This window comes from Bremerella volcania, from assembly GCF_007748115.1.
Taxonomy (GTDB): domain Bacteria; phylum Planctomycetota; class Planctomycetia; order Pirellulales; family Pirellulaceae; genus Bremerella; species Bremerella volcania.
In genome coordinates this window covers 3112343-3343028 of record NZ_CP036289.1, presented here as the reverse complement: position 1 = coordinate 3343028, position 230686 = coordinate 3112343, and the positions used below count along the sequence as shown (strand labels likewise).

The 230686-nt window shown below is 54.7% G+C and carries 144 protein-coding genes, 7 tRNA genes and 1 riboswitch (2 of these 152 cut by a window edge); of the genes, 83 read left to right on the top strand and 68 right to left on the bottom strand.

Going from position 1 to position 230686, the window contains the following annotated elements; genetic code table 11:
- The 7 genes from Pan97_RS13505 to Pan97_RS13475 form a co-directional block, all read left to right on the top strand.
- Positions 1-557, top strand: partial view of an oligosaccharide flippase family protein gene (locus Pan97_RS13505; protein WP_144973348.1) — the 3' end only. The gene continues 997 nt to the left of window position 1, outside the view; 557 of the gene's 1554 nt are visible here — the last part of the coding sequence; its start codon lies beyond the left edge, outside the window; its stop codon occupies positions 555-557.
- A gap of 12 nt (positions 558-569) precedes the next feature.
- Positions 570-1865, top strand: coding sequence for a glycosyltransferase family 4 protein (locus Pan97_RS13500; protein WP_144973346.1), 1296 nt, complete (start codon positions 570-572; stop codon positions 1863-1865).
- 121 nt (positions 1866-1986) lie between these two features.
- A complete protein-coding gene (locus tag Pan97_RS13495) occupies positions 1987-3573 on the top strand; it encodes a glycoside hydrolase family protein (RefSeq protein WP_144973344.1) in 1587 nt (528 codons plus the stop codon).
- A 169-nt stretch (positions 3574-3742) separates the two neighbouring features.
- Positions 3743-5209 carry an efflux transporter outer membrane subunit gene (locus tag Pan97_RS13490; RefSeq protein ID WP_196782093.1) on the top strand — a complete coding sequence of 489 codons (1467 nt, stop codon included), beginning with the start codon at positions 3743-3745 and terminating at the stop codon, positions 5207-5209.
- A complete protein-coding gene (locus Pan97_RS13485) occupies positions 5202-6431 on the top strand; it encodes an efflux RND transporter periplasmic adaptor subunit (protein ID WP_144973340.1) in 1230 nt (409 codons plus the stop codon). Before Pan97_RS13490 ends, Pan97_RS13485 begins: the two co-directional genes overlap by 8 nt.
- Positions 6432-6478: 47 nt before the next feature.
- Positions 6479-9544 carry an efflux RND transporter permease subunit gene (locus tag Pan97_RS13480; protein ID WP_144978396.1) on the top strand — a complete coding sequence of 1022 codons (3066 nt, stop codon included), beginning with the start codon at positions 6479-6481 and terminating at the stop codon, positions 9542-9544.
- 51 nt (positions 9545-9595) lie between these two features.
- Complete coding sequence (locus Pan97_RS13475) at positions 9596-10039, top strand: GNAT family N-acetyltransferase (RefSeq protein WP_144973338.1); 444 nt, start codon at positions 9596-9598, stop codon at positions 10037-10039.
- A gap of 30 nt (positions 10040-10069) precedes the next feature.
- Here Pan97_RS13475 and Pan97_RS13470 read toward each other — a convergent pair whose 3' ends face one another.
- On the bottom strand, positions 10070-11113 hold the full coding sequence (locus tag Pan97_RS13470; protein WP_144973336.1) for a LacI family DNA-binding transcriptional regulator: 1044 nt from the start codon (positions 11111-11113) through the stop codon (positions 10070-10072).
- Positions 11114-11912: 799 nt separating this feature from the next.
- Here Pan97_RS13470 and Pan97_RS13465 point away from each other — a divergent pair.
- A complete protein-coding gene (locus Pan97_RS13465) occupies positions 11913-14789 on the top strand; it encodes a 2-oxoglutarate dehydrogenase E1 component (protein WP_144973334.1) in 2877 nt (958 codons plus the stop codon).
- A gap of 18 nt (positions 14790-14807) precedes the next feature.
- Entirely contained in the window at positions 14808-16028 is a 1221-nt protein-coding gene (gene odhB / locus Pan97_RS13460) for a 2-oxoglutarate dehydrogenase complex dihydrolipoyllysine-residue succinyltransferase (RefSeq protein WP_144973332.1), read from the top strand.
- A gap of 71 nt (positions 16029-16099) precedes the next feature.
- On the opposite strand, the gene Pan97_RS13455 is transcribed toward odhB, so the two are convergent.
- The gene (locus Pan97_RS13455) at positions 16100-16612 is read right to left on the bottom strand and encodes a general stress protein (RefSeq protein WP_144973330.1); all 513 of its coding nucleotides are present in this window, start codon (positions 16610-16612) and stop codon (positions 16100-16102) included.
- A 196-nt stretch (positions 16613-16808) separates the two neighbouring features.
- Here Pan97_RS13455 and Pan97_RS13450 point away from each other — a divergent pair, with 196 nt between their 5' ends.
- The gene (locus Pan97_RS13450; protein ID WP_144973328.1) at positions 16809-17018 is read left to right on the top strand and encodes a hypothetical protein; all 210 of its coding nucleotides are present in this window, start codon (positions 16809-16811) and stop codon (positions 17016-17018) included.
- Positions 17019-17113: 95 nt separating this feature from the next.
- On the opposite strand, the gene Pan97_RS13445 is transcribed toward Pan97_RS13450, so the two are convergent.
- Genes Pan97_RS13445 through Pan97_RS13435 form a run of 3 tightly spaced genes read right to left on the bottom strand, consistent with a single transcriptional unit; the run spans position 17114 to position 19237 of the window.
- Positions 17114-17482, bottom strand: a complete 369-nt coding sequence (locus tag Pan97_RS13445) for an SPW repeat domain-containing protein (RefSeq protein ID WP_144973326.1) — start codon at positions 17480-17482, stop codon at positions 17114-17116.
- Between the two features lie 2 nt (positions 17483-17484).
- Positions 17485-18141, bottom strand: a complete 657-nt coding sequence (locus Pan97_RS13440) for a vitamin K epoxide reductase family protein (protein ID WP_144973324.1) — start codon at positions 18139-18141, stop codon at positions 17485-17487.
- Between the two features lie 4 nt (positions 18142-18145).
- Complete coding sequence (locus Pan97_RS13435; protein ID WP_144973322.1) at positions 18146-19237, bottom strand: NAD-dependent epimerase/dehydratase family protein; 1092 nt, start codon at positions 19235-19237, stop codon at positions 18146-18148.
- 504 nt (positions 19238-19741) lie between these two features.
- Here Pan97_RS13435 and pstS point away from each other — a divergent pair.
- From pstS to pstB, 4 genes are all read left to right on the top strand, one after another.
- On the top strand, positions 19742-20821 hold the full coding sequence (pstS, locus tag Pan97_RS13430) for a phosphate ABC transporter substrate-binding protein PstS (RefSeq protein WP_165698740.1): 1080 nt from the start codon (positions 19742-19744) through the stop codon (positions 20819-20821).
- A gap of 70 nt (positions 20822-20891) precedes the next feature.
- On the top strand, positions 20892-21923 hold the full coding sequence (pstC, locus tag Pan97_RS13425) for a phosphate ABC transporter permease subunit PstC (protein ID WP_144973320.1): 1032 nt from the start codon (positions 20892-20894) through the stop codon (positions 21921-21923).
- Positions 21923-22849, top strand: a complete 927-nt coding sequence (gene pstA / locus Pan97_RS13420) for a phosphate ABC transporter permease PstA (RefSeq protein ID WP_144973318.1) — start codon at positions 21923-21925, stop codon at positions 22847-22849. Before pstC ends, pstA begins: the two co-directional genes overlap by 1 nt.
- Before the next feature lie 26 nt (positions 22850-22875).
- Positions 22876-23670, top strand: a complete 795-nt coding sequence (pstB, locus tag Pan97_RS13415) for a phosphate ABC transporter ATP-binding protein PstB (protein WP_144973317.1) — start codon at positions 22876-22878, stop codon at positions 23668-23670.
- Between the two features lie 46 nt (positions 23671-23716).
- On the opposite strand, the gene Pan97_RS13410 is transcribed toward pstB, so the two are convergent.
- The 9 genes from Pan97_RS13410 to Pan97_RS13385 form a co-directional block, all read right to left on the bottom strand.
- Positions 23717-24856, bottom strand: coding sequence for a pyruvate kinase (locus tag Pan97_RS13410; RefSeq protein ID WP_144973316.1), 1140 nt, complete (start codon positions 24854-24856; stop codon positions 23717-23719).
- A 153-nt stretch (positions 24857-25009) separates the two neighbouring features.
- On the bottom strand, positions 25010-26503 hold the full coding sequence (locus Pan97_RS13405; protein WP_144973314.1) for a sulfatase family protein: 1494 nt from the start codon (positions 26501-26503) through the stop codon (positions 25010-25012).
- 610 nt (positions 26504-27113) lie between these two features.
- Positions 27114-27473: a hypothetical protein gene (locus Pan97_RS13400; RefSeq protein WP_144973312.1), complete on the bottom strand. Its 360-nt coding sequence runs from the start codon at positions 27471-27473 to the stop codon at positions 27114-27116.
- A 313-nt stretch (positions 27474-27786) separates the two neighbouring features.
- Positions 27787-27873, bottom strand: a tRNA-Ser gene (locus Pan97_RS26280).
- 20 nt (positions 27874-27893) lie between these two features.
- Positions 27894-27969, bottom strand: a tRNA-Leu gene (locus tag Pan97_RS26275).
- A 105-nt stretch (positions 27970-28074) separates the two neighbouring features.
- Positions 28075-28148, bottom strand: a tRNA-Leu gene (locus tag Pan97_RS13390).
- Between the two features lie 11 nt (positions 28149-28159).
- Positions 28160-28243: transfer RNA gene (locus tag Pan97_RS26270), tRNA-Ser, on the bottom strand.
- 7 nt (positions 28244-28250) lie between these two features.
- Positions 28251-28323: transfer RNA gene (locus Pan97_RS26265), tRNA-Glu, on the bottom strand.
- 42 nt (positions 28324-28365) lie between these two features.
- Positions 28366-28437, bottom strand: a tRNA-Phe gene (locus Pan97_RS13385).
- A 526-nt stretch (positions 28438-28963) separates the two neighbouring features.
- On the opposite strand from Pan97_RS13385, the gene Pan97_RS13380 reads away from it, so the two are divergent.
- Positions 28964-31264 (top strand): glycoside hydrolase family 2 protein, encoded by a 2301-nt coding sequence (locus tag Pan97_RS13380; protein ID WP_196782092.1) that lies wholly within the window; start codon positions 28964-28966, stop codon positions 31262-31264.
- A gap of 64 nt (positions 31265-31328) precedes the next feature.
- Here the strand turns inward: Pan97_RS13380 and modB are convergent, their stop codons facing one another.
- From modB to Pan97_RS13355, 5 genes are all read right to left on the bottom strand, one after another.
- Complete coding sequence (gene modB / locus Pan97_RS13375) at positions 31329-32024, bottom strand: molybdate ABC transporter permease subunit (RefSeq protein ID WP_144973310.1); 696 nt, start codon at positions 32022-32024, stop codon at positions 31329-31331.
- 2 nt (positions 32025-32026) lie between these two features.
- Positions 32027-32833: a molybdate ABC transporter substrate-binding protein gene (modA, locus tag Pan97_RS13370; RefSeq protein WP_144973308.1), complete on the bottom strand. Its 807-nt coding sequence runs from the start codon at positions 32831-32833 to the stop codon at positions 32027-32029.
- Positions 32834-32901: 68 nt separating this feature from the next.
- Positions 32902-35709, bottom strand: coding sequence for a c-type cytochrome domain-containing protein (locus Pan97_RS13365; RefSeq protein ID WP_144973306.1), 2808 nt, complete (start codon positions 35707-35709; stop codon positions 32902-32904).
- Positions 35710-35715: 6 nt separating this feature from the next.
- Entirely contained in the window at positions 35716-38235 is a 2520-nt protein-coding gene (locus tag Pan97_RS13360) for a DUF1549 domain-containing protein (protein WP_196782091.1), read from the bottom strand.
- 24 nt (positions 38236-38259) lie between these two features.
- Positions 38260-39636: a DUF1501 domain-containing protein gene (locus tag Pan97_RS13355; RefSeq protein ID WP_144973304.1), complete on the bottom strand. Its 1377-nt coding sequence runs from the start codon at positions 39634-39636 to the stop codon at positions 38260-38262.
- Between the two features lie 200 nt (positions 39637-39836).
- Here Pan97_RS13355 and Pan97_RS13350 point away from each other — a divergent pair, with 200 nt between their 5' ends.
- From Pan97_RS13350 to Pan97_RS13330, 5 genes are all read left to right on the top strand, one after another.
- On the top strand, positions 39837-40604 hold the full coding sequence (locus Pan97_RS13350; RefSeq protein ID WP_165698739.1) for an AraC family transcriptional regulator: 768 nt from the start codon (positions 39837-39839) through the stop codon (positions 40602-40604).
- Between the two features lie 19 nt (positions 40605-40623).
- Positions 40624-41925 carry an APC family permease gene (locus Pan97_RS13345; RefSeq protein ID WP_144973300.1) on the top strand — a complete coding sequence of 434 codons (1302 nt, stop codon included), beginning with the start codon at positions 40624-40626 and terminating at the stop codon, positions 41923-41925.
- 217 nt (positions 41926-42142) lie between these two features.
- On the top strand, positions 42143-43687 hold the full coding sequence (locus Pan97_RS13340) for a sulfatase family protein (protein ID WP_174819546.1): 1545 nt from the start codon (positions 42143-42145) through the stop codon (positions 43685-43687).
- 47 nt (positions 43688-43734) lie between these two features.
- Positions 43735-45045 carry a sulfatase family protein gene (locus Pan97_RS13335; RefSeq protein ID WP_144973296.1) on the top strand — a complete coding sequence of 437 codons (1311 nt, stop codon included), beginning with the start codon at positions 43735-43737 and terminating at the stop codon, positions 45043-45045.
- Positions 45046-45302: 257 nt separating this feature from the next.
- Positions 45303-45995 carry an ankyrin repeat domain-containing protein gene (locus tag Pan97_RS13330; protein WP_144973294.1) on the top strand — a complete coding sequence of 231 codons (693 nt, stop codon included), beginning with the start codon at positions 45303-45305 and terminating at the stop codon, positions 45993-45995.
- Positions 45996-46019: 24 nt separating this feature from the next.
- On the opposite strand, the gene Pan97_RS13325 is transcribed toward Pan97_RS13330, so the two are convergent.
- Genes Pan97_RS13325 through Pan97_RS13310 form a run of 4 tightly spaced genes read right to left on the bottom strand, consistent with a single transcriptional unit; the run spans position 46020 to position 49780 of the window.
- On the bottom strand, positions 46020-47558 hold the full coding sequence (locus tag Pan97_RS13325; RefSeq protein ID WP_144973292.1) for a metal ABC transporter permease: 1539 nt from the start codon (positions 47556-47558) through the stop codon (positions 46020-46022).
- Complete coding sequence (locus Pan97_RS13320) at positions 47558-48358, bottom strand: metal ABC transporter ATP-binding protein (protein WP_144973290.1); 801 nt, start codon at positions 48356-48358, stop codon at positions 47558-47560. Before Pan97_RS13320 ends, Pan97_RS13325 begins: the two co-directional genes overlap by 1 nt.
- Positions 48355-48861 carry a hypothetical protein gene (locus Pan97_RS13315; RefSeq protein ID WP_144973288.1) on the bottom strand — a complete coding sequence of 169 codons (507 nt, stop codon included), beginning with the start codon at positions 48859-48861 and terminating at the stop codon, positions 48355-48357. Before Pan97_RS13315 ends, Pan97_RS13320 begins: the two co-directional genes overlap by 4 nt.
- A gap of 19 nt (positions 48862-48880) precedes the next feature.
- Positions 48881-49780, bottom strand: coding sequence for a metal ABC transporter solute-binding protein, Zn/Mn family (locus Pan97_RS13310; RefSeq protein ID WP_144973286.1), 900 nt, complete (start codon positions 49778-49780; stop codon positions 48881-48883).
- A 206-nt stretch (positions 49781-49986) separates the two neighbouring features.
- Between Pan97_RS13310 and Pan97_RS13305 the strand changes: the two genes are divergently transcribed.
- The 4 genes from Pan97_RS13305 (at position 49987) to Pan97_RS13290 (ending at position 54923) form a co-directional block, all read left to right on the top strand.
- Entirely contained in the window at positions 49987-51453 is a 1467-nt protein-coding gene (locus tag Pan97_RS13305) for an outer membrane protein assembly factor BamB family protein (protein ID WP_196782090.1), read from the top strand.
- 187 nt (positions 51454-51640) lie between these two features.
- Positions 51641-52339 (top strand): glycosyltransferase family 2 protein, encoded by a 699-nt coding sequence (locus tag Pan97_RS13300; protein WP_144973284.1) that lies wholly within the window; start codon positions 51641-51643, stop codon positions 52337-52339.
- On the top strand, positions 52336-52695 hold the full coding sequence (locus Pan97_RS13295) for a DUF2304 domain-containing protein (protein WP_144973282.1): 360 nt from the start codon (positions 52336-52338) through the stop codon (positions 52693-52695). Before Pan97_RS13300 ends, Pan97_RS13295 begins: the two co-directional genes overlap by 4 nt.
- An 8-nt stretch (positions 52696-52703) precedes the next feature.
- Complete coding sequence (locus Pan97_RS13290) at positions 52704-54923, top strand: tetratricopeptide repeat protein (protein ID WP_144973280.1); 2220 nt, start codon at positions 52704-52706, stop codon at positions 54921-54923.
- On the opposite strand, the gene Pan97_RS13285 is transcribed toward Pan97_RS13290, so the two are convergent.
- Entirely contained in the window at positions 54920-55999 is a 1080-nt protein-coding gene (locus Pan97_RS13285) for an NHL repeat-containing protein (RefSeq protein WP_144973278.1), read from the bottom strand. The genes Pan97_RS13290 and Pan97_RS13285 overlap by 4 nt on opposite strands.
- A gap of 216 nt (positions 56000-56215) precedes the next feature.
- Here Pan97_RS13285 and Pan97_RS13280 point away from each other — a divergent pair, with 216 nt between their 5' ends.
- From Pan97_RS13280 to Pan97_RS13270, 3 genes are all read left to right on the top strand, one after another.
- Positions 56216-56407: a hypothetical protein gene (locus Pan97_RS13280; RefSeq protein ID WP_105358412.1), complete on the top strand. Its 192-nt coding sequence runs from the start codon at positions 56216-56218 to the stop codon at positions 56405-56407.
- A gap of 138 nt (positions 56408-56545) precedes the next feature.
- Positions 56546-59572, top strand: a complete 3027-nt coding sequence (locus tag Pan97_RS13275) for a DUF1553 domain-containing protein (RefSeq protein WP_144973276.1) — start codon at positions 56546-56548, stop codon at positions 59570-59572.
- 18 nt (positions 59573-59590) lie between these two features.
- Complete coding sequence (locus Pan97_RS13270; protein ID WP_144973274.1) at positions 59591-60985, top strand: DUF1501 domain-containing protein; 1395 nt, start codon at positions 59591-59593, stop codon at positions 60983-60985.
- A 219-nt stretch (positions 60986-61204) separates the two neighbouring features.
- Here the strand turns inward: Pan97_RS13270 and ndk are convergent, their stop codons facing one another.
- The 6 genes from ndk to Pan97_RS13240 form a co-directional block, all read right to left on the bottom strand.
- Positions 61205-61663 carry a nucleoside-diphosphate kinase gene (ndk, locus tag Pan97_RS13265; RefSeq protein WP_144973272.1) on the bottom strand — a complete coding sequence of 153 codons (459 nt, stop codon included), beginning with the start codon at positions 61661-61663 and terminating at the stop codon, positions 61205-61207.
- A 91-nt stretch (positions 61664-61754) separates the two neighbouring features.
- On the bottom strand, positions 61755-62069 hold the full coding sequence (locus tag Pan97_RS13260; protein WP_144973270.1) for a hypothetical protein: 315 nt from the start codon (positions 62067-62069) through the stop codon (positions 61755-61757).
- A gap of 309 nt (positions 62070-62378) precedes the next feature.
- Complete coding sequence (locus tag Pan97_RS13255) at positions 62379-63614, bottom strand: M16 family metallopeptidase (protein ID WP_144973268.1); 1236 nt, start codon at positions 63612-63614, stop codon at positions 62379-62381.
- Complete coding sequence (locus Pan97_RS13250; RefSeq protein ID WP_196782089.1) at positions 63589-64845, bottom strand: M16 family metallopeptidase; 1257 nt, start codon at positions 64843-64845, stop codon at positions 63589-63591. Before Pan97_RS13250 ends, Pan97_RS13255 begins: the two co-directional genes overlap by 26 nt.
- A gap of 111 nt (positions 64846-64956) precedes the next feature.
- Complete coding sequence (locus tag Pan97_RS13245) at positions 64957-65532, bottom strand: GNAT family N-acetyltransferase (protein ID WP_144973266.1); 576 nt, start codon at positions 65530-65532, stop codon at positions 64957-64959.
- Between the two features lie 100 nt (positions 65533-65632).
- Positions 65633-66109, bottom strand: a complete 477-nt coding sequence (locus tag Pan97_RS13240; protein WP_144973264.1) for a 6-pyruvoyl trahydropterin synthase family protein — start codon at positions 66107-66109, stop codon at positions 65633-65635.
- Between the two features lie 197 nt (positions 66110-66306).
- Here Pan97_RS13240 and Pan97_RS13235 point away from each other — a divergent pair.
- The 7 genes from Pan97_RS13235 to Pan97_RS13205 all read left to right on the top strand — a co-directional run bounded on the left by Pan97_RS13235 (position 66307) and on the right by Pan97_RS13205 (position 89707).
- Positions 66307-66380: transfer RNA gene (locus tag Pan97_RS13235), tRNA-Arg, on the top strand.
- A 557-nt stretch (positions 66381-66937) separates the two neighbouring features.
- Positions 66938-68140, top strand: coding sequence for a glycosyltransferase (locus tag Pan97_RS13230; RefSeq protein ID WP_144973262.1), 1203 nt, complete (start codon positions 66938-66940; stop codon positions 68138-68140).
- 388 nt (positions 68141-68528) lie between these two features.
- Positions 68529-85838, top strand: a complete 17310-nt coding sequence (locus Pan97_RS13225; RefSeq protein ID WP_165698738.1) for a choice-of-anchor D domain-containing protein — start codon at positions 68529-68531, stop codon at positions 85836-85838.
- Positions 85835-86992, top strand: a complete 1158-nt coding sequence (locus Pan97_RS13220) for a suppressor of fused domain protein (RefSeq protein ID WP_144973258.1) — start codon at positions 85835-85837, stop codon at positions 86990-86992. Before Pan97_RS13225 ends, Pan97_RS13220 begins: the two co-directional genes overlap by 4 nt.
- Before the next feature lie 576 nt (positions 86993-87568).
- Entirely contained in the window at positions 87569-88090 is a 522-nt protein-coding gene (locus tag Pan97_RS13215) for a hypothetical protein (protein ID WP_144973257.1), read from the top strand.
- Positions 88091-88267: 177 nt separating this feature from the next.
- Entirely contained in the window at positions 88268-88930 is a 663-nt protein-coding gene (locus tag Pan97_RS13210) for a hypothetical protein (RefSeq protein WP_144973255.1), read from the top strand.
- A 15-nt stretch (positions 88931-88945) separates the two neighbouring features.
- Positions 88946-89707, top strand: a complete 762-nt coding sequence (locus Pan97_RS13205; RefSeq protein WP_144973253.1) for a polysaccharide pyruvyl transferase family protein — start codon at positions 88946-88948, stop codon at positions 89705-89707.
- Positions 89708-89751: 44 nt separating this feature from the next.
- Here the strand turns inward: Pan97_RS13205 and Pan97_RS13200 are convergent, their stop codons facing one another.
- Both Pan97_RS13200 and Pan97_RS13195 read right to left on the bottom strand, forming a co-directional pair.
- Positions 89752-92868, bottom strand: coding sequence for an efflux RND transporter permease subunit (locus Pan97_RS13200; RefSeq protein ID WP_144973251.1), 3117 nt, complete (start codon positions 92866-92868; stop codon positions 89752-89754).
- 53 nt (positions 92869-92921) lie between these two features.
- Positions 92922-94412: an efflux RND transporter periplasmic adaptor subunit gene (locus Pan97_RS13195; RefSeq protein ID WP_144973249.1), complete on the bottom strand. Its 1491-nt coding sequence runs from the start codon at positions 94410-94412 to the stop codon at positions 92922-92924.
- A 262-nt stretch (positions 94413-94674) separates the two neighbouring features.
- On the opposite strand from Pan97_RS13195, the gene Pan97_RS13190 reads away from it, so the two are divergent.
- The 12 genes from Pan97_RS13190 (at position 94675) to Pan97_RS13135 (ending at position 110209) form a co-directional block, all read left to right on the top strand.
- Positions 94675-95598, top strand: coding sequence for a sensor histidine kinase (locus tag Pan97_RS13190; protein ID WP_144973247.1), 924 nt, complete (start codon positions 94675-94677; stop codon positions 95596-95598).
- On the top strand, positions 95595-96275 hold the full coding sequence (locus tag Pan97_RS13185) for a response regulator (RefSeq protein ID WP_196782390.1): 681 nt from the start codon (positions 95595-95597) through the stop codon (positions 96273-96275). Before Pan97_RS13190 ends, Pan97_RS13185 begins: the two co-directional genes overlap by 4 nt.
- A gap of 270 nt (positions 96276-96545) precedes the next feature.
- Positions 96546-98966, top strand: a complete 2421-nt coding sequence (locus Pan97_RS13180) for a DUF1592 domain-containing protein (RefSeq protein ID WP_144973245.1) — start codon at positions 96546-96548, stop codon at positions 98964-98966.
- 136 nt (positions 98967-99102) lie between these two features.
- Positions 99103-100365 carry a DUF1552 domain-containing protein gene (locus tag Pan97_RS13175; RefSeq protein ID WP_241676396.1) on the top strand — a complete coding sequence of 421 codons (1263 nt, stop codon included), beginning with the start codon at positions 99103-99105 and terminating at the stop codon, positions 100363-100365.
- An 83-nt stretch (positions 100366-100448) separates the two neighbouring features.
- Entirely contained in the window at positions 100449-101609 is a 1161-nt protein-coding gene (locus tag Pan97_RS13170) for a hypothetical protein (protein ID WP_206668931.1), read from the top strand.
- A 183-nt stretch (positions 101610-101792) separates the two neighbouring features.
- On the top strand, positions 101793-102830 hold the full coding sequence (locus Pan97_RS13165; protein ID WP_144973241.1) for a LacI family DNA-binding transcriptional regulator: 1038 nt from the start codon (positions 101793-101795) through the stop codon (positions 102828-102830).
- A complete protein-coding gene (locus tag Pan97_RS13160) occupies positions 102827-103900 on the top strand; it encodes a nucleoside hydrolase (protein WP_144973239.1) in 1074 nt (357 codons plus the stop codon). Before Pan97_RS13165 ends, Pan97_RS13160 begins: the two co-directional genes overlap by 4 nt.
- Before the next feature lie 4 nt (positions 103901-103904).
- Positions 103905-104843 carry a ribokinase gene (rbsK, locus tag Pan97_RS13155; RefSeq protein ID WP_144973237.1) on the top strand — a complete coding sequence of 313 codons (939 nt, stop codon included), beginning with the start codon at positions 103905-103907 and terminating at the stop codon, positions 104841-104843.
- A complete protein-coding gene (locus Pan97_RS13150; protein WP_144973235.1) occupies positions 104840-105808 on the top strand; it encodes a sugar ABC transporter substrate-binding protein in 969 nt (322 codons plus the stop codon). The genes rbsK and Pan97_RS13150 overlap by 4 nt, the downstream gene beginning before the upstream one ends.
- Positions 105805-107358, top strand: a complete 1554-nt coding sequence (locus tag Pan97_RS13145; protein ID WP_144973233.1) for a sugar ABC transporter ATP-binding protein — start codon at positions 105805-105807, stop codon at positions 107356-107358. The genes Pan97_RS13150 and Pan97_RS13145 overlap by 4 nt, the downstream gene beginning before the upstream one ends.
- Positions 107355-108305 carry an ABC transporter permease gene (locus Pan97_RS13140; RefSeq protein WP_144973231.1) on the top strand — a complete coding sequence of 317 codons (951 nt, stop codon included), beginning with the start codon at positions 107355-107357 and terminating at the stop codon, positions 108303-108305. Before Pan97_RS13145 ends, Pan97_RS13140 begins: the two co-directional genes overlap by 4 nt.
- 65 nt (positions 108306-108370) lie before the next feature.
- On the top strand, positions 108371-110209 hold the full coding sequence (locus Pan97_RS13135) for an arylsulfatase (RefSeq protein ID WP_144973229.1): 1839 nt from the start codon (positions 108371-108373) through the stop codon (positions 110207-110209).
- Between the two features lie 23 nt (positions 110210-110232).
- Here Pan97_RS13135 and Pan97_RS13130 read toward each other — a convergent pair whose 3' ends face one another.
- The 3 genes from Pan97_RS13130 to Pan97_RS13120 all read right to left on the bottom strand — a co-directional run bounded on the left by Pan97_RS13130 (position 110233) and on the right by Pan97_RS13120 (position 122172).
- Positions 110233-113088: an Ig-like domain-containing protein gene (locus Pan97_RS13130; RefSeq protein ID WP_144973227.1), complete on the bottom strand. Its 2856-nt coding sequence runs from the start codon at positions 113086-113088 to the stop codon at positions 110233-110235.
- Positions 113089-113393: 305 nt separating this feature from the next.
- On the bottom strand, positions 113394-118997 hold the full coding sequence (locus tag Pan97_RS13125; RefSeq protein WP_144973225.1) for a S8 family serine peptidase: 5604 nt from the start codon (positions 118995-118997) through the stop codon (positions 113394-113396).
- A gap of 121 nt (positions 118998-119118) precedes the next feature.
- Positions 119119-122172 (bottom strand): Calx-beta domain-containing protein, encoded by a 3054-nt coding sequence (locus Pan97_RS13120; protein WP_144973223.1) that lies wholly within the window; start codon positions 122170-122172, stop codon positions 119119-119121.
- 529 nt (positions 122173-122701) lie between these two features.
- Between Pan97_RS13120 and Pan97_RS13115 the strand changes: the two genes are divergently transcribed.
- A complete protein-coding gene (locus tag Pan97_RS13115) occupies positions 122702-126397 on the top strand; it encodes a Calx-beta domain-containing protein (protein WP_165698737.1) in 3696 nt (1231 codons plus the stop codon).
- 119 nt (positions 126398-126516) lie between these two features.
- Positions 126517-127326 (top strand): DUF1338 domain-containing protein, encoded by an 810-nt coding sequence (locus tag Pan97_RS13110; protein WP_144973219.1) that lies wholly within the window; start codon positions 126517-126519, stop codon positions 127324-127326.
- Between the two features lie 9 nt (positions 127327-127335).
- Here the strand turns inward: Pan97_RS13110 and Pan97_RS13105 are convergent, their stop codons facing one another.
- The gene (locus Pan97_RS13105; RefSeq protein WP_144973217.1) at positions 127336-128979 is read right to left on the bottom strand and encodes a Glu/Leu/Phe/Val dehydrogenase dimerization domain-containing protein; all 1644 of its coding nucleotides are present in this window, start codon (positions 128977-128979) and stop codon (positions 127336-127338) included.
- Positions 128980-129108: 129 nt separating this feature from the next.
- Between Pan97_RS13105 and Pan97_RS13100 the strand changes: the two genes are divergently transcribed.
- The 5 genes from Pan97_RS13100 (at position 129109) to astB (ending at position 135594) form a co-directional block, all read left to right on the top strand.
- Complete coding sequence (locus tag Pan97_RS13100) at positions 129109-130314, top strand: hydrolase (RefSeq protein ID WP_165698736.1); 1206 nt, start codon at positions 129109-129111, stop codon at positions 130312-130314.
- Between the two features lie 68 nt (positions 130315-130382).
- The gene (locus Pan97_RS13095) at positions 130383-131780 is read left to right on the top strand and encodes an aminotransferase class III-fold pyridoxal phosphate-dependent enzyme (RefSeq protein WP_144973213.1); all 1398 of its coding nucleotides are present in this window, start codon (positions 130383-130385) and stop codon (positions 131778-131780) included.
- Between the two features lie 29 nt (positions 131781-131809).
- Positions 131810-132835 carry an arginine N-succinyltransferase gene (locus Pan97_RS13090; RefSeq protein ID WP_144973211.1) on the top strand — a complete coding sequence of 342 codons (1026 nt, stop codon included), beginning with the start codon at positions 131810-131812 and terminating at the stop codon, positions 132833-132835.
- Between the two features lie 27 nt (positions 132836-132862).
- Entirely contained in the window at positions 132863-134293 is a 1431-nt protein-coding gene (gene astD, locus Pan97_RS13085) for a succinylglutamate-semialdehyde dehydrogenase (protein ID WP_144973209.1), read from the top strand.
- Entirely contained in the window at positions 134290-135594 is a 1305-nt protein-coding gene (gene astB / locus Pan97_RS13080; protein WP_144973207.1) for an N-succinylarginine dihydrolase, read from the top strand. The genes astD and astB overlap by 4 nt, the downstream gene beginning before the upstream one ends.
- Here the strand turns inward: astB and Pan97_RS13075 are convergent.
- Together Pan97_RS13075 and Pan97_RS13070 are read right to left on the bottom strand one after the other, a co-directional pair.
- Positions 135591-137003, bottom strand: coding sequence for an amidase (locus Pan97_RS13075; protein WP_144973205.1), 1413 nt, complete (start codon positions 137001-137003; stop codon positions 135591-135593). The two genes, astB and Pan97_RS13075, sit on opposite strands and share 4 nt — an antisense overlap.
- 53 nt (positions 137004-137056) lie before the next feature.
- On the bottom strand, positions 137057-138001 hold the full coding sequence (locus Pan97_RS13070; RefSeq protein WP_144973203.1) for a hypothetical protein: 945 nt from the start codon (positions 137999-138001) through the stop codon (positions 137057-137059).
- A 270-nt stretch (positions 138002-138271) separates the two neighbouring features.
- On the opposite strand from Pan97_RS13070, the gene Pan97_RS13065 reads away from it, so the two are divergent.
- Complete coding sequence (locus Pan97_RS13065; protein ID WP_144973201.1) at positions 138272-139492, top strand: pyridoxal phosphate-dependent aminotransferase; 1221 nt, start codon at positions 138272-138274, stop codon at positions 139490-139492.
- Between the two features lies 1 nt (position 139493).
- Here the strand turns inward: Pan97_RS13065 and Pan97_RS13060 are convergent, their stop codons facing one another.
- From Pan97_RS13060 to Pan97_RS13040, 5 genes are all read right to left on the bottom strand, one after another.
- On the bottom strand, positions 139494-140027 hold the full coding sequence (locus Pan97_RS13060; RefSeq protein ID WP_144973199.1) for an RNA 2'-phosphotransferase: 534 nt from the start codon (positions 140025-140027) through the stop codon (positions 139494-139496).
- Positions 140028-140039: 12 nt separating this feature from the next.
- The gene (locus Pan97_RS13055; protein WP_165698735.1) at positions 140040-140849 is read right to left on the bottom strand and encodes a TIGR02452 family protein; all 810 of its coding nucleotides are present in this window, start codon (positions 140847-140849) and stop codon (positions 140040-140042) included.
- Positions 140850-141009: 160 nt separating this feature from the next.
- Positions 141010-141606, bottom strand: coding sequence for a bifunctional nicotinamidase/pyrazinamidase (pncA, locus tag Pan97_RS13050; RefSeq protein ID WP_144973195.1), 597 nt, complete (start codon positions 141604-141606; stop codon positions 141010-141012).
- 9 nt (positions 141607-141615) lie between these two features.
- The gene (locus Pan97_RS13045; RefSeq protein ID WP_144973193.1) at positions 141616-142323 is read right to left on the bottom strand and encodes an NUDIX hydrolase; all 708 of its coding nucleotides are present in this window, start codon (positions 142321-142323) and stop codon (positions 141616-141618) included.
- 11 nt (positions 142324-142334) lie between these two features.
- Positions 142335-143807, bottom strand: a complete 1473-nt coding sequence (locus tag Pan97_RS13040) for a nicotinate phosphoribosyltransferase (RefSeq protein WP_144973191.1) — start codon at positions 143805-143807, stop codon at positions 142335-142337.
- 220 nt (positions 143808-144027) lie between these two features.
- Between Pan97_RS13040 and Pan97_RS13035 the strand changes: the two genes are divergently transcribed.
- From Pan97_RS13035 to Pan97_RS13025, 3 genes are all read left to right on the top strand, one after another.
- The gene (locus Pan97_RS13035; protein WP_144973189.1) at positions 144028-147006 is read left to right on the top strand and encodes an FAD-binding and (Fe-S)-binding domain-containing protein; all 2979 of its coding nucleotides are present in this window, start codon (positions 144028-144030) and stop codon (positions 147004-147006) included.
- Between the two features lie 293 nt (positions 147007-147299).
- The gene (locus Pan97_RS13030; protein WP_144973187.1) at positions 147300-148703 is read left to right on the top strand and encodes an SUMF1/EgtB/PvdO family nonheme iron enzyme; all 1404 of its coding nucleotides are present in this window, start codon (positions 147300-147302) and stop codon (positions 148701-148703) included.
- A gap of 51 nt (positions 148704-148754) precedes the next feature.
- Positions 148755-150137, top strand: a complete 1383-nt coding sequence (locus Pan97_RS13025; protein WP_144973185.1) for a Gfo/Idh/MocA family protein — start codon at positions 148755-148757, stop codon at positions 150135-150137.
- A 130-nt stretch (positions 150138-150267) separates the two neighbouring features.
- On the opposite strand, the gene Pan97_RS13020 is transcribed toward Pan97_RS13025, so the two are convergent.
- A complete protein-coding gene (locus Pan97_RS13020; RefSeq protein ID WP_449240267.1) occupies positions 150268-153795 on the bottom strand; it encodes a DUF7133 domain-containing protein in 3528 nt (1175 codons plus the stop codon).
- 197 nt (positions 153796-153992) lie between these two features.
- A riboswitch (cobalamin riboswitch) is annotated at positions 153993-154186 on the top strand.
- A 208-nt stretch (positions 154187-154394) separates the two neighbouring features.
- Here Pan97_RS13020 and Pan97_RS13015 point away from each other — a divergent pair.
- Positions 154395-156278 (top strand): TonB-dependent receptor plug domain-containing protein, encoded by a 1884-nt coding sequence (locus tag Pan97_RS13015; RefSeq protein ID WP_165698733.1) that lies wholly within the window; start codon positions 154395-154397, stop codon positions 156276-156278.
- Positions 156279-156341: 63 nt separating this feature from the next.
- Here Pan97_RS13015 and Pan97_RS13010 read toward each other — a convergent pair whose 3' ends face one another.
- The 6 genes from Pan97_RS13010 to Pan97_RS12985 all read right to left on the bottom strand — a co-directional run bounded on the left by Pan97_RS13010 (position 156342) and on the right by Pan97_RS12985 (position 161965).
- On the bottom strand, positions 156342-156668 hold the full coding sequence (locus Pan97_RS13010; RefSeq protein WP_144973179.1) for a hypothetical protein: 327 nt from the start codon (positions 156666-156668) through the stop codon (positions 156342-156344).
- Between the two features lie 19 nt (positions 156669-156687).
- Positions 156688-157419: a metallophosphoesterase gene (locus tag Pan97_RS13005; RefSeq protein WP_165698732.1), complete on the bottom strand. Its 732-nt coding sequence runs from the start codon at positions 157417-157419 to the stop codon at positions 156688-156690.
- 95 nt (positions 157420-157514) lie between these two features.
- A complete protein-coding gene (locus tag Pan97_RS13000) occupies positions 157515-158456 on the bottom strand; it encodes an MJ0042-type zinc finger domain-containing protein (RefSeq protein ID WP_165698731.1) in 942 nt (313 codons plus the stop codon).
- A gap of 71 nt (positions 158457-158527) precedes the next feature.
- Positions 158528-160252 (bottom strand): MJ0042-type zinc finger domain-containing protein, encoded by a 1725-nt coding sequence (locus tag Pan97_RS12995; RefSeq protein WP_144973174.1) that lies wholly within the window; start codon positions 160250-160252, stop codon positions 158528-158530.
- Positions 160253-160377: 125 nt separating this feature from the next.
- Positions 160378-160956: a hypothetical protein gene (locus tag Pan97_RS12990; RefSeq protein WP_144973172.1), complete on the bottom strand. Its 579-nt coding sequence runs from the start codon at positions 160954-160956 to the stop codon at positions 160378-160380.
- A gap of 172 nt (positions 160957-161128) precedes the next feature.
- Positions 161129-161965 carry a ParA family protein gene (locus Pan97_RS12985; RefSeq protein ID WP_144973170.1) on the bottom strand — a complete coding sequence of 279 codons (837 nt, stop codon included), beginning with the start codon at positions 161963-161965 and terminating at the stop codon, positions 161129-161131.
- Between the two features lie 235 nt (positions 161966-162200).
- Between Pan97_RS12985 and nagB the strand changes: the two genes are divergently transcribed.
- Both nagB and Pan97_RS12975 read left to right on the top strand, forming a co-directional pair.
- On the top strand, positions 162201-162992 hold the full coding sequence (gene nagB, locus Pan97_RS12980; protein ID WP_144973168.1) for a glucosamine-6-phosphate deaminase: 792 nt from the start codon (positions 162201-162203) through the stop codon (positions 162990-162992).
- 12 nt (positions 162993-163004) lie between these two features.
- Positions 163005-164009: a rhomboid family intramembrane serine protease gene (locus Pan97_RS12975; protein WP_144973166.1), complete on the top strand. Its 1005-nt coding sequence runs from the start codon at positions 163005-163007 to the stop codon at positions 164007-164009.
- Between the two features lie 13 nt (positions 164010-164022).
- On the opposite strand, the gene Pan97_RS12970 is transcribed toward Pan97_RS12975, so the two are convergent.
- Positions 164023-164523 (bottom strand): hypothetical protein, encoded by a 501-nt coding sequence (locus Pan97_RS12970; protein ID WP_144973164.1) that lies wholly within the window; start codon positions 164521-164523, stop codon positions 164023-164025.
- 70 nt (positions 164524-164593) lie between these two features.
- Here Pan97_RS12970 and Pan97_RS12965 point away from each other — a divergent pair, with 70 nt between their 5' ends.
- The 3 genes from Pan97_RS12965 to dprA all read left to right on the top strand — a co-directional run bounded on the left by Pan97_RS12965 (position 164594) and on the right by dprA (position 167231).
- Positions 164594-164869 carry a hypothetical protein gene (locus Pan97_RS12965; protein ID WP_144973162.1) on the top strand — a complete coding sequence of 92 codons (276 nt, stop codon included), beginning with the start codon at positions 164594-164596 and terminating at the stop codon, positions 164867-164869.
- A 29-nt stretch (positions 164870-164898) separates the two neighbouring features.
- Entirely contained in the window at positions 164899-166020 is a 1122-nt protein-coding gene (gene aroB, locus Pan97_RS12960) for a 3-dehydroquinate synthase (protein WP_144973160.1), read from the top strand.
- A gap of 80 nt (positions 166021-166100) precedes the next feature.
- On the top strand, positions 166101-167231 hold the full coding sequence (gene dprA / locus Pan97_RS12955; RefSeq protein WP_144973158.1) for a DNA-processing protein DprA: 1131 nt from the start codon (positions 166101-166103) through the stop codon (positions 167229-167231).
- 10 nt (positions 167232-167241) lie between these two features.
- On the opposite strand, the gene Pan97_RS12950 is transcribed toward dprA, so the two are convergent.
- Together Pan97_RS12950 and Pan97_RS12945 are read right to left on the bottom strand one after the other, a co-directional pair.
- On the bottom strand, positions 167242-168468 hold the full coding sequence (locus tag Pan97_RS12950) for a DUF1501 domain-containing protein (RefSeq protein ID WP_241676394.1): 1227 nt from the start codon (positions 168466-168468) through the stop codon (positions 167242-167244).
- Between the two features lie 122 nt (positions 168469-168590).
- The gene (locus Pan97_RS12945) at positions 168591-172304 is read right to left on the bottom strand and encodes a DUF1553 domain-containing protein (RefSeq protein ID WP_144973154.1); all 3714 of its coding nucleotides are present in this window, start codon (positions 172302-172304) and stop codon (positions 168591-168593) included.
- A 239-nt stretch (positions 172305-172543) separates the two neighbouring features.
- Between Pan97_RS12945 and Pan97_RS12940 the strand changes: the two genes are divergently transcribed.
- The 6 genes from Pan97_RS12940 to Pan97_RS12915 all read left to right on the top strand — a co-directional run bounded on the left by Pan97_RS12940 (position 172544) and on the right by Pan97_RS12915 (position 179677).
- A complete protein-coding gene (locus Pan97_RS12940) occupies positions 172544-174001 on the top strand; it encodes a sulfatase-like hydrolase/transferase (RefSeq protein ID WP_144973152.1) in 1458 nt (485 codons plus the stop codon).
- A gap of 82 nt (positions 174002-174083) precedes the next feature.
- On the top strand, positions 174084-174647 hold the full coding sequence (locus Pan97_RS12935) for a helix-turn-helix domain-containing protein (protein WP_144973150.1): 564 nt from the start codon (positions 174084-174086) through the stop codon (positions 174645-174647).
- Between the two features lie 259 nt (positions 174648-174906).
- Positions 174907-176205, top strand: a complete 1299-nt coding sequence (locus tag Pan97_RS12930; protein ID WP_165698730.1) for an alkaline phosphatase D family protein — start codon at positions 174907-174909, stop codon at positions 176203-176205.
- Between the two features lie 85 nt (positions 176206-176290).
- Positions 176291-177469 carry a phosphonoacetaldehyde reductase gene (locus Pan97_RS12925; RefSeq protein WP_206668929.1) on the top strand — a complete coding sequence of 393 codons (1179 nt, stop codon included), beginning with the start codon at positions 176291-176293 and terminating at the stop codon, positions 177467-177469.
- 36 nt (positions 177470-177505) lie between these two features.
- Positions 177506-178321 carry a phosphonoacetaldehyde hydrolase gene (gene phnX / locus Pan97_RS12920; protein ID WP_144973144.1) on the top strand — a complete coding sequence of 272 codons (816 nt, stop codon included), beginning with the start codon at positions 177506-177508 and terminating at the stop codon, positions 178319-178321.
- A gap of 150 nt (positions 178322-178471) precedes the next feature.
- Complete coding sequence (locus tag Pan97_RS12915) at positions 178472-179677, top strand: DUF5690 family protein (protein ID WP_196782388.1); 1206 nt, start codon at positions 178472-178474, stop codon at positions 179675-179677.
- Positions 179678-179749: 72 nt separating this feature from the next.
- Here Pan97_RS12915 and Pan97_RS12910 read toward each other — a convergent pair whose 3' ends face one another.
- Complete coding sequence (locus tag Pan97_RS12910) at positions 179750-182677, bottom strand: DUF2339 domain-containing protein (protein ID WP_144973140.1); 2928 nt, start codon at positions 182675-182677, stop codon at positions 179750-179752.
- Positions 182678-182840: 163 nt separating this feature from the next.
- Positions 182841-184028, bottom strand: a complete 1188-nt coding sequence (locus tag Pan97_RS12905) for an AraC family transcriptional regulator (protein WP_144973137.1) — start codon at positions 184026-184028, stop codon at positions 182841-182843.
- A 224-nt stretch (positions 184029-184252) separates the two neighbouring features.
- On the opposite strand from Pan97_RS12905, the gene Pan97_RS12900 reads away from it, so the two are divergent.
- Positions 184253-185338, top strand: a complete 1086-nt coding sequence (locus Pan97_RS12900; protein ID WP_144973135.1) for an anhydro-N-acetylmuramic acid kinase — start codon at positions 184253-184255, stop codon at positions 185336-185338.
- Positions 185339-185341: 3 nt separating this feature from the next.
- Here Pan97_RS12900 and Pan97_RS12895 read toward each other — a convergent pair whose 3' ends face one another.
- Entirely contained in the window at positions 185342-186346 is a 1005-nt protein-coding gene (locus Pan97_RS12895) for a BadF/BadG/BcrA/BcrD ATPase family protein (RefSeq protein WP_144973133.1), read from the bottom strand.
- The gene (murQ, locus tag Pan97_RS12890) at positions 186340-187257 is read right to left on the bottom strand and encodes an N-acetylmuramic acid 6-phosphate etherase (RefSeq protein WP_144973131.1); all 918 of its coding nucleotides are present in this window, start codon (positions 187255-187257) and stop codon (positions 186340-186342) included. The genes Pan97_RS12895 and murQ overlap by 7 nt, the downstream gene beginning before the upstream one ends.
- A gap of 230 nt (positions 187258-187487) precedes the next feature.
- Between murQ and Pan97_RS12885 the strand changes: the two genes are divergently transcribed.
- The 4 genes from Pan97_RS12885 to Pan97_RS12870 all read left to right on the top strand — a co-directional run bounded on the left by Pan97_RS12885 (position 187488) and on the right by Pan97_RS12870 (position 196188).
- A complete protein-coding gene (locus tag Pan97_RS12885) occupies positions 187488-188990 on the top strand; it encodes a sodium:solute symporter family transporter (protein ID WP_144973129.1) in 1503 nt (500 codons plus the stop codon).
- Complete coding sequence (locus Pan97_RS26845; RefSeq protein WP_144973127.1) at positions 188990-191290, top strand: exo-beta-N-acetylmuramidase NamZ domain-containing protein; 2301 nt, start codon at positions 188990-188992, stop codon at positions 191288-191290. Before Pan97_RS12885 ends, Pan97_RS26845 begins: the two co-directional genes overlap by 1 nt.
- A 776-nt stretch (positions 191291-192066) precedes the next feature.
- The gene (locus Pan97_RS12875; RefSeq protein WP_165698729.1) at positions 192067-194577 is read left to right on the top strand and encodes a secretin N-terminal domain-containing protein; all 2511 of its coding nucleotides are present in this window, start codon (positions 192067-192069) and stop codon (positions 194575-194577) included.
- Positions 194578-196188: a proprotein convertase P-domain-containing protein gene (locus tag Pan97_RS12870; RefSeq protein WP_144973123.1), complete on the top strand. Its 1611-nt coding sequence runs from the start codon at positions 194578-194580 to the stop codon at positions 196186-196188.
- 17 nt (positions 196189-196205) lie between these two features.
- Here the strand turns inward: Pan97_RS12870 and Pan97_RS12865 are convergent, their stop codons facing one another.
- Positions 196206-197195 (bottom strand): sialate O-acetylesterase, encoded by a 990-nt coding sequence (locus Pan97_RS12865; protein WP_241676393.1) that lies wholly within the window; start codon positions 197193-197195, stop codon positions 196206-196208.
- Here Pan97_RS12865 and Pan97_RS12860 point away from each other — a divergent pair.
- On the top strand, positions 197194-198114 hold the full coding sequence (locus Pan97_RS12860) for a PLP-dependent cysteine synthase family protein (RefSeq protein WP_144973122.1): 921 nt from the start codon (positions 197194-197196) through the stop codon (positions 198112-198114). The genes Pan97_RS12865 and Pan97_RS12860 overlap by 2 nt on opposite strands.
- 31 nt (positions 198115-198145) lie before the next feature.
- On the opposite strand, the gene Pan97_RS26840 is transcribed toward Pan97_RS12860, so the two are convergent.
- The 3 genes from Pan97_RS26840 to Pan97_RS12840 all read right to left on the bottom strand — a co-directional run bounded on the left by Pan97_RS26840 (position 198146) and on the right by Pan97_RS12840 (position 203417).
- Positions 198146-201727: a sulfatase-like hydrolase/transferase gene (locus Pan97_RS26840; protein WP_196782387.1), complete on the bottom strand. Its 3582-nt coding sequence runs from the start codon at positions 201725-201727 to the stop codon at positions 198146-198148.
- Between the two features lie 218 nt (positions 201728-201945).
- A complete protein-coding gene (locus Pan97_RS12845; protein ID WP_144973120.1) occupies positions 201946-202299 on the bottom strand; it encodes a hypothetical protein in 354 nt (117 codons plus the stop codon).
- 176 nt (positions 202300-202475) lie between these two features.
- Complete coding sequence (locus Pan97_RS12840) at positions 202476-203417, bottom strand: DUF1559 domain-containing protein (RefSeq protein ID WP_144973118.1); 942 nt, start codon at positions 203415-203417, stop codon at positions 202476-202478.
- Between the two features lie 338 nt (positions 203418-203755).
- On the opposite strand from Pan97_RS12840, the gene Pan97_RS12835 reads away from it, so the two are divergent.
- The gene (locus tag Pan97_RS12835) at positions 203756-205195 is read left to right on the top strand and encodes a sulfatase (protein ID WP_144973116.1); all 1440 of its coding nucleotides are present in this window, start codon (positions 203756-203758) and stop codon (positions 205193-205195) included.
- Here the strand turns inward: Pan97_RS12835 and Pan97_RS12830 are convergent.
- The gene (locus tag Pan97_RS12830) at positions 205192-205962 is read right to left on the bottom strand and encodes a GntR family transcriptional regulator (protein WP_144973114.1); all 771 of its coding nucleotides are present in this window, start codon (positions 205960-205962) and stop codon (positions 205192-205194) included. The two genes, Pan97_RS12835 and Pan97_RS12830, sit on opposite strands and share 4 nt — an antisense overlap.
- A 352-nt stretch (positions 205963-206314) precedes the next feature.
- On the opposite strand from Pan97_RS12830, the gene Pan97_RS12825 reads away from it, so the two are divergent.
- From Pan97_RS12825 to Pan97_RS12805, 5 genes are all read left to right on the top strand, one after another.
- On the top strand, positions 206315-207862 hold the full coding sequence (locus Pan97_RS12825; RefSeq protein ID WP_241676392.1) for a sodium:solute symporter: 1548 nt from the start codon (positions 206315-206317) through the stop codon (positions 207860-207862).
- A 54-nt stretch (positions 207863-207916) separates the two neighbouring features.
- On the top strand, positions 207917-208840 hold the full coding sequence (locus Pan97_RS12820) for a dihydrodipicolinate synthase family protein (protein WP_144973112.1): 924 nt from the start codon (positions 207917-207919) through the stop codon (positions 208838-208840).
- A 4-nt stretch (positions 208841-208844) separates the two neighbouring features.
- On the top strand, positions 208845-210479 hold the full coding sequence (locus Pan97_RS12815) for an L-fucose/L-arabinose isomerase family protein (RefSeq protein ID WP_144973110.1): 1635 nt from the start codon (positions 208845-208847) through the stop codon (positions 210477-210479).
- A 4-nt stretch (positions 210480-210483) separates the two neighbouring features.
- A complete protein-coding gene (locus Pan97_RS12810; protein ID WP_144973108.1) occupies positions 210484-212151 on the top strand; it encodes an FGGY-family carbohydrate kinase in 1668 nt (555 codons plus the stop codon).
- Positions 212152-212387: 236 nt separating this feature from the next.
- Positions 212388-214784, top strand: a complete 2397-nt coding sequence (locus Pan97_RS12805) for an FAD-dependent oxidoreductase (RefSeq protein ID WP_196782386.1) — start codon at positions 212388-212390, stop codon at positions 214782-214784.
- Between the two features lie 37 nt (positions 214785-214821).
- On the opposite strand, the gene Pan97_RS12800 is transcribed toward Pan97_RS12805, so the two are convergent.
- The 6 genes from Pan97_RS12800 to Pan97_RS12775 form a co-directional block, all read right to left on the bottom strand.
- The gene (locus Pan97_RS12800; protein WP_241676391.1) at positions 214822-216336 is read right to left on the bottom strand and encodes a DUF1501 domain-containing protein; all 1515 of its coding nucleotides are present in this window, start codon (positions 216334-216336) and stop codon (positions 214822-214824) included.
- An 18-nt stretch (positions 216337-216354) separates the two neighbouring features.
- On the bottom strand, positions 216355-219693 hold the full coding sequence (locus Pan97_RS12795; protein WP_144973103.1) for a DUF1553 domain-containing protein: 3339 nt from the start codon (positions 219691-219693) through the stop codon (positions 216355-216357).
- A gap of 27 nt (positions 219694-219720) precedes the next feature.
- Positions 219721-221190 carry a DUF1501 domain-containing protein gene (locus Pan97_RS12790; protein WP_144973101.1) on the bottom strand — a complete coding sequence of 490 codons (1470 nt, stop codon included), beginning with the start codon at positions 221188-221190 and terminating at the stop codon, positions 219721-219723.
- Complete coding sequence (locus Pan97_RS12785; RefSeq protein ID WP_165698728.1) at positions 221187-224273, bottom strand: PSD1 and planctomycete cytochrome C domain-containing protein; 3087 nt, start codon at positions 224271-224273, stop codon at positions 221187-221189. Before Pan97_RS12785 ends, Pan97_RS12790 begins: the two co-directional genes overlap by 4 nt.
- Positions 224274-224454: 181 nt before the next feature.
- The gene (locus Pan97_RS12780; RefSeq protein ID WP_144973097.1) at positions 224455-225315 is read right to left on the bottom strand and encodes a hypothetical protein; all 861 of its coding nucleotides are present in this window, start codon (positions 225313-225315) and stop codon (positions 224455-224457) included.
- A 9-nt stretch (positions 225316-225324) separates the two neighbouring features.
- Complete coding sequence (locus Pan97_RS12775) at positions 225325-226722, bottom strand: glutamate decarboxylase (RefSeq protein ID WP_144973095.1); 1398 nt, start codon at positions 226720-226722, stop codon at positions 225325-225327.
- A 431-nt stretch (positions 226723-227153) separates the two neighbouring features.
- On the opposite strand from Pan97_RS12775, the gene Pan97_RS12770 reads away from it, so the two are divergent.
- Together Pan97_RS12770 and Pan97_RS12765 are read left to right on the top strand one after the other, a co-directional pair.
- Positions 227154-230009 carry a PVC-type heme-binding CxxCH protein gene (locus tag Pan97_RS12770; RefSeq protein WP_165698727.1) on the top strand — a complete coding sequence of 952 codons (2856 nt, stop codon included), beginning with the start codon at positions 227154-227156 and terminating at the stop codon, positions 230007-230009.
- 62 nt (positions 230010-230071) lie between these two features.
- Positions 230072-230686 carry the 5' portion of a hypothetical protein gene (locus Pan97_RS12765; RefSeq protein ID WP_196782385.1) on the top strand. 771 nt of this gene lie beyond the right edge of the window, so only the first 615 of its 1386 coding nucleotides appear in the window; its start codon is at positions 230072-230074; the stop codon falls past the right edge of the window.

Sequence of the window (230686 nt, the reverse complement as noted above, 5' to 3'; positions counted from 1 at the left end):
CATGCTTCCTGATGCCGGAGCAACTTTGCGTGCTGCTGTTTGGCGAGCAGTATGCCGACTCCGCATCGACGTTGGCGATCCTTTCGTTGGGGTTCTTCATCAATACGATCGTCGGAATGAACTTACGACTCATCCGTGTGGTTAGTGGACTGCGAACACTGATCCTGGTCGACGTCATTAGCCTGGCCGGAGCAGTCGGTACGAACCTGCTTCTGGTTCCATCCTGGGGAGCCATCGGCGGTGCGTGGGCCATTCTGATCGGTTTCGTCGTGCAAGGGATTGTCTGCATGGTGGCAGTTACCATGACCGTGGAGGTGAACCCGATGGCTTGGCGATTGATCCGAGCCTACTCGCTGGCCGCGATTCTGACCGGAGGCCTGTGGGTCGCAGCGAGCGGTGCGCTGGTGAATCCACTTTGGATACCGGTGCTGCTTGGGGCGGCATCAGTCCTGTTTGCCTGGTTGTGTCGCGATGACCTGGAAGTGGCGAACGTTTTCCCCGAGGTTGCCCGAGTTCCCTATTTGGGACGTCTGCTAAGCACAGAACAAACTGGTTGAAAGAACTTTCGTATGGCGATTGCAGCAGAAGCCGAACAGACCGAAAACGAACGCGAAGACACCGTCGTCACGCATGCGCCGGTAGCCTACATCATGTCACGCTTTCCGAAGCTGACAGAAACGTTCGTGCTGTACGAAATTTTAGCCGCTCAGCGCGCGGGGGTTCCGGTCGAGGTCTATCCTCTTCGCCGCGAAAAGTGCAAGACGATGCACAAAGAGGCCGAGCCGATCGTCGCCAAAGCCCACTTTACTCCCTGGTTGTCGCTGGCCATCATCTTTGTCAACCTGTACTACCTACTGACGAAGCCAATCACCTATCTGGGCACCGGGCTAACGCTGGTCCGGGCCAACCTGGGAAGCACTCGATACCTGGCTGGGGCCATTCTTTATTTCCCCAAATCGGTGTGGATGGCCAAGGATATGACGCGTCGCGGCGTCACGCATATCCACGCGCACTTTTGTAGTCACCCGGCTGCCACGGCCTATGTCATTCACCAGCTAACAGGGATTCCGTATAGCTTCACGGCCCATGGGACCGATCTTCATTGCGATCGCCATATGCTTCTGGAAAAGGTCATGGATGCCTCGTCCGTGATCGGCATCTCGGACTACAACCGGAATCTGATCCTGGAGGAATGCGGTCAGCAGTTCGCCTCGAAGGTGCACGTCATTCATTGCGGCGTCGATACGGCCAAGTTTACTCCGCGAACTTCACCAACCAGCTTCGATGAGGGACGCGGCCCGATGATTCTGCTTTGCATCGGGACGCTCCACGAAGTGAAAGGGCAGACCTACCTGATCCAGGCCTGCGCGAGACTACGAGAGACGTCGTTTGATGTTCAGTGCCACTTCATTGGCGACGGCGCTGATAGAGAAATATTGCAGACGCAGTGCGAACAGCTGGGAATCAAGGAGCACGTCGTGTTCTGGGGGCCGAGAACGCGCGACCAGATCGTCGAACACCTGGCTACCGCCGATGCACTGGTCACGCCGAGCGTTCTCACCAAGAGCGGACAGCGCGAAGGGATTCCAGTGGTGCTTATGGAGGGGATGGCCAGTGGGGTGCCGTGCATTGGCAGCAATCTGTCAGGAATTCCGGAGCTTCTCGGCGGCGAATGCGGCCTTCTCCCCAATCCGAGAGACGTCGACTCGATCGTCGAGAACATCAAGACGCTCTATCACGATCCTCAACTCCGACGACGACTCGCCGAAAACGGTCGAACTCGCGTCGAACAAGAGTTCGACCTCGTCACCAACGCCGAGAAGCTAATCGGTGAGTTTCAATTGAATTCGCTCGCCGCGTCTTAGGCATCAACCCGCGTTTTGCTCTCGCAGCAGGCTGCCGTATCCCTTAAGCTGCGAAGGAAGCTGGCCCTTTGATATGCTCGGCCAGGCTTGATGACACGGTTCTTCGAACGAGATCGGCACCATGTATACGGAAACCCAAGGCAGTCGAAAGGCGATCGGCGACGTCGATATCGTCTATTACGATGGACTCTATCACCTGTTTCACCTGGTACTGCCGAATCACGACTTCATCGCGCACGCGGTCAGCACCAACGGCATCGACTGGCGGCGCGTGAATAATGCCCTGTTCATTGGCGATCCCGGCTCCTGGGATGATCTCATGCTGTGGACGATGGCCGTCTCGCCGGATCCACACCAGCCAGGGCGGTGGCGCATGTTCTACACCGGTCTCTCGCGGCGCGAACAAGGCAACATTCAACGCATCGGGATGGCGGTCAGTGACGATCTCTTCCATTGGCACAAACGGCCGGTTAATTGGAGGGATGAGCGGGGCCCCAACGATCCTCCCAAAGTCATGCAGGCCCGCGAAATTGCGCGGCAGCAGTCCACCAGCTGTCGTCATGCGATGGTCGATCCTGAGAGCCATCTTCCACTGGAAGCATCTCCGGAATTCTACGAGTCACGTCTCGACGAGGGACGCTGCTGGGTGAGCTTTCGCGATCCATATTACTTTCACGAAGGGGATCGTGGCTGGTTGATCATGGCGGCCCGCATGAAAGAGGGGCCAATCGTCCGCCGGGGCTGTGTGGGCGTGATGGAGGAGATTGCTCCCGAGAAATTCGAGGCCAGACCGTCGCTTCATCATCCTGGCCTGTACGATGATATCGAGGTCCCCAACCTGCTGAAGCTTGACGACGAGTACTACTTGATCGGCAGCATTCGTGAAGACGCGAAGATTCGGTATTGGCATACCGACAAGATCGGCAACCCGTGGCGCAGTTACTACGACAACGTCCTGCTCGCCCAGGGAAACTACGCCGGTCGTATTTGCCGCGATGACAAGGGATGGCTGCTGTGGAACTTCTTCTCGCTCGGGGGTGCCGATCGAACGGCTCGCAATATAATGCCTCCTCCGAAACGGCTACAACTCACTGAGAATGGCATGTTGCGCACGACCACCTTCGAAGGGCTCGACAAGTTCATCGGAGAACGAGTCGACACGCGCTGCATCCACCAACTACAGCAAGGGATCGGTCGGCAATTCTGCTCGATCGACGGCAACAACCTGGACCTGGGATGTGAGGCGGGATTCCAGGCCTACGTTTTCGATGGTTCGATCGAGTCAGCGAAGTTCACGGCCAAGATTGACCTGTATGGCCTTGGAAAGTGTGGGGTCATTTTCCGAGTCGATCCCGAGACGCAAGATGGATACTACCTATCGTTGGATTTGCTCAAAGGGATGGCTCAACTGAGGGCCTGGCACACCGGTGCTCCAGGCAGCGGCGAGCATATGATGCAGTTCCAGGCACTGCAAAGTGGTAACTGGCGAAGCGAAACCCCTGGTGAGGCGGAGATTTGCTTGATCGCGTTTGGTCATTACATCGAGTTTTCGGTGAATGGTCGAATCATCCTAACTCTTGCGGACTCCACGTTTTCCGCTGGACTGTTCGGGGTCTATCTGGAATCTGCCAGGATGCGGCTCAACGATGTCGACCTGCGAATCATGCACAGCCCCGAACAGACTGCCAATCATTTGGTAACCGGTTAACCAACGAAGCCCCCGCTTTGAGGGGCCGAAAGGCGATCTGTTGGGCCTGATGTAGCCGCAGACGATCTTCTGCTAGCCCGCACGTAAGTCTCAATTTGATCTTGCCTTGGATCAAATTGGCAGGCTAATATCTCGGCCGATGAATTCCCACCTTTCCACAGGCTGGTTCTTGACGTGGTTGCTGCTTTTGGTGCTGCAGCTTTCTGGGTCCGGCTGCGCGGGGAAAGAATCGGCCGTCAAGTTGCCGACCCAGTCGCCTCCCCCCTTTTCGGAAAGCGGCCAAGCCCCGCTGCGAGATTTCTGGTGGACCACCTTCGACGACCAGGAACTCGATCAACAGGTCGATATCGCCCTGCGAGGCAATTTTGACTTGGAAGGCGCACTTCAACGGATCCTTCAGGCTCAAGCCATTGCCCGCCGGGAAGCTTCCGATCTGCTTCCCGACGTCGACGGGGTGGCCTTGGCTGAAAGCACCGTGCGAACCGACTCGCCGAACTCGGCTCGGTGGGTGCTCGGGCTGGATGCTTCCTACCAGGTCGATCTATGGGGAGAAATCGGTTCGCGGGTCGATGCCCAGTGGCTGCGTGCTTCGGCAACCGAAGCCGACTTCAACGTGGTTGCATTGACGCTATCCGCCGACGTCGCACGAACGTGGTTCGCTTTGATTGAAGCGAATGCTCAAATCGAACTGCTCGACGAACAGATTCAGACAAATTTGACGGGACTGAAGTTGCAAGAGGCACGGTTCGGTCTCGGGCAGATTCGTAGCGCCGACGTCTTGCGGCAACGCCAATTGGTCGAGTCGACGCGCGAGCAGCGTGTAGTGGTCCTGTCACGGATTGAAGTGTTGGAGCATCTCCTAGCCGTGCTGCAGGGCCAACCGCCGCAAGAGGCGAGCTATTCGCCGGGGGCTCAATTGCCTCAGCTGCCACCATTGCCGGAAACCGGATTACCTGCTGAGCTTTTGAATCGCCGTCCTGACATTCGCCGCGACTTTCTCGCGCTGTGGGCGGCCGATCGTGATTTGGCTTCGGCCGTCAGTGCCCAGTATCCGCGATTGAATCTAGCCGCATCGTTCACTACCGTTGCCGAAAGCCCCGAGAACCTCTTTCGTGAATGGGTGTTTTCGGTGGCAGGGCAATTGATCGCCCCACTGATCGACGGCGGTCAGCGTCGTGCCGAAGTCGATCGTAACGTCGCCACCGTACGGCTCCGATTCACAGAGTTTTCCCAGACGGTGCTGATTGCCTATCAGGAAGTCGAAAACGCGCTGGTCCGCGAGCAGTATCAGCTGCAGCGGATCGAGAAGCTGGAGACTCAGGCCAAACTGGCGCACCAGGCTTCGATCCAACTTCGCGAACAGTACTTGATCGGCGAGACGGAGTACCTCGACGTTTTGAGTTCCATCCAACAGGAACAAAGCTTGCAGCGAAACGTTTTGTCCGCAAGACTAGAATTGATACTTAACCGCATTGCACTCTACCTGGCCCTGGCTGGTGATTTTGACCCTCGACAAGCCTATCCTCTGGCAAACATTCCCTTGGAATACGTAGACGGCGTTCCCATCGAAATCATTGAAGGCGCTCCGCCGGTAATCGTGGAGCAGTTGCCCGAGGAGAACGATATCGATGAATGATGCCTCGCCGCAGGCAACCTCGACCATCGTGAAAGTCCTGCAATTCCTGGGCACGGCCATGGTGTGTCTGACGATCCTCGGCGTCTCGGTGGCTGCGATCATCGTGATCAACCAAACCGAACCGAAAGCGCAGCAGATTGAAGCGACGCGCAAGTCGGCCGCCATCGTCGAAACGGTGTCGGTCGAGAAGGGAACGTATTCGCCGACGATCGTCGTTCTGGGAACCGTTCAGGCCGCCCAAGAGATCACGCTCAGTCCTCGCGTCAATGGCCAGGTAATCTCCTTGTCTCCGAAGTTCGTCCCTGGGGGCATGGTCAAAAAGGATGACTTTCTCCTGCAGATTGATCCTGCCGATTTCGAGAACACCATCTCCGTTCGAGAGAGCGAACTACAGCAGGCCGCGGCTTCGCTCGAGATCGAGCGAGGGCGACAATCATTGGCCAAGAAGGAGCTGGCTCTGTTGGAGGGGACCATCGACGAGGCGAATCGAGCCCTCGTCTTGCGAGAGCCGCAGGTCGAATCGATTCAAGCCGAGGTCAATGCGGCCAAAGCAGCGATCGAGCGTGCCCGGCTCGACCTGAAACGCACAAGCATTACCGCTCCTTTCGACGCGCAAATCCTCGACCGCCGGGTCAATGTCGGCTCCCAGGTTGGCCCAGGAGACAATCTGGCTCGGCTCGTGGGAGTCGATGAATACTGGATCATGGCTTCGGTACCGGTCCGCAGCCTGAAATGGATACAATTTCCCGAACAAGACGGTCGAAGCTCGCTGGTCACGCTTCGCGATCCCGACACGTGGCCCAATGGAGTCGAACGCTATGCTTCGGTCTCGCGAATGATTGGCAGCCTGGATCAGCAAACGCGGCTCGCACGCGTGTTGATTGTGGTTGCGGACCCACTGGCTATGAAGTCGGATGTTCCTCCGCTGATTCTCGACACGTTGATCGAAACGCACATCGAGGGACGCCCGATCGAGAACGTCGTGCGTCTTAATCGTGAGTATGTTCATAACCGAGATACCGTCTGGGTGATGAAGAATGGCAAGCTGGAGATCCGCGAAACATCGGTCGTCTTTCGTGACGCCACCTACGCCTACATCGACGAAGGCCTCGACTCGGGCGACGAGGTCGTGATTACCACGCTCGCCACCGTAGCGGCGGGCATCGGTTTGAAAAAGGTGGATGCGTCGACGACGCCTCTTGATGAGGAGTCCACCGATTGAGCGAACCTGAAGTCAAAGCAGCCCCGCAAGACGGGGCCATCGGTTGGATGGCCCGTAATTCGATCGCCGCGAATTTGCTGATGATCATTCTGTTGGTCGGTGGCGTCTGGACGGCGATGGTGATGCAGAAGGAGGTATTTCCTCAGTTTCAACTCGATGTCGTGGAGGTCTATGTCGGCTACCCCGGGGCGGCACCGGAGGAAGTCGAGCAGGGCATCTTGCGCCCCATCGAAGAGGCCGTACGTGGCGTAGAAGGGATTCAAGAGATCACCAGCCAGGCACGGGAAGGCCGCGGCGAAGTGTTGATTGAATTGGTCGCCGGCGAGAACCGGATGAAAGCCTTTCAGGATATCGATCAGGCCGTCAGCCGGATTCGTACGTTCCCGGATCAAATCGACCAGCCTGAGGTGCGGCTTCAATCGCGACAACGGGAAGTAATGCAAGTCGGGCTCTATGGCCCAGTCGACATATGGACGCTGCGAAAACTGGCCGAACAGCTCCGCGACCAGTTGCAGTCCCATCCGGATATTACCCAGGTCGAACTTCGACGGGTTCCCGAATACGTCACGCATGTCGAGATCCCTCGCGAGCGGCTGCGTGAATACGGGCTGACGCTGTCGGATGTGGCCGACACGATTCGTGTGTCCAGTTCCGACGTCGCGGCAGGGTCCGTCGCTACCAGCGCGGGTGAAATCCTGCTGCGCGTGAAAGCCCGAAAACAATGGGCGGAAGAATTCGCCAAGATCGAGATCGTCTCCAATCGCGGTGGCTCGATTGTTCGTCTGGAAGAGATTGCCACCATCCGCGATGGATTTGACGAAGTCGGCTTTCATTCGCAGTTCAGTCAAACGCCTTCGGTGGAAATCGACATCTTCCGCGTCGGATCGCAATCTCCCATCGACATCGCCAATGCAGTCCAAGAGTCGATGAAAGAGTTTGAAAGCGTGATGCCACCAGGCGTGAAGTGGCGGATCGATCGAAATAACGCCGAGGAATTCCGGCGACGACTTTACCTGGTCATGGAAAATGCCGTCATTGCCGTGGTGATCGTGCTGGTGATTCTTGCGCTCTTCCTGGAAGTTCGCCTGGCGTTCTGGGTGATGATGGGCATGGTGGTATCCTTCATCGGGGGAATCTTGTTCCTTCCGGCGGCGGACGTCAGCATCAACATGATCTCGTTGTTCGGTTTCCTGGTGGTGCTGGGCATCGTGGTGGACGATGCTGTCGTGGTCGGCGAAAACGTCTATGAAAAGCGACAGGAAGAAAGCGACTATTTAACCGCCGCAATCGAAGGTACCCGCGAAGTGTCGGGGCCGGTGATCTTCAGCATTCTGACCAACATCGTGGCGTTCGTTCCGCTGATGTTCATCCCAGGCGAAACCGGCAAGTTCTGGGGACCGTTGCCGGTGGTGGTGATCATCGTGCTTTCCCTTTCGCTGTTGGAATCGCTGTTCATTTTGCCTGCCCACTTGGCACACGCTCGTGCGGCTGGTCAAAAGAAAGGAGGTCTGGGGGCCTGGCTCCATGGCTGCCAACAGGCTTTCCTCCGCGGGTTCCAGCGATTCGTCGAGATGATTTACGGTCCGATTCTTACCATGTGTCTTCGTTACCGCTACGTTACGGCCACGGCGGCTTTGGGGCTCTTTCTGGTGATTGGCGGTTACGCGACCAGTGCTCATATGGGCATGATCCTCATGCCAGAGGTTTCGGCTGATGAGATCGAGGCCGGCATTCGAATGCCGGTCGGTACCACGCAAGATCAGGCCGCCGAGATCGCGGAAATCGTCACCGCGGCCAGTACGCGGATGTTCGAGGAGCACAACCTGCATGAGGTTGCCGAAGGGATCAAAACCAACGTGCGGGGACAGAACTTCATCGACGTCGAAATCGTCATGAAACCGCCGGACGAGCGTGACATGACCGCGAACGAAGTAATCGAACTGTGGCGCGATGCCATCGGCGACTTGCCTGGCGTGTCGCAAGTAACCTTCGAAGCGGAAAGCGGCCCCGGCGGTTACCGCCAGGACGTGAGCGTCGATCTGAGTCACAGCGACGTCGAAGTCCTAGGCAAAGCAGCCGAGGCATTCGTCGAGCGAGCGAAGAAGTTCGCCAATACGCGTGACGTCAGCGACAACTACAACAAAGGCAAATCGCAGTTCGACTTCAAGCTTCGTCCCGAGGGGCGTGCGTTGGGGCTTACCGATGAAGAACTCGGCGATCAATTGCGAGGTGCCTTCTATGGCTCGTTAGCGCTGCGACTGTTGCGGGGGACGAACGAGATCGAAGTTCGCGTGAAACTTCCCGAACATCAGCGTGAGGACGTTCATCACCTGGAAGATCTGGTCATTCGGACTCCCAGCGGCACGGAAGTCCCACTGCTGGATGTGGCCGACGTCGAGCGAAACCAGGCGTTCTCGTCGATCAATCGCCGTGATGGCCGGCGAGCAATCAATGTATCGATGGATGTCGAGCCGAAGCGGGCCATTACCCAGGTCATCACGGCGCTGAAGAACGAGGAACTTCCGAAACTGCGGGAAGACTATCCCGGCATTACCTGGACGTTTGAGGGAAGCGACGCGGAAATGCGACGGGCGACGGCCTCGCTGTGGGGATCGTTTTGCCTCGCGCTGGGGGTGATTTACGCCCTGCTGGCGATCGCCTTTCGCGGGTATGTGCAGCCCCTGATCGTGTTGGTGGCCATTCCCTTCGGGATCGTGGGAGCGATCATCGGGCACATCATTCTGGGTTACGACATCTCGCTGGTAAGTCTGATGGGGGTCATTGCTTTGTCAGGCGTGGTGATTAACGACTCGCTGATCATGATCGACTACGCAAATCGCTACCGGGGGGAAAGTTCTGCGTTCGATGCCATCAGCCAGGCTGGCCTCCGACGATTTCGCCCCATCATGCTCACGACGGCCACCACCTTCGGCGGCCTTGTTCCGCTGATTTTCGAGACTTCCCTGCAAGCGCAGTACATCATCCCCATGGCCATCTCGCTCGGTTTCGGGATCCTTTTCGCCACGGGCATCATCCTGGTATTGGTGCCATGTCTGTACATGATCCTGGACGACATCACCAATTGCTTCCAGACTAAGAAGGCGACGTCTTAATCTGGGCCTGATAACCGTGAACCTCGTTCCGCTGGACGCTCTCTGGAAGGTATGGTCACGATCCGCGCAGCTCAACCCTCTGATTCGACCGAACTTCAGGCACTGTTTGAGCGTTTCATCCGCAGTGCTGACTGGCTTCCTGAAGGTTCGGTGCCGGAAGCGGACTTCGCCAAGACGACCGAGGGGGAACGCGTCTACGTGGCGGTCTTGGAAGACGGTCAACTAATCGGGGCAGTGACCGTCTGGGAGCCCGAGTCGTTTATCCACTGTCTGTTTGTCGATCACCAGTACCAAGGTCAGGGAATTGGGACCAAGTTGATGGAATCACTTACCCAGTGGTTGCCATTTCCCTGGAAATTGAAGTGCCTGGCAACCAACCGGCGAGCGCTCGACTTCTATCGCCGTCAAGGATGGAAAAAGCTGGAGACGGGGCTTGGCGACCAAGGTACGTACTTTCTTCTCGGTCGAGAGGCGGACAGTGCGGGGACGACATGACCAAGTGTCCAACGATTTGGCAACTTGGCGTCAGGAAGTGTGTCGAATTCTGAGCTTGGTCGGAATGAGAATTTCCGATTGCGTCTCCTCTTCTTCCGACTGGATGAGACTCACGGCGGCCTTGAGCAAGGCCGGTAGATCGTGAGCGACCGTCGTCAGCGGCGGATCAAGCAGCGACGAGAATTGCAGGTCGTGCCATCCGATAACCGCGACTTTGTCGGGGATGGCCATGTTGAGTCGACGCAAGGATCGACACACGGCGACCGCGTTGAAATCGGTATCGCACAGAATGGCATCGGCACCTACCCCTTCGACCAAATGGCGACAGATTTCATCGAATCGCGGATAAGTCGTCGGATCGTTGACCAGCCAACCTTTGGTATCAACGACAATCTGGTCTTCGGAAAGCTCCCTGCCGTGCTCGGCCAGGGCCTCTCGGTAGGCGACGATTCGATCGAGAATCGAAAGCGATTCCCGCTGCTCGGTCAGAAGCGCCACCTTCTTTCGGCCGGTCGAAACCAGGTGGTCGATGGTTTCCTTGGCACCCGTGCGAACGTCGCTAACCACCCGGCAAGTCCCATCAATGCCGAGGTTCTCCAGAACGGTTAAGACATTTCGCCGAGACTCAAAGAGTTTGCCAACCTCTTCCCATTGCTCTTCATTCTCGTGGGCGAGATACATGACGCCATCCACCCATCCGGCATCGAGGTCTTGAACAACCCGTTTCAGCCCATCCAGGTCAGGGTACGATCCGACCGAGAGAAGACGAAGTCCATGCTCTTCGGCCTCGCGTTGCAGTTCGGCCGTGACCTTTTGCGTCAGGAAGTTCCGCGTTTCACGCACAACCAAGGCGACGACGTTGCTCTTCTTGCCGGCGAGTTGTTGAGCGGCGATGTTGGGGCGATAGCCGAGATCAGCCGCCGCTTTACGAATCGTCTCCGCGGTTTCTTCCGAAACGCGAATTCGTCCGTTGCCGGTACCCATCAGTACCGCCGATGCGGCCATGCGAGAAACGCCAGCCACTTCGGCAACATCTTTCATTCGAACGGCCGTTCGCCCAGTCTTCTTTGCCATCGTCTTTACGCTTGTTATATTACTTCAAATGGGTGGAATGCCCGTGGCAGCGACTATCCCGCGATATGCTCTACTTTTTATCTCATTTCCATGCTCTCAGCAAGGAAAAAATACAAAACTGAGAACTTATCGCTTTCCGTACGCCGGGACTAGAGGTTACCTCATGTTTGAACGTGCCGGTATGTGGACTGATTTTAGCGGATATGGCCCAACAATCGGTAGCGTTATCCAACGTTGACTCTCGATCGAACCTGTTAGAATTGCGATACAGTTTACAACGTTACCCCGAGTCGAGTGACACAGGACAGCGAGTTTCCAGCCATATTGTGGAACAGCTTTCTAGCAGTCGACACCGGGCGCACAGAAATTAATCACGCCAGATTTCATTTTGAGCAAAATTGATCCAACCGGCAGAATTGAAATAGACGATTAGGTTGGCACGTTGTACGCTAATGCGTTTTTATTGCGGCAGAAATCCTAATAGATGGGATTTCGCTTTCTCGAATACTTATTAGGTCCCACCTTTCATCACAAAGCGGTTTAGGCTCCCCGGCCAAGGATGCGGGGTACCCCAAGATGAACCCCTCCATGGCAACTTCTGGCAGGACCTCTCAGCTCCCTCCGAGTGAGCTTTTGCGTGTCCCGAATCCGGCAGGAACAGGCATGGTTCGATATCAATATTTCCTTGGTTCGGAAGAAATTGGAAATCTTGGCATTGTCAGGTCAAGCAGCCCGTAGGCTACCTATGCTCCATGGAAGAATCGCGTAAAACTAGAAGTTCAAGAGGCATCGCGAAACAATGATCTCAGAAAGTTCCCCCAGGCAGGCCAATACGGCGTCGGCCGACGAAGTCGACCTGGCATGCTACAACGCCAGCTATGTCGAGCAGCTACTGCTGAAGTATCTCGACGACCCCAATGGTGTCCCTGAGAACTGGCGCGACTTCTTCGACCAGCAAGCCGCCGAGAACGGGATTTCTGCCACCGAGTTAGGATCGCGCGCCCCTTCCTTCCAGCCACGCAGCATTTTCCGTGAGTCTGGCGGAGATTTCACCGCACCGGTCAGTGGCGTCCGCGGCAACGTCAAGCTTCAAAAGGTGCAGTACGGTGCCGACCAGTTGGTCAACGGCTATCGTTCGCGCGGACACTACAACGCCCAACTCGATCCACTTCGGCTGAACAAGCAAGTTCGCACGCCGCTGTCGCTGGAATCGTTCGGCCTGACGAAGTCCGATCTTGAAGAGCGGGTTTACTACACCTGCGGCGAACAGATCGAGCAGATTCCCCTGCGAGAACTCGTCCAGCGGCTGGAGGGTCTCTACTGCAAACACATCGGGTATCAGTTCACCCACATCGACGAACTGAGCGTTCAGCAGTGGTTGATCGATCGCATCGAACGTCAGTCGCACATCAAAGAACTACCCAACGCCGTTCAGAAGCAAATCCTACAACGTCTGACCGAAGCGACAGTTTTCGAGGAATTCGTTCGCAAAAAGTACGTTGGAGCCAAGACGTTCTCGCTGTTCGGCTCGGAAATGCTCATTCCGATGCTGGACCTGCTGGTCGATCGAGCGGCGTCCAACAACGTTCGAGAAGTGGTGCTGGGGATGCCTCACCGCGGTCGTCTGAACGTGCTCACGAACATCATCGGCCAGGCTCCCCGTGAGCTGTTCGCCCAGTTCAACGACGTCGACTTCCACCAGTTCATCGGTGGTGGCGACGTGAAGTACCACTTGGGTAATAGCGTCGACAAGGTGACCACTTCCGGTAACGAAGTCCACTTGTCCCTTTCGTTCAATCCGAGCCATCTCGAGTTCATCAACACGGTCGTGCTCGGGCGTCTGCGTGCGAAGCAAGACCGTACCGGCGACGTTAATCGCCGCAAGGGTATGGCCGTCCTGATCCATGGTGACGCGGCTTTCATTGGCGAAGGCATCGTTCAGGAAACGCTCAACCTGAGCCAGTTGGAAGGCTACAAGGTTGGCGGAACGGTTCATGTCATCGTCAACAATCAGATCGGCTTCACGACCTCGGTCGATCAATCGCGCAGCACGCGGTACTGCACCGACATCGCCCGCATGCTGCAGATTCCGATCTTCCACGTCAGCGGCGACGACCCCGAAGCCGTGGCCGACGTCGTTTCGATGGCGATGGACTTCCGCGAGAAGTTCCAGCGTGACGTGATCATCGACCTGGTTTGCTACCGCCGCTTGGGGCACAACGAAGCGGACGAACCCAGCTTCACGCAGCCCATGATGTACAAAGCGATCGACAAGCAGACGCCGATTCGCGACAGCTACTTGGAGCGGCTGATTGAGCAGAAACGGATTTCGACCGAAGAAGCCAACAAGATGTCGGACGACTACCAGGAGTTCCTCAAGGGTGAATACGATATCGCCCAGGAAATGAAGGAACGTTCTCTGCGTCGTCCCGAAGGCGTTTGGGAAGAATTCGACGGCGGTCTGGAGCCAACAGCCGAGGACCCGGAACACGATCCGGCCGATGAGTGCCCCGAGACGCGAATTCCGGTCGATCGCTCGGCCGAGATTCTGCGAATGTTGGCTTCCGTGCCGGAGGACTTCCACCGCAACCGCAAGCTAAGCCGTATTGCCGATCAGCGGAAAGAGATGGCCAACGGCGAACGTCTGTTGGACTGGTCCTCGGCCGAAGCGTTAGCGTTTGCCACCCTTTCGATGGAAGGGCACCGCATTCGGCTTTCCGGTCAGGACTGCCAACGTGGTACGTTCAACCAGCGGCATTCGGTCCTGCACGACATCAACGACGGCCACGAGCACAGCATTTTCTCGAATCTGTCTCCGAAGCAGGCACCGGTCGAGATTGTCAACAGCCCGCTCAGCGAAGCAGGCGTGCTTGGCTTCGACTACGGCTATAGCCTGGACTATCCTAATGCCCTGGTGGCCTGGGAAGCCCAGTTCGGCGACTTCAGCAACGCGGCTCAGGTGATCATCGACCAGTTCATGGCCAGTGCCGAAGACAAGTGGCGCCGCCTAAGTGGTCTGGTGCTGCTGCTGCCGCACGGCTACGAAGGGCAGGGTCCCGAGCACTCGAGTGCTCGTCTCGAACGCTTCCTGTGGCTGGCCGCGGAAGACAACATTCAAGTCGCCATTCCAACGACTCCAGCACAGTACTTTCACGTGCTTCGTCGTCAGATGAAGCGTTCGTGGAAGAAACCGTTAATTTTGTTTACCCCCAAGAGTCTCTTGCGGCATCCGTCGGCCGTTTCTTCGCTCGAAGAATTGGCCAGCAACAAGTTCGAGCGGATCATCAAAGACAACCGCGACAACCCGGAAAAGACCTCGCGGGTAATCATGTGCAGCGGCAAGGTTTACTACGACCTGGCTCACTATCGCGAAGAACATCAGCGTCACGATGTAGCGATTATTCGCGTTGAGCAGCCTTACCCGCTGAAGAATCACACCGTTCAGGCTGTCCTCGACCAATATGAAGACGGCGTCCCCTTGTATTGGGTCCAGGAAGAACCCGACAATATGGGCGTGTGGCCTTACTGGAAATTACGATACGGGCATCGTATGTTCGAGCGATTCCCACTCTCCGTAATCGCCCGGGAGACATCTTCCAGCCCGGCAACCGGATCCAAAGCGGCTCATGAATTCGAGCAGCAACAACTTCTCGAACGAGCCTTCAACGAGACCTAGAAAGGACAGCTGCGGAAGATGACCATCGAATTGAAAGTGCCTGAATCGGGCGAGTCGATTCAGGAAGTGCAGATCCTCAAGTGGCTGAAAAGCGAAGGGGAAAGCGTCCAGGAAGACGAGGACGTGGTCGAGTTGGAAACCGATAAGGCTTCCATGGACCTCGCTGCCCCGGCCAATTGCACGCTGCAGAAAATTCTGAAGCAAGAAGGCGAGATCGTTTCGGTCGGCGAAGTGATCGCGCTGTTCGAAGAAGGTGCCGGCAAGCCAGCGGCGAAGTCGGACAAGAAATCGAAGAAGGCCGATCAGCCGAAAGCTGAGCCAGCCGCGGCCACCAAGAGCGACGGTAATGCCAAGTCCGCTTCGAGCAATGAAGACACCCAAGCGACTCCCTCCGGTCGCCGAGAACTGCTAAAGCACGGTCTATCCGCTTCTGACGTCGCGCCAGCCGGCAAGACGGTCCGCCGTGAGGACGTCGAGAAGTACGTTCAGTCGATCTCCAGCCGGCCGAGTGCGGACTCGGGCAATCGCAATGAAAAGGAGATGGAAGAGGTCATTCCGATGAGCCTCATTCGTCGCCGCATTGCCTCGAAGCTGGTCGAAGCCCAACAGAAGGCGGCCCTGCTCACGACGTTCAACCAGGTCGACATGTCGTACGTCATGGACCTGCGAAAGCGTCACGGCGAGTCGTTCCAGAAACGTTACGGCGTCAAACTGGGCTTCATGTCGTTCTTCACCAAGGCCCTGATCGACGCCCTGAAAGCCCACCCGGAACTGAATGCCGAAATTCGCGACGAGACGAACATCGCTTATCGAAATTATTTCCATATCGGTATCGCGGTTGGCTCGGGCAAAGGGCTGGTGGTTCCGGTGCTCAAGTTCGCCGAACGCATGAGCTTCGCCGAGATCGAACAGGCAATCCAAGAGTTCGCTGGTCGTGCCAAAAGCAACCAACTGAAGCCGGAAGAACTATCTGGCGGTACTTTCACCATCAGCAATGGCGGTGTGTACGGCTCGATGCTCTCGACGCCGATCGTCAATCCACCGCAAAGCGGCGTGCTGGGGATGCATGCGATCGAAGAACGCCCGGTGGCTGTGAACGGCCAGGTCGTGATTCGCCCGATGATGTACCTCGCGTTGACCTACGATCACCGAATCGTCGATGGCCGCGAAGCGGTGACCTTCCTGAAACGCATCAAGGAAGCGATCGAAGAACCATCTCGGATGCTGATCGAAGCCTAATCCCGCGAATATGAACCAACCAAAAGAGCTGGCCAAGTGTGCGCCGGCTCTTTTTTTTGTGCGCTGTGCTTTTACGGCTCGATGCTGTCGGCACTTTCCCTTACATGCATCGAGACGCAGCGCGCGTTGGTTTGATCGAGAACTTGTTTTGCGTAGTCGACCTCAAATGGATCGCCATTGGCAACGACGAGAAACGCTCCCTGGCGGACTTCATCCTCATATTCGGCGACATGATCTTCATGCACTCCCCAGCCGATCATCGAGCCGAGGATGCCGCCGACAATCGCTCCCGTAATTCCGGTAGTTATCGGCCCGGCGATCAGCATCAGCCCGAAGCCAGGAATCGTTAGCAGGGGAGCGGCCATGAAAAAGCCCAGAAGCCCCCCGACGCCAGCACCGAAAGCGGCGTCCTTCTCGGACTCATCCCCATATTGGAGGATGTTGGTCGACTGAAGATCTTGATGAACGCTGTTTGCCACCAACGAGACTTGATCGGAAGGAAATTTACTTTCATCGAGCTGCTGAACAGCCTTTTGGGCTGCTGAAAACTCGTCATATATCGCAACGGCACAATGTCTGGACATGATTGACCCCTCCAGCTGAATTCTAGGCGGATGACTCGCGAGAATCACGCATTTTCTTGGTTTTTAGATCTCCGCAAAGCCCATGCCTGACTCCAGGTTTACGAGAGGACTTCCGTGAGATCAGCGATCATTTGGTACGGCAATTGCATAAAGCCAGGGCAACAACAACGCTTTCCTCAAAATGGAGTTTCGACATATGAGCACGCTAGTTTGCCTTGAATCGCCTTCGACCGAAGAACAACACGTCACGAAACGTTCCCTTGCCGAGGCCTGTCGCGAAGTACGCCGATCGTGGAGCACCCAAGAGCGGACACGTCGCAAGCAGGTTGCTGAAATGAAGCAAATCGGCCTGTTGCTCAATACGATCGACATGACCACATTTCTACAAGCTGTCGCCGCGAGCTAGCAGCAGGCAAGTTACTACACGCTAAGCCATCCTTCCCGCGATGGCTTTCTTCTTGCGCGACCAACTGCCAGAGCGATTGGCAACCGATCTTTCAGCTATGTCTTTTGCGACGCTTGGCTTGGCATCTCTTTCTGCCACGCAGATGGTGTGGAAAAGGCCTTGTTGGGAATCATCGCAAACATCAAGAGCAACAGGCCTATCACCATAAAGTTTTGACCGGCAGGCGAGATTTCAGGTGAAAGAGCAAAACGTGGTACAAGAATCATCAATAACGAAACGAAAAGTGTCGCCAGATGGGAATATCGCGCTGGTCTCCAAAATGCCAATGCGGAGAAGCTGATCACCAGACTTCCAAGTCCGAAGTCGACGTAGGAATCAATGCCTGAGTGATTCTCTTCTCGAAAGATAAACGGGCTGCACAGTAACCAGCAGCCAAGCATGAATTCAACGACTCGAGGCCACATTTCTATTCTTCTTTCCTGGCATCGCAAGAACCAATCATTTCTTCAATGACGTGTCCGCTGACTTCCGTGGGATAACCACAAATTGCCGTCCAAAGCGTGTTGACTCGGCGACTGCGTAGCCACACCTTCCATAGGAAAAGTAGCGATGAATAGACCTCGTCGTACGCCAGGTAGATCAACGCTAGGGAAACCGTTGCAGTGATCAAGCACAGAAAACACCATTGTCCGAGAACGAAAGTTTGCACCATGACGAGAATCACACTCACGATTCCAAGAGGTATGACGTCAATGCCGAACAAAATGACGATCCACGGGCGTTCGTACCAGCGCCGCGTCGAACCGGCTAAGCCGAAGATAGCATCTCCCAGGTAAGCAATCGCCCCCAGCGCCGCATCGGGAACGCCTACCCAGCGATCCATCTTTTTGGCTATCTCCGAGCCGATCACGTTGGCACTTTGCTCACCAAATATGGGATCCCATACATAGTTGATTAAACCCCACTGGAACGCGGCCAAGTGTGCGGCGATGATCGTGGCCGCAAATGCGAGCACACAGACGGGCACTCGCTGCGACCAGGCGGAAGGATTGTAGGACCAAGGACGAACCGGATCGTGTTCGTCAAGCTTTTCCAGGGCTGAATGGGGTAGAGACGAACTCATGAACTCACCCCCGTTGTTCACTTGGTTCTCGTGAGCCCAAACCGTTGATCTCGTAGAACTGGGCAGGGTTTTCCTTGAGTTTGCTTAACATCTCCGGCAACGTGCCCCGAAGTGAGTGGTTAGGCGTCCATCCCAGGACGTGTCGGGCTTCCGTCGCGTCGATCGGATAATTCTGATCCGCCAGGTCAACCATCCACGGCTTAATGAAGGGTTCGTCCTCCTCACGACATGCCATCTGCTGCTTAACCCAGGCACCGGCTTTCGCGGCCGCCGCGGGAATTCGAATGGTGGGCCATTCCTTCCCATGCAAGTGCTGGCCGATTGCGTCTTGCAATTGTCCATAACTCATGACGTCTTCTTCGCCAACGAGAAGTGTCTTAAAGCTGGGAAGTTGATTCCGTCGATCCACCGCCGCCAGAATGCACCGCGTGAGGTCTTCCAAGTGGACAAAAGATTGGCCACAGTTCGCGTCACCAGGGAAAAAATAACTCTCCATCTGCTTTTCGTAGATGCGTTGAATCTGGTTCGAGATCGGCAACGAATGACATGCTTCGTCGTAGACGCCAGCGATTCTAAGGATGAGTACCGGGATATCTCCGTGCTGCTCGCGCAGCAACTGTTCGGTAGCCAACTTGGACTGCGGATAAGCCCACTCGGCATTGGTGGGGGATTGCTCCGTCAGGCGGTTTCCCACGTCGACGGAATTCATCACGAGCAAACTGCTCGTGAATAACAGCTGCTCGACCTGCATGCTCCGCAATTGATCGACAAGTCGCCGAGTACCTTGAACCGTTAGCTCGTCGTAGAGTGGGCTTTCGTTTCCACTAAAGTCGTAGTAGGCCGCCAAGTGAATTACGCTGGCCAAATCGCTTCCATGGTTTGTTTGAAGTTCTGAAAACGCCTCTGCGACGCTCTCATCATCGGTTAAATCGACCTGAATCCAGTGATCGACGTCGGCCTCCTCTTGCTCAGGGGGATGCAGGTCCATTCCGACGACGGTGTAAGACTTCCGTAATTCGGGAACGATGCGTGATCCGATAAGACCCCCACTTCCCGTCACAAGTACGATTGGCCGCTGAATCTGTGGCGTATTCATGGATGAACCTCCTTTTCTTTTTTCTGAGTGCGTTTTTGGATAGGAGGTGCAAGTTCGATGCCAGCCGCGATTGGTAGATTTTGCTCGGAAGGTGGCCAGGACTTACTGACGGCAAGAGACGAGGCGTGTGAAAAATTGATAAATATGGTGAACGACAGCGCTTAGATCGATGCCAAAATTCGCACTACTTAGAAAGAATTCAATCGTCGCTATCACAAAGTAGGGGGAAATGTTAAGGCGGATGTTAAGATTCTGCGTGCATCTCTTAGAGCGGGTTGTGATGCTCGATTGCACCCCTTAGATTTTGTGTCTGAAGGGCGAATTTGGGGCTGGAATGCGTTTCTCTTGGTAGGCATTGCGAAGCTCAAAAGAGTAATCGTCCTTGTTGATGTTGAGTTAACAGTTGACCCCACAAACGGGGGTGCGATGAAAGGGCTCAACAAACCTCCTATCACGATCTCGAATAACATCCTGGGTAATCCTTTTGTGGGGAAACGACCAAGCATGCAAATCACTCCATCAAACTTGGGCTCGTATGTCGCTCTGGCTGCCATGATGGTCGCCACCGTCGGCTGCACCGGTGGAAACAAGCCATCCGCGAACGGCGGAAGCGGTGGCGGTCAGAGTTCCGGTGAACTCATTAAGCTGCAAGGCGCCGGGGCCAGCTTCCCCGCTCTCTTGTACGGAGCATGGTTCAAGACCTACTCCAACGAACACGACAACGTTCAAATCGATTACCAATCGGTCGGTAGCGGTTCCGGCGTGAGCGCCGTGATCGACGGTACGGTCGATTTCGGTGCCAGCGATGCCGCGATGACCGATGAAGAGATGGCCAAGGTCGAGCGCGGCGTCCAGCTGCTTCCGATGACCGCCGGTGCCATCGTGATTGCCTACAATCTTGAAGGCGTCGAAGAATTGAAGCTTTCCCGCGATGCCTACGCTGGGATCTTCCTGAAGGAAATCACGAAGTGGAACGATCCTAAGATTGCTGCCACCAACGAAGGCGTGGAACTTCCCGACGAAGACATCAACGTCATCGTTCGCTCGGACTCCAGCGGCACGACCTACAACTTCACCCAGCACCTGGCCGCGATCAGCGAAAAGTTCAACAGCGAAGTTGGCGTCAACAAGGCTCCGAACTGGCCCGTTGGTACCAAGAGCAAGGGGAACGAAGGGGTGACCACTTCGCTGAAGCAGACCCCAGGTTCGATTGGCTACGTCGAATTTGGTTACGCCGAAAAGACGGGTCTGTCGATGGCTTCGCTGGAAAACAAAGCTGGCAAGTACATCAAGCCTTCGATTGACTCGGCTCAAGCCGCTCTGGCCTCGGTGGAATTCCCGCCATCGTTGATCGCATTCGTGCCGGATCCAGAAGGCGAAGACTCGTGGCCAATCGTCACGTACACGTGGATCATCGCTTACAAGACGTACGACGATTCCAAGAAGATGGAAGCGTTCAAGGAGATGATCAAGTACTGTCTGACCACGGGACAGGAATCGAGTGAGGAACTCGGATACATTCCTTTGCCGGAAGCAGTTACCAGCAAGGTTACGGCCGCGTTGGATAACATTTCCGCGAAGTAAGCCAACTTCTTCCAGGCTTGGTGAGATACTCACCAAGCCTGGTTTTCTACAACAACATGTTGCGGCATCCATGGATCATCCAACAAGGTCGCCGATTTCTCGACCTCCGACGTCCGTCGAGCGGGGAATAGATCGAGTTTTTCGATTTACCTGCTCGGCGTTTGCCTGGCTGACGATCATCGTCATGGCCTACATCGTCGTCGAGATTACCTGGAAGGCAAGTCCAGCCATTCAGGAGTATGGGGCTGGTTTTCTGTCGGGTCGGACGTGGGACCCGAATACATCGGAGTATGGCATCCTCCCTGAAATCTGGGGGACGCTCTACAGCTCGCTTCTAGCTTTATTTATTGGGTCGTTCTTCGGAATTGCCGTCGCCGTGTTTCTCAGCGAAGGCTACCTTGGCAACTTCGTCTTTCAGATCCTGAAGCTATTTGGCATTCAGTTTCACCGTTTCTGGGGCCAGCTGCCCAGTTGGTCGGAAAGTACCCTCAAGAATCTGGTCGAACTGCTCGCTGCGATTCCCAGTGTGGTTTACGGTTTGTGGGGAATCTTCGTGGTGATGCCCCTGCTGCGTGAACCCTGCAACTGGCTGCACGACAACATGGGGTGGTTCCCCCTTTTTGGTACCCGCTACCAAGGCCCCGGCATGCTTACCGCCTCGTTCGTCTTGGCGATTATGATTCTTCCTACCATCTCCGCGATTAGTCGTGACGCGCTCGTGGCGGTTCCACCGAAGCTGCGCGAGGCCTCTTACGGCTTGGGCGCGACGCGTTGGGAGACAATATTATCGGTGGTCCTGCCCACCGCTTCCGGTGGCATCTTTGGTGGTATCGTTCTGGCTTTCGGACGAGCCTTGGGCGAAACGATGGCCCTGGCCATGCTTGTCGGGAATATGAATACGATCGACGTCTCCATCTTTTCTCCAGCCAACACGTTGGCTGCCTTACTCGCCAATAACTTCTCCGAAGCGGGTAGCGACGAGATGAAAGTGGGCGTCCTGATGTACGCAGGCGTGGTCCTGATGGGCATCACCCTGGTCGTAAACATCATTGGCTCACTGATCTTGCAACGGGCAACCAAAGGCCTGAAAGGAATGCGTTAATGGCATCTCCTGAGAAAGAGCCGTTGTCGTTCAACGAAATCGACCTTCGACGGTTAGAACGCTCGCTCCGTAAACCACGTACCTTGCTGAGTGGGTTTCTCAGCCTGGTAACGACGCTGCTTACGTTCACCGCGCTAGTGCCACTCTTTTCCGTCGTCTTTATGCTCTTCTATCGAGGAGCATCAAAGCTAACGCTATCCAACTTCTATCAATTGCCTCCGACGGCTTTTGAGGATGGGGGTGGATTTGGAAACGCCCTGGTCGGGACCCTCATCATGGTCGCCATCGCGGCGCTGATTAGCGTACCGTTTGGGATCATGGCGTCGATTTTTCTGGCCGAACTTGGAACTGGCAGCAAAACGGCCAGTATCGTCCGCTTTTGCGCCAAGGTTCTCAGTGGATTTCCATCGATCTTGGCTGGCGTCTTCGCCTACGGGGCGGTAGTTCTCGTTACCGGTGGATTCTCGGCCTATGCAGGGGGGGTAGCGTTGTCCATTTTGATGCTTCCCGTGGTAATGCTTACCGCCGAGGAAGCCATTCGGATGGTTCCGTCCAAGATGAAAGAAGCTTCTATCGGGATGGGCGCGACGCAAACCGAGACATTGTGGTATGTCACATTGCCAACTGCATTGCCGGGGATCATCACGGGGGTTATGCTGGCGGTTGCTCGAGCGGCGGGTGAGACTGCACCTCTACTGTTTACCGCCCTGTTCAGCAATTATTGGTCCATGTCTACCTGGTCCCCCACGTCCTTAGAACTGAATCAACCGACCGCGTCGATGGCGGTACTCATTTACAACTTTTCTTCGTCGTTTGTGGACAATCAACGCGAAATGGCCTGGTCCGCATCATTAGTTTTAGTACTGGTGGTGCTGGTAACGAACTTGATTGGCAAGAGCCTGTCATCGAGCGGACCGCAACGATAAACTGCCGAAATAGGATCGGTAATCCAATGGTTGACAATCAGCCTGCCAACAACACGGTCATAGACTGCGACGTGAAGGAACTGTACTACGGTAACTTCAAAGCAGTCCGCGATACCCGTATCCCGATCAAGCAAGGACAGATCACCGCCTTCATCGGTCCCTCCGGCTGCGGCAAGAGCACCGTGCTGCGTTGCTTGAATCGCATGAACGACCTGATCCGTGGTTTCCGCTTCGAAGGGCACGTTCATTTCCGCGGCCAAGACATCTACGGCCAGACGATTGATCCGGTCGCCGTTCGCCGCCACATCGGAATGGTGTTTCAGCAACCCAATCCGTTTGCGATGAGCATCTACAAGAACATTACCTACGGTCTTCGCATCAACGGCTATCGCGGCAATTACGACGAAGTCGTCGAGCGAGCACTCCGTGGTGCGGCATTGTGGGACGAAGTGAAGGACAAGCTCAAGCAAAGCGGTTTGTCCCTCTCTGGCGGTCAGCAGCAGCGTTTGTGTATCGCCCGGGCGATTGCCGTGGAACCGGAAGTCCTGCTGATGGACGAACCTTGTTCAGCACTCGACCCGATTGCAACCCGCAAGATCGAAGAGTTGATGAAAGAGCTTAAGCAGAAGTACACGATTGCCATTGTGACGCACAATATGCAGCAAGCTCAGCGTGTCGCCGATCAAACCGCGTTTCTGTACGTCGACACTACCGAAGGTGGCCGCACTGGCTACCTTGTCGAACAAGAAGAAACGAAGCAACTCTTTGAAGATCCCCAGCAGGAATACACGCGGCAATATATCCGCGGTGAATTCAGCTAGTCGGTTGCGACTCTGTCGCAGGGGATCAAGAGAGCATGCGGCCAGTCTACGTGATCGTTTCGATCACGAACGCGTTTGCGTTGTCGGTCGAACGGAGTGGCAACTCCGAGACGACAATCATCCGATCCCCAGGCACTACCAGTCCCAGCGTCTTGGCGATCGAGGTCGTGGTCGTGAGCATCTCCGCCGTGGTGCTTGGTGCTTTCATCTGTCGGGAAACAACGCCGTGGTAGACTCCCATCTGACGCACCGTTGTCGCCAGGTCGGAAAGCCCTAAGACGGGGCAATCGATCCAATTCTTCGCAATCAGCCGGGCCGTCATGCTCGAATGAGAATAGACGCCGACCGCGGCAATTTCCTGCATTTTCAGGATGTGCCGGATCGAGTAGGCCAGGGCGGCCGTATTCGGTGGCTGACCAAACCCGACCTTGATCGGACGATCGGTAATCTCCATCAGGCTCTCGGTCGCGATGACCGTCTTCGAGACCACTTCGACCGCTTGAGTCGGAAAACTTCCCACGGCGGTCTCGGCCCCCAACAGAATAGCGTCGGCGTGGTCGAACACAACGTTCGCGATATCGAAGACTTCCCCATTGCTGGGCTCTTTCGATTGCAGCATATTGCTCAGAATGCCGCGCCCTACAAGACATGGTTTGGCCCCAATCTGACATTGCCGGGCAACCATTTTCTGCATCACCGGGATTGACCACGTTTCCAGTTCCGAAAGACCGGTCCCGGTAACGACGACCCCGTCCGCCGCTTGAATGATGCTGTCGATGTCTCGGTAGTTCGACGCATGGTCCAGGCGGGCCATGACGGCGGCCGCGCTGCCAGCCTCGGCAAGCACCTTGCGGACCTCGGAAACGGTATGAGATCCCTGGGAGACAGAGATCAAAACGTAATCGATCTCGTGATCTGCAATCCAGTTGACCAGGTTCGGGGTAATACTCACCTCGCCGCCAGCCGATCCTTCGGCGGATGGAACGTCTACCAACAGCGTAATGGGCTGCTGGGCTATTCCTTCGACTTCGCGAACCGCCTCGTGCCGCTCCTGCCAAACTGACCCATCGTCCTGAGACAAGTCCAGAAGAAACGCATCAGCGCCGGCACGAACAAGCTGCATCAGTTCGCCTGGACGCGATGCGCTGGGACCGAGCGTTGCCGCGACCTTCGTACGCTTGAGCATGGCGGACGTCGTTGGTTGAAGAAGAGGATTTGGCTCAACCAAAGTCTTAGTACCTTCCTTGTCGGTTTAACAATTTGCCACCAGTGGCAATGGCTTCGACAAAAGGCACGAAACCCCGTTGCCTCGCGCCGTCAAAGCGTGTCCCGATTCAGCTTAGCGAATCTTCTCGTCCGGTAGTTCCGAACCGATGCCTTGGTCGATGGGCATCTTATCGGTAGCCGCAGTTAGCCCAACCGATTCCATCTGCTCCGTCAATTCCTGGCGAAGCTGCTTGACCAGCTTGGCATGTTCCGGCTTTTCGGCAAGGTTCGTCCCTTCCTCCGGATCCGCTTTCAGGTCATACAGTTCCGCCATATGACGATCGGGCGAGCCGTCTCCATGTGGGTAGCGAATGAACTTCCAGCGGTCGGTACGCAGTGCCCGCACGTTGGGCGTATACGGAAACTGCTTTTCGTAATTGTAGTAGTATAGCCAAGACTTCCGCCAATCGTCGTCGCCTCCGGCGGCTAACTTTGCCCACGACTGACCGTGGATGTCTTCGATTGGCTTCGCTCCGGCCAGTTCGATGAGGGTAGGAGCCATATCAACGGTCAGAACCTGCTGATCGAGTGCTTTCCCCTGACCAAGCTTCGGATAACGAACGATCAGCGGAACGCGAATGCTCATTTCGTGGGCCGTCCGCTTATCGACCATGCCGTGCTCACCCTCAAGCAGACCGTTGTCCCCCATGAAGACGATGACCGTGTTATCCAGTTGGCCCGATTTATCCAGCCAGTCGTAGAGACGCCCCATACTGTCGTCGATGCTCAGGACGGTACCCCAGTAGGCATGCACCATGTTCTCGAACGCCTTGACCCCTTCCGGGCTGTCATCGGGAAAGTCCTTCCGCCAGTCGAACAGGGGACCGTAGATGCCGTGCCAGGTGTAGAGTCGTTTCTTCATCCACTTCGGATTGTCGTCGAGGTCGAACGCCGTGGCAGGGTACTTCACTTCAACGTCGTCAAACGCATGCTCATACTTCGGCTCTGGGAAGTAGAAGCTATGGGGCGCTTTCTGGCCGATCATCAGGCACCAGGGCTTATCAGCGTGGTCCTTTTCCAGCCAGTCAATCGCCATGTCGGTAACGACATGCGTGTAGTAGCCCTCGATGACTTTTTCGCCTTGGCCGTTGATGTTGAAAGCCGTGTCGAAGTACTTGCCCTGGCCTTTGTGCGTGACGAACCAATCAAAACCGGGGCGAGGCTGATCGTTATCTTCACCCATGTGATATTTGCCGATGTAGGCCGTTTCGTACCCGGCATCCTGCAGACGCTTGGGGAACGTGGCCATCTCGGTCGGGAATTCAGTGAAGTTGTCGGTCACCCCGTGGGCGTGGGCGTAAAGGCCGGTCAGAATCGAAGCGCGGCTTGGCGAGCACAGCGATGTCGTGCAGAAGGAATTGTTGAAAACAATTCCTTCCTTGGCGATTTGGTCGATTCGGGGGGTCTTCACGTGCTCGCTGCCCAAGCAGCCAACGGCGTCCGGACGAAGATCGTCGCACAAAACGAACAGGATATTCGGCTTCTTCGCTTGATCCGCCGCCGTAGCGATAGAAAGCGGAGCGATCAGTAGACACGTAAATAGGAAAAAGAAACGCGCGAAGTTCATCAGGAAGATCCTCGAAACTGGGGCAAAGCAGGGGGTAGCCGTCTAATAAACGGCCAGAGGTTCACTCCCTAATTTGCGTCAATGGCGACTAACTTTCCAGTCGGGGAGGGGAAATCGAGAAGAATCCAAGGCAAAAAAAGCGAAAGAGGCATCACGCACGCGGTTCAAGCGAAGGAGATCAAAATCGTGTTCCGAACGTCAGGAGGGCTCGATTGAGTGGACACAGATTGACCACATATATCACATATATGAAGTCACACGAGAAGTATTGTTCGGAAGAACTTTGGATCGTTATGGCTTTTCTATCATCCAATCAATACAATCCGATGACTCATGAAGAGCCGTGTCTAAAAAACGGGCTGGCCACAGAAATGTGGCCAGCCCTAGCCCGTCCCGAGGCGATCGAGGGACAGCAACGAACGACCTCGAGTGGGCATAACGCGCGGTTAGTTTCTAATTGCCCCATATTAATGAGGTTCTTAGAATCGGTCGTTGCTTAACTAGACGCGGATTTTCGAGTCGCTTCACCGCGGTGTTATTCCGCGGTGGAGCATTCTTGAGAACGCGAGTACTTGAAAGAATCCGAGTTCACAGCCACTAGATAACACGGTTACCTTGCGGCAAACCAATTCAGTTCATCCTTTTCCATAAGGGATTGCTGCACGAGAGTACTCCCAAGGTAGTTGAGCGCACTAGCAGCTGCCAGCACTTCGTTACCTACTAATTCACGTTGTAACGAGAGCAGAGATTCTAGTTTGGCCAAGACAAGCTCAGCGAAATCGGCATCAAACTGATTCGGTGACACAGCCGATTCTTCCCCACCATTAGTCCATTTCTTATCGGTATGAATCGCTTGGCGAATCCCCCTCAAAGAATTGTGTGGAGACACTGTGTCTGCCTCTGGGAATTTGCAGACTCCCAGTGCATGAGATACAGACTTAAACGATAACAAGATCGAAGTTTGACTCATTAAACATCACGACTTCCTCTGTCCCTAGAACTCGCGAAATATTTCCCAACGGCGTTATAAACGAGAATCGGTCAAACTTGGATTCGGGTCAAATGCAAAACGTCAAAAAGGCTTCGCAAAACCGCAAATCCCCCCATCTTGGCCTCCTGCTGTGAGGCAAGAGCGGTTAAATCATAGCTTCCCCATGTAAAATTTGCAGCTGTGATTTGGTATCTTCCGTCTAGACAGATTCTGCTCCGCCTAACCGTTGACTTGGCGACAGCAATGAGGCAACAGACCTCCCGAGAAATCGTAATTGCGAATCCGATTGAAGCGGAAGGCATGGGATTCGAACCCACATGACCATAGCGGTCGCACGGTTTAGCAAACCGGCCCGACGAGCCGTATTCGGCTACCTTCCTCGTTGAATGTTGTTTTGAGTGATCAAGGTGGGAGTCGAACCCACAAATTCACCACGTTCTCACCGTGGCCGCTTTTCCAATTTGCGTACCTGATCATTGACACGCGCTGGCGTGCAGTGGCCCAGGCGGGATTCGAACCCGCAACGTCCCCGAATTTTAAGTTCGAGCGGTCAACCAATTGCCACAGGGCCGTTCAGCAGTGGCTCGAGTGGGATTCGAACCCACAGCATCCCTCGTTCTGAGCGAAGGTGGTCTGCCAGTTGCCTACCGAGCCATCCATCAAGGCGGAAGCCGTGGGACTCGAACCCACAAACGGACATGCCGTCAGCTGTTTTCAAGACAGTTTCCTCATCCAGCCGGATGACTTCCGAAATAGCAGCCCGTGTGGGAGTCGAACCCTACCTGCCCGGCGTGAAAGACCGGTGACCTCACCCGAAGTCGAACGGGCCGAAATGTTGGCGGCGCGATGCTGTCAGGGCATCGCGCAGAAGCGGACTGGGAGGCGCTCGAATCCTCGTATGCGGTTCTTCAAACCGCCGCTATACCGTCTCAGCTACCAGTCCAGATGCTTTGTTTGCGTCACAAAAAAAGCCCGAAGTCGCGTTGACTCCGGGCCGAAGGTCATTTCGATCTTCAGACGTGTAGTCAACGCAAACTCGATTCTCGCGATAGGGATAGAAATCGCGATTCGCGGCGCAGAGGTTCCCCCAATGAACCCAAAAACAGACTTAAATTGCGACGCGACATGAGAATCAATTCCTTCCTTTGTCGTTGGAGCATTTCCAACAGGTCAGTCGTATGTTCAAAGGTTAAGACGAACGTGCCGCGAATAGGTTCGCATCCTGCCAAAAAAAAGCCTCTATATGCAATGATAAAACCGCAATTGAATTGCACGCCACGGCCAGTTGGTTGTTAAGGAGGGCAATGACTTCGCGAGGAATCCCGATTTGCCAATCTGGCGATGGCTTGTAACGAAACTCAAAAACGAAACGTGGCAACTCATTAGTTTCGCACTCCCATTGTGACAAAATAGACAGTCCTGCCACATCACGCTCTTCGCCCCCTGTCCTGATAACGGAGACACGAAAAATGAATCTTCCCAATGTGCTTCAATTGAGAAGACTGAGTTGGCTGTTTGCTTTGGTGCTTATCATTTCGCCACTTGCGGCCATGGGTGCCGAGGAAGATCCCCACAGCATTGACGGCCCTTGGAAGTACACCTTGGTTCCACCAAACGATGGCTGGAAACAAGCCGACTACGACGACGATAAGTGGCAGGAAGGTTACGGAGGTTTCGGAACGCGCGGCACGCCCAATGCCCGCGTCGGAACCGTTTGGGATACCGATCACATCTGGCTGCGCCGTACCTACAATTTGGAGAACTTGCCCAAGAAGCCAGCTCTCTTGATTCACCATGACGAAGATACCGAGGTCTTCATCAACGGCGTCCAGGTAGGCAAGTTCACACGGTGGTCGACCGACTACAGCGTCTATCCGCTGACCGACGAGGGGCGGCGTGCGTTGAAGATCGGCCAGAACCAGCTCGCAGCCCATACGAGACAAGATACTGGCGGACAGTACATCGACATCCATTTGATCGACGAAGACCACGTCCCAAAGTTGCCACCGGCGCGACTTCCTGAACATCCTTACCAGTCCGATCTGATCACCCAGTGGGGCGCCGAGGTTACCGCCGAGAATGCCTGGCAAGAGTATCCCCGTCCACAAATGACGCGTGACCGTTGGAAAAACTTGAATGGTCGCTGGAACTACGCGATCACTTCCGAGAACCAGGACAGCATCCCTGATACATGGGCCGGGCAGATCCTGGTTCCCTATGCCATCGAATCGAAGCTCTCCGGCGTTCAGCGGAATCTCCGTCCTACCGAAGCCCTCTGGTATCAGCGCAGCGTCGAGCTGGAGCCAAAAAAAGATGAAGTCACGCTGCTGAATTTTGAAGCGGTCGATTACGCGTGTCGCGTCTTCGTCAACGGCGCCGAAGTGGGCAGTCATGTGGGCGGCAACACGCCATTCAGCATCGACGTGACCAAGGCCGCGAAGAGGGGGGTGAACGATATTGTGGTCCGTGTCGAAGACAAGACAGGCGGACCCCAGCTACGAGGCAAACAAACGCTACACCCGGAAGGGATCTGGTACACGCAGGTCTCGGGCATCTGGCAGACCGTGTGGGTCGAACAGGTTCCCCACACGTACATTTCGGACGTGAAGATCCTGACCGACCCCGAAACAGGTCGCATCCAAATCACTCCCATCCTTGGAGGCAATAGTGATGCTAAGGTCTCCTTCAAAGCCACTGTCTACGACAACGGTACCGCAGTCGCGGACGTCACGGCGGCTAAAGAAGACCTCGCTGTTGAGATTGCCGATGCCAAGTTGTGGTCGCCGAGCAGCCCGCATCTCTACGAGATCAGCCTGGCCGTGCTCGATGAGAATGGCGCAGCGATCGACACGGTGGGTACGTACGCAGGCATTCGTTCGGTGGGAACAGTCCGCAACGAAGATGGCGACCTCCGGTTCACGTTGAACGGCAAGCCGATCTTCCATTGGGGGCCGCTCGATCAAGGGTGGTGGCCCGATGGGCTCCTGACGCCTCCCTCGGACGAAGCGATGTTGTTCGACGTCGAGTATCTCCAGGCCGCCGGATTCAACATGATCCGCAAGCACATCAAGGTCGAACCGCGCCGGTACTACTATCACTGCGATCGACTCGGCATGCTGGTATGGCAAGACCAGGTCAGCGGCGGTAAGAGCCCACCATGGACTCGTATGCGACCTGACCCCATCGACGCGAATTGGACCGACGAAGACCACGCCCAATACCTGCGTGAATTCGACGAAATGGTTGGCACGCTGGAAAATCATCCGAGCATCGTCGTCTGGGTGCCGTTCAACGAAGCCTGGGGGCAGCATCGAACCGTCTCGACCGGCGAGTGGATCATGCAGCGCGATCCGACCCGCCTGATCAACATTGCCAGCGGCGGTAACTACTGGGAAGTAGGGCATGTCGCCGATCAGCACAGCTATCCCCATCCTTCATTTCCGTTCCAGCAAGAGCGTCTTAACAAGATGGTCAAAGTGGTCGGCGAATTCGGCGGGCACGGGTGGCCGGTTGAAGGGCACCTCTGGAAGAAGACCCAGGCCAACTGGGGTTACGGTGGATTGCCCCGTTCGGCCAAAGAGTACCAGGCCCGCTACCAGGAATCGATCGGCAAGCTTCTTGAGTTGAAGTCCCAGGGTATTGCCGGTGGCGTTTATACCCAAACGACCGACGTCGAAAGCGAGATCAACGGTTTGATGACCTACGACCGCAAGGTGATCAAGATCCCAGCCGCGGACCTCAAAGCGATTCACGCGCCGCTAACCAAGTAGCGTGAATCAGGCAAAAAGGAACTCTCAACTCCGGTATCGCGTTTGGCGATACCGGAGTTTTTTGTTACCCGTCCGATTCTTGATTCGGAACTGCGCGCGACTTGCGTTCGAGTCGCTCGCTGACCCACAGCGCCGCAGCCGCAATCAAGATCGACACGACGATCACTCCCGTTGCGTTCTGGACGCCGCCTGGGGTTTCCATCTGATCGTACACGTACAGCGGTACGGTTTGCGTCTTGCCGGGGATGTTGCCGGAAATCATGATCGTGGCCCCGAATTCGCCGAAACCGCGGGCAAATGCGAGAATGCACCCAGCAATAATCCCCGAACGGGCCAGCGGAACGGTCACTGTCCAGAACGCGTCCCAGCGTGTTGCTCCCAGCGTTTCGGCAGCCATCTCGAGCGTTGGATCGACCGAAGAAATCCCCAGGCGAATCGAACGCACCATCAAGGGGAACGCGACGACTGCCGCAGCTACGGCGGCTCCTTTCCAGTCGAAGATGATCGAGATGCCTAGCCAATCCTGAAGCACCGCGCCCAGGACGCCGTTTCGTCCGAAGGCGACCAGCAGCAGATAGCCGGTGATCACCGGCGGTAGGACGAGCGGCAAGTTGATGGCTGTTTCCAGCAAGGTCTTGCCCCAGAACGACTTGCGGGCCAACAACCATCCGCAGGCCAAGCCAGGCGGCAGCCCCAATAGAACGCCGATCAACGACACGCGAAGACTCAGCAGCACGGCAGCAATTTGGTCGGAGTCCACCGCTACTCCTTTTCCGGGTCGAAGGCCAAGGCCTGAAAGCCGTAGCGCTGGGCAATCTCTTGCGCTTCGCTCCCCTGGAAGAACTGGTAGATCTGTTCCGATGCGTCCGAGCCCGAACGCATTCGTACCAAGGGATAGACGATAGGCGAGTGCGAAGCGGGAGCGAACCGGGCAATCACGCGAACGGAATCGGTCAGGCGAGCATCAGTCGCATAGACGATCGCCGCATCGACTTCGCCGCGCTCGGCATATGCCAGGGTACTGCGGACATCGTGCCCGCGAATGATCTTACCGGAGTCGCTCAGCGGTTGCCAAAGCTGGTAATAGGTAAGTGCCTGCTTGGAGTAAATGCCAGCCGGTACGTTCTCGCCAGCGATCGCGACGCGTTTGACTTGATCCGAAGTAAGATCCTCAAGACGGTCAATCTGCAACGGGGAATCCGCCGGGACGATCACCACAATCGAATTGGCCAGCCAATGGATTGACTCACTCGCCAAGTCGGCGTCCACAATCGCTTGCGCCCACCTGCGATTGGCCGAAACGTAGATATCCGCCGGGGCACCTGAAAGGATCTGCTGAGCCAGCGCGTGCGAAGGGCCGGTGCTGATCTCGATTTTGGTCGGCGAATCGAGCGTCTTTTGAGCCGCGGCAGCGATCTCTTCCAGCAGATCCTTGGTGCTCGCCGCTCCGAGAATCACCACCGTAGGTGCTTCCGAGCGGCTTTTGGACAAACAGCCAGGCAACAGGGCGGCAAGGGTCAGCACCCAAATCGACCAGTGTAAGACGTGCTTAGACTCGAAGACGATCATGTTCGGACTCTTAGGAAAGGAATCCGAACATTGTAGGCAGATCGATACGGGTCCTTAAAGGCGCCCGGTCAATTCGGTCGCACGTGCAGCAAAACCGGCTGCGTGGCGTGCCCTCCGTCCGAGCCGGTTTGCAGGTGAAACAGCCGCGACGTAGGCTGGGCGACTTCATCCGCGGTGATGAAGAACTCGCGTTCGTCATGACCCGACATGATCATCAGCCCGTTCAGACCCAGGTTGGCCACGTTTACCGCGAAGGGGAGATTCCGGCCAGAGCCCTCCTTGCCGAAGCTGATGTTCCCGTTGTCCCCTTGCCTGTCGGCGACTACTTTCAGCATGATCGTCTCGCCCGCTTGAACTTCGAATTCCAGCAGCCCGTCTTCGCCTTTCTTGATCGGAGCGGCTCCCTTCTCGGCAGGTTCGATCCGCACGGCCAACTTCGTTTTGTCGCGAATTTCGATCTTCTTGAAGCCAGCCACGTCGTGTGTGACTTCCTTGTCGTCGATCTTAGCGGACGCAACGATCTTGATCCGCTTTAGCTGCTCTTCATCCAGCGTCTTGGCCGACTCGCCCGCATAGAGTACACCCATCGCTTCGATTTGTCCCTCTTCGATGGTGATCGGCGAGGTGATCGTGAACCCCTCAGGCAGGCCTTCGACGCGCACGTCGATTGGTCCGTCGAAGTTGTCCATTCGCGCGCAGCGAAAGCGAACTTCGCGATAGCTCTTGGCGCCGATGGCGATATCGCGGAAGGCGTTATCCACTCGGAAGTCTGCCTGGCGCGCCCGGGCTGAGAGTTCGTACGTGAATTTATCCCCTTCAAAGCCGCGAACGTCACGCACCTTCACCAGGTAGTCGCCATCAGCAGGCGCCGTGAAGAAGAGCCGCGAGTCGTCCCCCATCGTACGGCGAGACTCGTCGTCGTTCTCGTAGTAAAGCGTGAACACCGGCAGGCCGTTGGGAACGATGTTCTGGCCAACCGGGACGGGCTCAACCACGTAGCAAGGTTCACCCAACGCGTGAGCCAGCGGCGTAGTGTCGAAAAAGCCCCACCGTTTCCCTTCACCTGGGTAGACCTTGAAACCACTGTCGGGGCCGCGAGGGTGAAGCCATAACCGGACGACCTCTCCGCTGGAATAGAGGTACTGATTGAGCTTCATCTCTTCCCAGTTGAAGATGCGGAAGTCGTCCGAGGTGGAATCATCCTTGCCGCGGAAGGTGAAATACGAATCGCGAACAGCCTGAAGCTTGATACGTTCAACGGGCGTTCCATCGGCATGGTAGACTGAGATGTGCGAATCAAGCGGACTCTTCGAGCGGGCCGCGTTGGTTTCCAAAACCCACGTCTGACCGGCCAGGGCCGAGAAGCGATAGAAGTCGACGTCGGGGCCTTCCGCCTCGTTGTGAATCGTTCCTTTAATCTTCGCCGGAAAAGCGACCTTCTGGGCCGTGTCCGGCGTGTCGTTTCCTTCCGCTTCCGGAATCGCAGCCATGTCCGTCGCGGGAATCGGCTTCGGCTCAATCGATGCGACCCGTTGCATCTGCTGTGAGTTCAATTCCTCATCGGTCCAGGTAATCCGCTGAACCTCCCCATTCATCTGCCCCAGAAAGAGGGACTTGGAAGGGGCGGCGTAGGCGGCCGTCATGGCGACCTCGGGACGATCACTCCACAGCTTCAACTCCGAGTAGTTCGTCGTGTCCCACAGCTTCACGGCCAGATCGTTGCCGATGGTAAACAGCTTGCGGCCGTCATCCGCGAACGCCAGCCGCTGGACGGGGCCTTCGTGGGCGAAACGAGCCTGAATCATCGGATTGATTTTCGGACCGTTCTGGGAAACGAACTTCCAGACGCGCAAGTTGTTATCGGCACCGCCAGCGACAATCGTCTTGCCGTCAGGCGAGAACGCACAGCAGTAAACTTCCTTCAGCGGCTGCGGCAACGTATCCAGCCGCATGGCATCACTAACCCGCCACACCTTGCAAGTATCATCGGCACTGCCGGACACCAGGAACTTGCTGTTGGGGCTGAAGCCGACATCGTAGACGGCCCCGTTGTGCCCGGTCAGTTCGTGCAGTTGTTTGCCACTTTCGATGTCCCACAGGACGATCTTGCGATCGTAGCCGCAGGTCGCGATCGTTTTTCCGTCCGGGGAAATCTCGGCATCGAAAAGGATGTCGCCGTGCCCTTTGAAGTTCTGAACTTCCTTACCGGTATCGGTGGTGAAGATCGCCGCGTAGCCAGCCAAGCCCGTGAGGCCGGACGCGACCGCGATTTGTTTGCCGTCGCGAGCAAAATGCAACGAGGTCACCTTGCCGGGAAGCCCTGCGATTTCCAAGGCGGGCTTACCTTGGTCGTAAGCACCTCCGTTATCGAGCTGAAAGAATTGAACCTGGCCGTAGCGTCCGATCGCGATCTGCTTGCCATCCGGCGAGACGGCAAGTGCGGACACGGGGCGAACCGCGGCGCTCGACGGAATCGGATCGACTGGCAGCTTCCAGGGCGAGCTTTCCGGCGAATCACCATGAGGGGCTCCGGCCTTGATCCACTGGACGATGCGATTGATTTCGTCTTTGCTTGGCTGCGGCTCGTCTTCCGGCGGCATCTTCGGCTCCACCGAACCGAGCATGACAGCGACCAACTGGCTGGCGCTCGGATCGCCCGGTTTCAGCAGCGGGCCTTCCGACGACTCTCCCTGTAAGGACTTGAACGATTGTAGCGAGAGGTCCGCTTCCGGCTCGGCATCGTTGTGGCAGCCTACGCAATACTTGCGCAGCAAGGGCTCGACATCCTTCTGGTAGTTCGGCGCTTCCGCGGCAGCGAGTTGCCAACCGCAGGAAAGGAGCACCAGGAAAGCAGAAAGTAGGCTTGTATATTTCATGGCGAATTAATGATTGAAGAGGAACTCGCGGGTACTCAGTAAGCCCCAGAACAGGTCTTCGATTGTGGCGCGTTCCTCGGCCGAATTCACTGGCGGTAGGAACTGGACCAACTCGCGGCGTTTGTCCGGCGTGGGGTAACGCGAGAAGCAGGTCAGGTAGATCTCGTCCACCAAAGCTTCATCCGAAAGGCCGTTGCGACGAAGCTGAAGCAGCTTCTCGACGCGACCCTGTGGGGACTGCAGCTTATTGTTGATCGTGTTGCCGTTGGAAATGTGCAGCACCTGAACCATGGTAGGCTCAGAAGATCGCTCGCATTCGCAGACGATATTCCGCGGGTTTCGGCCAAACGTGCTGAGAAAGTAGTTCTCGACGGCCGAGTCGTAAAGCTGAATCGCCTTGGTTCCTTCCGGATAGAAGTCTGTCTTCTGCTTGTCATTCCCGGGGAAGGCCACCGTATCGAACTTCGACGGCACCCCGGTGACTTGAACCACGGCGTCGTGCAACACCTCTGCCATGATGCGACGCGGGTAATAGCGGCTGTAGAAGCGAGATTCTGCTTCGTTGCCTGCGATGGGCTTGCTTGAGCGCTGGTAGGCGTTGGACTGCAGAATCGTTCGCATGAGCGACTTCAGGTCGAATTCATTGTCGACGACATGCTGCGTGGCCGCGTCGAACAGCGCGCCGTTACTGGGCGGATTCGAGATCCGCAGATCGTCGACTTCTTCGACCAGGCCTACCCCGTAGAAGTTAGCCCACACGCGATTAGTGATCGCCCTGGCGAAGTAAGGATTGTTTGGGGAAGTGAGCCACTGGGCGAACTTGATCCGGCGGTCTTCCGGGCTATCGAAGGCCATTGGCTCGCCATCCAACGGCGTCGGCGGCTGCGGCTTTCCAGTTCGCGGCTGCACCAGTTCGCCCGAGGTAGCCACGTACAAAGTCCGCGACCCATCGCCGTTGCGACCTTCGCCCCCCCAGCCTTTGGCCTTCACACGCGAGAAAATATTGGCCATCGCGTAGTACTGGTCGTTGGTCCATTTTTCCAGTGGATGGTTATGGCACTTGGCACAACCGATCGACAGACTCATGAAGGCCTGGGAGGCGTTCTCGGTCATCTCTTCCGGCGTTTGATTCAAAGCGAAAAAGTTCGTCGCGCCGTTCTCGGTACTTTCACCGGTCGAGGTGATGATCTCGCGCACCATATGATCCCACGGGGTATTCTTCTCGACGTGGCCATGGATCCACTGGTAATACGTCTTCAGGGCCGTCGGGCGCAGCAAGGTCCCGTTGAGCATCAGAATGTCGGACCATTTGTAAGACCAATAATCGACGAACTCGGGGCTCTCCAGCAGCTTCTCGATGAGCTTGTCCCGCTTGTCTTCGCTGGTATCGGCCAGGTAATTGCGGGTTTCTTCCAAGGTTGGAATGCGTCCGACCGTATCGACATACGCGCGGCGGAGGAACTCGGCATCGGTGCAGTCAGGAGAAGCGACCAGGTTCAGCCGCTTTAGCTGCGCGTCGATATGTTCGTCGATGAAATTACGAGGCTTGCGGTCGTCGGCACCGGCAATGGCGGACTTGTCAGCATCCAAAGCGTAAGGAACGGTAGTCCGGGCGATGGCTAGCTTACTGTCGTACCACGCGACGATGGCCCCTTCGCCAGGCCCCATGATAGTGGCCAGCCCCTCGTCGTTGACCTGCGAGACGGTGTCGTTGGTGCTCGACCAGCGAACCCACCGCGTCACGTCGCGCGAGGTACCATCGCTGTAGTGTGCACGAACCGAGAACTGCTGCGTCGCGCCAATTTCCTGCAGCGACGCTTCCGGAAAGACTTCCAGTCGCTCGGTCACCGCGTCCCCTGACTCAGGCGGAACGGCCCCGTGAGCAATCCAATCGGCCAGAACCTGAAAGTCTTCGCTATCACGCGGAAGCTTCAAGCCACCTTTATGCGGAACGGCGGTCGATGGTTTGTTCAGCAGCAGGCTGTACTCAGGAGCGGCGAACTCGATACGGCGGCCTTTGTCCTGCTTCACGATGTTGAAGTAGTCCGACTCGGGGTCGTAACCGTTGAGCGAAAGACGAAAGCCCCCTTTGCCAGCCAGGGCTCCGTGACACCCGCCTGCGTTGCAGTTTCGTTTCGACAGAATGGGAAGCACATCGCCGCGGAAGCTGTACGGCGTCGACTTCTCTTGACCCGATACCACCACTTCCACAGCCGCGTGCTGGTCGCCCACTTTCGCGGTGATCGTGGCCGTACCGTTGCCGACTGGTTTCACGATGCCATCTTCGATCGTCGCTACGGCCGAGTCATTCGACTCGAGCGTAAGTGACTCGGTTACCTGGCCCAAGTGCTGTTGGCTTGATTGCCGCTGGACTATGATCAATTGCCGGTCGCTGGGGGAACGCAATTCGATCTTTTGGGGAAGGATCGCCAACGACGAATCTTCCGCCAGCGCTGGCGAATTCAACCCAGCCAGCGAGGCAGTAAGAGCTACCGCCGCTTGGAAAAAAGAAAGCCGCATATTCATGGAGTGCTCAGGCAAGAAAATGAATTAGAACAGTTCGTGAATCGGAGCATGTCCCGAATCGACGATGGGGAAGGGGCGTCCGCCAGGGCCCGGCAGCGCTTTGTGTATATCGAAACCGAGACTATGAAAAATAGTCGCCGCGACGTCCGCTGGCTGGACGGGCCGATCGGCAGGCACCGCACCAATCGGATCGCTGGCGCCGACGATGCGTCCTCCTTGAACACCCCCCCCGGCAAAGCCGCAGGTAAAGCATTGCGGCCAGTGATCGCGGCCACCGGCTGGATTGACCCGCGGGGTCCGACCGAACTCGGCCAAATTGCAGACGAGGGTCGAATCGAGCAGCCCCCGTTGATCCAGGTCTTCGACCAATGCCGAGTACCCTTGATCGTACAGCGGGGCGACGATGTTCTTCATCCCTTCGATCGACGTGAACGGTTTCGAGCCGTGAATGTCCCACGTGATCTCGTCGAAGACGGTCAGAAACGTATTGATGGTCACGAAGCGAACCCCGTTCTCAATCAACCGCCGCGAGAGCAGGCAGCATTGGCCGAAGCGGTTCATGCCGTAACGCTCGCGAACCTTCTGCGGCTCTTTGGTCAGGTCGAAAGCTTCTCGTGCCTTGGGGCTGGTCATCAAGCGAAATGCGGACTCGAAGTTGCTTCCCAACAGGTCCGCGCTTTCGCTGGCCTCGAACGTGGCCGCGGCCTGATCGACCAGATCGCGAATTCGGCGCCGGCGTTCCAACCGAGTCGAATCGATCTCGATCGGCGGTAACAAGTCGGGAACCTTGAAATTCTCTTTCGATGGATCGGCATTGAGCGAGAACGGATCGTGCGCTTTGCCCAGGAACCCACCGGCCTGACCATTGGGCATGTTCCCGCCTCCGCGTCCCATGAGCTGCGGCAGCACGGCAAACGCAGGCAGGTCGGTCTTGCGGCCGCGCTCGAAGCTGACCACCGAACCGATATGCGGCGTGTTGACCCCACCGGAGAAGAGTCGCCCGGTCTGCATCATTTGCCAGCCAGCATCATGCACGGCAGCGCCGGTGTGATGTACCGAGCGGACGAGCGAAAACTTGTCGGCGATCTTCGCGTGCTGCGGCAGGATCTCTGAGATCTGAAGATCAGGATTCGTCGTGGCGATCGGCTTAAATGGCCCACGCACCTCGGCTGGGGCGTCTGGCTTCATATCCCACAAATCGAGCTGACTGGGAGCACCCAGATTGAAAATCATGATGCAATTACGATCGTCTTGATCGGGCCTCATGGCCCCTTGGGACTTGGCCGCCGTTAGGTGAGGAAGGCTCAGCCCGAGTGCCCCGAGCGTTCCCACTTGCAGGAAGTCGCGTCGCGTTTGTCCGTTGCAGGTGACCGATTTGCCACGCCCTTGAAAGGTGAACATAGCGTTCTCTTGAATAGGTTCAGCCAGGAGGAAAAGTTTGGCTTGGTTGTAGGAGTGCAGGGGAAGGAAGTCCGTACCGATTACCGCCCGATACGAACCAGCTAAATCTAATCTATCTCGCCCGATACGTAAAATACTAGGGATTTTTCCGCAATGTGTGGTATTATCTGCGCATGGACAGAAAAGTCGGAGTGAATAATATGAACGCGCGTTTCGGTGCTGAACTCGCCCTTGCCGGGCTGTTTGACTATCTTCCGGACGTTTATCTTTACGTTAAGGACCGAGAAAGCCGGTTCATCGCCGCGAACCAGTCGCTGTGGAAAATGCGTGGCTACGAATCGGAGTCCGAGATGCTCGGCAAAACCGATCTCGACCTTCATCCGCGTTACCTGGCCGAGCGGTACATGGCCGAAGACCGCCAGGTGATGGAGTCAGGCACGCCGTTACCCAATCAAATCTGGCTCGTTCCGAGCCAACCAGGGGAACTGAAGTGGTTTATTTCCAGCAAGATGCCGCTGAAATCAGCAACCGGCGAAATTATCGGGATTGCCGGGGTGATGCGCGATCTGGAGAAAGCCAAGTCTGCGGCCACTTCGTTCGATGCGTTTGAAAAAGTGGTGAACTTCGTGCTGCGAAACTACGAACAGCCGCTGCGTGTGAACGACCTGGCGGCGATGGTCCATCTGTCGGTCAGCCAGTTCGATCGTCGCTTCAAAGCCCTGTATCACATGACGCCCCAGCAGTACATTTTGCGCGTACGACTTCACGCAGCCTGCCACGAGATCTTGGCCTCTGGAGGGACAGTCGCCCAAATTGCAACCCGCTGTGGGTTCTACGATCAGAGCTACTTCTCCAAGCAATTTCGCAAGCACCTGGGCATCTCGCCGACCGACTATCGGTTAAGGTATCAAGATTCGCCGGGGCAGCTTTCCGATTCGTTGGGGCTGGCCCCGCTGCTTCCTTCCTGAAATACCCCCTTGCCACACGATGAATCAGCCTCAGGGTGAACTGAAACGCGAGCTAGGAATCCCCGGTGCCGTGATCACGGGACTCGGATCGATCCTGGGAACCGGCGTCTTCGTCAGCATCGGTATCGCGGCAGGCGTTGCTGGCGAGTCGGTTGCCCTGGCGATTGTCGCGGCGGCGCTGGTCGCGATCTGCAACGGCTTGAGCAGCGCTCAACTGGCCGCCAACCATCCGGTCAGTGGGGGGACGTACGAGTATGGCTATCGCTGGCTGAACCCCACGCTCGGATTCACCGCGGGCTGGATGTTCCTGTGGGCGAAGTCAGCCTCGGCGGCGACGGCGGCGCTTGGATTTGCGGGCTACTTGCTGCCGTTGTCAGGCCGTGACGTTCGCTTCCTCATCGTACCGGTGGCCTTGCTGGGGCTGGTCGTACTGACCGTCGTCGTCCTGTGGGGAATCCGCCGAACGGCTCAGGTCAATGCGCTGATCGTGGGGACCACTGTCCTGGTTCTGGTGGCTTTCATCGTCATGGGAAACGTTTCCCCTTCTATTAGACCGATCGCTCTGAGTAACCTTTGGCCTGCGGGCGACGGTTACGCGTCGTTCGCCCAGGCCATCGGTTTGATGTTCGTGGCCTACACCGGTTACGGACGCATCGCCACGCTGGGTGAAGAAGTCAAATCGCCGCGGCGGACCATCCCGATTGCGGTCATCGTGACGCTGGCCGTTTCGATGCTGCTTTACTTCCTGGTCGCCGTGACGGCGCTGCGAAACGTCGATGCCGAGACGTTTGCGCAGTATGCCAATCAGGACGCGGCTCCGCTTGAGATGGTCGCCCAAGGGTTTGAAGTACCTGGCGCGGCCGCGCTGATGACGCTCGGCGCGGTGACCGCCATGCTGGGCGTGCTGTTGAACCTGCTGCTAGGGCTGTCGCGCGTTCTGCTGGCCATGGGCCGTCGCGGAGATATGCCGCACGGGCTGGCCCTCGTTTCCCAATCGAGCGGTGTCCCCTGGACGGCGACGATTGCCATCGCCGTTTTGATCGGAGCGATTATCTGCGTCGGGAGCGTGAAGCTTGCCTGGTCGTTCAGTGCGTTTACCGTTTTGATCTACTACGCGATCACCAACGCGTGTGCGCTGCGGCTGAAAGCGGAGGAACGACTCTATCCGCGGATCATCCCGGTATTGGGCCTGGTCTCTTGCCTGACGCTGTCGTTCTGGGTCGATCGCCAGGTGTGGCTGTTCGGAGTTGGTCTGCTGGTGATGGGAATTGTCTGGCATCTGGTTGCCCGTCGGTTGACCAGGGGCGCGTCGACAACGTGAAGAAAATCTTCCAAGCGCACTATCTCACTGAAGCGCTTCACGCCTAAATTGCTCGTATAGGACCTCGGAGCGAGTTCGCTCCAAGGCATCCGGGTACCGGAGACATGTACGCAGACAACACGTGGGCAAAGTTGACCTGCGCTGTCGGGCGTACGATACTAGAACAACCCTCTCATCTTCCTACCCAACCATGAATTCCTCGGAGAGCCCCAAGATCATGCCCTCGTTGAGCTTACACCGCACACTGGCGGCCTTGCTGCTTACCCTTTCAACGGCCATTCTCTTTCTTTCGTTTGAAAATAAGGCCATGTCGGCTGAGCCTGGTCAGCGTCCGAACGTTGTCTTCATTCTGATCGACGACATGCGTTTTGACGCGATGGGCTTCATGGGGCATCCTTTTTTAAAGACACCCCAGATCGACGCCATGGCCGCCAATGGCGCGAACTTCACCCAGGCGTTCGTCACCACGTCGCTCTGCTCCCCTAGCCGCGCTTCGATCCTCACCGGGCAGTACATGCACAACCATGGTGTCGTCGACAACAATGACACCGACATGTCGGACACAATTTTCTTCCCGCAGTATCTGCAGCAGGCCGGATACCAGACCGGCTTCTTCGGCAAATGGCACATGGGGGGAGGAACCGACGCACCTCGACCCGGTTTCGATCAATGGGTCAGCTTCCGAGGCCAAGGGCATTACAACCCGCCAGGACCCAAGTGGACCCTGAACGTCAACGGCAAGTCGGTCCCGCAAAAGGGGTATATCACCGACGAACTGACCGACTACGCGATCGATTGGTTGGATTCACTTGATCGTGACAAGCCATTCTTTCTGTATTTGTCGCACAAAGCGGTGCATGCTCGCTTCGAACCGGCTGAACGTCACAAGGACCTTTACTCCGACGTCGAGATCGAAGCCCCAGCCTCTCAGGCCAACACCGACGAAAACTACGCTGGCAAGCCGATGTGGGTGAAGAACCAACGCAACAGCTGGCACGGCGTCGACTTCCCATACCATTCGTCGCTAAACATCAAAGAGTACTATCGCGACTATTGCCGCTGCATGAATGCGGTCGACGACAGCGTGGGACGCGTTCGCGACTATTTGAAGCAGCAAAAGCTGAACGACAACACGGTCGTCATGCTTATGGGAGACAACGGTTTTCTGTTTGGCGAGCACGGCTTGATCGACAAGCGGAATGCGTACGAAGAATCGATGCGGGTTCCCCTGGTGGTCGAAGCCCCCGGGATTCTGGCACCTGGCTCGACGGTCGACGCCGTCGTCGCAAACATCGATATCGGTCCGACGATTCTCGAACTGGCGGGGATTGAAACGCCTGAGCAGATGGACGGGATGAGCTTTCTGCGGATCGCCTCGGGCAAGATGGACACGAAAGATTGGCGGAAACACTTGTTGTATGAATACAACTGGGAATGGAACTTCCCGCAAACGCCCACCATGTTCGCGCTACGTGGCGAACGTTACAAGTTCATTCAGTACCACGGTATCTGGGATACTGACGAGCTGTACGATCTGGAGAACGACCCTCACGAGATGAAGAACTTGATCCACGAGTCGGGCCTGCAAAGCACGGTGCGTGACATGCGAAACGCGTTGAACCAGGAACTCAAGCAGCGCGGGGCCATGCAGGTTCCCTTCGGAGCCAAACGAGGACCCGGGGCCAATCTGCGACTTGAGTCGGGCTCGAAAGCTGCCCCGTTCCCAGACACGGTTCTGCGCGAAAAGGACGGCAAACAGTAACTCATCTTCCTTCCGATTATCAACCTTCCAACTTTGGGATACTTTTCATGCGTTTAGTGATTACTGCTTTGTTTGCGATGACGATGGTCATTGGCCTCGGCGTTCCAGTGGCGAGCGCCGCCGATCAGCCGAACGTCGTCATTCTGCTTTCCGACGACCAGCGTTGGGATGACTACTCGTTCCTCGGCCACGAGACGATCCAAACGCCGAACATCGATCGGCTCGCCAGCCAGTCGCTGGTGTACGAGCGCGGCTACGTTCCTTCTTCGCTCTGCCGTCCATCGCTGGCCAGCTTGTTCACGGGGCTTTATCCCCATCAGAACGGCATCACCGGCAATGATCCGCGAGAGAACAAGCGGACCAAAGAGGGGCGTGCCGTCTTGGTCGATCGATTTGAAGAGAACCCGCGTCTGGCCGATATCCTTGGCAAGCAAGGGTACATCAGCTTTCAGTCGGGCAAGTGGTGGGAAGGCAACTTTACCAGTGGTGGTTTCACCGAAGGGATGACCCATGGGGACGTGACCAAAGGAGGACGCCACGGAGACGTGGGGCTGATGATCGGGCGCAAGACGATGCAACCGGTGATCGACTTCATCGACAAAGCAGTTGCCGAAGATAAGCCGTTCTTCTTGTGGTACGCCCCGATGATGCCTCACCTGCCGCACGATCCGCCAAAGCGCTTGCTCGACAAATACACCCAGGAAGGCCGCCCGGTCGAGATCGCCAAGTACTTCGCCATGTGCGATTGGTGGGACGAAACGTGCGGTCAGGTCCTCGACCACCTCGACAAAAAGAAGATCGCCGAGAACACGGTCGTGATCTACTTGTGCGACAACGGTTGGATTCAGCAGGCCGACAAAGGGGGTGGTGCGGTCGGCGGCCCGCGTGGCAAGCGTTCCGTCTACGACGGCGGCACACGAACTCCAATCATGATCCGCTATCCCGGGCACGTGAAAGCCCAACGCAACAAGACTGATTTGGCCAGCAGCATCGACGTGGTGCCGACTATTCTGGATGCCGTCGGTGTGAAAACCGACGTCGACTTCCCTGGGATCAGCCTTTTGGATCAGGCCAAAGCGGGCCAGCGCGAGGCGATCTTCGGCGAGATCTATTCGCATGATATCCCCGACTTCCGCAAGCCTGAATTGGGGCTTTATTATCGCTGGATCATTGATGGCGATTACAAGTTGATCGTCCCCACTGGCATGGAAGAAGGGGAATACGGCCCCCAGCAAGTGGCACTATACAACGTCGTGAAGGACCCGGAAGAAGAGAACAACGTGATCGCCGATCATCCGGACGTCGCTGCCAAGCTGCGCAAAAAACTGGATGCCTGGTGGAATCCAACGGTGAAGTAATCAGCCAACTTGGATGCGCAACGATGCCGTCTCTAGCCACTGCATCTTGCGCATTCTTTCTCGTTGCGAGCCGAGAGTGAAGCCCGCGTAAAATTCTGAAGGAGTTTTCGCAATCCGCCCCAGCGACGATTTCGTTTTGGCATCGCATTGGCAATCATTAATCGCAGCAAGGCAAGACTTAGGCGGTATTGATACGGGCAGCTAATCAAGAGATATTTTCGCGCTTCTATGCTTAGATCCTGCGGGATCCGAATGACATGCAATATCGCTGCCCTCTGTGTCAGACCAATGGGGTCGTTCCCGATAAAGCACGCGGTCATGAGGTGTTATGTCTGAAGTGCCGTGAGCACTTCTTCATCCCCGACCAGTCACTAGAAGAACGCGTCAAGCTGGGCATCTTCGTCGCTGCCCGCAGAAACGATGGCGAAGTGATCATCGCTCTGGCGGAAAGTGGTGCCAATCTGGATGTTCAGGAAGAAGAATCCGGGCACACCCCGCTGCACATCGCATCGTTCTATGGAAAGCTTTACGCCGGCCGCGAATTGATACAGCAAGGTGCGTCACTCGAGATTCGCGCATCGAAGACGGTACAAACGCCTCTGTTTTACGCAGCTCGCGAGAACAACCCGAAGATTGTGCGGTGGCTGCTCGAGCGAGGTGCCGAGCCGAACTGCCAAGATCCCGACGGCACGACGCCGCTTCACTGGGCCGCTCGGAAAGGATTCCTCGAAGTCGCCAAGGTGCTTGTCGCTGGGGGTGCCGATTATCGCGTCGAAAACCACATCGGACTAAGGCCACTTCAATTTGCCGTTTCATATCACCAGCCGGAACTGCGAGACTTTTTGATTTCAGTCGAACGAGCGACGAAGTTCTTCCAGAATCAACGCACGAAGACGAACTCCAAGACCGGTACCCTCAATAAGTTCCTGTTTGGATTCGGAGAAAAGTAAGCTGCGAGGGGGAACTCGATTCCATCAGTTCTGCGACTGAGACGTATCCAAAAGACGCACGGTGATTGAGTCGGCCTGGTGGTGATCGAGGTAGAGTTGCCGTTGGCCGTCATTTACCTGGAACGTCCAGGTCTGTTCGTTGTCGGTTCGCGGACCAGTCGTCAGTTGGTCGCCAATTGCCAGGTCGAAGCTACCTTCCGGCGCGACCTGCGTGACTTCCGCCACGTGACCTTCGCGAAGCAAACTCGCTGGCACCTCCTTGCCGGGTACCAGGTGCAGGAAGTCTTCGGGAATTTCCTGACCATGCGGATCGGTGATCGGGTGTCCCAGTCGATCGTCCAGGTAATCGACGGCGGCCTCGTCGTTCACATGCTCCAGCAGATGAGCGCGATCGTGGATTTCCTCCTCTGGCATGCCCAATCGCGCCAGGTAGGCTTCCCAGATACGATGGGCGCGCATCAAGCGTCGAGCTTCCAGTTCGCCTGCCTCGGTCAGCTGATAGGCATCGTTTTCCTTCGGTGCGATCAGCCCGCGGGTAACCAGTCCGTCTAACGTTCGCCGTAGGCTTTGCCCGTCGGTGGGTACGTTGGCGATGATCGTCGAGAGGGTCGTGGAGAGACCTTCGCTACGCCGCATGCAGCCGAGAATGTCTTCGGCCAACGTCTGCGGGATCGCCGCTCGCTTGCGAATCCAGGTCGAAAGCAACCCGAATCGTGGCGAGAAGACCAACACCACCATGAACTGAAACGTGCTGAACAGAACGATCGGTGGACTCGTCGCGACGTTCAACCATACCGACAGATAGACGCCGCAAAGAACGCTCGAAATGCCGAACAGTGCCGAGAGGGCCATCATGTGACTCAGTCGATTGGTCAACAGATAGGCCGTGGCTGCCGGGGTAATCAAGAGCCCCACCACGAGGATCACGCCCACGATCTGGACCGCACTGACAACCACCAGCGAGGTGCATGTCGTCATAAGCATATGAATCAACAGCACCGGCAGGCCGATCGAAGCGGCCATGATCGGGTCGAACGAAGTGAGCAGAAGTTGGCGATACCAAAGTATGGTGACCAGCAAAACAATCGCCGTGACGCCGGCCATCATCCACAATCGCTCGGCATCGACCGCCAGGACGTCCCCCATCACGAAATGAAAGAGGTCCAAATGAATGTAATTTGAAAACATGCTCGCCAGCGCGCCGCCGAGAGCGAAGATGCCGGTGTACATGATGCCGATCGCCGTATCCTCTTTGATTCGCGACACCCGCGAGACAAAGCTCACCATGACGACCGTCGTGAAGCCGGCGATCAGGGCTCCGAGAATCATCCCGGCGAAATGGGCCTCGAGACCGTATACGACCTTCATCAGAAGGTAACCGCCAGTCACGCCTGCCAGCATCGAGTGCGAGATGGCATCGCCCAGGAAGGCCATCCGCCGCAAGATGATCAAGCAGCCCACCACACCGGCGGAAATGGCCACCAGGCACCCAGCCACCACCGCGCGAAGCAAGTAACTGTTGCCGTGAAACGGCTCGATGAACAGGGTGTAGAAAGCGTCCATTATTTCGCTTTCTCCTCGATGACGCGTCGTAAGTGCTCGAACGCACGTACGTTTCCGTCATACACCTCGCTCAGTAGTTCCGGCTGCAGGATCTGCAACGGCGTGCCGAAGGCAAACAGACGTTGCTTCAACAGGATCAACGCGTCGAAGAACTCAGCCGCCGTGGCCAGGTCGTGATGCACGACGACCAGCGTTCGCCCCGACTTCTTCGCGTTTTCCAGCACGCTCAAAATAGCTCGTTCGGTTGCCGCGTCGACGCCTGCGAAAGGCTCGTCCAGCAAGACGACCTGGGCACCTTGAGCGAGTGCGCGAGCCATAAAGACGCGCTGTTGCTGACCGCCCGAGAGGGCTCCGATCTGGCGTTTACGAAGATCGGCCATGCGAACGATCGAGAGGGCCTCTTCGACGATTTCCCAATCGGCCTTCGAGGGGCCCCATTGCCACCAGGGGATGTTGCCGTAGCGACCCATCATAGCGACCTCTTCCACGGTCACCGGGAAGTCCCAATCGACGCTGCCGCGCTGAGGAACGTAGGCGACCAACTTGCGAGTCCGTTCGACCGGCGTGCCAAAGATGCGTACGTTGCCCACATCGGGACGCAGGAAGCCGAGGATCGCCTTGATCAAGGTCGACTTGCCAGAGCCGTTGGGGCCGATGATGCCCACGAGCTGCCCTTGCGGTATCGCAAAGGAGACGTCCAGCAGTGCCGGAACGGCTCCGTAGCTGACCGTGAGATGCTCGACTTCGATCGCCGGTACGCTTTTGTCGATCGGTTGATTGGACGGTTCAGCCGTGATCATTCATCCTCCTGGTGTGAGGAAGCAAGCCCTTCGACTTGAAACGGAACGCGGCCGACCAGCTTGGTCTCGGTCCCTTCCGCCCAGATGGTACGCGTCTGCAATGGTTGCAGGCCGCTTCCCGTGTACAGTTCGACATGAATCGCCTTGGGAGTAATATCGGAAGAGCTCGCCGGAGTCATCTCGATGAGGAATTCGTTCGTCCCTTCGCGAAGCTCAAGGTCCAAACTGGTATCAACGGCCTGACCAGCAGGAATCGGCTCGTCAATCGCCAGCACGCTTTCCCCCAGTAGAGACACATTGAGCGAAGAGGCCTTCGAAACGTCTTCGGCAAATGGATCAATACCGGCGTCGAAGGTCGCCAAGATTCGCAGGCGATAGCTGCTGCGAACTTCGCTGGCCTGACTTGAATTCACAGGCAGCTGATTCTCGGCGAGTGTCTGTTGATAGAGCCAAGTCAGGCCCAAGACAATAGCAGCACTCAGGATGGCAACGACAATGCGCATAGGGTGGAGTCTTGCTGTGCTACTTCAACGACTGAACGATCGTGAGGACGTTCTCACGCATCATTCCGATGTAGGTTTCGCCGGCGGTGTCGGGGGCTCCCATCGAATCGGAATAAAGTTCCCCGCCGATCTTCGCTCCGGCTTCGCGGGCAATCTCTCGAACCATTGTAGGATTCACGGACGTTTCGACAAAAATGGCTTTCACCTGGTGCTCGCGAATCGAGTCGATCGTTTCCTGACGCCGCTGGGGGGTGATCCCGGCACCGACTTCCTTTCCGGTCGACCAACCGACCGGCGTGGCTGACTTCATACCGTAGGCCTGGCAAAAATAGTTGAACGCATCGTGGCTGGTTACCAGCACCCGCTGATCAACCGGAATGTTGTTGATCTCGCGTACGATCCAACTGTGAAGGGTCCGCAGCTGGTCCAAATAGAGCGCCGACCGGCTGCGGTACTCGTCGGCATGTTCCGGGTCGAGCTGGATGACGGCGTCGCGGATATTGCGGACATAGATGGCCGCATTGGTGCACGAGAACCACGCGTGCGGATCGTGCATCGCCTCGCTAACGCCAGGGACTTCCAGCGGTCGGCATCCCTTCACGCAGGTAACAATTGGGCGCCCGGTCTGAGTGGCAAGCTTCTGCATCCAGTCGTTGCCTTCCAGGTGCCATCCATTTTCCAAACACAAATCGGCGGTCGAAACGAGTTGGGCGTCGCCAGGCTTTTTTTCGTAGAGATGAGGGTCCTGACCGGCTGCCAGGATGCATTTGACCTCCATCCGATCTCCCACTACCTGCCGAGCGAAGTCGGCGACCTGGGTGGTCGAACAAACGATTACGGGGCGATTCTCCTCTGCAAACATCGCCACCGGAAGTAGTAGCGCAAGCAACAGAGCCGTAGCAATTCGAGAAACGATCATAATTTGTGCAGCCAAAGCAGTGTTTTTGATTACTCAAAATATCATAGGTCGAGCCGAAAGGAAAAACAAGGGCAGATCAGTTCGCCGTAGCCTATTCAGAAACTTGACATTTGATGGGGAAGTGTCGAAACTTCGCCCAGCTCGGACGGTTTCATTGGTTAACCGGCCATTCTCGTCGCTAACGAACCCCCAGGAAGAGATCTGTCATGAAATCTTCATTCTTCGCACCGATGTTGTTCGCCTTTGTCCTTGTAGTTGCGGTTGGAAATGTGGGCGCGGCTGCGGAAGCTTCCGACGGAGATTGGGCCAACTGGCGAGGCCCCAGCTACAACGGGACGTCGCCCAGTGCGAAGCCGCCGGTGAAATGGAGTGAAGAAGAGAACATTCGCTGGAAGGTCCCCATTTCCGGCAAAGGAAGCTCCTCGCCGATTATCTGGGGGGACAAGCTCTTCGTGCTCACCGCCGTGCCAGTGCCAACGGAAGATGCGAAGGACGATGAGAAAGACGCAGATGCCCCAGAAACGGAATCCCCACGTCCGCGAGAAGAATCGGCCGATCGCCCCCGACGCGGTCCTGGTGGTTTTCCAGGTGGTCCAGGTGGATTCCCAGGCCGTGGCGGTCCACGTGGTCGGGGTGGATTCGGCCGGGGTGAAGCTCCGACAACGCCGATGGATTTCACGGTCGTCTGCCTGGATAAGACGACGGGCGAGAAGATCTGGTCGGCCGTCGCGATTCAAGCCACGCCCCATGAATCAGGCCACAACACCAACACGTTTGCTTCTTCGTCAGCCGTGACCAATGGCGAGATCCTGGTGGCCTTCTTCGGCTCGCGGGGCATCTACTGCTTTACGATGGACGGGAAGCTGATTTGGAAACGCGACCTGGGCAAACAGCAGACGCGCAACGCGTTCGGCGAAGGAAGCACTCCGGCGTTGTACCAAAACACGATCATCATTCCGTGGGACCACGAGGGAGATTCCTTCGTGTTGGCCCTCAATGCCACGACCGGAGAAGACCTGTGGAAAGTCGACCGAGACGAAGCGACCAGTTGGGCGACGCCAGTGGTTGCCGAGCACAACGGCGCGGCTCAGGTGATCCTGAATGGATCGACCCGCGTTCGCAGCTACGACGTCGCTTCCGGCAAGCTCATCTGGGAATGCGGTGGTCAGGCCACCAATCCAATCGCGACCCCGATCACCTATGAAGGGAAGGCGATCTGCATGACTGGCTACCGAGGTTACGCCGTCTACGCGATCAGCCTGGATGCCAAGGGAGATGTGACCAATAACGAGAACTTTATTGCCTGGAGCCGTTCGGACGTCGGTCCGTATATCGCCTCGGCTACCCTTTTGAACGGTCGTCTGTACGTGACGAAGTCGCGCGATGGCGTCCTGTACTGTCTCGATGCCAGCAACGGCGAGACGCTTTACGGACCGGAACGCCTGCCAGAGGCCTCGACGCTATACTCCTCGCTGGTCGCTGCAGACGGCAAGGTTTACGTTTCGGACCGCGATGGCACCACGGTCGTCCTGGAGGATGGCCCTGAGCTTAAAGTCTTGGCAGTTAATCAGTTAGCAGAAGGAATCGACGCTTCGATCGCGTTGAGTGGCAATCAGCTATTCCTGCGTGGCGAGGGGCATCTATACTGCATTCAGCAGGCCGAACCGAAGTAATTGGCAGCTCGCCCTGCTAACAAATGCGAAAAGCGTATTCACGAAGTCTTCACACTGCCTTCATCGCTCAGCGACGACATCGAGTGAGAATATGCTGAATTGCTCCCACCATCTGGGCTGATCCAAGCAGATAAGTCCCAGACGTTGAGAGCGTAAGTATTTTTCACGATTCGAAAGACTTGCTGATATGCCGGAAGAGGCAACCTCAAGCCCCAACATCTGGATTGTCGTCCCTGCCTATAACGAGGCAGCCCGCATTGGACGAACGGTTCAGGGTTTGGTCCATCATTTTCCCAATGTCGTAGTCGTCGACGATGGCTCGAGAGATGCCACGTACGACACTCTGAAGGATCTGCCGGTCTGGGCGCTGCGTCATCCGATCAACCTGGGTCAAGGGGCGGCGCTGCAAACGGGGATCGACTTTGCCGTGCGACGCGGGGCGGATGTGGTCGTTACGTTTGACGCCGACGGCCAGCACGACGTCCACGATATTCAGCGTCTGGTAGAACCGATTCTCTCGCAGCGAGCGGAAGTCGCGCTCGGTTCGCGATTCCTCGGCAACCAGGCCGTGAACATGCCGACCAGTCGGTGGTTCATCCTCAAACTGGGTGTGCTGTTCACGCGAGTCTGTTCCCGCATCAACGTGACCGACACCCACAACGGATTGCGGGCTCTGTCTCGCGCAGCCGCCACGAAACTACGGATCCGCCAGAACCGAATGGCCCACGCTTCCGAGATCTTGGATCAGATTCAGTATCTCGGTTTGAAGTTTGAAGAAGTGCCGGTCACGGTTCATTACAGTGATGCTGTCCTGGAAAAAGGCCAGCAAAACTCAGCCGCCGTGAAAGTGGCTGCTCAATTCCTGCTCGGAAGGATGGTGCGATGAACTTATTTCAATGGGTCGCCATAATCTTCATCGGCTGCTCGCTTCTGGTGGAAGTCGTTCGCGCGATTGGCCACAAGCGTCTGAGCTGGGCGAAATCGTTTCGCATTACCATTTGGCTCGTCGCCGCGATCAGTATTCTGAACCCAACCATCGTCACCCGTGTCGCGCAAACCATTGGCATCGGCCGTGGGGCGGATATCCTCATCTACGTCGTGACGTTGACCTTCATTGCCACCACGTTTTACTTCTATTCGCGGTACACGCGGCTGCAGCGTCAGATCACCGACCTGGCCCGTTACCTGGCCATCCATGAAGCAAAGCATCCCGAGACCTCATTGGCCGACAGTGACCACTGAGAATTGAAGTGTCCCAACGGTCCAAAGAATCCCCCAAGCAAACCCGCGATCCTGCGCCGACGGAAACCTGGGCCAGCCAACTCGCCGAGCAAACGAAGTGGTTGCGAGTCGTCTTGGTTGTTGCGGTCGTTGCGGCGTATCTAACGTCACTCGGCGGGACGTTCGTATTCGACGACTTTCCGCGGATCGTCGAGCGGGAAAACCTCGACAACCTGGCGAGCGCATTGCGGGGGATGGCGCGTCTTCGTTCCCGATCGACAACCCATTTCTCCTTCGCGATCAATGCCGCCTTGTTCGGAAAGTCGGCGTTCTACTTCCACCTGGTGAACTTGTTGATCCATGTCGTCAGCGTGCTCACGCTATTCGAACTCGTCCGGGGATCGATTGCCTGGTGGAACCGGAATCATCCACCCCACTTAAACGCCAACCTGACCGGCTTCGTTGCGGCACTGCTTTGGGGAGTCCATCCGCTGGGGACGATGGCCGTCACTTATATCGTGCAGCGGCACGAGTCGTTGATGGCGATGTTCTACTTGCTGACGCTCTACTGCCTGCTCCGCGGACGGTTGGCTCAAACGGCTTGGCCGTGGTACATCGGCAGCATCCTATGCTGCTGGCTGGGCATGGGGGCGAAAGAGATCATGGTGACTGCTCCGCTGGTGGCCTTGGTGTATGATCGCTGTTTCCTGTCGACCTCGTGGCGAGAACTTCTGGCCAAGCGGGTGTGGGTGTTCGCGATGTTCCTGGTCCCTGCGACGATCTTGTTCATCAAGAACCTTTCCATCTTCAAAGCCGGCACCAGCGCAAACAGCTATGTGCTGGGCGCCCACGAAACGGCTTCGGCCTGGCTCTACTTGTGGACGCAGGCCGGCGTGATCGTGCATTATCTGTATCTGTCATTCTGGCCCGTTCAACTGACCTTCGACTACGACTGGCCGGTGGCGAACCAGGAAAGGGAGTATCTTTTGCCAGCGATCTTCGTGCTGGGCCTGCTCGTCCTTTCGTTTTGGCTCTTGTACAAACGGCCTGCGATCGGCTTTGTGGCGATTGCGTTCTTCTTCATTCTGGCGCCAACGTCCAGTATCGTGCCCATCATCGACGTCGCCTTCGAGCATCGCATGTATTTGCCGCTGGCGTGCCTTTGTGTGCTTGCCGCTATGGGACTGAATGCGGCCGTTGAAAAGTGGCGAGCGAATCAATCGGACGAATCCAAGTATCAAACGATTCTTCTGGTCGGTTTGACGCTTGCCGTCTTGCTGGGTATCCGCACTGCCTACCGAAACCTCGACTATCATTCGCAGATCGCTTTATGGACAACGACGGTCGAAGCCCGGCCGATGAACCTGCGAGCCAATCATAACCTGGCCCAGGAACTGCGACAGGCCGATCGGCTTCCCGAGGCGGAACAGACGTTGCTGCGGTCGATCGCGTACTGCGAGCAGCACGGTTATGAGTCGTTTCCGCTGCATGGCGACCTGGCGGAACTGCACGTTAATGCCGGGCAATTCGACCAAGCGTACGAGCGTTTTCAAGTTGCCCTGAATGCCGCAAGTTCGCCGCCTGAGAATATCAGCGAGTATCACACGCTGCTTCGCAACCGCAAGCTGGCCGAAACGCGGACCAGCTACGGGGCACTGCTGGACCTGATGCAGCGCCCGGCAGAGGCCGCGCGGCAGTTCGATCTGGCGATTGAACTTCGCCCCGACGTTGCCCAGTCGTACGTCATGGCAGGGCACGCCTATCGCAAGTCTGGAAATCTGGAAATGGCCTTGGCCCGCTGGAAGAAGGCCGTGGAGCTTGAACCGGGTAGCAGCGACGTTGCCCGAGATTACACAATGTTGCTGGTCGACGCCGGCCACTACCGCGAAGCGGCCGAGCGACTTCAGCAGTACGTTCAGCAGAACCCCGACGATCTGCCCATGCAGTTCCAACTCGCCCGCATTCAGGCCGCGGCTCCCGATGACCAGGTCCGCAATCCAGAGGTCGCGCTGAAGCGTTGCGACCGGCTGCTCAAGGCCTTCCCACAACATGCGCCTGAAATTCAGCAGGTCGAAGCGATGGCCAGGGGCAACGCAGGCCAGACCGACCAGGCAGTTGCCCTGTTGGAAACGCTTCGACAGAAGACGCCTGACACCGAGGCCGAGGTTCGCCGGAACCTCGACATGATGTCGGCCCGCTTCCGGCAAAAGCAGCTAGTCTTGCTCGCGGACAAAAACGTGAAACGTTAACTTAAACGCTTGAGCTTCGACACGCGTCCGGTCGAGACCCATTCGGCGACGAAGATGTCGCCACCTGGCCCGAAGCAGGCATCGTGAGGATGCACGAACTTGCCTTCGGTCCAGTTCATAGGCTGCGTTCGCAGTCCCTTGGTCGAGGTGACGCGTTTTACGTCATCCCCGAGTTGTGCGAGGACTTTGTAGTCTTTGTCGACAATCGAGAGCCGCGCGTGCAGTTCCGGCACGATCATCCAATCGTTCCACGTATCCAAATTGGCAGGCAGGCCAAAGCCGCTGACCGTGCTCAAGTAGTTTTGATCTTTGTCGAACACTTGCAGCGTATGATGAGCCCGATCGCACACGACGGTCTTCGGATTGGCGGCGTCACGGCGATCGATCCAGATCCCGTGCGGCGTGGCGAACTTTCCTTCTCCCTTGCCGGGGCCTCCGAACTTCCCTTGCCAGTTGCCATCCTTGTCGTATTGATGCACGTAGAAAGAACCGTACCCGTCGGCCAGGTAAAAGCCGCCATCATCCAGGAAGGCGAAGTTGGTCGGCATGAAGCGATCGCGGCCCCAAATCTTTTGCGGATCGGTCGCTTCCCCTTCGGCATAGACGCCAGCTTCCATGGGGGCATGCTTCTGCCAAACGGTTTCGCCCTGTTTGGTCAACTTGGCGAACGATTTGACCTGCTGGTAGGCACAGACGTAGAGGAACTCCTGGCCACCTTCCTGACGAACTTCGATCCCATGGCCACCCCCTTGGAACTGCTCTCCGAAGGCTCGGACGAACTTTCCCTCTTTGTCGAACACGAAGATCGACGGGTGATCCTTCAGGGCGGGATTGCCTTCATGGATCACGTACAGGTTCTCTTCGCTATCGACGGCCACATTGTGGGTGGTTTGCCAGTGGTACTTATCGGGCAGCGATGGCCAATCGTGCGTAATTTCAAACTGGAATCCCTCCGGCCCGATGACCATCCGCGAGCCGGATTTGTCGCTCGCATGGACGGCAGGGGAGGGGAATAGACCCGTAGCAGCCAAAGTGAGGGCTGAACCGGCCAAAATTGCTTTGCGGCGTGTAGGCATGGGGTAAACTTGAAAAGATGGAGCAGAGAACCGTTCGGCTGGTGAAGCCATGACGCGGCCCAGATAGGGCGGGAAGTGACGATAATGCTTGTTCTACGCCCAATTTGCACCTATGGCAAACACTTTCTTGCGGCTTGGTGGGCTGCGAGTGATTGAAACCTACTAGCTTCCCAATTATCCTAAACTCCTTAATCGGGACTTCAGGAAACCCTCGTCATGCAAGATTTGCTCCTACTTCTACTATCAATGGTCGCCTTTGCAGGCGGATTTCCAGGGGCTTGGTGGGTCGCTGACAAGCAGCGTCCTGATAATGCAATTGGCATATTCTTCGGTACCCTGGGCATGCTGATCGTCGGCGGAGCCGGCCTGTTTGGTGTCGTGATTCTTGCCGCAAAGCAGTTCCAATAAAGCGCGGGGGCGGGTTCTTCGCCCGATCTGAGAGCTCAATCAGCTTGAACTAGCGAAGTGCAAGTGGTAGGATTCATATTCCTGCCCGAATTGCCAATTCCCTTTTGGCATGTTCCTCTCAGCTCAGCAGCATCGGTTATGACCTGCGTCACTTTGCCCCAGCGGTTGCTCCTTGCCCTTCTTTTCGTCGGCTTCTGCGCTTCGATAGCGGCTGCCGCGGACGAGAAAATCGACTTTGCGACCCAGATTCGCCCGATCTTGTCGGACCGTTGTTTCCATTGCCATGGTCCTGACGCAACCAGCCGGGAAGCCGATTTGCGCCTGGACCAGCAGGACTCTGCCCACGACTACGCCATCGTACCCGGGGACGCAGAAAGCAGTGAGGTCTATCTGCGGCTGATTGATCACGACCCCGAAGTACGCATGCCTCCGCCGGAATCGAATCGTACGGTCTCGAAGGAAGAGATCGAGCTGATCCGCCAATGGATCAAACAAGGAGCCGAGTACGAGCAGCACTGGGCGTTCCAGCGCATTGAAAAGCCGCCTGTGCCAGAGCTGGCCGACGATGATTGGTCGCGAAACGAGATCGATAAGTTCGTCCTGGCGAAGCTACGCGAAGAAGGCGTTACGCCCAATAACGAAGCCGAACCGTGGCGACTCTTGCGGCGCGTATCGTTCGACCTGAATGGCCTGCCGCCATCGCTGGAAGAACTCGACGCTTACCAGGCCGAGCCTACCGAAGCCAACTACCAGGCCCACGTCGAAAAGCTGCTCGCCTCGCATCACTACGGAGAGCGTCTCGCAGCGGAGTGGCTCGACGCGGCGCGGTACAGCGATACGTACGGCTACCAGGTCGATCGCGATCGATACGTATGGCCGTGGCGCGATTGGGTCATTCGGTCGTTAAATGCCAACATGCCGTACGACGAGTTCGTCACGCAGCAAATTGCGGGCGACCTTTTGCCGGATGCGACCAAGGAGACGATCCTGGCAACCACGTTCTGTCGGCTTCATCCACAGAAAGTCGAGGGGGGAAGTATTCCGGAAGAGTTTCGCGTGGAATACGTGGCCGACCGCTCGCAGACGGTGGCGACGGCGTTCCTCGGTTTGACTATGGAGTGCTGCCGATGTCACGATCACAAGTACGATCCGCTCAGCCAACGCGAGTATTACCAGATGTTCGCCTTCTTCAACAGTATTGATGAAGCAGGCCTGTACTCGTTCTTTACCCCATCGGTCCCCACACCGACGCTGCTGCTGACCGACGACGCCCAGGCCACCAGGCTGAAAGCCCTTGACCAGAAGGTAACCGACCTGGAAGCGGCGCTCGCCAAGCTTGAAATGCCCCCAGTCGGCGACCAGGAGGTGACGGTCACGCTGAACGAGCCCATCGAGAAGGTCGACTTCGAGGATGCCAAAGTCGGAGGTAACAAGTCGGTTGAAGGACTGCATGGGAAAGCGGTTCAGCTGACCGGTGACGATGCGATCAACTTGAAGCAAGGCAACTTCCAGCGACACCAGCCATTCTCGGTAGCGCTGTGGATGCATACGCCAGACGTGAAAGACCGAGCGGTGATCTTCCACCGATCGCGGGCCTGGACTGACGCGGCCAGCCGCGGTTACGAGTTGCTGCTGGAAGACGGCAAGCTGAAGTGGTCGCTGATTCACTTCTGGCCAGGCAACGCCATTAGCATCAAGGCCACAGAAGAGTTCCCCGTCGGTACTTGGAAGCAAGTGGTCGTGACCTACGATGGTTCGAGCCGAGCGGATGGGCTGAAGATCTATGTCGACGGCGAGCTGGTCGAAACGGAGGTAATCCGCGATAAACTGACCAAGCAGATCACCGGTGGCGGGAACGATCACATCACCATCGGCGAGCGATTTCGTGATCGTGGCTTTACCGACGGGCAGGTCGACCAGTTCGCCGTGTACGATCACAAGCTGACGGCAGCCGAAGTGGGCTCGCTAAGTGGCATGACGCCTACTGCTGAGCAATTGGCCGAGTACCAGTTAGAACGTCGTCACGATTCGTGGACGGAAACTGCCGCGAAGTTTGCCCAGGCACGAAAAGAGCGTAACGCGGCTTACGACAAGACCAGCGAAATCATGGTCATGCAAGAGCTGGAGTCGCCTCGTCCTACTTATCTGCTCGCTCGTGGCAATTACGACGCTCCCACCGATCTGGTCGAACCGAAGACGCCGGAGGTGCTGCCGCCGTTTGAGGAGGACTGGTCGCATGACCGGTTGGGGCTGGCCAAATGGATCGTCGACCGCGATAACCCACTGACGGCCCGCGTTGCCGTGAATCGCTATTGGCAACTGCTGATGGGGGAAGGATTGGTTCGCACGCCGGAAGACTTCGGCAACCAGGCCAGTCCGCCAACCCATCCAAAGCTACTCGATTGGCTTGCGGCTGACTTCATGGAGCACGGCTGGGACGTTAAACGACTGCTGGGACAGATCGTGACTTCTTCAACCTATCGGCAGTCGTCCGAGGCCTCGGCCGAGTTGATTCGCCGCGACCCCGAGAACAAGCTACTCGCACGCAGTGGCAAGTTTCGCCTGTCGGCGGAAATGGTTCGTGACAACGCTCTGATCACCAGCGGACTGCTGGTCGACGAAGTGGGTGGACCGCCCGCCAAGCCGTACGAGGTCTCCAGCTCGTTCAAGCCAGTGAAGCACGATAGCGGCAAGGGGCTTTATCGCCGTTCGCTTTATACGTTCTGGCAGCGAACCAGTCCTGCCCCCGCGATGATGACCTTCGACGCATCGAAGCGCGACGTGTGCCAATTGAAGCGGGAACGAACCTCGTCACCGCTACAGGCGTTGGTGCTGCTGAACGGTCCTCAGTATGTCGAAGCGGCCAAGATGCTGGCCGTTCGTGTGCTGAAAGACGAGAAGCATGCTACGAGCGATGAAGACAAGGTGCAAACGGTGTTTCGCCTGCTAACCAGTCGCCAGGCGAACCCTCAGGAATTGGAACTGCTCGCCAAATTGTTCGCTCAGCAGAAGTCACACTTCCAAGAGCAAACCAAGGCCGCCCAGAAGCTGCTGGCCGCTGGCGAGGCCAAGGTTCCCGGCGATCTCGATCCAGCGGAAGTGGCGGCCCTGACCGTCGTGGCCAATACGGTAATGAATTTCGACGGCAGTGTCACGCGTCGGTAACACGGAGCTAGGAAACCCATGATCACACGACGACAAGTCCTTCAGTCTTCCGCTTGGGGTTTTGGTGGTTTGGCGCTGGGGCAGCTGATGGCTTCCCCGTCGGCGGCATCCGACGGCGTGCTTACCAAGCTGCACCACACACCCAAAGCGAAGCGGGTCATCTTCCTGTTCCAAGCAGGCGGTCCATCTCAGCTCGATCTGTTCGACTACAAGCCGCTGCTAAACGAGAAGCACGGCGAGCAGCTGCCTGCTTCGGTGCGAGGCGAACAGCGTCTCACCGGGATGAGCGGCAACCAGTCGAGCATTCCACTGGTCGGCTCTCCGTTCAAGTTCGAGCAGCATGGGCAAAGCGGCACGTGGATGAGCGAACTGCTGCCGCACACGGCGAAGATGGTCGACGACATCAGCGTCATTCGCTCGGCCCATACCGAAGCCATCAATCACGGACCAGGTGTGACCTATTTTCAAACCGGCTCGCAGATCCCCGGGCGTCCGTGTATCGGGTCTTGGATGAGTTACGGGCTGGGAAGCGAGAACGAGAATCTGCCGGGGTTCGTCGTGCTGGTGACGAAAGAGAAGGGGGGCCAGCCACTGGCTGCGCGGCTGTGGGGCAATGGTTTTCTGCCGTCGCATCATCAAGGCGTGCAGTTTCGCAGCGGCGGCGATCCGGTTCTCTATTTGAACAGCCCCGAAGGAATCGACCGAACGAGCCGCGAAAATGCCTTGGCGAGCCTCGACCAGTTGCACCGGATGCAGTCCGCCGACGCGTTGATCGATACACGCATTCGACAGTACGAGTTAGCGTTCCGGATGCAGTCGTCGATTCCCGAGGTCACCAACATCGGCGCCGAGCCGGACCACATTCTCGATATGTACGGGCCGGATGCGCGCAACCCAGGCACCTTCGCCGCGAATTGCCTGTTGGCCCGCCGGCTGGCTGAGCAAAACGTGCGTTTCATTCAGCTCTACCACCAAGGCTGGGACCATCACGGCGGCTTGCCAGGCGGCATCAAAAAGCAGTGTCAGGAGACTGATCAACCCACTGCGGCATTGCTGCAGGATCTAAAGCAGCGCGGCATGCTCGATGATACGCTGGTGATCTGGGGCGGCGAATTCGGCCGTACCGATTATTGCCAGGGGAAGCTCGGCCCGAACAACTTCGGCCGCGATCACCATGGTCGGTGCTTCACCGTCTGGATGGCTGGCGGCGGAATCAAGGGGGGCGTCACCCTGGGCGAAACCGACGAGTACGGTTTCAACATCGTCGATCAGCCGATTCATATCCACGACTTGCAAGCAACGATCCTGCACGTCATGGGGATCGATCACGAGCGGCTAACATTCCGCCATCAAGGCCGGGCATTTCGTCTGACCGATGTTCATGGTCACGTGGTGAAGCCGATTTTGGCTTAAGAAGGTTTTGCGACGGAGAGCACCGAGGGAAGAAGGGAAAGAGTAACCACGGATTACACCGATAGACACGGATGAGAAAGAAATAAGATAGGGTGCCGGAAGTGGCACCCTATTCTTATTCGTGGTCACAAGTTCACTTCTCAGTGAACTCTGTGTGCTCTATGGCTAACACTCTCCTCGGCTTTCTAAGAGAGTGCCCTTGGCGAACGAGGCAACCGATCACTCGTCGTCGGCCCGCATCCATGGGGTTAGGACGGGCGTGTGTTCGAGGATTTCTTCGGGCTTGAAGTAGAGATCGATTTCACGCTTCGAGGCTTCTTCGCCGTCCGAGGCATGAACCAGGTTCATTTGGCGGCTGCTGCTGAAGTCGCCACGGATGGTGCCGGGGCTGGCCTTCAAACCACTAGTGGCACCCAGCATGTCGCGAACGACCTGAATCGCTTCTAGACCTTCCAGCACTATGGCAACCACGGGGGCAGCCGTGATGAACGATTCGAGGCCTGGGTAGAACGGCTTGCTGACATGCTCGGCGTAGTGCTGCTTGGCCAGATCGGGGGTGATCCGGATCAACTTCATCGCAATGATGTTCAGCCCTTTGTCTTCGAATCGGTTAATGACGCGGCCAATCAGGCGGCGTTCGACACAGTCAGGCTTCAGAAGAACGAGCGTACGTTGCATTGCATTAAACTCCGGTATCACTAGTGAGAAGGCGGATTCTAGCGAATTCGCCGATTTTGCTCAACCAGGAGACAGAGCCACAAACGCGAACTTAATTCGATTTTGGGAGGATAATAACCGGCGAACTGGCGCTGACAGTCGCCACGTTCTGCTTGGCTGGCGTGGGGACTTGCTCTTCCATAGCCGGCATGGGGGTTTCGTATGCCGGGTAGTAGGGTTGGTACGAAGACAACTCACGGGCATGCTTGGTCGGCCGGTTCCAGGGGTCTCCCTTGGAGTGATACCCGTCGCTCCAGAACTCGCCGCAGTATCGCAGCCATGCATTCCAGCCTGCTTCGACCGGCATCGGAGCCGCGACCAAACCTAGAAGCAATAATGCCGCCGTCAGGTAAAATTTCTTTGTCACGTCACTGGCTCCCATGCGATAACTGCCGACTTCTTAGCACTGCATTTCCGGTTCCCTCTCCCTTCCCAAGGGAGAGGGCTAGGGTGAGGGTTGAGAAGCGGGTACCTGGTTTGCCCCTCACCCTAACCCTCTCCCCAAAGGGGCGAGGGGACAAGATGATGAGCATGCCTACGAAGATTTAGGCATGGCACCCGTTCACACAACTAGGGTGCAGCACCACGATTGGTTATCGAAACACTGCTGGCAATGCCAGCAGTGTTTTTGAGGCATCCGGCAGAAAGACCGTTCACGTGGTAACGGCTGATCTTGCTACGGAAGATGTAACGTCGTCAGCGGACCAACCGCGGTGGTCGACGTCTTGCGTAGGTCGTAGGTCTCTAAAAGTCGACCGATATCATCCAGGCTGACCTTTTGATATGCCTCGACGGTTTCCTTCACCGTGCGTAGCTTCTTACGCTGCGTCCAGCCCGAGCCTACCGAAAACAGGCGACTCGAAGGGCGTTCGCTTCGCAACACCACGTGCGAGCAGACTTTATTCTTGGCCAGGTCCAGCTCGCGCTGCGTGACCCCGTCGGTCATCAGCTTTTCCACTTCGTGCGTGACCACTTCCAACACGCGCTGGGCATCTTGCGGAGCGCAACAGACGTAATTCATCATCACGCCGCAGCCTTGGAATTCGTACGATTCCATCGCCGCGAACTCCGCAATCCCTGGGTCGACCAACTCCCAGAAGAAACGGCTGCCGACATCGTCTCCCATGATCGTTGCCAAAAGTCGCGCCGCGTAGCGGGCTTCATCCTCCGAGCCAGGCGATTCGGCCAGTTGAATGACGTACTGCTGAATCGAGGTCTCTTTGGTGATCAGTTGAAAGTTCGACTCGCCGACGGGGCGCGCCGTATTGCGCGAGACGTTATGCTTCTGCCAGCTTCCGCAGAGCTCGTTGGCTTGATCGACCAGCTTGTCGAAGTCGACATTGCCGGTGGCGACCAGCGTCATGTTGGTCGGGCTATAGCGCTCTTCAAAGTAAGCCATCATCTGTTGTTGGCTCAAATCGCCGACTGACTGCTGCGTGCCGAGCACGCTGTTACCCAGCGGATGCTTACCGAACCAAGCCGCCATGCTCTTTTCGTGACCGCCGTAGGGTGGCTGGTCGTCGTATTTCATGATCTCTTCGAGGATCACCTTCTTCTCGGTGTCGAAATCCTCTTGCCGCAGCGTGGGACGCATGATGTCGGCCAGCAGGTCGACGATCTGCGTTTGCAGTTCCGGAAGCACCACCGCGTAATAGACGGTCTGTTCCTCGCTGGTAAAAGCATTCGACTGCGCGCCGAGTTCGTCAAGTTCGCGATTGACGTCTTCCGCCGTACGGCGCGCGGTTCCCTTGAAGACCATGTGCTCCAGAAAGTGACTTACGCCGGCGACTTCCGACGATTCGTCACGAGAGCCGGTCTTGACGAAAAATGCCGTGGCAAGCGAATAAGCATTCGGGTTCACTTCGGCAACGATATCCAAGCCGTTATCAAGCGTCGCCTGACGAAATTTCACTCGGAACCTCCAATCTCTTAGCACCGATGGTTGTCACCCGATAGTTTTTGGGCGGATTCTTTTCCAGGTAGGCGTTGATCGTATCGACACTGATTCCATCCAGTATCGTTTCCAACTCTTCCATCGTCCGGATCCGACCGAGATGATACCAGTCGGCCGCCAGCGCAGAAGCCCGAGACGAACTCGATTCTTGCTGCATGATGATGCCGCTTTTGAAGCGCGCTTTGAGCCTAGTCAGTTCGTCCTGGCGAACCCCTTTAGGTAATTCGTTGAACTCTTCGATCATCACATCGAGGGTCTCTTGGGCCCGTTCTGTGCTTGTCCCGGCATACGACAAGACGGCTCCCTGCGTCTTGAGCGAGTTGCACGAAGCATACACGGTGTAGCACAGTCCCCGCTTCTCGCGGACCTCGCTAAATAACCGCGAACTCATGCCGTCACTCATGATGCCGATCGCGGCCCGAGCCTGGTAGAAATCCGGATTGGAGATCGGCACGCTGGCGAAACCAAGCCCCACGTGCGTCTGGCTCGAATCAAACGGGATATGAACATACTCTGGCAGCGTTGAACCGAGATAACTCTTCTTCCCGGGGCGCGATTTCCAATTGCCGAACAGCTTTTGAATCGTTTCCTTGAGTCGCCCCCAGTCGAAATTACCAGCGACCGCGATGATCGCTTCGTTGGGACGCACCCACGTGTCGAAATACGCTCTGGCGACTTCCTCGGTCAACGATTCGACGCTGGCCAGTGTGCCGGTCGGGTGCCAGCCCCAGGGATCGGGGTACATCTGCCGCCGCAGGCTGAGCATCGCTTGCTGATGCAGGTCGTCTTCCAGGGCACGAAGTTCCTGAAAGCAAACCTGCTTGGCATCCTCGAATTCATCCGGCAGAAAATGAGGCCGCTGCACCAGATCGGCATAGATACCAAGCGTTGCTTCGAGGTTCTCGGCCAACAGAGCCCCACCGAAGGAAAGGTGGCTCGAAGATACGCCTCCGCCGCGGGCAACTCCCAGATTATCGAGCGCTTCGACGTACTGTCGGCTATCGAGATCGCCGCAGCCGCGCTGAACCCAATCGCAGAGCAAGTTAGCGACACCGCGGTTGGATTCCTCTTCGCGCTGCACACCGGCCGGGATGACAATCGAGAACGCTGCTGATTGCAGCCAAGGCATCGACTCGGCCAGAAGGGTCAATCCGTTGTTGAAACTCTCGGAGTAGTAAGTGGAACGCACGTTTTTGCCGTCGCTTCCCGCTGTCGCAAATAAGTCCGAAGATAAATGGGATGGTCTAGTCCCTGATTTAAACGGCCAAGAGATACGCCGACAAGGCCCGGTCCCAGGGTTCTACGCATGCGTGCTGGTCTGAACGGCCCCCATTTCGACCGCTTTGTAGACCGTCGAGGCGATGCGAAAACCGAGTCGCTCGTAGAGCCGAATGGCGCCGATGTTCTGCGAGGTGACCTCCAGCGAGGCCCGAGTCATGTCATGCTCGCGAAAGCCATTCAGGGCACGCAGCAAAAGGATGGCTCCGATTCCGAGCCCCCGAAAGCCAGGCACCACGCCCAGGTTTTGAATCGACCCGTTCCCTTCACGGTCACGGACGCCTTGCACGGTGGCAATGGGTCGCCAGTCGCCTAACTCGGGGTCTTCATGCTCGATCAGCCACGTCGCGGCAGGCAGAAAACCGTCTCGCATCGAGATCTCACGCATCAGGCGAAAACAGCCCTCCGAATCCCCCAAACAAGGGAAGACGTTGGCGTCGACCTCGAACCGAAAACTTTGATACTTCACCTCGGCATGCCGCTTAAGAATCTCGGCCGTCCAAGGCTGAAAGCGGAACCCTGGCGAAAGGGGGGGCTCTTCAGGCAGATCTGCTAGCGAGATCTCCATCCGGAATCGTTTGAAGTAGGTAAGCGCCACCGGTTCTCTTTCCACGAGTGTGCACGCGCAGGGGTTGTTGTAATCACTAACTATCGTATCCCTTAGCGTACAAAAAAGCGACGAACGTTTCCGAAAAAGGCTATTGGGCCGAATCGATCGCGTGGGCGGCGGAAAATACCTGGGCTTCGTTGTCGCGGGCCCAATCTTCGCGATCGTAGCTGATCACGGAAGTATCGGTCTCTTGAACTTCCAACAGGCTTAGATCGAACCCCATTCGGGTGATTTCGGTAAAGAGTTTATAGGCCAGGTTCTCGACCGACGTTGGGCCCTGAAACTCGCAGAGCTTGAAGTCCTCGCCATGGGTCGCCATGTGACTTTTGAGCGTCGTGTAAAGAGGATCGTTCACGTTGATCAGCATACCGTGATCGTACTTTTCCTTGAGAAAAGGCCCTATCTTGTCATCGAAATCGGAGAACAACGTCGAATACGACCCGGTCCGCTGCACCTCGAAATGGCAAACGATGCCGTACCGGTGCCCGTGCAGATTCCGACACTTATCCTGCAACTCTTCATTTCGATGTGCGGCGTAAAACTTGTATTCCTTGCGGATAATCATCGCGAACTCCACCAGCAACCTGAGTATTTCCTACGGACGATTGTTTCGCTTTTCGAGCCCCAGGACAAGCAACCGTAGCACGAAAGAACCAACTTCGCCCTCTGACCGTACCTGTTGCCAGTTTTTAACTTCCGCACTGCGGAACGTTGACAACTAAAGAATCAAGCTTCTATTATGACAGGAAAGCCAAACTGCTTGTCCCCGTAGCTCAACTGGATAGAGTGTCGGCCTCCGAAGCCGAAGGTTGCAGGTTCGAACCCCGCCGGGGATACTTTTTCTAACGCCTTTTATGACAGGGCTTTAAGGCGATCTTCTTGAAATCGCGGTTCTCGTTAGTACCCGACTTTTTCCTAAATTCACCCCAAAAGGGTACGGAACCTGCCTCAAAGCTTCTCGGCATTTCCTAAAAATGGTGCCGCCTCTCCGGCCTAGAACTCCACGCGTTCGGATTCTGAAAGCTTTTCTAGTACGGAATACTATGCAAGAGTGCTTAACGGTATCGGGAAGTATTTCGCATAAACAGTTAAGCTAGTTATCCGTAAATAGACATCGCAATCTGGCAAATCGTATCTCGCAAGTATTTCAGCTAGTGACTTGAACCTCTACCCGAATTATTCCACGCGAACGCTTCTGCCTTCACCAGTTAAACGAAAGCGAGAGCCTAACCTCTTCTTCGGATCATCCGGCGATGACGTCGCAGGTGCGTTCGCGCCATTTAAACTCGCTCCTAGACTCGTTAACCTGTTAGCCTGCGTGAGCATTCGCCAGCGCGTTTTGCCTCTTTGAAAACCATTCACGCGGTCAGCGATCCATCGAAAGCATGCGGCTATGTCACGAATTGTCTTTGCCTGGGAACTGGGAGGCGGTTACGGCCACTTGGGACCATTTCGCCCTATCACTGAGCGGTTGGTTAGCGCTGGACACCAGGTGACGATCATTGCCAAGGACATTGCCCGGGCTGCCGTGGCCTTCCGCGGACTTGACGTCACTCTTTTTCCGTCCCCGGTCAAATTGTCGAAAGCTGTTCCTTACGATCCAGCGCCGTCTACCTTCGGCCACCTGCTGCAAAACATGGGCTATCGCGATCCACTGGAGCTAAACGCGATGATCCACGTTTGGCGTAACCTCTTCCAAGTGACAAGGCCAGATTGCCTGGTCTTGGACCATTGCCCGACTGGCCTTCTGGCTGCGAGAGGGATCGACGTCCCACAATTCACGTTCGGAACCGGATTCTTTTGTCCCGTCGATGAATTTCCGCTCCGCGAGATGGCTCCCTGGCGACCGATGGATAAAGAAGAACGTATTCGTTCTGAGTCCCAATTGATTGATCGCATCAACACAATTTTGGAGTCGAATGGCCAACCCACGATCGCGCGCATTGGGGAAATCTATTCGTCCGTTACCGCCAATCTACTGACGACCTTCCGTGAATTGGACCACTATCCCTACCGTCAGCAAGGCGAATATCTGGGAGCCTGGTCCGCCACAAACAGTGCGAATAACAGATTGTTACCAGAGACTCCTTGGCCGGAAGGAGATGGCCCGAAGGTCTACGCCTATCTCAAGCCCCACAAGTCGTTGCGCGAACTATTAATGTGGCTGAGTGGGCAAGGTCTGCCTACGTTGGTCGTGGGAGACGGTCTTGATGGTGCTGGCTTGTCAAAGTCACTTCGTTCCAATGTGAAGCTCGTGTCCCACCACCTGAATCTACGATCGGTTGGAGAAACATGTGATTTGGCAATCATGAATGGCAATCATGGTACGTGCTGCGAGTTCCTCTTGGCAGGGCGTTCCATGCTGCATATTCCGCTAACCTTTGAACAGGCGATTTTTAGTCGTCGAACGGTCGAACTCGGCGTAGCTCTGGATGCCTCGCCGGATCAGCCTCGCCAGATCATCCAGCAGCTTTCTGCATTAATTAACTCAGGAACACATCGCCAGGCAGCACAAGATTTTGCCTCGCGCCATGCTTCCTTCCGTGCGGAAAACGGGATCGATCGCTGCAGTCAGAGGATTTCTCAGGCACTCTAATCCACGGAATTAGATGGGAAGGCGAGAGTTTTCTGCTGACTCCTTAGGAGATTTAACCGCCATTGTCACTAGTATAGCGGTACTTCTGGCGCTCTGTTAGGCATTGATTGTCCAAGGGTTAAGTTTCTTACTTTTCTAAAAAAATACTTGACCGCTGCTAATTGTGCTGATTTAATCGGCGGCTCATCAATCGGGGGGGGCGATAGCACTTTTCCAGGTGTCCCTCTCGATAGGGATACTCGGTATTGACTTATCTGTTTTTCTTACCGCATCAGGATGATCGATCATGTCAGCGCGACGCTCTGTCAGGTCCACCGCAAAAAGTACCCAACGCAAGAAGTTACAGCGGCAAAAACGGAGGAAGACTCGACAGAGTTCGATCGAGACCTTGGAAGTACGTAAGCTGCTCACCGCGGACTTACTCTCCCAGGAGAACAACGACACGATCAGCTCCGCTCAGGTGGCCAGCGTTATTTCGAGCACCGAGTTCGTCATCGAGGGGCAAATCGGCAACGGCGTCTATGGCACGGCCGACGTCGACATGTTCCAGGTCACGTTGTCCGCTGGCGAGACCCTTTCGGCCGACATCGACAGCTACGTGCTGGACGATGGCACGTACTCGAGCTACGGCGGCTATTCGCATCTGCGTCTGTTCGATAGTTACGGCGGCGAGGTAGCCGACTCGTACTATTACGAGACCAACGATCCTGACTCCGGCTATGGTGGTGACCCGGTACTGGAGTACACCTCGGCCTACGGAGGCACTTACTATCTCGGCGTCTCTTCGGATGGCAACGACGCGTACGATTCGGACTACGGCGGTTCCGGCTATGGTGGATCGTCCTTCGACTATCAGCTGGAACTCAATATTGGCGATGGCTATGGTGGGGCGCCCGAAGTCGACGTTTACAACGATCAGTATGGCGGCAGCAGCATCCTGGATGACTACGGCAGCTATGCCTTTGGAACGACCGACCTGGGCTCGGATCTAACTCGCACCTTCCGCGTCACCAACAGCGGAACCGACACGCTGACCTTCGGCAAGATCAGTACCACCTCTTCGTTCAGTGTTGATTCCTCTTTCAGCTCTACTTCGCTGGCACCCGGTGCATACACCACCTTCACGATCCGCTTCGATGCCGACAGCGTGGGAACGTTCAACGGCACGATCAGCTTCAGCACCAACGACAGCGACGAGAACCCGTTCAACTTCGACCTGAGCGGTACCGTTACCTCGTCTGATATCGACGACACCCGCGGCACGGCCCAGCTGGTCAGCGTCACCCCAGGTACGCAAACGCAGATCGACTCGACGATCGGCGATGGAGCCTATGGTACGGCCGACGTCGATATGTTCCAGATCACGTTGGCACCAGGCGAGACTCTTTCGGCCGATATCGACAGCTACGTGTTAGACGATGGAAGCTACTGGAGCTACGGCGGCTACTCGCATCTGCGTCTGTTCGACAGCTACGGCGGTGAGGTAGCCGATTCGTACTACTACGAGACCAACGATCCCGACTCCGGCTACGGGGGTGACCCGGTGCTGGAATTTACCTCGGAGTACGGCGGTACCTACTACCTGGGCGTCTCGTCCGACGGGAATGACGCGTACGATTCGGACTACGGGGGATCGGGGTATGGTGGTTCTTCGTTCGACTACCAGTTGGAACTCAACATCGACGATGGATACGGTGGGGCGCCGGAGATCACTGTCTATGACGATAGCTATGGCGGATCGTCGATTCTGGATGACTATGGCAGCTACGCGTTCGGCACGGTAGACCAATATTCGCCTCTAACGCACACCTTCCAGGTGACCAATGATGGTACCGACACGCTCAACCTAGGTTCGATCAGCGTCCCCAGTGGATTCAGTGTTTACTCATCGTTCGGCGATTCGTCGCTGGAGCCTGGTCAGAGCACGACCTTCACCATTCAACTAGATGCCGATTACGGTGGCAGCTACTCGGGCCAACTTAGCTTCAGCACCAACGACAGCGATGAGAACCCGTTCAACTTCAACCTTTCGGGAATGGTCGATGAGTATGGTGGAACCCCTGAGATCACGGTCTATGACGACAGCTACGGCGGTTCTTCGCTCCTGGACGACTATGGCAGCTATTCCTTCGGCACGACCGACCAGTATTCGCCGGTCATGCACACGTTCCAGGTCACGAACGACGGATCAGGCACGCTCAACTTAGGTTCGATCAGCGTTCCTAGTGGATTCAGTGTTTACTCATCGTTCGGGGATTCATCGCTGGAGCCGGGGCAAAGCACGACGTTCACTATTCAACTAGATGCCGATTACGGTGGCAGCTACTCGGGCCAGCTCAGCTTCATCACCAACGACAGCGATGAGAACCCGTTCAACTTCAACTTGTCGGGAATGGTCGATGAGTATGGTGGCTACGGCGGCAATCCTGAAATCACCCTCTACGATGACGCCTACGGTGGTTCTTCGATCCTGGATGACTATGGCAGTTATGCCTTTGGAACGACCAGTGTTGGTAGTCCCATCACGCATACCTTCCAGGTGACCAACGATGGTGATGCGACGCTTACGCTGGGTAGCATCACTCTTCCCATCGGTTTTAGCGTGTACTCAGGCTTCGGCACGACGTCTCTGTCGCCAGGGCAAAGCACCACCTTCCAACTTCGGCTGGTGGCAGCCAACTCAGGCAATTACGGTGGAACGATCAGCTTTGCGACCAACGACAGTGACGAAAATCCGTTCGATTTCGCCGTCTCCGGCGTTGTCGATGAATATGGTGGTGAACCGGAGATTACCGTTTACGACGACGAGTATGGTGGTAGCTCGATTCTCGATGACTACGGCAGTTATGCCTTTGGTACGACCGATCAATATTCTCCTTTGGTTCATACGTTCCAAGTCACAAACGACGGAACGGACACTCTGAACCTAGGTAACATTTATGTCCCAGGTGGCTTCAGCGTTTATTCGACGTTTGGTGATTCGACCCTCGATTCTGGCCAAAGCACGACCTTCACGATTCAACTGAACGCGGACTACAGTGGCACGTTCTCGGGCAACGTCAGTTTCAGCTCGAACGACAGCGATGAGAGCCCGTTCAACTTCAACATTTCCGGCACGGTTGATGATTACGGTGGGGCAGGGGGCTCCCCGGAAATCATTGTCTTCGACGATGAATACGGTGGCTCGGTCGTGCTGGATGACTATGGTAGCTATGCTTTTGGAACAACGGTGCCAGGTTCGCCAAGGACGCATACTTTCCAGGTCACCAACAGCGGCAACGCCTTGCTGGAACTCGGCGCGATCATGGTTCCTTCAGGTTTCAGCGTCGACTCATCCTTTGGCGACGCGACGCTCGATCCAGGACAAAGTACTACCTTCTCGATTCGGCTCGACGCGGACTACGGCGGAAGCTATTCCGGTCAAGTCAGCTTTCCCACGAACGATGATGACGAAAGTCCGTTTAATTTCAATCTAACAGGGACCGTCGACGAGTATGGTGGAGCACCAGAAATTACCGTCTATGACGACGAGTATGGCGGAGTTTCGATAGCGGACGGATATGGCAATTACGCCTTTGGTACGTCCAACCCCTCCTCACCTTTGATGCATACCTTCCAGGTAACCAATGATGGTACGAGTGTCCTCAATCTGGGATCGATCACGGTACCTAATGGCTTTAGTGTCTATTCGTCGTTTGGGGACACGACCCTGGATCCAGGGCAGAGCACGAGTTTCACGATTCAGTTTAACGCCGACTACGGCGGAACTTATTCCGGGCAACTTAGCTTCAGTACGAATGACAGCGACGAGAACCCCTTCAACTTCCAGATTTCGGGCACCATGGACGAATATGGAGGTCTGCCCGAGATCTATCTGCAGGAAACGGAATACGGTGGCTACTATCTCGGCAGCGAGGTTGCCGATGACTACGGCAGCTTTAACTTTGGCAACGTCGGTCAAGGTTCCCCTCAAACTCAGGAGTTCCTGGTCACCAACACGGGCAGCGGTACGCTGACCCTTGGCACGATCAACCTCCCCAGCGGTTTTAGTCTCGTTCAATCTTTTGGGGATATCAGCCTTAGCTCTGGTGAGAGCACCTATTTCACGGTCCGATTCAATGCGGATTATGGCGGAAGCTATTCCGGCGAACTCAGCTTCAACACCAACGACGCCGACGAGAACCCATACAACTTCACTCTTAGTGGAAATGTCGTCGAAGACGTTGAAGTGGGCGTCTATGAAGTGGATTACGGCGGATACAACGCCTACTCGGGGACGGAAGTCCTGGACGATTACGGCAGCTTTGCTTTTGATCCCGTGGGTGTTGGCCAGCCTGCTTCCCAGCAGTTTCGCGTGACGAATGAGGGGGTCGGTATTCTTAGCTTGGGCACACTCTCCGTTCCCGATGGCTTTGTCGTTCTCGAATCGTTTGATGATACGACGCTCTCTTCCGGGCAGAGTACGTATTTCACGGTGCAACTCACGGCCACTACCGCGGGAACCTACACTGGTGAAATCAGTTTCAGTACCAATGACTCCGACGAGAACCCATATAACTTCGCGATCTCCGGAGTGGTGGAAGAGGGCTACGGAGGTTCGTCAGAAATTCCTGACATTGACGTCTATCAATCTTCTTACGGCGGAGGCAGCATCGACGACGGCTCGGGAAGCTATGACTTCGGAACGATCAGTCTCAATTCGCCTCAATCGGTAACTTTCCAGGTGGCCAACGCCGGAGATGGAGTCTTAGAGCTTGGCACCATCAATGTGCCGGCAGGGTTCTCTGTTACTTCGAATTTCGGCGATACAACGCTCGATCCAGGGCAGAGCACGTCGTTTACCATTCAGCTCAACGCCGACTATGGCGGCACCTACTCTGGGGAAGTCAGCTTCGAGACGAACGATCCGGATGAAGATCCGTTTAACTTCAGCATTTCAGGAACCGTCGACGAATATGGCGGCTATGGTGGCGGTCCCATACTGCCGGAAGTTTCGATTGCTTCGGTAACTTCAGGTCGTGAAGGGCTCAGTGACGGTTTAATCCGCCTGAGACGCACCGGCGATCTTCAAGCCCCACTCACGGCTCAGTTCTTCCTGGCGTACGACACCAGCGCGACGTACAGTTCCGACTACACACTTGTGGCGACCAGTTTCAGTGACACTACTCGACTTGGAACGGTATTATTTGCGGCAGGCGAGCAATACGCGGAGATCACGATTTCCGTGCAAGACGATGCCATTTACGAGGGATACGAATACCTGCAAGTCCGCGTGATGGACGATGGGTCCGGCGAGTATTCCCCGGTCGGTGGTCTTCACTTAGTCGGAATTCGTGACAACGAAGATCCTCCATCCGCACCTGCATTGACCGGAGTCGCTCTTGAAAACGACACCGGTTCTTCAAGTACCGACAAAGTCACAACCGATCACACGATCGTTGCTTCCTTTGACAAGACATGGACGACGGGTTACGTCCTGGTCGAATTCGATCATGATGGCGACTATTCACCCGAAAGCACCTTGAACTACGCGACACCGAGCGGAGTCGTATACGAACCCACGTCAGGTGATCCCGCCCTGGCAGACTTCGAAGGTCTCGTTTCCATACGGTACCGAACGCGGCAATTCGATGACAATGATGTCGAGATAATTGCTTCACCCTGGCGTACATTCGTCTACACGGCCGAAGCGGATGCAGCTACGGGACCAATGCGGATCGAATCCTTCGAGCTGCTACGAGACACCGCCAATCCAACGGACAAATACACCGCGAATCCGATCATGACCGGCCGAGTTGTGGGTGATTTTGGCCAAGCAACCGCGCGCATCGAATTCGACCACGACAACGATGGGATTACCGACGGCTTTGTTGATATTGCCACAAGCGGCGAGATATTCGAATACGATCCGCGGATGACCGATCCTTCGCTGGAAGATTACGTCGGAAGCCTTTCCTTCAAATACCGTCTGACACAAATTGAAAACGGTACGGAAACCCATGAAGACTGGCAAAGTTTCAGCTTCCAATTGACCACGCCACCAACATCGAGCTATTCGATCAGTGACATGGACCATGACGTCGGGCGGGGAGAATCTCTGGATAGTGACGATTTCCAAGGCTACAACCACTATGGACTCGTCGTCACAGGGAAAGTCAATACAGGTAATGAATACGGCTCTTATGGCGGCGAGGGCTATTATTACGACGAATACTACTATGATGACTACTACTCCGGTGGCGGATACGGGGAGGCTTCGAACGAGCCCGGCAGTGGAGGTGGCCTGGAATCGACGGGAAATCTCGTCTCCACCTACATCGGCGATCCATCCAATAACAGCGATACTCCGCCGCTACCATCGGGGGCGCGCGTGCAAATTGATATCGACGAAGATGGTATCGCCGATGACGAAGTCAGCACGGACGAACAACAACAGTTTGAGTATCGTCCCACCGGCCTAACCACGGGATGGCACTCCATACGTGCTCGGGCCTTGGAGTGGAGCACCGAGTACGGAATGTATCTGTACGGTCCTTGGACGACGTATTGGTTTGAGTACGAAGCCGCACCGTCACCTGCCGTTACCACGCTTGAACTTCGAGAAGATACCGGTTACTCCGATTCCGATCGCGTCACGGCAGATCCAACGCTTACCGGACAAATTGCCGATCAGATCCAGCAAGGTCAAGACGTTACGCTGGAAATCGATTGGAACTACGACGATACCCCCGACGACGAATTTGGCGTAGGTTCGGATGGCTTCTTCGAATACACGCCCACCTCGTTGCAATCAGGTTATCGTCACCTTCGCGTCCGATCGAAGACGGTCGATAGCGTTGTTGGCGATACGTCGTACAGCAGTTGGCGTTCTCTGTACTTTACCTATACGCCACCTTCGCCCATCGAAACGACGATGTCGCTGCTGGTGGATGATGGGGCGTCGGACAGCGATTTGATCAGTTCCTTGACTACGGTGACCGGATCAATTTCAGCGAACGACGGTAGCTCACTTTCCGACCGAGATGTCGTCGTTCAATTCGATCTCGATCAGGATGGAGAAGTTGACGCGATTTCCCAGCCGCAGTCGGATAGCCAGTTCCTTTTTGATTCCTCTGACATGTCGCCAGGCAGCATCACGATATCAGCCAGGGCGATGTGGTATGATCCCTATCTAGACCAGGATGTGAGTGGTCCGTGGGAAACGTTCACCTTTACCTATGAGTTGGCGACAGCTACTCCACCAACGCTCAGCAACTTGGGACTTGCCGTCGATACAGGTCTCGATGATGCCGACAATATTACTTCCAATCCCACGCTTATCGCGTCCGTCGAGGTAACAGGCGATGTTGTCGCAGACTTCGTCGAACTCGATTTCGACGGAGATGGGACCAGCGATGCCACCAGTTTGTTGGATAGCAACGGCAATCTGACCTACACACCTGTCGATCTTGCCTACGGACAACATACCGTCGCGGCGCGTGTTATCGGCTACCAGTACGCCCAAAGCACGACGATCACCGGCCCTTGGAGTGAATTCACGTTCACCTATCAAGAGTCGACCGCTTCAACGGCGATCGTCGAGTCCCTCGCTCTGTTAAGTGACTCCGGTACCGAAGGGGATGGACTCACCGAAAATGGTACGATCATCGGGAATATTGCCGATGACGCCAGTGTTGCGAACGTCACCGTCCAGGTAGACACCAATAGCGATGGCGTCGCCGATGCGACGATCTTCACGAATGCCGATGGAATCTTCCTCTATACTCCTTCCTCACTCGATTCTGGAACTCAAACATTTGCATTCCGTGCGGTGGAATATGATAGCCAGTCAGGTGATCACCTGGTGGGTGCCTGGGAATCCATAACGTTCACGGCGGAAGATCAAACTGACGCCGCACCGGCTCTCTTTGATATTGAATTTGATGCCGGAGAAGAGACGAGCGTTCCTACGTTGTCTGGTCGTATCACCTACCAACATTCGGTCGACGGCCGCCAGATTGAAATCGATACCGATGGCGATGGCACGGCCGACTACTTTACGACGACCGATGAATTTGGTCGCTTTGAAGTCGCGTTGCCGAACCTTCCCGACGGCACGACTTCGCTGGCGGTTCGATCGAGAGCGATTTCCCCATCGAGCAGTACGGTGCTTAACGGAAGTTGGCAAAGTGTTACCGTCAACTATACCGAAGTCACTTACGTCGCAGCCGGGCTGTCGAATATTGGGCTGATCAACGACGACGGCTACTCCTCGACCGACAAGGTAACCAAGGACGCGCGTATCCAAGGTGAAGTGAGTCGCGATGCTTATCAGGGCAACATGACGATCGAAATCGACGTTGACGGGGATGGCGTCGTCGATGGCACCACTTTGGTCAAAGCTGACAGAACATGGAGCTATAGCCCGACAATTGAGACCACGGGCAACGTCACCTTATCGATTCGAACGAAAGACTATTCTCCGACAGGCCAACTGCTTCGCAGCGATTGGGAAGACTTCAATTTCACGCTGGAACAGGCCACCAGCGGCACCTCCAGTGCTCTACGAGTCGTGGATTTCCGGCTTTCCTATGACAGTGGCGCCTCAAATAGCGACCTGAGTACGAACTCTGCCTGGGTAGAAGGTAACGTCGAAGGCTACGATGGAGGGTCAGGGTATGGAGGACTTCTGCTAGAGTTTGATCATGACGGTGATGGCTCGATCGATGGATCCGTTACGTCCTACTACGGAAGTTTTTCGTATTATCCATCGGGTCTGGATTACGGGTGGATTGAACTGCGCGTCAGGGCGGTGGAATTGGATAACGATGACAATCGCCTATCTACCAGTACCTGGGAAACGCTAGGCTTCGTCTACGACAGCAATCCTGATAGCACGGAAGCGCAAGCATTGGCAACGGCCTACGCATCGTTTCTGGGAAGCACATCCAGCGGAGCCAATACGCGAGACAATGATCTTGCCGATGCCTCCGATGCTCTGAAGGCTGCCAAGGGTTCCGCGGACGAAGATTTCGACGACGCAGTCGACGAAGCAGCCGAAGACAGGGATACCGAAATCAAGGATGCGGACGAGCAGTATGAACAAGATGTTGCCGATGCCATGGACGCCTATCTCGTGGCGATAGCGGCAGCTGGGGCATCGTATCAAACAGCCCTGTCGAATTTCTCGGGTGACACAACCAGTTTTGATTTCGACCCGATGCAATGGCCGACCGAACCAGGTCGAGATTCACTGGTCTTGCCTGCTGATGGGAATCAGCCTGCTCCTCCGGCTTCGGTGCCGACCTATTCTGGTCCGACATACAACTTAAATGCGGATCCGACTTACCGAACACAAAGTGCCGCCGCAAATAACAATCTGAATTACGCCGTCTACGGAGCCCAGGCTACCCGCATAGCTCAGGATAGAACGGTCAGCCAGACGTATCAGGACGCGGTGAAGACGATCACCGACGACTACAACGAAGCTCTCAAGGATGCGTGGGAGGCTTATCGTGACGCCATCTATGCTGATCCATCGAATGCCTATGACGATTTGTCGTCCGCTCGCCAAGCCTACTACGACCAGCGACAGTCGGCGTATGACACCTATTACGAGTCACGAAATACTTCCTATGAAACGCTACAGAACTCGATTGAACCTGCAAGACAGACGCTGAATGACGCGGTCGACGCGGCTCATCAGAACTATCGTGATGCAATCAACGATGCCAACGAGGCATTCAATGACGCCGTGGAAGACTCGACCGACTGCGACGTCTGGTACAACGCTCGCGTAGAAAGAATCCAGGCAGAATTCGACGCCCGCACGACCCTCGAAAAGGATGTCTCCGCGGCGCGAAATGCGTACGACGAAGCCGTCGCTCCGTCGGTGCGACAATACAACACGGAAGTCGCCGATGCCTATCGTGACTACTCGCAAGCGGTAAGTGATTCGGCGTTTGCTTTTGACGAAGCCGTCGCTGACTACTACGAGGCCGAACGCAGCAAAAAGATCAATGCCACGGTAGCGTTGGAAGATGCGAGAGCGGAGGCCCTCAAAGAGCGAGATCTTGCCCTGGCCGACGCGGCAAAGACACGTGACGAAGGCTACGCCACCAATGCCTTCACCGAGGCAAGTACCATCGAGACCGCCCGAGCGAACTCATGGGTGGCCGAAGCACAAGCAAAAAGAAATGCTCTCGCGGCTTGGAGCAGTGCCACCGGAACGCCCTGGTCGGCATATCAAGCCGCTTTGGCAAATATCAATGTTACCTACTACCAGAATCTTGCAGGGGCCCATTTGAATCGTGAAGGTGCGATCGCGACGGCCAATCAGAATCAGGCAAACGCCATCGCCCAAGCGACCCACACCCATAGCCAAGCCCTGACGCAGTTGAAGTTCGAAGCAACGAGCGAACGAGTCGACGCCAAGGAAGTGTACTGGGACGAAAGCTCGCTCAAAATGCGTGATCAGGCTGTGGAAACTGCCGAGACGCGTAAGTCGCTCCGTGACGACATGGCTACGGCCAGAAACGACCGCGCACACAGCAGTGCTGAGGCCGGCGAAGCCTACTCGCTCGCAATCACGGACGCCTACCACACTCGTACGAATGATTTGGTGGATGCTCGCGTCCTGGAAATTCGTGAAAGCTCCTGCTCTACCAGCAATTCGTATTACTACTACTACGGCTACGCGAACTATGAAATCTACGTACCACCAGCGGATGGAGCTGGCATCAATCACGACTTCAACGTCTCAATGAATAATGCGTCGTACGATCTCCAGGAAGCTAACATCAACGCCAATCAGGCCTGGACAGATACCACCCGAGACCTCTGGAGCGACTATCGTGAAACTCTTTCTCAGGATCAAAATGATCAGGCGGTAGAAATTGCGGGTGATCTCAAAGTCTATCACGAAACCACGGCGTTGATCGATCGCGACTTCGCGATCGACACAACCGAACTCGAAGGGGATTTTGACCGCACCCTTGCCGCCATCAACACCGCATACACGGATGCCGTGGCGATGGCCGACGGCACCTATTATGTTGCGAAAGCACAGTTCGACGGCGACCAATTGGTGGACAATGCCGGCGCATTGCGGAGTTTCCGGATCGATGCCGCCGCAACTTACGACAACATCGTGACCGCCTGGAATAGCAATGTGCAAACTCCTTGGTCCGCGCTGCACGAAAATCTTGGGGGCGTTGAAGTTGACTGGGCAATTGCCAGTGGCGATGCGGAAGTCGCCTATGCAACGGCCCTGGCTACGGCAAACTACAATCACACGTCTAGCGTCGCCACTGCCGACTATAACTATTCCACCGGTGCGGCCCAGGCCTACGAGACCGAAGTCAACGCCATCGCAGATGCACGCAATGATTTCGCCTCCACGGTGGCTGAAGCCAAATATCAATACGCACTGGCGAAAGCAGGCATCTCGCTTTCCAGCACCCAGGCCGCAAGCGACCGTGCCCAGGCCGATCGCGATGACGACGGTGCTCAATCGGCAAGCCATTCTGCCAATACTTCCGCAGCTGAAACGGCATATCAAATTGCCATGGCCGCTGCATGGCTTGAGTATCGCAACAGTTCCTCGTCGGCTGCCGCGACGCGTAGTGGAGAGATCGGATCGGCTAGTCGAGAGTACAATCGTGGTGACATCGATTACGAAACCTACGATAGTCGCGCGCAAGCGGCACAAGATGCCTACAACGATGAAATGACGACCATCACGGAAACGTTCGATGACGCGGCCCATGCCGCCTGGGATGATCTCCGAACGGCCCGCGCCGATGCCATCGCCGACCAGTACAAGTATCGCGAAACAGATGCCGCTGGCGATGCGCTCGACGCGCAAGAGGACCAAAATGAAGCAGCCGAGGATTCGGCCGCAGCCGAAAGAACACTGGCCGCAGCCGTTCGCGGCGCAAAAATCGATCTGGCAGAGGCACTTGCTACCATCGATGTCAACTATGCCACAACCATGGCCAATCTGCAGTCCTCCTACGATGTCAGTACTGCCACGGCGACTGCAAATCATGATTACGCCGAGGCGGTTGCCGGTGCGGATTATCAGGTAGACACCTACGTCGCACAGCGTGCCCGAGAAGAAGATCGTGTTTCCGCTCGAGGATATTACGAGGTCTCTCTCTATCAGGTATACGCGGCCATCAAGCAAGCGGCTGCCGGTGCCATCGGTAGCGAACTTTCCGCCTTCCAGAGCGCTGTCGCGACCGCCGATATGAACTGGGCGGATGCCTTGCGAATTGCTCGCGACTTGTACGAAGACGCCGTGTCCTATGCCGGTTACGACCATCTTCAGGCAACGCTGACCGCCAATGTCGCTTTTGTCTACGAAGTCAACGCGGCCGCAACCAATCACGCGTCATCCATAGCGACGGCGAACTACAACCAGTCCGTCGGATTGGCTCAGGCCGATGCGACCCTCTATGTGGCCAGCGTCACGGCTGAAGCCATGCACGAAGAAGCGAGCATTAATGCCCAGTTGGACTACGAATCCGCAGTACACCTGGCAGAAGCCAACGCCAAGACATCTGCCAAAGACTCCGCCATCGCCCACGCCGAAGACCTGGGCGACGCGTGGCGGCAATATTACCTCGATTCCACAGACGAGTGGAACGAACTTACCTGGAACGGCTCTTCGTATTACTATGATGACTACTACTATTACGGCTATGGGTACGGATACTATGGCTACTCCTACTACAGTTCGTATTACTACTACGGCTATTCCAATTACAGCGGCTACGTCTACAGCAACTACTCTAACTACTACGGCTGGCGAAGCGTCTCGTGGTACGGCGGAGGCTGGAATTACGGCGCCTATGGCTGGGGCGGCTGGGGACGTGGCTATTACTGGGGTCACGGCTACGGTTGGGGCGGCTGGTACAACAGTGACAATACCGCCTGGGATTCACTTCAAGACACCTTAGAAGGAATCGACGAAGCCAAAAACGACGCCAACAAAGCTGCCAGGTTGGCCTACGCCGAAGAGGTCGGTGACGCCCAAATCGATCGGGCGGAAGCCCTGGGCGATGTAGAAATCGCCTTGGCAACGGCCCGCGCGACCGCAGGCGTGAACTATGCCGCGGCGATCAATGCCGTCGATACCGCGTACGAATCAGCGGTTGCTTCGGCTGATAGTATCCAGAAAACGGCAATTGCCAACGCCGAGAAAGCGATGGCAATTGGCCTCGCCAGTGCCGATGTCGACAAGGTCGACGACTTGGAATCGGCTAAGGTCTCACTCCGTGCTTTAGAACGTAATGCCAACGCCGCCCATGCCGGCGCCATTGCGACAGCTGAGGCGGTTTACCACCAAGATCAATCCGATGCTCGCGCTCAACAACTTGCGGCCATCGCGATCGCGACGGGATCCGACCAGGCAATCTACGAGGCGACCTATGCCGAAGTGTATGCCGACTGGATCGACGACACCAGCATTGCCTACGTCAACTACGCAACCAGCAGAGCCACCGCCGATGGACAGCTTGCCTATGAACTGGCCATTGCTCGCAAGGCTCGTAAACTTGCCGATGCCGTCGCGGATGAAGGCTACATCCAAACGGCCGCCGAACAAGCTCGACTGCGGGCGATCAATTCACAAGCCGCGCTTGTCACCCACCAGTCCGCAATCGTAGGCCTGGACAATGTCCGCAGGAGCGCGTCTTCCCAAGTCACCGGCACCTATGAAATCGCCGTTGCTACTGCCGACAAAGCGTATGCCATCACCGGTGCGACTGCCCAGAAGCAGTATGAAATTGACGAGTTGAATGAGGTCGAATACGACGATCGCACCAAGACTCGCAACGAAACGATGGCGGATGCCGCTCTCGTCAAAACAACGGTCCTGGCCGACGCCAAACTCGCCTGGCAAAACCTGGATGCGCAAGGGAGGGCTACCTACTCCAGTGGAGAGGCCGCCGCGGACAAAGTCCTTTCCGACTCGCTGGCAACGCTTAACTACACTTACACGGTTCAACTAGCCGCGGCAGCAGAAACTCGCGAATACGCCAAAGCAGACGCCGCCGGTGCATTTTGGGTGAACGATACCATCGCCCGCAACAACCAGCGCACGGCGATGGCCTCGGCGGACGTTAACTATTGGAACAGCCAGGAAAACGCCCGCGTTACCGCCCACACCAGTATCGACACCGAGCTGAACATCCCGTGGACCGACTACCTGGTCGTGGCCGCCCAAACCCAGCGCAACTGGTGGCTCAGCGTCAATAACGACTATATGAACCTGGCGACGGAACGGAACACGGCCGAATCCGATTACGCCCTGGCACTGGCCAACGGTTACATTCTGCGTGAGAAGACCATCGCCACCGCCGAAAAGAATCACGCCAATACGAATGCCGCCGCCCAAAGAGATGCCGCCTACACGCGGGCTCTTTCCGTCCGCGACTATGTCTTCGCGCTGATCAACCCAGCCGGAGACTACATTACGACAGTCGCCCAAGGCGAGCGGGATTACGCTGTCGCCGTCTCGCAGGCCTACCGCGATTACGTCTACGACGAAGACGACGCAGCCCGCGACACGGCCATCGACAATGCAAATTCGGCCCTCGCCCAGATCAAGCAGACCGAAGCGAACCAGTGGTACGCGGCGGAAGCCAGTGCCCAGGCCAACAAGTTCTACGACTTCGCCACGGCAGATTACGAGTCGAACCTCGACCAGATCGCCGCGGACGTAGCTCTTGCCAACGCGAAGATTTCGGCCGAACAAGACTACTCCCTAACAGAAGTCGCCGCGTACCTCCAGTCGATCACCGACTGGGCAGAACTCGACGCGGAATATCGCCAGCTTGAAGCAAACTCCTTCGCTACAGCTGTCTCGAATGCCGCCACGGCGAACCCATCTCCCTGGATTTCGTACGACGCCGCCCAGTACGCAGCCCGGGCTAACCAGGTAACCGCCGTCACAGGCGCAGAGGAAACCCGAGCAATCGCCCAGGCAACCACACAAGCCGCGGCGGAAACAGCTCAGATCAACGCCGACGCGTTCTGGAAGTCGGCCCAGGTCATAGCCAGCAGCTTATATAACTCCGCCGCAGTTAGCCTCGATTATGGATTTGCTTACGTCCAATCGTCCGCCATCGCCAGCCTGGGGCAGACGGGCGTTTATCGAACCGATCTACCCACCATCACCGCGCCTCCTAACGTGGGTTCGGAGTACACGGTCTGGATCGGCTCTGCCAGCGACTATGACATAACCATCCCCAACGCCTACAGCACCAATAGTTGGTACGGCTACGGCTCGTACTACCACTGGAACTGGGGAGCCTGGGGGTACTACGGCACAAGCTCTTGGTGGTGGTACGACAACCCGTGGTATGGCAGCTACTGGAGCTACGGTTACTGGTACTGGAGCAACTACTACACGTCGGTCGCACAGCCGCAGGAACAGTTCTCGGCCAGTTTCTGGAATGTGGGAGCGGAAGCGAGTGAAGTGGAATCCACCTGGAGGTCCTACGATGGATATGGACGATCAGACGGTGGCCTGGATATTCCAGAAGAAGCCCCGCAGTGGATTGTGGACCTCAGTCAACCCACATTCGCACTGCCGGTTTCTAACGGCACAAAAAATGATGCCCGTGAAGTCGAGGAAATCTTGCGGGGACTCGATGATCGTTTGGCCGACCTTTGGGCCTTTCAAGGTAGATTGGCTCGGGCACCACAGCAGCTCCGACCAATTGTTGACTTTGTTGCCGAGCCAATCATCGCTCCCGTCAATGGCAATGCTGCCGCTCCCCATATTCACGCACAAGAAGGGCCGAAACTAGGAAACAACCCGGCCTCTGATATGGGCTTCGTTCACCATGCCGATGCCGAAGCGGCAGAAGCTGAGATTGCGGCTGAATTCGGCGCCCAGATATTGGATCGAGACATCGAACTCCAAGGTCGGCAGAAAGAACTCATTGAAAAGTTTCAAAAGCTTCTCAACGAAGGAGTCGAACTCAGCAACGAGAACCTGAGTGCGTTTGGCTGGGGCGCTATCGATGGAATCAAAGACGGCGCCTGGAACGGTATTTTCGCTATGGCTCCTCGTCTCGGATGGTACTTGGCAGAGAAGTCGTACGACGCTGCTGTGGAAGGTTGGGGGTGGTTTGTCTACGCGACGAATGACTACCACGGCTACATGGATAAGCAAGAAGTTTTCGATCGGAGCATCACGTTAATTAAGACAGCCGCTTGGACTGAACAGCAAATTGAAACGCTGAAGGATCTTACGAATCAATTTATTGACTTTGTTAGCGAAGGAGGAGATGAGCTTTTCACCGCCATCATGTCTGGCGATATGGACAAGCTTAACGAAATGCTCCAATCGGTTGATGAGAGGGCAAGAGTTGTCCTAGACGAAGCCCTCTATTGGACTTCAATGATCTTTACCGAACTAGGACACGCGATAGTTGACATGACGCCGCGCGACGCCGGTTTTATCACAGGGCTCGTCCTTTACGAGGTGTTTGAATACGTCGCAATAGAGACGGGTCTGGCATTCGCTACCGCAGCAACTGGCGGGACGGCAACACCAGCAACCGGTTCTGCCACGGTCGCATACACCACGGCCAAAGCCGCTAACTTAGGTCGGATTGCCAATCGACTAGTAAAATCCGCTAAGTTTCTTGAAGCTGCTAATATCAGCAAAATCGTGAAGGCATTTGATCGGGTTGCGGATATCGTGAAAATGCTTGCACGGTACGACATGTGTTTTGTCGCGGGCACTCCGGTACACACGCGATATGGGGTGAAGCCCATTGAGGAGATCGTGCCGGGAGACATGGTCTTAACGCGTGCAGAGGGCGATCCCAATGCACCGACCACGTATAAGCCCGTGGTCGAATTATTCAAGACGAATCCCGACACATTGTTTGAGATTGAACTCAACGCTCTAGGGACAGGCTCAAGCGAAAAAATCACTACTACTGGCGAGCACCCATTCTTTGAACGAGAGTTGTTGGAGTTTGTGCCAGCAAAGGAACTTTCGGTTGGAAGTCAGCTGGTGCTCGCTGACGGCCAAACAGCGGAAGTTATCTCGATCACTGAGATCGATAACCGAACCGAATGTCAGCCAACTTACAACTTCTCGGTTGCCGATAGCCACACGTATTTCGTTGGTGATTCTGCCATCTGGGTTCATAACAAAGGGGGCCCGTGCGAACGTGCGACTGCGTACTTCGTCAAGACTTGGCAAAAGACCGGCGATGTTGTCCATGCGGCAAAGAATGCCCGCGAACTTTTGATACGCTACGCCAAAGTTGCGAAATGGGACGAAGCAACCCTAGCGAGACATCTTGATGACCTCGACCGTTTGCTGATAGAAACATTTGAGAAGAAGGATGGCTGGGGTCCATATCTTACCGCCCTCAAGGGAGCAAAACCTGCCGGCATGTATGAACCGCACGCGCATCATATCCTTTTTAAATGGGGAAATGGCGAAGCACAGCGTGCGTTAGTCAAAGAGGGTCAAAAATTGCTACGGGAAGTCGGCATCGATCCCATTTTTGGAAAGGAGGTGTTATACTGGGCTCCCAACAAAGTAAAAGGTCAGCACAGCAAGGATACTCTGGAACTGTTGATCATTGATCTTCGCAAAGCAAAAGCAAGTGGTGGCACACGAGAAGATTTCATTGAAGTATTAGAAGACCATGCAAGGATTGCTGCAGGAAGAACTAAGACATGACGGGTGAAGAACGAAACTTAGCGGCGGAAGTCAATCAGGCAATCCGAGCAAATGACATCGGGGTTTTGGCCACAATCTTCCGCGAGTATCCAGAAATCAAGACTTATGAGAGCGCGGTTGGCCCGTGGCTTTGCGCCGCCGCTCGTCGCAATCGACCTCTTGTGGTGAAGTGGTTACTAGACCAAGGCACCGACATCAACTCTCGAAAGGAGAATACTCAACAGTCGGCTTTGTGTCTTGCCGTCTATGGCCAAGCATCAGAAGTCATCGATCTTCTTTTGGAACGTGGTGCAGAACTCGATCGAACAAGCATAGAATGCGATCCCTTGATTGCTGCGGTTCAAGAAAACGACTTGGAGATCGCTCGGAAACTTCTCAAACATGGCGCGGATCCTCACTTCACGTATGCGCTCGACTTAGGAGAAACGCGAAGCCCCTTGTCGTATGCGGAAGAATTGGGGTTCATTGAGATGGCGCAGTTGTTGAGAGAGCATGGTGGCGAGGTAGCCGCTGCAACTTTGTTACCCACTCGCGAGGAGCAGCGGAAGCGTTTGTTAGAGGCGATATGCACCGGCCTCGGTAATGCAAATCAAGAAGTGATTGATCAATTTACTTCGGAAGGTGGTGACTTAACGGTAACCATCGAACTGCTCTCACCTTCAAGTACGTTTCCATTTCATACATTAGTCACCAATGGCCTATGTGAGATTAATTGCTACACGCCAGAGTTCTCCCAACGCCGGACGCGGTTGGAACTGATGATCCACCTTCCATTTACCTGGAGCCTTACGGAACAGCGCTATCAGCAACCAAGATATACTTGGCCAATCCAATGGCTGAAAGATCTGGTGGCGGGAATCGTAGATGGCGATATTATCCTGCGTTCCCCGCAGTCGATCATCTCTAATGACGATCCTCCGCAGCCACTTGGGGAAGGAACGGAGCAAACATGCTGGCTCGTGCTCGCGGATTTGGCGGAATACAGCCCGATCGCGATCGACCCGATCGGGGATGTGCATCTGTGCACGCTTTTGCCGATCTATACCGAGGAACGCGATTTTGAGAAACAACATGGAATCGCCGCTTTAGTCGAAAAGTTTGCCCTGTCCCGTGTTCCGCCAATCGTCCAACCCACTCGTGAGCGGCTTGTTTAGACAGCGCAGAGAAGTGGTCTTGTTTGAATACGCCTTGAACGAATGTAGAGTGTAAGCAGTGCTTTATGGACGTCTGTTAAGGGCAGAATGCCGGGTGTATGCAACCAGGATTGGAACTCCAGTCCACAAGCAGAATGGTATCGTCGTATTCACACGTTTCAGAAACATCTCGGCTAACCGTGAATCGACTACCTCAACGTTTTAAGAAGGCGTACTTTTCCACAACCGTTTGCCTCTAAGAACTGCTCATTTATCCTCAAGTTGTCGAAGAAAAGGTGTCAGGACTGGCTCTGTAGAAAACTACAGAGCCAGTCCTGACACCTTTTCTTACCCATTACAAACGAGATTTGTGGTGGATTAAAAGGGAAATTTGGGACCTGAGTTTACGCCATGGAGACGGTCTACCGATTACTATTTCGGAAGAAGCCAAAGCATTTATCCGAAGCCTCTATACCCGTGAAATAGACGACATAAGTGGGGGCTGGAGACAATAACGCACAGAAGAATCGTGCGTATCCCCTTTTTTATCCAGGAGATCATGACAGCGTGGCAAACAACCGAAGGAACCGTTTTACGATGACCCTAGTCATTATTTTCGGATCCCTCTTCGTATTGTTGAGCACCTTCGGCTTGGCTGCAATTCTGTTTTGGCCCGCCACGGAAGCTGGGTTGGCCTATTTGTTCGAAAGAGGAAATCCTGTCTACGATGGGATCGAATTGAATATTGCAAGAGATGAAGTCTCTACAATTTCGATAGGTAATGATTCTCAAATACCCAAGCAATTTTTTATTCTCATCAATGGCTCTCCCAAACGACTTCAAGATGCTACGGTTCAAGACTTTTTGGATATAGGGTTCGAACGCGACACTACGCCAGGATTGTTAATACACGGCAACCCTTTAGTTCAAATTGACTTCGTAGAAATGTCAGCGAAAGGTCTCACAGGGATGTACATTCGCACTGACAAAATCCAATTTTCCACGTCAAAAGATGGCCCGTTCCTTAAACTACCTGTGCCCTATGAGAAATTCAAAGAGCAATTCGGGGAACCGAAGTCCTACATCCGTCGCAAGAGTAACTGGCGAGATCCCCGGTAGTTAGTACTGTTTGCTTTCTCTCTACTGTAGCGTTCAAACACTTTGTATCCGCGAGGAATTCACTTCGAATTGATTATCTCTAGCTTCAAATGTCGTGGTACGCCAGTGTCTTTGCTGTGCATGAGGAACCATGGATTTAGCGGAGTATGAACATTGCGATTTGTTGAATCGATTTTAATGAATGCCTACATCATCAGCCTCCTAGACTCCCCCCGAACCAAGCCCGCCTTTCAGCGCCTGTCCGCCGCCTTTCCTGACTTCCACTGGCTCATCTCCCCTGGCGTGAGGCTTGAGCCGCAGCGGGTTACTTACGAGGATATGCAGGAGTTGGAGTGTTATTGGAATTGGGAGAAGGTCCATAATGGGTATCCGGTTCGGGCGGTTGGGTGTCGGTTGGCGGGGCTTCAGGCATTGACCTTGGGGGTGCAGAATGCCCGCGTGAATGACCAGGATTTTTTTGCCGTTTTCGAGGATGATGCGGTTCCTGTTGCGGATGCCGCGGCCAGGCTTGGGCGGTTACTGGAGTCAGGCGATGGGGACTGGGACTGTCTTTGGCTGGACGAAACGCAACTGAGGGCCGCCAAAGGGGAAGACGGTCGTTTGTACGGGGCTCGTTTGACCACCGGTTACGTCATACGCACCTGCTATGCGGAAGATATCCTGCCACGGCTCGCCCAGGCAAGCTGTGAACTGGATGTCTGGCTCGAACGTGAAATGAAATCGGGACGGAAGTTCTACAGCGACCAGATCGTCTATCAAGAGACAGGCGTCAGCGAGATCAACGGCTCAATGCGGTGGAGCGGCCGCGCGAACTCGCGTTCATCGTTTCGAGGTTCTTAGATCGATACAAATCTCGTGAATTCACCGACCATGCGGCGGCTACTGCCGGCGGCCTGCTTCGAGCCCATTTTCGGTCCCTTAGCCGGGAAGAAGATTGGTTTGGTGGACGGAGTGGGTAACAACGTGGGCGACCAGTTGATCTATGCGGCCACGCGTCAGCTCTTGGATCACTTTCAACTATCGTGGCGGCGGGTGGAACCCGGCGAAGCCGATGGGATTGATTTCCTGCTGCTCTTTGGGGGCGGCAACCTGGGAAGTCAGTACCGGGAAGAGATTCGGCGTCGGCAAACGGCCCTGGCAACTGGGCTGCCGGCGGTAATTCTTCCGCAGTCGGCTTACTCCTATGAGCCTGTTGGTTTGGCGACCGTCTATCTCCGCGAACCGTCCGGACGGCAGTTTTATCCCGAAGCTCACTTGGCACCGGACCTCGCGCTTGGCTATCAGTTCACAGCTTCTCGGCCAAGTAAACCGGGCGGACTCTTTCTACGACAGGATCTGGAGGGACGCTATTTGGACGCGCGTGATCAGAACCGCAGTTTGGGGGATCCGATTCGACTCGCCCAGACGCCGGAAGACTACATTCGTGTCGCAGGCCAGTTCGAATACGTGATCACCGACCGGCTGCACTTTGCGATCGCCGCGATGATTAATGCGGTTCCCACAGTCCTGCTGGAAAATCGAACTCCCAAAAACCGTGGGATGTGGGAAACCTGGCTGCGAGACCTAGGATGTCAGTGGGCGACCTGTCCGGACGAAGCGATTTCGATTCTCGGGTGACAAGTCATATCGGGATGTACGGTTGCCAGGCAGGCGTACGAGTCCTACGTCAAAACGCTCGTCGATTCGTCAAACAAATCTTCCTCATCTTCCGACACAGGGAGTCCCTTGGCGAGCCATGGATAAATACATGGAACAACCAGTGACGTCAGCAGTGTGGAGGTGATCAGGCCGCCGATCACGACGGTGGCCAGTGGTCGCTGCATCTCGGCACCATCGCTGGTTGACAGAGCCATCGGAAGGAAACCCAGACTGGCGACCAGGGCTGTCATTAGCACAGGACGTAGGCGGGCCAGGGCAGTGGCATGACTGATTCGATCAAGCGGCATGCCGACCTTTCTTTGATGTTCGGCCGCACTTACCCAGACCAGACCATTGAGCACGGCGACGCCAAACAGGGCGATAAAGCCCACACCGGCCGAAATGCTGAAGGGCATCTCCCGGAGGTATAGTGCGTAAATCCCGCCAGATGCCGCCATCGGCACGGCCAGGAAGATGAGCAGGGCAAGTCTAAGCGAACCCAGGCTCGTGTGCAGCAGAAGCAGAATGACGAGCAGCACGATCGGAAGGATCAGCGCCAAACGCTGACTGGCGGACTGCAGGTTCTGGAAGTCACCACCCCAGACAATTTCGTAGCCTGCTGGAAGGGTGACCTCGTTCTCGACGACTTGCTGCGCTTCGTTTACAAACGACGCGACGTCTCGCCCGCGAACATTGGCCGAAACAAACGTGCGGCGACGATTAGCCTCGTGCTCGATGCTTGGTGGAGTTTCCTCAAGGCGTATTTCCGCAAGCTCCTTCAGTGGGATGGGGCTTCCTCCGGCTTCTGCCACGGGAAGTTGTTCCAGTAATGAAAGGTTCTCTCGCCATTCGACTGGGATACGAACGAGAATCGGAAAACGGGCTCGGCCCTCAAAGATCTGTCCGACCGGCATACCTCCCATGGCTGATACCACGTCGAGTACCGATTGAGCATCGACCCCGTAACGAGCAAGCTGCTCAGGCTGCGTCTGAATGGAGATGGTCGACAAGTTTGCCTGGTAGTCGGCCTTCACGTCGACCGCTCCAGGGACATTTCTGAGAACCGCTTCGATCTCCTTGCCTTTCTGGGCCAGGACGTTCAAGTCATCTCCGTAAAGAAGAATGGCAACGTCCGCTTTCACCCCAGCGACTAACTCGTCCACACGCATTTCAATCGGTTGCGTGAAACCGAAAGCAACGCCTGGGACATTGTCATTCAAGACTTGCGACATCTCCTCGATCAATTCGTCCCGTGTCTTATGTTCAGGCCAATCGTGCGGTGGTTTCAAAAGAACCCAAACGTCCGTTTGATGAACGCCCATCACATCGTTCGCGATTTCGGGCCGACCTGTCTTCGAGAAGACCGTTTTCACCTCAGGGAATTCGCAAAGCAGTGACTCGATTTGGGTCGACATGGCGATCGATCCCTCTAGGGTCGCGCTGGGAAGACGGACGGCCTCCACAAGCAGGTCTCCTTCGTTGAGACGCGGCATGAACTCTGCCCCCAAGTTCATCGCTACTGGGATGCTTGCCAGGAAGACCGCAATTGCCAGGCTGACCGTAAATCCTGAGTACCGAATGGCGCGTACGACTAGCGGTTCGTACAGATACTTGATCCAACGCACTAGAAACACTTCCTTGTCGTTCATCTTGCGTGGCAGCATCAAGGATGCCATCGCCGGCATGAAGGTGAGAGACAACACGAGCGATCCGGCCAGAGCGAACAACACCGTTAAGGCCATTGGGCGAAACAGTTTTCCTTCGGTTCCCTGCAACAAAAGGATGGGGACGAAAACCACCGAGATGATCAATTCACCGAACATCGTTGGTTTGCGAACCTCGATTGCCGCGTCGCGGATGACCTGCAAGTGCGACTTGCCCTCGCTGTTATGAGAGAGTCGGTGGATGCAATTCTCGATCATGATGACCGAGCTATCGACGATCAGCCCGAAGTCGATCGCTCCCAGACTCATGAGACTTGCAGTGACTGCAGTCATCGCCATGACATTGGTGGCGAACATCATCGAGAGAGGAATGGCCAAGGCAACGACAATCCCCGCGCGGAGGCTTCCCAGCATGAACAGAAGCACGACGATAACCAGTAAACCACCTTCGGTCAGATTGGTCAGGACAGTCTTTAACGTTCTACCAATCAGGGCAGCGCGATCGTACGTAACTTCTAGCCAGACTCCTTCCGGCAATGTTTCCTCGATTTCTCGCAGCCGCTCCTTCGAGGCCTGAACGACCTCGCGCGAGTTTTCTCCAATCAGCATCATGACCAGGCCCGTTACCGCTTCCCCACGACCGTCGCGTGTGACGGCACCTTGACGGGTCATTGGTTCGATAGCTACCGTCGCAACGTCGGACAGTAGAATCGGCGTACCGTCCTTTTCGCGTCGCAGGACGATCGACTCAATATCTTGCTGGCTGCTTAGCAGCGACATGCCGCGAACGAATCGCTGCTCTCCGTAGTGCACCACGTAGCCGCCACCAGAGGTGGCGTTATTGTTCTTGATTCGATCGAACAGCGTTTCCAGGGTAATCCCGTAACTGGTCATGCGGTCTGGGTCTGGCTGCACCTCGAAAGTCTTGTAATAGCCACCATGCGTGTTGATCTCGGTCACGCCAGCGACTTCACGCAGTCGGGGGGCAATGTCCCACTCGAGTATCGTTCGCAATGCCATGGGGGAATGGCGATCGCTACGAACTTCGAATTGCAGAATCTCACCAAGGGCCGTCGTCAGAGGCCCTAATGCAGGCGTCCCGTATCCCTCGGGGATGTTGTCCGCGGCTTCTGTAAGACGCTGCGAGACCAGATTGCGCGCCCAGTAGACGTCAGTACCTTCCTCAAACACGATCGTGACGACCGAGATTCCGAACTTCGAGACGCTTCGTAATTCCTCGACGTTGGGTAAGCCACCCATCGTGTTCTCGACGGGATAGGTGACGTAGCGTTCCACTTCCACCGGAGAAAGAGAACCCGCGTCGGTGACTACCTGGACCTGGACGTTGGTCATGTCCGGAACGGCATCGATCGGCAGCTTGATCGCCGAATAGAGTCCAGCCCCTGCCATCAACAAGGTTAAGATGATGACCAGGCCGCGATTCTTAAGTGAGAATTCAATTACGTGAGTCAGCATGGGTGGGCATTCAATACGGGGATGTGGTCGATAACACGGCTACCTTCGAGATGCTATTCGCTTTCTCCCTCTAGAAGCCACTCGGACTTCAGCAAGAATGCTCCTCGCTCGACCACACGTTGACCAAGCTCAAGACCTTGCTTCACCTCGGTCCAGTTTTCGGTTTCGAGCCCTGTCTCGATCGGTACTCTTTGGAATTCATAGTCACCCACCTGGACGAACACGAACTGCTGGTCATCGTGTCGCAGGATCGATTCCGGGCGAACAACCAACGAAGTCTGTGGTTCCCCAATCGGAAGGACAACGCGTACGAACATGCCGGGGCGCAGTAGCCCCGTTGGATTATTCAATGCGGCTACCACAGGAATAGAATTCGTGTTGGGATCAACCTCTCTTCCAACGTACTGAACGCGAGCCGACATGCGCTCGCTTTCGACCGCCGGGACAATCACCTCCACCTCCGTTCCCTCCTTTATGCCAACGGCGGGCCAGTCTTTCTCTCTGACGGCCGCCGACACGTAGAGGGAGGATGTATCAGCAAGTACGTAGAGCGTATCCGCGCGATAGACGCGTTCGCTGGATGCAAACTTGCGTGACTCGATCGTTCCGGCCATCGGGGCGCAAATCTGCAGTGTTGAAAGCATGGACGCCTCGTTTTGCGAATCGGTCGATGGCGAATTACCAATTAAGCTTTGCAGCGTCTGCTGGGCGATCTGCGTCTGTCGTTTGGCATCCGCGAGCTTCGCGGATGCTTCTCGCTCGGCCTGAGCGACGTCGAAAAGAGCCTGCTCTCGAGCCGCTTCGAATTCAGCACGTGCAATCTCGTACTCCGATTGTCGCTCGCGGATAACTCGTTCTGGCATCGCCCCGGAACCAATGAGCGGCTGGACGTTGTCTCGTAACTCTTTGGCCAGTTGCAGGCGGGCATGGGCGGCCTGGATCACCTTGCGAACTTCCCCAAGCTCGAGGCCTTGAAGTTTCGCCTCGATATCGGAAGTCGCCATCTCTTCGTCTAACAATTCAACGAGGCGGCGTACATTCGAGGCGACTTCCTGAGCGCGGTTTGCTTCGATGGTACGTAGCTCTTCGTGAGACTGACACCGCATCAGTTCCGAACGGGCACTTCCGACTTCCGGGCTGCTAAGTGTTGCCAACAACTGTCCGGCGACGACACGATCTCCTGGTTGAACCAGCACTTGCTCAAGGATTCCATCGATGGGCGTACGGACTTCAACATGACGTGTCTCGTCGTAAGTGATACGCCCGGGAACGGAATGTGAGTGTTGAATGGACCTCTGTGACGCTGCGTGCGCGATAAGTTCCGCCGAGTTCACCTTGCCCGGCGGTAGCTTCAGCACCTCCTTCATCGGTCCCTCTTCGGGCGCGGAGCGTACCTCGGAATCGTGGGTTTCGGGGGCAGTTCCCATATGATGCACGGCCAGCCACGCGCCGCCCAACGCCCCGAACACGAGGATGGGAGGGACGACTTTGCCAATCATCGCGAGAAACCCTGACGAAGCTGCCTGGGAAGCATGTTCAGACATGCGAAACACCCGATCGAAGGTTGAAGTACTAAGGTGGGTAAGGACATCAAGAAGTCCTCAAAATGACGTACTTCCATTTTCCCCACGAACAAGCTTTCGTTTCAATTCGGGAAAAACCCTGATCTTGGTGGCCTTGTCAGGGTTTTCCTGACAAGCAGGCGTCCCCGTCCCCAGTCGAGAATTCGCCATTCGAGATGGGACTGGTGGATATGATATGCTGTTGAGAATGTAGAAGGCCCAAATCCTGGTTGCCCGGCAACGGTTGGAACGTCGCCGGTGCTATTCGGCAATTTCAGAAGCTCAATCAAGCATGAACAACTCTCCACTGGAAGCGATTCTGCTCAGCCGGCCTGTTCGCGTCTCTTTCATGATCCTCTTGGTTGTCTTCGTGGCGGAATTCTCGATCATGTTTGTTCTGCCTCTAGTTCTGGTAGATAGCCAAACCTCCTGGAAAGAAGCCGCCGTTGATGCGACTTTGCTGACGATGATCTTAATTCCTTTCATGTGGTTTGTAATTATTCGCCCAATACAGGAACTCGCGAACATCCGCGCAAGCCTTCTAGAACAGTTCGCAGCACTGCAAGACGAGGAAAGACGACGCATCGCCTTTGATCTTCACGACGAGGTGGGACAATCGTTAACCTCGGTGATGATGGGCTTGAGGGCTCTTGGCGATCAACCGGATCCATCGAGTTATCGACAACGAATCGACGACTTGCGCGAGGTGGTCAATAGCGCCGTACACGAGGTACGACGGATCGCGAATGGACTGCGTCCGGCGGCGCTGGACCATCTTGGCTTACAAGGCGCCTTGGAGCGGATGGCTGAAGACGCCGAGCAGATCCACGATATTGACATTGAATTGACGATCGAGATCCAAGACTGGGACAAATTATCCAATCCACTTCAAACAACCATTTATCGAATCGTGCAGGAAGGGCTAACGAACGTCGCTCGCCATTCCGGAGCAAGGCTCGTGCGAATTCTCGTCGCGCAGCGACGTAGCGAAGTTGTGGTGGAGATCGAGGACGACGGGCGTGGATTCGATAAGGACTCTACGTCCAATCAGGGAATGGGGGTTTCAGGAATGATCCAACGGACTGCGCTTCTGGCGGGCGAGTTTAGCGTTTTAGAACGTCCTGAAGGGGGCACCATCATTCGCGCGAGGATTCCGGTCCGCTCATGAACGAAAAGAAGAATATACGCCTGGTGATCGCTGACGACCACGCTGTCTTTCGCGCGGGACTCAAGCTACTTCTCCAATCGCATGTCGACCTCGAAGTGGTGGGAGAGGTATCGGATGTCGGTCAGTTGCAGGCCGAAGTCTCGAAGCTTCGCCCAGATGTACTTGTGCTTGACCTGACCATGCCAGGCGGCAGCACGCTTCCGGTCATCGATGATTTGCGTCAAGCGATTCCGGAAACGCGGATCCTGGTTCTGTCGATGCACGACGACCTGACGCTGGTCCGTGCTGCGTTGGCCAGCGGAGCCAGTGGCTACGTCGTCAAGGCAGCAGCCGATACCGAGGTTGTTGCCGCAATCCGCGCCGTCGCGACGGGAAAGGTGTTCGTCGATCTTGATTTGGACGCCAGCCAGGTCGGCAACCTGCTAACGACAGAGAAAGATTGGTCCGAAAAAGAAAAGATGGGTCCCCTGGGAAGTCTCAGTTCCCGCGAGAAAGAAGTGTTTCTCAGCCTGGCCAAGGGACATACCAACCAGGAAATAGCGGACGACCTGGATCTAAGCATCAAGACGGTGGAGACCTATCGTGGTCGGATTGGCGTCAAGCTGGGACTTCGTACCCGTGCGGAATTCGTTCGTTTCGCGGTGGAACTCGGGCTGATCGGACCAGGCAGCTATTGACATCGACCGTCTTGCCTTTCAGTTCAAGCGCAGACCTGGTTGTGCCTGGACGGGGCCGCTTGCAATATTCTCTAAAATCGAGAGTGCATGCATTTATCAATTAAAGTAGAATCAATTTGCGACAGTCGCGGAGCGTTGATGTAGACCTATCCCCTTAAACTTATTCACGCTCTCAATAAATGAATCGCTTGCAAGCTATTCAGATGATTTTCGCGTCCTGCCTAACAGCCACTGCTCGCGTTCCTTCCTACCTCGAACCAGGCCTTCCTAATGCGTCTATCGTTCATGATGCTGGCGTTCTTTGCTGGGGCGTCAATCGTTTCCGCCGCGGAACCCTTCGAGGCGTTTCTCCAGAACCACTGCATCCGGTGTCATGGGCCTGAGACGGTCGAGCGAGACCTACGCATCGATCAGTTGTCGCGCGACTTCCGATCAGGCCAGGATGGGCATCTTTGGGCGGAAATCGTGGAACGCATCAACGCCGGCGAGATGCCCCCAGAAGACGAACCGCAGCCAAGTGAAAACGAAATCGCTACGGTGATTTCCCAGCTCGACTCACGTATCCGCGAAGGACGAGCCGCGCGTATGGCCGCGCGACCGCCAGTTTCTCACTACCGGTTAAGCCGCCGGGAATACCAGAACACGATCTATGATCTGCTGGGGGTCCGCTACGATCCGTCTCAACCAGGTGAATTGAATGCCGACCCATTATGGCATGGCTTCGAGCGCATCGGCTCGCAGCTCTCGCTGTCTCCCTCGCATGTCGAACGTTACTACCGCGCCTCTGAAATCGTCCTGGATCGGGCGTTTCCCGAGCATCCCGTCGAGTCGCAAACGATTCGCAAAACCGCGGCAGAAATCCGCTACAACGGAGGCCAACGGCAGCAGGCTTACCTTGACCGCTTTGGGATCAAACTTCCTCTGCGTGCCCTGATTTTTCCTGGTAGGGAACTTCAGGCTTTGCGCCCCCACTGGTTCGGCGCGGGCGCCTCGAAGAGTGGGCTTTATCGAGCAAGGCTACAGATTAGTGGAGTTCGTCCTCCGTATGGACAAACACCACACTTACGCATCGGCAAACGGACCGGTGAAGGTACCAACGAGGGCCTGATCGAGTTGGATATCCTCGCTCCGGAAGATGAACCGGAGATCATTGAGTTTGAGGTTTTCCTGGAGATGCCTACGAGCCTTGATTTCAACGTTGTCGTCACCGACATCATCTCTCGTGACAAGGGCGGCCATCATCGAAACATTCTCGGCGGGTCCGATTACGTCTTCACGCATACCAGTGAAACGAAGCTACTGAATCCCACGGGTCCTAAACTTTTCGACGAAAATGGTAACGGCATTTTCTCGTTCGTGCTGTTGGATTGGATCGAGTGGGAAGGGCCTATCGAGAGTGATGCAGAGCGTGCGACACGCACGGATATAATGCCTCCAGGCGATGCAACGCTCGAAGTCGTTGTGCAGCATCTCAATCGATTCGCACAGCGGGCCTGGCGGCGACCTGTTGCCGATGATGAACTGCGTCCCTATCTGGAAGCCTACGAGGAAGAACTGGCCGCCGGCGAAGACAGGAAGTCCGCTTATCAGGTAGCCTTGTTGGGCGTGCTCAATAGTCGCAATTTCACCTATCTGGTCGAAGGGGATACGCAACCGCGTGAGCGGCTTAACGACTGGGAACTTGCCTCACGTTTGTCGTACTTCCTTTGGAGTTCCATGCCAGACCAGGCATTGTTCGATGCGGCTGCCGAAGGGAAGCTTACGGAAGACGAACTTGCAAAACATGTCGATCGCATGCTGGCAGATCCGAAGATGGATCGATTCGTGCAAGATTTCCCCCGTCAATGGCTTCAGCTACATCGCGTTGGAATGTTTCCGCCCGATGGCAAATTGTACCCTGAATATGACGTCTGGCTGGAAGCGAGCATGCGGGAGGAAGTCATTCAGTACTTTCGAGAAGTGTTCGCCAGCAATCTGAGCATCGATCATTTCATCACTTCTGACTGGACGATGGCCAATGCGCGCCTCTGCGAATTTTATGGTGTGACAATGCCTAAGACGTCCGGCGTGCAGAAGGTATCGCTCAAGCCAGAGCACCATCGTGGCGGGCTACTGACGATGGGAGCGATCCTCGGTCTTACTTCCGACGGCACGCGGCATCGTCCTGTTCACCGTGGGGTTTGGATCAGTGAAGCGATCTTTGCCAAAACTCCTCCACCGCCGCCGGCAAACGTCGATCCCATCGAACCCAATCCGCCGGACAGTCCCAAGGCGACCATTCGACAGAAGATTAAGGCACATACACAGAACGCTAACTGTGCTGCCTGCCATCGCAATATTGATCCGCTTGGCTTGGCATTCGATCAATTCGACGCAATCGGTCAGTGGCGCACGCACGAACGCGTTGAAAAGGGAACCGGAGCTGATCCTCCTGTCGATCCCAGTGGCGAGATGCCTGACGGACGCATGTTTGCCGATGCCGAGCAGTTCAAGCAGCTTTTGCTGGGTGATCGCGATCGGTTCCTGCAGGGTCTGGTCGAACACCTTTGCTCGTACGGGTTACGCCGCGTGCTCACCGTCGATGACCAGGAAGATATCCAAGCGATCGTCGAAGAGGCGAAGCGGAAAAACTATCAACTCAAAGACATTGTGCGGGCCGTCGCATTGTCGGACATCATGAAGAAGAGATGATACTCGGCCAGGCAGTTGACAGCACATTACCGAAAACTTTTTTGAGCTAAGAACAATGACACCTTCCTGGCATATCGATCGTCGCCATGTACTGCGTGGGCTTGGCAGCTTCATTACACTCCCCGTGCTTAACTGCATGCGTCCCATAATAGGTGCCGAGATCGAGCCCCCTCGGCGTAGTGCGTTCATCTATATTCCCAACGGCGTCAACACGTTGGACTATCAAATCACCACACCAGGCGAAAATTACGTCTTTTCTCGCTCGCTCCAGCCGCTGGAGAAGCATCGAGGGGTTATCACGCCGATCAGCGGAATGCATCATCCAGGCGGCCTGGGACATCATCACAACTGCCAAAAGATTTGGCTCACCGGTGGTCAGCTTGGTCCTACCGATCGCAATACGATTTCCGTTGACCAGAAGATGGCCGAAGTGACTTCGCCGCATACGCGTTTTCATTCGCTCGAAATCGCCAACAAAGGCGAGTCGCTGGCATGGACAGAAGACGGCATTCGCCTGCCAGGCATGAGTCGCTGCAGCGAGATCTTCGCCTACCTGTTTGAAGAGCCCAAGAACGGCACTGCCGCGCAGCGACGCGCCTTGCGCCGAAAGAAGAGCGTATTGGACGCCAACCTGGAAGAAGTCCGCTCCCTCGAGAGAAAGATGGGGAGCGAAGACAAGGGGCGGATGAATCAATACCTGACCGCTGTACGCGAGACGGAAATCCGGGCCAGACGAGCTGATGCCTGGCTCGATGTTCCGCGTCCCGAAATCCTAGAACAGGATCGCCGCCGCACTGACCGTGAAGTACCGCAAACCCAAGCCGGTGATTACTTCCGTACGATTTATGATTTAATCGTGCTCGCTTTTCAGACCGACGCGACCCGCGTAGTTACCTTTAGCAGCGGTATCGAAGGTCAGGGGCTTCCGATTCCGGAACTGGGCATCTCGCAGTCGCGCCATGAACTCAGCCATCATAATGGCGACCCAGGGCACATGGAGAAGCTCACGCAGAGCGACGCGTTCAGCGTCGAGCAGTTTAGCTACTTCTTAACGCGACTGGCGGAGACGCCAGATCTCAACGGTCGCCCTCTGCTCGAAACGACCATGTCGTTGTTCGGCAGCGGCATGGCTTACGGGCACGGCCACGGCAACGCCAATCTGCCCCTTGTTCTGGCAGGGGGGACCGGTTGCGGATTGAAACATGGTCGTCACATCGATCTAAACCAGGGGCACTTTGATGGCTACCAGCTCGACACGCCCGGCAAGCACTATCACCTTTGCAGTCGTCCGGTTAACACCAACGCTCACATGAGTAATCTTTTACTGACGATGGCGCAAAAGATGGGTGTGGAAACAGAGCGTTTCGGGGACAGTAACAGCGAACTGGAACTAGGATGAGTCGATCCAATCAACCAAGAAATCGTGCAATCGCTTCCCGTTGCATTCTCTTGCTAGCCCGCATTAGTTGTGCGTTATTTCTTTTGGCAAACGTTAACGATCTTCGCGCTCAAGAACCGTTTCGCCCTTCGCCTGAGTCTTTTCCATCCATTGACCAGGCGAAAGCGTACCGCGGTGAACTAGTCTTCGTCGATCATGTGAACCGGCGCGGAAGCCTGCGGCTGCATGTCGACGACCACTATCACGAAGGACATCTTCATCACTTTGCGATGCTTCCTTACGGCGAAATCTACTACCACGGCGCTCCAGCCGAGTTGCGTGACATTCCAATCGGTACGGTTCTATATGGGCAATTTTACTTGCCGCCTGATCCCAAGACTTCCGCAGTTCCAAACGTCAACGGCAACAACGTGACTGCACCTCGTGAGAACCATGCGATCCTGTTGGAGGATGGACCGAGCCTATGTCTTCGTGAAAAAAAAGCCTGGAAGCTCAAGGAAGTGATTATTCATGGTGCCGAAGGGGAGTTGGTCGCCAGCCTCGATCGAGAAGAGGGAGGGGATGGACTCGGCGGCGAGCATAAGCTCACCATCGATGGTTCAACACGCATATGGCGTGGCCACGAGCTACTAGGTATGGACGAGCTTGTGGGGGAAGGAACCTGGCCTGCCAATGGCCAGAAACAGTTGGATGGCCAGGCCGTTCAACTCGCTCTGGCCTGGCATCCGCGGTACCTTTACCAACAGTTCCACGTGGCCGATATTTGGCTCGACGAAACGGCGATGAGCGTCGCCTCCGCGCGACAACGAGGGCGTCACATCCGCCATATTCGTACCCGCTGGATGCCCGCCCGAGTCGAAGAGGTCCAATACGGAGAGTTTGGTCAGGCAACCGTCACGGCCACCTTGTTCGGCGGAATGGATCGATCGCTCTACGCCGATTTCAAGCCTGGTGTCGGCGGCAAGATGGCAGCCGCCGAGAATACGCTACGCACTTGGTGGCCCGACCACGATGGCATGGACGGCAAGATCACTTCCGTCGAAAAGGTCGACGCAGATCCTCCGCTGGGCAGCAGCGGGATCCAAATCCAGTTCGAGGTCCCTCTGATCCTGGAAGGCTTCCGCCCAGGTCGTGTTGTCCGCATTCGCCCTCAGAACTGGCCCAATGTCAAACCGCCAGTCGAAGAGCGCGTGCGTAACTTTGAGGACCGCTGGCCCAGTGCCGATCTGTTTCAAAATAAATAATCGGCGGCGAAATCTTACCCCTACGATGCTCGGAAGTTGAAGGACTGGGATGGGCTTGAGCTGCCTTGACGGGCAATTCGCGAGCGCTACTTGAAAACGCGATTTTTTTTAGTAACATATTGCACAATCGATTGTGCAACGTAGTTTTCGCCACTTTTCAGTACTTCTTCCCTGGCCCATTTCGTGCCTGAAGCCCATTCCAATTCGACTTTGAGCGATGTCGCCCGTGAGGCCAACGTCAGCGTCTCGACCGCTTCCCGTGTGCTCAATGGACTAGCCGAGAAGTATCGAATTAGTCGTGCGACGGCCCAGCTGGTTCGCGATTCGGCCGACAAGTTGGGCTTTCGCCCTAGCCAGGTGGCGCGATCGTTACGACTAAAGCGGACCGGGCTGTTTGGAATTATCGTTCCGGATCTCTCCAATCCGTTCTTCTCCTCGATTGCACGTTCGGTGACCGTTGCCGCCGAGGCCGAAGGCTTTTCGGCCATCCTGGCTGACAGTGGGGGCTCGGTCGAGAAAGAGAAGAATCTGATCGATCAGTTAACGACTCGCAGCGTTGAAGCCTTGATCGTTTGCCCAGTCGGTCTGGACTTTGAACACCTCGAAAACGTTCACCAACAAGGAATTCCTCTGGTGGTTGTCGATCGGTGTAAGGCGAAATCCTCGATGGTCCAGGTCACCTCCGATCACATCACTGGAACGCGTACTGCAATGGACCTACTGCTACGTAATGGCCATCGACACATCGGCGTGTTACAAGGGATCGCGGGTACACTTCCCTGCGATCAACGATTACAAGGGGTGAAAGAAGCCCTGGCGGAAGTTGGCGTCCGACTTCATCCTGTCATGGTCGCCGGCAATGAGTTTTCGTACGAGTCGGGATATGAGTCGGCGCGCAAATTGCTGACCACCAATCCCCAAATCACCGCGTTGTTCGCCATGAGCACTCCCAACGCGTTCGGTGCCTATCAGGCTGCCATCGAATTGGGATTGCGCGTACCGGATGATCTGTCGCTCGTCTGTTTCGATGACGTGGCATTTGCCGACTTCATGCAGGTTCCGTTGACGACGGTGTCGCAAGACGTGCTTGAACTCGGGCGGCTAGCAGCTTCCCTCGTCATCGATCAGCTTTCGCAAGGCAAATCTCCCGTTCAGAAGATGCACAAAGTTCCTGTCACCCTCCTCAACAGAGCCTCTGTTGGAAAGATGTCCCTATCATGAAACGTGAACTACTGCTGTGGTTCTTGCTTACGAGCGTCGGTCTGCTCTTCCCCCGAGTATCGTTGGCAGATGAACCCAACAAGCCTGTTCCATTGATCTTTGATACTGATATTGGTAACGACTGTGACGATGTCCTCGCGCTCGCGATGATTCATGCTCTTCAGTCGCGGGGGGAGTGTGAACTTCTGGCCGTCACGATTACCAAGGATCATGAATTAGCCGCTCCGTTTACCGATTGTATTAACACGTTTTACGGGCGAGGCGACATACCTATCGGCGTATGCCATAGCGGCGTCACGCCGGAACAAGGCAAGTTTAATGGATTGGCCACGACTGCTGATGACGGCGAGCTACGTTATCCGCACGATCTGGCCTCAGGCAAGCAAGCACCCAATGCGGTCGATGTCTTACGAAAAGCTTTAGTAGAGTCGGAGGATGGTTCGGTTGTGATTTGCCAGGTCGGCTTCTCAACGAACCTGGCGAATCTCATCGAGTCTCCGGCCGACGACGTCAGTCCACTGACAGGCATGGAGTTGGTCCAACAAAAGGTACGCCTGCTATCGGTCATGGCCGCGGCTTTCGAGAAGATCCCCGACCGTAAGACAGGCGAACCCAAGCTGTACCGCGAGTATAACGTCTTCAAAGATATTCCCTCTGCCCGCCGACTGGCTTCCCAGTGGCCAACTCCTATCGTTTGGAGCGGATTTGAGATTGGTCTAAATCTGACCTACCCTCATGAAAGCATCGAGCGCGACTTCGGCTATGTCGAACACCATCCGGTGGCCGAGGCCTACGAGCTATACATTCCGCCCCCCCATGATCGTCCGACCTGGGATTTGACGTCGGTCCTAATGGCCGTTCGGCCCAATCACCACTACTTCGACCTCTCGCCAGCTGGGCAAGTAACGGTGCTTGAAGACGGCTACACAACCTTCGAACCGAAAGAAGGGGGACGCGATCGCTACTTGATTCTACGCGACGATCAGAAATCTCGCGTTACCGAGGCGTTGACCCTGCTTTCCAGCGAGCCGCCAAACGGCTCCGCTGTCCAATCCACCGGTGAAAGGTAGTCAAATGCAGGGTCCGCACGTCCAACCCAAGATCGTCGTGGCGGGGTCGATCAACATGGATCTTGTGCTGCGATGTACTCAGTTTCCCAAACCTGGAACAACGATCGTCGCTCAATCCTACAACGAGATCTCCGGCGGCAAAGGAGCCAATCAGGCAGTTTCCGCCGCGAAGGTTGGTGCACAGGTGTCGATGCTGGGACGTGTCGGGGACGATGCCTTCGCCGATCGGCTGACCGGAAGCCTGAAAGAACACGGGGTAGATTGCAGCCACGTGCTGACGACGCCCAACTGCGAGAGCGGGCTGGCGCTGATCATGCTGGATCAGACCGGGCAAAACTCGATTGTTTTTGTCGAAGGGGCCAACGGCCGATTCACACCTGAAGATGCTCGGCAACTGCGAAACGTGATTGAGTCCAGTGATGTCGTCCTGTTACAGCTGGAGATCCCTCTGGAAACGGTACAGGAAGTTGTCCAGATCGCAAAAGCTGCGAATGTTCGCGTCATTCTCGATCCTGCACCTGTCCCTGATGATTTGCCATCCGCTCTACTGCAAGTCGATTTGATTTGCCCTAACGAATACGAAGCTGAACAGTTGACAGGCATCGCTATCGACTCCCCAGAGCAGGCGCTGGCCGCCGCACAGTCCCTACACTCGAAAGGAGCCCGGCATGTGGTCATCACACTGGGCGGACTTGGCTCCTTTCTATTTGATGAAAGTGGCGGACGGATGATTCCCGCCTTCTCTACCAATGTAGTCGATACGACAGCCGCCGGTGATGCTTTTGCCGGGGCCCTGGCCGTTCACTGGGCTCAGCATGGAAATCTCGACGATGCGGTACGTTTTGGCAATGCAGCGGGAGCGATAGCAGCGTCCCGCATGGGCGCGCAGCCAAGCATGGGCACGCGATCTGAAATCGAACGTCTTTGGGAATCCTTAAAATGAAGAAGCTAATTTCAGGACTATTGCTCATCTTGCTTCTTTCCGGCTGCAACTCGGAATCGTCGAATTCGGCAGATGGAACGGGTTCGTCTACGGAAGTCAAGAAACCACGAATCGCACTGATCATGAAGTCGCTGGCCAATGAGTTCTTCTCGACCATGGCCGATGGTGCCAAAGACTACCAAGCCGAACATCCTGATCAGTTTGATCTTGTGGTCAACGGCATCAAGGACGAACGCGACATCAGCCGTCAGGTGTCTCTCGTCGAAGAAATGATCGCCACCAACGTCGATGCGATCGTGATCGCGCCGGCCGACTCAAAAGCCCTCGTACCTGTGCTACGTAGGGCTAAAGAGGCAGGCGTAGTCGTCATCAATATCGACAATCGCCTCGATACCGAGGTACTCGCCACGGAAGGAGTCGAAATACCTTTCGTTGGTCCCGATAACAAAGCCGGTGCGAAGCAAGTTGGCGCTTACCTGGCAGGTAAGATGGCGGCCGGTGATTCGGTGTGCATCCTGGAAGGCGTGCGCACTTCCTTCAATGGTCAACAACGGCTTGCCGGATTTCAGGAAGCGATGACCGATGCCGGAATTAAGGTCGTCGATCACCAGTCCGCCGAATGGGAGATGAGCAAAGCCAATACGATTGCATCCTCGATGCTCAGCGAGCACCCCGAAGTGAAAGCGATCCTGGCCGCGAATGATAGCATGGCCTTAGGGGCAGTTGCCGCGGTGAAGAGTTCCGGCCGAACCAACGACGTCATGGTCGTCGGCTTCGACAACATCTCGGCGGTTCAGCAGGCCATCAAGGACGGGAAGGTTTTGGCTACCGCCGACCAACATGGGGATCAACTGGCAGTTTATGGGATCCAAAACGCCTTGAAGCTGATTGAGGACCCCAATGCGGCGATCGAAGATGTCGAAACACCGGTCGATTTAATCACGCAGGAGTCACTTGCTCCGTGAACGAATCGACGTCGATCTTGCTGAAAACCACTGGCATCACCAAGCAGTATGGCGAGGCGTTAGTTTTGCGTGATGGCTCGCTGAGTGTGCGAAAAGGAGAGATCCACGCGCTCTTAGGAGGTAACGGGGCAGGGAAGAGCACCTTAGTGCGAATCATTGCAGGGCTCGTCACTCCGACTTCTGGTGAGATGACGGTCCACGGCCAGTCTTATACGCCCAAATCAAAACGAGAAGCAGAAGCGGCCGGGATTGAAATCGTTCAACAGGAATTCAATCTTATCCCGACGTTGAATGTAGCAGAGAACCTACTGCTGACCAGGCTTCCGACACTAGGCGGCGTCATTCGGCGACGAGAACTCCATCGCCAAGCTCGCGAGGCACTCGACCGATTCGATTTGCAGGATATTCCGACCGAATCAATCGTCGAGACCCTAGGCGTGGGTCAGCAACAGATGATTGAAATCGCAGCTGCGATGCATCGAAAGTGTCTCCTGTTAATCCTCGACGAGCCGACGGCCGCATTGAGCGCTGCTGAAGCCGATTCCCTGTTCAAGTGGCTCCACAAACTGCGGAACGAGGGTGTCGGCATCATCTATATCAGCCATCGCCTGGATGAAGTCTCGCGGATCTCTGATCGGATCTCGTTTTTGCGTGATGGAAGCATGATCGGCACGTATCCGACGGCAGAACTAACCACGAACGAAATGGTCGAATTGATGACCGGTGATCATCGGCATACTTCACCTTCGCACGCGACCAGCCAGCCGTGGGCTAGCGGCGAGTGCAGTTCACCAGCCAGCCTTGCCCTACGCGTCGAGAACATCTCTGGCGGCATGGTAGACGATGTCTCGTTTCACGTTCGACCAGGAGAACGTCTGGGGATCGCTGGCTTGGTCGGCTCTGGACGGACGGAATTGCTGCGTCTTATCTTCGGTGCCGACGTCGCTTCGTCCGGTTCTGTCTACGTATCCGGCGACGACACACCGAAACGGTTTCGCCATCCTCACGAGGCAGTGTCCGCCGGCATTGCGATGGTTACTGAAGATCGCAAAAAGAATGGATTGCTGCTTCCTCAATCGATACAGGTCAATACAACCCTGGCAGCCATGAGCCAACGATTCAGCCACGCTGGCATGATCCGATTTCACGCGGAGAGCGAAGCGACGGATCGATATTGTGAATCGATGGAAATCCGCTGTACCGACCGCAGGCAACTGACGGGCACTCTTAGCGGAGGGAACCAGCAGAAAGTGGTGATTGCTCGCTGGCTGGCAACCGATGCTCGCGTTTTCCTGTTCGACGAGCCGACGCGCGGAATCGATGTCCCGGCACGCCGGCGGATTTACCGCCTAATCGACAGCCTGGCAGCTGAGGGCAAAGGAATCGTGATCGTCAGTAGCGACCTGGAAGAGTTACTGGAAACCTGTGATCGAATTGCCGTGATGTCGAACGGCAAATTGGTTAAGACCTTCCAGCAACCGGACATGTCCCACAAGTTGATTATGCAAGCGGCGTTTTCCGGGTACCTTGAGCGGAGTGCCGAGGCATGAATCCAAAAGCCATCAAGGAAATGTTTTTGCAATATGGCGGGCTGTGCCTGGTGCTGGTCATCATGGTGGGCGTATTTAGCGGACTGAGCGAAAACTTCTTGCAGAGATCAACGTTCACGACCATCGCGAACCAGATTCCCGACCTGACGCTGGTGGCGGTGGGCATAACCTTCATTCTGGTGGTCGGCGGAATCGATCTTTCAGTCGGCTCGATTCTGGCACTTTCATCAGCCGTTTTAGGTGCGTTGATGGTTGACGCTAACTGGCCCCTGTGGTCTGCCATTCCCGCGTGTCTACTGACGGGTGCTATGTGCGGGCTATTCAACGGATGTGTCTCGGTGGGCTTCCGTATTCCTTCGTTTATCGTCACGCTAGGAATGCTCGAAATCGCTCGCGGAGCGACTAAGGTCGTTACCGATTCTCAGACGAAGTATATCGGATCGAAGGTCGAAGTGATTGCCGATCCGCTTCCCTATCTCCATTTATCGACAGCATTCCTGCTTGCGTTTTGTGCTGTGGTGTTGGGCCAATTTCTGCTTTCCCGAACCGTGTTCGGTCGTTACTGCATCGCGATCGGGACAAACGAAGAAGCCGTGCGTATGTCAGGCATTCGGACTGCTCCCTATTCCATTGCAGTGTTTACTTTGAGTGGACTTCTGTGCGGACTAGCAGGACTTGCCCAGACTTCTCGTCTCTCCAGTGCCGATCCCAACGCGGCGATTGGGCTGGAGTTGTTGGCAATTGCTGCCTGCGTGATTGGCGGAACCAGTTTGATGGGTGGCCGCGGCAGCGTCATCAGTTCGTTTATCGGGGTGTTGATCATTTCCGTCCTGCAAACCGGACTGGCCCAGATCGGCGTATCTGATGCCAACAAACAGATCATCACCGGAAGCGTGATTGTCGTCGCCGTCCTGATCGACTCCCTCCGCAACCGCTTCCGAACGTAATTGAAAACGACTCCTTGAAACATCTTTCTCCTCAAATCTTATACCTCGAGAGAAAAACATTCATCATGAAACCAATTACGACTCTGGCCATCGGGTTCATTTGTGGGATCAGCGTGATTGCCTCTCGTGTTGCCTATGCGGACGAGCGTCCGAATGTCGTCGTCATCATGACCGACGATCAAGGCTACGGTGAGTTTTCGTGCCATGGCAATCCCATTACCAGCACACCGAACATCGACCGCCTGGCCAAAGAAGGCGTCCGGTTGGTCGACTTTCACGTATCGCCCATGTGTACGCCCACTCGCGGCCAATTGATGAGCGGTCTGGATGCGTTTCGCAATGGAGCAATCAATGTCAGTAGCGGCCGAACGCTGCTGCGGCCTGAATTGAAAACCATGGCGAACATGTTTCGGGACGCAGGCTATCGAACCGGGCATTTTGGTAAGTGGCACCTGGGAGACAACTATCCGTTCAGGCCCGAAGATCGGGGATTCGACGAGGCACTCTGGTTCCCTTCATCACACATCAACAGTGTGCCTGACTACTGGGACAACGACTATTTCGAGGATACCTACATTCACAACACGAAACGCGAAAAATACCAAGGGTATTGCACCGATGTTTTTTTTCGCGAAGCAATCAAGTGGGCAGGCAATCCACAGGACGAACGTCCGTTCTTTGCATATATCGCGTTGAACGCGGCACACTGGCCTTGGTTCGTGCCAGATTCTTACCGCGATGCCATCCGAGACGCCTTGAACGCTCATCCGGAAGTCGTCAAATCACTTGGCCCCAACAAGAAAAAGGACCTGGTTAGTTTTTTGGCGATGGGGGCAAATATTGACGATAACGTAGGCCGCCTGGATGCGTTTCTGGAAAAGACGGGGCAGAAGGAGAACACCGTTGTCGTCTTTCTGACCGACAACGGTAGTACGATGGGCATTCACTACTACAACGCGCAGATGCGTGGCAACAAGACGACGCTGTGGGAAGGTGGACATCGCGTTCCATGCTTTATCCGCTGGCCCAACGGCATTACGAATCCTGGTGAGATAGTTGCCCTGAGTCATGTCCAGGACCTGATGCCGACGCTGGCCGACCTGTGCGGTATCAATCGTCACTTACCGGCGAAGTTAGATGGAACAAGTCTGCGTCCTTTGATCGATGATCGATCGAGCCGTTTGGTTGATCGCATGCTGGTGATTAACTATAGTCGGATGCCCACTTTTAAGGTGACCTATACGAACGATAATCCAGCTATTCCCCAGCGGGATGGGGCCTGTGTGATGTGGAAGCATTGGCGACTGATCGAAAATCGGGAGCTGTACAATGTCGAAACAGACATCCACCAGGATCATGATGTGGCGGCCCAAAACCCCGAAATTGTTGCCAAGATGCGTTCGCACCTCAATCGTTGGTGGGAAGAAGTCCGCCACGATGTCCTCGAACCTCAACGAGTCATCGTGGGAAGCGACGAGGAGAATCCCATTCTTTTATCAGGCTGCGAATGGCTGGATGTGTTCGTCGATCAACAGGTTCAGATTCGACGCGGCGTGCGCAAGAATGGTGCCTGGCATGTTCAGATCGACCAACCGGGACTATACGAGTTCGAACTGAGGCGATGGCCCCGAGAAAGCGGCCTGAAACTCGCTAAGGGATGCCAGGCGAAGCAGGTTACCGACGGAACCTTCGTCGCTGGCACCGCACTGCCAATCCACAAGGCAAAGCTTCGAATCGGAGATACGGTTTCGCCGATCGAAAGCCCAAATCAAGAGCAGACAGCTTTTCTGACGCGGCAGAACCTACGCAAGGGGCCGATCGAAATTCAGTCCTACTTATTGGATGAAAACGGCGACGAAGTCTGTGGGGCTTATTATCTGTATGTAAAACGCCTTCAACCTTAGAGGAGCAGGGCATCGTCTTGCGATTACTCTTCCCAGAAGTCTTTTAGCGATTCATCCAGCACATCGGGAAAAACACATTCTTCGTCAACATAGTGCTCGATCAGTTCAAATTCCGCATTCAGGACATGCTCGTAGACCTGAAAGAACTGGTCAGCATCGACCTCCAATGAAGCGTGCTCGTCATCGACTCGATATCTCAGCGGCTGGAGATCTTTATCAGAAATGGCGGCCCCCGCTGACCGATCTTCCAGCGGTGATACTGGTAAGATGAATATCGTATTCTCGTTTGCGGCGCCGCTTGCCGGCGTTGCGGGCAGGTTACTCGTTGAGGGAGCTAAATCACCGTCCGGTTCTCCCTCCAGCAGTGGCGAGGCACTGGCCCCGCTCAATGGAGAGGTCAAACCGGGCATGTTGACAAATCGATCGTTGGGTTTACTTCTACTATAGTGTTGAATCAGAAGGGCAAAATCAGAAATCCCAACACGTCCAGAGCGATCGTAGTCAAACCTGTAACTATCTGGATTAGAGCCATCGGTGAGCCTACCGTAGTTGCGGATGAAGAGCGCAAAATCGGAGATCCCAACGCGGCCGCTATCATCTGCGTCGTAAATCACAGGCGATAAATCAACCTGGGGGGTCGGCGCTGTTTTTAGGTCGACATTATCAACCACCAAAGCGGCCGAATTTAAGGCAAATCCGATATCTTCGACCAATGTCGGATACACTCCCGCGGCATCCATCGGGACGCCGATCAGATCTTCCGCATCCACATTCAGGGCAACCCGGCCAACCAAGACGTTTTCGCCAATGGAGTAGCCGGAAAGATCGACTCCTACCAGTGTGACGTCGGACGTGGCTGCATCCTGCCCCAGCGTTGTGTTAACCGCTGCGTCAGCCCCCAAGAAGTCAATCAATTCCGCAGTTTCATACCGAAGCGGCGACCAATCGAGCTGAACCGTCAAATCGAAGGGAACCGTGGGGATTTCGTCGCCAACGGTTACCCAGATGCCTGCGATTGCGTTTTGCCATTCATGCAAAACCTTGGGCGTCAGATCGATGGTGCGTACAGATCCAATCGCCCCACTATCACTCAGCGACGAGATTTTAACAGAGACCGAACTGTCCAGCTTGACTGTCACCTGAAAACTGGTTTCGACGAAATCGTTTTGGCTGTCGGTTGCCCTCAGCGTAATCACCGATGATCCAAAGCTGATCGTGGAAAACTCCAGTTCCAGGTCGTTATCGATCACTGCTGCCGTAACGACACCTGGATTGGAATTCTGGGCGACGGTAACGGTTAAGACATCCCCCATCGATGCGATGTCTTGGTCACGAAAGACATCGCTAACGTCAATGGATACTGCTGGATCGCCCAAGTCAGCTATAACCTCAGATATGGTTTGGTTGACTTCCGGCATATCATTCTTGTTGACGACTTCCAGCAGGAAAGTCTCCTCAACGAACAGATTTCCCGAGTCCGTAGCCCCAATAGTGACGGAAATTTCCGGCTCCACCTCGAAGTCGATGACGTTGCCTGATTTAAGTTTCAAGTCGCCATTGACTATCTCGAAGCGATTGTCCGAAATGTCGAATGAGTAAGTATCAGCGGAATCAACATCGTCCACCGTGATTGACGCTACCACCGCCGCGTCAACGTTCTCATCGAAAGTATTGGCCGACAATTGAATTCCGGTCGGCGGGTCGTTGATCGGCGTGACGTCGAGTGCAAACGCTGTCTCGGTTGTCTTATCACCATCCGATACCACCAGAGTGATCAGGGCAGATCCGTATTGATTCGCTGGAGGAGTGACCCTCACGGTACGATTGGCTTCGGTGCCGGTGATAACGATGTTGCCGTCAGGTACCAGGGCCTGATTGTCGGACGACGCGGAGACGATCAACAAATCGGTACTGGTTTCCAAGTCTCCGATCGTAAACGCGAGATCTCCGGTCGTCGTATCTTCGTCGATGTTGGTGTCATCAATCGCCGTGATGGTCGGAGCGTCGTTGACAGGTGTGACGTTCACGGTGAATGACTCTTCCGTAATCTTAACCCCATCAGAGACGACTAACGTGATGACTGCTGAGCCATTTTGATCTGCGAGCGGCGTCACCTTCACTGTGCGGTGGGTACCAGTGCCAATGATGATAATGTTCTCATCAGGAACAAGTGCCTGATCGTCGGAACTTGCCGTGACCACGAGTGAATCAGCACTCGATTCGGTGTCTCCTACCGTAAAGGGGAGATCGCCGGTCATCGCATCTTCGTCGATCGTCACGTCATCGACCTTGGAAATGGTGGGCGGATCGTTGGGAATCTGTACCCGTATGATCAGATTTCCAAAGTCCGTGATCGGAACGGCATTGCCCAAGCCATCGGAAAGGATGGTGTTCTCCGTTTCGCCACCCGTTGTGAAGTCGAGCGTAAGTAGGTAATCCCCTTCGGTGGTCGGGGCCGATACTTGGAAGGTTCCTAGGGCTGTTGTGGGCGGAGCCGGGATGCCCGAAAAACCAATGGCCGCGACGAAACGATCATCCTGCGTGTGATCGAGCGTGGAATCGACCGCCAACGAAAAGCTTTTGTCATTGTTGGTCCAGTTGGCCAACACCAGGGACGAAGCGGAATTGCCGAAATTAATTTGATAGCCGGTAATCGGTGTTTCAGTCGATTCGAGTTCGGCCGTCAAGTCGATCACTTGATCGGGAGCAACCGTAATGACCGTAGTACCGTTCTCGTCCGTAATCGTTCCCGCGGCGGCACCAGGCATCAAATCCAAGACGGCTAACAATGCCCTTTCTTCACACAGTTCAAAGCTCAGCACCTGCTGCTGACGTCTTTGTCGACGCTGGAGAGGCTGCAGGGACAATCCGTTAGTCATGGGGTCGCGTCGTATCATCGAGGGGGAAAGGACACATACGGGGTAAATATTGCATTATTACAGGGAATGTTCTTACTTTTTGAAAGGCGGATCAAGCTATCCACCCTATGTGAAAGCGGGCACTCACTTCTGAGTACCATCCTCTTCAATTTCTTAATTAACATGACCGCAATCGTACTGAACAATGATCCCTATTTAACTCGGAATCACTGCCGTTATCCACACGATTTCCATGCTTTTGAATGAAGGTGTTCCTAGAAGTGCGATCTGACGTTTCGCGTTGAGTTTGCTTCCCATATTCCTGGCTAGGATGTTCGGTATCCTTTCAGTTCCATGATCTCATCTAACAAATCGTCGTCGATGAACTCAACGTACGTGGCCCACGCACCGTCGACCTGCTGAGCGTGGGCATTCAACTTATCAATTGCCAATTCCGTTGACTCAAGGAGCAAAGCCAGTTGCGGTGGCGTGAAGGTAGGACCAATGAAAACGGGCTTAGGGACCGCCACCTGGCGTGGATCTCGGGACTCCTCCATTGGCCGACAGATTAGAGAAGTAACGGCCGAATCTGTCAGGTAGATAAAGGGACGCTCTTTGGTCTCCAACTTGGCGGCAATACCATCGGTTGCAGGGTCACTTACCAAGTCCGATTCAATTGAAGTCGCCGCGGGAACCATCCTTGTTACTGAGACACCATTGGCTGTGGTGGGGAAAGTTAGCGAACTCCCCAGAACCTGCTGAAAAAGATAAAAGTCCTGAATCGAAACTCCCGAATCCTGGTTCAGGTCAACGTAGGCAGGTGCGGAGGGGGGTTGGCTACCGAACCAATAGGAAATGGCTCCGAAGTCGGCCTCGGAAACGTTCGCGTCCCCATCGAAGTCGGCGCTGAGTTGGAAGAGACCGTTCTCACTTCCGCCCAAAATCATGTGAGCATCTCCAGCGATTCCGTCGGCATTGCCATCCAAAGCGACGCCAGAAAGACTCACGATTGAGGGAAGCAGTTCAATCTCGTAGACCCCATCTGGAAGCTTCAGACCTTGTAGATCGATCATCAATTTGTCGGCGCTGACATGTAGCTGACCATCGGCCAAGGTAATTATCCCTGCGGGATTGTCGTCGCCTGAAATTCCCAGATTGCGTAGGACCAGATCATTCGCATCAACATCAGCGATAGACTCACTGAATTGAACTTCAATATTCGCTAATCGGCTACGCTGTGTGGACCAGTCGGTAGTAGGTTGACCAGATAGCAGCGGAGCAGGATCGGTAATACCAACGTTTGTCGCGATCGATGTCACGACCGGCGGTGCTGTGCCTGTATACCGGTTGCCAAAATCAAGGCTATCAATTATTTCGTCCGGAGCCAAATTCACGTGGTAAACGGACGTATCGATGGGATTGGCCGCCGTTCCGAATAGCCGTAATTGCCACGAATCCAATGTCCCGACACTCCCCGACACCGGATCACGGACGGTCAACGTCCAGTCCCCAGCCGACAATTCGTCCCAGTGCCTTAGCGTCGTAAACACCCATCCGTTGTAGTTGTTGCTCGTGTCGCTGTGGGGTTCGGACAGGATTGATACGGTCCCATCAGGCGACCGCAACTCGACTTGCAGATCGCCTCGACGCGAGTGGGTGGCGCTGAACGTGACCTCGACAGACTCCACAAGAATATTCTCGGGAATGGTAACAGTGGTCGAAATGCCCGTTATCCCTTCGGTGATCGTCGAACCCACCGATAAGAGACCGGAATCGACCATGACTTCCGCACCTACCGTCGTCCAGGACTGGGCAAGCGCTACGGCGGCCTCAGCATCGACCATGCCAAAGCCATATTTGTGGTTGATCTGGTGGCCGCCACCGTTGGTGCTCCAATCGCTGTCCCCTTGATCGTTGACGGCAGCGGAATTGGCCAGGATATGCTGAACATCGCGCCAAGTAAGCTGGGGATTCGCTTCGAGCATGAGCGCGACTACGCCGGCAACCAGTGGCGAAGCGGAAGACGTGCCGCCGAAGCCGTTGGTGTAGTTTCCCGTACTGTAGCCGTTTGATCCCACCAGATCCGTCGTCGTGATTCCAACCGTGTTACCATTGGAAGGAGCGGTTATAAGAATCGATGCCCCCGGTTCGCTATAGTACGACTGGATTCCGTTGTGATCGACAGCCGCGACGGCGATCGTATACCGCGAACTGGCGTAGCCGTCGTAGTTGACGTTATCGTTGTTGGTAAGCCCGTTGCCAGCCGCCCACACATATATGTTCCCCAGACCACCTCGCCCAGAAGTGACACCTTTATACAAAGCCAATACCGTCTGTGGACCTGGGCCTGACAGCTGCGCACCCGAATCAGCAGGTCCCCAACTATTGTTGTAGACATCGATGAACTGCGACTGATAAGTAAGTCCAGTAGCTTCCTGAGAGTCGGTGACCCCGGCGGCCGTTAGACGAATCCCTGCAAGAGAAGCATTCGGGGCAACGCCACTTCCGCCCTCGTTGTTTTGGAAAGAAGCCGCCGCGACACCAGCAACCGAAGTTCCATGCGGATCAGCGGACGAGGGAGTCGGATCACTGTCGTTCCCGTTGATGTCGATGCTATATTCTGCCAGATACTGATTCGTCAGATCAGGATGGGTGTGCTGGAGACCATCGTCGACAATACCAATGATCACGCCGTTTCCGGTGATTCCCGCGTCCCAGACACCTGAAATGTTAGCATCGATACCAGCCGTGCCGCCACTCTGGCCCGTGTTGGAAAGGTGCCATTGATCGACGTACAACGGGTCGTTCGGAACAAGCCGTGACGTGTATTGATGCGTTGTATTCGGCCAGAACACGTCAATTGCCGGCACCGCTGACAAAATTTGCAATGCCTGCTGCGCGGCCTTCGAACTGCCGGGATTCCAGAGGAAAGCATTGGTCACTTCCGCAATCGCGTTGACGGTACCTCCCAGCACTTCGACCAGTTGCTCGCCGCTCCAGTGGCTACTTATCCACCAGGTATCAGGCGAGTCTTCTCCCTCGCTTGACATCTGCTGAATGCTGGAAGACGTCGGCGCATACACATTCTCGGCAGCACGAGCGAAAAGGGGGGATGGTGCGGTGCTACCTGGATAGGTCTGTTCCCAATTGGTTGGAAGCCATTGAGCTATAACGTAGCTGCCCGGCGCGAGGTCGGTGAACTCATAGAGCCCTTGCGAGTCAGTTACCGCAGTCGGCTCGCCGGAATCCAGAATGCGGTTGTCGGTCAGGTCAAGATAGACCGTCCAATTTGCGAGGTACGGTTCGCTCGAATCAACGGCCTGGTTGGCGTTCTGGTCCTGCCATACACGGCCTCGCAGCGTTCCCGGCAGCATCTGATTGCGAAAATCAACATTCGGCGTCGTCACCCCATCGGCAACGGCCACCACCTGCGCCGCGTCATTTGCAGGACCAAGTTGCCGCCAACCCGCCTCGACTACCTGACGGATCGAATAACTTCCGGCATCGAGCGAATCAATGACGAAATCCCCGTTTAGGTCCGTTGTTTGGAATTGTTCTCCTGTCAGGAAAGTCAGCGACCATCCTGTGACCTGACCCGTATCAAGACTCGCATGGTCGGTTACGCTCAAAGTCCAAGTTCCATTAGGATTCAATCCGTCGAAGTCGGATAGCGATCCCTGCGGCCGAAACGTGCCCGTAAATGGTGGCGAACCTGCGGTAATGGCGAGTACGGCCTCGTCGTCCAGCGTTGTTCCCGTAAAGTTGTTTCCACTTCCACCAATCCGATTGAACAGCAACACACTTTCGCCGGTAGGAGCAATCAGAGAGACTTCGAGATCGCTGTCGTACGTATGACTGATGTTGAGCGTGATATTTACATCGGAAATGATGCCGGTTAGTCCAGAGACGCTCAAATTGGACGATACAGTATTGTTATCGGTGATCGAGACCGGGACATTCGTCGAGGAAATGGGGGCATAGTTCGCTTCATCAAACTGCCCGTTGTCGTTCTCGTCGACATAGACCTTCCATCCACTTAGCCCGGTTTCGCCAACATCTTGAACTCCGTTGCCATTCGCGTCGTCCCATACCTTTCCCGATATCGCGCCTGGATCCGCATTGATGGTCAATTCTCCGTCGGGGATGACCGACCTATTGCTTTGATTGCCGACGGTCATCACGTCTCCCGTAACGATGATGCAGCGTTCGGAATCAAGCTCAACGACTGGCGATGACTCGTCGATTGCGGGGATCTCGCGTGCCAGGCGATCGTTGAAAAGTCCCGCGGGAACCACAGGCGAGTTCTTCGTGAGCGCTAAGACATTGTTTTTGATCTGCACGTCGGTCAGGAGCGTGCTTCCCATAAATGGCGACAAATCGGGTAGATCAAACAAAACTGCCAGGATCAGATTCCCATCCGTCGAAGCATCCACGGTACCGCTCTCATTCACATCGAGAGTGCCTGCGGAGCGCAAATCGATCACGTTTTGATGAATCTGTTCCACCGTCAACGTCGACGATCCTTTGAAGCTACTTAAATTACTGGGTGGCAAGTCAAACAAGGTCGCCAGGATCAGATTCCCATCGGTCGAAGCGTCTACCGTACCATCTTGATTGACATCGAGCGGCGCATATGTCGGCGCGAAGTCGTCCGTTACGATCTCTCCGTTGGCCGTTGCCGCGTCCAATTGAGCACCAATGGGATTGGTGAGAGTAACGACGAACGATTCATCCGGTTCGATTTCGGTATCCCCTGACACTTCGATCGAGATCGTCTTCGATGTCTCTCCCGCAGAGAAGGGCACACTGCCCGCAGGGAAGCTACCACCGAAGTCCGCGGAATCAGCCGGATTGGTGCCCAACCCGGCGACTTCGTAGTCCACGGATGCCGCTCCGGATAAATCGCCTGTACGCGTCACCGTGAATAAAAAAGATTTAGTTCCGCTATCACCTTCTGTGAGAACGGCATCGGTCGCGGCAATCGAAAGTTCAGAGTCATCGTTTCGGATGATTGCCTGAGCAGTGAGGTCTGCGTCGAGCGTTGCATTGGCAGGGTTTGAGAGCGTAATGACAAATTCTTCATCCGATTCCACCAAGAGGTCCCCTACAACCTCGATCGAAATCGTCTGTTCGGTTTCGCCAGCGAGAAATGCAATCGTCCCTGTAGGAAGAATGCCATTCGCGAAATCTGATGCGCTGGCAGGATTTGCGCCACTTCCAATAACGGCAAAATCAACCGATGAAGTTCCACTCACGTCACCTGAGCGGTGCACCGTGAATTGATAGATCTTGCTTCCCGAATCCCCTTCAAGCTGGTCCGCAACCGTTGGCTCGATCTTAAGAATTGGGAGCGCGTCTTCGCCTCGGATGTAGAGGTCACCAAAACTATTGACGGCAATGGGATCTGGGCTGTCCTTTCCCAGGAACATCGTTTGGAATATGCCACTGCCGCTTGAGTCTGCCGACAAGAGATAGACACCGGGTGTTGCCGGTACCTCTACCTCGAAAGTACCCAGCTTTACCGGAAGTGCGAAAGACGTACCGACCAAGTCGGCTCCGGCAGCCACAAATAAATCTGCCGCCGAAGAGTCAAGATTGTTGTCCAGCGGCACTTGCCAGGCAGGATCCGCTGTCCAGTCGCGGAGCTGGAGTTGGCCGGAATCGATGGAGCTGTTAAGCAAGTTGAGTTGGAAACTGGTCAGTTCATCTACCAAACCCTGCAATCGAACGGAGAACTGAAGCACACTCCCAGGGCTTGTGGTCAGAATCTGGAGACCATTTTCCTCCGAAACGGTACCTGCCGATGGTACAAAGCTCAAGTCGACCGCCAGCAGGCGGCGTTCTTCTAACGCCTCGAAAGTACCAAGCCGACCAAGGGTGGAATGACTCCACCGTGCCGCTGGCCTGTTTCGACGACGTGTGACTGACATGCGACGTTTCCGATGAGGGGTGTTTGAGACGGTCGTTCGTGTTTCCTTGCGACTAACTCGACACAAGATCAAGTCGGATCGCGCTTCCTGCTACATGATCAACTTCACGAAAGTGGGCCTTCTACCACGCGAAATAGCCGTCGGCATCAACTACTTCAAGAAAAGATTCCAATTCTTCCTGCTCAACAAGAACGTCAAACTCTGGTTCACAAACCTGGCTCATCACCGCATCAATGACTTGTTGGTCCGGAAGTGGTGGGGGCAATTCTTCATCGCTCGAGCTAGCCAGGTCTAATTCCGAATCTTCTTCAATTTCCGCGCCGACACTTACCCTTTTGCGATTGTTCGACAGGACGACAAGTGCGATGGGAGGCTGCATGATTGGACCCGAAACGGGTTCCCCGTCCAACAGCCTTCCTGTCGAAGACGCAGCGTATTGCGTCGTTTGGTCAGCCGTAGTTGACGCAGTTGCTACCTCTAACTCAGTAGAACTCTCAACCGTTTCGAATGGTTCACTGCTGAGGGCAAGAGTTCGACCGGACTGTGCAGCGAGTACTTCGGGCGGGAAAGTCAACTCGACACCGAAGTTGGCCACGTAGCCTGAGAAGTCAAGAATGTTGATTGCCCCCGACTGATTCAGGTCGACGTACTGCGGGGCCTGATCGGAACCAAACCAATAGATCGGGGTAGCTGAATCGAGAATATTAACGCCCCCGCTGCCGTTGTAGTCGCCGGTAAGTTTGAACAACTTGTTCACCACACTTCCCACTTCGACAAACGCGTCTCCCCCATGGGTGTCCTTGTCACCATCGAGGCTGTTGCCCAGCACGTCGGTCACGGTAGGCAACACGTCGAGTTGATAGATCCCATCAGAAAGCTCGTAGGGAGCAAAGATGATCGTCAGGGTGTTGCCATCTACCGAAAGCTGACCATCGGTCAACGTGATCACCTGATCGGCATAGACATCGGCATCAATGCCCAAATTCGTCAGTACCAGATCCGCCGCAACCACTTCCGCAATGGGTTCATCGAAAGTAACCACGATATTTCGCACGTCGCTTCGCTGCGCTGTCCACCCCGCGGGTTGTGCGCCCGTCGGGAGGTCCACCGGATCGACCAAATCAACATTTGCCTCGATGTTGGTAACAGTCGGCGCGGTGCCGTCCAGGTGAATGACAACATCTCCATAGTCGACAATTAGTAGCGACTGACCATTGAGGTTACCAATTGTCGTGTCGGACGTTTCTTGTCCTGTAAGTTTGTCAAGCGATAGCAAAATCCCCTCGGGCCCGATGCCTGCGGCCGAAGGTGTTGAAAGTTTAAAGGTACCCAAAGCGACCGGTGTGATCTTCGACTGCAAGTTCGCTGCGGCAACCAGGGTATCAGACGGCGTGGATAGACTACTATCAACAGGAAGTGAAAACGCTGTTGACCAATCACTCAGCGCTAACAGGCCAGCTCCCAAGTCCGATTGGGCGAAATTGAGTTGGTAGCTGATCAGGTCGATAGCAGGCAGCTTGTCGGCATAGACTGTGACAAAGTACTCACGATCAGCAGCCAGAACGACTTCATCCAGCTGCGAAAACTTGCCCATGCCAGGCACATCAAATTCGAAGAATAACTCAACTCCATCGGACGAGACCGTTATCGCAAACTGCTCCGTTGTATTTGACGAACTATCTGCCACGGTCACCGTGATATTCGCGACTCCTTCTTGGCCAGAAACTGGAGTTGCCTGGATAGTCCGATTGGCCCCGGTATCTGAGACGACAATCTGCGAATCAGGCAGCAGTGCTTGATTGTCCGATACAGCCGAGACGACCAGCGTGTTTACGTCGTCGTCGATATCTCCGACCGCGAATGGCAACTGTGGAGTAGCACCGTCAAGGCGGATCGTTACGTCGCCAATCGCGGTGATGGTGGGCTTGTCATTGATTGGATTGACCATGACCGTTAAGTTCTCGGTCGTCGTATTCGTGCCATCGAAGACCGATACGGTAATCTCCGCCGATCCCGAGGCATCGGCGGCCGGGCTGACTTCAACCGTACGATTGGCCCCAGATCCTCCGAAGACGATGTTTTCATCAGGCACCAGGGACAGGTTATCGGAGGATGCCGTAATGACGAGGGAATCAAGGTCCGTGTCGAGGTCTCCGAGCGTAAAGGCAAGGGCACCGGTAGTTCCATCCTCATCAATCACCTGATCATCAATAGCCGTTATCGTAGGAATTGCGGTGTCGTCGTTGAGGATGGTTCCCGTTACCGTTTCGGTTTGAATCGTTGCCCTGGCGGGATTCTCGAGCGTGACGGTAAACTCTTCATCCAATTCGAACTGCGTATCACCGCTAACAGGAACTGTGATCGTCTTCGAGGTCTCTCCTGCCGCGAATGTGATCTGGCCGTTTGGCAAGCTCCCGCCGAAGTCAGAAGCGTCGGCAGCGTTTGTGCCACTTCCTGTAATGGTATAGTCGACCGTTGAGCTTTCGCTGGTGACTCCCGACCGGATAACATTGAACGTGAAGTCGGTTGTTCCACTATCGCCTTCATTTTTGTTGGCATCGGTTGCAACGACACTCAGCATGGGAGGGACTGAGACCAAAGACGATTGAGCTTTAAACTCATATGGCAAACCCGACGAGGGATTGGTGCCGGGACTGCTGCTTGTAAAGTTGACGGAAGTCTGCCCTGAAAAGCCCAAGGCCGTCGTGAAATTGGCTGTATAAAGCGTCAGCGGTTGACTTCCGGACGACGGCCATCCCCCATCGACCTGGATTAAATCGTTCCAAACGGCCGTCAGATACTTGTCGGTAGTCGGGTCGTTGTCTAAATCGGAAACGTCATCCTGCAGTGTTACCGTGTCGGGGTTGAAGAAGATATCTTCCGTAAACGTTCCGCCAAGACCGTCGAACGTCAGCTTGGTGGAATCGAAATGCATCCGGAGACCAAGCCCCGAAGCCAACGCATTCAATGGGTCGCCGTCAACGTCGAGCGTCTGATACTGAACTGGAATATCGAGTGCCGTCGATGGTGCCGCAATGGCATCGTCGGCCCATACGAACTGCATCTCTCCTGTCAGCAGCAACCGCAATTCGCAGAGTTCAAGGCGAAGGCCTCGCCAACGCTTACGATCCGTCCGCTTGTTGCTGCGACCTGAAGACTTAACTCGCTTGATCAATGCGCATCTCCCGCTAATACGTCCAAGCTCAAGTGCGTTAATTTATCTGATTGGTTGCGACTTGCCGAGCACTTTCCAAGGAAGTTTTCCACCTGACTATCCACTGCCAATGGCGCATCTCACTGCGTTATGGAGCTTCGACTCCTGATACATAGATCAAGGAGGCAAGGAAAACACATCAAGTCGAAGCGTGGCCTGAAATCAGATTGCACACGCATCTGCAGTACCGAAGCGGTATGTGATGTACTCCTCCTGGTGCCCTCATGGGAATTCCGATCGCGGGGAAATGCGGAGTCGACAGATTTGCGTTACCGAAAGGACGTTGCGTCAAGCACCAAAGGTGTTGATAATCTCTCGGGTTAGCCCCTTCTGCTGAGCGAAGCCTGATAACGATTCCTTGTCTTGGTGATTCATGATCCTGTGTTCTTCGAGCCAATCCGGATGTGCGTTGCGTACATCTGGATTGCGTAACCGACGGCGCATTCTGCATCAGAGTGTTCGCTTCGAAGTTCTTGAGTCTCGAGACCTCTTGTCGGTTGCTCCCCAAGAACCCAACTTTGTCGTCTTTGAAGCTACGTCCGAATCGGTTTGCGTACCGATCAGCTCAGCCGCAGCAAAAGCGGCACTTTTGGAGTCTTCAAGTAGTCGTTACGAACAACGTGTCGTCGAAGCAATTGGATCCCTGACGACGACCAAGTCGACCGCGGCGATCTACTCGGACAGTAAGCTTTGGTCCACCGAAGAGGTGGGGATCTTTCCATCCCTGGAACAGTCAGCGTCGTTGATTCATCTCGACGACTATCGGACAGACCCACGTTTTAGTTCCGTCGATGGGTCAGGGTTCGCAACCGTTATTCTGGATACAGGCATCGACCTGGACCATCCATTCTTTGGCCCAGACTCCAACGGCGACGGCGTAGCCGATCGAATCGTTTACAGCTACGATTTTGCCGATAATGATTCCGATGCGAGCGACGTTAATGGGCACGGATCAAACGTTTCCAGTATCGTGGCCTCTTCAGACGCTACGTATACAGGGGCAGCGCCCGGCGCTGACATCATCCATTTAAAGGTGTTCCCTGACAGCGGAAGTGGAAGTTTCGGGATGGTCGAATCGGCCCTGCAGTGGGTCGTCGCCAATGCTGCGACATATAATATCGCGAGCGTTAATATGTCGCTGGGAGATTCCCAGAATCACGCCTCCAACCAGCAACTCTATGGAATAAGTGACGAACTTGCGGCTCTGGCCGCACTGGACGTCATCGTAGTCTCGTCCTCGGGAAACAGTTTCTATACCTTCGACAGCGTTCAAGGTGTGGGGTACCCGGCAGCGGATGCGAACTCGTTGTCGGTCGGTGCGGTTTATGACGGCGACGTTGGTAGTTTCAGCTATTCCAGCGGCGCCGTTGCCAATAGCACCGGCAGCGGGCGGATCACTCCGTTCAGCCAGCGCGATTCGCAGCTAACCACGATCATGGCCCCAGGGGCGCCGATTACAGGAGCGGGAGCTAATGGCAACCTGCTGACGCAACACGGCACAAGTCAGGCGTCACCGCAGATCTCGGGAATTGCGGTGCTCGCTCAGGATCTGGCGTATGACGTCCTCGGTCGCAGGCTGACCGTGAGCGAATTCGTGGACCTGCTCCGCTCTACGGCATCGCAAGTGATGGACGGTGATGACGAAGACGACAACGTCACCAACACAGGCCTGACGTTTCCCCTTGTGGATGCTCTGGCATTAGCCGAGGCAATTCTCGATCTGGGTGGACCCTCCTCGCCGACCCTCACCATTACCGCCACCGATGCCATATTGAGCGAGGGAGATGACGGAGACCTCACCAACTTCACATTCACCGTGCAGCGCACAGGCGACCTAACCGCTGAATCAACGGTCGATTTCGCCGTTGCGGGAAGTGGGGCGGCACCGGCCAATGCGGATGACTTCGGCGGCGAATTTCCTTCCGGTACACTGACATTCGCCCCAGCAGAGGCGACCTATGTCCTGACGATTCAAGTAACAGGTGACACAGAAGTCGAGCAGGACGAACAATTCCAGATTATGCTGTCCAATGCCACTTCCGGTACTCTCATCGCCGAGGAGACTGCAAGTGGAACCATTCTTGCCGATGATTCTATTGTGGATATCGTTCCCCTTGATGCCGAAAAGCCCGAGGGAACTGGAGGAAGCACTGAATTCCAGTTCACCGTGTCGCGCACCGGAGATACCTCGCAGGCCTTGTCGGTTGACTATTCCGTAGCGGGAACAGGGACCTTCCCGGCGGATGCAAGCGATTTTGGAACCGTATTCCCCTCGGGCACGGTTGAGATCCCAGCGGGAAGCACATCCGTAACACTTGTGATTCCGGTTGTTGCTGACCTGACGTTGGAAGACGACGAACAATTTATCGTGACTCTTGGCACTCCAACTGGGGCAACTCAGCAGGGGATTGCCGCAGCAACCGGTACCATTTTCAACGACGATGGTCGAGTGAGCATTGCTCCCGACCATGCCGCCGCAAACGAAGGGGACTCGGGGACTCAGGAACTCACGTTCACCGTGACACGAGACGGTTCAACGGCAACCGAGTTTCAAGTCAACTATGTCGTCGTTGGCGTAAGCGAACATCCGGCCGATGGCGCGGATTTTGGCGGCGCGATGCCCTCGGGGACGGTAACGTTTCTCGCCGGGGAAGTTACCAAGACGATTACGATCTTCGTTTCCGGGGATCCCATCTTAGAACCAGACGAGCAATTCGAAGTACATCTTACAGCAGCGACCGCAGGGTTCAGCATCGCCACCGATTCGGCTACCGGAACCATCTTGAACGACGATGCATCTCTGTCCTGGGCAGCTTCATCACTGTCTCAATTCGAGGGTAGCACAGGTCCTACTCTACTCACCTTTGAGTTGCTGCGAAGTGGAAACCTCGACCAAATCGTCACGGCGGACTACACCATTGCCGGGAGCGGCAGCAATCCGGTCACGGCCGACGACTTTGGTGATTCGCAACCTGGCACTGAATTTCCTGCAGGTACCGTCACATTCGCCGTCGGTGAAGCCAGCAAACTGATTAGCGTTTCGATCTTTCCCGACGTGGTGATTGAACCTGACGAAGAGTTTTCCATTACTCTCTCGAATTTAACCTCAGGCCTTGGTCTGCTCTCCGGCACCGCGATCGGTTCAATCCTGGATGATGATGCGGCTCTCGAAATAGTCGCTACGATCGCCAATGCCGCCGAGGGGAATCTTCATGCCTTTTCGATTCGACGATCTGGCTACCTGGACACCGTACAAACTGTCACCTGGGGAGTCTCGGAAGGAAATAGCAATCCCGCCAACGCATCAGACTTTGCTGGTATTTTCCCGAGTGGCTCGGTAAGCTTCAATCCTGGTCAAATGTCGAAACTGATTTCTTTTAGTTCCAGCATCGATTCCATTGCGGAGCCTGATGAGCAATTTGTCGTCACACTCAGCTCTACCAGTGGGGATGCTCAAATCAGCGGTGCGACAGCGTCCGGTACCATCTTGAATGATGACCAGATCGGCAAGCAATTCGCGCCTCTCGATATCAATCAGAATGGAACGGTCGATGCTTCGACCGATGGTAATCTCATTCTGGCCGTGCTCTCTGGATTGCCCGAATCTTCGCTATCTCCGTATCTGGGGTCGACGATTTTGATGGCTCCTGAGGTCTTTCAGAACGTCGAACAGGTAGGACTTCTGCTGGACGTCAATGAGGATGGAATCGTCGATGCCGCGACCGATGGAAACTCGATTATCAGCGTTCTATTTGGGCTGCCCGAAACTAATTTGATCGCGTTCAAGGGAACATCGTCGTTGAGCTCAGCCCAGATCCAGGAAAACGTGCTTGCCTTGACAGTCGTTCCCCAACCGAATTCTTCAGCTGCGGTCATCCAGTCGGACGTGATCCCTGAAAGTGAGCCAACTAACGGCGGGAACCAAGCGAGCGACTATTTGCTCGGCTTGAGCACTTTTATTGCCAGTCGCAATGAAGACATCCCGGCAGCGCCCGTCGAACTTGTGGACACCAAAGTAGTTGATGATCTATTCCAGGATCTGGGGTTTACGAATTCGTCGAAAAACATTGATCCGCTGATATTGGAGATGCTGACAGCGGACGGGGACCGGTTTTGCTTGACGAGATTGACCGACGATGAAGCGGAACTGGCTGACGGAGAAGTGGGGCGTTACTTCGATTGGTAATGCCACTGTTCGGCTAATTCTATGAGGTTTCCCCCTTCAGGCGTTAAGTCGGCAAGTTGCTCTGATCCGCGATCAAGCTAGAATTCTACAGATTGGTACATCACGCCAAGGAGATCATTATGGGTCGCAGTATTGAAAAGCTAATTGACCAACTCTGGGATTCCTATCAGAAGATTAATCCCCAGGCCGATCAAATTCATAAGCTGCTTTCGGATCGTGGCGAAACCATCGTGAACGACCATATTGCGTTCCGGACATTTCAGGATCCGCGAATAGGTATCGATCAACTTGCGATTCCCTTTCTCGAAGCTGGCTACCAGCCAGCGGACGAGTACCACTTCGAGACAAAGAAGCTTTTCGCCAGACATTTTCAGCACAGCGACCCGGCACTTCCCAAAGTCTTCATCAGCGAGCTATTGCTCAATGAGTTCTCTGGCGAGCTTGGGGACATTATTCAGCGCATGCTTGAACAGCTACCGGAAATGGAATCGCTCTCAGAGCCACTGTGCACCGCCGGTCGACTTTGGGAGGTACCCTTCGCCCACTACGAAACGTTAAGCGAGCAAAGCGAGTATGCAGCTTGGATGGCTGCCCATGGATTCTGTGCGAATCATTTCACTATCTTCGTCAACGCCCTGAAGACCATCGACTCCCTGCAAGATCTGAACTCGCTGCTCGTGCAAGAAGGGTTTGCGTTGAATCAAGAAGGTGGAGCCATCAAGGGATCGCCAGAGGTCTACCTGGAACAATCGTCGACGATTGCCTCGGTCGTGGATGTTCGCTTCGCAGACGGAGTCCACGCCGTGCCGGGCTGCTACTACGAATTTGCCCGACGTTACCCTCTTCCAAACGGTTCCCTCTTTGAAGGATTCGTTGCCAAAAGTGCCGATAAAATCTTCGAAAGTACCGATAAAAAGCTGCAAAACTAGCAGCCGCCATTACGGGAAGAGGCCTCGACGCAGCTTTGCTTCGGCAACTCTTTCGATTCCCTCGATGAGCGCAGCCGTGCGGAAATCAAGGTTCTGCTTCTCGCTACGTCCAAGGGTCCGCTGAAACGCATCGACCAAGATCTTCTTGAGCCGAGAGTTGATTTCGTCCAGGGTCCACATGTAATTCTGCGTTCCCTGAACCCATTCGAAGTACGAAACGGTCACCCCGCCCGCATTACCGAGCACGTCCGGAACGACGAAAATCCCTCGGTCCTTGAGAATTTCGTCCGCCTCAAGCGTGGTGGGACCGTTGGCACCTTCAGCAACCATCCTGCACTGCAGCTTCTCGACGTTGCTGGCTGTGATCTGATTCTGCAGCGCACATGGTGCCAGGATATCGCACTTCAGCTCCAGTAACTCGTGATTGGTTACTTCTTCAGCGTGCGGATATCCTTTAAGGACTCGATTGTCCTCAACGTATTGAAGCAAATCGGCAACAGAGAGTCCTTTGGGATTGTAAAGCCCCGTCGAGACGTCGCTCACACCGATCACCTTCGTCCCCAGTTCTTCCAACAGCCGAGCCGTGTTACTACCGACGTTGCCGAAACCTTGAACCACTGCCGTGGCTCCTTGCATCGGCATTCCCATAACCTTGGCGGCCTCCTCAATGACGTACACGAGTCCGCGACCGGTAGCTTCACGTCTCCCCAGCGAGCCTCCCAGTGCCACTGGCTTTCCGGTCACGATGGTCGGAACTGAGTACCCCAGTTGCTGGCTGTAAGTGTCCATTAGCCAGGCCATGACCTGCTCGTTCGTGCCCATATCAGGGGCTGGAATGTCCTTCTCAGGGCCAATCATTTCGATGATTTCCATTGTGTATCGTCGCGTCAATCGTTGCAATTCGTGCCCAGTAAGGTCGGTTGGATCTATGCGGACACCCCCCTTGGCTCCACCAAAAGGAAGACGCATCAGCGCACATTTCCAGGTCATCCACATCGCTAAGGCAGACACTTCGCCGAGGCCGACGTCTTCGTGATAGCGAATACCACCCTTCGTTGGTCCCATCGTCAAGAGGTGCTGCACTCGATAGCCAAATACGGTCTCGACATGGGTATAACGATCTTTGCGAAAAGGCAACGTAACCACGAGTGTCCGCTGTGGAAACAGAAGCCGCTCTCGCAAATTCTCATCGAGGCTCATGATCTGAGCCGCTTTCAAGAATTGTTGCTGTGCCAGGTGCAGCATGGGGGAGTTCCACTCCTGCTGCTCGGCATGGGTGCGCTTTACGGCCAGCTTCAAAGAACGGGCCAAGCGATGTCCATCGATCTTTCCCTTCACCAGGTAATCCTGGGCACCCGCTTCAACGGCCTTGGCAGCCAAGGATAGGTCGTCGTTGCCCGTCAGGACGACCACTGGGATGTTCTCGGCAGCGTGGTGCATCCGCAGGAAGGTCTGAAGTCCTTCGCTGTCGGGAAGCGTAAGATCGAGCAGAATTGCGTGAGGGCGATTCTGCGCCAGGTAATTCAAGCCTGCTTCGAGACGATCGACGCCGTAGATGGTGAACTTCGTATCACCCGTTTCAGAGAGAAGCTCCTCGATCAGCTTAGCCTGGAGTGGATTATCTTCAACGACAAGAACAAGAATTTCCGACATCGCTGGCTCCTGTCAAAGTCGGCTGGAGTGTCGACAGGTTAAAAATCGACGCGCTTCCGCTAACATTCTATGGCGAAGGATACTCTGTGGCGCGTAAAATCTCTAGTAACTCTTTTCGGCAGGATGGCCATGGCACTGGAATCGGAAGTTCAAACCATCTTAACCCGCATCCAATCCCAGCGGGATGAAATGCTACGTCAGCTGGTGCTATGGGCTGCTATCAACTCTGGCACTAGCAATCTGACTGGTCTCCACCAATTGGGCGGTCTGGTTCTCGACGAACTTCGTACCATTTCCGATGACGCCCAGGCAATTTCTGTCCCCCCGCAACTGGTTGTTGACCAGCATGGCGATCTCAAGGAACGCGTCATCGGAGATGTCCTTCTGGGGGTTCGCCGAGCCGGTGCCCCTCGGCAAGCTGTATTGTCGATTCATCTGGATACCGTCTATCCGGCAGAGTCACCATTTCAAAAGGTCAAGCAAGATGGTGATCTTCTGCACGGCCCAGGCGTGGCCGATGCCAAAGGTGGGTTGGTTGTCCTTTTGTGGGCGCTAAAAGCGTATGAGGAATACGTCGAATCGACTGGCAATGTAAATCTCGGATGGAAAGTCATTCTCAATAGCGACGAAGAAATCGGGTCCCCGGCATCGCGTGAAGTCTTCAGCGATCACTGCCAAGGGGCTGATTTTGGACTCTTGTTCGAACCTTGTCTGCCCAACGGTAGTCTTGTCGGGCAGCGGAAGGGCTCAGGCAACTTTGAAATTGTTGTCCGCGGGCAAGCCGCCCATGCCGGCCGTGAGTTTCACAAGGGGCGCAACGCGATTGTTGCTGCGGCACGGGTTGCCCAGAAGCTACATGCCCTGAATGGACGTTGGAAAGAGACGACGATCAATGTCGCCAAGATTGACGGAGGCGGGCCTACGAATGTCGTACCTGACACAGCCGTGGTCCGGTTTAATGTGCGCTACCCGGCCGTGGATATCGAGGACGCTTTGAATGCCGCGCTAGATCACATCGTCGAAGAAACGGAAGAAGGCATCACCTTGATCCGGCATGGCGGATTCTTCGCGCCCCCCAAGCCGATGACGAAAGAGTATGAATCGCTACTTAAGATAGTTCAAGCCAATGGTAAGACACTTGGGCTGGATCTCTCGTGGGAGTCGACCGGCGGCGTTTGCGACGGCAATCGTTTGGCAGCTCTCGGCGTGCCGAATATCGATACGATGGGGGTCCGTGGCGGCAACATACATTCTCCGCAGGAATACATGCACTGCGACAGTTTGATTCAGCGAACGCAACTCACATTTCTCACACTGATCACCCTCGCAGAATGATTTCGACAGGCCGATGCAGCCGCGAGGGAGTAAAATGAAGTACAGAACTTACCTGCGAAGGAGGCTCGATGGATTCCAAATCCCTGACTGCCCAACAGCTTTTGTCCGATCCCCGTGTTACTCAGGCAACCGAACTTCTAACGGCAGCATTGGCGGAACACTCTGCCAAGCTAAGTGCCCGCGGCCCCAATGTTGAACTGTCCGAACCGTATCAGAAGTGGCTCGATTCGTTTGCCGAGTTGCGCGGAAACTCGCTGTTCTTTCCCTATCTTGGTAGTGGAGCAGGGCAGGGCGCGCTGGTGGAACTCGCCGATGGAAGTGTCAAGTACGACATGATCACTGGGATTGGCGTCCACGCCATGGGGCACGCGAATCCGGAGCTTTTGCAGGAACTTATCCCGGCCATATTGTCCGATACCGTCATGCAGGGAAACCTGCAGCAGAACACGGAATCGCTGCTGCTGTCGATGCAGCTGGTAACGCTCGCCAATCAACACGGTGCTTCGCTTGACCACTGTTTCCTTTCAAGCAGCGGCGCAATGGCCAACGAGAACGCATTCAAGATCATGTTCCAACATCGAACAGGATCAAGCCGCGTATTGGCATTCGAGAACGCGTTTGCGGGGCGGACACACCTAACCGGACAGGTCACCGATCGACCGAAGAATCGCGTTGGGCAGCCTCTAACCGTCCCGGTGGATTACGTTCCTTTTTTTGATGCCAATCGGCCGCAAGAAAGCACCCACGAAACATTGCAGACGGTGGAGCGATACCTGAAACGCCACCCCAACGCACACTGCGGTTTCATCATGGAACTGGTTCAAGGGGAAGGAGGGTACTACAGTGCTCCGCGAGACTACTTCGTTGCCCTTTGCCATCTGCTTCGCGAGCTTCAGATTCCAGTCTTCTTCGACGAAATCCAGACGTTCGGTCGGACGTACGCTCCGTTTGCCTTTCAAATGCTTGAGCTGGATGAGTTTGCCGATGTGGTTACTGTGGGAAAGATGTCACAGGTTTGTGCGACCCTCTTTAGAAAAGAACTCAATCCGAAGCCTGGGCTGTTGAGTCAGACGTTTACTTCCTCGACAACCGCTATTGTTGCCGCGCGCTGGATATTGCGGAAACTGGTCGAAGGAAGCTTCTACGGTCCGCGGGGGCGCATCGCGGAGATTTACGATCGGTTCGTAGCCCGCTTTGAGGCGATTCATGCAAAGGCCCCTGATCGCATTCGTGGCCCTTGGGGAATTGGGGGCATGATTGCCTTCACACCCTTGGATGGGTCACCGGAAGCCGCGAAGAAGGTGTTGCACGCGTTGTACGAAGCAGGCGTCATCGCCTTTGTGGCAGGTGTTGACCCGGCACGCGTACGATTCCTACCGCCGTTTATTTCATTGTCTGATGAAGAAATCACCAAAGTCTGCGACCTAGTGGAAAGTGTCCTCCTGTCTGACGTATTCGATCAATAGCAATAACCCATGCCCGCGAAGGAGTCTATATGCTCATTCGGCCTGTGGAAGAACGCGACCTCGATCAACTGCACGAACTGGCGCAGTTGACGAAGTACGGGCTCACGACGCTCCCCAAAGACCGAGCGGTCTTTGAAAAGCGGGTACGGCAAAGTCTTCGTGCCTTTGAAGACCTGAACGATGCAGATCCCCAAGGCCAGCTCTATTTGTTTGTGATGGAAGACACTTCTCTACACAAAGTGGTGGGTACGTGTGGAATCGTATCAAAGGTCGGCGGCTTCAAGCCTTTCTACGCTTTTCGTCTGGAAACGGAAATTCAAGAGTCGAAGACACTGGGTAGTAAACATCAACATCGCGTTTTGCACTTGTTCAAGAATCATGATGGCCCGACGGAGATTGGGAGTCTCTTTCTGCATCCAGATTTTCGGGGTGGAGGCAACGGACGAGTGCTGTCGCTCTCTCGCTTTCTCTTTATTGCTGAGTATCCCAAGCTTTTTGAGCAGGAGGTGATTGCCGAGATGCGCGGCGTTGTCGACGAAGCTGGCCACAGCCCTTTTTGGGAGGCGCTTGGGGTCCACTTCTTCGGCATTGACTTTCCCAATGCGGATATGCTGAGTCTCATCAATAAGGACTTCATCGAAGAACTGATTCCCCGGCATCCCGTTTACCTCGATCTCCTCTCGCCGGAAGCTCAAGCTTCGGTGGCCGAGGTACATCCCAATACGGTTCCTGCTCGCCGCTTACTGGAAAGCGAAGGTTTCGCGTACCACGACATGGTCGACATCTTCGAGGCTGGCCCCGTACTCCATTGCCCGCAAGACGAGATTCGTACCGTCAAGCAGAGTCGTGTTCTAACGGTGGTGTCCATCGTATCGTCGTTGGAAAAAGACGCACTCATGGCCGTTGTTTCGGCAAAGGACGGCTATTTCCGTACCAGTGGTGGAAAGATTTCCGAAACACGCGATGGCCTCGTGTTAGAGTCCCAACTTGCGGAAGATCTGAAAGTAAGCGTTGGTCAATCGGTTCGGTTTGCCCCCCTTAAAGCGGCGCATTAACGGCTTAAAGCGAGGAGGACTCTCATCATGCATTACGTCAATGGTAAATGGCAACAAGGCTACGGCGAGCCGTTTGTCAGCAATAACCCCGTCACAGAAGAGATGCTCTGGCAGGGACAAGCCGCCACGACTGAAGAGGTCCATCAAGCCTTTGCCGCGGCTGACGAGGCACAAGCTGCCTGGTCAGCCCTCGGCTGGGAAGAACGTGCTAAGGCAATCCGTCGCTTTGCAACGGTAGTGAATCAACATGTCGACATCCTCACCAAGGCAATCTCTGACGAAGTTGGCAAACCACTATGGGATGCAGCGACCGAGGCGAAAGCGGTCGCGGCCAAATGCGAGATCACGATTGATGCTTATCAACAACTTTGTGATGAAACACAAGTAAGTACCAACACCCTCAACGGGCGTGTCGTCTACCGGCCGCTGGGCGTCGTAGCGGTGATCGGGCCATTTAACTTCCCAGCCCATATTGCTAACGGTCAGATCGTACCTGCTCTGTTGGCTGGCAACTGCGTCGTATTCAAACCGAGTGAGCTAACACCGTACGCTGCCCAAGTAATGGTCGAGTTATGGGAAAAAGCTGGTTTACCACCAGGAGTCTTGAATCTCGTCCAGGGAGGCGTTTCTACGAGCCAAGCCATCTTGGCCGAACCCAAGCTTCGCGGACTCTTTTTCACCGGAAGTCGCGCAACCGGTGTTAAGTTGCGAGAGGCTTTGACGCATCGTCTCGAAGTTTTGTTGGCTTTGGAACTGGGTGGCAACAATCCTTTGATCGTTCACCGACCGGCAAGCATTGATGAGACGGTCGATAGGGTGATTAAGTCCGCATATCTTACTTCCGGGCAGCGCTGCACTTGTGCAAGAAGGCTCATCGTAACAGGCGACGCCGAGCCAATACTCCGACGGCTCGTTGAGAAGACTCGAGATATTACAGTTGGCAGACCAAGTGATCAGCCAGAACCTTTTATGGGATCATTAATCCACGCCAATGCCGTCCAAAATGTGCTTCGGTTTCAATCCGATCTACTCGCCCATGGTGCGATTCCGCTCATTGAGTCCAAGCAGTTGTCCCTCGGCGCAGCGTTTGTAAGTCCTGGAATCATCGACGTCACAAATTGTACGTCGCGAACGGACGAAGAAGTTTTTGGCCCGCTTCTGCAAGTAATACGCGTCCCTGATCTGGATGCCGCGATTCGGGAAGCGAATGACACCCAGTACGGACTTGCCGCCGGAATCTTGTGCGCTGACCGAGCCCACTTCGACCGATTCCGAGAACACATCCAATCTGGTCTCATTAACTGGAATCTTCCCACAACCGGCGCCAGCGGTCGATTGCCGTTTGGTGGAATCGGTCAAAGCGGCAACTATCGTCCGGCCGGTTATCATGCCATCAACTTTTGCCATGTTCCGATCGCCGAAGTCGAGGCCTTGCCGGAAGGAACCGATGCCAAGTGACGACCTATGAAGTGAACTTCGATGGGCTGATTGGACCGACGCATCACTACGGAGGACTTTCCTTGGGTAACCTGGCCTCTGTAGAGCATCGCCATGCAGCTTCCTCGCCACGCAGGGCGGCACTGCAGGGTCTCGCCAAGATGAAACGTGTGGCTGACTTGGGCATTCCTCAGGCATTCTTTCCGCCGCAACCACGCCCTGATTTGGCATTTCTGCAATCCCAAGGGTTCACAGGCTCTACATACGAGATCATCTCGACGGCATACAAGAGTCGACCCGATCTGCTTAGTATCGCCTACAGTGCCTCAGCGATGTGGACAGCCAACGCCGCGACTGTTTCCCCCAGCAGCGATTGTGCCGATGGCCGAGTACACTTCACGCCAGCCAACTTACAGACGATGCCACATCGTGCATTGGAAACGCAACCGACAACGAGAACCCTTCGAGCGATCTTTCATGACGCCAGCCACTTTGTCGTTCATGACCCGCTGCCCGCATTACCGGATTCGAGTGATGAAGGAGCAGCTAATCACACCAGGTTCTGTCGTGATTATGGCCTCCCAGGAGTCGAGCTTTTTGTCTACGGTCGTGATCACAGCGATGAACAATCCGCTCAGCGATTTCCCGCCCGTCAAACACGAGTGGCTTGTGAAGAAATCGCTACCTCGCATGGGCTATGTTCCAAGCGCTGTGTTTTTGCCCGGCAACATCCCAAGGCGATTGATGCAGGCGTGTTTCACAACGACGTAATCTCAGTTGGTAATCAATCGCTGCATCTTGTGCATCAGTACGCATTCGCCGAGCAAGATCGCGTTCTGGCAGAGCTTGCCGATAGCTTTGGCCCGGATCTACAGCAAGTGGTCATCAGCAATCAGGAATTGAATCTTTCCGATGCCGTTCAAAGCTATTTCTTCAACAGTCAGCTAATCTCCACTGGCCCCAACCAGATGCTGCTGTTGTGTCCGATCGAATGTTCCGAAAGCGCAGCCGCGAGTCAGCTGGTTGCCAGCCTGCTGCGAGCAGACAATCCCATTTACGATTGCCAATTCGTCGACCTTCGCGAGAGCATGCAGAACGGAGGAGGTCCTGCCTGCTTGCGGTTGCGGGTGGTTCTTACCGAAGAGGAATGCGCGGCTATGCCATCTTCGGTATTCCTAACGCAGCAGCGCTACCACGAATTATACGATTGGGTGAGCCGTCACTACCGTGAGCGGCTTACGATTGATGATTTGGCAGAGATACGCCTGCACGACGAAGTCGCCATCGCCATGCACGAACTTAACGAGATGCTTGGCTTCTAATCTAACATGTCCGGCCGTATCGACGTGAGCGGCCGAGACTGCTGGTAGTAGTGGGCTGCCTGAAGCACGAGCGCATCAGCGTGTCTGGGGCCGATAATCTGTAGGCCTATTGGCAATCCAGTCGAGGTGAAACCGCAAGGAACCGAGATGGCTGGTTGGCCTGTCATATTGAAGGGATAGGTGAATGGAGTCCACGTTGGCCAGCGATCGTGAGGCCAATCTTTGGGAACCTCTAGCCCGGCGTCGAATGCAGGAATCGGTAAAGTCGGCGTGAGCAGCAGGTCGTACTTCTGATGGAAGAGACTCATCGTCTCAGTGATGGCCGCCCGCTCGTTGGAGGCTTCCATGAATTCCAGTAGAGATAAATTGCTGGCCCACTCGGCGACTTGGATCAGATTCGGATCCATCTTCGCCCGATCGTCGGGCCCAATATCACGTAAGGCATTCGCAGCTCCTCCGTAGAAGAGTCGATTAAACGACTCAAGCGGATCGGAGAAGCCTGGGTCGCATGATTCAAACACGGCACCAGCTTCTTCGAACGCCGATGCGGTCGCTACGACGGCCGCATGAATCTCAGGATCGACATCCACATATCCCAAAGTAGGACTCAATGCGATACGGACCCCACTCAGGTCGACGTGTTCCAAAACGTCACGAAAGGAAACCGGACAGTTAGGCAACGTCATGTCTCTTGGGTCCGGCTCGGCCAACACATCCAACAAGAGCGCCGTATCGGCAACCGTCCATGTCATTGGCCCAACATGCGCGAGCGGATAGAAGGCACTTGGCGGCCACATCGGGCAGAGTCCATGAGTGGGCTTATGTCCAACGACGCCGCAGAAGCCAGCGGGAATGCGTATGGATCCGCCGGCGTCGGTTCCCAGGGCAAGTGGTCCCATACCCAATGGCACCGCGGCCCCGCTTCCACCGCTCGATCCCCCCGAGACCTTGCTTGGGTCCCACGGATTCGACGTTACACCATCAAGTGGATTGTCCGTAACCCCTTTCCAACCGAATTCTGGAGTGGTTGTTCGACCAAGCGGCACGAAACCATTTCGGCGTAGGGCCGCAATCGCTGGAGCGTCGACCGTTAATGGCTCCTTTGATGTCAGCGTCGACCCTTTTCGGTTCGGCCAGCCTTTCGTCATGAAGATATCCTTGACCGCGACTGGCACACCATCGATGGGACTGAGCGGCGTACCCAATCGCCAGCGTTCCGTGGAACGCTCGGCAGCTTCCAGGGTGATCTCTTCGTTGAGAATGTTGTAAGCGTTGACCTTGTCGTTGTATTTGTGGATCCGATCGAGACATGCTTGAGCGGCTTCCTTCGGTGTGAACTCGCCAGTGGCAAAGCACTCTGACATTTCTCCAGCAGTCATATCGGCGATTTGGGTCGCTTGCTGAGACATGATCCGTTCCTTCAGCTTCAATCGTTGTTTTGACGTAAACGGCGTGCAGCGCACTAGCGAGGAATTACAAGATCTTCTCCGCCTGCAGGTGAAGCTGACACCGGAGCACCCTCGCGTTCGATAAGTTCCATGACCACTGCCGCGTTTCGTACACGTTCCCGAATTTGCGTATCGTGGTACTCAGGCGAATTCCATGGTGCGTAGATTTCTTCCTCTGAAGGACCTGGTTCTATCTTGAAGTAACACGGCGAACACAGGCGAGCGATCTCCGCGGCTTCGTAGAACCGATTGAATCCCCCCATCGCATTGACCAGGCACAAGTAAATATCCATCGGAATACTGATCGAGCTACGAATGCTGGAGAGCATCGGCAAGGTCAGATCGGCCAGGGGATTGAAGCTGTTCGCTCCCAGTTGTTCGGCCAGCTTGGCACCGGCGGGATTGGCATGCCCGGCAAAGACCGACAATTTGAAGATCGTTTCGGCAGGTATCACACCCTTTTCTCGGAGGCCGCCGACAAGCGACAACAAACCTTCGTCCGGTACCAAAAAACCTCGAAAACCCGCTTCCAGGCAGCGATCGCAATCCTTGAGCCAATGCCGGATGCTATCGACGCCCCGCAGCCGCATGCCGGAGACAATTCCTTCGCTGGTCGTAATCTGTCGGCCGGTATCCCAACCCCGCCGAGGGCCTAGCGTCATGATGACTTCGATTTTCTTGTACTTGGCCAGCGCTGCAAATTCATTCAACTCACTCTGGGTGAGATAAGTTGCCCCGCCTACGGTGGCTATGATGCGATGTACGGGAACGTTCAGCTTTTCCGCTTCGGCAAGCATCGTTTCCAAAGCCGAGAGGCGCTCGACACCTGCGATTTCAATGCGAAAGTGTCCGCCATCTGGAAAGGAAAGTGCGGATGTGGGTAAAGAGTAGTTATCCCGCGCCGTTATTCCCTGTTCCTCAAGAGCCGCTTCCAGTTTCGCGTTGTCGATTACCGTCAATTGTGTGCTCCTGTGGCATAAGAAAACGTAGTGGCCTGCACAGTAATCGTGCCGCTGGCCTTCTCGCTACGATCAAGTGAAGTTATGGCAAAATGCTTGCACGCATCCTATCGGTTCTCACGTTATAGTCCAACCGCGAACAACTTTTTCTTTGTGAGTTCTCGATTAATCTTGAAATGATAAGAGTAAATCGATCAAGATGCGTTGGTCACACCCCAAACCATTCCCTGCGAAGTCAGTCGTTCAAACCAGCGAAGAGGATTTGGAGCTATGTCGAGCGAAATGTCCGAGAAATTGATTTCAGGACTTAAGATTCCAACCGCGGATGATGCATTCGAGTGGAGTCCTCCACTTCGCGCGTTACCGGTACCTGGCATTCGCCGCATGGTGAATCTTGCCGCAACGATGGAAAACGTCATCCATCTCTCGATTGGTCAGCCTGACTTTCCCTGCCCCAAACATATCGTCGATGCCTATATCCACGCTCTTCAGAAAGGAGAAACCGGGTACACCATGGATGCCGGTTTGCCAGAACTTCTGAAAGAGTTGGCCAGCTATTATAGCAAAAGGACGGGCCGCGAGATTACCGAAGACAATATCCTGGTAACGACTGGCGCAACCGAAGCGATGTACTTATCGATCAGCGTGACGGCGGCACCTAGTCGACAGTTCTTGATTCCTGATCCGTGTTTTCCGTTGTATGCGCCCTTGGTTCGTATGCATGGCGGGGAAGTGAAAGCGATTCCGACCCGAGCTGAAAGTGGTCATCAGCTCGATCCTCAAGAGGTAATCGATGCGATTGGTCCCCGTACTTTCGCAATTATCTTAAATTCGCCGAGCAACCCTACCGGCACTGTCTATCCCCAGGAAACGATCGAAGCGATTGTTCAAGAGGCGGCCTACCAGGGGGTGAAAGTCATCAGCGACGAGGTGTATGATCACCTATTGCTGGACGATCTCGACTATGCCAGTGTGCTTGGCCACACATCCGATCTTGACCACGTGATGATTGCCAGCAGCTTCTCCAAAACTTTTTCAATGGCCGGCCTGCGGATCGGGTGGGTGATTTCCAGCCAAGGGACAATCAAGATGCTACGGCGGTACCACATGTTCACGACGACCGTTGCCAATACGCCTTCTCAGTGGGCTGGCGTCGCGGCGCTGCGCGGTGGCAGCCAGTGCATCGACGAGATGGTGAAAGAATACCGACATCGACGAGACCGCATCGTCCAGCTCGTCAGCGAATCGCCTCACCTGACTGGCTATTGGCCGCAGGGTAGTTTCTTCATATTCCCGTCACTGCCGCTGCATACGAATGCCAGTCACGTGGCGTTACGAATGCTTGAAGAGATCGGCGTGTGCGTCGTGCCGGGCGAAGCGTTCGGTGAGAGTTGCACCAATTCACTGAGAATTAGCTACTCGACGTCGATCGAGAAGATCGAAGAGGCGTTTAGCCGCATGATTCCATGGCTCGCCAAGCAAGACTTGTAGCCTAGGGAAACTCTCGCAGGTATTGTGGCGGAACGTGATCGGTCAACCAGACGTGATTGCCCGTAACGTAGAACTGACTGCCGTCGTTAACCATCTGCTTCGCGTTGACTTCCAGTACGACGGGCTTTCCATGACGACTCCCCACCGCGATCATCGTTTCGCGATCGATCGAAAGGTGGACGTGATGCCGATTCCCTTTGATCAATCCCTTTTCAAAGATCGAATGGAGAAACCGCGTGGCCGTCCCACGAAACAACAGATTTGGGGGTGTGGCGGCTTCGTATTGCAGGTCGACCAGCGTCGAGTGACCCTGTCGTGCTCGGATCTGCGACGCATCTTCCGAATATTCGAACCGCTGTTTGTCATTGGTAACGACAACTTCGTTAAGCTGTTCTCGTGAAATCTTTAATGCTGCTAACAGGTCTTCGACGGCAACCCAGCCGCCCGGCGAGAGCGTAAGCCCTACGGAGTCAGGCTGATGCCGCAGGATATAACTCATTCGTTTACTTATCTTCTTAAGTTTTTCCGCATTCACGGATTGGTTTCCTTACTGAAATAGGGCTCGAAATGGCCCGATAATATTTTCGTGCTCTGTGCCATCGAGCACGGCAAAAGTGATGGACGTAAATTGATTTTCAAACGCTCCACCAATCTTGAGCGTTTCCGCAAACAGACGTGCAATCATCTCAGGCTCATTGCGAAAAACGCCACATCCCCATGCACCTAATATCAGGTGCTGGTAGTTCTTTGCGGCCGCTAACTTCAATAGCTTGCCGATACGCGCGGCCATTTTGGGTTCAATTTCCGCGGCCCGCTGTGGTTCGTTCTTGATGACGGCACCTGCGTTCACGGCAGGTGAGGTCAAGATACTAAGCAGGTATGGGCGATCTAAAAGTGCGCCATCATCGGCACGGAACACGGGCACGTCCGGACTAAGGATCATGTGATCGCTATAAACCGATATACCGCACGATCGGTGGAAGTCGTAGTATTCCCATTGCGATTCGAGCGTCTTGACGAGAGCGGAGCTTCGCGCCAAGCTTTCTTCCTGCGCCTGGCTGCCACCTAGATAACCACCGCCAGGGTTCTTGGCAGAAGCAAAGTTTAAGCACAGTACGTTGTCGAGTTGTCTCTCAACAACCAGCCGCCGTGCGGCGGTCAATGTCGTCTCGTTGTGTACCTCGAAATCGGTACCACGATGATTTGACCTGGGAATCATCAGTGAGCCGAAGTCACCCGGTCGAATCAATTGCGTAGCAGCTAGTGAATCGTCAATCTCTTTCCTCAGATCAACCTGCTGACCATCGGCTAATTCGTAGCAGCCGTTCTCGACGATCCTGACCGTTTCCTGAGCCACGCTGGCGCGTTTTGTCCGGCTCATCTTGCTTTACTCCTTAACATGCTTATTCTTGCCTGCAGTTTGCTGCGAACTTTCACGAGAATCTTTCCAAACCAGTTCTGACCGCAACCATCTTTACCGATGCCGAAAAATTCGATCGCCAACCGTACGCTCCCTGTTAAACGATCTCAATTCCTGCCGCGAGCATTTCTTCGATTGCCTTGGCACAATCTCCAGGCGAAAGCTCGACCCCACGAATGCCCTCGAGAACAACGCAAGTCTTGAATCCTAATGACACGGCATCGAGTGCCGTGAACTTTATGCAATAGTCCGTGGCGAGGCCGACCAGGTGAACTTCCTTGACGCCGTGATCGTGAAGCAGTTGCTCTAATCCTGTCGATTTGCGGTGACCGTTGTCGAAGAAGCCACTGTAACTATCGATGTGAACATCGGTACCCTTCTGAATGACGTGGTCAATCCCGTCCAGGTTCAGGCCAGGTGCGAACTTGGCACCACTGCTTCCTTGCACGCAATGATCTGGCCACAGCACTTGCTCCAGTCCATCCCAATCGATGACTTCTCCGACTTGCCGTCCAGGGTGTTGGCTGGCGAATGAGCGATGATTGCGGGGGTGCCAGTCCTGCGTAGCAACCACCAAAGGAAACTCGCTCATGAATCGATTGGCAACCGGTACGACCTGATCTCCGTCGACAACCGCCAAAGCACCGCCGGGCAGAAAGTCATTTTGAATGTCGATCAGCAGTAGGGCTTTCATAAGGACCTCTCAAATCTCGAAGTGAAATCCTTGCTTGCTAAGTCGCTCATACGCCTTCTGATCGAACCGATAAAGTCGTGCGGCACGGTGGGCGACATCTTTTTCGATCTCGTCCGTCTCTTGGACGATCTCCATCCCCAGCACCTTCTTGCGAAAATTGCGCTTGTCCAGTTCTCGATCAAGGATGACCTCGTAGAGATGCTGAAGCTGACGGAGTGTAAATTTTTCAGGGAGCAGTTCAAATCCGATCGGTTGATAACGCACTTTGCCTCGTAAACGTTCGTGAGCGGCTTTCAGTATCGTCGCGTGATCAAACGCGAGTTCCGGAAGCTCATTAAGTGAGAACCAGGCAGCGTTTCGTGCGTCCGTGCTGGCCTGGACGTTGTGTCCCTCTAAATTGACCAGCGCGTAGTAGGCGACGGTCACGACTCGCTCACGAGGATCTCGATCTAAGTCGCCAAAAGTGAACAACTGCTCCAAAAAGATCTCCTTAAGCCCCGTCTCTTCCTGAAGCTCACGCCGTGCGGCGGCGTCCAGGGTTTCATCCACGTGTACGAATCCGCCAGGCAAGGCCCATTGTCCTTGAAATGGCTTGAGGTCGCGCTGAATGAGCATCACTTTTAAGTCTTCTTCATCGAGGGCAAATACGACGATGTCGACCGTCAGTGCGGCTCGCGGGTATTCGTATTGAAATCTCTTGGATAGCTTGTTTCGCATGGCTGTCCTCTCTAATCATCCAATTGCGATCCGCGAATATCGTGGATCATGCGATTCCGAACTTCATGAAGTCCAATATCGAGCCCCACAGGATACTCGTGCGGATTCATGAATCGACGGATCGTGGGATGAACCAATTGCAACTGTTCGAGTGCTCGGGCACGAATGGCTTCGAGCGGCTCGATTTCGCTGACACGCACTCCATCTCGCATCGTTGGAGTAAGCAAGTCAAACGACTCGGTGTGCTCAGCAAGACGCTTCCTTCTAGTAGTGTCTTTCGAATCAACGATGATCTCTCTCGGGTCGATGCCGCGCGTTTCGTCGTAGATCATGTCGCCGATCAGACCTTGCCCTGTTTGATAGCGGCGGACCTGTAACATCCCAGGAATCGACGTTTTGATGGCCTGCTCCGAAAGTTTCACTTTCGGTTGCCAGCTTCCATCTTCACGCTGCATGGCAGCCAGTTTGTAGACGCCACCCAGTGCCGGTTGATCGAATGCCGTCGCGAGCTTGGTTCCTACACCCCACACGGCAATTTTTGCACCCTGGTTTTTCAAACTTTCCATGATGTGTTCATCGAGGTCATTCGACGCCACGATGGTGGCATTCGGAAAACCTTCTTCATCGAGAATCTTGCGAGCTTCGATGCTTAGGTACGCCAAGTCACCCGAGTCGAGCCGGATACCAACCATTTCCTGCCCCCGCCGGCGAAGCTGCTTTCCTACCTGGCACGCTTGCCGCACTCCATCCAGGGTGTCATACGTATCAACCAGAAACACACAGTTGTTGGGCATCACCTCGGCGTATTTCTCGAACGACTCGAGTTCGCTATCAAATGACATGACCCAGCTATGAGCATGCGTTCCTTTGACGGGTATGCCAAACAGCTTGCCTGCCAGGACATTCGAGGTGGCAGCACACCCGCCGATGTACGCGGCCCGGCTCGCCGAAATGGCACCGTCGATCCCTTGCGCCCTTCGCAGACCGAATTCCAATACAGGCTCGTCTCCCGCGGCTGCCCGAATTCGTGAGGCTTTCGTGGCGATCAGAGTCTGAAAATTAATCATGTTCAACAGAGGCGTTTCCAGCAGTTGGCACTGCAGAATTGGCCCTTTGACGCGGAGCATCGGCTCTTGGCCAAAACTTACGGTCCCTTCCGGCATCGCATCAACGTCGACAGTAAGTTTCAAGTCACGCAATTCGTCGAGAAATGCCTTCTCGAATAGCGGCTGGCCGTCATTTCCCGTCAACTCGGCGAGATAGGTGACGTCCGAGTCATCAAAGCGGTAAGCCTCTAAGTAATCGATCGCTTGTTGCAGCCCCGCTGTGACGGCATAACCACCTTTGAAGGGTGGTTTGCGAAAGAAGAGGTGAAACACTGCCTGTTGATTGGCACGCCCTAACTTCCAATAGCCGTAGGCCATCGTCAGCTGGTAAAGATCGGTCAACAGCGCTAATGGGGGCTGATAAAGTCGCTTGAGCATCGTCTTCTCACTTTCTAAGTGTATTATCGACACTATGCATCATTTGTCAATAATGATTTGTTTTGGTTTGTAGCTTTCTCGCCAACCTTCAACCGGAAACACTTGGTAACCGACAAAATCAGTCATGGAAAAGACCCAGGATGGGAATTTGTCGCGGGTACCTTAAGATAGGGGGTCAACGCTTGCTGGTCCCACCTCCCATCCATGAATTGACACCCCTATGGAATCTGCTCCTCCTGCGAAACAACCGACCACGCCCGATCTGGGCGCGGCATTGAATCAATTGCGATCCCAATTGCAGGGACAACTGCACACCGGATCGCTGATGCGGCGTCTTTACGCGACCGATGCTTCCGCCTACCAGCAAATGCCGGTTGCCGTTGCGATCCCTGAAACCCAAAAGGATATTCGACAACTCATCCTTTTTGCCAATCGCCATGAAGTCGGCCTGATTCCTCGTACTGCCGGAACTTCCTTGGCCGGGCAAGTCGTTGGTGGCGGCATTGTCGTCGATGTATCGCGCTGGTTCACGCAGATTCTTGAAATCGACCCGCAAGAAAAAACCGTTTGGGTGGAACCTGGGGTGATTCGCAACGAGCTGAATCTCGCACTCAAACCACATGGCATGTTGTTTGGTCCAGAAACATCGACGCAAAACCGGGCCATGATCGGCGGGATGGTAGGAAACAATTCTTGCGGTTCCAACTCGATCAAATACGGCAGCACGCGCGACCACCTACTGGAAATCGAAGGATTTCTAGCTGATGGATCTTACGTCAAGTTCGGGCAACTGACGGTGGAAGAGTTCGAAGCCAAATGCAACGGCCCCGCATCTTTGGAGACGTCGATTTACCAGCGAATCCGCGAGATGCTGTCCAACAACGTAAACCGTGAGGAAATCGAACGGGAGTTTCCTAAGCCCTCGATCCCGAGACGAAACACCGGCTACGCCATCGACCTGTTGATGGATGCCGAGGTCTTCGATCCGTCGAGTTCCAAGCGATTTAACTTCTGCAAGTTAATCGCCGGAAGTGAAGGGACCCTCTTTTTCGCGACCAAAATCAAGCTGAACTGTTTACCGCTGCCTCCACCGGTTAGTGGCCTACTATGCGCCCACTTCGAGACCGTCGATCAATCGCTTCGTGCAACGCAGATCGCCGTGCGGCACGACTGTTATGCCTGTGAATTAATCGATCATTTTATCCTGGAGTGCACCGAAAGAAGCATCGAACATCGTGCGAACCGGTTCTTCGTGCAAGGTAAGCCGGGAGCAATCATCGTGGTTGACATCCGTGGGCAAACCCAGGAGGAAGTCCAGTCCGTTTGCGATCACATCATCAGCGAGATGCAAGACGCCGGTCTCGGCTTAGCCTACCCAGTGCTCTTCGGAGATGATACCGAGCGGATTTGGGACTTGCGTAAAGCAGGGCTGGGGCTACTAGGCAACATGCCAGGCGACGCGAAGCCTGCTCCGGTGGTGGAAGATACGTGTGTGGATGTCGATGACTTGCCGGAGTATATCGCCGAGTTCAACCGGCGTCTGAAAGACCGATTCGGCCTTGAGTGTGTTCATTATGCACATGCTGGCAGCGGTGAGATCCATCTTCGCCCTGTGATCAACCTCAAGACGCCGGAAGGGAATCAGCAATTTCGCGAAGTGGCACAGACGATCGCCGAACTCGTGAAACACTACCGGGGCTCACTTAGCGGCGAACATGGTGACGGACGCTTACGAGGTGAGTTTCTGCGACAAATGATCGGCGAGCGCAATTACGAGTTGGTCAAGCAAGTAAAACACGCGTGGGACCCCAAGGGTATCTTCAATCCGAACAAGATCGTCAATACGCCTCCGATGAATTCTTCCCTGCGTTATGCCCCGGGGCAGCAGCCCCGGCAGCCAAAGACGTTGTTCGATTTTTCTTCAAATTTCGGCATCCTGGGTGCAGCCGAAATGTGCAATGGTTCTGGCGACTGTCGCAAAACGGAGTTATCTGGTGGGACAATGTGCCCGAGCTACATGGCCACACGTGACGAAATGCATACAACGCGAGCACGGGCCAACACGCTTCGTCAGATCATTACTGAATCGAATGCCGCCAATCCGCTGGACAGTGAAGAACTCAAAGAGGTGATGGACCTTTGTCTTTCGTGTAAAGGATGCAAGAAGGAGTGTCCTTCGACGGTCGACATGGCCAAGCTAAAAGCCGAATTTCAACAGCACTACCACGATGCGCACGGAGTCCCGCGCCGTTCAAAGTTGATCGCGGATTTTGTCAATAAACAGAAACTCGCGGCTCAGGTGCCTTGGCTTTGGAATCTTATGTTTGGAACACCGTTACTTCGGAAGGTACTTAATCGCCTGACTGGGTTTCATCCCGAGCGCACGATTCCACTCTTGCCCAAGCAAACGCTGGCTAAGTGGTACGATAAACATCGGCCTCACGCCAATGCCGGAAAAGCGGGAAAGGTCCTCTTCTTCAATGATGAATTCACAAACTTTCATGATCCGCATGTTGGTATCGCGGCGATCGAGCTACTAGAACACCTCGGGTACGGCGTCACTTTCGCACCAATCACTGAAAGCGGGCGAACGTGGTTGTCGAAAGGATTGCTTCGTGAAGCCAAACAGCGCATCGACCAAAACCTAGCTGTGCTGAAAGAAGTAATGGGTGATCGAATTCGTATGATCGGAGTTGAGCCTTCCGCGATCCTCACCTTTCGTGATGAAACCATGGAGTTAGCCGAACCTAGATTACGTCCGATCGCTCATGATATTTCCAATCGATGCTTGATGTTCGAGGAGTTCCTTCAACAAGAGATGCAAACCGGAAACATTTCTGCCGATTCATTTACTGACGAGGCAAAATCGATCCACCTTCACGGACACTGCTTTCAAAAGGCACTTGTTGGACAGTCGGCAACGATTGCCGCCCTCAGTCTTCCGAAGAACTACACTGTGAAGACAATCCCCAGTGGTTGCTGCGGCATGGCCGGTTCCTTCGGTTACGAAGCGGAACATTACGCGGTGTCGATGAAGATTGGCGAATTGGTTCTGTTCCCTCGCGTGCGAGGACTACCAACCGACGCCCTAATAGCGGCACCAGGCACCTCCTGCCGTCATCAAATTCATGACGGAACTCAACGCACGGCGATGCACCCGGCCGAAATATTATGGAAATCTTTGCGAAAATCGCCCTGATTTAACCGTAACCAGACTCAATTCAAAAAGTTTCTATTCGATTTTTGTAATCAGTCTCTTGCCATTTTGTAGCAATCGACACCCGTGAGCGACAAATATCTCGCGTTATCTGCGGCGGTTATTTAAATAGGCAACCAGATTGTATGAAATCGCAAAGTCTTGCAACGAAATGACGTTCGCCTAGAATTAGCGCACACCTCGTGACTATCCCAGTCACCACCTCTCATGTTTCTCCCTCCCCCAAATTTCCTTTAGCAACCCCCGTTTCCGTAAGGGGTCTCAAAGCACAACGAATGAAACTGGCGTTTTCTCTAACGGTATGTCTTCTCGGTCTTGCACCTGGCTTTCTGTCTTCCGCCGAAATTGACTTTTCGAAAGACGTGGCTCCTATCCTGGAAACGAATTGCGTTTCTTGTCATTCAGGGGACGAACCTGCGGGGGATTACCTGCTTACAACGAAGGAAGACGCGTTTGAGTCCGGCAGTGGTGGAGCGATCCTTCCCGAGTCCCCTGAAGACAGCATGTTCTACACGATGACGGTGCTGCCTCGTACCGACGAGCAGTTGATGCCGCCACTTCGTTCCGGCGGACCGCTCTCCAAGAACGAAACCGAAATCCTGAAAACTTGGATCGCCCAAGGCGCCAAGTGGCCGGAAGACATGACCCTCAAGGCTCGTGCGAAGGAAGGCCCCAAGTTCGCCTCACCGGATGACTTCGAATTGGTGAAGAAGATTCACGCCAAGATCATCGCCCAAGCCAAGAAAGAGCAGGGAGACCCAGCCAACTACAAGAACACAATCCCTGTTACCGAAGTGGAATATGAAATGATCGCCATCCCTGGTGGCGAGTTCGTCATGGGAAGCCCAGCGACCGAAGAGTTGCGCCGGCTTGAGGAAGGACCGCAAACCAAGGTCTCGGTCGATCCTTTCTGGATGGGCAAGTGCGAGGTGACCTGGGATGAATACGAACCCTTCATGATCACGCAGGTTGACCGACGCAAGGACGGCTCGCGAATCGACTTCGACACGAAATCCCACACCATCGTCGATGCCGTCAGCCAACCGACGCCTCCTTATACCGAAATGAGTTTCGGTATGGGTCAGCATGGTTATCCCGCGATCAGCATGACGCAGCATGCGGCCAATAAGTATTGCCAGTGGCTTAGTGCCCAGACGGGTCATTTCTACCGACTTCCCACCGAGGCGGAATGGGAGCACGCCTGTCGTGCAGGCACAACCACGGCCTATTCCTTCGGAGATGATCCGGAAAATCTCTTCGACTACGCATGGTTCTATGACAATGCGAACGAAAAATACCAAAAGGTTGGCCTAAAGAAGCCCAATCCCTGGGGACTACATGACATGCATGGGAATGTCATGGAATGGTGTGCCGATCAGTACATACCTGACTACTTCGAAAAGATTCAAAACTCGACCAAGAACCCATACATCAAGCCTGTAAGTCTCTATCCGCGAAGTGTTCGCGGTGGCGGCTGGGACGATGATCCGGATCGACTTCGCAGCGCTGCGCGGCGCGGCAGTGAAGCGGTCTGGAAACAGCAAGACCCTCAGCTTCCCAAGAGCATCTGGTACCACACCAATGCTCAACAACTAGGCTTTCGCATTGTTCGCCCCGTGAAGATCCCTTCGCCAGAGGAAATGTATTTCTACTGGAACAGTGCGAAAGACGTCTACTAACCCCACTCCTATTCATCCCCAACCCCTATTCCATTGGTCACAGGACTTATTATGAGCGAACGACTGCAAACGAAGAACAATCGCCGTGACTTTATCAAGATGGCCGGCGCCGCTTCCGCCCTGAGCGCTTTCGCCGTGCCGCACGTTCACGCGGAAGAGAAAGAGATTGGCAAGATCCAGGTCGCATTGGTCGGCTGTGGTGGTCGTGGAACGGGTGCCGCGGCCGACTCATTAAACGTCCCGGCCGGGGTCACGAAGCTGGTGGCAATGGCCGATGTGTTTCAGCATCGCCTGGATGGCAGCTACAACGCGCTGAACCGTACGTTCCAAGAGAACAAGGAAAAAGTCGACGTTCCCAAGGAACGCCAATTCGTTGGCTTTGAAGCTTACAAGCAAGCCATGGACGCGTTGAATCCTGGCGACATTGTAATTCTCGCCACGCCGCTTGCCTTCCGCTGGGTTCACTACCAATACGCGATCGACAAGGGCCTGAACGTCTTCATGGAGAAGCCTGTCATCGCGGATGGCCCAAGTGCCAAGAAGATGATCGCTTTGGCAGAACTGGCAGATAAGAAGAATATCAAGTCGGCTGTGGGCTTAATGGTGCGTCACTGCCGTGGTCGTCAGGAACTGCACGAACGAATTCAAAACGGCGAGATTGGCGATATCGTCTGCATGCGTGCTTACCGCATGCACGGCCCGGTCGCTTCGGCGTTCAGCACTCGGAAACCAGAAGACAAGCCGGAAGTGATGTATCAGATCGAACGCTTCCACAGCTTCCTGTGGGCTAGCGGTGGTTGCTTCAGCGACTTCTACATCCATCAGATCGACGAAACTTCTTGGATGAAGAATGCTTGGCCTGTCAAGGCTCAGGCCCTGGGCGGACGTCACTACCGAGGCGACTTCATCGACCAGAACTTCGATACGTACGCCGTCGAATACACCTACCCAGATGGCTCGAAGCTGTTCTTCAATGGCCGCACGATGCTTGGTTGCCGCAACGACATGTCAAGCGTCGTCCACGGCAGCAAGGGTTCGGCGATCGTCAGTACCTCAGGGCACACGCCGGGTAAGGTTCGCACCTTCAGCGGACAGAATCAAAACCGCCGCGAAGTGGTTTGGGCCTACCCCCAGCCGGAACAAAACCCATACCAACTGGAATGGAACGACTTAGTTGACGCGATCATCAACGATCAACCTTACAACGAAGTTCACCGCGGCGTTCAGGCAAGCCTGGTAACCAGCATGGGCCGCATGGCAGCTCATACGGGTCAAGAGGTCACCTACGAACAAATGCTCCATTGCGAGCAAGAGTTCGCTCCGAACGTCGACAAGCTGACCGCAGATGGACCAGCCCCAGTGATGCCCAACGAGGAAGGCAAATACCCGGTTCCGATGCCTGGCCAGATCCGCGACATGGAATACGTGGTGTAATTATTTAGTTGATATACGAAACGCAAAGGCGTTCCGATCTAATGATTGGAACGCTTTTCTTATGCGCCAATGGTTCACCTCACTACGACCAACAAAGATATCGCCTGTACATCGAATGGGAGTGGCCTTTCTATTGATGGTTATTAGGCCCGGAAGGCGTGGCTGTTTGGTGACGCAAAAAGTCGATAAGTCCAAGCAGTTCTCTTTCGGGGATCTGTTCACCGAAATTGCCTGGCATCAGCGAAAGTGGCGAGTCCTTACGAACCTCAATGTCGTCCTTAGTGATCCGCACCTCTTTTCCTTCCGCATTTGCCAACACGAGAACCTCTCCTTCCTCCCGTCGTGGCAGTCCAGAGATCACTTGGCCATCGACTGTTTGAATCAGGACCGTCTTGAAAGCCGCATCGACGTTGCGGCTGGGTGCCAGGACATCTTCGACTATCCGCTCTAGGGGTCGATTGCCTATGCCGTCAAGCTGCGGGCCGATGAGAACACCTTGATCGCCAATCTTGTGACACACAGCACAATGCTTCTCAAAGGACTTTGCTCCGTCGGCCAGGGACGCTTGGCTTGACGAATAAAGCGTAAGGACTTTTTGAATACCAGCTTGCTCTTGCAGGGAAACCGGTGGCAGGGCTGAAGTCAGTTTTGCAACGCGATCCCGCAAGCCTGCGGACTGAACGATGGCTTCGGTTTGCTGCTGAAACTTAGGATTCTGCAGTACGTACGGCGAAGCCTTCCCTTGGTCGATCGCGGCCAGAAGAGCAACCATTCCCTCTTTGCTATTTCCGAGGGCAAGGGCGATCTCTGCTTGCTCCGCGGATGCAGTGCTCTTCAACTGATCAACCAGGGCATTGTGAACTTTGCTGTTTGCCTGTAATCCGAGTAACCGAACGACTCTTTGCCAAAGCGCCGGGGAGAGGTCTGATTCCGAAAGCCAAACAATCAGACTGTCAGAAACCTCGTCACCAAGCCCTAGTCGTTGCAACGTTTCGGCGACCAAGACCCGCATCTCCCAATCGAGATTCTGATCGGAGAGGAGGGCAAGCAATTGGTCTCCAGAAGACGTCAGACGAAAGTCCTGCACGAGGCGCAAGAGATCTGCCTTGGATGCAGCTTCCTCCTGCAAAGGCAGTGCTGGCACCTCAGGTGAAAACTCACGCGCCGCGATCCATGCATAGGACGATGCGGAATTCCCATCAACCACCTCCACATACCCAGTCTTGCCTGCATACTCGGCGAGTGAAAGTGTGTACTGCCTGGCGACGTCGTTTCGAGGTACGTTTTGCTTTGCAATAACCTTGTTCCCATCGGCAAGCCTAACGCAAACGAAGTTTGATTCGGGACTAGGCTTGCCAGGCAATCCGTCTTGGCCACATAGCCAGAATCGGATCTCTTTGGGCAAGGGAAAGCTGCGGCTTCGAAGAACGCCAGTTTGCTTCTCTCCGTGGACAATGCTATCCAAGAAGGTTCGTGTGTCTCCGGCCGACGTTGTACGATTACGCGGTCCCCAGGGATTTGTTGCCAAAGGGATTTCACCGTCAAGTGGATGAGCCGTCCAGGCTTCGTTCCGGGCCAACTCCGCTGAGAGATCATTCCACAGACGTTCGGCCCAGGAACGTGCCAGCAAATTCTCGGAGGGACGCCGACCAGTCTCTTGTTCTGCGAGACTGAATTGACTCAAAACAGAAAGCTGTTTCCATGCGGGAGATAATTTGGTCAATTCAACGATTCTCTCGAGCATCTTCGCATCGTTTTGACGTGCCGCTTGCCCGGCCACTCGACTTAGAACTTCCCAATCAATCGAGTTGCTTTCGGTTCTTAAGATGAGCCACTGCGCGGCTGGCTCGCTTTCAGTAACCTTCGCGATCGCCGCAAGTTGCTTGGATTCCTCATCGCTCCACGGCTGGGCGTCGAGTTTGGCAACGATTTCGGCCGAACGAAAATGTTCGCGAAGGGCTAATCGAAACATATGCTCGAGGTGCGTGTCTTCGGGAAGAGCCTGTTTCCAGGCTAGAAGCATCGGTTGTACATTGGCGGCAGCGGGGTGAAGCCCCAAAGCATCTGCCGCCGCCCTTACAACGAACGGATCTTGATCTTGCAGTGATTGCCGGACGAGATCGAACTCAACCGCCGACCAAACTTCACGTTCGGCAAGAGCCTTGATCAAGTGAACGCGGACCAGCCGGTCGGGATGCCCAGCTAACCGCTGAAGATCGTCATTGCTGAGCCCCTTGATTCGCTCTAACACCCAGAGTGCGTGGGCCAATTGCCGTGGGCTCGCCTGATCTCGGATCGAATCCATCGCTTCAGGGGCAACCTGGGCATGGCCCTCTACCAGCAGGTTTGTCGCCATGGTGCGGACAAGTAAGTTTGCACTGTCTAATTGTTTTACCAATTCGTTCGTAGGTAACTTGGTTAGGTCGGGAGCGGAAACAAGTGGCTTCGCTGATTTATCTTCTCCGGTGTAGACGATTCGCCACACTCGTCCATGAGTTCGATCCCGATCGGGATGATCAAGCGGAGACTCGTAGTGCCCGATGATCGGATTGTAAAAATCCGCAACATAGAGCGCCCCATCTGGCCCCATCATGACGTCGACCGGTCGAAACCAGGTATCGTCGCATCGAACCATGTCTGGCTGCGAATCGACCTGGTAGGTAGATCCAAACTGCTTCAGCTTGTCTCGATGGATCACCTGCGATACTGGATTGCAGATAAACAGGTTATCGCGGAACGATTGAGGAAAATGCTCGGCCGAATAATAGGCCGGACCGCAAATGCCCGTTGAACCATGATTATGGTCGATCATCGTGGGACCAAACCCAACGGCATCCGGCTTGGCACCGAAGTGGGGATATTTCGCGCCGCGAAGCAGTTGGTACACGGGCATCGAGTGACAATCGGCGTCGTAAAGATTCCCAAGGGGGTCAAACGTCATACCAAACGGATTCACCTGGCCAAAGCTGAATGATTCAAACCGACTGCCGTCGGCCCGAAAACGGTACGTGTTGCCTGACTGCATGCGGGTTACATTGCCTTGACCGTCGGTGATTTCAGAGGTGTTCGAGAATCCGTGGCAGCCATAGATCCACCCATCGATCCAAGGCGTGAAGGAGTTCACCATGCCATGGGTGTCGATGTTTCCTACTGATCCATAGAGCTTAGTTCGTTCGTCGGCAACGCCATCTCCATTGGTATCTTCCAATTTATCGATGTTGGGAATGCTGTAGACAATCGCCTCGCCACCATTGCCTAGTGGCGTTTGCCCGATAGGGATATTAAGCCCTGTCGCAAACGTCGTGATCGTCTTACCACGACCGTCTTCCGCAAACCCTTCAACCACGGTTACCCAATCGCGCGGAGCGTGCTGCCCGATCCCGGCAAAACGATCCGGCCGTGGCTGTACGCCCGGGGAATCTGCCGGATAGGGGTATTCGACGCTGCTGGTAATCCATAGCCGCCCGCGAGCGTCAAAATTCAAATTCATGGGTTGCCCGATGTCAGGTTCACTCACGACCAATTGAATCTCGAAACCTGGTGGCAGATGAAAAAGCTTTTGCTGTTGCTGAGGCGTTTTCGGCGGCTCAGCAGCTAGCAAAAGAGGGCCAGGAGCAAGAAGGAACAATGTAAGGAAGAGCGAGCAGTTGGTTTTCATTGGGCGGGCAGGGGAGGATGAGGTGAGCAAAAATGAGCTGTACCCTGAGTATATCTCCGCCACTGAGACTATTCCAACCATGCAGGTAAACCGTGGTCCTGGCGACTTTTCCGGCTCGGCAAGCAGGCGCAGTCATTTCGGATTTGAAGGAGCATTTACCCCCGCAAGGTCGATCCAATCAATACGACGTACGCACCTTGCACCCGCTAGCGATGCGTGCGTTGCCACTGTGTCTATGGGAACGAGGAAGTGGAGTGTAAGTCTCCCACCGCCCCGCGACTGTAACGAGGACGAGCGTCACAAACCACTGAAGCGACCGCCAGGCTGCTTTGGGAAGGGTGGCGTGAGGATGAATCGAAGTCAGGATATTCGCCCCTCCAGACGTTTTCGACTACAAGCATTTCCACGAGGGATGGAAAGGTCAACGCGTGAGATGGATGAATGGCTGGGGCCCGCCAATTTTGGGCTCCGTTTGTTTACTGGGAGTGGTTTGCTGGGGAACATCGGCGAGCGCTCAAAACCTGGTACCGATACAAGCGACGTCGGTCGAGCAGGCTTCACTTCAAGAAGAGGTCAACAATACAGACGCTGCAGACGAAGTGTCTGACACTCCTTCGCTTCCCGATTCCGAGGTACCTCTATTACCTCCGGTCGTCGTCCAGAGCGAACCGAACAGCGGCGAATCTCAACGTGACTACGACGCAACGTTTTCCAATGCAACTGTCGTTACGCCGACGGCAACCGGTACCGAAGAGAGAAAGTTTGGTGGAACCGTTCAGGTGATCGCTCGCGACCAGATTGAAAAGTCCGATGCGTTTACCGTGGGAGAGATTCTGGCGCGACAACCGGGTGTCGACGTCGTGAACTCCGGTGGGCCAGGCGGCGTTCGATCGATCTTCTTGCGGGGGGCTAACTCCCAGCACACGAAAGTATTGATCGACGGATCGCCAGTGAATGACCCAAGTAGCCCCAGTCGTGGCTTCGATGCCGCGAACTTGACGCTCGATAATGTCGAACGCATTGAGATTCTGCAGGGCCCCCAAAGTTTACTTTATGGATCGGAAGCGATTGGTGGTGTTGTGAATATCATCACGCGTCGCGGGCAAGGTCCATTGTCGGGGGCGATATCGGCCCAGGGCGGTGCCTACGGAACGCATCGCGAAGGGGGCTACGTGCAAGGTAGCCAGGGTGCGATTGACTACTCCTTCTCTGGGTCGTGGCTGGACACCCAATCATTTTCGGCAGCCGCAGGCGGAGTCGAAAACGATCCATTCGAGGTCGGTGCACTCTCCGGTGCTTTTGGCGTTCAATTAACCGAGAATACAGAGTTTGTTTACCGCCTGCGTTACACGGATGCTCGTGCACGGATCGACGATGCCTCGTTCTCCATTGGGATTCCCCCTACGGATGATCCTCTGCGTCTCAATCTTACGAAGAACTTTGTTCAACGATTTGAGATCAACAACACTTTGCTGGATGGCAACATCCAACAGCAATTTGCCTACGACTACGTCGAGTACCAGCGAAACGACCGAGATGATGTCTTTCCCGCGAATGCGGAAGGGGCAACTCGACAGTTTACCTACCTGGGAACGGCGCTATTGTGGCCCGATCATGAGTTCTCGATCGGGGTGCAACACTGGGACGAATCAGCGACGACGGAGTTCCTGCCTTCGGCGCCTTCGTCGGCCAGCCAATACCAATCGGGGATCTTCTTTCAGGATCAGATCTCGTTTTGGGATCGCTTGCATTTGACCGCTGGCGTACGCTGGGACGACCACAGCGCGGCAGGCGCTCATCAAACATACCGAACGACCGCGGCCTACGAAATCCATGAAACCAGTACTCGACTTCGGGCAAGTCTGGGCACCGGTTACCGTGCACCTGCGTTGTCGGAAAACCTGTTTCCATTTGGTACTCCCGATTTGCGGCCTGAGCGCAGTCGGGGTTGGGAATATGGAATCGATCAATCGCTGTGGAATGACGACGTCGTTTTAGGAGCAACCTACTTCCGCAACGACTATCGCGACTTGATCCTCTTCGATCCGATGACGTTTACTTTGCTGAACATTGGTCAGGCCCGCTCTCACGGCGTCGAATTGACCGCGGATTGGTACATCAATCCAACATGGGCCGTCTGGGGATCGTATACGCACACCGATACCTGGGATGCCGATACGGGACTTCCTTTGGTACGCCGCCCCAAGGACAAAGGGACGTTTGGCATCACGCGTTACTTTGGCTGTGGTTGCGGGTCAATAACGCTGGCTGCTCGAATGGTGGGCCGCAGACTGGATGCTCGAAATGGTTCTGTCGTCTTGGCAAACTACAACGTCATCGACGTGTACGGCGACTATTGGATTCGTCCCAATATGAGATGGTTCTACAAGATCGACAACCTATTCAACGAGCAATACGAGGAAGTCACCGGCTACGCGACCTCAGATGCCGCTATCTACAGTGGTGTTGAGTGGACGTTTTAATCGAACGTCCGCCAATTCCCAACGCGAAAAGGCCCTTTGTGTACCGTCCACGAAGGGCCTTTTTTATGCGATGATACGACATCCGATCAGATTCTGACGAAGCCGCTTGATGGCCTCGGTCGATAGCCCGGTACCTGACAGGGTCAAAAGCTTCACCCCAGAGTGCCGTAGAATCGACTCGACGGCCGCGTCCGTGAGCGGTGCCTGCTCGCAGTTTAAGACTTCCAGGTTTTGCAGGACCTCCAATTGGTGGATCGAGTGGTCATCGGGTTTCCAGTCGCAGTCGGAGAAGTCCAGGGTATGCACCTGACCACTCTTGCGCATCCGAATATGAACGCCCTGCGATTTCAGAAATTCAACAATCTCTACTGGGTCAGGTTCTTTCGGCATTCTGCGTTCACGCAAGACGTCAGTTATCGGCTACTGGATGACATTGGCCGTCGAGTTTCATCGGAAGCATGTTGAACTTCAGGCCCGAAATCGACGCTCCACCGTTGTGGAAGTGAATACCACGATACGCATAATCGCTCATCGGGACGTGAGTATGCCCGAAATAGACGTTCCGCACGGACCTCTCCATATCCACTTTCTCGTTGGTCAGGTAGTCCCAAATCCTACCAGCGACGACACGACGAGGATTGGCCAACTTGCCGACAACGGCATGCAACCGAGAGCGAATGGCCACCTCATAAATCTGGTGGCGATACTCAGGCTGCTTAAATTGGTGCTTTCGATTTCGCTGCGTGGCCAACGCCAAATTGGTACGCTGCTTCAAGTGAACTGCATCACCATGCAACATCACAGCCGAACCGATGCGAAGAAAGTAAGGTTCCCAATGAAAGTTTTCGTTCGCTTCAGCTACGTCACCAAGTCGCTTCACGAAATCCGCGTGACAGTCGTGATTCCCCAGCAAGTAGTGAAACTGACAATTCCGATTAGACTCGACCAGGTCCGTCAGCCACTGCATCGAGGCGTCGATCGTCGCCTCGACCGAGGGTAACGTCGTCCAGGAAAAGTCGACGATATCCCCACCAAGCACGAACACGCGCGCCTCGGCGGCACGTGACAGAATCTCCTCCTCATGTTCGTGGTAGATCGAACGGCGAGAAAACATGTGAAGATCGGAAAGAAACCAATCCATACTTTCCATCCTCAAAAGCACAATGGGCAACTCTTAGAAAACCATTGTCCAATTGTAACACGTCGACCGGTTAGGGAAGGTCTGCCCCAAGCGTTTTAGTGCGTTATGTATCGATCACCAGATATTTCGACCGAGGAAAAAAAGTAGAGAACTTCGGGCGAACGCAGCATCTCTCGTTTGCCCGCCCACATAACGGTAATTGTCTTGCCTCCTACCGAGAATTTATGCACAACCACGACATTCTTGGTAAGGCGACTTTCCTTGCTGACGAGGATATATCGATGCACGGCCGTCGAATCGGTTCGGTAAGTAATCTCCGAACTGATTTTCATGACGTTTCCGGCGGGAACACTTCGGAAGATCTCGTCGCGGTCCACTTTGGCAAAGAACTCGTTCCATTCTGGGTGCGACTCTTTACGGAGCTCGACTTTCATCGTGCCAAACTGCGGGTCGCGAAGCGTGAGTGATCTTACCTGGTCTCCATCTTCCGTTGTAACTTGCGGCTCGCCAGGCATGCGAGCGGAATAGCCCCAGTGGGTATCACTGTAGGGTCTCCAACTTCCATCCAGTTCCGCAATATCGACGCTCTGGGGATCGGCTAACTCCAGCGGGATATCCGCGTTATCGTATACATACTGAAAAGCGACGACTGTACCCACAATTATCAAAATTGCTGCCAAACTTCCGCTGGCGATGAGAAGGGTCAATTGTCGTCGCCGCTTTCGGTGTTTAGCCGATACGACATTGGCGGCGTAAATCGCGTCGACGTCTTCATGAGTGTCAAAGAACCCTTCCGATGAAGACGGAGCGGGAGAAGCTTCCGATGAAACCGGATCGACGCTGTTATCTTTGGTCTCAGCTTGGACTGTCTTACTACCCGCGGTGGGACGAGACTTGGAAGCTTTCTTAGAACTACTGCCATTAGATTCGACGCGAAACGCTTCTCCGCAGCGAGGACAGCGCACCGCTTTGCCGACCAAATGGTCTTTCACTTTAAAGGCCGAATCGCAGTTCGTGCACTTAGCAATCGTCGTCACACCAAACCTGCCGATCTTCGGTATGGCTGTTGTAAAAAGGGAGACAGACTCCTTAGGTGGACTCGTGCGGACTAACCCGAACCAGGGTAGGGGTTGCCTTTTACGCTGATCGATTTAAAGAACTTGTTCACTTCCGAAGAGACGCTGTTACCCGACCAGAGGAACATGAACATGCGTTGTTGCGTAAAGAGGAGTACTACCCGGCTCTTCCCTGGCCGGCTCCGCAGGATATCCGCTGAAAAGTGATACTCAATCAACGGATAATTGTCGAGCGTCATTTGCTCGGTCTTGGTGAGGTACTTGCTCGCTCCCATGAGGTTCTGCATGCCGAAGACTTCGAGCTGCTCTTTCGATGGCATTTGATTCGATTTAGGCGGATTTCCCGGGATCGAAGCGCTGTACATCATGACGAACGATTCGTCGTCGCGAATGATGCGATACCCCTCGACTTTCGTATCAAGCCAGGGCCTTTCGATACTAGGAATCGGATCAAAGTTTGATGGAAACTTAACAGTCACCAGCCCTGCCGGCCCGCGGGCCTCGACGGGAAATTGACTTGTTTGTAGGGTCACGTAGTCAAACTTGTTGGTCCCACCACCAGCACCAGAGCCGAGGGTACTGCTGATCGTACTGATGGCGAAGATCAACATGACCAGCAGGCCCACGCCAAAGATAATTCCGACGGCGCTCATTACGAGCGTGGAATTGACTGGCAGTGCGAATCCGCCTGACTCTTTGGTCTGGCCGAAACCCTCCTGACCGGCCAGGACCTGAGCGACCTGCTCAACATATTTTGAGCCTTCCACCGCCTCCAGGTCGTCGATCGACGCACCGCGTCCCAGAAGCTGCTTGGCAGCCGTCATGACTCTTTCAAGTATTGCTGGATCTTGGGTGTAAATATCATCATGCTGACCAGGCAGAGCAGGTCGATAGAAACCGCCTTCGTTGTCGGAGGTCACCACGTCATCCGTGAAAGTTCCTTCTATGACCTTTTCTTTTGCAGAGCGGTGAAAGCCAGCTTCACTTTGCCGGCTCTTGGCAGGCTTGGAGGTCTCTTCCGTAACGCCGGCGATCAGTTCATCTTCATTAATATCCATACTGCTGGAAGACGACGAGGCAGGCGTTTTCGGTTTTACCGGTGCATCCTCTTGAAGCCCTAATTCAGGTTCTTCCGAATCGACAATCGGAGCGCTCTCGCCCGGCTTGCCCGCTTCGATACGGATCTCCTTCTCGTCAGGAGAAATCAGCGGAGTGAATTCCGAGGTTGCAGGAGACGGCGCCTGCATTTGCACACTTCCGCCGGCTTGTTCCTTTAAGAAGTCCTTAGGCGGATTACATGGTGCTCCCCATGGAACTTCAAGAGCAGGAATATGCCGATCGGTAGGCAGGATGACCGCTGAGAGCGTTCGGCGGCTACGTAGGATGGGGCTCTCTTTGCCAGCCGGGATTTGGTGAAGTTGCTTCTTGGCGGCGGATTCAGTGGCTGAAGCGTTTTCCGGTTCTGGTTCTCCAGCCCACTTGGGCCGGTTCGCGGATTTGGGCTTGGGGGCCTTCTTTCCGCCGGCCGTCATCTCGCCGAGAACCTTCGACCCCGACTGGCTCTTAGGAATCACCTTGGACTTCGATAGATTTGCCGCAGAGCCATGCTTGGCTTTTTCTTCGCTCGAGGGGGCCGTGTCGGTCAGCTTGACATCGAAAACTTTCTTGCACTTTGGACAACGCACTGATTTGCCATCAAGCTCGGCTTTGGCTTTAAACTTGGTTTGGCAGTGGGAGCACTGTGCGTATGAGGTCATCCTGAGCCCAGAATTGCAACAATTGGTGGTCGAGTCGGTGGTCAATCACGTAGCTTGATACCCCCTCATTCTCACTGGGGGGGCCGTGAAATTCAACCTCGCAACTGGCGTTCTGTTCCGGTCAATCAACCTTTTTGTGGAATCACAACCCGAACAACCACTTCACGTTTCGATTTTCCCAGTGAAAAGGGCATCGTCTGGTAGGTCTCGGCGTAAGATCGCCGAAAACGAAGCGTGTAGTCGTCGCTGGGGGTGAACTCGACCGGAACACTAAAACTCCCGTCCGGACGCGTCAGATAGGCGTTCACGAGCTGTGTGGGCCCCAGAAGATCGACGGGTAAGTTTGCCACTGGACGATCATTTTCGTCCACTGCGATGCCACGAATCACGCCATGATCCTCTTCTAGATGATCTGCCTCGGACATCTTCGCGATCAAAAGCTTCAGATCGTCTGGTTCCGAAGTGCGAATCACAACCCGATCGTTGTCGAAATCGGCCTGTAATCCCCCAGAAATCGCGACCGCGTCCTCCGCTTTAGAGAATAGCCAGCGGACATCGCGATAATTGGCCCGATATTCAGCCGTAGGCAGTAGCTCGTCGGCAGCGAGGACAGGAGACGCCAGAAGGGCCTTGGCCTCGGCGGAAGTCGGATCAAGAAAATAGGTAGTTAGTCGGCCCCGGTAGCGCCACTGCGTGGTAATCACGATTGCCATCGAAACCACGACAAACAGCCCTAGAAGGCCTTTCAGACTAAAGCGAAACGCAAGCATTCGCTCAATATCCCCCCTGGATCGCAAAAATGGGCGGCAAATGCCGTCCATTCAATCAATACCGTCGCGGGGGAAAAGAATCAACGTCTAAGGGCTGATCGCGCAACTAAGCCGCGGCCGATTCAGCCAGCGAGTCTTCGGTGGATTTGCTGGCCACACCTAGGCCCAAGACTTCGCGAGCCAGGTTGGTGTAGTCTTCAGCACCGTTGGAACTGGGGTCATAATCGAAAATCGACTGCCCGAAACTCGGTGCTTCGGCCAGGCGGATATTGCGGCGGATACGCGTTTGAAAAACTTCCGCACTCGCCCACGTTCTACCTTCGGCGGTTCCCCGATTGAAGAACTCGTGTACGTCGCCGGCTACTTCGCCAGCCAGTCGCGTACCCGATTCAAACAGGCACAGCACGACGCCGGTCAACTTCAAGCACGGATTGATTCGTTTGGAAACGATGTCCACCGTCCGAAGCAGTTTGCTCAAGCCATGCAACGCCAGGAAGTGGGGCTGCAGCGGCAAAAAAACTTCGTCCACGCAAGCCAATGCATTGAGAGTCAGCACGCCCAGACTCGGCGGGCAGTCGATGATTAGGTAATCATACTGTTGACCATGGACCTCCATCGCGTCACGGAGAATCATCTCGCGACCTACTTCGCCGGCAAGTTCCATTTCAGCTGCTGCCAAATCGAGGTGAGCCGGAATACACCACAGGTTTTCGCCAGCTTGGTGACGAACGTCTTCCAGTGACGCTTCGCCCATGAGCACCTGGTAAACGGATTCCGCCCCAGAGGCGACGCCAATCCCGAGATGCAGCGAGGCATGGGCCTGAGGATCAAGGTCCAGGACACACACTTTGTGCCCCATACGAGCGATGGCGGAAGCGAGGTTGACGGCGGTGGTCGTTTTTCCAACGCCCCCTTTTTGATTCAAGATAGCAATCGACCGCATGACAACCTCCTTGTTGTAAAGCGAAACTTTCCGGCAATTCTGGCGCGTGCAGCGGTGCCAGCATCGCGAGGGATTGTAATCAGGACCGCCATTTGAATTCCAGACCGGTTTTCCCTGAATTCCCGCGCAACTTTATATGATCGTTGCCTTTTCGGCCCGGTGCTGGTGGTCTATGATCGAGATCTTGATAGCATCCTACTGCTAAGCCCCTTTAAGAAGTTAGAGGAAACGCCCTGTGCGTGTCATCATCGAATCTTCGGCCGAACATGGAAGTCAACGTGCCGCCGCGATTGTTGCCCAACTCGTTCGCAAGAAACCCCGTGCTATCCTGGGTTTAGCGACCGGCGGGACCCCGCTGAAGCTCTACCAGGAGCTGATCCGCATGCACCAGGGAGAAGGACTCGATTTTTCGCGAGTTACCTCTTTTAACTTGGATGAATACGTTGGCCTGCCCCCAACTCACCCGCAAAGCTACCGTCACTTCATGACGGAAAACCTATTCCGTCACATCAATATCGACATTCGAAATACGCACGTGCCTGACGGCCGGGCACTCGACTACGAGACTTACGGATCTCAATACGAAGCTATGATCGACGAGGCGGGCGGCATCGACTTGCAGATCTTGGGGATTGGCCGCGACGGCCATATCGCGTTCAATGAGCCTGGTTCCTCGCTGGGGAGTCGTACACGTTTGAAGACGTTGGCGCCGGAAACCATTCGGGACAATGCCCGGTTTTTCGGAACCGAAGAAGACGTACCTCGCTTGGCCATCACGATGGGAGTAGGTACCATCCTGGAATCGAAGAAGTGTATTCTTCTCGCTTTCGGCAAGGAAAAAGCCGAAGCAATCGCCGCGACGGTCGAAGGACCGGTTACGGCACAAGTCACCGGCAGTGCATTGCAGTTCCATCGGGACGTGGTTGTGATTCTCGACGAAGAATCGGCCTCGCAATTGCAGCGGCGTTCCTACTACGATGAGGTAGAGGAGGCGCATCGGCGGCTTCAATCCGGAGAAGTCAAATAACCACAGAATGTCATGCGCCAAATCGGTAAGCTCTCTTCCGAAACCCATGCTGCTCGCTTCGTCGACTATTTGTTGACGCAAGGCATCCATTCCAAAGCCGATGCGAACTCGCAGGGAGACTGGATGATCTGGATTCACGAAGAAAACCAGGTCGACCAGGCACGTACCGAACTAGAAGCGTTTCGCTCGAATCCGGACGATAGTCGCTATCGTTCCGCCGGCGAAGAAGCCGCTGGCATCCGCAAGATGGAGCAGCTTCGCGAAAGGGAGCGTCGCAGAAACGTCCATGAAGTGAAGCACCGTTCGGTCGCCTTGGGTGGAGGACTTTCCGGAGCACCAGTCACCAAGGGCATCATGATCATTTGCATCGTGATCGCACTTGCTGGAATGTTCGCATCCAACTTTTCACTGAAAGACCCTGGTTTGGGTGATCAGATCTACGGAGCGCTCAGCTTTCTTTCCCCACAAGACTTGCAAGCCTACGGGATTTCGCCGGAACCCAACTCGCTTCGCACGATCGAACGAGGACAAGTATGGCGACTAATTACCCCGGCATTTCTTCACGCCCGCACTGGAAGCATGGCCATTTTGCATGTTGGTTTCAACATGTACATGCTTTTCATGCTGGGACCAATTCTGGAACGTAGGATGGGGAGTTTTCAGTTCCTGCTGTTGAACCTCGGATTAGCACTCGCTGGGAATCTGGCCCAAGGGTTGATCCCGATGTACATCCAGTTGTATGGCGGCGACTTGGTTCAATTCGAGCGTTTCTACGGTGGTGTTAACTTCCTGGGCTACTCCGGCGTCGTTTACGGGTTGTTCGGCTATCTCTGGATGCGTTCCAATCACGACCCGACCTTCGGCATCATGATCAACCAGTCGTCGATCATTATGTTAATGATCTGGTTCTTCCTCTGCTGGTTTGGCCTGATGGGCGGTGTCGCTAACCTGGCCCACACAGGCGGCTTGGTTGCCGGCATGTTGGTGGGTTACGTCCAAGCAATGACTCGCCGGTAGAATATTAATATTGCTACTGATCTAACGCCGAGGTCACATCGGCGAAGAATGTATTGAGTCCACTGAGTGTTGGCTCTGGCTTAGCGACTAAAATACTGGGTTGATCTGGCAGAGACAGCAATCCTTTCGCAAGGTCGAACTGGACGATGGTCGACTCACTCTTTTCCGGCCACGAAAAGACCACTTCGTGCGTCCACTCAGGCTGTGTAGCTTCCTGGGAAGTGGTTCCTATAAAACTGGCATCTTCAATCAATGCCTGGCGAAAATGAACCAAGCCGCGAGCCTGGGAGATATCGAACGTCTTACCACTAGTCTTCAGATGGACGACCGGGGCATAGCGTATGTTTTCGCCATTGGTTGCTCCCCAGTAGGCAATCGAGGCATATCCCTTCGACCAATGATGCCAAACCGTAATCCCGGCCAAGATTGCCGCGATCAATATCATGGCAGCGACGACCAGCTTACCCGAACTGAAGCCGGGCCGATAAAACCTAATCTTAAGGGAAGATGACAACGAGATCTCCTATCGGGAATGTTCGGCCAAGCTCAGCTGATTTATACTCGAAAGGGATTGGATCGTCGTGATGGCGAACCCTAGTAGCCTGCCGAGACTCTCAAAGGATAGTCTGTTGCCGGACAAATTCGACCCCTACCGCGAATCGTTGATTGTCGAGGAAAAGACGATCTGGCCGGAAGAGTTAGCCGATGTTCCCGTGGAAAAGCGGGGGATGATCGCTCGGCAGCTTCATGCCAATGCCGCGGCTTGCGGTCATCTGGAGTACGTTCGCCTGCACACAGGCTTCTGCCGCCAGATTACCGTTACGCAACAAGACGTGTCTCGGCTGGAAGCGAACACCTAATCAAGTCCACGATAATCCCTAAGATTCCAATGACCCCCACAGATTCTACCCGCTTCGCGTCGCAGACCGTTCATGTTCCTCTGTCCGAGCGTTCTTACGACATCTCCATCGGAACAGGCAACTTGGCAGAGGTGGGTCGCTGGATTACTTCATTGCGGAGCGTAACTCATGCGGTTCTGATCAGTGACGACCATGTTGCCAGGCACTATCTCGAACCGGTGAGCGAGAGCCTGAAATCGGAAGGTATCCGTGTCACCAAGCTAGTTGTCCCCGCTGGCGAGCCCAGCAAGTCAGTGGCAACTTCCCAAGAGTTGTGGGAAAAGGCGCTGGCAGATCGCGTTGATAGAAAGTCCAGTGTGGTGGCCCTGGGAGGCGGTGTGATCGGTGACCTGGCAGGCTTCATTGCGGCCACGATGACGCGGGGCCTCGACTTCTTTCAGATTCCAACCACGCTACTCGCTCAGGTTGACAGCAGCGTTGGCGGTAAAGTCGGCATCAACTTGCCAGCAGCGAAGAATATCGTGGGATGTTTCTGGCAGCCCCGAGGCGTTCTGATCGATACTGCGGTGTTAGAAACGCTTCCGAAACGCGAATATTTATCTGGCCTAGCCGAAGTCGTAAAGTACGGTGTGATACTCGATCCAGAGTTTTTCGAGTATCTCGAAGCCAATGTTCAGCCGATCCTTGATCGAGATGCGACCGTACTGCAGAAGATCGTCGCGCGAAGCTGTGAACTGAAAGCTCAAGTTGTCGCTGAAGACGAGCGCGAGACCACGGGCCTGCGTGCGATCCTCAACTACGGACACACTTACTGTCATGCCTTGGAAACCGTATCCGGCTACGGCGAGTACCTCCACGGCGAAGCCGTCGCAGTCGGGATGTTATGTGCGTCTCGGCTAGGGGAAAAACTTGGTGTGTTCGCTCCCGAGGCAACGGAGCGTCAACACAAGCTTCTGACTGCCTTAGGACTACCTGTAGACGTTCCCAAGCTGGACGAAGCAGCCATCCTTTCTGCAATGCAACGCGACAAAAAGGTAGAACACGGCAAGCTGCGATTCATCGTCCCGCATTGCATTGGCAAAGTCGTGCTCACGCCTGATGTTCCGCAAGATGTCGCCATGCAGGCCTGGACCGACGGATACGCGAGTTAGTTGGTCGAATATATCCTCGACACCCAAGCAGCACCCCCTATAATGGCGGACTTGAATGCCATCCTCAAGGTGCTGCTCGAATGAGTTCCGTCGACGACAATACGCTAAAAGACCCCGAGTTTATCGCCGCATTACGCCTGGCACTGAGTTCGGGAATTGGCCCGGCGAAAGTTCAGGCACTTCAGACCTATTTTGGGTCGCTATCCGCTGCGCTCTCGGCAACGTCAAGCCAACTTCAAGCAGTGCAGGGCATTGGGCCCAAAGTTGCCAAAACGATCGTCTCCGCCAGCAATCTGGACGTACAACGTGAGCTTGATCATTGTCATGATTTCGACATCCAAATTCTGACGCGTTCCTGTGAGGGCTTCCCAGAACTGCTGCGCGAGATCGCTGATCCGCCCACCTTGTTGTTTGTCAAGGGAGAGATCCTCCCCTGCGACGAGTTGGCGGTGGCGATTGTGGGAACACGGCATGCGACGCACTATGGCAAGAAACAGGCCGAGCGTTTCGGCTATGAATTGGCCAAAGCAGGCTTTACCATCGTTAGTGGACTGGCCCGCGGCATCGATGGGGCCGCTCATCGCGGGGCGATCAAGGCCGGTGGCCGAACGATTGCATTTCTGGGCGGAGGTGTCTCGAAGATCTATCCACCGGAACACGAAGACCTAGCCAAGGAGGTCGCCGAAAGCGGGGCGCTCGTCAGTGAGTCAGCGCCCTTAGTGAGCCCCATCGCAGGAGCGTTCCCACAGCGAAACCGGTTGATCACAGGGATGAGCCTGGGGGTAGTGATTATTGAAGCTGCAGCGCGAAGTGGCGCCTTAATTTCAGCCCGCATGGCGATGGAGCAAAACCGGGAAGTCTTCGCCGTACCAGGCCAAATCGACAACCCGGTGGCCCGGGGCGTGAATAACCTGATCCGGGATGGAGCCACGCTGGTACAGTCGGTCGACGATGTTATCGAGCAACTTGGTCCGCTACGTAAGCCGCTGCAAGTCTCTGAGCAGAAGACGGTTCTCCAGCCAGCAGAACTCCAGTTGAACGATCAGGAACAACTAGTCCTTCAGCATATCGATCTGACTCCGATGTCGCTGGACGCACTCGTCGCACGGTCGAAGTTACCGGTACACCGCGTGCTGTCGACGCTCAGCATCTTAGAAATGAAACGACTCATCGTGCGAACCAACGGTACGACCGTGCAGCGTATCGCCTGAGCCCATCATGTTAAGCGAACAAGGCCTTGATCGGCTGGCCGCCATCGGTGATCGGCACAGGTCGGTCGCCATCGTAAAGCGACTTGGCGTAGTCAATGCCCATCGCGGCGTGAATTGTCGCGAAAAAGTCAGGAACCGAGACTGGGTCGCTGACGATCTTCTTCGCGAGTTCGTCCGTCTGACCATAGGCCCCGGAATGCTTCAGCCCTCCACCAGCCAGCACACACGTGAACGCCGAACCTTGGTGACCGCGGCCACCACCACTATCGAATTCCGGCGGACGGCCAAACTCGGTAGTGACGACGATGAGCGTCTTGTCGAGCATCTTACGCTGTTCAAGGTCGAGGATCAGCGCCGCCATCGCCGTGTCGAGTTCCTGAATCAGCCTATGCTGTTCAAGAATGCCGCCATTGTGAACGTCCCAACCAGCACCATTCAAAAAGTTGAGGTTGTGCGAGACTTCGATGAAACGAACGCCCCGTTCGACCAGACGCCGGGCCAATAGACATCGCTGTCCGAACTCGCCACCGTATCCCTCGCGTAAGTCGGCCGCTTCTTGCTCAAGGTCGAAGCTGCTCATGAACTCAGGACCACTTAGTTTTAGACTGAGGTCGATGGTCGCCTCGTAATCCTTCAAGACAGCCTCTCGCGTTTCCGGCTGCAAGCTGCGAAGTTTTGTCAGAAAGCTTTCCCGCCGCTTCTGACGCGCGCGGTCGACCCCCAACGGTGGTGACAAACCTGCCGGTCCGCGGCCGGTTTCCGTCAAATAAAGGTAACTATGCTGTGCTCCCAGAAAACCTGGCCCACGGGTCGCGTTGGGGTAACCAATGAGAACGTAGGCTGGCACGTCGTCGGATGCCGCTCCGCGTTCATGCGCGACGATTGACCCAAGCGATGGATAAACCACCGTTCCACTGACAGGTCTTCCCACATGCATCCAGTTCGTCGCTGCGGCGTGTTCGTCGATTACGGCGTGGTTGACCGTACGAACCGCGGTAACACGATCCATGATTGGTGCCAGCTTCGAGAGATGCTCGCAGACCTGAACGTCGTTAACGCAGGTTGGAATAGCATCGTAATATGCGCCTGGTTTCCGGGCCTTCGGGTCCCCCTTGGCCTTTGGGTCAAACGTATCGATCTGCCCCATGCCACCCCCCAGCCAAATGGAGATGACATGCTCGGCCTGACCGCTGATCCGGCTACCCATGGGCATGGCGCCAGCAACTGAGCTCGCCATTGCTGTTGCCGCGGAAGCAGCAAGAAATTGTCGCCGATTAACGCCAGAATTTGAGTTGAAGTTACTCATCGTAATCCGCTTGTTGCCGGTGGTTTTAATGGGTTCGGGGATATCGCCAACTGCTAGGGTATCCAGACGAATTCTCGCAAATTCACGACGCTCCACACCATGTCTTCATACACCTCGCGCCATTTGGGCTGAAGTCGTGGATCAGCAGGTGGCCCAACTCGCGCTCGGCGTGCATGCTCTTGCTGAATGGTATTTGCGTCGGAACGTAAATGATTTGACCAAGTTACTTGGGGAAGTCGTTCAAGTGGTTCCGGTTCTTTGACCTGATCTTTCGGAACAAGCCGTTCTTCAAAGCCATCACGAAGGACATCGGCGAACAACGCACGTTCCTGTTCACTTGGCATTCGACTAAGAAACCGCAAGAACACCGAATCGACCAGTCGTTCCGGAGACTTTGCTTCAACGGCCAAGTCGGCCAGGGGGCTCTCGTGAGATGCCCTGGTAAGCCATACCGTCATGGTTCCATTGGCGATGACGGCAGGCTGAAGCACATTCGGTTCGGTTTCGCGATCGGTACGTGGAATCTGACGCTCGGCGGACCAACCGAAAGCGACCATCACGTCATCGATGACCGAAACACGAGGAAGGGTCAAACTTGGTCGGTCACGTTCGTTGGAAATACTCGCCAGCATCCAGGCACGTTCGACGCACCCTAAATTGTTTCGATTGCTGGCAGGTCGACGTCCGTCAGGGTCAAGCGTCAGCATCTCGACATCGATTTCCTTTCCAGCCGCACCATAAAACGAGTCGACAATCTGCTCGGCCGTCATCCGGCGACGCTGCGGAGCATTGAATAGTCGTCGAGTCGAATCGGCATCCTGTTGATTTCCAGCCGCTTCGCGCTGGTAGAGATCCGAATTCATGATCAGTCGCGTGGTGTGCTTGACGCTGTACCCATTGGCGACAAAGTCACGGGCCAACCACTTCAGAAGTTCGGGATGACTCGGCTTCGTCCCTTCCCAGTCATGTGGTGGCTCCACGATCCCCGCGCCGACGAGTCTTCGCCAAATTCGATTGACCGAGACCTCGGCAAAACGTTCGTTTTCAGGGGCTGTGACCAGCGCCGTTAATCGCTCGCGGCTATCTTTTTCGTTCTCGAGATAAGCGGCGAGAGCATCGCTATCTTCAATGCCTGTTTCGTCCGAAAACGGCCACTGCGGTTGAACTGCCTGACCCGGTTTGAGTGTGACTTCAATCAGTGGTTCGCGATCCTGACTGTCGAAGAACGCGACTGGGACCGAACTTGATTTGGGAACCGAAAGAGATTTCCTAGCGAACATGGCCGCAATTGAGTAGAGGTCCTCTTGCGTCGTGCTGTGATAAGGGGAGTCATGACAACGCGCACACTGAAGTTCAATTCCCAGGAACGCATTGGCCACGATGTGCCCCTTTGCGGCAAACGGAGAATCATTCTGGGCGGCTTTCGCGAAACCAGCGCTACCGCCATCTTCGGGGCTACCTCGCATCATCATCAATTCAGTAACCATTCGGTCGAGCGATTTATCATCTCGCAGTGCATCATGCAGGAACCAGCGAAATGGGCCACTGGCGTTGAGCGTCGCATTGATCAGGGTGGGGTTCTCGGCCAGGACATCTTGCCAGTAGCTCACCCAGTGATCTGCCCAGCGCGGATCATCGAGAAGACGATCGACCAACTTGGCTCTTTTGTCCGGCGAATTGTCTTGCAGGAAGGCACGTACCTCATCCTCGGTGGGAATAATGCCAACCGTATCGAGATAGGCTCGGCGAATAAACTTGGCATCGCCCACAATCGGCGCGAGCTCCGTTTCTTCTGCCGATAGCGGCAACTCAGGCCATTTCGCGCCGTCATTGATCCAAGTTTCCAAGGTCTTGATTTGCTGCGCAGAAAGCGATTTGCCCGTGGGCGGCATCCGCATGTCGGCATCCTCGTGCCGAATACGCGTCATCATTTCGCTGGCCGTGGCATCTCCAGGCACAATTGCCGGTCCGGAGTAGCCTCCACCAACCGCCATTTCCCGCGAGTTTAACTGGAGACCGCCTGAGTCCTTCTCGCTGTGACAACGAAAGCACTCACTTCGCAAGATGGGAAGAACTTCCGAATGGAATTGCTTAGCTTCTTCGGGTGAAGTTCCTTGGGTGGCCGCTTTGGCTTGTTCAATTCGACTGGCAAGGAATGTGTCGATCGGATTGGTCGTGGCCGATTGCCGAGGAATGGCAGGGCCTGGATTAGCTTCGACCCACTGCCTGGCCAATCGATGACGGTTTTCCCAAAAGGAATTGCGTGACTTGGCTGCCGCGCGTCGGTTACGGTCGTCGTGCGAAGCTAACGAGCTTTCGATGCGCTGAAGTGCCCCCTCGAACGCTTCGTCCGTCAAAGGGAGTGGAGCGTCCGGACTTTCGGCAGGACCGAGTACTTGATACTGCTTTCCGTCGGGCGTAAGCAGCGCGACCGTGAATTCGCCTGGCTCGGCACGGAACTTCTTACCACCGGCCATCGTCTCGGCGACGACGCGATGCGTTCCTTGTTTAGTTGTTCTAAAAATGCCTGTCTCTTCGTGAAGGCGGTGCTGCTTGATCCGATGACCTGGAAGAGGTGGATCGGCAACCGGGGTGATGGGTTCCTCGCCACTAGGCGATCCTTGAAGAGCCCCCTTCTTGGCGACAAGCTTCCCATCGACCCACAACCGGCTTAGACCTCGTGCACGCAGCAGGAAAGTCTGTTCCCCTTCAGGCAAGTTTACATCCGCCGCCATTCTCACCAGCACTGGGGCATTCCAGCTATCTCGAATTCCCCAGCTGTCATACCGCAGCGGAAGTCGTGGTGTAAGGAACTCGGATGTTTCCCAACGGGTGACTTCTACGGGATAATCCTCATCGAAATCGAGCCATCGCGTGTGAGACGGCATGCCTTCGTGGAAAGTGACCGTCACACGATCGGCAGGAAGATCGCCCAGTTTCGGCATTGATTCTGGCGCAGGTTCTGGCTTTGGCGCTTCGCCTACTCGGTGAAATCGCTTCTTCAGCGTATCCGCATCAAGGGCCACGCGATGAAGTGCGACTGCATCGAGATATCCGCGAAACGAATTCGAAGCACTTCCTTTTAGCGCCGACCCTATCCAGACGCTATCATCATCCACGACAGGAGCCACTGTGGTCGGCCCCCCCATATCCCACGCACCTGGCAACTGTTTGCCGTCAACCCACCCTTGGACACTCTCAGGCTTACCAAACTCGTATGTGACGGCCACGTGATGCCAGCCTGTGCGCGCGATGAAGCCATCGCTTGTGGTCCATCGATGCCAGTGTGACCCCGAGCCGTTGCCCGGGGTCGCGAACAAAAAGCTGACGCGTGCCGTCCCTTTGACTCCTCTCAGCCGCAGGGCCCAATTCTGATTGTCCGGAGCGAACTCGGGGTTACCGGTACGACCTTTCCCCATGATGTACAGGTTCTCATTATCTTTCAGATCTCGAGCATTCACCCAAGCTTCGATGGTGATTGAGTCGCCGTTAGTGAAATCGAACGGACTGAGATGTCCAGGGTCGTCGTAGGAAAAGTAGGCTCCTCGACCATCAAACTTGACCGCCGTATTGGTATCTTCAAAATCGGGATACGAAGGAGGACGGGGGCCTGGAACATCACGATGGACGCCCCCGTGCGCGATGAGCGGTGTTTCCTCTTCCGCGCCAAAGTCCCATAAAACGACGGGCTCAGATGCGTGCGCCGTTGCGTAAATGCCAACGAACCCAAAAGCTAGGATGAGTAGATGGCAGCGAAGCGATCTCATCAGCAATACCTATCGAGAAGAGCCAAAACGCGATCAAGGGAAGGCGTTTGGCGAATCACCAAACTACAAGGAGGGAAAAAGACTTCCAATGGAAGCGAAAGGAAGGAACCTTAAATATCCATAGATTTTTTGCTTTCGTCAAGGTTTCTTGGCTAAGCTAGATCGACTCCCCTCATCGAAAATTGCCAAAGATTGGCCTCCCAACTCCCTTCATTGATTCCCGATTTCCTGACCAAATCATGAGAACTTCCCCCAATTGCAAATATGCTGTGATCGGCCTTGGCTGCCTCCTATTCAGTACTATTAGCTCACCAGCGTCCGCGCTATCACCAGATTCGCCAAAGCCGCCCAATGTATTGCTTCTGGTAGCCGATGACCTAGGCTATGCCGAGTTAGGCTGTCAAGGAAATGCGTCCGTCAAAACGCCAAGAATTGATGCTTTCAGTCAGACGGCAGTACGCTGCACCCAGGCTTATGTGACTGCGCCAAATTGCAGCCCTTCGCGGGCCGGGTTTCTCACTGGAAGAATTCCACTGCGATTTGGCTACGAATTCAACCCAATTGGTGCCCGCAATGAAGACTCGCAGACAGGTTTACCAAGCAAACAACAAACCATGGCGGAGTACCTGCACGATGCTGGCTATACAAACGGTCTGGTAGGCAAGTGGCATCTCGGCGGTGCCGCGGACTATCATCCGCAGCGTCATGGTTTCGACGAATTCTTCGGCTTTCTTCATGAGGGCCATTATTTCGTGCCCAGCCCGTGGAACGAGACGACTACTTGGATCCGCCGAAAAGGGCTTCCGCTTGGTCACATTGATCGCTACCAGGTCTCGAAGAATCTGATCTACTCATCTCATATGGGGCATGACGAACCCGATTACGATGCGAACAACCCGATACTTCGCGAAGGACAGCCGGTTGTCGAAAACGCTTACTTCACCGATGCGATCACCCGCGAGGCGACCTCGTTTATCGAGCGTTACCGCTCAAGCCCCTGGTTTCTGTATGTCGCCTACAACGCGGTGCACAGTCCGCTCCAAGCCAAGAACGAGACGCTAACACTTTTTAAGGAGGAAAACGACATTCACCGCCGCATCTTCCTTGCGATGCTTTATGATTTAGACCGCAGTGTCGGACAAATCCTGCAATCCCTTGAAGAAACAGGGCAAAGCGACAGCACATTGGTCGTATTCTTCAGTGATAACGGCGGACCAACCAAAGAAACGACCGCCAGCAATGTTCCACTGCGAGACGGCAAAGGAAGCATGTACGAAGGTGGTATTCGTGTTCCTTTCTTGATTCGTTGGCCAGGACAACTCCAGGGTGGATCGGTATCGGACGCTGTTGTCAGTTCACTCGATCTTTTTCCCGCGCTGACGGGTTTGATCGGCACCAAGTCACCATATGAGTTAGACGGCATTGATATTGCGAAGGTTATCGGCAACCCAGAATTAGGTAGCAAACGAACTCTTTACTGGCGACAAGGCAAAAGGGCGGCTCTACGGGAAGGCCGCTGGAAAATTGTTGCCCCGAATGGACACGATACCACCAGTAAGTGGCAATTGTTCGACCTCGAGGACGATCCCTCAGAGACAATTGATCTCTCGAATAGCCAGGATCAGCGGCAGCGGATGGAGGACCTATTAAGGAAATGGCACGAGCTAAATCAGGAGATGGCCGAGCCCCTCTTTTGAGTACAAACAAAGACTTCACACAGCTGGAAAGTCAAGCCACTAGACATGTTGTGTCGATCTAAAGGTCGAATATAATACCGCGATGAACCTCGTTGAACTTGCCGAACGAATCCGATCTCTCCGCATCGACCAACGGTTAACGTTGGAGGAAGTAGCATCGCGCACTGGGCTTACGCGCAGTTGGCTATCGAAGGTCGAAAACTTTCGCGTCACGCCGTCGCTGCCAGCTTTGGCCGAAATTGCCAAGGCATTGGGGGTTCCAACGTCCAAACTGGTAGAAGGGCTCGATGAGAAGCCCTCGCTCACGATGGTACGGAAAAACGAGCGAAAAGTCGTTGAACGGGACCAGTCGGAAGCGAACACCTCGGTCTATGAGTCACTGGCCCACCGCCGCAAATCGCGATCGATGGACCCATTCATGATCACAATCCCTCCGGGAGTTGCCCGTGAAGAGGCTTTGCCCCACCTGGGTGAGGAGTTTCTATTAGTCCAGGCAGGCAATGTCGACTTCGAGTACGACGGCGATGTCTTCAAACTTCAGTCGGGCGATAGCCTTTATTTCGATGCCAGTGTGCCGCATCGGCTTGTGAACTCTTACAAGAAACAAGCCGTTGTGCTCTGCGTTTTCCAATCGCCGCAAACCTAAATCTTTCCCGCGGCGTTGTCTTTCCGAATTCGCGACTGCTTTGCCACTTATGTCGCTGCGCTCCTGTTTTGATACGCTCGCTAACTCTACACAGCGACTTCCAGAACGTTAATCTTAACAGCGAATTCACAACACATTTGTTGACTACCAGGCAACTTTCCGGCAGAATGATTTTGCACAGCACGAATATTGACTCGTGGTCACATTTCTCGAAAAACTAACGTTGAGGAAACGCTTACCGATGGGAGCGAAGCGAAACATGGCTCACAATCTGGACCGGCGCTCGATGATTGCCATATCGGCCGCGTCCCTCCTAGCCAGTTCCGCGGAAGGCAGTGACCAAGTTCCTGCTAAGTTTACCGGACCGATGGTAGGTCACGTTTCCCATGTTGATGCCAACATTTGGTTTCTTCCCGGTGTGCCGGGCAATTACGCGTTACACGTCTTGAAAGATGACGGAACCGAAGAACGTGTCATTCACGCCGAAGCCAAGCCCGAGAACGACCATTGCCTAGTGTGGTATGCCGCTGGAATGCAGCCTGGTAACAGATACCAATATAAGATTTCGGGCCCAAACGGGCAGCTCATTTCAGGGGAAGAATACTACTTTGAAACAGCCCCTGAGCCCTCGCAAGACAGCAGCGTTTGCTTGGCATTCGGATCATGTGCACCGAACAAACCTCTGGAACTATGGACCCAGATGGAGCAGCGTGGTGCCCAGGGCTTAGTGCTCTTGGGTGACACTCCCTATATCGACTCCACCCAATTAAGGGTCGCTCGAGAGCGGCATCGCGAATTTCTTCAGGTCCCTCAATTGGCATCCTTGATTAGCCATACGCCAACCTGGGGAACTTGGGACGACCACGATTTCGGACGCAATGATTCCGATGGACGTCTGAAAGGGAAAGAGAATACACGTCGAGCGTTCGTAGAGTATCGAGCAAACCAAGACTTCGGTCATGACCAATCCGGAATTTATACGAAGTTCCGTTATGGCCCCATCGAAGTCTTCCTGCTGGATACACGGTGGTTTGCCAGAACCGAAAAATCGCCTGTCGATCCGAGTCAGCCAACACTATTGGGCAAACAGCAGTGGGAGTGGCTCAAGGAGGCATTGTTGGCTTCCAGTGCACCTTTCAAGCTGATTGCATGCGGCATGATCTGGGATGACAAAGAGAACACCGAATCGGATGACTGGGGTTCCTACACCCACGAGCGAGATGGCTTATTTGAGTTCATTGGTGACAATAAAATATCGGGGGTCGTGTTAATCGGGGGCGATATCCACTGCTCGCGGCACTTGAAGTACGACACAGAGAAGACGGTCGGTTATGCGATTCATCAGTTTATCGTGTCGCCCATTCACGATAGCACCATTCCCAAGCTCAATGTGCCTCATCCAAATCTGATTCGCGGTGAAGCCGTTCCCCACGTCTGGCTTCGACTGGAAGCCGACGGTACCCAATCGCCTCCCCGACTTCATGCGGAATGGGTGCAAATGAAAGGACGTCCCATGTGGGATGTTTCTCTCACGGCTGATGAATTGTCAACCAGTTAAGTCGATTTAGAACACTCAGAGATACGAAACGGACTTCGAACACTAAAGGCCTAGAGTTTTGCCGCACTTTGGAAAAAAACAGACTGTGTATCTATCCGAAGGTTCTCTCGCAGAGATTCCCCGGATCTTTGAGCAGTTTCGTGCAATTCGTACGTTTCTGGTTGTCGACGAAGTTGCTTACAACCTTTCGGGTGCTGCCACTCAATTGCGGCAGTTTCTTCCGCCCGATGCCATAACGCTGTTTAGTGGTTTCGAACCTAATCCCAAGATTGAAGACGTCGAGCTCGGTGTTGCCAGGTGTCGCGATGCCGATCCGGACCTGGTGATCGCGTTGGGAGGGGGTACCGCGATCGACCTTGCGAAGATGATTGCATCGATGGCACGGCATGCCGAGAGCCCCCGTAATATTGCTGTAAACGGCCTGGCACTCTCACAGGGTACGTTGCCATTGGTCGCGGTCCCAACGACAGCCGGTACGGGAAGCGAATCAACTCATTTCGCCGTCGTTTACGTTGATGGTCAAAAATACTCAGTTGCCGATCCATGTCTGCTCCCCTGCGTCGCCGTGGTCGATCCGGAATTGACCTATAGCGTTCCTCCGCGAATGACCGCAGCGACAGGCCTGGACGCGTTTTGTCAGGCAATCGAATCGATCTGGGCAGTGGGTGCGACCGACGAATCGGTCGCTTATGCCACATCGGCCGCGACCCTCGCATTCGAGCATTTACCCACGGCAACGAATGCCCCGACCCCGGAAGCTCGACATGCAATGAGCCTCGCTTCGCATCTCGCGGGAAAGGCGATCAACATCAGCAAGACGACGCTTCCTCATGCTATTTCCTACGCGTTAACGGCGGACTATGGCATTCCCCATGGGGCAGCCGTCGCCACGACTTTAAGCAGTGTCCTCGCTTACAACTTCGGAATATCGACCTCCGATTGCGCGGATCGGCGAGGGACCGCTCATGTTCGGCAGCGGCTATCGCTCATTCTCGACATCTTGAGAGCCGCTTCGGTAGAACAAGCATGCCAACAGATCGAAGCATTCGTTAGCTCGCTCGGCTGCAACCCAACGCTCGCCTCGGCCGGAATCCGTACCGAGGAAAGCCTGCGTGTACTGGCTAGCCGCGTCAACGCCGCGCGACTTTCTAACAATCCTCGAATGGCCAGTCAGGAAGAGTTGTTCTCACTCCTTCAGGGTAGATCCACGATTGGCGCTGGAAGCCGCCGTCCAACCATACCGCCCAAAGCCACGGCCGGCTAACACGATATTCATCGCGAACTATACACTTAAGCTCCCATGACTCTACCACTCAGCAAGATTCAACTTGTCGTTTTCGATTGGGCAGGCACGACGATCGACTTCGGTTCGTGTGCTCCGGCGACTGCCTTTGCCAAGGTGTTCGCGGCTCATGGCGTTCACGTTTCGGATGAAGAGGCTCGTCGGCCGATGGGGCTTAACAAGCGAGAGCATCTCATGGCGATGCTCAGTACCGATGGAATCTCAAAGCGCTGGCACGACGGCAAAGGGACCTCCTGGACCGATGCCGATGTCTCGCAGATGTACGATCAATTTGTTCCCTATCAATTAGAAGCGATCAAGCAAAACAGCCAATTGGTACCGCAGCTGCTTGAAGTCATCCGCAACTTACGTGCGGAAGATATCAAAATCGGCAGCACTACGGGTTACTTCCGAGCAGCCGCTGATTTAGTTTCTCTGGCAGCGAACGAGCAGGGCTTTGTCCCCGACGCCAACGTCTGTGCCGACGATGTACCCAACGGCCGACCGGCTCCCTGGATGATTTACCACATTATGCAGAAGCTGAATGTTTTCCCTCCGCAGTCGGTCGTCAAAGTCGGTGATACCGTAGCGGATATTGAAGCAGGCCGAAATGCCGGATGCTGGACGGTCGGTATCTGCGACAGTAGCAGCATCACAGGCCTGAGCTTTGACAGCTACTGCCAACTAGATACCGATTCAAAGTCTAAACGACTTGATGCGACCGCTTCGATGTTCCAAAACGCCGGTAGCCATTTCACGATTGCTTCGATCGAAGATCTCCCGCGTGTCGTACGCCAGATCAATCAACGGCTCGCCAGCGGCGAGTGTCCGTAAAATCTCCAATTCAACTTGCTAATCCAATTCCTTTTACCCCGACACTCCTAGCCCATGAGTCCCGCAAGTCTACCGGATCAACGCTCGAAGAGATCAGAGTCTTTCTGGGCATTTTGGGCCGTCTTCGCAGCATTCGGAACGTACTTTTGCATGTATGGCTTTCGCAAGCCCTTTACGGTCGCTGAGTATGACGGAACGATGGTCGGCAGTATCGACTTTAAGACGATCGTCGTTTCGATCCAAGTCCTGGGCTACATGCTGTCGAAGTTCATTGGTATCAAGATCATTTCCGAAATGCCTCCGAAGCGTCGCGCCATCGCTCTGCTTGGGCTCATTCTTTTTGCCGAAGCCGCGCTCGCATTGTTCGGCATCCTGCCCCGTCCTTGGAATGCCATTGGGCTGTTCTTTAACGGACTGTGCCTGGGCATGGTGTTTGGTTTGGTACTTGGTTTTCTGGAAGGACGCCGACTCACGGAAGCCTTGGTAGCTGGACTTTGTACTAGTTTCATCCTCGCTGACGGCGTCACCAAGTCGGTCGGAGCATGGTTACTAGCCAACGGCGTACGGGAAGACTGGATGCCGTTTACCGCAGGGCTGATTTTTCTACTCCCGCTTTGCGTATGCGTCGGAATGCTTACCAGGATTCCAGCCCCCAGCGAACAAGATATTGCTGCCAGATCGGCCCGCGAAACGATGACGCCGCATGATCGCTGGTCATTGTTTAGCCGTTATGCGTTAGGGCTATCGGTTTTGGTAGGCATCTATCTTCTAATCACGATCATCCGTAGCATCCGGGCGGATTTCGCTGCTGAGCTTTGGGGCGATCTGGGACAACAAGCGGCGCCATCGATTTTCACACGCTCGGAAATGTGGGTTGCCATGGGTGTGATGTTCGTAAACGGTCTTTCGATTTACGTTCGCAATAACCGGCTGGCCTTCTTCCTTTCCCTGGGAATTTGTGCCCTTGGATTTGTCATCGTGGCCGTCGCATTGATCGGGCAACAAACCCAATCGATGGGTGCGTTCCAATTCATGGTGCTGATCGGCTTTGGCCTTTATTTACCGTACGTCGCGATTCACACGACGGTCTTCGAACGTCTGTTGGCGATGACTCGTGAGCGGGGAAACCTTGGTTTTCTGATGTATCTTGCAGACGCATTCGGCTATTTAGGATATGTCGTGATCATGTTCTCACGCAATTTATTTGCCGGTCGTGAGAACTTCCTCGACTTTTTCACAACGGTCTGCTGGATCGCCCTGGCGGCATCTCTTCTGGCACTTTTTATTGCTTCACTCTACTTCGCCAACCATGGCCGGCAGCCGGCAACGGCCTCTGCCGTCGCCGAGCGAGTTTAGTTCGCCACGTTGCTCCCTATTTCGTTATCAACCAAACCGGGAGTATTTCTAGCACACGCCATGTCAGGCTTTTTATCGCCAAGTCAGGACACGGAACAGGCCTCTTCGATTGCGAAACCTTTCTGGCATGGCCAAAAGATAGTCACGAAATATGCTGAGTAGCATCGAGACGATAAAGAATATCCCGCCGCCAATCATCATGTAGACTGCCACGCTTTGTAAGCGTTCAGGCAGGTGAACATAGACCACGAGTGTGCCAAGGTATAACAGCATCGCAATCGCCCCGACGATGGTTGTCGAGCGTATTCGGAACAGAATGCCCGTCCCTAACAGGCTCAGGCCAACGACGATCGCTCCAATCTCGTGCACAAGCCCCCAGCGGGTTGTTTCGCTGTAAAAGTCTAGCCGTTGGCCGAGAAGACCGGTCAACATGGGGACGGCAAAGAGCAGGCTCCCGACAACAAGCCCCAGGGTGACCCAATCATCCTGGCGTTCCCCTTCCTGTACCCACCCTATATGGGAAGCAATAAGGATAACCACTCCCAGGACCGCCAATAGGATCTCCAGTTTCTGCCACGGCTCGAGCTTCAATCCAAACGCGACCAGTAACAAAGCAGCGCCCCCCTGCAAGATGGCCAGGGCCACGTACCAACGGCTTACCATTCGGGGAACGACAATCAATGCTGCCAATAGTGACGAGACAATCATTCCCAGCAAGAGTACCAGCGTCCCATCATGAAAGCCGACCATCATGAGACGGTTGAGAGCCAGCAACACACTGCCCATCCCAGCAATGCTCAAAAGCAACTGTCCACTGAGACCGAATGAACGATTCCCATTCGATGATTCCGAATTCTCCAACTCGAAAAGACGATCGACGAACAACACGACCAGACCAATCAAGCCAAAAGTGAACAGTCCGAATTCGTACGACGTACCTAAGTAGTGCTCGAACTGCACGACCGCCGCACTTCCGGCCAACAACGCGAGAAAGTTTCCAGCTGACTGTTTCGATGAGATCGAATACATCCCAAAGAAGAGGCTGACTTCCAAAAGAAACGCCGCAAGCATCATCTCGCTGGCGTGACCCGTGAGTGGCTCGATTCTCCGAATCGACAGGCCATAGGCCAATACCAAGACGGCGACGGTTAGAAGACATGTTCCACATACAGCTGCTAACTGTAGGTGGGTCCTGCTTTGATTGGCGTATCGAGTGGAAATAAGCAAATAGCCCAAAGGGACCATCATTAACAAGGGGCCCGCCAGGTCCCAAGCTTCCCACTGTAGTAGGGCCAGACCACCAAACGAGGCCAGCAACACGGCAGCGCAAGAGCTTACGGCATAGATTGCGTTCAAATAGTTTTGACGGTTTTGGGTCAACCAATACCCTATCCAGCCCGATGCTGCCGTTGCCGCCAATGCTGCGGTAAACAATGGTGTTATTTCATAAGCAGAAAACACGTAGAAGCTGCTACGAAGGTATCCGGCGATTCCCATCGCCAGAGGAGCCAGTAAGAACAGACACGCCACCGTCTGCATAACGGTAGACGCGCTGATCGACGGATGCTTCTCGCCATCTTTCTCCGCGATGCCGCGAATGCTCCAGGCAAAAGCTTGAAAGAAGATCGCTGTAACCGCCAAGACCATCATGATGAGTTCTTCCGTCACCGGTACCGGCAACGCGTCGACCAGCATCACTTCAGCCCAGAGAAACGTGGCGATACCTCCGCCAAGCAAAATTGGCTTTCTTGTCACGACAAAGTACGAGTAGCCATAGAGGTACGTCGCCGACAGGGATAGTCCTGTTGCCAAAATCTTCAGCTTGTAGCTGGTCGCCAACGAGGGTTTATCGAAAGGCAATGGGCCACTGCGCCAGAGGTTCCACACATCAGATAGAATCCCTCCATAGCTCCAGGAACTGACAGCCCAACTAACAAGCACGATGAGCCCACCCAATAAGACACAATGTCCGGCACGGTAAAAGGCCTTACCAAAGTCGTCCCGGTTGAATGGACCATCTCCTGGAACGAATGCTCTTTCGACATGAATCGCTACGGCACCAATGGCTATCAACAACGAGGAAACGGCTGCCCCTTCCCAAAATCTTGCAATGCTTTGATCTCCCAAGATCATCAGGCCGGTAAGCGTGATGCCGCCTACCATCGCGTAGGCGAAAAGGGAATCACGCACTAGGATTGCGCAAACTGCATAGAGTACCGCGATCGCCAGGGCAGGGATCCAAAGGTGTCCTCCTTCATCCAGGACTATCAAACCCTGAGCGTCATAAAACCAAAGATGCAGCGGCATGACGAGACAAGCCAAAAGCGTCAATCCTCGGCCGGCCGTTTCGAACCTCGTGCACCGTAACAGATAGGCACCAAACCCAAGAACAGCCAAATTCACGATTGCCGCACACACGGCGATTACCATCGGGTCATCAAAGAACCCCTGGGTCGCAAGCCAGATCACCAGGCCCAAGACCAACAAAGCCGAACCAAGCATCATCAAGTATTGAAGACTTCTTGGATCCAACACGGCTTCAAGGAGGTTACCGGCGATCGAAATGGCAGGTTGCTGATCGATGTGAGCAGTTGATCCGTCATCGCTGGATGGCTCATCACCGGATTCTGCATCCTCGGACGTGCTCTCTCTCTGGTGCGGTTCGTCTGGATTGACTTCCCCTCTGAGTTCATTCTCGATTCTCCAATTCTCTTTTTGCAGGTTAGCGACCAGCTGTTCTGAAAGTCGCCCTTCGCGTACGTGCCGATCCAATTCATGGTCGAGAAAGGCGCGGTAGCGAAGTTGTTGCCGCACACCTCTGGGGCGCTCATCTGGGCTGGGTGGTTCAAGGTGTTCACATGGTTCGTCCTCGGCATCCAATCTGCGAAGCCATGTTTCGTAAAACGCTTGAACGTTGTCGTCTAGCTTCCAGTACTTTAGATTCTGCATAGCAAACTGGATTGCCAGACGTAGATCCTGTTGACGATCGGATGATGACATACGCTGTTTTCCAATAAAAGGCGCAAAGAATTCCGCGTCGAAGGAATATCCGCCGCTAGAAACATCGCGAAAGGATCAGGAAAACAGGTTGAAGAATTTGCACTTTCGCCTAAGTATACGTGCTATTCGGCATGGTTTAGGCCATTGCCTGGCTAGTTGATCGTTACTCGCTGAGAAGCGTCTTGCGATAGTTGCGTGGCGTCGTGCCGAATATCTTGCGAAAGGCAATTCCAAATCGAGTGGCATTGCTGAAACCGGAACCTAACGCCACCTCGGTGATGGAAAGGTCGCGATTCAAAAGCAACTCCTTGGCACGCTCTAACTGCACGCGGCGAATCTCTTCGGCCGGAGTCCGCCCTAGATAAGATTTGAACTGAATTTCCAAGCTACGGCGGGAGAGAGGGACTTCCCGCAAAATATCATCCACACCAATCCCACGTTGCGTATGGTTTTGGATGAACCGAAGGGCACGTACGATCATCGGATCATCAATCGCCAGAAAATCGGTCGATTGACGGCTGGCGACGCCGTGTGGGGGAATAAGCACAGGCTCACTCGGTGCTTTCCTGCCTTCCATCATCTGATGAAGCATCGCGGCTGCCTCGTATCCGATTCGCTCACAGGCAAGTGATACGGCCGAAAGTGGTGGTGTCGACACCTCACACAGCAAATCATCTGAATCGCCTGCCAAGATCGCAAAGTCATCCGGTACTCGTATCCCTGAGAAGTGACAAACCTCGGCTAATTGTCGAGCGTGATGGGCATCGACAGCAAGAATAGCGATGGGTCGCGGTAGTGAAAGTAGCCACCGGTTGACGCGGCGCTGCTGTTCTCCCCAAGAGATCTTACGCCCAGCCCGGTAACCTGGGCGGTACGTATGACACGAGTATCCGCGCGCAGCAACCGTCTGTTGGAATGCATCGCCACGGTTGCTGGAATAGCGGTGGCTTGGCGGGGCAAAGTAAGCGAACTGAGTGAATCCCCTAGCTAATAAATGTTCAATGGCCAATTCAGCGCGGGCTGACTCGTCGGTGATAACACGACCAATTTCGGGAATCGAGGGTCCAATATCGTCAACGTCTACGGCAGGAATATTACGCTGCTGGATCTGTTCAATCTGCTGCCGTGAAGACAACCGGGCGATCACCCCATGTCCGCGCCATCCATCCGGCAAGGACGAGCGCTGTTCGTGGTCACGAGGATCGATAAGCAAGTGCCAGAGGGCGTTCTTATCGGAGTATTGGGCGATACCTCGTATGATTCGACGCCCCCAACTCGTTTCGGTTTCGACCATTACGGCGACGACTTGGACCAGAAGCTTTTCATCGGATGGTTTTGTGATGCTGGTCATGAACGGTTTTCTAGTCCCTCGGTGGCTATCGAAAGCTTCCCTCTATTCTAACTCTCTTGGCCATGGCAATTGCGCAGAAGCGATAATTATTTATCAAATTGCTAATGCCGGTTTGTCGGGGGCTTTCTTCAAATGGACAGCGTAGTAAGCTGGACCGCGAGCCACATAGCCATGGCGAATAATCTCCCCGCGTCAGGGTGGAACACAAGCGTCCTAAGGTACTCATGAGCGAAAGCCTGCATCATCGTCGCACCGTAATTGGACTCATGAGTGGCAGTTCGGCCAAGGGTGTCGATGCAGCGATCATCTCGACCGACGGCGAGGATTTCGTCAAGTTTCATGGAGGACTGCGGCATCCTTACGATGCAGAACTGAGATCTCGCATTCTCGAAGCCTCCCAGCACAACGTTCGCTTGGACGAACTGCTTTTATTGGAGCAAGAAATCACACTGCATCATGCCGAAGCCGTTGAAGTCCTCAAACAGCAATTGGGAACCATCGCGAACGCTGCCATGCTGATCGGATTTCACGGGCACACGGTAAGACATCTGCCGAGCGATGGAGTGACGATGCAGTTGGGCAATCCATGGCTCCTGGCTGAAAAGACCGGGCTACAAGTCGTTTCGGACTTTCGCCGTCGCGACATGGCCCGTGGAGGCCGCGGTGCCCCTCTGGCCTCTTTTTTTCATCAAGCCCTATTTCGCGATGAAAAGCATTCTGTCGGAGTCCTCAATCTTGGAGGGATTGCCAATCTTACGTGGCTTGGAACTGACGGATCGATCGTCGCCGCGGATACAGGCCCCGGTTGCGGACTCTTGGACGAGTGGGCCCAGGAAATGGCTGGACTGAGCCACGATATGGATGGTCAACTGGCCAGTCGCGGCAAGGTACAGCAAACGCTCGTCGATGAATTTCTATCCGCACCCTATTTCATGCGACCACTTCCGAAGTCGGCAGACCGCTTCGAGTTCGACCACATCGACGTTTCCGGTTTGAGCGTCGAAGATGGTGCCGCCACACTGTGTGCAGTAACGGTCGGCGCCGTGGAAGCAGCAATCAGCACGATGCCAGGGCCGTCGGGAATACTTTGGGTAACTGGCGGAGGGGCGCATCATCCCCTGATCATGAAGAGCCTTCGTTCGCGATTCCCAATGGTACGCACGATTGATCAGCGAAACCTCAGTCCGGACACACTGGAAGCCGAGTGTTTTGCCTGGCTGGCCGTTCGCAGTTTGCGTAATCTTCCGTTGACCATTCCAGAAACCACAGGCTGTTCCCAGCCAACCACTGGCGGTTTCGTAACACCTTAATGGCTAGGGAAGAATCTCGAGTCGTCGCGGCAACTCCGGTTGGGCAAGCATGTTCAAGATGGGAAGTACCGGATCATCAATTCGATCCAACTTTGCCTGGAACCCTCGCGTGGATAGTTCTTTGGCTAGTTGATGCGTGACCGGGGAATCGGCCTGCAAGACTCCGCCTGACAATGCTATGTTCATCCCATCGGGCGGAATCTTCATTCGTGCTTGAAGTGATTGGATTATCTCGGCCAAGTCAGCCGCGGCCCTTTTGGTAATCGCGACGCACAGCGGATCCGCATGGTTCGCCACGGACAAAACAATCGGGGCGAGCGACGCGACCAACTCGCGCAAGTCAGATGTACCCGCAATCATTGTTTTGATTTCCTGCGACGAGCGTGCCCCCAGTGCAACGCACACCTGCTGAACCAATCCGCTATTCTTCTTACCCGACTCGAGACTGCTCAAGGTTACACGGAGTGCGGCCCGCCCGATTGCGAACCCACTTCCGTCGTCGCCCAGCAAAGGCCCCCATCCACCGGATACCGCATAATTTCCGGACGAATCTCGACCAATGGCAACCGAACCAGTTCCGGCAATTAAACCGATCGAAATAGAAGAACCACAGCCAACAACGAGTGGGATAAGGTCAGGAACGACAAAGCACTCTTCGGCTAGTTCCATTTCCGTCAATCGGCGGCAAAGATCGCGTCTTATCGGTTCATGAAGCGTGCCGGCGACCGCAAAAACGGCACGATGGCAGGGAAAGCTATCGAGGCCTGCTTCCGCCGTGGCTGATTTGACGGACTGGCAAATCGCCTTGACCGATGCTTCCAGGCCAACCGCTCGCGGGTTGCCAGCCGATGAACCGCCTGTACCCAGGATCGTCCATTGCCGATCAGCACCGATGCGCGCCAAAGTGCACGACGTTTTTGTTCCGCCACTATCGACAGCCAAGACTAACTCGCCGTTGAATCGATCTCCTAAGGGTAGGCTGCTCGCAAGATTCTCAGGGGTCAACATTTGCGGTTGCTTTCCCCCGGGAATCGCATGATGGCCTGGCGGAGATGACCGTTGGCATCGCTCAACAATTTACGAGCTTGCTCCGCGGTTTCTCCTGTTTGATGAACCACGATAGCCGTTTTCACTTCGCCACTGCATTCAACAAGTAGGCGAGAAGCGGCATCATCTGATAGTTTCGTGGCCGCCTTGACGATTCGCTTCGCTCTCGCATGGAGCTTCGAGTTCGTCGCTCGGAGATCTACCATCAGGTTTCCGAACGTTTTCCCTTGTCGAATCATGGCACCAGTGCTCAACATGTTGAGCACCATCTTGGTGGCAGTGCCAGCCTTCATGCGTGTCGAGCCACTGATGATTTCCGGGCCTACGACTGGGGCAATCACCAAATCGCAATGCGACTGCAGTTCAGAGTTTTCGTTGCAAGTCAGACCGATGGCATAAGTTCCCAACTTACGAGCATAATCCAGCCCACCAATAACGTACGGCGTACGTCCGCTGGTCGCGATCCCAACGACGACGTCCTTGGAGGAAAGTCCGATGGCATGCAGATCTTTGGCTCCAAGTTCTGGATTGTCTTCCGCCCCTTCCACGGCCGTCGTCATGGCAGATGGTCCACCGGCAATCAAACCGATCACCTTATTAGGATCAGAACTGAATGTAGGTGGGCAGTCGGCCGCGTCCAAAACGCCAAGCCGACCCGATGTTCCAGCTCCGAAATAGATCAGGCGTCCCGACTCTAAAAGCCGACTGGAAATGGCGTCGATGGCAGCGGCAATCTGAACCGATTGCTGCCCTACGGCGATAGCCACGCCGGCATCCTGGCCGTTAATCAGATTCACCAGATCCAAAGTGGACAACTCATCGAGGTCTTCTGAAGCTGGATTACTGGCTTCGGTCGTCAAATGATCGAGCATGATAGCACAGCAAATAAAATGTAGGCGGAACAGCTAAACGGGAAGTGACAAGTGAAGTTTGAGATTCAGTTTAGAGCCGGATACCTCGGCGGCATAGCTTCTCTGCGCAAATGCGAGATAATTATTCGCGTGTTCGTCTAGCGAATGCGGCGACTCCGGCTAGACTGAAAATTGTCCGTCGCAGCTTCGTTTCCCCCATTTATCCCCAACCCAAGGACCTGATCGCCTAAATGATACCTCTGGCGACTTTGGCGATTCATCCCATCGATGTGGCAATCATTGCCATATACCTCGTTGGGACGACCCTTCTGGGAATTTGGTTGGGGAATGGGGGAAGCTCGACTAACGACTTCTTTCTCGGGTCGAAGAACCTTCCTACCTGGGCTCTTTTGCTATCAATAGTTGCGACCGAAACGAGTACTGTAACCTTTCTGAGTGTGCCCGGTCTCGCATTTGAAGAAGGAGGCAACTTTGGTTTTCTCCAATTGGCTCTTGGCTTTATCGTCGGACGCGTGTTGGTGTTGATATTTCTGCTTCCCCTCTATTTTCAGAACGAAATCTCGACCGCGTACGAAGTCTTTCAGCGACGTTTTGGCCCCTCAACTCGCCGTCTTGCCTCGCTCTTCTTTCTGATTGCTCGCACGCTTGGGGACGGCTTACGTCTCTTTCTGACGGCGATCGCTTTGCAGCAAGTCATGCAGCTTCCGTTTGAATGGAGTGTTGCCATCCTTGCCGTTGCCACTGCAATCTACGCACTTTTCGGTGGTGTACGCTCGGTGGTGTGGAATGACTGTCTCCAGTTTGGCGTCTACATGGCTGGTGCGTTCATTGCCTTATCGGTCATTTTGGTGCGACTGCCTGGTGGAACCGAGCAGTACTTTCAATTCGCATCCGAAACGGGCCGCCTGAGATTTTTTGACCTCGAACTGATTACCGCTTCAGGTCACTTATCGCTGTGGGCTGGGCTACTCGGCGGGGCAATGCTCAGCTTGGCAACGCATGGAGCCGATCAGTTGATCGTTCAAAGATACCCATGTGCGAAAGACCAGCGATCAGCTGGCTGGGCACTTCTGTGGAGCGGTCCGATCGTCTTGGCGCAGTTCGCTTTATTCCTGGCAATTGGCGTCGGTCTGGCGTGCTACTTCGCCGAATTTGATCCCGCGAAAGTCGATATTCCAGGCGATCAGGCTTTAGCTACGTTTATCGTAGGCGAACTTCCCTTGGGTATTCGAGGAATCATCCTGGCTGCCGTTTTCGCCGCTGCCATGTCGGCCCTATCGAGTTCCGTAAATTCCTCGTCCAGTTCATTGCTACAAGACTTCGTTCGCCAGGCATGGAGCGACTTGCCCGAGAAAAAGCGACTTCGTCTTGCACGTGCTTTCACTTTACTGTTCACCCTGTCGCAGGCAGTCGTTGCGATCATTGCATTTCGCGGCCACTTTGCCGAGACGGTCGTCAATCAGGCATTGGCCATTGCCGGATTTTCCGCGGGATTGCTGCTTGGACTGTTCTTCGTTGCCCTGACGCTAGGCCGAGCGTCAAGCTCACTGGCGAATATTGGTCTGCTGACGGGTGCCGTGGTGATTACGCTGATCGCCTTTCAGACGAGTATCAGCGGTTACTGGTATTCGCTGATTTGTTGCGGGACTTCGTTCGGGGTCACCGTCTTTCTGAGCTTTGTGTCGTCGTGGCGAGGTGAACCCTCCCAAGTTGCTTCCTTGGAGGAAGACTAATGAGTCTGCGTTGCTTAGCTACCTTGCTGTTGCTTTGTTCCCTTCAAGCAAACAATCCTTTGTCGGCTGCCACGCCGCAGATGGCTGGCTTCTCAGAGAAAGTCACGACAGAGATCGATCAGGCCATCAATACCGCACTCAGCGAGAAACGAATGCCAGGCTGCGTGGTGGTGATCGCACGCAGTGGAGAGGTCCTCTACAAAAAAGCACATGGCAGCCGTAGGATCGCCCCCTCAGTCGAGCCGATGACGGTCGACACGGTGTTCGATATGGCTTCGCTTACCAAGCCAATCGTCACCGCCACCAGCATCATGCAATTGGTAGAAGCAGGAAAGGTTGATCTGCATGCGCCGGTCGTTACCTATTTGCCTGAGTTTCGTGGTCATGGTAAGGAAACAATTACGATTAAACAGCTACTTATCCATACCAGTGGTTTGACGCCGGATAATGCGTTATCGGATTACGAAAACGGCTGGCCGGCAGCCTACGAAAAGATTTGCAATCTCAAGTTGCTGTCTGATCCGGGACAAAAGTTCCGCTACTCGGATGTGGGTTTTATTCTGCTGGGTGAAGTCGTCGCTCGCGTTTCTAAAATGCCGTTGGACAAGTATGCCACGGAGAATATCTTCAAACCGCTGGGAATGAACCAGTCAGGCTTCAATCCGAGCAAAGAACTGGCCCAACGAGCCGTCACGACTACCAAGGTCGATGGCAAATGGTTGCAGGGGACCGTCCATGATCCTCGAGCGCGCTACTGCGGCGGAGTGGCCGGCCATGCCGGACTCTTCAGTACGGCCGACGACCTTCTGTTGTACGCTCAGGCAATGCTCGAATCACGTAAACCAGGCCTCAAACATTTGCTTGACCCTCAAACCCTGACAATGATGACCCAGGCTTACGATGCCGCCGGCAACCTTCGTGGGCTCGGCTGGGACAAGCAGAGTGGCTACTCGAGCAATCGCGGTAAGTCGATGAGTTCCTCCGCGTACGGCCATGGCGGCTTCACCGGAACGGCACTATGGATCGACCCCGAACTGGACCTGGTCGTCCTCTTCCTTTCCAATCGCGTTCATCCCAACGAAAAGGGCTCTGTCAACGCGCTGGCGGGGAGTATCGGAACGATTGCCGCTGATGCCTGCCGAGCAGCGGAGAATACTTCGGCAAGCACACCGACCAAACTGGGCGTCGACGATCTCTGCGATGCTCAGTTTGATCTGCTTAAAGGAAAAAAAGTTGGCTTGATTGCCAATCACACAAGCCGCAACAAAGCCGGCAAGCCAACGCATTTGCTGTTAGCCGAGTCGCCAGCTGTCAACTTGGTTGCCTTGTTCAGTCCCGAGCATGGTTTCGCTGGCCGTTTCGATCAGTCCCACATTGGTGATACGGTCGATCCTGAAACAGGTATCACCATAAAAAGCCTATACGACGAAACTCGCAAGCCGACGCCACAGCAGTTGGAAGAAGTCGATATCCTTGTCTTCGACATTCAGGACATTGGTTGCCGCTTCTACACGTACATTTCAACCATGGGGCTTGCGATGGAAGCAGCGGCAGAGCAGGGGATTCCGTTTGTCGTTCTCGACCGTCCAAATCCACTGGGGGGCGTTGCGATTGAAGGCCCGCTGCTCGACAAGACTGAAAGGTCTTTCGTCGCATTTCACCCCATTCCTGTTCGCCATGGCATGACCATCGGTGAACTAGCGAAGATGATGAACGAAGAGCGAGGCTGGAAAACCGACTTAACGGTTGTTCCCCTCGGGGGTTGGAAACGAGACCAACTGCTTTTCGATACTGGTCTACCGTGGAGAAATACTTCACCCAACATGCGGAACTTGGCTCAAGCGATGATCTACCCTGGCGTAGGGCTGCTCGAGACAACCAATGTTTCTGTGGGCCGCGGCACAGATACACCTTTCGAAGTGCTGGGTGCGCCATGGATTGACGGTCCAAGCCTGGCTACCCGAATCAATTCATACAACGTGTCAGGAGTCAAAGTCATAGGCGTCGAATTTATTCCCGATTCCAGCAAGTACGAAGGGGAACCGTGTGGCGGCGTCAACTTCATCATCACTGACTGGAAGACCTTTCGACCGCTCGACCTCGGCTGGGCGACGGCTTCCAGCATACGTGCCCTTTACCCGAATGACTGGGAAACCGATCGTTTGCCAGTCTTGCTGGGAAATGAAAGCGTCAAGCAGAAGATCCTACAGGCACAATCGCCTCAGGATATCTCCGCAGCGTACCAGGACAGCATCTACGAGTTCGCCAAGCGGCGCGAACCGTTCCTGATCTACCCATGAAAAAGGGAAGCCAATTGGCTTCCCTTTCGCTTAATGTAAGCTGACCTAATTCAGCTCAATCAGAAAGCCTCAGGTCGGTCGCGGAAAATGAACAAGATCCACCGACACGAAGGATTCTAGCAAGGAAGATCTCGTGAATTCTCTACGCTAATCGACTAAACTTTCTTTGTTTTGCGCACCACAAAACGAAAAACAGCTAGACTTTGACAGAATCGATTAGCGTACAATGTGACTCGCTAGCTAATTATCATATGCGAATTGCAGATCGCAGAGGAGAGTAGCAAACGCAGTTGATCCACCACCTGAAATACCGGTTCGCTTTCTGTGTGATTGACCTCAGCCCGTCAAATGGGCCGCTGGTTCGCAAAGAGGCATAGTTGAGCGGCAATAGAAAACATTGACGAAATAGCCACAACGATCTAAAACGTGAGTATGTAAAGATTTGTTGTCCTGCCAATTACCTACCATCGATTTCGTTGTACCCACCTGGATTCCCTCGTCTCGATCTCGTTTGAGACGACTTCCGCCGCAATAACAAGTAAGCAGTCCTCCCTTTTCTGCTTTTTTCGGCTTGGCCCAATGCTATCAGGTACAGTGCCAAATCGCTTACCACTGGCGTGCCCGCTGAAACAACCTCGGGAGCTGGGAACCCTTTCCCAGTGAAGCAAACCATGTATCGCGTTTCGTTTTCGTTATTTGCTTTTAGTTGCGGTACTACCGCCCTGGCACTGCTTGGCCCATCTACCACATGGGCACAAGAGGTCGAGACTCCTGTTGTGCCTTCTGCCCCTGTGGTGGAAACCTTCCCCAGTAGCGATTCCGGCACCGCAGAAGTCTTACCGGATGTGGATGGGAAGCTGCGTTTCTCATTCCGCGGCGCATCGTGGCGAGAGGTGTTGGATTGGCTCGCGGAAGCTGGTGACCTTTCTCTCTATATCGATGACGTCCCGACCGGTAGCTTTACGTACTCCGATAGCCAGTACTTCACGGTTGACGATGCCGTGACGCGTTTAAATCTATTTCTCTTGCCGCAGGGCTATACATTAGTCCGTAAGGGGCAGTTGCTTTCGGTGATCAATCTGGGGGATCCTCGCGGTCTGCAGCAGTTGAACGCTATGGCTCGTGTGGTCTCGCCGGATGAACTCGAACAATTGAACGACCACGAAGTGGTCAAATGCTTCGTCAAACTAGGGAACGTCATCCCAACGGAAGCCATCAATGAGTTGGAACCGCTCTCTTTGATGACCACACCGGTTGTTCTTCCCAAATCGAATCAACTTATCATCACCGACACGGCAAAGAACCTGCGAAGCGTTCTGCAAGTTCTCGCATCCATGCAAGAGCCACAAGAGGATGAGGCATCGATCCGCCGCTTCGATCTGAAGCACGCCGATGCAGCTACGGTGCTCCTTGTCGCTGGAACTCATTTGGGCATACCTGAGAACGAAACGAGTGGGATCGATATCACGATAACCACCGATACCACGGGCAAGCGGCTCTACGCGGTGGGCTCTGAGGAAAAGCTCAAGCGACTCGATTCTCTGATTCAAGTTGTTGATGTTCCCGAGGAAACGGAAGACACTCCGATCGAGAAGACGCTCGTTTCGCATCCCGTAGGTGGAGATAATCTGCAAGTGGTTTACGACGTGCTTCAAACGATCTTGGCTGACAAGTCACTAAGGCTATCGATGCAGGACAGCAGCAACTCGATCGTGGCCTTGGCCGACGCGGATACCCACCAGCTTATCCGAGATACCATTGAAGAATTGCAGGCACCTTCGATCGAGTTTTCTGTCGTCGAGCTGAATTCCGTCGATCCCTACTTTGCCGTCTCACTGGTAGCAGAAATGTTCGGCGTAATGGACGAAGAGGATAGAGACGACAATGAAGATCGCGTTCTGCCCCCTAAGGTTGACGCCGATCCGGGCAATCGACGCTTGTTCGTTCGTGGTACCGCCGAGCAAATCCGGCAAATTGAACAGCTTGTCCAGCGACTCGATTCACGTAAGAGCAGCGGCACCGATTTGCGGTTTGTTCCTCTCACCGGGCCGAAACGCCAACACCTTCTCCAGACGGCGAAGAAATCTTGGGGAGGAGATAACTGTCTGCAAATCCTTCCCAGTGAAGAAGGGGCACAGCAGCAGTTCATCGAGCGATCACTTCACTCTGAAGAACAGTCGAGTAACACCAAAATCCAAAGCGTCATACCTACGAATTCGCCGCAAGACGACAAACCGCGTCGGAAAGCTTTGCCCATTCGTTCTGACGAGCAGCCGGATAACGGTTTCGTCTTGCTGCCTGAAGGTGGCGACACGATCAATACCTCGGCAACAGTCAAGAACGTCAACGCACCCATTCGTAGCCAGGTCGTCCCCAATGGCATCTTGCTGCAATCGGACGACATCGAAGCGTTGGACCGATTCGAGGAACATCTCCGCATGCTTTCAGCCCAGGACAAGAACGCGATTTCACCCACAGTGATCTACTACTTGAAGTACGTATCCGCTGAAGAGGCAGTCAAAATGCTGGCCGACTTGCTAGATGGTGGTAATGCCCTGAATGATTCTCCGTCCGATACGCTAGTTCGCGGTTCGGTTGGCAGCCTCGGAGGCTTTTACGGTAGTCTGCTCTTCGAACGCGATGGCGTGACAACGGTAACCGCCGGCACCGCTACGATTGTTTCCGATGCAAGACTCAATCGCCTAATTGTCCAAGGGACCCGGGAGGATATTGCCACGATCGAAAGCTACATGAAGATCATCGACAAAGACGCGAGCATCACCGACATCGAGACTTCTGGGCGTTCACGTATTATCGAACTGAAACATGCCCAAGCAACGGAAGTGGCAGAGATGATTCGGGAAGCATTTCCTGATCGTGTCGATATGTCGGCCCAGCGCAACGCCCAGGCACGTCAGGCAAACCCCGCTCCCAGTGACAATCGAAGCAACAAGGATGATCGGCGTGGCGAAGAAGACCAGCGAGGATTCCAAGAGAAGCCGACCCGCGGTAGCAAACCCACCATGGCGGTCGCCGTTCACGAAGCGAGCAACTCGCTTGTGATCACCGCCCCAGATGCGCTCTTCGCCGAAGTGGAACAGCTAGTGGCATCGGTCGACCAGCGGAGCGAACGCGCGGTTCGTGTGATTACTGCTACCAACGGCATCAATTTGGAGATGATCGAACAAGTGCTGGCAGAGCAGGCAGGCAATTCGCCTCGCCCAAGCTCTTCCTCAAGCACGCGTTCGTCCGCCTCGTCGAGTTCTAGTCGATCGAAGGGTCGTTAAATGATTCCCATTAGGTTCGACTATCGCTACATCATGACCTTCATCCTGGTCTCGCTTATGTCTGGCGTCAGCTTTGGACAAGGGGAGTGGATACGTCGCATCGACGATGACAACAATGGATATATTGAGCCGGATGAGATTTCCGATCGAAGTCGGCGATACCTTGAAGAGTTTGCCATTCCTTACGGTCTAAGTCTATCTCGACCTAACTCCGTGCGGAAACTCGAACAGGCGGCTCGGCTTCACGCTCAGCGGCGCGATCGCGAAGGCAAATCTAGCCTGCCACAAACCGTAGAAGATTCCGGCATGAAGGGATTCGGTGTCGAACCTGAAAAGCCGCTGATTCCCGGCTTTGGTCTTCGCGAAGTAAAGTACCCCTACACACAGGCAGACCTCGACGAAGCTGCGTCCATGCTGCGTCGATGGGATCGCAATGACGATGGCAAGTTAGATGCCCAAGAAATCGAGCGGGCCAAGTGGCAAGGACACGCCCCGCTGGATAGCGACATCGACCAGGACGGGAGTCTGACGAAGTTGGAACTCTCCCAAAGATACGCCCGACGTCGTATTGAGGCGAACCGCACAATCACGTCGGTCGGCTCCTTGAATGAAGGTGTCCCTGCACGCAACGATTACCAAGATGATCGCGACCGCCGTGACCGAATGCGAGCCGGCAGCTCTCGAGGAGGTGACCGCGGCAGCGCGTCGCTGGCAGATAGCATCCTTGAGCGATACGACTTCAACCGGAACGATCAACTCGACCCGCAAGAGATGGCCAGTGTTGGAATATCGATTGCCAAGGTCGACTACGATCGAAACGGAGCGGTCGACGAAAGCGAGTTTGCTCGGTATCTAAACGAGGAACTGGAGCGTGAGGCAAACGCCAACCAGGAAGCGATCCCTACCTGGTTCTTCGAGCGAGACGAAGATGGCGACAAGCAAGTTCTGATGTCTGAATTCACCGAAGAATGGGATGAAGCTAAGCTTGAAGAATTTGCTTCCTACGATCATGACCGCGATGGGATGATTACGATCGAAGAAGTCCTAACTTCTCAAACGGTTGCGGGAGGGAAGTTCTCCAGTTCCCAGGCTCACTTACTTCTTCCCCGGTCTACGGTCGTCTCCGAGATCGAAATTCCAGATGACTACTTGATTGGTGACCTCAATCTGCAACTCTCGATTACGCACACCTATACCGAACAACTCGATGGCTACCTGATCGGCCCTGATGGCCAGCGAATTGAACTTTTCACCGGTGTCGGGGGAAGCGATGACCACTTTGACCGCACGATCTTCGACGACGACAACGGTGAACGCATCACACGTTCTCGGGCTCCGTTCCGCGGGACATTTCGCCCGGAAGCCTTGGAGAAACGTCAGCCAGGATTGAACCATTTCAAAGGAAAGAATCTGAAAGGGACCTGGCAGTTGATGATTCGAGCCAGTCGTAGCGAGAGGTCTGGCGTTTTGCATGGATGGTCGCTAATCGTCAAGCCAGACCAGGAAGCAGTCGACAACCCCGATTCCGTTGCCGAGCGATTGAATCCCACGGAAACGGATGATGGATCCTCGACACCGGAGATTCCGACTGCAACCACTCCCCAGCCATGATTCTTGAGGCAGGAAAACTACTCGACGTTACTTTCCTCGACAAACTCTAAGTAAGCTTTCGCATATCGCTTGCCGAACTCGCGGTAAGACTGGGCGTTGAAGTGGACTTTATCACCTTTGTGCGTCAAACCATCTGCCGGTACGAAGAGGACATTATCGTCGGTCTTGGCGATATTTTGATGAGCCCGATCGACCTGAGTTTTAGCTTCATTCCAAGGGTTGTCTTCAAATTTGCCTAGTTGGCCAATGATGAACGGTACATCTTCCGCGTTGAGTTCCTTACGAAATCGAGCGATCAAATCACGCAGCTTCTGGTCATAGACCTCTGCTTGCTCTGGCCGCGAATCCGATTCCCCTTGGTGCCAGAGAATGCCCTTCAACTGACCTGACTGGAGGGCCTTGTGAGCTCGCTTCATGGCGTCATCATAGGGATGCGATTTGGTCGGAGCATCCCATGCCCCTGGCTCCCACGACCTGATGGGCGAGCCCCCCACAGCGCAAGGAATCAGGCCAATCGTGATATCCGGGCTACTGTCTGCGACTTCGAAGCCGAATGTTCGTCCCAACCCTACGCCTACCATCTTCGGCTTGTCAAAGTGCATCGGATCGACTGCCGGAACCCACTTGCCCTGCTGATCCAACATCAAGACTCTTGGATTCTTTACCTGGTCATCTGGCGTTACCTTGCCACGTCCGGCCATGTTCGACTGCCCCACTAAGAGAAACAAATGAAACTTGTCCTTCGCTGGCAGATCAGTCTCTTCACTGCTTCCTGTAGATGAAAATAAAGCAACAAAAAGCACGGACAATAGAACTACTAGGGGGAGTACTTGTCGCATCATGAGTATCTTTTGATCAGGTTCATTCTTTTCGAGGTTAGAAGCGGAAGAATTCTCCGATTGAGCGTAGGTCCTTACTTTAACCCATGGAAGACCGAATTTATACTTCTGACTTGGACTGCGCATTTTCGCACGTCGCCAACTTGTTCCTGCTTCTGAATTCACCATGATCGATCCTTTAGCCATCCTCGCGAGCAGTCGCGTCACGACTCCGCTGGTTCCTATTCAACTCCCAGAATTTGGCGTGCCCATCTGGTGCAAACTGGAGTATTTGAATCCAAGTGGCTCGACCAAAGATCGCATTGCACGCTACATGCTATCGAAGGCGATACGCAGCCAGGTTATTCAACCTGGCGACCATGTAGTCGAAGCTTCGAGCGGTTCGACGAGTATTGCGTTCGCGCTGGCATCGGCCCAACTGGGTCTTCAGTTTACGGCCGTAATGCCGGAAAACGTGAGTCCTGAGCGCATCAAAATCATTCGAGCATACGGTGCAAACGTCGAGTTAACCAAAGCCGAAGACGGAATTCATGCCTCGATTCGTTTGGCCCAGCAAATCTCTGAACAGAGGAGTGCTTTTTGGCCGCGACAATTCTCAAATATTGATAACGCAAAAGCTCACTGCGACGAAACTGCAGCCGAAGTGCTTTGCCAGATACCTAGTGGCAAGGTCGACATGTTCGTCAGTGGCGTGGGAACGGGAGGAACGCTAGTCGGCGTTACTCAAGGCCTGAGTTCGGCAGGCTGTCGGGTCACGCCAGTTTTAGCTCGTCCCGTAACGAACCAGCTCATATCCGACGTTGAATGCTGCAGCTTTAGCACAAAGATTCCCGGCGTGGTTGATGGGCTTTCAACCATCTTTCGCGACGCCAACTTGCCAAACTTGAAGCAATACGAAATCTCTGATAAAGAAGCAATCCACACTACCCGGCAATTGATTCGCGCTGGATTTCCAGTCGGCCCCAGTTCCGGGCTTAACTACTTAGCCGCTGTCCAGGCCTACCGAGAAGAGGAGGGCAAACCAATTTGCCTGACGGTTTTTCCAGATCGCATGGAACGCTATTTCTCGACGGATCTTTTCGCGTAACGGTACCGCCACTGGAAAGCCGTAAGGTCAATCATTCATTGCGCGTTAGTCGATTTGCCAATCGTCCGCGAAGCATCTGTCGCACGTCCTGGTAGGTCGATTCATCCACCACATTGCTTGACTCTCGCGGATCACTCTTGTGATCGTAGAGTTCAACGGCGCGGACCTCTCCTGTCTTGAAATCACGCCACTCTGTATATCGAAAGTCTTTAGTGCGAAGCGAGTAGCCCATCACTTCTGGCTTGCTTTGGTAGTAGGCGGGGCGAGGGTGTTGGGTCAACGCACCGTTGCGCACAATGGCCTCTGGTTCTTCCAGGACAGGCACCAGACTCTTGCCTTCGAGCGATGATTGGGACGGCAAATCGCAAAGCTGAAGAAGCGTGGGATAAAGATCAACAAGCTCGATCAGTGAATAGCTTTGCTTGCCAGAGGTCGCCATTCCAGGCTGCGATATGATAAGCGGAATACGTGCGTCTAGCTCAAAATTACTTGTCTTGCACCACAGATCATGTTCACCGAGGTGCAAGCCATGGTCTGACCAAAGCACAACGATCGTGTTTTCAGACAGTCCCTGCTTCTGCAACTCTTCGAGTACCTTGCCAATTTGCGCGTCGAGAAACGAAATGGCCGCATAGTACCCATGATTTAATCGCAGATTCTGTTCCTGCGTAATGTCTCCCTGTTTGGGAATGTCGGTATAGCTGCGTACTTCACGACTATCGTGCCGAGCAATCTCCGGAGCATTGGATGATGGCAGATCCTTGATTTGTTGTGCGATTTCCGCAGTGTCGTAAAGATCCCAGTATTTCTTCGGCGCGTTGAATGGAAGATGGGGCTTCCAGAATCCGACGGCCAGAAAGAACGGCTGCTTGTCCTTCGCACGCTGCTGGATCGACTCGACGGCAGCCTTGGCGATACGACCATCAAGATACGCCTCGTCTGGGACGTCTACCCTTTGAATGGCTGGCCCCTTGGGAACCTGATGCATTTCAAATGGCTCTCCCTCGACGTACCAATCGTTCGAGTGGGCGCCCCAGGCGAATTTCGGCGGAACACTCCACGACTGCTGGTCGTTCTGAATCTTCTGCCGATAGTTGTGATATACCTTGCCAATATTCTGGGTGTAGTATCCCGCGTTTTTGAATCGTTCGGGAAGCGTCACAACATCAGGTTGCGTTTCCCGAAAATGCGTCACGAGGTTCCAAATACCGAGAGTATCGGGATACCTCCCCGTCATGACTGAAGCCCGCGACGGATTGCACAACGCCTGTTGGCAATAGGCACGTTGGAACAACAAGCCGCGGCCTGCCAGGTCATCGATATTGGGTGTTTTGGCGATCGGATCACCATAGCAGCCAATCTGTACCCGAAGATCATCAACAGCGATGAACAAGACGTTTGGCTTACCGGATGTCGGCTGAGCCGTTTGTTTGGCTTCTAACTTAGTCGGCGGCGGCAGCAAGAGCATTCCGCCGGTCCACGTCAGTTGAGGTATCGCGATTCGATCCCCTGCGGACAGGTCGCACTCGTACACGCGCATCATTGTGCGACCGCCATCGGTGTAGTGGAAAGTCGCGTCTTCGACCGGCTTCCACTCCGGCAGTTCGGCCGGTTTGACCGAGGCGGAGATTGCCATGTATACGGTTGCGTTCTCCGCGGCTGTCACGAAGGCAGGCTCTTCTTCCCCGCCGTTGCCGCGGACGAATTGCCATCCCTGAAATCGCTCAGGCACAGAATCCCAGACGTAGGATCGGTTCCCGTACGCCTTTTCGCCGTTCTCAAATGGATGAATGGCGATCACTCTGCGTTCGATCGTTAGCGGGCCCACCTGCTTTTGGTCGTAAGGTTTCCAGTTATTCTCCAGGTGGTAGAAGTGGCCATCTTCGGCCCCAATGAACAAATCAGGACGATTGTCGTTGTTCCAATCGACGACAGTAGGGCTGGTCGTATGCCCTGCCAGACGATGCGGGTGTACCTGTACAGGGGCATCAAACGCCCATGGTTTCTCCTGCGTTGAAACGTTACGCATCAGGTCCACACTGCGACTGTTTAGTAGCAAGTCCAGCTTGCCATCACCATCCCAATCGACGATACAGATCTTGCGCCGACCACTTCCACCAGCCGTTTTGGCGTTGAGCTGCAGCGGTTCCCCCTTCCGATTGGTAAAAATTCTCTTGCCGGGCCGCAGGATCAATTGTTCGCCGACTTTCTCACGCCGGAACCACGCCAGATACCCTTCATGATCCAAACAGACTAAATCATTCAGGCCATCTTCGTCCAAATCGATCACAACCGGCGTCGTGCGCCACTGGGTTGCTAACTGCTTACCCTCTGGCTTCCACCAATTCCATGCTGGATGGGGAGGGGGTCCTTCCCACTCGACTTCTACCGGTTTGGCTCCTTCCAATTCTTCAAGTGACCCAGTATTGCGATACCATTCAACCTTTCCCCAAATCGAATTGACAATCAGGTCATCCTTTCCGTCATGATCCCAGTCGGCAACGCTCAGCGTTGTATATCCCCATTTCGCTTCGGCCGGACCTTGAATCGATCCGTTCGGGCCGGCCTGGGGACGAATCGGTTTTCCATCGACCTTCAGCAGTTTCGCATCGGCCCACTTCGGAGGATTGCCGCCGTCTAGGTTTTCAAAGAAGGCTATATATCCAGCTGAGTTTCCCGTGATGATGTCTTCGTCCCCATCACTATCCCAATCGACACTGACGGGTGTTGCCAATGCACCGAACTTGAGGGCATCCGCCTCTTGCTGGAAGTACTTCGGTGGGAGAAACTGCGGCAGGCCATCGACAACCTCACCGGTGTTTTCAACCAGGGCGACTCGTCCATCTTCATCCCCCACGATGAGATCCCAGTCACCATCCCGATCCCAGTCAAAAGCTGTCGGTGTGATCATCTGCAGGTCCATCGCCAGCGGCTGACCGGCATAGGAAAGACGCTTACCGGCTGCAAACTTCGGACGCTCTCGAGTACCTACATTCTGAAAGTACGTGAAGCCATCGAGGAATTCTCCACAAAGCAAGTCGAAATCACCATCACCGTCGAAATCGGCCAGGTTTGGCGACGGCATTCCAAAAACATCGACCAGTTGGCCGCCGGCTTCAAGCTTCGCTGGTTCGGCGTAGGTTGGTTTATCGGTTGTACCAGTATTGCGAACCAAATAGACGTATCCATGTAACGGCCCGCGAGTCCAATTGCCTTCCGCATCGAAGGCATCGTCCCAGCCGTACTCCTTCCAATCGCCCACGCCGACTAACAAGTCGATGGCACCATCATTGTCGTAGTCGACATATCGCCATTGGTTGGCTCGCACACGATTTGGGTGAACGTTCTTAGTGGGATAGATGGGCTTGCTTTCCTGGAATTCACCCCCCAGGAAGTTTACCCACTCCGTGCCGGGGGAAAGGACTCGCGGTTTTCCATCCACATACGAGACATGCACAGAATGCATACCGGGGCCAATCTTGACCGGCGGCTTGAAGGTTGGAAACTTGGCATCATCGCCGGGGTTTTCAAATAGATACATCCCGTTAAACGGGACATCAGGACACGAGACCACCAGGTCGGTGTCTCCGTCTCCATCCCAGTCCATGGGCATGGGCCACGCCCACAACCCAACACCCAAGTCGACTTTCAATCCGGGATTTCGATACTTAACAACCGTTAGATCATCGTCCGCGAAAACTTGCGATGTACACCAACAAGCGGTAAATAAGATCACCGCATATGTAGCCGTTCCCTTAGGCAACGACAGTAATTCTCTGAACATGGGAAGGCATTCTTGGGGAGGGATTACGAAATACTACTTTGACAATACTACGGCAAAACCGTCAGAACAAACTGTGGTTTACTGCCTTCAGTCTCGACCACCGCGTCCAACTTGGCGGATTCCTCAGGCAGGTCGATCTCGGTCACTAAGGAACCAAATAGCGGTTTACCTTCTTCAACTTGCATTTCACGACCTTCGTAGGGAATGCCATCGAACGCGCGAAGTTCAACGCGGTGCGGCCCGCCGACAACACCACGTCCGTCGTTCTCCGTAGAGAACTTGCCATCTCGAATACGTGCTTTACCTTGCGGTCCCTTATTTCCGCGACCTGTATCTGGCGTAAAGATCAATTCGCCGGAGGGAATAGGCTTTCCATCGTACGTGGCTTCTCCGGATAACACAAAACGATCTGGCGATTTCGCCTGGCAAGCGAATGAAGACAGGCAACCAATGGTCAACAAGCAGACAGCTAAAGCCACCAAGCTTGCGCGTAGGCCTGAGAATAGGGCGTTCATAATAGGGGCGTTCTCACTTGAGGTTTTTGCTGCAGCAGAAGGGATCAACGATTGGGACGTCACTATGGCTTAGAAACAGGCTCGTTGCCACTTCGACTTGCCATGGAGAGCAAAACATCGAAATCGGTCGTTTCCGGCAAAAACGAAACAGAACCATCCCCTAAGGCAAACTGGGCGCCCCCAGGATGATTGCTGGAGAAGGGTCGTGAGTTGCCATACGAACCACATGACTCATCGGGGCCGCAGAAATTCACGCTGTACTCAAGATTCTTAAATGCCGCCGCGTCGCAAGGCCATCCAATACTGTTGCTTGTACCCGCGATCCAGCTCGTCTCGCCTTCAAAACGTTCTCCGATGACAAGCGTGTTTGAAGTGCCGTCGGTGATGTCGCCGAAGCGAACCTTCGAATCGACATACAACGTGCCACCGGTTGCCATTCCGCGACGCTCGCTTCCACCTGTACAGGCAGAATGGTACGCGTTTCCGATCAGGACCGGGTAGCTTTGACCGGTTTGCGGATTGGTACCAATTGGCCCGGCAACGCCGTTGTAATGTTGCGTGTAAGTATTCTGCCCATTCACCTGGCCGCTACCCCAGACGCCACGCTGCTTTTCGCTCACATTGCTTGGGCAATGGAACGTATCAGGAACAATGTCCAGCGTCAGCGGCTTGTTTACCGGATAGCCAGACGCGGTCCACACGATCTGATCCTCAATCGCTGATTGTTCGATAAACGACAAGATTCGGGCATGCCAACCCAGTTGATTCCCCCCCTTATATCCACCAGGCGGAAAGGAACCGAAGGTGTCGTGATAGTTGTGTAGTGCCAAGCCTAACTGCTTCAAGTGATTGCTGCACTGCATCCGCCGAGCCGCTTCGCGTGCTGCCTGAACTGCCGGCAGTAATAAGGCAATCAAAACACCAATGATCGCAATCACTACCAACAACTCGACCAAAGTAAAACCCTTGGGCCTATGGTTAATTTCAGGGGAGAAATCGGTCATGAGAGAATCCTTGCGATGAGGGGGAAGTCGTGTTACCGATAGGACATCTGAAAAGATTATGAGGGATTCGGGGCCTTGTATCTCGAACTTAGATCCGGCTTCGTAGGTAAGCGACTTTCGACTACTTCGTAGCCCGATTTGACCCAAACCGGTATCTAAGACGATAATAGCATCCCGCTGGGATCCCAGGCTATGGTATCCTTGAAAAGAAATCAAGTATTTATTTGGCGCGGACCAGGAAGCACGACTAATTGGCCGGCTTCATCCAAGCGTGACGCGTGTCTCGTCGACCGATAATCCTTAGTCACTCTCGGCGGAATGCCCCCCAGGAAATCCCCATGAAGTTACTTCAACTGTTCATATTATTATTTGCATTAGTGACGCCCATCTGCTCTGCCGAGCTTGCAGATGCGGAGACCATTCAGCCGAACATCGTCTTCATCCTTGCCGACGATCTCGCCTGGTCGGACCTAGGCTGCTATGGCCATCCATGGCATCGAACGCCTAACATCGATCGCTTGGCCGAGGGGGGAATTCGATTCACTAGTGCCTACGCCTCAGCACCCATCTGTTCGGCTTCAAGAGCGAGCCTCCTGACTGGAAAGACAACGGCCAGCCTTGGTTTCGAGTTCGTAACCAAGGGTACCCCAGGCAGACAGAATATCGACGCCCCGACAGCGCTGGTTGCGCCGCCACTCACACTGAACCTTCCGCTTACCGAATTAACCGTCGCCGAGAGACTCTCTGATCTGGGATACGAAACGGCGTTCTTTGGAAAGTGGCATTTGAATCAACACTTTGGGCGATACCTAGGTTGGAGTCCAACCCATGGGCCGAGGCAGCAGGGATTTCAAGTCGCCGAGGAGGACTTTGGTGCGCACCCGTATTCATGGGGTCGCAATCCACCGGACGCAGTAAACGAAGAGGGAAAGTTCGTCGAAGACTCGATGGTGGAGAGGGTTTGTGCTTACATTCGTCAGCCCCATGATCGACCCTACTTTGTCATGGCCTCCTCGTTCTACGTCCATACGCCCGTTAGGACACCGTTGGAGTGGTTGACCAATCACTACGAAAAGACCATTCCCGCAGATGCCAAGAGTCGAGCCAATCGCCTCATCTATGCCGCATTCTTGGAAACTTTCGACCATCATGTGGGACAAATACTGCAGGCTATCGAGGCAAGTGGCAAGTCAAAGGACACGCTTGTTATCTTCTTTTCCGATAACGGAGGACACCCAGAGTACACAGGCAACGCACCACTTCGTGGATCGAAATGGAACCTGTATGAAGGAGGTATTCGCGTACCGCTTATCGTGCGTTGGCCTGGCCATGCCATGCCTGGTACGGAAAACGCCGTGCCGACCGTTGGCTACGATCTACCTTCGACGTTCGTTCAGGCTGCTGGTGGAAGCATCGATGCAGTGGAAGGTCAAGCGATCTCCTTTCGCGGCGATATCACGCCGAAAGTTGAACAGCGAGATCTCATTTGGCACTTTCCCTACTACCACCCAGAGACCGGCTATCGAAAGGCTAAACCGACGATTGGCGTTGATGATTTCGCCGTCAGCAAAACAAAACCACAATCAGCGATTCGTCGAGGCGATTACAAGTTGATCTGGTTCGCCGAAGATGATCGTGTTGAGCTTTATCATCTCGCTAGAGATCCGTCCGAACAGATGGACCTTAGCCAAATCTCACCAGGGAAGTCGGCGGAACTGAAAGAGGCACTGCATCGATATCTAAAGGCTCACCACGCCAGAATGGCGACTCCGCATTAAGCTTCGCCTGACTCAATCTGATTGATTTCTTCTAGTAAATCCTGAGGGAGTGCCAGAGGTAGAGCACTTCGAGCATCACCCATCGCCTGGCGACGATCGAACGACTCAAGTGCCAGACGTCGGCTCTCTCGAATATGTTCCCGCATCCAGTAGCGAGCCAACTCCCCATTTCCGCGCTTCATCGCACGCAGGATGCGACGATGAAACCGATAGACACTGGTGACGATTTTCAGATCATGTGTTTCCCGCTGCGCGGTAAAGATTCGTGAAAGCACACGGAGATCCGACACGATCTTCATCATCCGGCGATTACCACTGGCACGCAAAATCACCATGTGAAAACCCATGTCCGCCGCGAGAAACCTTTGCATCATTTCCGGGCTGAGCATCTTCTCGCCGCTTTCCCGCAGTTCCTGGGCAACGAGCACAATCTTGTGACAAAGTAGTGATAGGATTTGCTTGTCTTCGCCGGTAAGATGCCCCGCAATCAATTCCGCAGCGTGGCTTTCCAATGCCTCGCGGACTTCGTAAAGCTCTGCCATTTCTGAGCGATCCAGCGAATGAACGATCGTGCCGAACCGCGGAACCTGGCGGACTAACCCTTCCACTTCCAATTGCCGAATCGCTTCGCGGATGGGCATTCGGCTCATCCCGATTTCTTTGGCGAGCGCGAGCTCCGAAATCTGCGTTCCAGCAGGCAAGTCGCCCGACAAGATGCGTTGCTGGATGTATTGGTAAGCTTGCTTGCGTCTCGGAATCTTTTCCATAAGTTCCATGTGAGAAAAGGGCCAGGTAACCGTTTAGAATCAATGCACTTGGACAAACACGTAAACCGGTTGACATTCTATCAAAACACAGACTCACCCGCATGGCACGCACTTTCCGCCAACCTGCTGGAACCTTGTCCCGTTCATTCCCTGAATGCTCTGGAAAGCATAGGCACTCTACACCTGGCCGTTGTTACCTTTCACGACCGACCAATGACAAAACGCATTCATTTCTCGAAAGGACTTGCATGACCGTCTCAGGAAGTTCATACTCTGGGATACCAGTGGTATTCCAGAGATTTCCGATCGATGCCGCTCGTCCCTCTCTCCTTGCTTGAACGAGGCTTTTCCCGTGCATCAATTCGCCTTCGCCGACATCGTCGTGCTCGTTATCTACCTGATCGGGGTAGTGGGGCTCGGCGCCTGGTTCTTTCAAAAGAGCCGCAACCCCGAAGGCTACATGGCCGCCAGTCGCTCGATGCCAGGCTGGGTAGTCGGGCTATCAATCTTTGGGACGTACGTGAGTAGCATCAGCTTTCTCGCGCTGCCAGGCAAGGCATTCTCCAACGATTGGAACGCACTAGCATTTAGTTTTTCCCTTCCAATTGCGGCATGGGTCGCAACGATCTGGTTCGTCCCGTACTACCGCAAGGGGGATGCGGTTTCCGCTTATCAACACCTTGAGCAACGATTTGGGGTGTGGGCCCGTACCTACGCGGCAACCTGTTATCTTCTAACCCAGGTCGCACGCATGGGGTCAGTGATGTACCTCTTAGCGCTGCCGTTACACCAACTTTTGGGCTGGAACGTTCCAGCACTCATCCTTGTGACAGGCGGGCTGACGACGCTCTACACGCTTCTCGGTGGAATTGAAGGGGTCATCTGGACCGATGCCCTGCAAAGCATCGTCTTGGCAACGGGTGCGGTCGCGTGCGCCATTATTCTTCCCTTGAGTATGCCAAACGGTGCATCGCAGATGCTGGAGATCGCGTCCCATCACGACAAGTTTAGCCTCGGCTCCATGGGTATCAGCCTCTCTCAGCCGACGTTCTGGATCGTGCTGATCTACGGCATGTTCATCAACCTGCAAAATTTCGGCATCGATCAAAGCTACGTCCAGCGTTACATCGCCGCAAAGTCCGACAGCGATGCCCGGAAGTCGGTCTGGATCGGAGCACTCGTTTATGTACCGATCTCCATCATCTTTCTATGGATCGGCACGGCGCTTTTCACTTACTATTACACCCAGCCAGAACTCCTGCCCGACTCCCTTCAGGCACAAATCGCCGACGGCAAGGGAGACGGTGTCTTTCCATACTTCATTGTCGACGGGCTTCCCACCGGTGTTTCTGGCCTTCTTGTGGCGGCCATATTTGCCGCGGCCATGAGTACGCTTTCGACCAGTCTGAATGGGGCAGCTACCCTGACGCTCACAGATTACTACCGCCGCTTCATTCGCCCGGAAGCCAGCCAGCGCGAATCGATGATCGTGTTGTACGTTAGCACCATGTCATGGGGCATAATCGGCACGACAACCGCGATTGCCATGATGGAGGTTCAGAGCATTCTCGATGCATGGTGGCAACTCGCAGGCATATTCAGTGGAGGTATGCTGGGATTATTTCTCCTGGGAATGCTTTCACGAAAAGCCGGGAATGGGGCAGCCGTCTTCGGCGTGATGCTCGGCGTTGCGGTCATTCTTTGGATGACCCTTTCCCGCACCGAGATCTGGCCTGAAGGCTGGGCCACGGTGGCCAGTCCGTTCAACAACTATTTAGTCATTGTTTTTGGAACGCTTACGATATTGTTAACTGGCTGGCTCCTAGCACACTTTTTCGCTCGACCACTATCCGAAGTCCAGCCAAACGAGACCGAAACCACATCCAACGAACCGTCCTGAGCAAGAGTACTTCGATTACCATCGCGAACTCTTTCCTATTAAGGTAACGACCTAGTGAATTCGCTCACCGAACCGTTTCACGGCATTATCCCACCTCTCGTGACGCCTTTAACGGGACGAGATCAACTAGACCATGACGGCCTTGAGCGTTTGATCGAGCATACAATTGACGGTGGCGTGCATGGATTGTTCATCCTCGGCAGCACAGGCGAGGCCCCGAGCCTCAGTTACCGGCTGCGAAGGGAGCTGATTGATTGTGTCTGCCGACAGGTCTGCAATCGTATTCCCGTACTGGTGGGCATTACGGATACGGCATTCGTGGAATCAGTCGCTCTGGCGCAACACTCAGCCGAAGCAGGAGCAGACGCCGTTGTCCTGACTACGCCTTATTACTTTCCAGCGGGCCAGACCGAACTGATTAGCTACGTACGCAACATCACCCCAGAACTTCCCTTGCCGCTGATGCTCTACAACATGCCACAACTCACCAAAGTGTGGTTCGAAATCGAGTCGCTCAAACAAGTTGCCGACCTCGATGGCATCGTCGGTCTCAAGGACAGTAGCGGCGATATGACGTACTTCGAAGAGGCTGCAAAGCTTAAGAAGATTCGTCCTGATTGGTCTGTTATGATTGGGCCCGAAGCGAAACTGCCCGAGGCGATGCAGTTGGGTGGCAACGGCGCCGTCGCAGGCGGAGCGAACGTGTTACCCAGGATGTTTGTGGAATGCTATGAAGCAAAGCTTGCCAATGACAACATGAAGCTGGCAGAATTACACGATCACATCATCGATTTTCAGCGTATATATGAGATCGGAAAATACGCCTCGAAATACATCAAGGCCACGAAATGCTGCCTTTCGTTGATGGGGATTTGCAACGATTTCATGGCCGAACCATTTCATAGTTTTCGCACGCCCCAGCGATTGCAAGTTGCTGAAATTTTGAATCAGCTCGATGTCCCTGTCACCCAAAGCTAAGCTCATGCCCACTCAGCCCCCCCCTGTGCAGTTGGTCGCCAGTGGCGACTCTCGTCTTTCCGCAAATCAGAAATGTTGGCCTGCCCAGAAGGCTCTGGAAGAAGCTCTGCAAGCGGCAGTCGAAAAACTCGGCTACTGCCTCCAGCGCGCACACCAGGTTACTGACCAAGGGCACGGCTTTATCGATAGCCAGAAACGCGGCATCGAAGTGTTTCGCACGATCGACCCCAATGCTCCCCTAATCGTCGCGGAAGCCGTCTGGCAGTATTCCCATCATGTCCTAGCGGGGCTGCTCAGCCACCGTGGCCCCATCCTTACCGTCGCCAATTGGTCCGGTCAGTGGCCAGGGCTCGTGGGGATGCTCAACTTAAACGGTTCGCTGACGAAAGCCGGCGCGGAATACTCGACGCTTTGGAGCGAGGACTTTGCCGATGAATTCTTCCTCGCGCATCTGAAGACCTGGCTAGAAACCGGGAAGGTTCACCATACGACGGACCATGTGGTCACGCTTGAACCGGAATGGATTCCACAATCCGTAGTCCAGGTAGGTAGACGTCTCGCTGACGAACTCCTAACGCAAAAAGCAATCATGGGAGTTTTTGACGAAGGTTGTATGGGCATGTTCAACGCGATCATTCCCGATCACCTTCTACATCCTCTGGGCGTCTTTAAGGAACGCTTGAGTCAGTCCGCGCTGTTCGCAGAGATGCGAGAGGTATCCAACACCGATGCGGAGAAGGTTTTTCACTGGTTCGAAGACGCAGGGATGCAGTTTCATTTTGGAGAAGATGACGCCGAAAACTTAACCCCCAATCAGGTGCTCGAACAATGCCGCATGTACATCGCGGCCGTTCGTCTGGCCGACCACTTCGGGTGCGAAACGATCGGCATCCAATATCAGCAAGGTTTAAAGGACCTAACACCGGCAAGCGATCTGGTAGAAGGGACGCTCAACAGTACCCACCGTCCTCCAGTATTCAATCAACAAGGCACTAGAGAACTTTTCGCAGGACAAGCGATTCCCCACTTCAACGAAGTCGACGAATGCGCCGGACTAGATGCGCTGATGATTCATCGTATCCATCGCGAATTGCGTCAGCCGATAGAGACTACGCTTCACGACCTTCGTTGGGGCTGTCCCGATCAGTCAGGAACTACGAACGAGTACGTGTGGGTGTTGGAGATCTCTGGATCCGCACCTGCGGAACATCTTGGCGGATGGGAACAATGTCACGGTTATCGCCAACCGGCGATGTATTTTCCAAAGGGAGGTTCTACGCTATCAGGCGTTTCTCGCCCGGGTGAAATCGTCTGGTCGCGTATCTACGTGGCCGATAACGCACTTCATATGGACCTCGGTCGTGGCGAGTCCATCTCGCTACCGCCTGAGGAGACCAAACGACGCCTGGAAGCGACGACCTCCGTTTGGCCAATCATGCACGGCGTTACTTATGGCGTGTCCCGCGACCAGATGATGGCCAAACATAGGGCTAACCATGTCCAGGTAGCCTACGCCGACGACGTAGCTTCTGCCGACGAAGCATTTTGGGCCCGGGCCGCCATGGCGAACGCTTTAGGCATCCAGGTCAATCTATGCGGCACCAGGAAGAATGGTTCCCGTTGGGAGCAGAAGGATTAGCTCCATGAACAATAACCATTTCATTGGCGTGGACGTTGGCACCGGCAGCGCACGGGCTGGCGTTTTTGATCGTCACGGCGCCATGCTCGCCTCGGCCGTTCACCCAATCCAAACGTTTCGCCCCCAGGCCGATTTCGTCGAACAATCTTCCACCAATATTTGGCAAGCCGTTTGCAAATGCGTGCTCGAAGCGGTCTCTTTAGCCGGTATCGAGGCCGCATCCGTATGCGGCATTGGATTCGATGCCACGTGTTCACTGGTCGCAACCGACGAACACGGTCACCCGGTGACGGTAAGTCCTGATGGGAACGACAATCAAAATGTGATCGTCTGGATGGACCATCGCGCGAAGGCTCAAGCGGCGCGAATTAATGAAGGGGGCTATGACGTCTTGAAATACGTCGGCAATGTCATCTCGCCTGAGATGGAAACCCCCAAACTTCTTTGGCTCAAGGAGAATCTTCCCCAAACCTGGAAGCGGGCCAGGAAGTTTTTCGACCTGCCTGACTACCTGACTTATCGAGCTACTGGTGACGAGACTCGTTCCCTTTGCAGTACTGTCTGCAAATGGACGTATCTAGGGCACGACAACAACCATGAGCAAATCGGCCGCTGGGATGCATCCTATTTCGAGTCGATTGGATTGGGCGAATTGGTTGCAGAGAAGTTTGCTCGAATTGGAACCATGGTTCGTCCAATGGGGGAAGCTATCGGAACTGGACTAACAAGGAACGCTGCGGCGGAATTGGGTCTGCTTGAAGGTACGGCAGTCGGTGTTTCTATCATCGATGCCCACGCCGGCGGAATTGGGATGATTGGGGCTGCGCTTGAAGGAGTTTCACCGAGTGCCGAGCAGCTTGATCGCCGCCTGGCATTAATTGGCGGGACCTCGAGTTGTCACATGGCCGTATCCCAGGAAGCTCGCTTTATTCGAGGAATCTGGGGGCCTTACTATTCGGCCATGATTCCCGGCATGTGGCTCACCGAAGGAGGCCAATCCGCAACTGGGGCATTGATCGATTTCGTGATCGACAATCATCAAGCGACTCCGGAACTGAAGCAACTAGCGGAGACCACGAATCATACCACATACGAAGTATTGAACGATCGACTGCAAACCCTTGCGCAAGATCGAAAAGTTCCGGCCTCGCTCACGCGGGAAATCCATGTTTGCCCCTACTTTCATGGCAACCGTTCTCCCTGGGCCGATCCATCACTGCGGGGCATGGTGACCGGACTCCCTCTTTCCGCAACCCTGGACGACTTGGCAGTGCTTTACCTGGCAACCATTCAGGCGATCGCCTACGGAACCCGACATATTGTCGAAGTCATGAACGGTTCGGGTTATCACATCGACACCATCTTTGCTTGCGGCGGCGGTACAAAGAACCCTGTATTTCTTCGCGAGCACTCCGATATCACTGGCTGCCGCGTCGCATTGCCGAAAGAACCAGAGTCCGTTTTGCTGGGCAGTGCGATGCTCGGAGCCGTTGCCTCCGGCAAGAAGACCGACCTACTGCATGCCATGGCTACGATGAGCGCCGCAGAAACGATTCTTGAACCGGCAAAAGAAGCGACGCTGGAATATCATCAAGCGAAGTACGCGGTGTTCCACAGGCTGTACGCGGATCAGCTGGCGTATCGAGAATTGATGACGAAGCATTTCAGCTAAAGTTTATTTGTGGGCGGACGCGTGGAATCCTATGATAGAGGTCTTCACGCAACTCATCCCAACCCGCCTTGCGAATCCGCCAGAGCCGGTTGCTTTCGTAAATTCCTACGGAGCACCCCTTCATGCCGCGTCTACTTCTGCGAAACATACTACGTCTTTGCATATCTGTTTTTGTTGCTCTCACTCTAGTCCCCACAGCTTGCGCTGAAACGGATATTGAGACGGATCTACTCGTCGTGGGTGGAACCGAATCTGGCTGTGCGGCTGCGGTTCAAGCGGCTCGTATGGGTGTCAAGAAAATCGTACTGGTAAATGGCATTCAATGGCTCGGCGGGCAATTCAGTGCCGAGGCCCTTGGTGCCATCGATGAGAACCGAGGGCACGGCTACAACGGAACGGTCCCCATTCCTCGCAGTGGAATCTTCCGGGACGTCATCGATGCCATCGAAACGAAGAACGCCGAGCTATATGGCGGCGTAAGGCGCCCAGGCAATACTCGCGTCATCACCACGGGCCGCCCCGTCGTTTCCGAACAAGTTTTTCGCGAACTGCTGGCTCCCTTCGAAGAGTCAGGACAGATCCACCGATATTCCGATTTCATCGTTGAATCCGTATTGACGGACGTCAACTGCGTGCATGGCGTTGTCTTTCGGTCAACGACAGGCAAGCCCAACCTGACCGTCCGCGCGAAGATTACGATTGATGCCAGCGACTGGGGTGATGTTATCCAAAAGTCGGGGGCAGGGTGGGATGTTGGTCTCGATGCTCGCAGTGAATATGACGAACCAAGTGCCCCCGAATCCGCAGAACCTTCGACCGATGTCAACCCCATCACATGGTGTTTGATTGTCGAAGAGCAAAAGGAAGATAGTCTGATCCCCCAACCAGAAGGCTACGACGAACGTTACTTTACCGGACAATGGGGATGGATCGACGAAAAATTCGCCTATACCACACGGCGACTCGTCGACGGACATGGGTTTGCTGAAATCGATCATCCGGATGTCTTGCTCATCAACACACCACCGATTGATTACCCGCTGGATGTATTTCCGGCCGATGTTGCCATGGCATTGGAAGAGACGGAACAGGGAGCGTCGCAAAAACCACTCGCAGCGATGACGCCTACGCAAAGGGCGATCGTCTACGCTGACGCCCAGAACCACTCTCTTAAGTTTCTATATTACTTGCAACAGAAGTTCCCGAAGTTCCGTAAGATGGCACTTAGCCCAGAATTCGGCACGACCAATCAATTACCACCGAAGCCATATATTCGTGAGAGTATCCGCCTGAAAGCCGAGCACGTCATTCGGGAGCAGGAGGTACTTGGATTCGAGGCGCGATCGAACTACGCAACGACGATGTTTCCGGATGCCGTGTTTTCGTGGCAATTCGAGCTAGACTTCCATCCGACTAAACGTTCGTGGCGTACCGATCAACTCGACAAAGGCCCCTGGGAGGCAACCTTTCGTGGAAATCGTCGCTTTGGCCGAGAAGGTACCGGTCGGGCAGTCTTTCCCTTGCGCTCCTTAGTTCCTTCTGACGTTGATGGTCTATTGGGGGCTCAAAAGAATCTTGGCTACACCAGCATTGTTAGCTCCTCATGTCGGTTACACGATCAATCGATTCACGCCGGTCAGGCCAGTGGAGCAGTCGCCGCCGTTTCCCTTCGTCATGACGTCAGCCCTTCCAAGCTTCCTCTGCAACGAGCCTATCTAGCCGAAATCTGGGACGGGCTACTCCACGGCCGCGACGGCGCTCCTTTAGTCATCTGGCCTTTCGCCGACGTCGATCCACTTGAACCGGGATTCGCCGCGATCCAGCATCTGGCCTTACGACGCCTATTGGAGCTAGAGGCTGCCGATACTTCATTTCAAGCTGACGGGCCCGTCACGGATAGTTGGTATGGACGAATCGTGTCCAACGCAGCCCAACAAGGTTATGAGATATCAGCTCTGCACGATATGCCAGTCCCACGAACCCGCCGCGAAGCGGCCCAACAAATCTGGTCTATCTTGGTAAAGCAGTCCACTCCGAATTGGAAGCGTCTCGACCCTACCGACGCCGATGCGGACGGAATTCCCGACGAGAAAGACCCGTTACCATTTACGCCGGGATGGAAGTCATGGAAAGACGATCCTACTCGCGATGGGATTCCTGAACACGAAGGAGAATTCGCGGACGGCACGATTGCGATCAACTTCACCACCGCTGACGGTCCTGACGTGCCTGGTTACCAGCAGGACATCGGCCGTCTTTTTCAACCCAGGCTCGGATATGGCTGGCGTCAGGATCTGACGAAGAACATTCGCGAACGAGATATCCACGACAAACCGCTGGCAAGTTCATTCGTCTTTACCCGGACTGAGGATGTTTGGGAATGCGAGTTACCCAATGGGCATTACCGCTTAACGGTCTGCCTAGGGGATGCGGGGCACGAGCAACTTGGGCAATACCTTAAGGTCGAGGGGAAGGTGCTCGCTGAGAACCTTGATACGCAATCGGGCAGATTTGCCGAGCTTGTCACCAACGTTACGATTGGCGACGGACGATTGACGCTGACGCTTGGCACGCCTAAAGGTGGCAGCAACACGTGTATCAATTGGCTGGTTGTCGAACCCATTCCGCGGTAGCCATGGATCAACAAGCGGCAACTCGACATCGATACGGCTACGCTAGAATGTCCTTAATCACGCGACCATGGACATCCGTAAGGCGTCGTTCGATTCCATTGTGATAGAACGTCAACCTCTCGTGATCTAAGCCCAAGAGATGGAGAATGGTCGCATGAAAATCGTGCACGTCGACGACATTATCAACGGCCTTGTACCCGAACTCATCCGTCCCACCAAACGTAAACGGGGCTTTCACTCCAGCACCGGCCAGCCAACAGGTAAAGCCTTCCGGGTTATGGTCACGGCCGCTCGCCCCTTTTTGAAAGGTTGGCATGCGACCGAATTCGGTACACCAGACTACCAGCGTATCTTCCAAAAGACCTCGCTGTTTCAAATCTTTAATAAGAGCAGCCGTCGGTTGATCAAGAACAGGCCCATGGATGCTGTACTGCGTCTGAAGCGCCTTGTGCCCGTCCCAATTGCTAACCCCTTCGCCACCGGTTTGATAGGCCCCGTTGAATAGTTGGACAAATCGGACTCCTTGCTCGATCAGCCGTCGCGCTAAAATGCAGTTGCGAGCATAGGCGGACTTCAACGTATTTTGCGTATCATCCGCACCGTACATCTGCAATGTTTCTGCCGGTTCCGTGGAAAGGTCACTTACCTCAGGCACCGTCATCTGCATACGGGCAGCCAGTTCATAACTCGAAATGCGAGCCGCCAATTCGCTGTCTCCGGGGAACCTTTCCAGATGTCGAGCATTCAGCTCATTCAGAAAGTCGCGAGTTGCAGCGTCTTTCCGAGGATCAATACCCTCAGGCCTGCTTAAGTTCCTTATCGGCTGGTTGGCATTGAAGTCTGTGCCTTGGAATGCTGCCGGCAAAAAACCTGGCCCCCAGTTGTTGACCGAGGCCTGCGGCGTTCCTCGCGGATCAGGAATCGCCACGTAGGCAGGAAGGTTCTCGTTTGCACTTCCCAGCGCATAGGTCGCCCAGGCTCCCATGCTTGGATATCCATCCAGAGTAAACCCCGTCGACATGTAGTTCTCACCAGGACCATGAGTGTTCGTCTTTCCGGTGATTGAATGGATGAAGCAGATGTCGTCGGCCAGATCGCCAAGTTGCGGAACAAGATCCGAGATCATCTTCCCACACTCGCCGCGTGGCCGGAATTTCCAGGGACTTTTCGTCAAGTTGCCCTGTTGTCCTTGAAAGGTCACCAGCTTGTCAGCCCCAGGCATTGGCTGGCCGTGACGTTTGATCAGCTCTGGCTTGTAGTCGAACGTATCGACATGGCTACATGCGCCAGAGCAGAAAATAACGAGCACATTCTTTGCGGCCGCCGGCAAGTGAGAATTGCGCGGTGCGAAGGGCTGGCTTGGATCAATGTTGGGACGAATAGGCTGCTTGCCACCAACCGAGCGGACTTTCTCAGCCAGTAGCTTCTCTTGAGTCAGCATCATCGAGAGGGCAATGCTGCCCAGCCCAGACGCCGTGTGTCCCAGGAATCCTCGGCGACTCAGCATATGGATACCCAGTGGCAACCCAGTTTCGTCATTTGATCTAGTCATCAATTCACCCTGGTTTGCCTATTGGAGAAAAAGGAACTCATTGCTGTTAAGAAGGGCACGGCAGAACGCTTCGAGACCTTGCTGATTAATGAACGCTTGGGCAGCATCGGCTTCCCGCTCGCTTGGTTCTCGGCCATAGCAAAGCCGATACGCTCTTACAACTTGATGTGCCACTGAGTCTGCCTCATTTTGAAGTCGCTCGCTAAGCAATTCCGCTTGCCGTAATACGAACTTGCTGTTGAACAAATTCAACGCCTGAAGCGGTGTTGTGGAACGGGACCGTTTGGCAACGGAAGTGGCGGCATCGGGACAATCAAACAGACCAAAAACGGCGTCCTTCTCCATCCGAACCTTTGTCATATAAACCATCCTGCGCCAGTCCTCGGTGCCAAATGACTTCTTTGGGTGGTAATGCCGTACGTTCTCAGCCTCGACCTCGAACGCACTAAAGCCTGGACCACCCTGGCTCAAGTCTAGTACACCGGAAACGGACAACATCGAGTCACGGATGGGTTCAGCTTCTAACCGATGCGGAGGATACCGCCATAAAAGGCGCGTCCCACTATCCTTCGTCAACCCACTTGGGTTGGGGCGACTCGACTGCTGGTAGGACGCTGACTGCAAGATAAGACGGTGGATATGCTTCAAGGACCAATCATTTCGCACCAGTTCCATCGCCAGCCAATCGAGCAGTTCCGGATGCGAAGGAGGCACGCCAGCTCCTCCGAAATCACTAGGCGTATCCACTAGGCCAGTTCCAAAATGGAATTGCCAAATTCGATTCACAATGACCCGGGCAGTGAGTGGGTTATCAGGCGAGGCGATCCACTCGGCCAGCTTTCGTCTCCGCTCGGCTTCGGGTGAATCACTTGGCAGTTTGAGATCGGCAAAAATCTCGGGGACGTTTGGCAGTACTTCTTCTCGCTTCTGGAGCGGTTCGCCGCGATAAAGACGATGCGTTGGACCCGGCTGTTGATACTTTCCGGCGTACGCCAGTGTGGGCTTTGTCACGGCAGCTAATTCAATCCTTGCCTTCTGAAGTCGATCCAACAGCGACTTCGCCATTTCGACATCGGCAGTTGGTAGACCCTTAAACTGATATCTTGTCTCCGGATTCATTGCCGCCGAATTCGATGGCAGCCGATCAAAACTACTGGCGACCTCTTGCCAGTTCTTGCCGTCTTCCGAAAGTTCAATGCGATACTCGGTTGGCAGTCGGTCAGCATACTTGCCTTCGCGATCCCGCGCCCATTCGATTCGATCGATCGCAAAAGACTTCGTTAGTTCAATCTGAACCCATCCTTTTCCGCTGGTGTCGGATATCCAACTGTGGCTGTTCCCGTACTTTCCGTCGTTGATATGGGACAACTTGTGAATGGGATATCCGGCGAGCGACCCCGATGCGCTCGGCTTCGCTCCTTCGCTGGCCAGGGCAACGTTGCGTCCCTGCGAGTAGACGGCAAGTTCATCCAAACAGGGCTGAGAGCCTGAATTGGTTTGCTCGATCGTAAAGCGAATGAAGCGGGCCGATCGCGTTTCAATATTCTCTACATTCCCAGTCGCCGTTACCGCCTCGCGAAAAATGGGTTTGTCGGGCACAGACCTTGTTTCTGGATTTACTTCTTCCAGTAGAAGAACATCCGCCGTCAATGCGGTGCCGGTCGATCCTCCTACCAAAAGAATCTGATCATCTGCATCCAACTCGGTAATCGATGCGTGGAAGAAACCACTCCACATGGGCTCGCTCTTTAGCTGAACTTCTCCGCTGGCAAACTGTTGTTGGTTGACGATCGCAATCACTTCCCAGTCGTCACGCGTACTTGGATTACCATCGCGATCAACCACATAACGTGCATCCTGGCAATGCGTGTCGTAGCCGCACCCCCATGACAACCATACACGATAATTCCCTTTGCTCCCCGGCCGCCAGGCAATCACGGGTTCATTTGGCTTGTGCTTCCACCATGTATATTTACCGCCACTCACGTTCGCACTACGCTTTTTGTCTCCCGCATCGCCGGCCTGACCAGGAGCACTTCCAGGGAAATTGATTCCCTTTCCCGCAATAGGCTTAAGGTGCTGGACCTGATCGCCCGAGGTTTCAGGATCATCGTCAATCATCATAAAGCGACTACCAGTCGCCTTTGGTGCGTAAGCAGCAAGCTGGTTCTCGAGCTGGTTAATCTCACGCTTTAGCGCGTTGGCCTGGGCTTGTGCTTCACTGGACGATGGCAATGTCATATCGCCATGCTGCACTCCAGCGAACACTGCCTGCATCGAGTAATAGTCCGTCTGCAGAATCGGATCGAATTTGTGGTTATGACAACGAGCGCAGCCGATCGTTAGTCCTAGAAACGTTGTGCCTGTTGTGTTGATGATGTCGTCGAGTTCGTTCTGCCGCTGCATCATCGTCAGGTTGACATCGGGGCTTTTGACTTGATCAAATGGCCCTGCAACCAGGAAGCCCAGGCCTATCGGACTATCGAAGCTATCTCCCGCGATTTGCTCGCGGATGAATTGATCGTAAGGCATGTCTTCGTTGAAAGCACGAATCACATAGTCGCGGTATCGCCACGCATTAGGGCGCTCGCGATTAGTTTCGAAGCCATGGGTCTCAGCGAATCGCACTAAGTCAAGCCAGTGCGAAGCCCATCGCTCGCCGAATCGAGGACTATCCAGGAGCCGATCGATGACTTTGTTCGAAGCATCTGGACTTTCGTCCTGAACAAATGCGTCAATTTCCTCCGGCGACGGAGGCAAACCGAGAACATCAAGCGACAGTCGTCGAATCAGTGTCCGTCGATCCGCGGCATCACTAAACGACAGCCCCTCTTCGCGAAGACGTTTTAGGACGAAGTGATCGATTGGATTATTTCCCCAGTCACTATCATTATCAGGGATAACCACTGGCATCACCGGCAGAAACGCCCAGTGATCGGACGTTTGCCTCTCTCTTTCAACTTCTCCGTTAGGCCCTGGCCACTTCGTCCCCTGGTCGATCCAGGCGCGCAATACTCCAATTTCCTCAGTCGATAGCGAATCTTCTTCGCCTGGAGGCATCCGCAAGTCATTTTCGAGCCCCGCAACGAGTCGAATCACGTGGCTTTTCTCGCTGTTGCCGACGATTACACCTGGTTCACCAGAATCCCCACCGCGAAGCAGTGCGGCCTTGCGATCCAGGCGAAGATTTCCCTCCTGGGCAAACTCGCTGTGGCAATCGTGGCACTTTGCTTCGAGAATAGGAAGCACGTCGGATTCGAATTCGACCTGTCTTTCCAGGGGCGGAGGAAGCTCTTCCGCCTGAATGGTTGCGGGCACGACCAACAGAAGTACAACGGTCAGGCAGTGTCGCGACATACGATCGCCTCCGGCAGCAATATGGGACTATGCGAGAATCGGCTTGATCAGGCGTCCATGAACATCGGTCAGGCGGAAATCACGTCCTTGGAATCGATAAGTGAACCGCTCATGATCGATACCTAGCAGATGCAATATGGTGGCTTGCAGGTCATGCACATGCACTGGATCAATCACTGCATTATGCCCAAAATCATCCGATGCGCCGTAGGAAAACCCTGGCTTAACGCCGCCACCGGCCATCCAAAGCGAGAAAACATAGGGATGATGATCGCGGCCCCATGTCTTCGTTTCGGATATCGCACCCTGGAGGAACGGTGTACGTCCGAATTCTCCTCCCCAGATGATCAGTGTATCGTCCAGGAGCCCACGTTGCTCAAGGTCTTTCACTAATGCAGCGCTTGGGGCATCGGTATCAGTACACTGAATTTTCAATTGTGTGTTGAGGTTTCGGTGTTGATCCCAACCGGCATGCATCAGTTGAATGAAACGAACGCCGCGTTCCGCGAGTCTTCGGGCCATCAGACAGTTGTAAGCGTACGACCCCTTCCGCTGCACGTCTGGGCCATACATGTCGAGGATATGCTGCGGCTCTTTCGAGAAATCGGTTAGTTCGGGAACCGATGCCTGCATCTTGTAGGCCATCTCGTACTGAGCAACACGCGTGGCAATTTCTGGATCGCCTGTCCTCTCGGCGGCAAGCCCGTTCAATTGTGCCAAATCATCCAATAGTCCGCGTCGCATTTCCCGACTGATGCCCGTTGGATTGGATAAGTAAAGCACCGGGTCGCCGGAACCTCGGAACTTCACGCCTTGATATTTGCTGGGTAGAAAACCGCTACCCCAGTAGAAGTCGTAAAAAATCTGCCCGCACGAGGCTTCCTTATCGCGACTGGTCATCACCACAAACGCCGGAAGTTCCTGGGTCTCAGAGCCCAGCCCATACGTCAGCCACGCCCCCATACTGGGACGCCCGGCCATCTCAGCTCCGGTAAGAAAGAAGGTGATCGCCGGGGCGTGATTCACCTGGGTGGTATGCATCGATTTGACGAAGCAAAGTCGATCGACGATCTCCGCCGTACGCGGCAGGAAGTCTTCGGCGATCCACGTTCCACTTTCACCCCGCTGGGCAAACTGCGTGATCGGAGCCAGGCAGGGACGAGCCGTCTGGCCGCCGGTCATCGTACTGAAGCGTTTGCCACCAACGACTTCGTCCGGGATCTGCGTCCCGTGCATATCCTGAAGCTTAGGCTTGTAGTCGAACAAATCGACGTGCGACGGAGCTCCGTTCTGAAACAGGTAAATGATGCGCTTCACCTTTGCCGGAAAATGCGGCAAAGTAAAACCGTCACTGTCTGGGGCAGCACCAGCGTCGTCACCAAGCAACGAACCGAGCGCGACGCTCCCAAGACCAATCCCCGCGCGGCCCAAGAGTTGCCTACGCGTCATGGCGATCGCATGATCTTTCTGCGGATTAGCTATATCGTGGGTACTCATGGTCGGTTGAGGACCTCGTCTAAATTCATTAGGGCATTGCAAAGCGCGGTGTAAGCGGCCAATTCTACTGCTGGTATCGAATCGTCTGGCTGCGATTCGCCAATCTCCAGGAGCTGTTTTGCCTTTTCCGGGTCACCATTGAATTCGCTCTCGAGAAGCTCGAGCCTGCGTCGAACGATGCCCAGCTCCTCTTCGCTAGGAGGTCGTGAAAGTAAATACGAGTAAATCTCCCGGATCCGATCGCCCGGGTCTTCTGCTTTGCTAATGACGCGGGTGGCCAGTCCTCTAGCCGCTTCGATATATGCGATGTCATTGAGCGTCGTCAAAGCATGCAGCGGCGTGTTCGTAATGGCGGTTTCCACTGAGCATGTTTGCCGGTTGGCAACATCAAAGAACATGGTTGGACCAACGATGCGACGCCAGAACACGTACAAACTACGTCGGTAGAGGGCATCGCCATGGTCCTGTTGATACTTCTTCTTACCAAAGGTAGCCTCGGCCCAGATTCCCTCTGGCTGGTATGGCTTCACGGGAGGTCCACCCATTTGCAGCGAAGCCAACCCGCTCACGCTCAACGCCTGATCGCGAATCATCCACGACGGCAGGCGAAATCGATTCTGTCGAGCTAACAATACGTTTTGAGGGTCGCGTTCACGCAATTGCGGCGATTGCTGCGCGCTTTGGCGATAGGTTGCGCTAGTAACAATCAAGCGATGTATAGCCTTGACGTCCCATCCGCTTGCTTGAAATTCAACCGCCAGCCAATCGAGTAAGTCGGGATGCGAAGGACGTTTTCCCTGTGTACCAAAGTCCTCAGGCGTGGTCACCAGCCCTTGGCCGAAAAACAATTGCCAATAGCGATTCACAATCACACGCGAGGTTAGCGGGTTATCTGATTCGACTAACCACTTGGCCAAAGCCAAGCGGTCACGCGGAGCGTCATCGGGCAGCGCCGGTAACACGCTCGGAACGCCTGGGGAGACCACGTCCCCAATAGGTTTGTTGTAAAGTCCCTTCTCGAGAATCCGCGTCTCGCGACCTTTCTCGAGCGTATCCATCACCATCACCTTGGTCTTATCAAGCGTCTCTCGCAGCTTCTTCCGATCTGCCTCGGCCTTCTGAATCTGCCGTGAAACCTCTTGATAGGTTTTTCCGTCGGTACTACCACCTGGGTAGTATTTGCTGCGAAAAAGCCGACGCAAGGCGTTCGCTTCTTTGCTCGAACGCGTCTCGGAGGGCTTGTTCAGAGCTTGCCAGATCTCAGGCGAAAGCGACTCCTTGCCATCGCCATCTCCCACGGAAAGTCTCACTCGGGCAAGCGTGTGGGCGATGTGCTGAGACTCGCAACGAATCACGAAACGAATCTCCGTACCACCTTCGAACCCGAATGGCTCTTTCGTGTTGAAGATGGCCGTGTTGCTCTCTTTACGGCGGAAGCCTTCGGTCGCCCAGCCGCCCCCCCCCGCGTTCTGACCATCGAATGCCGCCTCGAGAGGATGGCCGCTTTGAGCGTGCTCGGCTTTACCGCTCGCAATCTTCAGCGGCACTTCGTTTTCATCCGATGACTTCAACGGCCGCACGAAGACCTCAAACTCACTAAGCACCGCATTCCCATTGTCAGCTCTGCCGGTACTGCCAGCCGGCGAAGCAACATCATCTTTGATCGCCTCCAGGCGAATCGACTTCAGATTCTCGCGATCGGTCCGCGCCACGATCGTGTAAACGTCCTGATCGGGGCGAGCACCCTCAGCCCTCAGCGAACCATCTTCAAGTTGCACGAGCTTCGACTTGCCACTTGTCTGGAAGTCAACCAGTGTCGGCATGGTCCATGGCTGAACCGCACGTTGTTCCTCTTCCCAAATAGCCTGGGCCGAGTCCGCCGCAGGGTCATCGTTCAATAGCGTCTGATTCAAACGAGCAAGTTGCTGGTCGTACTGGTTCAACTTCGCGCGGTTTTCTTCACTGATATAGGTGATCGCCGGAGGAACCGCGCCGCCGCGGATCCCGCCAGCTTCCGATGTTTGATTGAAGAAGTCGTAAAGCGCGAAATACTCGGTATTCGTAATCGGGTCAAACTTATGCGTGTGACACCGGCAGCATGTAAAAGTGAGGCCAAGCCAAACGGTTGCCGTAGTTTCGGTACGATCGAATACGTTTTCAACGCGGGTTTCTTCCGCGATTCGTCCTCCTTCGCCATTGTGCATGTGATTCCGATTGAAGCCGGAGGCAATCACCTGAGCATGCGTAGCGTTGGGCCTTTGGTCGCCCGCCAATTGATCGAGCGTAAACTGATCGAACGGCATATTATTGTTCAGCGCATCGACGACCCAATCTCTCCACGGCCACATCGTGCGTTCCGGATCCCCCTGATAGCCGTTGGTGTCCGCGTAACGTGCCGCATCCAGCCAGGGCCATGCCATTCGCTCGCCGTAGTGAGGAGAAGCCAACAGCCGATCGACCAATCTCTCGTACGCTTCTGGCGACTCGTCGGCAATAAATGCATCCACCTCCTGCGGTGTTGGGGGTAGGCCAACAAGATCGAGTGTGACCCGCCGAATAAGTGTTCGCCTGTCTGCCTCTGCCGAAGGAGTAAGGCCTTCCTTTTCCAATCGTGCCAAAATGAATCGATCGATTGGATTGCGAATCCATTCCGAATTCTTAACTGCCGGCAGTTGAGGGCGTTTGGGTGCGACAAAGGACCAATGGGGAGACCATGCAGCACCTTGCTCAATCCAGGTTTTGATGAGTTCCGCTTCTTGCTTGGTCAAATGGGGCTTCTTGGCCTCAGGCGGCGGCATCTGAATTGACGCATCATCCGTCACCACACGCAAAAGCAATTCACTCTCGTCAGGTTTGCCGGGAACGATCGGAGTACTGCCTGAATCCGCTGCCTGAATAGCTCCGTCGCGGACATCGAGTCGAAACCCGCCATAGCGTTCCTCTTCGTCCGGACCATGACACTGAAAACAGCGATCCGAAAGTATTGGACGGATTTGCCGATTGAAATCAATACGCTCTTCGGCCCTAACCGTCGCGTACGATAATGCCACCACGGAGAGGATGAAATAGAGACGGTGCCACATAACTGGATCGGGCAAGTTGAGGTAGGACATAGGAAGGAAAAGACTCAAAGATGTTGACTTCTAAGTCTTTGAGCAATCTCTCTTAAGTTTAGCAGATCAGGCGACATTAGGCCTACAGAAATTTCTACTTTTACCTACTAGTCTTAGATCCGCTGGCAATCTACCGAGAAATCACTGCTTATCACGCTACAGCCTGGGATGCTTCCGGCAGCATCAACAGTGCCCCCAAAAGGAAGCTAATAGCACCTTGGAGCGTAAATGCAACCGACACCGTTGTCCGAACAGGATCCGGTTGTCCGGGCAGTGTGATCGCGAGAACTGCTGAGATCATGAACCCAGCGCACCCGAGCAGGTTTATGAAGGTAATCCACCAAGACAAATCTTTCGGAGCCCAGGCCCAGTAGGCATGTCCCACTTCAATAAATGCCAGATAGCCGGAAATCAGGAATAGAATCGACCCGATGAAATTGGGAGTCCAAACGAGCAAATCTTGCCCGAACCAAGACAGCGAAGGAATCATCGCATCCAACGTGTTGAAGTTGAACAATACGGTACCGACAAACTGCGTCGCACAGCTCAACCAACCGACGTCGTGAGGCCGCCAACCGAAGTAGGAATGCTGGGTACTTACAGCCTTCGGGGCAGAAGGTAATGGGGCGGCATTGGCGGCCTGGTGTAACTGAAGGTACGCCGCGATCGTGAACGGTATCGAGCCGAGGAAATAGATAACGCTTGCCGATGCTGTGGCGACATCGAGCAGACAAAGGATGCTCGCGCCACAAAACAGAACGGCACCGATCGCGAACAATACACCAATCCACCAGTTCAAATCCCGGGGAAGCCATCCGCCATGCAAGAACAAACGCGCAAGTAGCTTCAACCCCAGCGGTCCACGATGGAGTAACCTTTTACGGTGGTGACGTGAATGCCAATCCTGGAGCAACCCACCAGAATGCCGAAACACGCGATGCGTTGTGAAGGGATATGGCCCGCTTTGCTCAATGCACTGCGGTACTCCCCGTGTTTCATCAACCTGATCCATGCTCATTGATCAATGATGGAATCCAGACGCCTCGTCTTCGGTGAGCGGAGTTTGAATCGGATGTTGCTCGAAGTATTCCAAAGCCCGCTTCATGTCTTCCAACAGGAGTGCCGCTAAGTCGCGACTCACGCCATGACGGACCAAAATTCGTTGAATCGCCAGATCCTGGCGATTGGGCGGAAGGGAATACGCCGGAACTTGCCATCCGCGAGCACGCAGACGGTCCGCAAGGTCATACAGTGTGAATCCAGGACGAAGCCCCTCACGGATTCGCCAACATAGAGCAGGAATACCCGAATCCATCCTACCGCCGTAAATGATTTCAAACGGCCCCAATTTGGCAATCTCAGCCGAAAGATACTGGGCTGTCTCATAACATGCCGTATGAATTCGACGATAACCTTCCTTGCCCAGTCGCAAGAAGTTGTAGTACTGACACACGATCTGACCGCCTGGTCGTGAGAAGTTGAGCGCGATGTCACGCATGTTGCCTCCCAGGTAATTGACACAAAACACGAGTTCCTCTGGCAAGTCCGACTCTTCGCGCCAGATGATCCAGCCTGCTCCTAGTGGTGCCAGACCAAACTTGTGTCCAGAACTGTTGATCGATTTCACGCGCGGCAGCCGAAAGTCCCAAACCAACTCAGGGGCGCAAAAGGGGGCCAGGAAACCACCACTCGCTCCATCCACATGAATCGGAATATCAATCCCGGTCTCCGTCTCATACTGATCAAGAGCTTCGGAAACCGCCTGAACTGGTTCAAACTGACAGGTAAACGTCACGCCGAGAGTAGGTACGACGCCAATGGTGTTCTCATCGCAGCGTTTCATGACCTCTTCTGGCGTCATGATGAAGCGATTTCCCTCCAAGGGGATTTCACGAAGTTCAATGTCCCAGTACCGAGCAAACTTATGCCAGCAAATCTGAACCGGGCCCGTAATCAAATTGGGCTTGTCGATCGACTTGCCCTGCTTTTTTCGTTTCGCCTCCCAACGACGTTTCATCGCCATACCGCCGAGCATTGCCGCTTCGCTGGAACCGGTTGTCGAGCACCCGACCGTATCGGCTCCGTGGGGTGAATTCCAGAGATCGGCCAGCATATGCACGCAACGAGCTTCGTTTTCCGCTGTCTGAGGATACTCATCCTTATCGACCATGTTCTTGTCGATACACTCATCCATCAGCTTATGGACTTCCGGCTCAACCCACGTCTGACAGAAAGTTGCCAAGTTCTGCCGTGAATTCCCATCGAGCATCAGTTCGTCATGAACGATTGAGTAAACGTGCCGCGGATCGCTTTCATCCGATGGGAACTTGTACTTGGGGATCTGTATCGACAGGTCATTCGATGCATAAATGTCATCGTCCAGCATTTCCCGTACGGCCTTCTTGGCGTGAAGCGACATCGTTTCGTTCTCCTCAATTAATATCGATGATCGTGAATCCAAGGCACTCGTCAGCGCGGCTCCATCATACACAATCGGCAGGAACTGGTTGTCAAGCCAAACGCTTTACCCATTAAGATTTGTAGGCGAAGAGCGATTCCGGCCTCACGTCTTCGAAAAACGGTTTCCTTGAAAAAGATGGGAAATGTGATTCACATTTCAAGTGAGAACTTCTAAACTCGGTGAAGCCATGTGTCGCTAACGCTCACTTGCCACGCATCCTCCCTCGCGCCATCTGCGAAACTTTTGAAACGTTTTTCTTTCCCAAGTATTGCTTCGCCACAATGATACCACGTTATATCTCAACAGCACGGCATGCTTTATTGGCCAGTAGTCTCCTCTTACTTCTACCCATTGCATCCGTCGCGGAAGAACTTGATTACAAAAATCAATTGCCGTCTGTTCCTCCGAGAGCTGCTGCTGAGGCCTTGCAGACGTTTCAGGTTGCCGATGGATTTCGTATCGAGTTGGCTGCAGCCGAGCCCAGTGTGGTTGATCCAGTCGCGATGGCTTTCGATGCCGATGGTCGACTGTTTGTCATTGAGATGCGCGGCTACTCCGAAGACGACAGCGACATGCTCGGACGCGTGCGTTTGCTCGAGGATGTCAACGACGATGGCATCTATGAAAAGAGTACTATTTTCGCCGAAGGATTTTCCTGGCCAACCGCCATTTGCTGTACACGGAAAGGCATCCTGGTCGGCGCGGCCCCCGATATTATTTGGTTGAAAGATACCGACGGCGATGGAAAGGCAGATGAGCGGCAGGCCGTCTTTACGGGTTTCAACAAATCGAACGTGCAGGGCCTGCTAAATACGTTCCAATGGGGGCTCGATAACCGCATTCACGGCGTGACCAGCTCCAGTGGTGGAAATGTGCAAAGGGTCGTTGACGGAAAGCCAACAGGCAAACCAATCTCCTTGCGCGGACGCGACTTTTCGATCGATCCCCGCACCATGGAAATGATCGCGATCAGTGGCGGTGGTCAGCATGGCATGAGCATGAACAGCTGGGGGGAAAAGTTCACGTGCAGTAATAGCGATCATCTACAACAGATCCTCTTCGAGGATCGCTACTTGGCCCGAAATCCCTATCTGAGCATCCCCTCAGTGCGGCGCAGTATCGCCCAAGATGGCCCGCAGGCCGAAGTTTACCGAACAAGCCCGGTCGAAGCCTGGCGCGTGATTCGTACGAAGCTCCGCGCCGCGAAAATCGTGCCTGGAATTGTCGAAGGAGGAGGGCGGCCGGCCGGATACTTCACGGGTGCTACCGGAGTAACCATCTTTCGAGGAGATGCTTGGCCGAAGCGTTTCCAGGGGCTGGCGATCATTGGAGATGTCGGCAGTAATCTGATCCATCGCAAACGGCTTGTTGAACATGGCGTCGCTTATCAAGGCATTCGGATCGACGAAAGCGAAGAGTTCGTCTCTTCAAGTGATATCTGGTTTCGTCCTGTTCAATACGCCAATGCTCCCGATGGGTCCCTCTATGTGGCGGATATGTACCGCGAAGTAATCGAGCACCCTAAGTCACTCCCTCCGATGATCAAAAAACATCTTGACCTGACCAGTGGCAGGGATCGAGGACGAATCTACCGAATCGTCGTAAACGACTACCAGCGACGGTCAACGCCACGAATGACAGCTATGAATACCCTGGAACTCGTTTCTCTTCTCAATCATCCCAATTCGTGGCATCGTGAAACGGCCGCCCGCCTCATCTATGAGCGGCAAGACAATACGGTAGTGTCACAAATTGAAAGAAGCGTCACCAAGGCATCCTTGCCTGAAGGACGTGTCATCTCACTCTCAGCGCTATCAGGTCTCAAGAAGCTTTCACCGGGGGTATTGCTTGCTGCCATGCATGACGAGCACCCACGCGTTCGCCAGCACGCTATCCGTTTGGCTGAACCGCTACTTGAAAAGTCACCGGAACTTCGACAACAGATCGCCAATCTAGCGGGTGACTCCACTGTGCACGTTCGCTTTCAAGTGGCCCTCTCGGCTGGTTACCTCCCAGATGAAGTGAAAGTAAGCGTGCTCAAACAATTGGCGAGATCTGATGGAGAGAACCCCGATTTCCAGGCCGCTATCCAAAGTTCTCTCAGGACAAACGCCGGCCGGCTGCTTGCCGAACTTGCGTTAGACGACTCAGCCCCCAAGGAGTTGCTATCCTTACTCGCTCGACAAATCGGCAAACAACAGCGCCCCGACGACATAGCAAATGTCGCCAAGTTACTGCCTAAGCTGAATAGCGATCAACCGAAAGTGTTTCAGTTCGTAATAACCCACCTGGCAATACCACCAGGTAGCTCTCTCGCCCAGCAGATGGCCAAAGCCACTAACGGAGAGTCCGAGGAAGTCATCAACAAGATGGTCGCTCGGGCCAAAGCTACGCTCAAGAATCGGGATGCCCCCATCGCGGACCGAATCCGTGCGGTCGACGTCCTTCAATATGGCCCGTTCGACCCAACTACCTTTGGCAAGTTACTAGAGCCATCCCAGCCGCTGGCACTTCAGGAAGCTGCTTTAAAAGAAATGCAGGGTTTCACGGAGCCGGAAGTAGCGGAGCTCTTGGTTTCTCGCTGGCCGAACATGGCCCCAGGAGTGCGAACGAAAGCCTCGGGGATTCTTACCTCTAGGGCAACCTGGGTCGGTGTCCTTCTGGATGCGATCGATAACGAAACGATTCCGACCTCAGACGTCGATGGCTCGCAGTTGGTTGAGTTGAAACCCATCCTTTCTGAACAACAAGGAAGACGCATCGACTCGCTGCTCAATCGTCCGTCTCATTCGGACCGCGCAGCCATCATCACGGCGTACCGTTCATCGCTCACAATGGACGGAGAGAAGGAGCGAGGCCAAAAAGTTTTCAACAAGCATTGTACGGCCTGTCATCAGTTCAATGGAGAAGGGCACCCGATCGGTCCCAACCTGGCTGCCATGAAGAACCGCGGCGCCGAGGCCATTCTGGTGAACATCTTGAATCCCAATGCGGAAGTGAATCCTCAGTACTTGAACTACATCTGTCTAACTAACGATGGACGAACCATCTCGGGAGTGATCACGAACGAGACTGCCACAAGCATTACGCTTGTTCAGGCAGACAATAAGTCAGAGACCATTCTTCGGATCGATATCGAACAGCTCAAAAGCACCGGCGTATCCCTGATGCCAGAAGGGCTCGAGAAGGTAATCGACCAGCAAGCCATGTCCGATCTGCTGAACTACATCACTCAATCTGAGTGAACAACCACCCGATCAACGCATACCAGGCACACTACAGCCAACCAGCCACAAGGATCTTTTCCATGACACTCGCCCGCTATCCTTCCGTACTTCTGATCCTTCTAATGACCCTCGGCTTCGCGTCTGCAGGGGTGACTGTTCTTCGTGCGGAGTCGTTAAAGGTCGCAACCTTTGAAGTCGATGCTTCGCCCCCGATTGGCAGCCCTCTTGCATACGATCCAACGAAAGGAATTCAATCACCACTTTCCTTCCGTGGGATCATCCTTCAAGGGCAGGACAGTTACGTCCTTTGCTCCGTCGACTGGCTTGGTGTTTCTAGTGATTCGCAGAAAAATTTTAAACGAGCCATTGCCGAAGCTGTCGGTACCGATCCAAAGTACGTAGTGATCCACGCAATTCACCAGCATGATGCTCCACGCTGTGATGCGACCACGCAGGCAGTCTTCGACGAGTTCGACCTAGACTACGACATGTTCGACTTGAAGTTCATCGACCAAATGCAAGCTAAAGCGGCCGCGGCGGCCAAGCAGTCCCTAGAACATTTGGAAACGGTGACCCACATTGGTACCGGCCAGGCAGAAATCGAGAAGGTCGCCTCCAACCGCCGAATCCTTGGTCCGGATGGAAAGGTGAAATATGTTCGCTATACGGCGACCAAAGATCCTGTCATCCGCGCG

Excerpts from the sequence above, each read along its gene's own strand:
- Pan97_RS13360 (WP_196782091.1), bottom strand. The coding sequence starts at position 38,235 with ATGAATATGCGGCTTTCTTTTTTCCAAGCGGCGGTAGCTCTTACTGCC.
- Pan97_RS13305 (WP_196782090.1), top strand. The coding sequence starts at position 49,987 with ATGAAATCTTCATTCTTCGCACCGATGTTGTTCGCCTTTGTCCTTGTA.
- Pan97_RS12975 (WP_144973166.1), top strand. The coding sequence starts at position 163,005 with ATGCGCCAAATCGGTAAGCTCTCTTCCGAAACCCATGCTGCTCGCTTC.
- pstS (WP_165698740.1), top strand. The coding sequence starts at position 19,742 with ATGCAAATCACTCCATCAAACTTGGGCTCGTATGTCGCTCTGGCTGCC.
- Pan97_RS12910 (WP_144973140.1), bottom strand. The coding sequence starts at position 182,677 with ATGTCATCATCCGATCGTCAACAGGATCTACGTCTGGCAATCCAGTTT.
- Pan97_RS13240 (WP_144973264.1), bottom strand. The coding sequence starts at position 66,109 with ATGATTATCCGCAAGGAATACAAGTTTTACGCCGCACATCGAAATGAA.
- Pan97_RS12965 (WP_144973162.1), top strand. The coding sequence starts at position 164,594 with ATGGCGAACCCTAGTAGCCTGCCGAGACTCTCAAAGGATAGTCTGTTG.
- Pan97_RS12865 (WP_241676393.1), bottom strand. The coding sequence starts at position 197,195 with ATGGTGAATTCAGAAGCAGGAACAAGTTGGCGACGTGCGAAAATGCGC.
- Pan97_RS26845 (WP_144973127.1), top strand. The coding sequence starts at position 188,990 with ATGAGTCTGCGTTGCTTAGCTACCTTGCTGTTGCTTTGTTCCCTTCAA.
- Pan97_RS13130 (WP_144973227.1), bottom strand. The coding sequence starts at position 113,088 with ATGACTAACGGATTGTCCCTGCAGCCTCTCCAGCGTCGACAAAGACGT.
- Pan97_RS13230 (WP_144973262.1), top strand. The coding sequence starts at position 66,938 with ATGTCACGAATTGTCTTTGCCTGGGAACTGGGAGGCGGTTACGGCCAC.
- Pan97_RS13445 (WP_144973326.1), bottom strand. The coding sequence starts at position 17,482 with ATGTGGCCTCGAGTCGTTGAATTCATGCTTGGCTGCTGGTTACTGTGC.
- astD (WP_144973209.1), top strand. The coding sequence starts at position 132,863 with ATGCATTACGTCAATGGTAAATGGCAACAAGGCTACGGCGAGCCGTTT.
- Pan97_RS13340 (WP_174819546.1), top strand. The coding sequence starts at position 42,143 with ATGCCCTCGTTGAGCTTACACCGCACACTGGCGGCCTTGCTGCTTACC.
- Pan97_RS13195 (WP_144973249.1), bottom strand. The coding sequence starts at position 94,412 with ATGTCTGAACATGCTTCCCAGGCAGCTTCGTCAGGGTTTCTCGCGATG.
- Pan97_RS13315 (WP_144973288.1), bottom strand. The coding sequence starts at position 48,861 with ATGCGCATTGTCGTTGCCATCCTGAGTGCTGCTATTGTCTTGGGCCTG.
- Pan97_RS13300 (WP_144973284.1), top strand. The coding sequence starts at position 51,641 with ATGCCGGAAGAGGCAACCTCAAGCCCCAACATCTGGATTGTCGTCCCT.
- Pan97_RS13010 (WP_144973179.1), bottom strand. The coding sequence starts at position 156,668 with ATGCCGAAAGAACCTGACCCAGTAGAGATTGTTGAATTTCTGAAATCG.
- Pan97_RS13330 (WP_144973294.1), top strand. The coding sequence starts at position 45,303 with ATGCAATATCGCTGCCCTCTGTGTCAGACCAATGGGGTCGTTCCCGAT.
- Pan97_RS13285 (WP_144973278.1), bottom strand. The coding sequence starts at position 55,999 with ATGCCTACACGCCGCAAAGCAATTTTGGCCGGTTCAGCCCTCACTTTG.
- Pan97_RS13435 (WP_144973322.1), bottom strand. The coding sequence starts at position 19,237 with ATGAATACGCCACAGATTCAGCGGCCAATCGTACTTGTGACGGGAAGT.
- Pan97_RS13150 (WP_144973235.1), top strand. The coding sequence starts at position 104,840 with ATGAAGAAGCTAATTTCAGGACTATTGCTCATCTTGCTTCTTTCCGGC.
- Pan97_RS12885 (WP_144973129.1), top strand. The coding sequence starts at position 187,488 with ATGATACCTCTGGCGACTTTGGCGATTCATCCCATCGATGTGGCAATC.
- Pan97_RS13135 (WP_144973229.1), top strand. The coding sequence starts at position 108,371 with ATGAAACCAATTACGACTCTGGCCATCGGGTTCATTTGTGGGATCAGC.
- Pan97_RS12840 (WP_144973118.1), bottom strand. The coding sequence starts at position 203,417 with ATGACCGATTTCTCCCCTGAAATTAACCATAGGCCCAAGGGTTTTACT.
- Pan97_RS12945 (WP_144973154.1), bottom strand. The coding sequence starts at position 172,304 with ATGAGATCGCTTCGCTGCCATCTACTCATCCTAGCTTTTGGGTTCGTT.
- Pan97_RS13045 (WP_144973193.1), bottom strand. The coding sequence starts at position 142,323 with ATGCGAAACAAGCTATCCAAGAGATTTCAATACGAATACCCGCGAGCC.
- Pan97_RS13270 (WP_144973274.1), top strand. The coding sequence starts at position 59,591 with ATGATCACACGACGACAAGTCCTTCAGTCTTCCGCTTGGGGTTTTGGT.
- Pan97_RS13405 (WP_144973314.1), bottom strand. The coding sequence starts at position 26,503 with ATGAACTTCGCGCGTTTCTTTTTCCTATTTACGTGTCTACTGATCGCT.
- Pan97_RS26840 (WP_196782387.1), bottom strand. The coding sequence starts at position 201,727 with ATGCCCATGGACTGGGATGGAGACGGAGACACCGACCTGGTGGTCTCG.
- Pan97_RS13075 (WP_144973205.1), bottom strand. The coding sequence starts at position 137,003 with ATGTCTCAGCAAGCGACCCAAATCGCCGATATGACTGCTGGAGAAATG.
- Pan97_RS12830 (WP_144973114.1), bottom strand. The coding sequence starts at position 205,962 with ATGGAAAAGATTCCGAGACGCAAGCAAGCTTACCAATACATCCAGCAA.
- Pan97_RS13450 (WP_144973328.1), top strand. The coding sequence starts at position 16,809 with ATGAGCACGCTAGTTTGCCTTGAATCGCCTTCGACCGAAGAACAACAC.
- Pan97_RS13380 (WP_196782092.1), top strand. The coding sequence starts at position 28,964 with ATGAATCTTCCCAATGTGCTTCAATTGAGAAGACTGAGTTGGCTGTTT.
- Pan97_RS12870 (WP_144973123.1), top strand. The coding sequence starts at position 194,578 with ATGATTCCCATTAGGTTCGACTATCGCTACATCATGACCTTCATCCTG.
- murQ (WP_144973131.1), bottom strand. The coding sequence starts at position 187,257 with ATGCTCGATCATTTGACGACCGAAGCCAGTAATCCAGCTTCAGAAGAC.
- Pan97_RS13140 (WP_144973231.1), top strand. The coding sequence starts at position 107,355 with ATGAATCCAAAAGCCATCAAGGAAATGTTTTTGCAATATGGCGGGCTG.
- Pan97_RS12810 (WP_144973108.1), top strand. The coding sequence starts at position 210,484 with ATGAACAATAACCATTTCATTGGCGTGGACGTTGGCACCGGCAGCGCA.
- Pan97_RS13465 (WP_144973334.1), top strand. The coding sequence starts at position 11,913 with ATGATCTCAGAAAGTTCCCCCAGGCAGGCCAATACGGCGTCGGCCGAC.
- Pan97_RS13100 (WP_165698736.1), top strand. The coding sequence starts at position 129,109 with ATGGCACTGGAATCGGAAGTTCAAACCATCTTAACCCGCATCCAATCC.
- Pan97_RS13410 (WP_144973316.1), bottom strand. The coding sequence starts at position 24,856 with ATGCTCAAGCGTACGAAGGTCGCGGCAACGCTCGGTCCCAGCGCATCG.
- Pan97_RS13500 (WP_144973346.1), top strand. The coding sequence starts at position 570 with ATGGCGATTGCAGCAGAAGCCGAACAGACCGAAAACGAACGCGAAGAC.
- Pan97_RS13325 (WP_144973292.1), bottom strand. The coding sequence starts at position 47,558 with ATGGACGCTTTCTACACCCTGTTCATCGAGCCGTTTCACGGCAACAGT.
- Pan97_RS13005 (WP_165698732.1), bottom strand. The coding sequence starts at position 157,419 with ATGGATTGGTTTCTTTCCGATCTTCACATGTTTTCTCGCCGTTCGATC.
- Pan97_RS13110 (WP_144973219.1), top strand. The coding sequence starts at position 126,517 with ATGGGTCGCAGTATTGAAAAGCTAATTGACCAACTCTGGGATTCCTAT.
- Pan97_RS12995 (WP_144973174.1), bottom strand. The coding sequence starts at position 160,252 with ATGACCTCATACGCACAGTGCTCCCACTGCCAAACCAAGTTTAAAGCC.
- Pan97_RS13335 (WP_144973296.1), top strand. The coding sequence starts at position 43,735 with ATGCGTTTAGTGATTACTGCTTTGTTTGCGATGACGATGGTCATTGGC.
- Pan97_RS12790 (WP_144973101.1), bottom strand. The coding sequence starts at position 221,190 with ATGAGTACCCACGATATAGCTAATCCGCAGAAAGATCATGCGATCGCC.
- dprA (WP_144973158.1), top strand. The coding sequence starts at position 166,101 with ATGAGTTCCGTCGACGACAATACGCTAAAAGACCCCGAGTTTATCGCC.
- Pan97_RS13400 (WP_144973312.1), bottom strand. The coding sequence starts at position 27,473 with ATGAGTCAAACTTCGATCTTGTTATCGTTTAAGTCTGTATCTCATGCA.
- Pan97_RS13350 (WP_165698739.1), top strand. The coding sequence starts at position 39,837 with ATGAACGCGCGTTTCGGTGCTGAACTCGCCCTTGCCGGGCTGTTTGAC.
- pstB (WP_144973317.1), top strand. The coding sequence starts at position 22,876 with ATGGTTGACAATCAGCCTGCCAACAACACGGTCATAGACTGCGACGTG.
- Pan97_RS13215 (WP_144973257.1), top strand. The coding sequence starts at position 87,569 with ATGACCCTAGTCATTATTTTCGGATCCCTCTTCGTATTGTTGAGCACC.
- Pan97_RS13160 (WP_144973239.1), top strand. The coding sequence starts at position 102,827 with ATGAAACGTGAACTACTGCTGTGGTTCTTGCTTACGAGCGTCGGTCTG.
- Pan97_RS12940 (WP_144973152.1), top strand. The coding sequence starts at position 172,544 with ATGAGAACTTCCCCCAATTGCAAATATGCTGTGATCGGCCTTGGCTGC.
- pstA (WP_144973318.1), top strand. The coding sequence starts at position 21,923 with ATGGCATCTCCTGAGAAAGAGCCGTTGTCGTTCAACGAAATCGACCTT.
- Pan97_RS13020 (WP_449240267.1), bottom strand. The coding sequence starts at position 153,795 with ATGAAAACCAACTGCTCGCTCTTCCTTACATTGTTCCTTCTTGCTCCT.
- Pan97_RS13105 (WP_144973217.1), bottom strand. The coding sequence starts at position 128,979 with ATGTCGGAAATTCTTGTTCTTGTCGTTGAAGATAATCCACTCCAGGCT.
- Pan97_RS13275 (WP_144973276.1), top strand. The coding sequence starts at position 56,546 with ATGACCTGCGTCACTTTGCCCCAGCGGTTGCTCCTTGCCCTTCTTTTC.
- Pan97_RS12930 (WP_165698730.1), top strand. The coding sequence starts at position 174,907 with ATGGCTCACAATCTGGACCGGCGCTCGATGATTGCCATATCGGCCGCG.
- Pan97_RS12985 (WP_144973170.1), bottom strand. The coding sequence starts at position 161,965 with ATGCGGTCGATTGCTATCTTGAATCAAAAAGGGGGCGTTGGAAAAACG.
- modA (WP_144973308.1), bottom strand. The coding sequence starts at position 32,833 with ATGATCGTCTTCGAGTCTAAGCACGTCTTACACTGGTCGATTTGGGTG.
- aroB (WP_144973160.1), top strand. The coding sequence starts at position 164,899 with ATGACCCCCACAGATTCTACCCGCTTCGCGTCGCAGACCGTTCATGTT.
- Pan97_RS13185 (WP_196782390.1), top strand. The coding sequence starts at position 95,595 with ATGAACGAAAAGAAGAATATACGCCTGGTGATCGCTGACGACCACGCT.
- Pan97_RS13065 (WP_144973201.1), top strand. The coding sequence starts at position 138,272 with ATGTCGAGCGAAATGTCCGAGAAATTGATTTCAGGACTTAAGATTCCA.
- Pan97_RS12905 (WP_144973137.1), bottom strand. The coding sequence starts at position 184,028 with ATGACCAGCATCACAAAACCATCCGATGAAAAGCTTCTGGTCCAAGTC.
- Pan97_RS13040 (WP_144973191.1), bottom strand. The coding sequence starts at position 143,807 with ATGCTCAAGCGACTTTATCAGCCCCCATTAGCGCTGTTGACCGATCTT.
- Pan97_RS12935 (WP_144973150.1), top strand. The coding sequence starts at position 174,084 with ATGAACCTCGTTGAACTTGCCGAACGAATCCGATCTCTCCGCATCGAC.
- Pan97_RS13355 (WP_144973304.1), bottom strand. The coding sequence starts at position 39,636 with ATGTTCACCTTTCAAGGGCGTGGCAAATCGGTCACCTGCAACGGACAA.
- Pan97_RS13480 (WP_144978396.1), top strand. The coding sequence starts at position 6,479 with ATGGCCCGTAATTCGATCGCCGCGAATTTGCTGATGATCATTCTGTTG.
- Pan97_RS13030 (WP_144973187.1), top strand. The coding sequence starts at position 147,300 with ATGAAACTGGCGTTTTCTCTAACGGTATGTCTTCTCGGTCTTGCACCT.
- Pan97_RS12950 (WP_241676394.1), bottom strand. The coding sequence starts at position 168,468 with ATGGCGAGCTCAGTTGCTGGCGCCATGCCCATGGGTAGCCGGATCAGC.
- Pan97_RS12835 (WP_144973116.1), top strand. The coding sequence starts at position 203,756 with ATGAAGTTACTTCAACTGTTCATATTATTATTTGCATTAGTGACGCCC.
- Pan97_RS13220 (WP_144973258.1), top strand. The coding sequence starts at position 85,835 with ATGACGGGTGAAGAACGAAACTTAGCGGCGGAAGTCAATCAGGCAATC.
- Pan97_RS13210 (WP_144973255.1), top strand. The coding sequence starts at position 88,268 with ATGAATGCCTACATCATCAGCCTCCTAGACTCCCCCCGAACCAAGCCC.
- rbsK (WP_144973237.1), top strand. The coding sequence starts at position 103,905 with ATGCAGGGTCCGCACGTCCAACCCAAGATCGTCGTGGCGGGGTCGATC.
- Pan97_RS13475 (WP_144973338.1), top strand. The coding sequence starts at position 9,596 with ATGGTCACGATCCGCGCAGCTCAACCCTCTGATTCGACCGAACTTCAG.
- Pan97_RS13090 (WP_144973211.1), top strand. The coding sequence starts at position 131,810 with ATGCTCATTCGGCCTGTGGAAGAACGCGACCTCGATCAACTGCACGAA.
- Pan97_RS13440 (WP_144973324.1), bottom strand. The coding sequence starts at position 18,141 with ATGAGTTCGTCTCTACCCCATTCAGCCCTGGAAAAGCTTGACGAACAC.
- Pan97_RS12780 (WP_144973097.1), bottom strand. The coding sequence starts at position 225,315 with ATGGATCAGGTTGATGAAACACGGGGAGTACCGCAGTGCATTGAGCAA.
- Pan97_RS12775 (WP_144973095.1), bottom strand. The coding sequence starts at position 226,722 with ATGTCGCTTCACGCCAAGAAGGCCGTACGGGAAATGCTGGACGATGAC.
- Pan97_RS13485 (WP_144973340.1), top strand. The coding sequence starts at position 5,202 with ATGAATGATGCCTCGCCGCAGGCAACCTCGACCATCGTGAAAGTCCTG.
- Pan97_RS13345 (WP_144973300.1), top strand. The coding sequence starts at position 40,624 with ATGAATCAGCCTCAGGGTGAACTGAAACGCGAGCTAGGAATCCCCGGT.
- phnX (WP_144973144.1), top strand. The coding sequence starts at position 177,506 with ATGACTCTACCACTCAGCAAGATTCAACTTGTCGTTTTCGATTGGGCA.
- Pan97_RS13280 (WP_105358412.1), top strand. The coding sequence starts at position 56,216 with ATGCAAGATTTGCTCCTACTTCTACTATCAATGGTCGCCTTTGCAGGC.
- Pan97_RS12800 (WP_241676391.1), bottom strand. The coding sequence starts at position 216,336 with ATGACTAGATCAAATGACGAAACTGGGTTGCCACTGGGTATCCATATG.
- Pan97_RS13025 (WP_144973185.1), top strand. The coding sequence starts at position 148,755 with ATGAGCGAACGACTGCAAACGAAGAACAATCGCCGTGACTTTATCAAG.
- Pan97_RS13035 (WP_144973189.1), top strand. The coding sequence starts at position 144,028 with ATGGAATCTGCTCCTCCTGCGAAACAACCGACCACGCCCGATCTGGGC.
- Pan97_RS12860 (WP_144973122.1), top strand. The coding sequence starts at position 197,194 with ATGATCGATCCTTTAGCCATCCTCGCGAGCAGTCGCGTCACGACTCCG.
- Pan97_RS12815 (WP_144973110.1), top strand. The coding sequence starts at position 208,845 with ATGCCCACTCAGCCCCCCCCTGTGCAGTTGGTCGCCAGTGGCGACTCT.
- Pan97_RS13200 (WP_144973251.1), bottom strand. The coding sequence starts at position 92,868 with ATGCTGACTCACGTAATTGAATTCTCACTTAAGAATCGCGGCCTGGTC.
- Pan97_RS12915 (WP_196782388.1), top strand. The coding sequence starts at position 178,472 with ATGTATGGCTTTCGCAAGCCCTTTACGGTCGCTGAGTATGACGGAACG.
- ndk (WP_144973272.1), bottom strand. The coding sequence starts at position 61,663 with ATGCAACGTACGCTCGTTCTTCTGAAGCCTGACTGTGTCGAACGCCGC.
- Pan97_RS12900 (WP_144973135.1), top strand. The coding sequence starts at position 184,253 with ATGAGCGAAAGCCTGCATCATCGTCGCACCGTAATTGGACTCATGAGT.
- Pan97_RS12795 (WP_144973103.1), bottom strand. The coding sequence starts at position 219,693 with ATGTCGCGACACTGCCTGACCGTTGTACTTCTGTTGGTCGTGCCCGCA.
- Pan97_RS13310 (WP_144973286.1), bottom strand. The coding sequence starts at position 49,780 with ATGATCGTTTCTCGAATTGCTACGGCTCTGTTGCTTGCGCTACTACTT.
- Pan97_RS12785 (WP_165698728.1), bottom strand. The coding sequence starts at position 224,273 with ATGTGGCACCGTCTCTATTTCATCCTCTCCGTGGTGGCATTATCGTAC.
- Pan97_RS13470 (WP_144973336.1), bottom strand. The coding sequence starts at position 11,113 with ATGGCAAAGAAGACTGGGCGAACGGCCGTTCGAATGAAAGATGTTGCC.
- Pan97_RS13175 (WP_241676396.1), top strand. The coding sequence starts at position 99,103 with ATGCGTCCCATAATAGGTGCCGAGATCGAGCCCCCTCGGCGTAGTGCG.
- Pan97_RS12895 (WP_144973133.1), bottom strand. The coding sequence starts at position 186,346 with ATGTTGACCCCTGAGAATCTTGCGAGCAGCCTACCCTTAGGAGATCGA.
- pstC (WP_144973320.1), top strand. The coding sequence starts at position 20,892 with ATGGATCATCCAACAAGGTCGCCGATTTCTCGACCTCCGACGTCCGTC.
- pncA (WP_144973195.1), bottom strand. The coding sequence starts at position 141,606 with ATGAAAGCCCTACTGCTGATCGACATTCAAAATGACTTTCTGCCCGGC.
- Pan97_RS13180 (WP_144973245.1), top strand. The coding sequence starts at position 96,546 with ATGCGTCTATCGTTCATGATGCTGGCGTTCTTTGCTGGGGCGTCAATC.
- Pan97_RS13125 (WP_144973225.1), bottom strand. The coding sequence starts at position 118,997 with ATGTCAGTCACACGTCGTCGAAACAGGCCAGCGGCACGGTGGAGTCAT.
- odhB (WP_144973332.1), top strand. The coding sequence starts at position 14,808 with ATGACCATCGAATTGAAAGTGCCTGAATCGGGCGAGTCGATTCAGGAA.
- Pan97_RS13095 (WP_144973213.1), top strand. The coding sequence starts at position 130,383 with ATGGATTCCAAATCCCTGACTGCCCAACAGCTTTTGTCCGATCCCCGT.
- Pan97_RS13495 (WP_144973344.1), top strand. The coding sequence starts at position 1,987 with ATGTATACGGAAACCCAAGGCAGTCGAAAGGCGATCGGCGACGTCGAT.
- Pan97_RS13295 (WP_144973282.1), top strand. The coding sequence starts at position 52,336 with ATGAACTTATTTCAATGGGTCGCCATAATCTTCATCGGCTGCTCGCTT.
- Pan97_RS13455 (WP_144973330.1), bottom strand. The coding sequence starts at position 16,612 with ATGTCCAGACATTGTGCCGTTGCGATATATGACGAGTTTTCAGCAGCC.
- Pan97_RS13365 (WP_144973306.1), bottom strand. The coding sequence starts at position 35,709 with ATGAAATATACAAGCCTACTTTCTGCTTTCCTGGTGCTCCTTTCCTGC.
- Pan97_RS13320 (WP_144973290.1), bottom strand. The coding sequence starts at position 48,358 with ATGATCACGGCTGAACCGTCCAATCAACCGATCGACAAAAGCGTACCG.